Origin of the sequence: Agrobacterium vaccinii (assembly GCF_021310995.1) — a bacterium.
Classification (GTDB): domain Bacteria; phylum Pseudomonadota; class Alphaproteobacteria; order Rhizobiales; family Rhizobiaceae; genus Agrobacterium; species Agrobacterium vaccinii.
The window spans coordinates 346029-532500 of record NZ_CP054151.1; the positions used below are offsets into that span (position 1 = coordinate 346029).

The following is a 186472-nucleotide window of genomic DNA, read 5'->3' on the forward strand; positions in this document are numbered from 1 at the left end:
TTCCGGCTGCCTGATTTCCATACCCCAGAGATAGGACCGGTTGACAGTGCCGCGATTGATCCGGTCCCCGCCCGCTCGCGCCGTGGCGTAGCGCGAGGCGAACGTCCGTCTGTGACTAAGGGAGCCGCGATTATAGGGAAATGCGAAATTGCGTATCTCGCGCGCCGGATCGAATTCATCGAGCAGTTTGCCGTTACGATCTAGGTCTGCTTGCAGCTTCCCCCCACTCATTGTGTTTACGGCGTGATGCGAAAACGTGTGACAGCCGATTTCATGCCCGTTTTCAGCGAGGTGCTTGCAACCCGACGCAGTAATAAGGTTCCGGTCAGGCTCCCTTTTGCCAAGCAATCCGCCCGCAATGTAGAATGTCCCTCTGACCCCGTTTTCTTCAAGAATTCTGGCCCCAGCCGAATGCGCCGTGTCGGGCACGTCATCGAAGGTGAAGGAAACGACGGGGCGAGTTGGTGCCACGTTCAGTGTGGACACGGGCAGCGCTCGCACTGCTCTTTCAACAACGCGCTCGCTGATGTGTTGGACTTTGGATGTGATGCTATGCGGGAACGGCACGTTGTTTCTCCCACCCGGTTTCACGGTCAGCGACAAGCGACATTCGTGACTGCATCTCCAGCCCGAATATGGAAACGAGCATGAAAAAGCAGATCGGACTGCCGCTTTGGAAAAAGATGACCTCAAGACAACCTGCATAGATGACATAGAGCCAGACGCGCATGAACAGTCGCGACAGTTTAGGACTGTTGGGCGTAGGACCCAGCCGTCCGACGGCCCGCAGCGGCACGAAGATGACGAGAGCGATCGTTAGCAGAAAGCCGGGAATGCCTGTCGTCAAAAGTGCATCGACGTAGGCATTGTGACCGTTGAACGCCTTGACTGCCCAAGTCTCCAGCCCCGCAGAGCTTTGCGTGATATCCGCCGTCTGCCAAAACCCCTGAAAGCCGTAACCAAGGATCGGCGATTGCGCGATGGCATCGAAGGCGATCTTCCATATGTCGGTTCTGTTGGTGAAGGTCGGATCGACGCCAAGGCTCGCGATCAACCCGCGAAACCCTTCCGATGTCGCTGCGCCCAGCGCCAAGAGGTTGAAGGCCGCAATGCCGCCCACGGCAATGGGCCATCTGCTCCAGCGAAATTTCTCGAATATCCATTGCAGAATGAGGATCAACGGCAGCATGGCCGTCGATGACTTTCCGCCGGTGTGAATGAGAAAGACAACCGAGAGAATGACGATCGACACGCCGCTTTTCTTCCAACCGACACTACGCAGATAAAGCCCGAAGAAGGCAGCCACTAACATCACGGCAGCGGCGAGATTCTTGTGCGAGTATTGCCCTCGCCAGAAACCGGCATTCATAGGCTCGATCAATTCTGTCGGCTGATGAATGGACAGCGTCGGTAAAAACATCACCCCGAAATAGGCTATTCCCAGCGTGATGGCGGTGCCGAAAAGCAGCAGGCGCGAAAACTGTTGCTCGGAGCGGGGCAACAGCAGAAACATGCCCGCATTGGCACAGGTCAATATAGCGAGAATTGTTCGTTTAATGCCGTCCATCGGATAATTGGAAACTGCCGATGAGATCAGAAACCACAAAAACATCGCGATGACGAGAAGCTGTGGCTGGCAGATTTGCGAGCGCAGGGGATGCGTCAATGCGGCGTAGAGGGTTAGCAGCGTCAGCGCCAGAAAGATGAGCTGGTTGAGAGCATTGGACCCGCCAGTGGCATTTGTGCCGCTCGCCTCGACGCGAACCAGATCTACGAAAGGATTGGTAGTGATCCAGAAAAACAGAAATATCGCCATGAACACGAAAGGTCTTACCCTGTCGTGAAACGACACCACACTCTGTCTCTGCATCCCAACGATGTGCATCAGTTTTCCCGCTCGAAGCGCCAGTTATTATCGCGTAAAACGCCATAAAGACGCACTCCGAAAACGCAGATGATGCCCAAAATCATGCCCGCCAATAGACCGCCGATTGCCAGGAGAATGGTCGGCGGCGGCCAGCTGCGTTTCTCTGGCGGAAACGGTGCGGTAACGATGCGCAGGTTGGAGACGCTGATCTGCTGTTGCTCGCTGGTCTCGCCAACGCGTTTCAGGAATGTGTCGTATAGCGCAGATTTGGCATCGCTGTTGCGTTGCAGTTCCTGCAACTGGACCTGCGCCGTATCATCCGTCGAGACGCGTTTTTGTGCGTCGTCCAGCTGTGCACGCAGTGTCGAGACAGAATTTTCGGCCTGATCCATATCTTGCTGAATAGCCTGTAGCGACCGCTCGGTTTCCCGCGCCATCTCCACGCGAAGCGTGCCGAGTTGCGCGCGCGTGCTGACCAGTTTCGGGTAACGCGCGCCGTAGGTCAGCGCCAGCTCCTCATATTGCTGCTTGAGTACGCTGTATTGCGACCGCAGACCGATCAGGGTGGGAGAATCCAGCGTATCGGCGGGCGCCACGCCGTCTGTCGCCGGCTGGCTGAGTTTGCGGTAGCGGGCCTGCACATCGGACAGGCGCGACTGCGCTGCATTCAGCAACGTGTTCAATTGCGACACGGTTTGAATGTTGACGGAGCCGGTTCCGCCAAGATTTTGCAGATTGTTGTCCTGCCGGAACTGCACGACGGCACCCGCTGCTTCCGTTGCCGCCAGCCGCAATTCTTCCAGCCGGGTGGACAGGGCCGCACTGGCGTTTTTCGCCAGATCCGTCTGCGTTGCCTCAAGCTCTTCCCTGAACGAATCGGCAAGTGTGGAAAGCACAGCAACGGAACGCTCGGCATCACGGGTCCAGAGGCTGACGGAAACGAGGTAGGTGCCGCCCTGTCGCGCCACTTTGATGCGTTTGGCAAGGTTTCGCATGGCAATCATCACGCCATCGCCCGGTGGCGCAGGCTGCTGGGGCTTCAACCAATCCAGCCAGCTTTCCTGAGTGTCTGCTGTCGCATTGAACTCTGCCAAATCCTGCAAGTTCTGTCGCTCGACTGTCCTGCGCAACACATTGCCGGAGGTGATGAGAAGCAGCTTGCTGGAGATGTCCAATATCTGCGCATCGCTTTGAATATTGGGTGTGGTCAGCTCATTCGGCACCACCTGCCCCGTGGGTGGCGGCAACAAAATGTCCATGCTGGACATGAAACGCGGCTTGACCACAAGGCCGAAAGTTACCGCAGCGACACCACCAAGAAGTGCAAATATCGCGATGTAGAGCACGCCTCGCCGCAGCCATTCCAGCAGTTTTGCAAGCGAAATCAGGCGCGCGGCAGATGCGGAACCACGTGGATGAGCGGTCGCGCGGGGCGTTGCTTCATCAAAAACAGGCTTTGCCCGCTTCTCGGCTGGGTACTCATACATGCGTGACGGACGCCTCTATATCAATCAAAACGAAACACATTCATCATATACGATCTTACTAAATCACATAGTCCGCTGACAAATGGTTTACAGCAGGTCCATTTTTGCGGCATGGAGATATCAGGATGGACAAGAGCGACAAAAAGGACAAGCCACGGTTGACGGGAATGTTGCTGTCCTACGGCGCATCCTCGGCAAGCCTGTTAGTCGCAAACGCCGCGCAGCTTGTGACCTTCGCAATTCTTGCCCGTTCATTCGGTGCCGAAGAGTTCGGTCGTTATGTGTCGTTCATCGCCATCACCAGCATAGCCGTGCACCTGTGTGGGCTGGGTGCATCCGAATGTCTGGTGCGCCGCGTGCCCCAGGACCCCAAATGTTTTCCCAGTATCTTCGGCCACAACATCATCCTGACCATCATCAGTGGATCGGTCCTCGTGGCGCTGGGAACAGCGATCCTGCCGCAGTTTTTCAGCTTTGGCGAAACTTCAGCCCAAAGTGTGTGGACGACATTCCAGCTTTTGCTGACCAATGTCGTTCTCGTGCGGCTTATCATGCTGGGCGAAAGCATTTTTCTCGCCCATTCCAGATACAACGCGGCCAACGCTTCTGTCGTGGGTTTCGCCATTGTCCGCACCGTCACCGCCACGCTGGCATGTGTCGTCTTTGAGGTTTCCAGTGTAGAAAGCTGGGCGACATGGCAGCTTGCGGCACACCTTATCACCCTCATCCTCTACGCCTGCTTTGCCCTGCGTATCGCCCGCCCCAAATACGTTGTCGACCGTGAAGAAGTTCGGCTCGGGCTTCTGTTTGCGACCCCCTTCATCTTTCGCGCAGTTCGCCAGAACGTCGACCTTCTGGTTTTGGGTTTTGTCGCTGGCCCTGAAGTCGTAGGAAGTTACGGCGTTGCCCGCAGAATTACCGATAGCAGCTATATGGCTATCGATGCTCTCAACAGGCTTGTCTATCCACGGCTGGCCATCGCCAGCAAACAGGGCATCCACCATGCATTCCGGCTGACGATCCGCATACTCGGCGTTGCCATCAGCCTCGGTCTTGCTGCGGCAATTACGATTTATCTGGCAGCGCCCTTCATGCCGCTGATCTTCGGACCGGAATATGTATCGCTGCCGCATTTCCTGAAAATCATGGCGTGGCTAATCGTCTTCATTGCGATCTGGTCCATCGCCGTGGATTTGCTGGGTGCAGCCGGTCGCCATTCATCGCGTGCCTGGGTGCTCAATCTTTCCAATGGCATAGGCGCCGTGTTGATCGGGCTCGCAGCCTGGGTTTGGCCGCCTTACGGCATTTTCATTGCGGCTTACATGATTGAATTCACCATCGTTCTTGCGGCGTGGCTGGTCGTGAAGGCCCATGTCACCCGTTCGCTTGCAAGCAGCCGGAAGGTACAGCAATGACGGCAGATCACGCCCCTCGTTCAAGACCTGCGGAATCTGGCGATGTCGCGCAGATCGCGCAACTCTTCACCTCCGTTTTCAGGCCGCATTCCAGACCTGATAGAGCCGATCTTGAAGCCTGCCTGTCGGAACTGCTATTCACGCATCCCAACTATACCGGCGAGAACGGAAGCATGGTGGCTGCCGATGCCAATGGCGTCGTCAAAAGCGCGCTGACAATCCTGCCCATGACGTACAGAATTGGCGAAGAGCCTGTGGAAGCCCGCCTTGCCTGCACCTTCATGGCGGCTGAGGATGCGAATGCCCGCAGCATTGCTGCTCTCATTTTTCAGCTGCGACCGCGTGCAAAACAGATCAGCTTTTCCGATAGCGCAGCGCCGATCAGTATCTCGCACCTAAAGGCCATCGGCGGCATCGAGCTGCCGGTTCAGGGCCTGCGCTGGTACAAGATGTTCCGTCCCCTGCCCGCAACGGCAAGCTTTATGCGGCGCAGGCTTTCCACCCGGCTGCCGCGTGTGTTGGGCCAAGGTGCGCTTCCACGTTATACGTTGCAGGCAGGCACGAAGATAGCGTCCGGGCACAGTGTGTTCGAAGCTGCGACCACCTTGTATGCCGAATATGCCAACCGCTTCCTGTCTCGCTACGTCGTCGCACCGGTCTATGCAGAAAAGCAACTGGAATGGACCATTGCAGCCTCGACCGACGCTAATGGTCGCGGAAGGCTCATTCTCGCGCAGGTCCTCGACGAGAACGGCGATGTTTGCGGGGTCTTTTCCTTTGTCGGCGTCATCGGTGGGGAAGCGCAAATTCTTGATCTTCTCCCGGCAGATGGCGCCGAAGATGTGGTTCTCGCTGCCGCACTGGCAGCGCTTGAGGCGGCAGGCTTCGCCTTTGCCTCTGCCCAATTGCGACCGGAGATGATCCCTGCTCTATCCCGCTATACCAGTATCTGGTACCGCCACGTTACCGGAGTGGCGGCAACATCTCGATCCGCCGAATTCAAAACGGCGATGAAAAATGGTCAAGCCTATATTGGCGGCATTGCCGGGGAAAGCTGGAGCCGATTGGTGCGCGACTTCTACTGATGGTCGGCAAACCTAGTCTCGCTCAAGAAGAAAATAGGTCGTCGGACCGCTCGGCGCATCATTGGTCAATGTGACAGTGCCACCTCCTGTCGCCAAGACGACAGGTGGATAAACACGACCGTCGAGCCCTACCGGAGATATCCTAAGCGCGCTGTCATCACGGAATTTCATGCCGAGCTCCATACGCCGGAGCATGACGGGCAGACGCCCGAAGTCTTCAATGACCCTCTGCTCATCGTCGCGAAACTTCATGTCCGAGTTACGCGCATCCGATGCCATGATGAGCAGCTGCCGCTTGCTTTGAGACAACGGCGCCCCATCAAGAGACGATATTGCGAGCAATCCCCGCGTACTTGCTGTGGTTACACGGAGGGAGCCGAGGTTCACCGCTTCGTCTATATTCTCAAAGGTCAGCGCTTCTGTCAGCGGCGTGCGGAGGGCGAGCATTTTGGCAGGTGCATCGAGTTCCAGCTCCCCCGTCGTGCTCACCACCTCGCCGCGGTCCAGATAATAGGGCTTGGACGGATCGACCTTGCCCTGTTGCAAGAGTTTCGCGACGATGGCCATGGGCGTCTGGCCGTCTCGCTCGGGTGGCACTGCGATCAGCCTGTTATCTGCCTTTGCCATCTGCTGAAGCCCGATGCTCCCGAGCAAACCGAGGCGAGTCAGGATTTCCGGTTCCATGTCATTGATGCCCTGCGTCGGCATTTCCTGATCCTTGACCAGAAACGGAATAGTCAGGGATGACGCCTTGGCATCTCCGCGACGAAATACCAACGCCGCAAGCGTCTCTCCGGCGCGCGCGACCGGATCAAGCGCTATGGCATAGGGCAGCATCTGCTTTTTGTGCGGAAAATCCTCACCGTAGGAGAGAATAATGGGGCCGTGCGCATGTCTGCACAGCACATCCCAATCTTGCAGGGCAGCAAAGGCGGGAGCTGCCAGACCGGTCTCATATCGGTATGGGCTCCAGAAAAGATGATCGTACTCCGTCACGAGAAACGGTCGCCCAAGCCAGCGCGCGGCGCCTATGGTACGCAGGTAAAGAAGGCCGTCCTCAAGCGAGCTCTTGCCCTGAATGCTGGTGCCGGGCGCGTAGGAGTCCACCCAGTCCTGATAGGTGTTTATCGCCACCGCATCTTGGATGCTTCGGCTCATACCTGTCTGGATCGTGGGCCAGTTATTGTAAGGCAGCACGATGCCACGAAAACCGAGTTTAATCAGAGCGCTGGTCATCTTCCGCGTGGCGGACTGCTCCAAGTCGGTAAAGAAGGATTGCACATCACGCATGCGCTCGCTGCGTTCATAACGGTTTGTCGGCAACGCGATGGAGCGGTCCGAAAGCTGACCTTCCTTCACCCAGTTGCCCCAACGCTCCGCAAGGGCGGCGTCGGTGCCGTATTTCGTGACGAGCCAGTCGTTGAACAGGGGTTTGAGGCGCGGCGAAAAAACGCTGCCACGAACACTTTCCTGCATCATGGAATCGAATTCGAGGCCGTTCTCATTGAACGGCACGATGGCCACCAACGCCGGATCATGGATTGGTGCCACTCCCGTATAGGGATTCACCCTTGCTAGAAACAGCTGCTGGAATTTCAGCCAATGGGCAAAATCGTTCTCATCGATTTGCGCGCCTAGCTTCAAATCACCCTTGACCTCCCAGCGGTCGTCAAACCCGCCAAGAGCGCCACGCGATGAACTCAGGCCATCCATCATCCAGTAGATGCCGTTACGTTTCAAAGCCGCCATCAAATAGTGGATGCGGTCCAGAACCTCCGGGTTGAAGTCGAAATCCTCCGAGCGCCCCGCCATAAGCGCCGCATCAACGTAATGAAACCGGGCGATATTGTAGCCGTGCCGTTTCAATTGCAGGGCATAGCGGTCTGCAGCCGTATGATCAGGGAAGCCACCGGACGCCGGGCTCCACGCAAGCGAAGCGCAGAGGAAACGTTGGGGACTGTCGGCGTCACCCGTCTTCGCAAGTTTGCCGGATGGCGTGATGGCAATTCGCTGTGCTTCATCGATCGGCGCGCCCGGAAACATGCCGGAGAAGTCCAGCGGACTACCAGCCTCGACCTCCAGTGACTGCTCTCTGACCGCAAGCCACTCTTCTGCCGCCCCCGCATTGGTGGGGATCAGTTGGAGGAGCAAAAGGATGATCAGCGCGCGTTTCATGGAGATTTCAGAAGTTTGCTTTCGATCCAGTCACCCGGCCGCCTTCGCGGCGAAAAAAAGCCGAGCGGCAGTGCTGCGGCGTGGAAACACCATGCAACGACAGCATAAAGACCCAGTGACAGACTTTTTTGCTTGATGCTCATGAGGAGCACCGGCAACAAAAACACGACGAGGCCGATGAGAAGAACTGAGGGATGGAACATTCCGTATATTAGGCAGACCAACAGCACCGCCCACCAGACGTAGACACCGCACCAGAGCCGCACTTCGGATAGCTCGCTGGTCAACGCACCGAGACGCTGCTGTTCTGTGCCGGCTCGCAACAGCTCCCCCACGCCACGCAGATATTTCGAAGACCAGCGCCGGGTCAGCAGCACGTAGGAATTGATGCTGTGCCCGAAGTGATCGACAAACCGTCGGTCCAGACGGTACAGCGTCCAGCCGCGAATTCGCAGGCGCTGGCCGAGATCGAATTCTTCGTATCCGTGTAGATTGCGATCGGAAAAATAGCCCGCTTCTTCGATGGCGGAACGACGATACACACCACCGCCATTCAGACGATCCAGAACGCCGCTTCGGTTCTCGGGCGCATTGCGTTGAACCCGCCGTGTGAATTCGAGGTTATCCAGATTGACCTCATTGACATGGCCGCTGACACCGGCAACGCCGGGATTTGCATCGAGATAGGTGAGCGCAGCGGGCAAAAAGTCGGCGTCCAGCAGCATGTCTCCATCCATCAGACAGATGAATTCGCCCTTGCTGTATTGATAGCCGAGCTGCGGACCAAGCCCACAACTGGCCTTCGCGGGTGCCTCGATCTGGGCGACGGTAACGGGATAACGTGCGGCGATTTCCACAGTGCGATCGCGCGAACCGCTGTCGGCAACGATAATCTCGCCGTCGATATCTGCGAGAGCCTTGATCACGCTTTCGATTGCAGCGCCGATCCGCTTTTCTTCGTTCAGCGTTTTAAGAATGACCGATATCTTCAAAGCTGCATCCGAACTGATTGCCATCAATCGCAGAATACACGCAACTGCAGAAACGTGTATACCATTTTTCTAAAATGCTTAACGCAGAGCGCGTCCATTTTCACGAACGCGCCCTTGACGTGCAATACTTACTAAAGGTCTTTCAAGCTACCGCCACTCCCAAGGCTTTCGATCAGCGTTGCACTGGCTTCGTTGACCCCGACCACAGTGACCGAGATATCGTGTTTTTCGTAACGGTCCACGACCTTTTCCAGCGCGGCAACGGCGGTGATATCCCAGAAATGTGCGTGGGAGATATCGATGAGAACCGACATACCGGTTGCATCCTCTATATCGAAAGCATCGACGAAGACATCGGCTGAAGCAAAGAAAACCTGACCTGACACCTGATAGGTCAAGCGGTTAAAAGCAACGTCTCTTTCGGTTTTGACCTGCAACAGCCTTGCGACCTTGAAGGTGAAGAAGACGCCACTGAGAAGGACCCCGACCGTAACGCCCAATGCAAGATTTGAGCTGAAAACGGTGACGACAACGGTCACCAGCATGACGACGCTGGACATTTTGGGATGAACGACGAGCGTCTTGACCGATGACCAGTCGAATGTGTCGATGGACACCATGACCATGATGGCCACAAGGGCTGCGACCGGCACCTGTGAAACCCAGGGCTTCAGCAGAACCATCAGCACCAGCAGGAACGCGCCAGCAAACAGCGTCGATAGCCTGCCACGCCCGCCATATTTCACGTTGCTGACGGTCTGACCGATCATGCCGCACCCGGCAATGCCGCCAAAAAGGCTGGCGGCCGTGTTGGCGATGCCGAGGCCGGTGCATTCCCGGTTTTTCGAACTGGGCGTGCCGGTCAGATCGTCAACAACGCTCGCCGTCATCATGGATTCGAGCAGTCCGACCATGGCAATGGCAAGGGCTGGACCGGCGATGATCTTGAGCGTGTCGAGCGTCAGCGGAACGGCGGGCCAGCTGAAGATAGGCAGGGAATCCGGCAGTTTGCCAAGGTCGGCAATGGTCATCACCGGAAGCTGCAAAGAGATGGATACGGCACTTAGAACCAGAATGCAGATCAAAGGCGATGGCACCGTTTTCGTCACGCGCGGCGCCAAATAGATGATGGCGAGCCCGGCAGCAAGCATGCCGTAGGCCAAGATATCACCATGCAGAATATGCGGAAGTTGCGCAGCGAAGATAAGGATCGCCAACGCATTGACGAAGCCGGTGCGAACCGACTTCGACACGAACCGCATCAGAACCCCAAGGCGCAGCAGTCCGAAGATGATTTGCAGCAGGCCTGCCAGCAGTCCGGCGGCGAACAGGTAAGGCAGCCCGTGCGCGTGGACCAGCGGCGCGGCGACCAGAGCCACAGAGCCCGCCGCCGCCGAGATCATGGCAGGACGACCACCGGTGAAAGCAATGACGATGCCGATGACGAAGGATGCGAAAAGACCGACCTGTGGATCGACGCCCGCGACGAATGAAAACGCTATGACTTCCGGTATCAGCGCAAAGGTCGCGACCGCGCCGGCAAGCATTTCACGTATGGGATTGGCGGACCAATCCCGGCGAATGAATGTAAGTTGCATGATGTGATGTCTCGCAAAGCATACCGGAGCGCACTGTCGCGGTCTTAAAAAGGCATGCAGTTTTTGCGTTGTCTGGCGGATCGGCGGCCAGAAGAGCCACCCGGAATCTCACCGGGTCCGTGGTGAATAGGTCTTCAATATCGCATAAACGCGTCAATGCAAGCCAAAACCGAATGACCGGTAACGGACAGTTCTCGCCTCAGCCATTGGAATAGTATCACCAGCCACTATACTGACGTTGAGAGTCAACGTCGCAGACGTTTCCCTGATAAGGCAGTGTAGACGTGGTTCGGACCCGCGTTTTTGAACATGGGTACCATCCCCCCGGAGGAAATGCTTTGCTAGAGGTGGACAATGTTGCCGATCAGATGGAAGCGGGAATTTACACATGGTCTGTTGCAGAAGACCTGCTCTATGCCGACACCGCAATCGCGGCCCTCTTCGGCCTTGACCCATCAAAGACAATTGGCGGACTGCCCCTTTCCAGCTACATCGAGCGCGTCCACCTTGAAGACCAGGGCCAGCTAGCCTCGCTGATCGCCAAAGCCGTTGAGGATGGTCAGCCTTACAACGCCGAATACCGAGTCAAAAACGCCCTGAACGAATACGAGCTTGTCATGGCCGTTGGTCGGTGCTTTCGAGATTCAACAGGCACTCCAACGCTTTATTCCGGCATCGTTTATCCGGTTCAATCGCTTGACTGACAAACGCCGCTATCAGCCAACATTTGCCAGCAGCATTGGCTCGCCGGGGCTTTCGAATGAACGGTCGAACCACGCCCAACTCCGCGCATCGCTTCGCTTCATGCGGTAGAGTGCCTGATCTGCGGCGTGGAGCAGCGTTCCCAGATCGCCGCCATGGTGCGGATAGAGACTTGCGCCAAGAGTTGCACCGACGGTGACTTTTTGGCCTTGGACCACGAAGGGTTCTGCGAAGGCATCGGCTATTCTCTGACATATTTTCTCAGCCGCGGATTGATCGTCCAGATCGGTCAACAGAATGACGAACTCGTCGCCGCCCATTCTGACCAAGGTGTCATCGTAGCGAACGGATTGACGAAGGCGCGTGGCGACCATCCTCAAAATTTCATCGCCCGCAGCATGACCAAAATAGTCGTTGATCGGCTTGAAATCATCGAGGTCGATCATCAGCATCGCGATGGAGCTGTGTTGCGGAGATGCGGCGCGCACGTCCATTTCCGCATTCCAGCGTTCCTGTAGCATGCGTCTGTTACCAAGCCCGGTCAACGCATCTTCATAGGCAATGCGGCGCAGCGCGTTTTCGGCCATCTTCCGGTCGGACATATCCTCGAATGTCACGATACCCAGACCGAATTCGTGCATGACGATCCCACGATGCAGCGCTGGTACGAGTTTACCGTTCGCATGCTTAACCTGAACCTCGAAGGGTTCGATCTCGGTCACACCGGTTTTTTCTCCAACCCGGCGCCCCTCCCATCGCTCACGCGCATTCAGCCGCCCTGCTTCATCGATATATGTCTCCTCGATCCATTGGTCGACGGTGTCGAAATGGCCGTTCTGATAGCCAAACGTCCTCGTGAACGCACGGTTGACGAAGCGCACCTTCCCCTCCGCCATAGTGGACCAGAAGAGTGGAACCGGCAGCGCATCCAGAATGATGAAAAGCTCGTTATCCGTATGGCTGCCACTGACCATTCGCTCTAAGACGTGTTTCATCTCATCGCCCTTTTGTTAGGTGCAATCCGAAAGAATTCGCGAAAATGTGGATGTTTGGGGAGGGTTTACCCGGCCATCAAGACGGCGGGGTGCCTGCGCTCCACCAGCCAATCCAGCAGCGCACCGCTTCGGACCGGGCGCGACAGCCAGTAACCCTGGATTTCATCGCAACCCATGGCTTCCAGCAGATTTGCGACCTCCTGTGTCTCCACTCCTTCCGCGACGACGCGGTAGCCGAGGCTATGGGAGAGGTCGATCATGGAGCGGACCAGCACCCGTTCGCGATTGCCGTTTTCCATGTCGGAGACGAAAGAGCGGTCAATCTTGACGACATCTGCCGGAAGCTTCTGGAGGTAGGCAAGGCTACTGTAGCCTGTCCCGAAATCATCGATCGCAAGCTTTACGCCAACCGCCTTGAGCTGATTGAGAAGGTCGAAAACACCGTCCGTCTCCTTCATCATGACGGTTTCGGTCAACTCCAGCTCGATCTGATCCGGTTCAATGCCGAATGTCGCGAATTTCACCATCAGGCGCTCGAAGAAATCATGCTCTTCGAGGTCCAGCGCAGAAAGATTGAGAGACAGTTTGAAGACAATCCCTTCGCTGGCCCAAGCGGCAAGATTGGAGAGCGCTTCGTCCAGCACCCACTCCGTCAGTTCACGTCCCAGAGAGGAGGCCTCCACAACCGGAATGAACTCGACAGGCGAAAGCGGCCCGAGTACTGGATGATCCCACCGCAACAGGGCTTCTGCGCTGCAAATTTCACCCGTTGTGACATCTAGACGCGGCTGGAAGACGAGAGACAGTTGGTCTGGAGCGGTCAAAGCTGCGCGGAAATCCTGGAGAATTCTATAGTTACGTCTATGGCGCAAATCGGTTGCGGCGGAGAACATGCCGATCTTGTTCGGGCTCTGTCGCGCATCCTGCACAGCACTTTGCAACGATCTAATGATATCTTCCGGTGTCATGCCCTGCGGATCGAAGGCAACCATGCCGACAGACGGCGTCATCGAAATATGGGTTTCGCTGTTGCCTTCGATCTCACTCAGCATTGCCGCCAGCACCGGCGCGTAATCTTCGGCAGCAATCCGTTCCGGCGAAAAGAAAGCAAATTGCGTTGGCCCGACGTGATAGGCAGCACCGTTGGAACCGACGTGCTCGTTAAGCTTGGCGGAAACAGTCTGGATGACCGTATCGAGATAGGATGGACCAAGCACACGGGACAGGCGCTCGAACTGTTCGGTCTGGGCTAAGTCGAGCAGGCTGATGATACGTTCGCCCGTTTCCCCTCTCACGACGGCATCTGAAAGGTCGTTCATTAGCTGAAAGCGATTGGGCAGACCGCTCGACGGCTCGATGCGGCCCAGCGCGTGCGTGAGTTCGATCTGGGCCATCACCATAGCCGCCAGATCGCAGAGCGTCGTCATTTCGGCTTCGGTCACGTCGCGCGGCTCGGTGCCGAGAACACAGAGTGCGCCGAGGCCAAAACCATCGGCAGTCAGCAACGGTGCACCGGCGTAAAACCGGATACCCGCGCAACCGAGGGTGCTGTCGACGTAACATTCATCTTCTTGGAAATCGCGGATAACGAATGGCACCCTGCTTTCGGCCACATTGGCGCAAGGCGCCCTGTCGCGCGGTATTTCGTGGTGATCGACACCGACCTTTGATTTAAACCATTGCCTGTTCGTATCGGTCAGCGAAACGGCTGCGATGGGTAGCCCGAAAATGCTGGCGGCGAGCCGTGTGATACGGTCAAAATTTTCACTGGGTAGAGTGTCGAGCAAACGCAGACTTCTAAGAGTTGAAAGGCGTGCAATTTCGTTCTGCATTATAAAAATCCGTGGCAACGCGCGCGCATGTCCATGCGCGGTCGCGGAACCCAAATAGGGGTTTGATTCATTTTCAATGCATCGTTGTCAACGGCTCGGCACCAGTCGAAGCTGGGGTGGGACGGACAATGGTGGGGGCTTCATGCCCGCTCTGTCTCAGGTTGCTTGTATGAAGTTCTATGCCATAATAATTGAATTATGGATGAATCGTTCCTTGGCACCCGAAGACATGGTTAGGAAACGGTAATGGAATTTATAAAAATCTTGATGTCTAAAGTGGCCTGCTCCGTCAGGTGACGGAGCAGGCGGTTTGAGCCTTCATCAGGCAACGTCGGGCAACGCACCAATCAGCTTATCCAGTGTCATCGGGTAGTGGCGAAGACGAACGCCGGTTGCGTTGTATATCGCATTGGCGATGGCCGCCGACACGCCGCAAAGACCAAGCTCACCAACCCCCTTAGCCTTCATGGGCGAAGACATCGGATCGGTCTCATCGAGGAAGATCACCTCTTGTCGCGGAATGTCGGCGTGCACCGGTACTTCGTAGCCCGCCAGATCGTGGTTGACGAAGAAACCCCGGCGCGTGTCCACGGCCAGTTCCTCCGTCAACGCCCCACCGGCGCCCATCGTCATGGCGCCGATGACCTGACTACGCGCCGTTACGGGATTGAGGATGCGCCCAGCGGCACAGACTGCCAGCATGCGGCGAATGCGTGTCTCACCGGTTGCGACATCGACGCCGACTTCCACAAAATGCGCGCCGAATGTTGATTGCTGATGGGTTTTCGTGAGGTCACCCCACTCCATCTTGTCCTCACCGACCAGACCTTCCGCACCCGCCGCCTCAGCAAGAGGAACGGAGCGATTGCCGGATTTCACCACGCCGTCTTCGAACACAGCATCGTCAGAGTTGAAGCCGAGTTTCTGAGCGATGGCTTCGCGAAGTTTGACGCAGGCGGCATAAACGCCTGATGTCGAGGAGTTGGCACCGAACTGCCCGCCAGAGCCTGCCGAGATAGGAAAGCGGGAGTCGCCGAGTTGTACGGCAACCCGGTCCACGGTCACACCCATCATTTCCGCAGCGGTCTGCGCAATGATGGTGTAGCTGCCGGTGCCGATGTCCGTCATATCGGTTTCAACCGTGATGATACCATCTTGGCCGAGTTTGACGCGCGCGGCAGATGGCAGAACGAGATTGTCACGGAAAGCCGCCGCCACGCCCACGCCGATCATCCAGTTTCCCTGTCGCTTGGCCGCGATCTTCGGACGATCTGCCCAGCCAAAACGTTCTGCACCGAGTTTCAGACAGCCTATCAAATCTCGATGGGAGAACGGACGTTCGGGGTTTTCAGGATCGACCTGCGTATCGTTGGAAATACGAAACTCGATCGGGTCCATGCCGAGCTTTTCAGCCATTTCATCAACAGCGATTTCGAGTGCCATGAGACCGGGCGCCTCGCCGGGCGCACGCATGGCGTTGCCTTCCGGCAGGTCGAGCGTCGCGAGCCGCATTGCCGTCATACGGTTGGCGCCAGCATAAAGCAGCCGCGTCTGGTTGACTGCCGTTTCCGGCGCGCCATCCGGCAGGTTGCCCGACCAGCTTTCGTGGCCGATGGCGGTGATCTTGCCATCGCGTCCCGCACCGATGCGAATGCGCTGGATGGTTGCTGGCCGGTGGGTAGTGTTGTTGTTGATCAGCGGACGCGGCAGCGCCACCTTGACCGGACGCCCTGCCTCCTTGGCCGCAAAGGCTGCGAGGACAGCATCGGCACGCAAGAACAATTTGCCGCCGAACCCGCCACCGATAAACGGCGACATCAAATGGATCTTGTCCTTTTCGATGCCAAGCGTCGTTGCAAGATCGGAACGCCACCAGTCGATCATCTGACTGGATGTCCATACCGTCAGCTCATCGCCATTCCAAGCTGCGATGGACGCATGTGGCTCCATCATCGCATGGGATTGGTCGGGGGTGGTATAGGTTTCATCCAGCGTGATCTCGGCAGCGCTGAAAGCGGCGTCAAAATCGCCGAATGCCGTATCGGGTTTTTGGGATTCATCCGGCTTCTCGGCATTGCCTTTTTCGGCAGCCAGATCGAACACACCCTTTTCTTCAGCGTAGTCTACTTTGACCAGTGAAGCCGCAGCGCGCGCCTGTTCAAATGTCTCCGCTACAACGACAGCAACCGCCTGATGATAATGTTCGATGACATCACCGCCAAACAGATGAGCAGTGTTGTATTCGCCCTTCTCTCGCTTACCGACATCGAGCGCCGTAACGACGGTCAAAACACCCGGCGCTTTTTTCGCGGCGGAAGCATCAATGGACTTGATGCGTCCCTTGGAGATAGCTGAACCCACGGGGTATCCATAGGCATAGGCAATATCCGCGTCATGCCACTCATAGGCATATTTGGCGCCGCCTGTGGTCTTCAATTCGCCGTCGATGCGGCGGATAGGCTGACCGACCACTTTGAGACGGTCAATGGGGTTGGTCGTTGCTGGCTTATCGAACTTCATGGATCAACCCCTCGCTTCGGCAAGGACTGCGCCGAGCGTACGCTCAACAAGATCGACCTTGAACCGGTTCTGTTCGGTTGGACGCGCATCTGCAAACAAAGCTTGCGCGGCCTTTTGTGCACCATTGGTGAGGTCAGCATCTGCCGCTTCCACCCGCCAAGGCTTATGAGCGACGCCACCCACGGCCACCTGCCCCGAACCATCTGGCTGGATCACGGCACCGACGGATATCAGCGCGAAGGCATAGGACGCTCTGTCACGCACCTTGCGATAAATATGCTTTCCACCAACTGGCGGCGGAAGAACGACGGATGTGATGAACTCGCCTTTCTCAAGCGTCGTTTCGATGTGCGGCGTATCGCCGGGCAGCGTGTGAAAGTCTGCGATATCGATGGATCGGCGAGAGCCGTCTGATTTCACTGTTTCGACACTCGCATCCAGCACCCGCATGGCGATGGCCATGTCGCTCGGGTGCGTTGCAATGCAGGCGTCACTGACACCGACCACCGCATGCTGGCGGCTATAACCGCCGATGGCGGCGCAACCGCTGCCGGGTTGACGCTTGTTGCAAGGCTGGTTCGTGTCGTAAAAATAAGGACAGCGCGTCCGCTGCAAAAGATTGCCAGCGGTCGTCGCCTTGTTGCGTAACTGTCCGGACGCACCCGCCACCAAAGCTCTAGAAAGCAGCCCATAGTCTTTCCGCACCGTAGCGTCGGCGGCAAGATCAGTGTTTCTGACGAGTGCGCCGATGCGCAAGCCGCCGTTGGACGTCGTCTCGATCTTGTCGAGGCCAAGACCGTTCACATCGATCAGATGGGTCGGTGTTTCGATTTCAAGTTTCATCAAATCAAGAAGGTTGGTACCACCGGCGATGAATTTGGCGTTCGGATTGGCTGCAACTGCACTGGCTGCCGCTTCGACAGACGATGCGCGCTCATAAGTAAAGGCCTTCATGCGTTGATCCCCCCGACTTCTGAAATGGCATCGAGAATGTTCGAGTAGGCTCCGCATCGACAGATGTTTCCGCTCATCCGTTCGCGCACTTCGTCTGCTGTCAACTGTGATGGTTCATTGAGATTTTCGGTCACGTGGCTCGGGATATTTGCTTTGATTTCCTCGAGCACCGCGACCGACGAACAGATTTGTCCGGGTGTGCAATAACCGCACTGAAATCCGTCATGCTTGACGAAAGCAGCCTGCATGGGATGCAGGTTACCGGGTTGGCCCAACCCTTCGATGGTGGTGACCTCATCGCCTTCGTGCATGACGGCAAGCGTCAGACAGGAATTGATCCGCTTCCCATCCACCAGCACCGTGCACGCGCCGCACTGTCCGTGGTCGCATCCTTTTTTGGTGCCTGTCAGGTGAAGGTGCTCGCGCAGCGCATCGAGCAGCGTCGTCCTGTTATCGAGGTCGAGAGTTTTATGCTCACCGTTTACGGTGAGGGCGACTTTAGACGTATAATCCATATGGCTCCCCGAAAATTGCGCCACCGCGCTCCCGGCGACGCCGGTGGCCGCGACGGTCGCAGCCGATGAGATAAGTAAGTTTCTTCTGGAAAGTTCCAGCCGTACGCCATCGTACATGCGCAGTTCCTTTTTGAACGCTTTCGGTAATGCCCTAACGACAGATGACCCGAAACGTGCCATCGACTGACGAAAACTTGAAGAAACAGAGGTATCGCTGAGCGTGCGAGTACCCGGTTACCTTGTGCTTACGGAGAAGGTGGGTAAATTCAGGGTTTGTACGGATGGCCCTTGGGATCACATTCTCGTTGTCGCGGTAATTTCCCTGATTTTTCTAGGCGGCAGCATGGCGCAAGGCGCTGCGATGGACCATGCGCAAGCCGATGCCATACTTCAACACGTTCAGTCGACACCCAGTGCCAGCACTACACCAGCCTTTACCGCTGCCCAGTGTCACGGCATTGCCGATCTCTCGACGAAGAGCAGACCTGTTTTCACCCAAAGGGACAATGGAGAATGGGAATGCAGCTACATGATCGAATACAAAGAAACGGGTCATACCCCGTCGCTCTTCCTGCAAATACGGGGAACGGAATCAGGCATATGGAGCAACTTCAGACTAAAGCTGAATTTCGGCTCGTTGCTATCGCGTCAGGTTCTTGGGGCACGCGCAGCCAACCTCGTCTACCTGCTGGTGGGAACGAACACACCCGTCAAGGATTTAGACGCAGTGCTGGCATCAGGCCGTGACCTGGAGATGAGTTTCGATGGCGTAACGCTGAAATACAAACAGGAACGCCTCGATACAAACCGGTTCAATCTCTTCGGTAGTCGCACTCCGGTGGTGGAACGAAAACTGCCGGAGTGAGTGGGCCGAAGCACGCAGAACAAACGCCTCAAGCGGCGATCACAGGACCACGAATGAACGCCGTTGATAAAAAATCCCATGCGACCACAGATCCGCTGACGCAGGCTCAAGATTGGAAGAATGACGGACGCGCCGTGGCACTGGCAACGGTTATTGAAACCTGGGGCTCTGCCCCGCGGCCTGTTGGCAGCCACCTTGTCATCGATTCCGACGGCAATTTCGAAGGCTCCGTTTCCGGCGGCTGCGTCGAAGGCGCGGTCATTTCCGCAGCGCTCGACGTGATCAAGGACGGCAAAGCCCAGATGCTCGAATTCGGCGTTGCGGACGAAACCGCATGGTCGGTCGGCCTGTCCTGCGGCGGGCGCATTCGCGTCTATGTCGAAAGGCTGCATTGATGGATTTTGAGACGCTTGAAGAACTGAACACGCATCGTCGTAACCGGGTCGTGGTGGCCGTAATCACAGATTTAACGGGTGGGGAAAGCCAAATCATAACATCTGAGACGGTTCCATCGGGCCAACTGGGAGAAGCCATTGCCGCCGCGTTTCAGTCCGGTAAATCGGCAAGCGTGACGTCGGAAAATCGCCCGTACTTCATCAATGTCTATCTTCCAGCACCACGTATCGTCATTATCGGTGCCGTCCACATCGCTCAAGCACTGGTGCAGATGGCAAAGCTTTCAGGGTTTGACATCCTCGTGATCGACCCGCGAACGGCCTTCGCGACAGCAGACCGGTTCGGTTCGGCGGAACTCATTGCCGACTGGCCAGAAGACATTTTGCCGACGAGACCGCTGGATCGTCATACAGCCGTGGTCGCACTGAGCCACGATCCCAAGATCGATGATTTTGCACTGGCTGAAGCCTTGCGAACAGGCTGTTTTTACGTCGGCGCGCTCGGCAGTCGAAAGACCCAGAAGTCGAGACTGGAGCGGTTGCAAAGCCAAGGGTTTGTGGACGCCGATCTTGCTCGCATCCACGGGCCGGTAGGGCTGAATATTGGCGCAGCCAGCCCGGCGGAAATCGCGGTGTCCATTCTGGCCGAAATCATCGCCACGATGCGCGGTGTTGACGCGCTGTCAAAGCCTACGGTCTGAGCGGGTCAAAATCCCGCCCGCTGCGGCTATTTCTTCGGGCGTATCGACATCTGCGAGCGACCCAACACCGATCTCGACGTCGATGATGGGTAGACCGGATGCCTTGATCAAATGACGCGCGCCCACGTCTCCCTCTAGCCCGGCCACATCACCTGCCATCGAACGCGGCAAGATCACCGGGTTGCCCGGATGTCCACCAGCCGAAGCGCGGATGATCGCTACGCCGCCTGTGTTCTCGAAAGCATTAATCATCCGGTCGAGATCACCACCGGTGATACCCGGCATATCCGCGAGCATAACCATGATGCCCTCAAACCCTCGATCAACCGCAGTCGAAAATCCAAGGGCAAGCGAGCGTGACATGCCTGACGCATAGTCGGAATTGATCACAGTCCCGACATCAAGATCGGAAATAACCTTTTCCATCTCCAAATGGCGATAACCTAAAACAGCAATCACCTTGGATGCCCGGCTGGCCACGGCTTGCATCACCACCTTGCGTAGAAGCGGCACGCCATCGAAAAGCGCGAGAAGCTTATGGGTACCGTTCTTGCTTGTTCTGCTGGACATCCCGGCGGCCAGCAGCACGATTGCAACAGTCATCAGCCTCTCCTCCACATTTCCCTCACATAGCACGAGCCTTGCGCCCGCATCAAACAACAGTCACAGCCGCGCGATACCGTCTTTTCAGAAACCTGCACTGCGAACGGTTGTGCTGCGGTCCCGGGCTTCCTATTGTTCGGAATGGCCGTAAATTCGCATGCGTCCAATTCGGGAGGTAAATCGTTACCGTTTACTAAGATGGTAATGCTGCTGGCAGAGGAGAGATGGATGTCCGGTGAAAAGACGGTAAGAGATTGGCAGGAGCTTGCCGAAAAGGAGCTGAAAACGTCGCCTGAGAGCCTTGTCTGGCACACGCCTGAGGGCATCGATGTCAAGCCGCTCTACACCGCCGAAGACGTCAAAGACATTACCCATCTCGACAGTTTGCCGGGTTTTGCGCCTTTCGTGCGCGGGCCACGTGCCACCATGTATGCCGGGCGCCCTTGGACCATTCGTCAGTATGCGGGTTTTTCCACGGCGGAAGAATCCAACGCTTTCTACAAGCGTAATCTGGCTGCGGGTCAGAAAGGTCTCTCCGTCGCCTTCGATCTTGCCACCCATCGCGGTTACGACAGTGACCACGAACGCGTCTTAGGCGATGTCGGCAAAGCGGGTGTCGCCATCGACAGCGTCGAAGACATGAAGATTCTGTTCGATGGTATTCCGCTGAAGGACATGTCGGTTTCCATGACCATGAATGGCGCGGTCATTCCCATTCTTGCCAACTTCATCGTCGCCGGTGAGGAACAGGGTTGTTCGGTTAAAGAGCTTTCCGGCACCATCCAGAACGATATTCTCAAAGAATTCATGGTGCGCAACACCTACATCTACCCACCCGAACCGTCGATGCGCATCATTGCAGATATCATCGAGTACACGGCAAAAGAGATGCCTCGCTTCAACTCCATCTCCATTTCCGGCTATCACATGCAGGAAGCTGGCGCGACACTGGTGCAGGAGCTGGCCTTCACGCTCGCAGATGGCCGGGAGTATGTCAGGGCCGCCCTGAAAAAGGGCTTGAACGTCGACGACTTCGCCGGGCGTCTTTCCTTCTTCTTCGCTATCGGCATGAACTTCTTCATGGAAGCCGCCAAGCTGCGGGCCGCGCGTTTGCTGTGGTCGCGCATCATGGACGAGTTCGAGCCACAAAAACCATCCTCGCGCATGCTGCGAACGCACTGTCAGACATCGGGCGTGTCCTTGCAGGAGCAGGACCCCTACAACAACGTCATTCGTACAGCCTATGAGGCATTGTCGGCAGCACTGGGCGGCACGCAATCGCTCCACACCAACGCGCTCGATGAAGCGATGGCCTTGCCGACCGACTTCTCGGCGCGGATCGCCCGCAATACCCAGTTGATACTTCAGCATGAAACAGGCGTCACGAAAGTCGTGGACCCCTTGGCGGGATCCTATTACGTCGAGAGCCTGACCCATGAACTTGCAGAAAAAGCCTGGGCGCTGATCGAGGAAGTCGAAGCTCTGGGCGGCATGACCAAGGCTGTCGATGATGGGCTACCAAAACGGCTGATCGAGGAGGCTGCGACGAAGCGACAGGCAGCGGTGGATCGCGGTGCCGAGATCATCGTCGGTGTCAACAAGTTCCGGCTGGAAAATGAAGACCCCATTGATATTCTCGACATCGATAACAGCGCGGTGCGGTCATCGCAGATCCGGCGGCTGGAAACCGTGCGGCGCCAGCGAGACCCGAAAACCGTGGAGGCAACCCTCACAGCTTTGACCGAGGTTGCGCGGAGCGGCAACGGCAACATGCTTGAAGCGGCAGTCAATGCGGCGCGCGCGCGCGCGACAGTCGGCGAAATTTCTGATGCCATGCGCAGCGTGTTCGGCGATCACGCCGCCGTGCCGGAGGTCGTGCACGATGTCTATGGCGCCGCCTATGAAGATGACCCGGAATACGCAACGCTGTGCACTCGGCTGGGTGAACTGGCGGCAGTCGTGGGCGGCAAGCCCAAAATGCTGATCGCAAAACTCGGGCAGGATGGCCATGACCGAGGTGCGAAAATCATCGCGTCGGCCTTTGGCGACATCGGTTTCGACGTCATTGCGGGCCCACTGTTCCAGACGCCAGCAGAGGCTGCGGAACTGGCGGTCAGCAACAAGGTCCATGTCGTCGGCATGTCCTCGCTTGCCGCTGGCCATAAAACGCTCGCACCGCAACTGGTCGAAGCGTTGAAAGCGAATGGCGCAGAAAATGTAATCGTCATCGTCGGCGGCGTCGTGCCGCGACAGGACTATCGGTATCTTCTGGATCATGGCGTTGCCGCCGTCTTCGGTCCCGGCACCAACGTGCTGGAAGCGGCGCGCGCCGTGATCGACCTCATGCAAGGCCGACTTCGAAACGCATGAGCCGCGTTCGGTAACCCGTCGCAACATTTCAGAAATCCCTGCTTCCGACGCAGAGATTTCTTGCTATAAGACGTTCCAGTTTATGTAATGTTCTAACACTACAGGTCGCCCCATGGCACTCGAGCGCATACCGGTCTCCATCATCACGGGTTTTCTCGGCGCGGGAAAATCGACGCTGCTGAATCAGCTTCTGAAAGACCCTGCCATGCAGGACGCCGCCATCATCATCAATGAGTTCGGTGATGTCAGCATCGATCACCTGCTGGTGGAGCGGTCTGGCGATGGAATTATCGAGCTTGCTGAAGGCTGCCTGTGCTGCACCGTGCGGGGTGAGCTTGTGGATACGCTGGCCGAACTCATGGACGGCATCCAGACCGGTAAACTGAAGAAGGTCAACCGCGTCGTCATCGAAACGACCGGCCTCGCCGATCCCGCGCCCGTCATGCAGTCCATCATCGGCAACCCTGTTATTGCGCAAAATTTCTCGCTGAACGGCGTGGTGACGGTCATCGATGCCGTCAATGGTCTTGCTACGCTCGACAATCATCCCGAAGCCGAAAAACAGGTTGCCGTCGCGGACAGGCTGGTTCTGACCAAGCAGGCCCTTGCCGAGGCGTCACAGGTTTCAGAACTGACCGCGAGGCTGAACACGCTCAACCCGCGAGCGACCGTTGAGAATGGCGACAATGAGAACTGGTCTGCGGTCTCTCTTCTGGAAAACGTCCTTTACGATGCCGCCGACAAAATTGGTGATGTCAGCCGATGGCTTGGCGAAGAAGCCGCACATGATCATGGCCACCATGACCATGATCATCACCACGGGCACCACCATCATCATGACGTGAACCGTCACAATGCCTCCATCCGCTCGTTTTCAATCGTGCATGATGCACCCATCCAACCGATGGCGCTGGAAATGTTCGTTGATCTCTTGCGGTCCGCGCATGGCGAAAAGCTGCTGCGAATGAAGGCGATCGTCCAGCTTTCAGACCGGCCCGACCGGCCACTGGTGTTGCATGGGGTGCAATCCATCTTTCACCCGCCACAGCGTCTCGCCGCATGGCCAGACCCCACCGACCAGCGCACGCGCATGGTGCTCATCACCAAGGATTTGCCGGAGGCTTTCGTCAAAGACCTCTTTGGTGCTTTCACGGGTGCGGTGCATATCGACAGGCCGGACCAGCAAGCGGTCATGGATAATCCGCTCGCAGTGCCTGGACTGCGCTTCTAACTCAGTTAGAAACTTGCTGATCGGGACGGTTGCCGAGTTCGGCTGCCTGACGGAGGAAATCGAAGCCCAGAACAGCAGCCCCTACCAGACCGGGCTCCACCGTACATTGCGCGCGTACCACCAGCGGGCGTGAGAACCGTCGCAGGATGCGAGATCGCACCGCCTCATCGAGCGCGGTCATCAGCGCTACGGAATTCGAAAGGCCACCGCCTACGGGCACGATGGTCGCCCCTGTGACATTGATCAGCAGTGCCAATGGGCCTGCCAGCATATCGACAAAGATATCGATGGTGCGAGCGGCGTCTGCATCATTGCACTGCCATTTGTCCAGAATATCCTCGGCGGCGACGGTCTCGCCCGTCAAATGACGGTGGAGCTTTTCCATTCCGCGCGCACTGCAAATGGCATCCAAACACCCCTCAAGCCCACAGCCGCAGGAAAAGCGGGGTAGATCGACGAGTGGATTTCCAGCGCGTGTCGCAGCCACAGGCGCGTGTCCCCATTCTCCCGCGAAGCCCCCAGCGCTGTTGATGAGCTTGCCGTCTATGACGAGTGCGCCGCCGACGCCGGTGCCGAGGATAGCGCTGAAGATGACGCGATGCCCCTGCCCTGCCCCGACGCCATATTCCGCCAGAGCACAGCAGTCCGCATCGTTCGCGATGAGGACCGGAAGGCCAAGCGCCGTTTCCAAATCGGCTTTCAGCGGCCTGTCATGGGCGCAGGGAATATTGGCGATGAAGGATTTGTCGGTATCGGGATCGATGATCCCTGTAATCGAAAGCGCGACGCAATCCGGCGTGCCACCGATTTCGGCGATAACGTCCTTCAGCACGCCCACGAAAGCGTCGAAATCATGGATGGGTGTTTGCCGCCGCGCCACTGGCCGCACATCATCCACGGCCCAGGCGGCAGCACCCTTTATCGCGGTGCCACCAATATCGAAACAGACGATCAAACGAAAACTCCCGGCATCAAACGCTGATTTGCGCCTTATGCCAGATATCGTTCCGTAAGTCTCGACCACATGGCCGCACCAACGGTCAGGCTGGCATCGGCGAAATCATATTTCGGACTGTGCAAAATGGCCGAGTTCACACCATTTCCAAGGCGCAGGAAACTGCCTGGCTTGTGCTCCAGAAAATAGGAGAAATCTTCGCTGCCGGGAATAAGATGGCAGGTCGAGACATTCTCAGATCCGATCAGTTCTTCCGCCACGGTGCGGGCAAAAGCGGTCTCTTCTTCCGAATTGGCGACAACAGGATAGCCATGCTCGTAATTCAGCTCAACCGACGCGCCAAAACCATCAACGATGGAGTGCGTCAGCTTGGTAATTCTTTCTTCCAGCAAAGCGCGAATCCGAGGTTCGAAGCAGCGGACGCTGAGCGCAAGCTTGGCATATTCGGGAATGACGTTGACCGCTTCGCCCGCATGGATAGTACCCACGGTGACGACCGCGGTCTGGGTCGGATCGATATTGCGCGAGACGACGGTCTGCAAGGCAACCACAAGATTGCAGGCGACCACGATGGGATCAATGGTGAGGTGCGGACGCGAGGCGTGGCCGCCCTTGCCTTTGATGGTGATGTTCACTGTATCCGATGATGCCATCAACGGGCCGGAACGGACCAGAATAGCCCCTTCCGGTGCACCGGGATGGTTGTGCAGGCCGAAAATCGCATCGAACGGAAACCGCTCGAACAGCCCATCGGCGATCATCTTCTGCGCTCCACTTGGCTTGCCGGACTCTTCGGCAGGCTGGAAGATCAGCGTAACGGTGCCGTTGAAACGGCGGGTCTTGGCGAGATGTTGGGCGGCACCAAGAAGTACGGTCGTGTGACCATCATGACCGCAAGCATGCATTTTGCCCGGTGTCTTGCTGGCGTAGGGCTTGCCGGTTTCTTCCAGAATGGGAAGCGCGTCCATATCCGCACGGATGGCGATACCCTTCTTGCTCTCGCCTACGCTCAACCGTGCGACGACGCCGTGACCGCCGACGTTGCGCGTAACCTCATAGCCCCAGCTCTCGAGCTTTTCCGCCACGAAACGCGCGGTTTCCGCTTCTTCGAATGAGAGTTCGGGATTGGCGTGAAGATGCTGTCGCGTCTCCACGAGTTCCTGTTCCATATCCTTGAAATCGGACACACGGGCAAAAGCATTGTCGAGCACGGTCATGGGAATTCCAATCGAGAAGGTGGTGCAGCACACTGGAAAAACTGGAACTATGCCCCGCATTTGAAGCGGGGCATAGCGCAAATGGCATCAAAGGAAGCGTGACAGGAAGGCCTGGGTACGCGGGTGCTTCGGATTGCCGATCACCTCTTCCGGTGTTCCCATCTCCACGATATGGCCGCCATCCATGAAAACGACCCTGTCAGCAGCTTCTTTAGCAAAGCCGATTTCATGCGTGACGACGATCATCGTCAGACCCTGGCGGGCCAGATCACGCATGGTGGACAGAACCTCACCCACCAGTTCCGGGTCAAGCGCGGATGTCGGCTCATCGAACAACATCAGCTTAGGCTTGATGGCCAGCGCACGGGCAATCGCCACGCGCTGCTGCTGGCCGCCGGAAAGCTGGCGAGGATAGTTATCCGCCTTGTCGGAAAGTCCAACCTTTTGCAACAACTCCCGCGCATAGGCCGTCGCCTGCGCCTTGCTTTCACCATGCACGCCAACCGGCGCCTCGATGACATTCTGCAAGGCAGTCATATGCGGGTAAAGATTGAACTGCTGGAACACCATGCCGATGTTTCGCCGTTGCGCAGCAATGGCGTTGCCGGACAGTTTTTCCAGCTTGTTGTTCCTGAAGCGATATCCGATCTGCTCCCCATCGACCTCTATGGAGCCACGATTGATGGACTCCAGATGGTTGATGCAACGCAGGAACGTCGATTTTCCCGAGCCGGACGGACCGAGCACGACGACGACCTCGCCCGGATAGACGTCGAGGTCGATGCCCTTGAGGACTTCCAGTTGATCGAACGCCTTGTGGACATTGCGGGCCCGCACCAGTGGCTGCTTGATTGTGGATGCAGTGGTCATGGGGTCGCCTCCTGCTGAACGGCTGGGGCCTGAGCCATCGCGGTGCGGCGGTCGCCTCTGCCGTAATAGCGCTCGATGTAACCCTGACCAATGTTGAGTACGGAGGTGATCAGCAGATACCAGATGACGGCGACCATCAACATCGGGACGATTTCGAAGGTGCGGTTGTAGATCGACTGAACCGAATAAAGCAGATCGGCCATGGCGATAACGCTGACGAGCGATGTCGCCTTGATCATGCTGATAAGCTGGTTACCGGTTGGCGGGACGATGGAGCGCATGGCCTGCGGAATGATGATCCGCCACAGTGCGCGCGCCTTGGTCATCCCGAAAGCTTCTGCCGTCTCGGCCTGTCCTCTATCTACAGATAGAAGACCACCGCGAATGATTTCCGCCATATAGGCCGCTTCGTTGAGCGCAAGCCCCACGATAGCAGCGGTCATCGGCGTGATGACGGAATTGGTCTCCCAGCTTACCAGCGTCGGCCCGAATGGGATGGCGATGGATATTTCTGGAAACAGGGTCGACAGATTGTACCAGAAAATGAGCTGCACAAGCAGGGGCGTACCGCGGAAGAACCAGACGAACAGGCCAGATAGCGAGCTTGCCAGAACGTCTTGCGACATGCGCGCCACGGCCAGCAGCAAGCCCAGCACGACGCCAATCAGCATGGCCACGACCGTCAGCCCCAGGCTGACGGACAGGCCCTGCATGACGGTCGGGTCAAAGAAATATTGCGCAACGACCGGCCAGCCGAAATTCTCGTTATTGCCGACGATCCACGCGAAATTCGCGGCGATCAAGACGGTGATGAGCCACAGGGTGACCCGCCCGGTCTGAAAGGGGCGATGGGCATTTGCCACATCGCGCGGGTCCGCACCGTCGGAAGGCGGTGCGGTATGGGCAGGCGCCGCACTCATTTCTTTTCAACTCCCACCAGATTGATGCCGGGTGTTTTGATCGTGTTGTTCTCAAGGCCCCACTTTTTCATGATGGCATCGTAGGTGCCGTTATCGATGAGGATTTTAACACCGTCGCGGAGGATTTCGCCGAGTGGCGACCCCTTTGGCACGACAGCGCCCTGGAACAGATCGTCGAAACCGTTCTTCTCACCGACGCCGGTCAGTTCAAGCTGTCCGTTCGCCTGCGAGACGAAATAGGTCAGTGGGGCCTGCGAGGAGAAGAACGCGTCTGCGCGCTTGGAGCGCACCGCCAGAATGGAACTTGGCTGGTCGGTGTAGGACTGAACTTCGACCGGCTTCTTGCCGTCAGCGGCGCACTTTTCCACCTGCGCCTTGATGACCTTTTCAGCCGAGCCGCCCGCCATCACAGCGATGCGGTTGCCGCAGGCCGTATCCAGCGAGACGATGCCCTTGGGATTGCCCTTCTGGACTGCGAAGACGACAAATTCCTGCACCCAGTCCACGAAGTCATTGGCTTCCTGGCGGGTCTTGAAATCGCCTACCGGGCCGAATGCGAACTGGTAGCGCCCGGAATTGACGCCGGACAGCAGAGCTGGAAGCCCTCCTACAGTCGCATGCTCGATTTTCACGCCCAGCAATTGGCCCAGTGCTTCGGTGAGATCGGCGCTGGCGCCTGTCAGTTCTGTGCCAGTGACAATTTCGTAGGGAGGAAAGGAGCCGTTGTTGACAGATATCATCTTGCCATCGGTGCGGATTTTCTCCGGCAGGCGGGCGCTCAGTTCCTTGTTGACGGTCTGTTGCGGAATGGCGGCGTCCTGAGCCATTGCCGGCATGGCCAGCAAAACGGCAAGGGCAGCAACGGAAGCGGTGAGTTTCGAGTGCATGGTATTCCCCTTTTTATGGTTCAACTCGGAAAGTTCGAACGGGTCAGTGACCCGAAGCATGGTTTGGAAACAAATCTGCGGGCGACAGAAGACGCGGCAGAATTTTCTGCTCGTAGAGTTCCAGCGTAAAATCGGCGATCATCTTCTCGTTCGCCTCAAAGCCATTAACGTTCCACGAAGGAGAAAGATCGGCAGCGCAACGGCGTAGCTCATCAATCATCCACGGGGTGGTATCGGCATATTTCTCACGCTTTTCCAGCCACATGCGTTGGGATGCATCCAGAAGCTCGCTCAACTCGTCCATAATCCACGGATGTTCGCGCACGATCTCGGCTTTAAAGCCGATCAGATGCATGCCCGGCACGTAACCGACATCGTTAAAGTAATCGACTTCGGCGGAACGGTAGTCGTCCAGAACCTGTCTCAATGCTGAATCCTGATCGAAGAACCCCTTCGGCATAAAAGGCGTAAACACGGCGTCCAGACCGCCATCCAGAAGTAGATCGACCATTGGACGCTCGCCAGGGGCGGCCTCGATGCGACCGGGGCGACCGAAACCATCAAGGCGATCGGTAATCGGATGTGCTTCGGTAAGACGCCCAGCATACCACATCGCGTCTTCCACACCGACGCCTTCACGGCGAATGGCAGCGCGGGTCCACGTATTGCCGGAATCTCGCCAACCAGTCACGCCGATCTTCTTGCCTGCCAGATCGGAGAGCTGGCGAATAGAACTTGCCTTGCTGGTGATGATGCAGCGGTGACGGAAGCCGCGCATGATAAAGTTGGGCATGCCGATGACGCTCTCGTCACCATCATGGCGCATCTGTGCATAACGGCTGAACGATGTTTCTGCGGCATCGTAAGCGGCTTCATTCGCGACGCTGGAGACGAGCGTGCCGACACGGTCGACTTTCACATTGAGGCGTGGCGAAGACACATCTCCGAGGATCAACGGGGTCATGTAGTCCCAGTCGCGGAGGGCGAGGCGAAGCGTTACAGTCATGCTTGATGCTCACAAAAAATCTCGATAACGAAAAGTTAAATGTTCAAATTACAAACATCAAATGTTATTACGTTATTGAACATTTAAAGGCAAAAATTATGAGCACCCCCTATTCCGCCCGCTGGCTTGCTGAAAAAATAGCCGATCGCACCATCCGTGGTATCGCGCTGGAGACGAGCGCGCTGATCCGCGCAGGCGTGTTGCCCGTGGGAACGCGTATGCCGTCCATCCGCGATCTGGCGTACGAGCTGGGGATAAGCCCGGCGACATTATCCGAAGCATGGGCAGACCTGCGACGTCACAAGATTATAACCGGTCGAGGGCGAAACGGCACATGGGTCAGCGGCGACAGCTTCATCGCCAAGCCGGAGCGCTTTGCCAGCGCGGGCAATTACGGACCCGACGCACTCGATCTGACGTTGGCCGTGCCGGACACCTCGCTTCTGCCACCGCTTGCAGAGGCTCTCGCCCACGCAGCGACTGTGGACAAGCTGAATGACTACGAGCGCTCACGCATCATTCCTGAACTCCACGATGCCGCTTCGAAGCGCTGGCCCTATGAGCCCGAGGCGTTTCTGGTCACCAACGGCGGCTACAATGCCGTCTATACCGCCATTCGCGCCCTCGTGCCGCCCGGCTCCGCCATAGCCATCGAAAACCCCACGGCAATGCGTCTTCTGGATATTCTGGAGGACTTCGGCGTCAAGATCATTCCCGTCCTGTGCGATGAACAGGGACCGACACCCGCTTCACTTCATGCAGCCCTCAAGGCGCGACCGGCAGCATTCCTGTATCAACCCCGGCTTCATTCCGTCACCGGCCAAACCGTCAGCCCGGAGCGCATGTCTGAACTGGGCGATGTACTTTCCGGCAGCGCGACCTTGATCATCGAGGACGATGGCTTGGGCGACATATCGGAAGCAAAGGCGCACTCCCTGGGCAAGCGTTTTCCCGAGCGGACCATCCATATCCTGTCTTACTCCAAAACGCTGGGACCCGACCTGCGGCTGGCCATCCTTTCCAGCTCGGCCATCATTGTCGAGCAAATCCAGTCCTATCGCGCCTTCAGCGCCGGATGGACAAGCCGTGTGCTGCAGGGAGCAACCGCATGGCTTCTGCGCAATCCAGATAGCTGGAAAACGATGGCAAAGGCGCGCGCCACCTATCAACAGCGCCGCGATGGGTTGGCGGATGCGCTGCGGGCACGGGGCGTGGAAACGCGTCCCGGCAGCGGCCTCTGTCTCTGGTTGCCGGTTGCGTCAGAACCCTTTGCCACGGTCACGCTTGCCGCACGCAACATTGCCATCAATCCAGGCCGAAAGTTCACGCTCCTGCCCGGTGACCATATTCGCATCGCCACCTCCACACTCTTGCAGGATAAATGGGACAGCGTGGCGGATGCGGTCGCGCTCGCCAATCAGCTGTGACCGGGTGCGCACGGCCGCACTTCTCATCCCCTTAAATTAGCAATTATGCACAACGGCGTTCCGACGCGATTGACAGCCCGTCTCATTTAGATATTCTGTTATAAAGTCTTACATAACATAATAATGGAACATCTAAAAACCGGGAGCTTCGCATGAGACTCAAGCTAGCATTTCTGATCGCCACAGCATTGATATCCGCCCCCACTCTTCTTTCAGCACAGGAAAAGGGTGGCGTCATCAACGTCGCAACGATTGGCGAGCCGCCGACACTCGACCCCATGGCATCAACGGCTGACCTTGTCGGCATCGTCACACAGCATATTTTCGAGACGCTCTACACCTTCTACAAGGACTGGAAGCCGACACCGCTTCTGGCCGAAAGCCTGCCGGAGATCAGTGCCGACGGCAAAACCTACACAATCAAGCTTCGGTCCGGCATCAAGTTCCATGACGGTTCCGATATGGCCTCCGACGACGTCGTCGCCTCCCTTAACCGCTGGGTGAAAGTCGCCTCTCGCGGCAAGCAGGCCGCATCCTTCTTCGACAAGATCGAAGCGACCGATCCGATGACGGTCACCATTACGTTGAAGCAGCCGTATGCGCCGCTCGTCTCGCTTCTCGCCTTCAACAATTCGGCAGCCATTGTCCTGCCTGCGGAAAAGCAGGATGAGCCGATGAAGGAGTTTATCGGCACCGGTCCCTATATGCTGAAAGAGCGCAAGGCAGACCAATATATCCAGCTCGTGCGTTTTGATGGCTACAAGTCCCGGGAAGGCGACAGCAACGGTTATGGTGGCGCGCGCCATCAGTATCTCGATGAAATCCGGTTCGTCCCGGTGCCGGATGCGAACACCCGCGTAGAGGCTGCGGTCTCCGGGCAATACGACTATGTCGATAGCCTGCCGGTTGAATCCTTCGACAAGGTCAAGTCGTCGTCCGTCACCGAGCCTGTCGTCCTGAAGCCGTTCGGCTATCCGGTCTTCGTATTCAACACGGCGGAAGGTGTGGCCAAGGATGTGGCTATGCGCAAGGCCATCCGTCAGGCGCTGAACATGGAAGACATGTTGGCCGCCGCTTTCGGCAGCACGGATTTCTACACCGTCGATGGCGATATTTATCCTAAGAACTACGTCTGGAACACCGATGCCGGTGTCGAGGGCGCATACAATCTTGCAGACCCGGAAGGTGCCGCCGAAGCTGCCAAGGCCGCGGGCTATGACGGGCAAAAGCCCATCCGCATTCTCACCAGCCGCCAGTATGAATTCCATTACAAGATGGCGCAGGTCGCTGCGGAATATCTTAAACTCGCCGGCTTCAAAGTTGATCTTCAGGTCGTGGACTGGGCAACATTGACCCAGCGCCGTGCCGATAAGGCTCTGTGGGACATCTACATCACCCACAGCCCCTTCCTGCCGGAACCGGCACTGATCGGTTCGCTCGCGCCGACCTCTCCCGGCTGGTGGGACACGCCTTTGCGCAAACAGACGGTCGAGGCTTTCTCCGCCGAATCCGATCCGCAAAAGCGGGTCGCGCTTTGGGCCGATGTTCAAAAAGCCATGTATGAGGAAATTCCCTACATGAAGATCGGCGACTTCAACGGACTGACGGCCAAGGCAAAGAAGGTCGAGGGTGTCGACCCGGCTCCATGGCCGTATTTCTGGAATGCATCCATCACGAAGTAACCCTTTTCGATCGTGCACGGATGCCGCTTTGCGGCGGCATCCGGCTTCGAAAGTGGTCCTTTCTGGAGCATGGAAAGAGAAATAGATGATCCGTTACATTCTTCAGCGCCTGTTCGGCATGATCGTCGTGATGTTCCTCGTCGTGACAATCGTCTTCGTCATCGTGCGCGTAACTCCGGGTGATCCCGCCGCCGTCATGCTCGGCCCGGATGCGTCCGCTCAGGACATTGCCGATCTGCGCATGCGGCTGGGGCTCGATCAATCACTTGTCGTGCAATATCTGCTCTATCTCGGCCAGATGCTGAAGGGTGATCTCGGACAATCCATTTTTCTCAACATGCCCGTTACCTCGGCGCTGCTGGATCGTGCCGAGCCCACCTTTTTCCTGACGATCTTCTCGCTCGCCATCGCCACCATCATCGCGCTGCCCATCGGCATTTACGCGGCCTATCGCCGTGGCTCTTTCGTCGACCAGGCCGCGACCACTATCGCCATGCTGGCTGCAAGCATTCCGAGTTTCTGGCTTGGCCTCATTCTCATGCAGTTTTTTGCCGTGCGGCTGAACATCTTCCCTGTTTCGGGCTATGGCGGTCCGGGCGCGAGCTTCGCGGAGCGCATGTATCACCTGACGCTTCCCGCCTTTGCGCTCGGCATCGTCTCCTCGGCGCTCATTCTACGGTTTACCCGCGCATCCATGCTTGACGTGCTGGGTGACGATTACATCCGCACGGCGCGCGCCAAGGGTCTGGTCGAACGCCGCGTCATTCTCAAACATGCATTGAAAAACGCGCTGATCCCGATCCTCACGGTAATCGGTCTCACCGCCGCCGTGCTGATCTCCGGCGCCGTCGTGACCGAAACCGTCTTCGGCCTGCCGGGTGTCGGAAGTCTCGTGGTGTCAGCCGTTCTGCGCCGGGATTATCCCGTCATCCAGGGAGCTCTGCTGGTGATTGCCGCGCTCTACGTCCTCATCAATTTCGCAATCGATATGCTGTATCTGGCGATCGATCCGCGTGTTCGTTATTAAGGGGGCGCGACAGATGGTCGATATTGCAGCAACACCCCCACAGCCCGAGGCGAGCGAAGGCTCGAAATTTTTTCGCCGGTTCCTGAAGCGCAAGACGGTGGCCCTCGGCCTTATCATTCTGGTCGTCTTCGTACTGCTGGCGGCGCTTGCCCCATGGATCGCACCTTACTCGCCATCCAAACTGTCCATCGTCAACCGGCTGAAACCGCCAAGCGAAATGTTCTGGTTCGGAACCGATGAGTTCGGTCGTGACGTTTTCTCGCGCACGATCTATTCAGCGCGGCTGTCTCTTCTAATCGGCGCATCCGTCGTCGTCCTGTCGGCGGCAATTGGGGTAACGCTTGGGTTGCTGGCAGGTTTCTTCCAGCGGCTCGATACGCCGATTGCCCGGCTGATCGACGCGATGATGGCATTCCCGGATATCCTGCTGGCCATCGCGCTGGTGGCAGCGCTCGGCCCGTCGCTGACCACGGTCATCATCGCGCTGTCGATTGTCTATGCGCCGCGTCTGGCGCGTATCGTCCGCGCTTCCACATTGGTTATCCGTGAATTGCCCTATGTGGAGGCCGCACAGGCGCTGGGCATTTCCACATTCCACATCATGACACGGCATGTGCTGCGCAATCTGCTGTCGCCCATTCTGGTGCAGGCAACATTCCTGTTCGCCAGCGCCATGCTGGCAGAGGCGGGCCTTTCATTTCTGGGGCTGGGTGTCAGCCCCGAAATTCCAACCTGGGGAACCATGATCGCCGCTGGCCGCCAATATATCGGGCAGGCCGACTGGATGACCTACTTCCCCGGCTTTGCCATCATTCTTTCCGTGCTGTCGCTGCAAATGGTGGGCGATGGACTGCGGGACATGCTTGATCCAAGACTGCGAAGGGATTTGTAATATGACCGGCGAAAACGCAAAGCCGCTCCTCCTCACCAACGTCAAGCCAATGGCTTTTGGCGAAACCGCACACTCAGGCGCAACGGATATCCTGGTCGGTGCAGACGGCAAGATCGCCGCCATCGGCCAGTCCATAGACGCGCCTGCCGATGCGACCCGCATCGACGGCAAGGGCGCCTGGGTTTCGCCCGGCTGGGTCGATCTGCACGTCCATATCTGGCACGGCGGCACCGATATCTCGATCCGCCCTTCGGAATGCGGGGCAGAACGCGGCGTCACCACGCTGGTCGATGCAGGTTCTGCCGGTGAAGCCAATTTCCACGGTTTCCGCGAATATATCATCGAGCCATCCAAAGAGCGCATCAAGGCGTTCCTCAACCTCGGCTCCATCGGTCTCGTGGCCTGCAATCGCGTGGCGGAACTGCGCGACATCAGAGACATCGATCTTGATCGCATCCTCGAATGCTACGCCGAAAACAGCGAGCATATCGTCGGTCTGAAAGTGCGCGCCAGCCACGTCATCACTGGTTCATGGGGCGTCACGCCGGTCAAGCTCGGCAAGAAGATCGCCAAAATCCTCAAAATACCGATGATGGTGCATGTCGGTGAGCCGCCGGCGCTCTACGACGAAGTGCTGGAAATCCTCGGCCCCGGCGATGTCGTCACCCACTGCTTTAACGGCAAGGCAGGCTCGTCCATTATGGAAGACGAAGACCTCTTCAATCTGGCCGAACGCTGTGCGTCCGAAGGCGTGCGGCTCGATATCGGCCATGGCGGAGCCTCCTTCTCGTTCAAGGTCGCGGAAGCGGCGATTGCCCGTGGCCTGCTGCCGCATTCGATCTCGACCGATTTGCACGGCCATTCCATGAACTTCCCGGTCTGGGATCTGGCAACGACGATGTCGAAGCTGATGTCGGTCGGCATGCCCTTCGACAAGGTCGTCAATGCGGTGACCCACGCCCCGGCAGAGGTCATCAAGCTCGACATGCAAGACCGCCTGTCGGTCGGTGCGCGCGCCGATTTCACGATCTTCGATGTCATCGATTCCGATCTCGAAGCGACCGATTCCAACGGCGATGTCTCGCAACTGAAGCAACTGTTCGAGCCGCGCTATGCGGTGATCGGTGCGGAAGCGACCGTCGCCCGCCGCTACATTCCCCGCGCCCGCAAACTGGTTCGCCACAGCCACGGTTATTCCTACCGCTGAGCGCTGCCAGACATGAAGAGTATTTCGCATGACACAGGAGTTTGCGTGACCCAGTCCCCGATCAAGTCAGAAGCGAAGGCGCAAACGCCTTATGACCGGCTTGCCGCGCTCGGCATCGAACTGCCGCCACCAGCGCCACCGATTGCCAATTTCGTGACGCATGTCATCGAAGGCAATATGCTTTACCTGTCGGGCCAGGGCCCGCGTGAGGCTGACGGTTTCCTGCACACCGGAAAGGTCGGCACGGATGTTTCGCCTGACAAAGCCTATTCCGATGCGCGGTTGACCGGCATCAACCTGCTGTCCGTCATGCATGATGCACTGGGTGATCTGTCCCGCGTCAGGCGCGTCGTGAAACTACTCGGCATGGTCAATGCTGCGCCTGATTTTCTGGACCATCCGCTGGTGATCAACGGCTGCTCCGATCTTTTCAACGCTGTCTTCGGTGAGGCAGGCCAGCATGCTCGCTCTGCCGTTGGCTTCGGTTCGCTTCCCGGCAATATCACGGTCGAGATCGAAGCGATCGTCGCGTTGCACGCTTAGGGGAGACGGTCAGTGGTTGCGCCAGCCCATCAGCTTTTCGATACGAGCAGCAGACGCCTTGACGCGGTCGGCATAGCCGGACTTGTCGGCAACGATCTTCTGCTCGGGAAGCACGATGGAAATCGTCGCCACGCAGTCTCCCCTGCTGTCCACAATCGGCGAAGCGATGCAGGCAACGGAATAGTCAGACTCACCCGCCTGTATCGACAACCGCTCCTCGAACGCCTTGCGGGCCGCATCCGACAGGGACGCCGCATCGATCGTCGCGCGACCGGTGGGAGAAATGCGGGCACCGCGTTTGAACAGGTCGATCCGCTCCGCCTCTGGCATATGGCCGACAAGCAGGCGACCGGACGCCGTCCAGTTCAGTGGCACGCGAGTGCCGACACGGGACGCGACCTGAAAATGGCTCGGGCCCTCGGCCATGGCCAGTACCAGCATATGCTCGGCATCGCGACCGCAAACCTGAACGGTCTCACCCGCCTCGCGGCAGAGATCATGCATCTCATGGGTGGCCACACTCATGAAATCGAGCGAGCGGGCATAGGCGAGGCCATAATGATAGAGACGCGCGCCAAGCCAGATCATGCCATCGGCATTGCGTGCCAGCATGTTCTTTTCCACGAGGTCATCGATGATGACGTAGACGGTGGAAAGCGGCGCCTTGACTGCCTTGGCAATAGCATAGGCCCCGGCGGGCGCGCCGGTCTCGTAGAGATAATCGATGACCTGCAAGGCTCTGTCGATGCCGCTGACGCGCGACCGACGCGCTTTGCCCTCAACTTCGACCGCAGGAAGATCGTCGGAGGCAACGTCCAATGATGTGTTCAAACCCAAGACAACGCTCCCGCGTTTTAAAGAACCTATTGCATTACTATGGCATAGGCCTGTGCAGGGCAACCCAAATCAGAACCGGAAGCACCGGTTCCCAGACTGGAGAATGACAATGTCCGACGACCTCAGAACAAAGCTCGGCCTTCGCCCGGTCATCAACGTCTCAGGCACCATGACCAGCCTCGGAGCCTCCATCGTCGTGCCGGAAGCGGTTGCCGCGATGGCAGCGATCCTGCCGCAATTCGTTGAAATCAACGATCTTCAACGCAAGGCAAGCGCCATCATTGCGCGCCTGACAGGTGCCGAAGCCGGGTTCGTGACGGCGTCGTGCTCCTCCGGCATCAGCCTTGCCGTGGCGGGCACCATCACCGGCCCAGACCTTTTGGCCATCGAGAGACTTCCCGAAACCACGACGCCGAAGAACGAGGTTCTCATTCAGATGGGCCATGTGGTGAGTTACGGCGCCCCGGTCGATCAGTCCATTCGCCTTGCCGGTGGCAAGGTGGTGATGATCGGGCAGGCAACATCCACGCACCGCTATCACATGGAAAACGCCATTACCGAAAACACTGCAGCCGCCGTTTACGTCGTCTCCCACCATGTCGTGAACTACGGCCTGCTCCACCTCAAGGAGTTCGTGGAAATCGCCCACGCCAAGGGCGTGCCGGTCATCGTCGATGCGGCTTCCGAATATGATCTCAAGCTCTTCATCGAGCAGGGTGCGGATATCGCGCTTTACTCCGGCCATAAGTTTCTGGGTGGGCCGACATCGGGCATCGTTGCAGGTAAAAAGGAGCTTGTTCGCAATGCCTTCCTGCAAAACATGGGCATCGGTCGCGGTATGAAGGTCGGCAAGGAAAGCATCTACGGCGTCATGGCCGCATTGGAGGCCTGGGAAAAGCGCGACCACGTGGGCATTCGCGAACGCGAAACCGGCTATCTGAATCTGTGGGCACAGACACTGGCGAACCGCCCAGGCGTCACAGCGCTGATCGAACCCGATCCGACCAACAACCCGCTGGACCGCATGCGCGTGATCATCTCGGCGCAGGAAGCCCACATCACCGCCTGGGATTTGGCCGCAGCACTGCGCTCCGGCCCGCAGCCGATCATCGTGCGCGACCACGAAGTCGAGCATAACTACTTCTATCTCGACCCCTGCAACCTGCACCCCGGTCAGGAAACTGTTGTCGCAGCGCGGCTAGCCGAGGAACTGGACAAGGCCCGCGCCTCCAACGAAATCATCGCGACCCCCTTCGAGGATCTGAGCCGTCACCGCTTTAACGGCGCACTACGCTGGCCGGACTAAAAACCGGCCATCCTCAGACCAAAACAAGGGAGCGACCATGACAACGCCAAACACACAGACCATGCCCTTCGCGTCAGCAGCCAACGACCCGGTTCTTTTGGTTGAAAAGCTGCGGACGTCCTTCATGGTCGATGGCAAGTGGAAGCCGGTCGTTCGCGATATTTCCTTTACGGTTGGACCCGGTGAAACGGTGGCAATCGTCGGGGAGAGCGGCTCGGGCAAATCGGTCACCTCCTTGTCGATCATGCGGCTGTTGCAGCCAGACACCAGCCGCATCGAAGGCAAGGTCATGCTGGACGGGCGCGATCTTCTGTCTTTGCCGGAACACGAGATGCGCAAGGTTCGCGGCAATGATGTCGCCATGATCTTTCAGGAGCCGATGACCAGCCTCAATCCACTTTTCACCATCGGCGACCAGATTTCCGAGGCTTTGCTATGCCATTCGCCGATGAGCAAGCGAGAGGCCAGAGCAGAAACCATTCGCATTCTCGAAAAGGTGCGGATACCCTCTGCCGCCTCGCGCTTCGATGAATACCCGCATCGCTTTTCCGGCGGCATGCGCCAGCGCGTGATGATTGCCATGGCGCTAGCCACAAAGCCCAAACTGCTGATCGCCGATGAACCGACGACGGCTCTCGACGTGACGATCCAGGGACAAATTCTCGATCTCATTAAGACCTTGCAGGAGGAGGAAGGCACCTCCGTGCTGTTCATCACCCACGATATGGGCGTTGTCGCAGAGATCGCGGACAGAACCGTCGTGATGTATCAAGGCGAGCAGGTGGAAACCGGCGCGACGACCGACATCTTCCACCGCGGCCAGCATCCTTATACGCGCGCGCTGCTATCAGCGGTGCCGGTGCTGGGCTCGATGCAGGATTATCAGCGGCCTCGGCGTTTTCCAGTCGTCAATGTGTTGACGGGCGAGTCCGATGTGCCGGTGGAGGTCGGTGATACGGTGGCCAAGGGGCAACCGGTGTTGCAGGTTAAAAACCTGACCAAGCGCTTCGATATCCATTCCGGTCTGTTCGGCACAGTCACGGGCCGCGTCCACGCGGTGGAGAATGTCTCGTTCGATCTCTACGCTGGTGAAACGCTGTCTTTGGTCGGCGAATCCGGCTGCGGCAAGTCCACCACCGGTCGCGCCATCATGCGGCTGATTGAGCCCGGCAGCGGCTCGGTTCTCGTTGAAGGCCGGGACGTGCTCAAGCTGGAAAAGAAGGGCATGCGTGAGATGCGCAAGTCCGTGCAGATGATCTTTCAGGACCCGTTTGCCTCTTTGAACCCGCGCATGACCGTGGGTGCCGCCATCGCCGAACCTTTCCTTGAACACAAAATGGGCGACAAAAAACAGGCGAAGGATGTTGTCGCCGACATGCTGAAGAAGGTTGGCCTGACACCCGACATGGCAAAACGCTACCCGCATGAATTTTCCGGCGGCCAGCGCCAGCGTGTCTGCATTGCCCGTGCACTGGCGCTGAAACCGAAGGTCATTGTCGCTGACGAAAGCGTTTCGGCGCTGGATGTCTCGATCAAGGCGCAGGTCATCAATCTGATGCTCGATTTGCAGCAAAGCCTGGATTTGGCATTCCTGTTCATCAGCCACGACATGGCCGTGGTGGAACGTGTCAGCCACCGAGTGGCTGTCATGTATCTGGGCGAGATCGTGGAAATCGGTCCACGCGCGGCGGTATTCGGCAATCCGCAACATGCCTACACAAAACGTCTCATGTCAGCGGTGCCCGTGCCAGACCCGGATCGCCGCAGGCTCAAAAGTGCCGCCGCCATCGAGGAATTGAAAAGCCCGATCCGCCCGGTCGATTACAGCGTTACGCCACCCGTGTTTCGTGAAGTATCACCGGGCCATCTAGTGGCCGAGAGCTGACACTGGTCGCGTCCAGCCAATGGAACCAGCCGCCCTCAGCTCAGTTCCCTATTTGCGAAACGGGCAAAGAGATCGGAACAGCATTGACACAATTGGGGACGGTCGAAGAAATCTGGCGCTATCCAGTCAGCTCGCTTGGTGGGGAACAACTGACATCCGTCGAAATCGGTACAGATGGTATAGAAGGCGACCGAAACTGGTGCGTCGTTGACCGGATAACCAGCCAGGTCGCCGCGCCTGAAAAAGAAGAACGCTGGCGACCAGCCTTGTTTCTCCAAGCGCGTCTGAACAAAGGCTTGACGGAGATCGGGTTCCAAGACGGACAATGGCTGTCCGTGCAAGATGCCGAGATTGGCGAGAGACTGTCGGACCATTTCGGCTTTGAGGCAACCGTCATGCCCTACGCGAAAGCTAAGCCGGCAAACTCGTCTGCGATAGCGGTCAATCGCTACGAGCCAAGCCCGCTCCACCTGATTACGACAAGCTCCATGGAACATCTCGCTGGTTTTGTCGGCATCGACACCATAGAGAGCAAGCGGTTCCGCCCAACGATTGTTCTGCGCACGTCTGGAACAAAGGAATTTCGCGAAAAGACCTGGGTTGGGCGCTCTCTGTTGCTTGGACATGAGTTCATTACACGCGCCAGTGAAGAAACGAAACGATGCGGACTGACGCTTATTTCCCAGCCGGGCGTTGCCGAAAATGCCGATATCTTAAGGGCCATTCTGCGTCAAAACAGGCGGAACTTCGGCATCTATGGCACAGTCGAACAGGCGGGCACCGTCACGGTGGGGGACAGCGCCTATCTGCTGGACAGATGATCAAGCTGCCGACAGAGCTTGCATTTCCGTCGTTTCAAGAATGGCCTGCGACACGGTATAGCCGATGTCGCGCGCGCTGGTGATGCCCTGCACGAAGGGCAACTTGTGCAACAGAAACGCAATCGATCCGCAATAGAGTTTGTTGGTCAGGTTATCCTGGAAGATAGGTCTGAATTTATCATCCAGGTCAACGCCGCCCGTGCGAACCAACTGATCCTCGAAACCAATCAGCGTCGTGGTCGCACTGGTCGTCGCCTTGCGCATGACGCCCTGTTTTTTCAACGTCTCGAAGGGAATGTCCCGGGCCGACAACGTGTGCTGACCCGTCGCATCAATAAAGTCATCGAATTGATATTCCTGTCCCTTGCTGCGAACGATTGCACCGCGTTGGACCGCCTTGTTATCAATGTCGTTATCGTTGCCAAGTGCCAGAATATCCAGCTTCCCGGCGCGATGAAGAGCCAGAAGACGGCGGATGGACGCGTGCGGCACCGTTGCGTAATCATCCACGAAGACGGTCTTGAAGTGGCTGTGAAACCGCTTCAGGTCCCGTTCGTTGAGATGCGGTATCGCCAACGCGATCACCTCATGCATTCGCAGGATCGCATAACGCCATTCCACCGTATATTGATTAGCCTTATTGGCGTCCGCTTCAGCGAGATTGAGCGCTGCCCAGACGAAAGGCTGCGTGGTCTCGCGGTCCTGAAAATAGGCTTTGGAAACGGTTTCGACGCTCAGCTGTGAGAGACCGATCCGGGCTGCGTAATCGGGATCGCAGAAGATGAGTTCGGCCTTGAAGAGATCAAACACCGCATCCAAGAGATCATTGCGCCGGGTCGCGATCGCATTCTGGATCGCCGCCTCCGTGCAGAACTGAAGTGGGCGATAGGGAATTTCGCAATAGAAATCGGCTTCTGGCAAGATACCCTTGCGCGACATCATCGTGACGTGCAGTGCTTCGGTATCGGGTGAGGGATGGTATTGAAGATCGCCTTGCTCATCGAGAAGAAAGGTGCCGTGGGCCGTAGCGACGGTGATCAACGCATCAATACCACTCAACGATGTTCCGAGAATGCCGACCTTACCGGGCTTGATAGATTTCAGCACCGGCGCTGGCCATGGTGAGACGTAATATCCCGGTTTGATCTCGGTTGTTTCTGGAAAGTCGTGTCCCGTTGCCATCACCACATGGTCGAACGCAAATTCGAGTGCTTCGCCCTCCGCCGCAGTCACGGTCAAACGGATATCAGTGGGTCTCAATTCAATGTCGGCAGCCCGATGCGACGCTTTCACCTCAATCGTATGTCCATTGGCAGCGCCGATTTCCAGCAACTGCGAGAACTGCGAAAAAAAGAACTCACCCAGCACGACTCGCGGATAGAATTCGCGCTCATTGATCTGGCCTCGCTCCACACCAAGCTGCTGCAACTCTTCATCCGTCTGGCGAAGAAGCCACTGCATCAGGCTCTCGCAGACCGGCGGCAATTCTATGCTGGCGATGTTGGACAGCATGGCCCGGTCGTTCAAGGCAGGGTGGTACGGCGTACCCTTGCCGGGATCGGTTTCGCTTTCGAAAATCGTGATGGAGAGAGGCTCGGATTTGCCGACCAGGCCCTTCAACGTGTAGATGCCCGTTGGGCCGGATCCAATGATGGCGATTTTAGGTGTCATATGCGCGATTAATCCCGTGACGCAACGCGAACTGGTGCCCTCCTCAAACAGAATTGCGTCATCGAAGTTCCCTTCCGTCATGTACCAGACATTAGATAATCTTTATATGTGGCCGAAAGCGACTTTCCGCTTGAACATCGACCGCATGAAAGCGTTGATGTGAACATGAACACACAGGCAGATGCCCTACTCACCTCCCTGCCCTCCGGCTTCGGTGCCGTCGTCATCGGCGCCAGCGGCGGCATCGGTTCGGCCCTGTGCGACCGGCTGCGCGCAGAGCCGCATTTTGGTTCGCTCTATCCCCTATCCCGAACCGCAACCGCATTCGACATAACGGACGAGACTTCGGTGCAGGCAGCGGCGGAGGCGTTGCGGGGCAAGCCGTTTCAGCTATTGATTTGCGCAACTGGCGTACTCGATGTCGATGGTCACCCGCCGGAGAAGTCATTGCGGCATGTCGACCCTGACGTGATGATGCGGCAGTTCAGCATCAATGCCGTTGGCCCGGCGCTGGTCGCCAAACACTTTCTTCCGCTGATGGATCGCAAAACGCGGTCGGTCGCCGCCTTTCTCTCTGCCCGCGTCGGCTCCATCGGTGATAACAGGTTGGGCGGGTGGATATCTTACAGGGCATCGAAAGCCGCTCTCAACCAGATCGTCAGAACCGCCTCGATAGAATATGCGCGGACGCATCCCGAGATGGTTCTCACCGCCATTCATCCCGGAACCGTTCGTACGCCGCTGTCAAATCCCTACGCCAGCGGTCATCCCACGGTGAGCGCGCAGGAAGCGGCGACATCCATTCTTTCGGCACTCGATACGCTGACACCCTATAAGTCAGGCTCCTTCATCGCCTATGACGGTAAGACCATTCTATGGTAGATTAGAATTGGCATTTTCCAGCACGAGCGCACAACAATCAGCATGAATATCAAACATATAGCCCTCGCCATCAGTATCGCAGTCGGCGTATCAAGCATGTGCGCTGACAGTGCCGTCGCTGCCGAGGAGAGCGACGCAGCTTGTCTCTATGAGAGAAACCGTGGGCCGCACCCCATCTGCATCCGCAAGGCAAGCTTCAATGCCGATCTTTGCAGCACCATCGAGCACTTTGCTCGGGAGCACGATGTGCCCGCAGCCTATTTTGCGCGGCTGATCTGGCGTGAAAGCCTTTTCCGCCCGGAGGCTGTCAGCCACAAGGGCGCCGAAGGTATCGCACAGTTCATACCGTCTACGGCCCGAAGCCGGGGACTGACGAACAGCTTCGACGTGATCGACGCACTCGATACGTCGGCGGCCTACCTGAAAGAGCTCAAAACACGCTTCGGTAATTTTGGTTTCGCCGCTGCCGCCTACAATGCTGGCGAAAGCGGGCTTTCGCGTTTCCTGTCAAACGCGAGGCTTCCGATAGAGACACGCGACTATGTGTTTGCGATCACCGGTCAGCCCGTGGAAACATGGCGTGACGCTCCGCCCAAAGTGGCCGCGCCCGAGCTTGATGACGCCATGCCGTTTCAGGCCGCCTGCGTCGTGCTTGCGGAAACCAGACGCATGCAGGAGCCAGTTTTCGCCGGATCAGCCGATTGGGCGCCATGGGGCGTCCAGCTTTCAGCGCACTACCGCCCCACCGTCGTTGATCGTCTGTTCACACAAGCCGTCGCTCGCCTGCCCTCACCCTTAAACGAGGAGCGAGCGCTGATCGTGCGGCAGCGCGGCGGCAATTTTGGAAACAGACCACGCTATGCCGCAAGAATTGGACGTGAAACCCGCGCGGAAGCCAACAGTCTCTGCGCACAGATCAAAGCAGCAGCGATACCCTGCACCGTTTTGCGGAACCGGTAAGAGGAATGTCCCACTAGGCCTTGCTTCGCATGCTGGCACGATACTGCTTTGGCCGCATGGCAAAGCGTTGCGAAAATGCCTGATAGAACCGGGAGACTGAGCCGAAGCCTGATTCGAAGGCAACATCGGTAATGGGTATGTCGGTAGCGATCAGCAGTGATTGGGCCGTATCGAGCCGATGGCGGATGATGGCCTGATTGATGGTCATGCCCACCGCACGTTTGAAAACGGACATGGCATAATTGGGATGGAGGCCTGAATCCTTGCCGACATCTTCAGCTGAGATATCGTTGAGGGCATTCTCGGCGATATAGCGTAGCATCCGCTCCACATGTTCAACGCGCTCGCTGTCGTTGACCCCGAGACTGGCGATGGCAGAGCCTTCTTCGCGCAAGTCTCGCCATCCGTCGCGCTCAATCCGCAACACCCGCGCCCCAAGCTCATTGCGCACGATTTCGATCAGTCCCTCATCACCGGAGCGCAGTTCATCTCTCCAGCGCTGGAATATCTCGTTGTCGTAGGAACGCAGCTCCAGCGCCTCGATCATCGCGCCACGAAATACGGCATCTCTGAAACGTGTAAGGCTCGCAAGACCAAGGAAGAACGACATCGGCACATAGAGGCAGACGAAACGCGTGCCCTCCGCGCAAGCAATGACCTGATGCGGGATCATACCCCAGAACAGACAAAGCCGCCCGGCGTCGATGGTGAGTTCACGCCCTTCGAACCAGTAGGTCATCTGCCCCTCCAGCACGAAATTGAGCTCGACCTGGCTGTGCATATGCGGGCCGGTCATGACCTGCACGAAGGATGCTTCTCCGCTACAAAACCTGTGATCGCCGAAGACAACCAGCGGATGTCGTGGGTCGTGCTCTGGATGTACCGGCACGGATTCATCACGCTGAGTAAGCTGTATGGACACCATAATCTTAGAATCCTAGAGAAACTATCCGGAATTTCGGTAGCTTATTGCGGGTTTCGGTCAGATGTTCAAGCCGAACTTGGATTTGGCTTGGGAGGGCGTGCGTATGGTTCACAGTCTCCACGGCGACGTGTCACGGTCATAGGGAGGAAAACATGACCCTTTTTAAAAGCCTTAGCGGAGTTGCCTTGTCGGCAGCGCTGTTTTCATCCGCCTTTGCGGGCGAGATCACCATCAATTCCGACCACTCGGACCCAGTACCGAAGAAGGCCATGGAAGAGCTGATTGCAGACTTCCAGAAGGCCAACCCGGATGTAACGGTGAAGTGGAACAACTTCGACCACGAGGGCTACAAGTCCGCCATTCGCAACTTTCTGACCGCCGATGCGCCCGATGTCGTTGCATGGTATGCGGGCAACCGCATGGAGCCGTTCGTCAAGGCTGGTCTCTTCGAAGACGTGACCGATGTGTGGACCGCAAACGGTCTGGAAGACCAGTTGAAGTCCGCCTCCCCTTCCATGACCATCGACGGCAAGAAGTGGGGCGTTCCCTACACCTACTATCAGTGGGGCATCTACTATCGCAAAGACATCTTCCAGCAGCAGAGCATTACGCCGCCCAAGACCTGGGAGGAGCTTCTGGCCGCTTCGAAGAAGCTGAAAGACGCTGGCATCACGCCATTCACCATCGGCACCAAGGCACAATGGCCTGCGGCTGGCTGGTTCGATTATCTCGACCTGCGCGTCAACGGCTATGATTTCCACATGCAGCTGACATCCGGCAAGGTGCCTTACACCGACCCGCGCGTGAAAGCCGTGTTCGAGAAGTGGGCCGAACTGGTTGAGCCGGGTTACTTCATCGAAAACCACGCGGCCATCGATTGGCAGGATGCCGTGCCACAGTTGGTACAGGGCAAGGCCGCCATGTATCTGATGGGCAATTTTGCCGTCGCCACCTTTAAGAATGGTGGCCTGAAAGAAGAGCAGATCGGCTTCCTGCCCTTCCCGGAAATCACTGCGGGCATTCCGATTGCCGAGGAAGCACCGACCGATACGTTCCACATTCCGAAGGGTGCCAAGAACAAGGACGATGCGAAGAAATTCCTCGCCTATGTTGCGTCTCCTGAAGCGCAGACGAAAATGAACGCGACGATGGGCCAGCTGCCGGTCAACAACAAGGCGGAAAAGCCGACGGACCCGTTCCTCGAGGCTGGTTTCGATATGTTGTCCAAGGCAACCGCCATCGCACAGTTCTATGATCGCGATGCGCAGGCGGAAATGGCCAAGGCCGGTATGGAAGGCTTCCAGGAATTTATGGTCAAGCCCGACAAGATCGACGCCATCCTCGCACGCCTCGAAAAGATCCGCGCTCGCGTCTACAAATAAGACCTGTTCCTCCCAGCGCCGGGTGCCGCAAGCGGCATGCCCCAGGTACCCGGCTGCTATTTTATATATATTTTTAAAAGGTGCCGCCGTGAGCAACGCCGTTTCACCATCGCCCAGTTTCTGGAAGCGCAATCAGCAAAAACTAGCGCCCTGGCTGTTTCTGGCCCCCGGCCTGCTGATGTTCATCCTTTATGTTCTGGTGCCAATTTTCGAATCCATCTGGATCAGTTTTCACGACTGGGACGGAATGGGCGAGATGAGCTGGGTAGGCTTTGGCAATTATGCCGAGCTGCTTCAGGACGACACCTTCTACGTCTCGCTGAAAAACAACATCATCTGGCTGGTGCTGTATCTCCTGTCCATTCCCGCGGGCTTGGCGGTCGCTCTGTTTCTGAACCAGAATGTGCGAGGCATCCGCCTTTACAAATCGCTGTTCTTCTTCCCCTTCGTCATCAGCCAGGTGGTTGTGGGGTTGATGTTCACATGGTTCTATGCACCGGATTTCGGGCTGTTTTCCAAGCTGCTAGAATGGCTCACCGGCCAGCAGATCGCTATCCTCGCTGACGAAAACTACGTGACCTACGGCATCATCGTTGCAGGTCTGTGGCCACAGACGGCCTATTGCATGATCCTCTATCTGACCGGCCTCAACAACATCAATCCCGAGCAGGTGGAAGCGGCGCGTATGGATGGTGCCAAGGGCTTCAAGCTGTTGTGGAACATCATTCTGCCGCAGCTGGCACCGGCAACCTTCATCGCCATGGTGGTCACCGTGATCGGCTCGCTGCGCTCCTTCGACCTCGTCTCGGTCATGACAGCTGGCGGCCCCTACGGCTCAAGCTCGGTGCTCTCCTATTTCATGTATGAGCAGGCGCTTTCGGAATATGGTTTCCGCATGGGCTATGGCGCAGCCATCGCCGTCGTCCTCTTCCTCATCATGATGATCTTCATCACGCTCTTCATCGTGCGCATGCTGAGCCAGGAAAGGAATTCCTGATGTTCCCCGCACCCATTCAGACAGCCTCACCTTTCATTCGTTGGGGTTACAAGATCGTGCTGCCGATTGCACTTATTCTCTGGCTTTTGCCATTGATCGGCGTGGCGATCACCTCCGTCAGACCCGCAGGCGACTTTGCCGCCGGCAATTATTTCGGCATTCCCTCCGGTTTTGCAGGTGTTGAAAACTACACGGCAGTCTTCCGGGATTCGCCTATTGGCCTTTATATTCTGAACTCGTTCAAGGTCACGATCCCGACCGTCATCGGCGCGGTCGCGCTGTCATGCCTCACCGGCTTTGCGCTGGCGGTCTACAAGTTCAAGGCCAATCTGCTGCTGTTCTTCATGTTCGTGGCTGGCAACTTCATTCCGTTCCAGATCCTGATGGTGCCGGTGCGTGACATGACGCTGCGGGCCGGTCTTTACGACACCACCATGGGCCTCGTGCTGTTCCATGTCGCCTTCCAGACCGGGTTCTGCACGCTGTTCATGCGCAATTTCATCAAGGGACTGCCCTTCGCGCTGATCGAATCCGCGCGTGTCGAAGGCGTCTCGGAATGGAAGATTTTCCGTTACATCGTGTTGCCGCTGATGCGTCCCGCCATCGCAGCGCTGTCAGTTCTCGTCTTCACCTTCGTCTGGAATGACTACTTCTGGGCAACGGTTCTCGTGCAGGGACAGCACGCCATGCCGGTGACCGCCGGTCTCTATTCGCTGAACGGACAATGGGTTGCCGCCTGGCATCTGGTTTCGGCAGGCTCGCTGGTGGCCGCGCTGCCACCTGTCGCCATGTTCTTCATCATGCAAAAGCACTTCATTGCCGGACTGACACTGGGAGCGACCAAGGGATGAGCCAGATCATCACAATCGGCCAAGGAAGCTTCACGCTGAACCTTCGCCTGCCCGAACTCGGAATGCCGGAAATCCTGTCTTTTGCGACAGCGGCAACGGCACCCGGCACCCTGTTCGATATCGAACGCTCTAGCCGCATTAACGGCATGGACGTCGCCGTCCCCTCATCGGTTCTGCTGCCAACCGGAGGCATGGGCTTCTTCGGCTGGCCAGCCATCACCGGCCACCGCCAGGGACGCGATTTCACATTGCAGTTCGGTTCGTGGACGGTGGAAAGTAATGCGAACACAACGATCCTGCGCGGCCACGATACCGTTACAAAGATCGATATCGCTATCACCCTGACTGAACATGCGTCCGGCTTGATCTCCATGTCCACATCGCTGACCAACCGCGCAGACACAGATTACCAGCTGGACCGCTGCATGGCGGCGACCTTTGCGGTACCGACTGGCGAGACGGAACTCACGAGTTTCACCGGCATGTGGGGACGCGAGTTCCAGACCCGGAAAGAGACGCCCGGCAACGGCATCTGGTCTCAGGAAAGCCGACGCGGGCGCACGTCGCATGACCGGTTTCCGATGATCTTTGTCGAGACCGCCGGACAGCGTTTCGGCGTCACCTTGGGATGGAGCGGCAACCACCATGTCGTCATCGACCGCACCGATGATGGCCAACGGCTGATCCATATGGGTGAGTTGTTCGAACCGGGCGAAGTCATTCTTGGATCGGGCGAAACCTACCAGAGCCCCTTAGCCTATGCGGGACCGGATACGAAGGCATTCCATGCCTTCGTGCGCGGCGAGCTTCTGGACTGGCCTGAAGGTAAAATGTCTCCACGTCCGGTGACTCTGAACACCTGGGAAGGCAATTACTTCGACCACAAGATGGACTCGCTAAAGGCGCAGGCAACGGCTGCTGCAGAAATCGGCATCGAACGCTTCGTGCTGGATGATGGTTGGTTCGGCAAGCGCGATGACGACACCACGAGCCTTGGCGATTGGGACATCGACGCCCGCAAATATCCCGACGGTTTGAAACCGCTCGTGGACCACGTCACTGGGCTTGGCATGCAGTTCGGCATCTGGTTCGAGCCTGAGATGATCAACCCGGTTTCCGAGCTTTACAAGAAGCACCCGGATTGGGCCTTGCAGATCGAAGGTCGCCCGCTGCTGCAATCACGCACCCAGCTTGTGCTCGACCTGACACGGCAGGAGGTTTCCGATTACCTCTTTGCCAAGATCGACGCCGTGCTGGCAAACCACGCCGTCTCCTATATCAAGTGGGATATGAACCGCGACCTGACCCATGCAGGCGGGCGTGACGGCAGGGTGAAGACCTCTGCCCAGACGCGCGCCGTCTATGCGCTGATGGATCGTGTCCGCGGGGCACATCCAAACGTCGAAATCGAAAGCTGTGCATCCGGTGGCGGACGCATCGATTACGGCGCTCTGGCCCGCACCCACCGGGTCTGGACATCGGACTGCACGGATGCGCTGGAGCGGCTGGAAATCCAGCGCGGCGCGTCTCTCTTCGTGCCGCCGGAAATTCTCGGAAGCCATATCTCCGCCTCCCCCAACCACCAGACGGGTCGTCGCCACACGCTGGCCTTCCGGGCGCTGGTGGCGATGGCCTATCATCTCGGCGTCGAGCTCAACCCGTTGGAACTGACGACGGATGAGAACGACGAGCTCAAGCTCTACATCGAGGCCTACAAGCGCCTGCGTGGCGTTCTGCATGCGCCGGGTGCCAATTTCCGCATGGAGCCTGTCGATGGCCGTTATGTCTGGGGCGCAGCCAGTGCCGACAAGATCGTCGTCATCGTTGCGCAGGGACCGCAGATGGTGGGAGAGCAACCGTCACCGCTCAAGCTGCCAGCCAGCGTGACCAAGCTGGGCGGCACATGGACCATCACCAATACGCTACCGGCAAAGCCGGAATTCATTCGCATCTCCGAGGGTCAGAAAAAGCTGCTCTCCGGCAATATCAGCTTCGAGCTTTCGAGTGCTCGCCTTTCAGGCCTGCCCTTGCCGATGCTGAAACCGGAAAGCGCGCTGCTCCTCGAACTGGAACCTGCAAAGGGAGGCAAGACCAATGGCTGACGTAAGCCTGCGCAACGTCAAGAAAGAGTTTGGCGCACTCAGCGTCATCAAGGGCGTCGATCTCGACGTCAAAGATGGCGAGTTCTGCGTCTTCGTCGGCCCCTCCGGCTGCGGAAAATCAACGTTGCTGCGGATGATTGCCGGTCTGGAGCAGATCACCTCCGGCGCGCTGTCCATCGGCGGGCAGGACATGACCAAGATCGGCCCATCCGAACGGGGCGTCGCCATGGTGTTCCAGTCCTATGCGCTCTACCCGCATATGACTGTGGCTGAAAACATCGGTTTCGGCCTTCGAATGACCGGCCATTCTAAGGACATGATCGCCGAGCGTACAGCCCATGCAGCCAAACTGTTGCAGCTTGAGCCGCTGCTGCAACGCAAGCCGGGCCAGCTTTCGGGTGGTCAGCGCCAGCGTGTCGCCATCGGTCGCGCCATCGTGCGCAACCCGGAAGTCTTCCTGTTTGATGAGCCGCTATCCAACCTCGATGCCGCCTTGCGCGTGCAGATGCGCGGCGAACTTTCCAAGCTGCATCAGGACCTGAAGGCGACGATGATCTACGTGACCCACGATCAGGTGGAAGCCATGACGATGGCCGACAAGATCGTGGTTCTCTCTGCGGGTAAGATCGAGCAGGTGGGAACGCCGCTCGAACTCTACCACCGCCCCGCCAACCTCTTCGTGGCAGGCTTCATCGGTTCGCCGAAAATGAATGTGCTGAAAGTCCCGGCAAAGAGCGAGAGTGGCAAAATTATTGTGACGCTGCCCGGAAACGTGACGCTTGCTCTTGATGGTCCAGACGGTACCGCACTCACGGACGCATCCATCGGCATTCGCCCGGAGCACATCAGCGCGACTGGTGAGGGTGACGTTATTCTCGAAGGCACCGTGAAGCTCGCGGAATATCTCGGCTCAGAAACGCTGTTCTTTGTCGAGTTGGCCGATGGCTCGGAAATCTCCGTCAAGGCCGATGGCCTGGCCAGTGCCAAACCGGGCGATACGCTGAAACTCGGCATCAATGCTAGGGCCTGCCACGTCTTTGACGCGCAAGGCCGTGCCATCATTAATGGGGATTTGACGCGATAATGCTGGGTGTATGTTACTATCCCGAACACTGGGACGAAAGCCGCTGGACTGAAGACGCACGCCGCATGCGAGAACTCGGCATCTCCTTTGTGCGCATCGGCGAATTCGCCTGGTCGCGGCTGGAATCGTCCCGCGGCAACTTCCATTTCGAATGGCTGGACCGCGCCATGGACGTGCTGCATGCCGCAGGCCTGAAGGTTGTGCTGGGAACACCGACGGCCACGCCACCGAAATGGCTGATCGATGAGTACCCCGATATCCTGCCGTATGACGAAGACGGCAAGGTGCGCGGTTTCGGCTCGCGCCGCCACTATACGTTTTCCTCGCAAACATGGTGGCGCGAGAGCGCGCGCATCGTTGAGATCATCGCCAAGCGTTATGGCGAGCATCCCGGCTTGGTTGGCTGGCAGACGGACAACGAATACGGCTGCCACGACACCACTGCCTCCTGGGGTCCAGAAGACCTCAAGCAGTTCAAGCAATGGCTGCGGCTGCGCTACCAGTCGCCGGATCAGCTGAACGAAGCCTGGGGCTCGGTATTCTGGTCGATGGAACTGAAGAGTTTCGATGATGTTTCGCTGCCGAACCTGACGGTGACGGAACCCAATCCGGCGACCCGCCTCGATTACTGGCGCTTCCAGTCCGATCAGGTCGCTGCCTATGACAAGATGCAATGCGAGATCATTCGCAAGCATTCGCCCGGTCGCTGGATCACCCATAATTTCATGGGCTTCGTTTCGGATTTCGACCACTTCAAGGTCGGCGACAACCTCGATCTCGCATCCTGGGACAGCTACCCCATCGGCTTTGTCGAGAAGTTTCCCTTCACCGAAGAAGAGCGCAATCGCTGGGCCGAAACCTCGCATCCCGATATCGCGCCCTACCACCACGACCTCTATCGCGGTGTCGGACGCGGTCGTTTTTGGGTGATGGAACAGCAACCCGGCCCGGTCAACTGGGCACCGTGGAACCCGGTGCCGAAGCCCGGCATGATCAGGTTGTGGACTTGGGAGGCGCTGGCCCATGGTGCCGAAGTCGTCAGCTACTTCCGCTGGCGTCAGGCTCCCTTTGCGCAGGAACAGATGCATGCCGGTCTCAATATGTCCGGTCTGGACGAGCTTTCGCCGGGCGGGCTGGAAGCGAAACAGGTCGGTGCAGAACTGGAAGCACTTGCTGCCTTGCCAGACAGCGCAAAGGCACCCGTTGCACTGGTGTTCGATTACCAGAGCTACTGGACGACGGTGATCCAGCCACAGGGCAAGGATTTCCGCTATGAGGAGCTTTGCTTCCGCTGGTACGAAAGCCTGCGCCGTCTCGGCCTAGACATCGATTTCGTGCGTCCCGGCGACAGTCTGGAAGGCTACGCGCTCATCGTGGTGCCGTGCATGACGGAAGTCGATGTCGCGACGGAACTGGCGCTGAACGAAGCGACCGGGCAAATCCTCATCGGCGCACGCACCGGCTCGCGTGACCGCAACTTTGTCATCCCAAAAAACCTGCCACCCGGCCCACTCGGCGGGCGCACCGGCAACCGCGTCACCCAGATCTCCACTTTGCGACCCGGCCTTTCCGACGTGGTGTCTGGCGAAGTGACTGGCGCTGCCATCCGCTGGCGTGAAACGGTAGAGACGTCATCCAACGTTCTTGCTCGCTTCTCCAACGGCGATCCGGCGCTGACGGAAAATGGCAACATGCTCTATCTCGCCTGCTGGGCCGACGAGACCCTACTGACCAACGTGATGGCGTTGGCCGCCCAAAAAGCAGGGCTGGAAACCACGCCTCTCCCCGCCCACATCCGTATCCGCCGCCGCGGCAACCTAACTTTCGCCTTCAATTACGGCTCGGAAGCGTGGACGGTGCCCGAGGGGGCGACAATGGTGCTGGGCGAAAAAACGCTGGAGCCACAGGCGGTTTCGGTGTGGACATTTTAGACGATTAGAGAGGCCATATTTTCCGTATTGACGGCCCAATATGGCCTCTCCGCTGTCTAAGGTGTTGTTGGTTGAACAGATATGCCTTGCATTCGCGCTGCCATGCCAGCCATGATCATCGCAGCCATTTCATCGTCAATTTCGCGAACAAAACGCAGGGCATCCCCATATTCGCCTTTCGTTGCCAACCTGTCCGCAGCATGCATAAGCACCAGCTCACGACCATTGCTGGTCCCTGTCGCCAGTTCGTAAGCTTGGTCTACACGTCCCAATACCGCAAGCTCAGCAGGAATTGACATCATGGCAGCGCTGAACCCTATGTTGTGGGGCTGCTCTTTTTCGAGTGTTAAAATCTCATCGATCAATGCAAGAGCGTCCTCATTGGCATCGATGCCCGAAAACCCCTTCGCGACCGCAAATAGCGCGGATTTCTTCTCTTCGATGCCGCTGAGCGCAGCCGCCTCGGTTCTACCTTCCTGCAATGAAGCGAGCGCCTGGTCAGGCTGCCCTGACGTTTTCAAAGCAGCCGCAAACATCGGTAAAATTCCCAATGCTGCGGTACGTTCCGGTGCTGATTTGAATGCCGATTGCGCGTACTCACGAAACTGAGGCTGACCCGATGGCCCCAAACCTGACACCAAGCCGGTCCATATTGCGAATTCAAAGGCCGAAGCCCCATCCTTTTTCACGACAGCGACCAGTTCCTCTGCCGCTTTTGTTGCAGAGGTCGCATCTATCGACGCCCATATCTGGAACAGCCGAAGGGCTAGATCAGGCGTCATCTCGATCTCTTGATCTAGCGCGCGTTCATAGCTGTCTTTGATCGTGATCGCAGCGTCTTCAGAAAATCCTATTTCGTTCTGGGTTTGGCCCACCTGGAACATCAGTCCCAGCAACATTGGATTGGGACGGATTTTCTTACGAAAGTCTGCGATCCCGATGAGAAGAGCGCGGGCTTCGTCTTTCAGACCCGCTTCTGCAAAGGTTTCTGCCAGCCTCTGATTGAGTCCGGTCACGCTCAAACGATCGAACTCACTCTGACCCTTGTTCAACACGTCATTGGCTTCGCCGAGACGTGTCTTCGCGGCTTCGACATTCCCGTCCTTGAGCAGTTTTTTGGACAAGGTAATCAGGAATGGCGCTTTGGTGGTCCTTTGGCCAAGTTCCTCGTATAGTAACAATGCCTGATCGACATTTCCTGCTGCCAACCTGGCTTGAGCAAGTGCTAGCGTGATCCGCTCGCGTTTGAACGGGTCGATGTCTGGACCGAGATGGGCTTCGATCTCGGCAACCAGACATTGGACTGTTACGTCACGGTCACACAGGGTCGTCTCGACCACTGGAGATGCGTTTTTCGGCGGGGACTCGGGCGAAGCTGCCACTGCATTGACCGCTACAAAATATGTTAAAATCAGTGCCGAATATTTTGAGATCAAAAGCACGTCAGCTCCTATTCACAACTCAAAACACAGCAATAAAGACTAATTACGATTAATTACAATCTAAGTTTGAATTTTGCATCTTCTTTTTACATAGCTAAAGCGAATGAGCCTGACTCAAACCGGTCAGGCTCATTACCCCTCACCTTCTTAGTTTGCCTTGACCCGCAACAGCCTCAACGCATTCAACGTCACCAAGACCGTCGCACCTGTATCGGCCAGAATGGCAGGCCAGAGGCCGGTTATGCCGAGGATGGTGGTGATAAGGAATACGACCTTGAGGCCCAGCGACATGGCGATGTTCTGATAGATATTGCGCATGGTTCGCTTGGAGAGATCGATCATTCTGGCGATGTCGCCAACGCGACCGTGCAGGATGGCGGCATCCGCGGTTTCCAGCGCCACATCCGTCCCGCCACCCATGGCGATGCCGATATCGGCGGCGGCCAGTGCCGGGGCGTCGTTGATGCCGTCTCCCACTTTGCCGACCACGAAGCCCTGGCCTTTCAGCTCTCCGACGATTCGCTGCTTATCTTCCGGCATCAGTTCGGCACGGACCTCTATCCCAAGCGTCTGGCCGATTGCGTCTGCCGTTCGCTTGTTGTCGCCTGTCAGCATGATGATCTTCAGGCCGCTTTCTTTCAGCCGTTCAAGACCCGTGATGGCATCGGCACGCGGTTCGTCACGCATGGCAATGGCACCTGCAAGTTTGTCACCGACCAGAAGGACGGAAACGGTTTTACCCTCGTCGTTCAGCGCAGAAATCGTTCTGAGATGCTGTTCGGGAATATCGCCTTTTTCAGCGGCGGCTTTCGGCGAGACCAGAAATATCTGCTGCCCTTCAACGACAGCGGTGACGCCCTTGCCACCCAGTGCTTTGGCATCGCTTGCTGCGGGAATGATGACAGCGTTTTCCTCAGCCTTGGCGAGAATGGCGAGTGCCAAGGGGTGGCTGGAGCCTGTCTCCAGTGCGGCGGCGAGCCGCAGAATTTCAGCCTCGTGGAATTCGAAGGAGATGATGTCGGTGACCTTGGGCTTGCCTTCGGTCAGGGTTCCGGTCTTGTCCAGCGCAATGGCGTTAAGTTTTCCAAGACCCTCGAGTACGGCACCGCCCTTCATCAAAAGACCAAGACGGGCACCGGCGGAAAGCGAGGCTGCAATGGCCGCGGGCGTGGAAATGACCAGCGCGCAGGGGCAGCCGATCAACAGAATGGCCAATCCCTTGTAAATCCATTCATTCCAATCCGCGCCAACGAAGACCGGCGGCACGATGGCGACCAGGGCGGCCACGGCAACCACGGCTGGCGTGTAATATTTGCTGAAACGGTCGATGAAGCGTTCGGTCGGCGCTTTCTTTTCCTGCGCCTCTTCCACCAGTTTCACCACGCGCGCGATAGTGTTGTCCTGCGAGGACGCGGTCACCCGCACGCGCAGGGCGGCGTTACCGTTGACCGTACCGGCAAAAACAGTGTTATCTGGCCCCTTGTTGACGGGAACGCTTTCGCCCGTCACCGGCGCTTCGTCTATAGCACTTTCACCCGCAATGATGACGCCATCTGCCGAGATACGGTCGCCAGGACGTACGAGTATGATGGAGCCGATGGCAAGCGTTTCGGCAGGGACTTCGCGGGTCTTGCCGTTGTCTTCCACGAGTGCCGTTTTCGGAACGAGTGAAGCCAGCGACTGAATGCTATCGCGCGCCTTGCCCGCCGCCACGCCTTCCAGCAATTCTCCTACCAAAAACAGAAAGACGACGGCTGCCGCCTCCTCCGTTGCGTTGATGACAAGCGCGCCGATCGCGGCAATCGTCATCAACATTTCAATGGAAAACGGCGTCCCGGTGCTTGCAGCCATGAAGGCGCGGTGCGCAATGGGCAGGAGACCGACGAGCATTGCGAGCGCGAATGCATAGAGCTGAATTGCAGGGAAAGCATGTCCAGCAGCATAAGCAACAACAAGCGCTACGCCCGCCAGAATCGTGGTGCGCCCCTTCTTGCTTTTCCACCACGGCCCGCTGGTAGGACCATGATCATGGCCGTGCAATCCCTCGGCAGCAGGTGCCGCGTGGGATGGTTCAGCCTCAGAGTGAGCGTGGTCGTGTCCCGCATGCGCATGCTGATGATCGTGACCACAGCAACTCCCATGCTCGTTGTGTTCTTCGACGTGCCGTCCCGTCGCCGCAGGCAACTGAGAGACATCGTAGCCCAAACCGGATACCCGTTTGCCGATCGCGGCCAGATCGCTGCGTTCGTCATGGCTGACAGTCATGGTTCCGGCGGTAACGGAGACAGAGACATCATCCACTCCCGGCATGCGCCGCACGGCGGTGTCAATCTTGGCTGCGCAAGAGGCACAATCCATGCCCTCAACGCGAAATCTGGTCTGTAACGGCGTGCTCATCCGGTCTTCCTTTCGATACTTAAGAAAACCCTACGACCTCTAGTCACTAGAGCTGCAATAGAAAAATGAGGAATAAGGGCATTTTCTCTGTCTGTTTGCCTCGAAAGCCTCCGCTCACAGAGCAAATTCATTTCCCAAATCGACATTTGGCAGCAAGGTTTGCCTCTTGCATACCGGGCATGCCATGTCCTATGTTGGCTTTGTTCTCAGGGCGGGGTGCAATTCCCCACCGGCGGTATCGGGTTTTCCCGGAGCCCGCGAGCGCTTGTGGCGCAAGTCGCAAGGTCAGCAGATCCGGTGAGAGGCCGGAGCCGACGGTATAGTCCGGATGGAAGAGAACAAGGTGGCAAACCCCGCAGACAGCGGGTTGTTGTTGCGTTGTTCGCCCAAGGGAAATTTGGCGTTTTGAAAAACGCGAAAGTGCTGGAAACGGCATAACCCTTGAAAGGCAAGACATGACGATTTCGAAAATTGAAGAGGCCGTTGACGCCATTGCACGCGGTGACATGGTCATCGTGGTGGATGATGAAGACCGCGAGAACGAAGGCGACATCATCGTCGCTTCCGATAGCATTACCGGCGAGCACGTAACCTTCATGATGAACCATGCACGTGGTCTCATCTGCGTTGCCATGCCCGGCGAACGTCTGGATGAACTCGACATTCCGATGATGGTGCCGCGCAACACGGAATACCACAAGACCGCTTTTACGGTATCTGTGGACTACATTCCCGGAACGACGACGGGCATTTCTGCAAGCGACCGGGCGAAAACGGTTCGTGCGCTGGTGTCTTCAGACGCCAAGCCTGATGATTTTGCGCGGCCCGGTCACATCTTCCCGCTGCGCGCCAACCCGCTGGGCGTTCTCGGTCGTACCGGCCACACCGAAGCTGCGGTAGATCTGTGCAGGCTGGCCGGAAAATTCCCAAGTGGCACGATCTGCGAGGTGGCCAATGATGACGGCACCATGGCGCGTCTGCCACAGCTCGAAGTCTTTGCTGCCAGACACAAGCTGCTCGTCGTAACGATCAAGGATTTGGTCGATTACCTCACGGTTCGCGAACATGGTGCTATCGAGGAAAAGCAGGTCGCCTGATCACGCAAACCTGAAAATGCAAATGCGCCCTTAAAGGGCGCATTTTTCGTTTTGAGCAATGTTGGGGCAGATCAGTTTGGATAACGCGATGCGTACCAAACTTTGAAAAGATCATACTGTTTTTCCAGCTGGCGACGCTGCGATGCACTCAGCTCATCGCTCTCGTTGAAATGCAGCGCGTATTCCGTATCGCCGTTCAGCACCATCAGATATTTGTAGTGCAGAACAAGGTCCGGGCCCTCGTCATAGGTGGACAGCATGGTCAGCGCCTCCTCAAGCTCAAGCGCGTCGCGACGGGCCGTCGCGTCTCCCTTGGCTGCCTTCTCACACAAGGAAACGAGGTGAAGGACCTGTTTCGGCAGCGCATTACCGATGCCGGTGATCGCACCGCCTGCGCCGCAATTGACGAAGCCGTGGTAAACACCGGTGTCCACACCCACCATCAAGGTCAGGTCATCGTCGCCGGACGTGATGTTTTCGGCAGCATAGGTCATGTCCTGCTTGCCACCGAATTCCTTGAAACCGATCAGGTTGGAATAGCGGGAGCGGAGTTCGAAGAAGAGGTCAGCGCGGGTCGCAAAGCCGTAATAGGGGCTGTTGTAGATCACCGCTGGCAAACCATCTGCCGCTTCCAGAATGGCCGAGAAGTGCGCTTTCTGTGCCGAAACAGACGATCCGCGCGACAAAACCCGCGGGATGACCATCAGGCCCTTAGCGCCGACCTTCGCTGCATGAGCAGCATGGCTGACGGCAGACTTGGTGTTGATGGCGCCGGTTCCGACGATGACGGGAATGCCCGCTTCTGCCAGACGGCGCACGCCTTCCTGACGCTGCTCATCCGTCAAAAGCGGCCAGTCTCCCATTGAGCCGCAATAGACAACCGCCGACATGCCAGCCGCGATCAGTTCGTTGCCCTTTTTCACCAGTCCGTCGAAATCAGGTGTGCGGTCCGGCTTGCACGGCGTCATAAGAGCGGGAATGCAGCCGGTGAAAATCGTATCAGCCATGTGTCTATGCCTCGTTTTAAACCACGGCGAGAGCGCCGGAACCTGTCATGTCACCTCGTCTAACACGGCAATCAAATTTTGTCGACAAATAAAATACAAAGATTTTACGTGTGGTTTTACCTTTTGGGGCTCCGCTGAAATTTAAAGGTTGAGGTCGACGCTCTGGCGGGTATCGGCTGCGATGTAGGACCGTATTTGCTGGACGATTTGGTCGGCATGGGCAACTGCGATGCGGTCGGCTTTCTCGACATCCCGCTCCATGATGGCCTTGATCATGTCCTCATGCTCCGTCACGTAGTGGCGTGGCAGCACATCGTTGAAAGACGAGTAATAGAGCCGCAAGATACGGCGACCCTCGTCCAACAAGCGGGTGAAAAGCTCGGTGTAATGGCGATTTCTACCAGCGACGGCAATTGCCAGATGGAAATCGCGATTGCTCGCAATCATAGCAAGAACATCGCGCTCATTCACCGCAGTCTCGAATGATTTCTGGAGCGCCAGAATGCTGTCGATGTCATCTGCCTCATGCCGGGCCGCCGCAAGTCGCGTCGTTACGCGATACATGAGTGTCAGCGCATCGAAGAATTCCGGCAGGCCTAGAAAATCGATCTGGGAGACGATCGTCGCGCGGTTGGTCAGCGTCGTAATCAGGCCTTCGGCAGATAGCTTGACGAGTGCCTCACGCACGGGCGTACGGGAAAGCTCGAAACGGTCCGACAGTTGCACCTCATCGATGGGACTGCCAGGGGCGATTTTCAGTTCGATGATTTCGTTGCGCAGCGTCTCGTAAACGGTGGAAACACCAAATCCTCTGCGGTGGGTCTGCTTTTCCTTCTCGTCCAGTTTATCGCTCGCAGCCATTCGCCCGGTACTCCGCAACCCTATCGATATGTCGGTTTACGATATTCACAGGCATAACGAAATCCTTTTGAAGCAAGCGATTATGCCGCGCAGTAGCTTATGCGCAGGCAATTTGCCCCGCACAGCATCCGCAGCCTGTGAATTGTGACAAAAAATGAGTTGCGGCCATCGGCGTAAGTGATCATGAAGGATAAGGTGATTCTAATTCACCTGATATTCAGGTTCATGGTAGGGAGGAAATTCCATGAAAGCCGTTCTCACGTCGGTGACTGCTGCCGCAACTGCACTGCTGATGGCTTCGAGTGCCATGGCCGCCACGGAAATTCAGTGGTGGCATGCCATGACGGGTGCCAACAACGAGGTTGTCGAACAGCTTTCGAAGGAATTCAACGAAAGCCAGAAGGACTACAAAATCCTGCCCGTCTTCAAGGGCACCTACCCGGAAACGCTGAACGCCGGCATCGCCGCCTTCCGCGCCAAGCAGCCACCGGCCATCATTCAGGTGTTCGATGCAGGCAGCGGCGTGATGATGGGCGCGCAGGGCGCCATCGTGCCCGTAGCGGATGTTCTGGAAAAAGCGGGACTGAAATTCAACAAGGCGGATTATCTGCCCGGCATCGTTTCCTATTATTCCAAGCCTGACGGCACGATGCTGTCCTTCCCCTACAATTCCTCGTCGCCGATCCTTTACTACAACAAGGACATCTTCACGAAGGCCGGTCTGGATGCTGAAAATCCGCCGAAGACATGGCCTGAGGTGTTTGAAGCGGCCAAGAAGATCAAGTCTAGCGGCGCTGCCCCTTGCGGCTTTACGTCGACATGGCTGACTTGGATTCAGACCGAGAATTTTGCCGCATGGAACAACCTTTCCTATGGTAGCAATGAAAACGGCCTTGCTGGAACGGACGTGAAACTGGCGTTCAATTCCGAGCCTTTCGTCAAGCATTTCCAGGCCATCGCCGATCTGGCCAAGGACGGCACCTTCCGCTATGGCGGGCGGACCTCCGAGGCAAAGCAGCTATTTACCTCCAGCGAATGCGGCATTCTCACGGAATCCTCAGGCGGATTGGGCGACATCGTCAAGAGCGGCATGAATTACGGCATCGGGCAGCTACCTTACTATGAAGGCGAAGGACGTCCGCAGAATACCATTCCCGGCGGCGCCAGCCTCTGGGTATTCGGTGGCAAGTCGGATGCAGAATACAAGGGCACAGCCGCGTTCTTCCAGTTCCTGTCCCAGACCAAAATCCAGTCCCGTCTGCATCAGGTCTCGGGTTACATGCCGGTCACGCTCGCAGCCTACGAGGACACCAAGAAGTCGGGCTTCTACGAGAAGAACCCAGCCCGCGAAACGCCATTGCTGCAGATGATGGGCAAGCCACCGACGGAAAACTCCAAGGGCGTGCGTCTGGTCAACCTACCGCAGGTGCGTGACATCATGAACGAAGAGTTCGAGACGATGCTGGCGGGCAAACAGGATGCGAAGGCTGCACTGGACAAGGCCGTCGAGCGCGGCAACGCTGCCATCCAGCAGGCAATCGGTCGGTGATGCGCTTTGGCTGCGTGGTCTTGAAAGCCGCGCAGCCAAAATGACGAACGGCATACAACAGATATTCCATGCCGTTCCGCGCAGTCCAAACGCCCAATTACGATAACCGCTTCATGGAAAGCGGTTCGGTACCCTAGAATTTTTATGCCATTCCATTCGCAGAGCCGATTGCTGGACCTGTGCTAAAGGAGCCCGACTTTGCAAAGCGTCGTCTTTCCAAACAAGATTCTTCCCTACTTTTTGGTCGCTCCGCAGATCATTCTGACCGTCGTGTTCTTCTTCTGGCCCGCAAGTCAGGCGCTCTACCAATCTGCAATGCGCGAAGACCCGTTCGGGTTACAGAGCACGTTCGTTGGCTTTGCGAATTTCTCCGCCATTCTGGCTGATCCGAACTATCTTCACGCGCTTCAAGTCACAGTCGTTTTCAGCATTGCGACGGCGTTGCTTTCCATGGGCGTTGCCCTGCTGTTGGCGACGGCGGCGGATCTGGTGGTGCGCGGCAAGGGCTTCTATCGCACGATGATGATCATCCCATACGCAGTGGCACCTGCCGTGGCGGGCATGCTGTGGCTGTTCATGTTCAATCCCGCCATGGGCACCTTCGCCTATATTCTGCGCAGGAACGGCATTGCATGGGACCCGCTGCTGGATGGAAATCAGGCCATGACGCTGGTGGTTGCCGCAGCCGCCTGGAAGCAGATCAGCTACAATTTCCTGTTTTTCGTAGCAGGCCTCCAAGCCATTCCAAAATCGCTGCTCGAAGCAGCGGCAATCGATGGTGCGCGTGGCGCGCGCCGGTTCTGGACGATCATCTTCCCGCTTCTGGCGCCGACGACGTTCTTCCTGCTGGTCGTCAACACCGTCTACGCTTTCTTCGACACCTTCGGCATCATCCACTCGGTTACCGGTGGCGGCCCGGCAAAGGCGACAGAAACGCTGGTCTACAAGGTTTACAATGACGGCTTCGTCAACCTGAACCTCGGCTCATCGGCTGCGCAATCCGTGGTGCTGATGGTTATCGTCATCGCGCTGACGGCATTCCAGTTCCGCTTTGTCGAGCGGCGCGTACATTACGGTTGAGGCAAGCACAATGATCCAGAACCGCCCCGTCGCAACCCTCATGGCGCATCTGATGCTGATCCTCGGCATCGTGATCGTCGCCTTCCCGATCTACTACACCTTCATCGCATCGTCGGCGACATCCACCGATATTCTGCGCCCGCCCCTGTCACTCCTACCCGCCGGGCATCTGGCTGAAAATTACCGCGAGGCGATCTCAGGCGGCGTCGAGCGCGTCGTGGGTGTCAGCCTTGAACGGCTACTGTTTAACAGCTTCGTGGTGGCGGTCGCCATTGCCATTGGCAAGATCATAATCTCTTTCCTGTCGGCTTTCGCCATCGTCTTCTTCCGTTTTCCTTTCCGCATGGGCTTCTTCTGGATGATTTTCATCACGCTGATGCTGCCGGTGGAGGTGCGTATTCTGCCGACCTACAAGGTTATCGTCGATCTCGGCCTGCTCAACACCTATGCGGGTTTGACGCTGCCGCTGATGGCATCGGCCACGGCCACCTTCCTGTTCCGGCAGTTTTTCCTGACGATACCTGGCGAAATGGTGGAGGCAGCGCGTATCGACAATGCCGGGCCGTTCCGTTTTATGCGCGATATTTTGCTGCCGCTATCGACAACGAATATCGCGGCCCTGTTCGTGATCCTCTTCATCTACGGCTGGACGCAGTATCTGTGGCCGCTTCTGGTGACGGATCGCGCTGAAATGAACACGATTATTATCGGCCTGCGCCGCATGGTGGATTTCACCGACGCCTCGACACCGTGGAATTATGTGATGGTCACAGCGATCCTCGCGATCATCCCACCTGTCATCGTCGTGGTGCTGATGCAGCGCTGGTTTGTCAAAGGTTTGGTGGAGACTGAAAAGTAATGGCGACAATCGAACTCAAAGACGTTCGCAAGGTCTATAGCGGCAATGTCGAAGCGATCAAAGGCGTATCGCTGAGCATTCAGGATGGCGAGATGATCGTGCTCGTCGGCCCTTCCGGCTGTGGCAAATCCACCTTGTTGCGTATGGTGGCCGGATTGGAAAGCATCAGTTCTGGCGATGTCGAGATATCGGGCAAGCGCGTCAACGATCTGGAACCGGCAAAACGCGATATCGCCATGGTATTCCAGAACTACGCGCTCTATCCGCATATGACGGTGCGACAGAATCTTGCTTATGGCCTAAAGAACCGTAATACGCCGAAAGACGAGATTGACCGCCGTATCACGGATGCAGCGCGTGCACTCGAAATCGAACAGTATCTGGAGCGCAAGCCTCGGCAATTGTCCGGCGGTCAGCGCCAGCGCGTGGCCATGGGTCGTGCCATCGTGCGCAAGCCTTCCGCGTTCCTTTTCGATGAACCACTATCGAACCTGGATGCCAAGCTGCGTGTGCAGATGCGCGTCGAAATCCGCCGTCTGCAACGCTCGCTCGCCACGACCAGCATCTACGTCACCCATGATCAGATGGAAGCGATGACGCTGGCTGATCGCCTGGTCGTGCTCAACGCAGGCCGGATCGAGCAGGTCGGTACGCCGATCGAACTCTATGAAAAGCCAGCCACCAGCTTCGTCGCGACGTTCATCGGTTCTCCATCGATGAACCTGTTACCGCTCAACGGCACCGTCTGGAACGCGCCAGCAAACGGCACCATACCAGCCAATGCGGCAACCATCGGCATCCGCCCCGAAGACATCACCATTGTCTCGGACACCTCGACCAGTCCTTTCGAGATACCGGTCAAGGTGGCAGCCGTCGAACTGGTGGGCGCGGAAAGCTACGTCCACGGCGAAATGTCTGATGGCAACGCCATCGTCTTCCGCGTGCCCGGTCGCTCAGCCATCGAGATCGCAGAGACACTAACCATCACCGCCGACCCCTCGCGTTTTCACCTGTTCGACGCGGACGGAAAGCGCATCTGAGATCGCTCCCCGGTCAAAATCGGGGAGATTTCACTGCGTGACGGGCTCGGGGTGTCTGCGCGTCCACAGCGATTTGAGAAACTCCGAGAACCGCTCCACCTCCACGAAAATGACAGGCGTCATGAACAGTGTAAGCACCTGACTGACAATCAGGCCGCCAACGACGGCGATGCCAAGCGGCTGGCGCAGTTCGGAGCTTGCGCCGGTGCCAAGCGCAATGGGTAGCGCGCCAAACAAGGCGCAGAACGTCGTCATCATGATCGGACGCAGACGCCGCACGGCCGCTTCGTGAATGGCGTCGAGCGTTGGCATATGCTCGTCGCGTTGCAAGGTAAGGGCCACGTCGATCATCATGATCGCGTTTTTCTTGACGATCCCGATCAGCATCAGAAGACCGATAAGCGCGATGATCGAAAGGTCGAAGCCGAAGAGCTTCAGCGTCAACAACGCTCCGAATGCCGCCGATGGCAGACCTGACAGGATGGTCAGCGGATGCAGGAAGCTTTCGTAGAAGACCCCGAGAACGATGTAGATCGTCAAGATTGCGGCGCCGATCAGGAGGCCGGTGCTGTCACTGGTCTGCTTGAAAATCTGCGCTGCACCGGCAAGGTTGGTGGTGACGGAGGACGGCAGCTGTATCTGCTGCTTCAGGGCATCGATCTGCGCTGTCGCCGTACCCAGTGAAACGCCAGCGGGCAGGTTGAACGACAGGGTAACGGACGTCAGCTGGCCGGTTTGGTTGACCGTGACGGGTCCGGGCTTGCGGGTGATGGTCGCGAAGCTCGACAATGGCACAAGCGTTCCCGAGGAGGAGGCCACTCGTAGGGAAGCAAGGGATTGCTCTGTCCAGTCGACGGACTGATCATATTCGATAATGACATCGTAGCTGTTGCCCGTCGTCTGGATTTGCGTGGCGACATAGCTGCCAAAGGCGGCTTCCAGCGTCTTGCGAAGGCTTTCAGAGGTCACACCGAGGCTGTTTGCGCGATCCTTGTCCACTTCCACATGCGCCTGAAGCGCGTTGTCCTGCAAGTCGGAGGCCACATCGACGAAGTAGCTGCTATCGGCGCGCATGGCGTCACCCAGCGTCTGCGACCATTGCCGTGCGGCGCTGGCATCGATGGATTGCAGAACGACCTGATAAAGGCTCTGGGTGCTGCGGCCACCGAAACGCAGGCTCTGCTGCGGGGTGATGAAGGTTTTGAGACCGGCGATTCCAGCCAACGAACGTCTGAGGCTGGCCAGTGTCGTTTCGAGAGCCGGGCGTTGATCGGCAGGCTTGAGCTGCACCAGCAACGTGCCGGAATTGAGTGCCGAACCGCCGGGACCTGAACCGAGGGTGGATGTGACATGCGCGACGGCGGGATCAGCCGACAAAATGGTGGCCGCTTGCGACTGAAGCCCGCTCATCGCCTTGTAGGAAATGTCTTGCCGGGCCTGCGTCGAGACCGTCAGCAGGCCGATGTCTTCGGTTGGGAAGAAGCTGCGGGCAAGGCTGGAAAACATCCAGCCGGAGCCGACCAGCGTCAGCAGGAACATGATGATAACAACGAAGCGGTGCCGCAGACACCAGCCGACAGAGCTGCCATAGGCATCCGTCGCGCGGTCGAACAGCGTCTTCTTCGGATTCTCCGGCGGCGCGTGATGGGGTAGACGTGCGGCGAGCATCGGCGTGACGGTGAGCGAAACCAACGCCGACGACATGATGGCGAGCGTTACCACGACGCCGAATTCGTTGAGAACGCGCCCGACGATTCCTCCCATCAAGAGAATAGGCAGAAAGACCGCGACGAGCGATATGGACATGGAAATGATGGTGCCGGTCACTTCGCTGGCACCTTCGATGGCAGCCTGAAACGGCGGCATGCCCTCTTCGACCTTTCGGACGATGTTCTCCAGCATGACGATGGCATCATCCACCACGAGACCCACCGAGAGTGTCAGCCCGAGCAGCGAGATGTTGTCGATGGAAAAGCCCAGCGCGTACATGGCACCGAGTGTCGCGACCAGCGAGAGAGGCACGGCAAGGCCAGGGATGAACGTTGCCCAGACCTGGCGCAGAAACAGGTAGATGACCAGAATGACGAGGCCAAGCGTGACCATCAACGTCATCTCGACATCGCCGACGGCAGCCCGAATGGAGACAGATGCGTCGTTGACGACGTTGATGTGCATGTTTGCAGGCAAACTGGCCTGCAATTCCGGGAGCTTCGCCTTGATGGCATCGACCACGGCGACGGTGTTTGCACCCGGCTGGCGCTGCACGGACAGCACGATGGCAGGCGTGCCGTCCAGCCAGCTGCCCTGATTGACGACCTCCACGCTGTCGTTGACGGTGGCGACGTCCTGCAAACGCACGATGCGACCGTTCGGGTTGGCGATGATGAGCGTGCTGAAGGACGCGGCATCGGTGCGCTGGGTCGATGCGTCAAGCGTCAACGCCTGCGACGAATTCTGGAGCGTGCCGATCGGAGACTGGTCGTTGGCGGCAGCGAGCGTGTCTGAAAGACCGTCCAGAGAAATGCCGCGACTGGCAAGCTTCGACGGATCGACCTCGACGCGCACAGCATAGGTCTTCGCGCCGAAAATCTGTGCCTGGGCGACGCCGGAAATCGTCGATAGCGCCGGAGAAATGACGTTTTCCGCCAGATCGTCCATTTTGGTGAGTTCGGCCCCATCGCCCGTCACGGCTAAGATGATGACGGCGGCATCTGCCGGGTTTGCCTTACGGTAACTTGGCGGCGATGTCATGTTATCGGGCAATTGCCGCTGGGTGCGGGCAATGGCGGCTTGCACGTCGGCAGCGGCGGCATCGATATTGCGCGAAAGATTGAACTGGATGGTGATCTGGGTGCTGCCCAGCGACGAACTCGCGGTGATCGTATCGATACCGGCAATGGTTTCGAACTGCTTGATAAGCGGCGTGGCAACGGAACTCGCCATCGTATCCGGTGCGGCACCGGCAAGCTGTGCGGACACGTTGATGGTGGGGAAGTCGGCCTGCGGCAGGGCGGCGACCGGCAAGTTGCGATAGGCGGAAACACCGGCCAGAAGAACGCCGATCATCAGCAGGATCGTCGCCACTGGCCTGCGGATGAATATTTCAGAAATATTCATAGCGCAGCCCCATTTTGGGAAATCTTGGCGCCAGCATCTGCGCCTTCACTCGGGTTTTTCACCATCACATGGCTGCCGTTCGTCAGGCTGGCCTGACCTTCGGTGACCAGAGCGTCGCCTTCCTTCAGCCCGTCCGAAACACCGGCGAGATTGCCGTTGCTGAGCGCCACGGTCACCTTGCGCTGTTCGACGGTATTATCAGGCTTGACCACGAAGCTGCTGTAGCCGTCGGAATGCGGCTGAAGGGCCACCATGGGTACGATAACCAGATTGTCTGCCTGCCCGGCATTGACCGAGACCTTGAGCGACTGGCCGGGCCAGAACCTTTCAGCATGATTTTCCAGCAGCATGCGCAGTTTGAATGTGCCCGAGGCCGCGTCGACATTGTTGTCTATGAACACGATCTTGCCGGTGGCGGGACTATTATCGGCACCCGCTTGCGTCGGCGTGACGTCTGCGGTCAGGCTGTTGTTTGCCATGGTCGAGCGGATAAGGTCGAGGTCTGGCTCCGGCAGCACGAACTCCGCATAGACGGGCCGCATCTGCGTCAACTGAGCTACATTCGCGCCCGGTGCGACATAGGCGCCTGCTGAAAACAAGACAGCGCCCAGCTTGCCATCGAATGGCGCCCTGATCTGGGTTTGCGACAGGGTGACATTATCTGCGGCGATATTAGCCTGATCGACCAGCAGGGTTGCTGCAGCCTGTTTGGCGGTGGCGCTGGCATCACTGACCTGCTGCTGGGTGTCTACGCCGGTTTTGGCCAAAGTCTCGACCCTGCTCAGAGTGGCATTGGCGGAATCCAGCGTGGCTTGATCCTTGGCAAGCTGCGCCTGATCGCGTTGGATATTGGCCTTGATCGTTCTGTCATCGATCTGCACCAAGAGATCGCCTGCCTTGACCTCCGCGCCATCCTTGGCCAGCACATTGGCAACGATGCCGGAAATGGGGCTGGTCAGCGCTGTAGACGCCACGGGCACGATGGTGCCGATGGTCTGTCGCGTGACCGGCAACGAGCCGGATTTCGCAACGGCAACCGTCACGGTAATGGTGCGCCCGCCTGCCTGACCTCCTCCACCACGCCTGTCGCCGTTTTTAGACTGGCTGCCGCCGGATGCGTGCGCGCTTTCCTGCGGAGCCGCAGTTTGGCTCGCCCAGGCTGGCAAATAGGGTTGGAGATCGCTGCGGTAGACAAAAAGCAGAGCAGAAATCGCTGCGACTACCACAAAGGTCATAATGTACTTCATACGGAAGTCCTTTGGAGGATGTTAATCCGATGGACAGAAGGCACGTCATATGTCGCAGAGCGGACTTCGTTGAGCTTGGTCACTGAAGATCAGTTTCGCTTTACTCACTCCGGCATCATTCCGCAGACAGTATAATTCATTAGAAATGACGGTTGTACTACGCCTCGCAAATCCCGCCGAATACCACCCTCAATGCGCGACTTGCACCCGACGCAAGTGCCGTTGCTTCCTGCAACACTAAACGCTCGAAACACTGAAAACGGAAGGTGGTGGAAGATTAAATTACTGTAATCTGTGACAAATTTAGAAAATTATGAAATGCAGATTGGCGCGTAATTGCGCTGGCGCAACAGGTTCAGTCCGTCAGTCTAAACTCCAACATGACGTTTCGCTGTAAAAAAGAGTGATTGTCATCGGACACCAGAATGATGCGGCGGGTACCATCTGACCCCTCTATGACATCCATGCCTTCCATGTTGTCGATCTGGTTCGACAAATCGGCTTCGATGAGGATGTCTCCGTCCACGACCGCACCGGGCCTGATCGTGTCGCCCTTGATGCGGCGGATGCGCATGCCGACGCCTTGCGCAAAATTGAAGCGGCGCTCCAGAAGCACCAGATCGCCATCGGCGAGGAAAACGCCATCCGTGACCGAATAAGAACTGTCCTTCACCACCGCGAACAGGCCCTTACGCGGCCCCTCCAAAACGGCAGCGAAGAGATGACCTCCGCTGTCGAGGCTGGCCTCTGCCACGGTGACCATGGCACCTTTCAAAAGTCCATCGGAGGGGGAAAGCGCCAAGGTCTCCATGCCCGCATTGCGACGAAACTCGCTGTCAGGGATGAGATGCGGCAAACGCCCCACGGGCTTTGCCGTAGCGCGACCTTCAATGGGGTAGATGCCGATCCGGGGTCGTTGTTCGTAACTGACGAAGGCCTGCCCCCTGCGCAGAGCCAGCCCTTCTGCGTCCATATCGACCTTGCGCTTCGCTTCCTGCCCGTTTTCGTCCAGCATCGGATCGATCTGGACATGCGAGAGCCCGGCAAGCTTGCCGGATGAGCCACGCTCGATGGCACCACTCAGCCAGTGACCGGTGTCCAGCACGGCTAGAAAGTTCTTGCCGTCTTCCATGAAGCGAATGCTGGAGATGGCACCGAAAAGCGGCTCGGGGGACTTCAGGATCAATCCACCGACAAATTCCAGCTTCCCGAACCGGGTCTGTTCAGAGCCGACCTTGAAGGCAGAGATAGGAGTGGCGGTGACCGTAACGTCAACGGTGGACGCGGCCATTGCGGATGGATAGAGCGCCGAAAGGGCGAGCAGCATGCCCGTGAAGGCAGCCCTGACAGACGGCATCATCGCGGGCTGCCTGCCAGATTAAACGGCACGGCGCATCCTGCCGCCGCGGCGCGGAGCCGTGCTGGTATCTTCGAACAGAGCGGCGAGCTGCTCCGTCATCGCACCGGCCAACTCGTCCGCATCCACGATGGTGACGGCGCGGCGATAATAACGTGTCACATCATGCCCGATGCCGATGGCCAGCAATTCGACGGAGGAGCGCGTTTCGATCTGCTCGATGACGGCGCGAAGATGCCGTTCCAGATAGTTGCCGGGATTGACCGACAAGGTGGAATCATCCACCGGCGCACCGTCCGAGATCATCATCATGATCTTGCGCTGCTCGGGGCGATTGATCAGGCGGTTGTGGGCCCACATCAGGGCTTCCCCGTCGATATTCTCTTTCAGCAGGCCCTCGCGCATCATCAGACCGAGATTGCGCCGCGCCCGACGCCAAGGGGCATCGGCGGATTTGTAGACGATGTGGCGCAGATCGTTCAGGCGACCGGGTGACGGTTGCTTGCCACCGGCCAGCCACTGCTCGCGCGACTGTCCACCCTTCCAGGCCTTGGTCGTGAAGCCGAGAATTTCGACCTTGACGCCGGACCGTTCCAGCGTGCGCGCCAGAATATCGGCGCAGGTGGCGGCAACCGTGATCGGGCGACCGCGCATGGAGCCGGAATTATCGATGACCAGCGACACGACCGTATCGCGGAACTTCGTATCGCGTTCCTTTTTGAAGGACAGCGGCTGCATCGGATCGATGATAAGGCGAACCAGACGCGCCGGATCGAGATAACCCTCTTCCAGATCGAAGTCCCAGGAGCGGTTCTGCTGTGCCATCAGACGGCGCTGCAAACGGTTGGCTAAGCGACCAACAGCACCCTGCAAATGCGCAAGCTGCTTGTCGAGGAAGGCGCGAAGGCGATCCAACTCGGCTTCGTCACAGAGCTCCTCGGCAGAAATCTCCTCATCGAACTCCTGCGTGAAGATGCGGTAATCGACCTTCTCGTTGAAATCATCGAAGGGGCTGTTGGGGCGGCGTGTTTCACCCGGTGTTTCGGAATCCTCATCGAGGTCGTCGGACATTTCGTCCTCAGACATCTCGGCGCCATCCATTTCGCCGTCTTCCATCTGCTCCTGAGAGGCTTCGCTCTCTTCGGCAGGGGCGGCATCGGAGCCGGCTTCCTCTTCGACCTGCTCGTCCTGCGTTTCGTTGCTGGCGGGCTGGTCTTCTTCGCTCTCGGTTTCCTGGCTTTCGGGCTGATCTTCTTCGTCGCCGAAATCCTCCGCCATCTGCATGGAGGTCAGCATCTTGCGGATGAGCCTGGAGAATGCCTTCTGGTCTTCGACAACGGTCGAGATGTCGCGAAGGTCGGCAGAGGCCTTGTCTTCGATGAAAGGACGCCAGAGGTCGAGCACCTTGCCGGCGCTTTCAGGCGGCTTTTCGCCGGTCAGCTTCTCGCGAACCATCATCGCCACGGCTTCCGCCAGCGGCGCATCTTCCTGGGTATTGATGTTGACGAAATTCGCTTTGGCGTATTTCTCGGTGTTCATGGCGCGGATGTTGGAGGCCATGCCAGGCATGCGCTGGGCACCGATGGATTCGACACGCGCCTGCTCAACAGCGTCGAAGATCAGCCGTGCATCCGGCCCCTGCGGTGCCATGCTGGCGTGAACATCGGCGTCGTGGCAGGCAAGGCGCAGAGCCATGGAATCGCCCAGACCACGGGTCACCGCGATTTCCTGGGCAGTCGGCTTCTTGGAGATTTCCGGCAGGCGCATGCGCTCACCGGCAAGACCCGGGCGTTCGTTGGCGAAGACGACTTCGACTTCGCTGTCACCAGCGATAGAGCGGACGCATCCTGTGATAGCCTGACGCAGCGGTTCTGCGTCGATCATCATTCCGGATTTGGGTCTCACATTGTCGCCGCGGCCTGCCATGGTCTTTCCTGTCGATTCTGAACGTCACCCACCTGCGCATTCGCAGACAGGGTGACGTCTTCAACTCATCGGTGATGTCCTCGGAAGTGCCGGGGAGATCAGGCGCTCAGAACGATGTTCGCAGCGCTTTCCTTCAGTTCGACGCCGAATGCGCGCTGATACTGCTCAGCCACAAGCGTCCGCTCCAGCTCGTCGCACTTGTTGAGGAAGGTGACGCGGAACGCGAAGGCAATATCGCCGAAAATATCGGCATTTTCAGCCCAGGTGATGACCGTACGCGGGCTCATGACGGTGGACAGATCGCCGTTGATGAAGGCTGAACGGGTCAGATCGGCCACACGCACCATCTTGGAAGCGGTTTCGCGGCCCTTGGCGTTGTCGAGGCTCTTGACCTTGGCGACGACGATATTCACTTCCTGCTCATGCGGAAGATAGTTCAGCGTCGTCACGACAGACCAACGGTCCATCTGCGCCTGGTTGATCTGCTGCGTGCCGTGGTAGAGGCCGGTCGTATCACCGAGACCAACCGTGTTGGCCGTCGCAAAAATGCGGAATGCGGGGTGAGGACGGATGACGCGGCTCTGGTCGAGAAGCGTCAGGCGACCGGACGATTCCAGCACGCGCTGAATGACGAACATCACATCCGGGCGTCCGGCATCATACTCGTCGAATACTAGCGCGACATTGTGCTGATAGGCCCAGGGCAGAATGCCGTCCTTGAATTCGGTAACCTGCTTGCCGTCTTTCAGAACGATGGCGTCCTTGCCGACGAGGTCGATACGGCTGACATGGCTATCGAGGTTGACGCGAACGCAAGGCCAGTTGAGGCGGGCCGCAACCTGCTCGATATGGGTGGACTTACCCGTGCCGTGGAAACCGGACACCATGACGCGTCGGTTGTGAGCAAAGCCTGCGAGAATGGCCAGCGTCGTATCGCGGTCGAACAGGTAGTCCGGGTCCAGATCCGGCACATAGGCATCGCCTTGAGAATAGGCGGGCACACGCAGGTCCGTATCGATGCCGAAAACGTCTCTTACCGAAACGGTGGTGTCCGGCAGGTTGGTAATATCCAGGTCAATTTTGCTCATAACGTCTCCAAGGCGGGTAGCAGCCACCCGGCCACATATCTATCAGGCGATCACGGAAAGGGCTTAGCAGAAACCCGCTTGCTTTAACAATTGGTAGGCTTGAATAACAGCCCGAAAACGCTCTTCCGAACCACGATCACCACCATTAGCATCAGGATGGTGCTTTTTGACAAGGTCCTTATAGCTGCGTTTGATATCATCCGGCGTCGCATTCACAGAAAGACCGAGCGTATCGAATGCTTTTTGCTCCAGCGTCTTGAGCTTGCGGCTCTGCTGGTAACGCGGACCGCCGGTGCGCCCCTGCCCCGTTGCGGAAAAACCGAAGGGATCGCGAATGCGCGCATTGGCAGCACCGGAACGCAGGGTCGAATGCAGTGGGCTGTCACTGGCCGTCTTATTCACACCCACCGTCCAGGTGGGGCGATGACCGGTGATCGCTTCCTTCTGATAGCGGGCGATCTCGGTGTCAGACAGGCCGGAAAAATAATTATAGCCTTTGTTGTAATCCTTCACATGCTCGAAACAGAACATGAAGAATTGCCCTTCGGCGTTGCGGCCGACGGGGGCTCGGTGGGCGCCCGGCTTGTCGCACCCATCCCACTGGCAGGTGGGGGGCTGAACTTCAGGCTCCCTTTCCCGTTTGCGGCGTGTGCGAATGCGGTCGAAGTATTTCGAATCCAGTTTCATGGTATTCCAATTATGGTGCGCGAATACGCGCACAACAAGAATTGACAAAGCAGAATGTTCCGGGTTCTTAGATAACCCTTTTTTTGCAGGCACCACTGATTTGGAAAGGCAACCAATGTCCCTACGCGAGAGCATAGAAAACAAGCTGAAAGAGACGTTTTTGCCGACCCGGCTGAACGTCATCGATGAAAGCCACATGCATGCCGGGCATCAGCCCGATATGACCGGCACCGGTGAAACACACATGCGTGTTCAGATAGTGTCGGAAAGTTTTTCCGGCAAGTCACGCGTCGACCGCCACCGAGCCGTCAACGCGGTTTTAAAACCAGAGCTGGATGCGGGCCTGCACGCGCTTGCCCTTGAGGTGGCAGCACCTGGAGAAACCACCCGGTTCTGAGGCCTTGCCTCAGCCCGGATGTTTCTCGTTCAGGAAAGACTGAACCTCGGATGCGGCGACATCATCGGCCACGAAGGATTGGCCGATGCCGTGGGTGAGAATGAAGGACAACTTGCCGCCCTTCACCTTCTTGTCCTGCGCAATCGCCGTCATCAGCGTTTCCACAGGCGGCAAGGCACCGGGAATGTCCTTCATGGTGGTCGGCAGGCCAACTGCCTTCAGATGCGCCTCCACACGGGCAGCATCATCGGGGCTTGCGAGATTGAGGCGGGCGGAAAACTGGTGGGCCAGCACCATGCCGATGGCAACGCCTTCGCCATGAACCAGCCGGGCGCTATCATATTCCGTTGCGCTTTCCAGTGCGTGGCCGAAGGTGTGGCCGAGATTGAGCAGCGCACGAATGCCATGCTCCTTCTCATCCGCCACGACGACATCCGCCTTGGCCTGACAACTGACGGCAATCGCCTGGATGCGGGCTGGGCCTCCACGCAGAACGTCAGCCCAGTTCTTCTCGAGCCATTCGAAGAATTCCGGCTTGTCGATCAGGCCGTATTTGACGACTTCAGCGTAACCGGCGCGAAACTCCCTTGGGCTTAGCGTATCCAGAACTGCGGTATCGGCCAGAACGAGGTCGGGCTGATGGAAGACGCCGATGAGGTTCTTGCCGTGACGGGAATTGATGCCGGTCTTGCCACCGACGGAGGAATCCACCTGCGCGAGCAGCGACGTCGGGATTTGTACGAAGCGCACACCGCGCCGCACGACACCGGCTGCAAAGCCCGCGAGATCGCCGATGACGCCGCCACCGAGCGCGATCACGACATCATTACGCTCCACGCGAGCCGCCAGCACCCTGTCGCAGACCGTCATCAGATGCTCGAAGCTCTTGGTCTTTTCGCCTGCTGGCAACGTCAGCGAAACGGCCTCGATGCCATCGGTCTGCAAACCATCCACCAACGCTTCCAGATACAGCGGCGCGACATGTTCGTCGGTAATGATGGCTGCGCGCTTGCCCTTCAAACGCGAGGAAATTTCTCCACCGGCACGCCCCACGAGACCGGGACCGATCAGAATATCATAGGCGCGGTCACCGAGCGGCACATGGACAAGGCGTTCATCGATCAGCATGTCTTGGGACGTCATTACATCAGGCCTTTTGCTCTGCACCGACGATCGCTTCCAGCACTTCGTTCACGATGACATCCGTGCGGACATTGCGTGACTCGATCGTTATGTCGGCTTCTTCATATATGGGGTAACGGCGTTCCATCAGCGCCTGTAACGTCGCTTTTGGGTTCTCTGTCTTGAGCAGAGGGCGGTTGTCGCGCTTGTTGACGCGCTCCCACAGCACTTCCAGATCGGCTTTCAACCACACGGACAGACCGCCACGCTTGATGTGTTTGCGGGTGGTGTCATTGACGAATGCGCCGCCGCCTGTCGAAACGATCTTGGGGCCGCCACGCAGCAATCTCTTGATGACGCGTTTTTCAAGCGCACGAAACTCATCCTCACCATAGGACGCGAACAGTTCGGAAATCGACATGCGAGACACGCGCTCGATCTCGGCATCAGTATCGACGAAGGGAATTTTCAGCTGTTGTGCGACAAGCCTGCCGATGGCGGATTTACCCGCACCCATCAATCCCACAAAAACGAGGTTTCTTCTGCCGAGCTTGGCCCGTGCTCTTTCCCCTATCGATTTCTCACCCATGGCTGGGTAAAAACTTGTGTTGTTCTCGATCATGAATGATGGTCCGTTTGGCATCGGTATCTGCAAATGTTTACCAAGCGTCAAGCCAAATCACGCTCTATAGAAAGAGAATCACCGAGAAGAGGCAACCGCAACTGCGGGGATATGGCCTTGTATACGCCCGCAACGCCTCTGATACGAGATAGCCGACTGCACCGGAGTGTCCATGCCCACCCTTTTTCGCTTCATCTTCGTGCTGGCCGCCATCGCAGGCATTATTTATGGCAGCATGCTGTCGCTGGTCATGTTGGTCGAGCCGCGTGAACGTGAGATCACGGTGAGGATACCTTCCGAGCGGCTGAACCCACCCACACCCTAATGAAGGAAAAGGCGACGCCGATGGCCGGTCAGGACGCCGCGAGGCTGGAAAGCTTTCTGGAAATGATGAGCGCCGAACGGGGCGCCGCCGTCAACACGCTGACGTCCTACGAGCACGACCTGACCGACCTCAACGATTTCCTTAAAGAGCATAAGGTACAGATCAGCGAGGCTGCGACCTCTGACCTTTCCGCCTATCTTGAGCATCTTTCCGCGCAAGGTTTTGCCGCCACCTCCCAAGCAAGACGCCTGTCTTCCATGCGGCAGTTCTACAAATTTCTCTATTCCGAAGGACTGCGCGGCGACGACCCCACGGGCATTCTGGATGCACCGAGAAAAGGACGGTCCCTGCCCAAAACCATGAGCGTTGCCGACGTGACTGCGCTTCTGGCGCAGGCATCGAAAGAAGCGGAGACGGAAGGTCCGGGCCAGATGGCTCGCGTACGGATGCATCTTCTGCTGGAGCTTCTCTACGCCACCGGCATGCGTGTGAGCGAACTCGTCTCGCTACCGGCAACGGTTCTGCGGCACGAGGGACGTTTCCTGATGATCCGCGGCAAGGGCAACAAGGACCGGATGGTGCTGCTGTCGCGCACGGCCATGCAGGCGATGGACGCCTATGACAAGGCAAAGAAGGCGCTGGTGCCTCGGAAGGAAGGCGCGCCTGAAAGCGCGTGGCTGTTTCCGTCCAACGGTAAGGAGGGGCATTTGCCGCGCCAGGTCTTTGCTCGTGATCTCAAAGATATCGCCATAAGGGCCGGGCTTTCACCATCGAGCATTTCTCCGCATGTCATGCGGCATGCCTTTGCCAGCCACCTCCTGCAAAACGGAGCCGACCTGCGCGCCGTGCAGGAACTGCTTGGCCATTCGGACATTTCCACGACACAAATATATACACATGTGCTGGAAGAACGGCTTCAGGAACTGGTACAAACACACCACCCTCTTGCCAAACAGTCCAAAAACCTTGATTAGAGCGACCGGAACCGCCGGAACCAACCGGTCAAACCTTGCGCAAAACGATCGGAACAGGATCTCATGCACAACTACCTCGACTTCGAAAAACCTATCTCGGACCTGGAAGGCAAGATTCTCGAGTTGAAGAAACTCGCTGCCGAAGACGAGAGCATAGATACCTCGGAGGAGATTTCTCGCCTTGAATCGCGCGTTCAGGATGCGATGCAGGACATCTACTCCAAGCTGAACGCCTGGCAGAAAACGCAGGTCGCGCGTCATCCGCAGCGCCCGCATTTTGTTGACTATGCCAAGGCCCTCTTCACGGATTTCACACCGCTGGCTGGTGACCGCAAGTTCGCCGAAGATGCCGCCATTCAGGCCGGTCTCGCCCGCTTCAACGGACAGCCTGTCGCTATCATCGGTCAGGAAAAAGGCAGCGACACCAAGTCGCGCCTGAAACACAATTTCGGTAGCGCTCGGCCCGAAGGTTACCGCAAGGCAATCCGGGTGCTGGAGCTCGCTGACCGCTTTAACCTGCCGGTCGTCACACTGATCGACACCGCAGGTGCCTATCCAGGCGTTGGCGCCGAAGAGCGCGGACAGGCCGAAGCCATCGCGCGGTCGACCGAAATGTGCCTGAACGCCAAGGTGCCGATTGTTTCCGTCGTCATCGGCGAAGGCGGTTCGGGCGGCGCGATTGCGATTGCGACCGGCAACCGGGTCTACATGCTGGAACACTCCATTTATTCGGTTATCTCACCGGAAGGTGCGGCCTCCATTCTCTGGCGCGATTCGACACGCGCCAAGGAAGCCGCCACCAACATGCGGATCACATCAGACGATCTGAAATCGCTGGGCGTGATCGACGGCATCATTCCCGAGCCAATGGGCGGCGCACATCGTGATCCGGCCAAGGTCATCGAAGCCACTGGCAAGACAATCGACGCTGCATTGCGTGAACTGGTTCCGCAAGCTGGAACCCAGTTGCGCTCAGAGCGTCGCCAGAAGTTCCTCGATATCGGTCGCAGCCTCTAATCCGATTCGACCTCCAAAAAGATACGCCCGCCTGTGAAAGCAGGTGGGCTTTTTTGTGCTTGTCAGTGGTTAAACGGATTCGTCTGCTTTTGTTCGATAAAAGTGAACAACTTAACCAATCTCGCAGCAACGCCTTGCATATAGCTGCAACGCTGGATTACTTACGGAATATCTAAAAATACGGGGCATGCGTTGGCAAAATTATCTGCGTTCATTCGCCGGACACTCGTCATGTTGGGGCTGGGTGTTGCGCTGCTTGTCGGAATGGTCGCGACATCGCTCTGGCTAGTACAGGCCAATAACAAATACTCGCAGGAAACCGCAGAACTGCGCCGCTTGCGCGCCTCCATTCTCGATGTTTTGACGACGGTTCAGGATGCTGAGACGGGGCAGCGTGGCTTTCTTCTGACGGGTGACGAACGCTACCTCGCGCCCTATCAGGACGCTCTTGCGACATTTGCGAAGAAGCGGGAGCTTCTAGCAGAACGCATCGGTGACCGGCCACAATATGTCGGCGATCTCGATGCGTTACAGGCCAATCTCGACGCCAAACTTGCCGAAATCGGTCGCGGTATCGATCTGGTGAAAGCCAACCGGACGCCAGAAGCAATCGAACTGGTGCGCAGCGACACCGGTCTTGCCTATATGCGCAGCATTCGCGAGACGCTCGATCACTTCCAGCAAATGACGGACGACCGCCTGCGCATCATCGTTGCCGAACAATTATCTGCCGCGCAGAACCTGCAATGGGTGACCATTGTTGGCGCAGTCGCCATTCTGGCCATTCTCGGCGGCACGCTGGCGCTTATCTTCAAATACATCCGCGAACTCATGCGGGCGCGTGAGGAAGTGGACGAGTTGAACCGGGGGCTGGAAGAGCGGGTGGACGAGAGAACACGTGACCTCATTCGCGCCAATCAGGAAATCCAGCGTTTCGCATACATCGTTACCCACGACCTGCGTGCACCACTGGTCAACATCATGGGTTTTCTGTCGGAGTTCGACGCCTCGCTGAAACCGGTGCAGGCCTTTGTGCTTGGCGATGGCAGCCCGCTGTCTGAACGGGACATTCAGGATGCCAAGCTGGCCGTGAAAGAGGACCTGCCAGAAGCCATGGGCTTCATCCGGTCTTCGACACGCAAGATGGACCAGTTGATCAACGCCATCCTGAAAATCTCCCGCGATGGCCGCAGAAAATTGCAGGCGGAAAAAGTCGATCTCAAGGAGCTGCTGACGTCGGCAGCAGCCAGCGTGCAACATCAGGTCACGGCGGTAGACGGCAGCATCGACGTCGATGTCCAGAGCTTCACCGTTATCAGCGACAGGATTTCGCTGGACCAGATTCTCGGAAACCTGTTCGACAATGCGGTAAAGTATCAGATGCCGGGTCGTCCGTTGAACATAACCGCCCGCATTCTGCCGCAAGGACGCGGTGTCGTGCGTGTCGATGTCAGCGATAATGGACGCGGCATTGCCGAGGACGATTACGAGCGAATCTTTGAGCTCTTCCGCCGCGCGGGGGAGCAGGACCAGCAGGGAGAAGGCATCGGCCTTGCCCATGTGCGGTCACTCATCAGAAATTTAGGTGGAGACATTACGGTCGTCTCCGAACTTGGAAAAGGCAGCACGTTCCATCTGACGCTGCCGACAGACCTTCGAAAAATCACGCGAGGAAGCGACATATGAAAGCCACTGGCCAGGAAGTTACGATCGTCATGGTCGAAGACGATGAAGGCCACGCGCGCCTCATCGAAAAGAACGTGCGACGCGCAGGCGTCAACAACGAGATCGTGCCGTTCACGCTCGGTCACAAGGCTCTTGATTTCATTCTGGGGCCTGAACGCGACGGACTGGTCAGCAAGGATCGCTACCTGCTGATCTTGCTGGACCTGAATTTGCCGGATATGTCCGGGATCAAGATTCTTGAGCAGATTAAGAGCAATGAATATACAAAGCGTCTTCCGGTCGTGGTTCTGACGACGACGGATGACGAAACCGAAATTCAGAAGTGCTATGATCTTGGCGCCAATGTCTATATCACCAAGCCGGTGGATTATGAGGGCTTTGCCACAGCAATCAGAAATCTCGGCCTCTTCTTCTCCGTAATTCAGGTTCCGTGAAAGCTTAATGACGTTGCGAATCCTTTATGTCGATGACGACCCAACGCTCGCGAAGCTCGCGCAGCGCGTTCTCGGTCGCCACGACATAGCCGTCGTTCATGCCGCCTCGGTTAGCGCGGGGCTGGAAGAATTTCGGGCCGATACCTTCGATGCCGTGGTCCTTGACCATTATTTCCAGAACGGCACCGGCCTGCAATTTCTGGCAGGCATTGGCGACGCTGCCCGCGATATTCCCGTTCTCTACGTCACCGGAGCGAGCGAAGCGCAGGTCGCGATCGATGCACTGAAGGCGGGTGCCGCCGACTATGTCATCAAGAATGTTGCGGATGACTTCTTTCCGCTTCTGTTGAATTCCATCCAGCAGGCGCGGGAGAACTTCCAGCTACGCCGCGAAAAGGAAGAGGCGGAGCGGCAGTTGGTTCAGGCCAAGGAGCGGGCCGAGTTGATGGCGAAGGAGATGAACCACCGCATCGCCAACAGCCTGTCGCTCGTTTCCGCCATGATCCGCATGCAGTTGAACGCGGTGGCAACCGAAGAAGCCCGCACGGCGCTTCTGGAAACCCAAAGCCGCATCTCGGCCATCGCCGGTGTTCACAGAAGCCTTTACACGGCGGATAATGTGGGGGAAGTCGAGCTCGCCTCATATCTCTCATCGATCACCCAGGACCTCGCGCGATCTGCTCGCGACAACGAGAAAATCCGCATCGAGACCGATATGGACACGGTGAAGGCGACGCCCGATCAGGCCGTTGCGCTGGGCGTGATCGTCACCGAACTGACGACGAATGCCCTGAAATACGCCTATCCCGGTGGCGAAGGCGAAATTCGCATCCGTCTGAAAACGCAAGACGGCACCGTGCGTCTGTTCGTGGAAGATGACGGCGTCGGCATGGATGGCGCGACCCCGCCCAAAGGAACAGGCCTCGGGACACGCCTGATCGGCGCCATGGCGCAGAGCTTGCGGGCCACCGTCAGCCAGTCGGCAACACCATCCTCGCAGGGTGCTACGATTTGCATCCAGTGGGAAGAAGGCATTCCTTCCCACTAAACAACAATCCCGCTCACATGGGTTCAAGGCCCGGCGCCATCGCAATCGATTGCGAGACCGGTGCGCCCGACATGACGACGATGGGCGTTCTGTCCGGCACGCGATTGTAAAGATCGATGATGTCCTGGTTCATCAGGCGTACGCAGCCTGAAGATACCGATTTGCCGATGGTCCACCATTCCGGTGAGCCGTGCAGACGGTAGATCGTGTCCTGCCCATCCTTGAAGATGTAAAGCGCCCGCGCGCCCAAGGGATTGTTGAGGCCCGGCGCCATGCCGCCATTGGCTGCGCTGTAGGGCGCGAGTTCCGGCTGGCGACCGATCATCTCATCGGGCGGCGTCCAGCGCGGCCATTGACGCTTGTACTGAATGACGCCCCGACCAGCCCACTCGAAACCCGCGCGCCCCAGACCAACGCCATAGCGCATGGCCTGATTGTTTTCATAGGTCAGGTAGAGAAAGTGATTGGCGGTATCGACGACAATCGTGCCCGGGCGCTCGCCGGTCGGGTTTTCGACCATCTGTCGGTAGAAGCGCGGTGGAATTTTCTCATAGGGAATGGCTGGCAGCGGGAACTGCTCATCCGGTTTCGCACCGTAAATCTCGGCATAAAAGGGATCGGCCACCGGCCGGCTATTTTGCGCCACCTCGCGCGGTGTCGTGGTGCAGCCGGCAAGCGCGGTCAACGCCAGACCCCCCGTACCGAAGAGGAAAGACCTGCGGGTGGTGTCACTGGTTATCAAGTTTTGTCCTTACAAGGTTCATCTCGCACCCGCAAACGGGTCTGCGAGCGCCGCTTCCGGGCGGCTGATCGGGTATTTCGTGCCGGAGACTTTTTCCGCCATGCTTTTTGGGCCGTTGTTTTTCAACAATGCGCGGAAGCTTGGATGCATGCCCCCATCGACATAGGCGGTGACAGCGCTGGAAGAGCTCTCATTCAAGGCCGAAGCCAGTTTCTGCTGTTCGGCGCTCAGCTTTGCAGCAATTGCGGGCTGCGGCTGATTGATGACCGGAGGGCAACTTGCCAGCGGATCGGTCGGTTCACCGCCCGCAAACTCGCTGTTGAAAACATAGCGACGACCGCAGACCGAGACTTTCGGTTGCTGTCTGGTCAGTTCGAAGGAGTCGTAGCCTTCCTTCAACGTCTTCCAGAAGGTGAAGTTGGGGTCATTCTTATAGGCAGCAAGGTTGCGCGCCGTCATGCGGAACGGATAGGCCTGCACCTGGAACTGGTTCTGCCCGCCCTTGAGGGCACGGTCGACAATAGCGTAGATTTCGCCAACCTGCTGGTCCGTCATGGCGTAGCAGCCCGACGATGAGCACGCACCATGCACCATCAGCGCTTCGCCGGTGTAGCCGAGCGCCGATTCCAGACGGTTGGGATAGCCCAGATTGAACGAGACGTAATATTGCGAGTTGGGGTTCAGCATGCCTGATGAGACATGGTAGAAACCTTCCGGTGCCTGCCGGTCGCCGCTTTTGGTCTTAGGACCGAGTTTACCGGACCAGCGGCACATGGGGTAAGACTTGAACAGCGCATAGTTGCCTGTTTTGTCCACCTTCCAGACTTCGAGTTCACTCTCCTGCTTGAATATGCGCACGAGCACCGGGCTTTCCGGCTTCATGCCCTTCGCAGCCATGGAGGCGGCGACTTTCGAGGAAAGCTTCGGTGGCGCACGGTCAGCGCTGTCGAGACCGAGAGATGTACAGGCCGCCAACGCACCGCAAAGTGCAGCGACGCACGTCGCACGCGCGACCGCGCCGGAAATGCTTCGCAGTTTCGCAGGGATCAACCTCGAAAGAATGGTATCAGTCATAAAAACGCCTTGCCCGCCTCGATCAGCGAAACCGTACATAGAGAAGTTGGCCGCATGACGGCAACCAGCTATGGGACAAACTGTCGTGAATTTGCGTTACGGCTTCGTTAATCATACGAACACAAGACGGTGAGCCGGATGTTAAACCAGCAGCCCCTGCCCACCATCGATCCAGACCGGCGTGCCCGTGATGTGTCGGGACTTGCTGCCTGCCAGAAATGCTATGACATCCGCCACGTCCTGGCTGCTGCCCGCTTTGCCGTCCGAAATCGGGATAGCGCCTTCCGGCCACTCCACCGGAATGGCCGTTTCGTGCTTGTCGCGAATCTGAGTATTGTCATCGATGTCGGTTTCGATTGCACCGGGGCAGACGGCGTTGACGCGAATGCCATAGCGGGCAAGTTCGAGCGCAAGCTGCTGCGCCATGGCGAGTTGTCCGGCTTTCGTGACGGAATAGGCGGTGGCGCCGGGTGACGTAAAGGTTCGCGTGCCGTTGATGGAGGACACCATGACGATGGATCCACCCGTGGCTTTCATGTGCGGAACGGCCTTGTTGATGGTCAGATAGGTGCCACGCAGATTGATGTTGATGGTTTGATCCCATTCGGCGGGTTTCAGGTCCTCAATGGGCGCCCAGACCCCGTTGATGCCTGCATTGGCAACAACGACATCGAGACGATCGAAACGTTCCACCAGTTCCGACATGGCATCAGCCATCTGGTCCTCATGGGCGATATCCGCGACAAGCACGAGTGCTTCGGCGTTAGCAGCACGAACCTCCGCAGCAACGGCGTTCAGCTCCTCTCTGGTGCGGCCCAGCAAGCCGATGGAGTAGCCTTCGGCTGCGAGAGTGAGTGCCGTGGCGCGGCCTATTCCCGAGCCTGCACCCGTTACTAAAGCCACCTTTGCAATTGTCATGCTCGTCTCCTCAGTCCATTATCTTTCAGTCGATGTCATGGGGACAACCTCAGACGACCCGCCTTGTTCCAGCCAAACCGGACCTCATGACCATCTTACCCGAGACCTTCTACAGGAGAGACGCCGTCATCGTTGCCGAGGAACTGATCGGTTGCACACTGCACATTCATCAGACCAGCGGCATCATCGTCGAGACGGAAGCCTACCGTCCTGACGATCCCGCATCCCACAGTTATAACGGCATGACGCCACGCAACCGCATCATGTTCGGGCCACCGGGCCATCTCTACGTTTACCGCTCCTATGGCCTGCACTGGTGCGCCAACATCGTTTGCGAGCCCGGCTCTGCCGTGTTGATCCGCGCGCTGGAACCGACCGGCGGCCTCGACATGATGGCGTTGCGCCGCAATGGTCTGGAGGTGACCAATCTATGTTCGGGACCCGGGAAACTGGCGCAAGCGTTGGGGATCACGCGAGAGATGGATAGCCTGCCGCTCGACCGCGAGCCATGTTTTGTCAGCGCTCGCAAGGCAGCTGTCAGCGTCGTGACCGGGCCACGGATCGGCATATCGAAAGCCACGGACCAGCCATGGCGTTTCGGCCTCGACAAATCACGTTTTCTAAGCCGGAAGTTCCCAATCGAGGCTGGCCATTCTATTGCACCGCATGCTTAAATGCCCGCAACGCAGCAGGCGTCATCAACGACACACGCTGCGCAATGATAAGGAACCATCATGACCATCAAACCGAATTCCATAGAAGGCCGTGACATCGCCTATCAGATGCACCCCAACGTCAATCTCAGAAAATACGAGAAGACCGGCGGGCTCGTTATCGAATCGGGCGAAGGCATCTATGTTTTCGACAATAACGGAAATCGATACATCGAAGGCCTTGCTGGCCTCTGGTCGGTCGCTGTCGGCTTTGGCGAGATGCGGTTGGTCGAGGTAGCGCGTGACCAGATGGCGAAGCTGCCCTATTACCATACCTTCGCCTACAAGACCCATGGCCCTTCCATTGAGCTTGCCGAAAAGCTGATCGAACTTGCGCCAGTGTCGATGTCGAAGGTTCACTTCACATCATCCGGTTCCGAGGCCAACGACCTTGCCTGCAAAATGGTGTGGTACCGCTCCAATGCGCTCGGCCAGAAGGACAAGAAAAAGATTATCGGTCGTATCAAAGGCTATCATGGCGTCACGATTGCCGCAGGCTCCATCACCGGCCTACCGCGCAACCATGAAAGTTTCGACCTGCCGCTGGATCGCATGGTGCACACATCCTGCCCTTCCTATGTGCATTTCGGGCAGGATGGCGAAAGTGAAGGCGATTTCACGACGCGCATGCTCAAAGACCTTGAAGATCTGATCCTGAAAGAAGGCCCGGAGACGATCGCCGCATTCTGGGGCGAGCCTGTCATGGGTGCCGGAGGCGTGCTGGTGCCGCCGGATGGTTACTGGGCGGGCGTCCAGGCGATTTTGAAGAAATACGATATTCTTCTAGTCGTGGACGAAGTCATCTGCGGTTTCGGGCGCACCGGCAACATGTTTGCCTGCCAGACCTATGGTATCGAACCGGATGTGCTGATCCTATCCAAGCAAATTTCGTCGTCCTATATGCCGCTTTCGGCTATCGTTATGAATGACCGTTTCTATCAGCCGATTGCCGACGAATCCGACCGGATCGGCTCGTTCGGTCACGGCTTCACGGCATCTGGACATCCCGTTGCCACGGCGGTTGGCCTCGAAAATCTGAAAATCATCGAAGAGCGTGATCTGGTGGGCAACGCGGCTCGACTGGAAGAACAGTTTCTGTCGCGACTCGCCGAGCTAGCGCAACATCCAATCGCCCATTCATCGCGTGGCGTCGGCCTGTTGGGTGCGTTGGAAATCAAGCCCTTCGCTGATGCAAAGCCAGGCGATGCGGCACTGACGGTTGCGGCGGCACTGGAGAAAGAAGGCGTGATCGCCCGCGCAGTGGGCGAAGCGCTCTGCTTCTGCCCGCCGCTGATCATCACTGCCGAGCAGATCGATGACATGTTCGATGCGTTGAAACGCGCGCTCGATGCCGTTGCCGCAGCACGGGTATAAAAGAAGCATACGAAGGGCGGCAGTCGCGAGACTCCCGCCCTTTTCGTTTTGAAAAAAGAGTCGATCAGCCGTTTTTCAGCACGTCGTCCAGCGCGCTGACCAGCATGTTCGCATTTTCCCGCGAGAAGACGAGTGGTGGGCGGATCTTGAGAATATTGGCGTTTTGACCGGAAGCGCTGATGAGAATGCGGCGATCACGCAGGCCGTTGACGATACGCGTAGTCAAGACAGCATCCGGTGTTTTGGCACCCCGATCGGACACGATCTCAACCGCGATGAACAAGCCGGAGCCCCTGACATCGCCGATGGCCTGATGGGGCAGGCTTTTCAGACCGTCCATAAGATACTGGCCGACCTCAAGCGCATTTTGCTGCAAACCTTCGATACGGATCGTGTCCAGCACGGCTCTGCCAGCCGCAGCAGCGATGGGGTTGCCACCGAACGTGTTGAAATAGCGCGCGCGGGGGCCGAACTCGGCGATGACTTCCGGGCGCATGACGAGACCTGCCATGGGGTAACCATTGCCCATGGGTTTGCCCATCGTCACGATATCCGGCGAAATACCATGCCGCTGGAAGCCCCACATGGTTTCTCCGGTGCGTCCAAACCCGGCCTGCACCTCGTCGGCGATGAAGAGACCACCCTCTTCGTGGATGGCATCCACGGCGGATTTCAGAAAGCCCTTTGGCTCGGCAAAGATACCATCGCTCGAAAAAATTGTATCGGTGATGAGCATTGCTGGCTTGATGCCATGACGCTTCAGATCGGCGATGGCGGCACGAACATCGCGTCCGAATTTCTCCATCATGTCATCGGGAGAATTGCGATAACTATCCGGGGCGGGAACGGTGCGAACATGCGCTCCTAGTGTTACCGATTCACCCAGTGATGGCGAGAAATCCGCAACGGCGCTCGTCAGCCCGTGATAGGCAAGATCCGTGGCGATGATACCCGTGCCGCCCGTAGCAAAGCGGGCGATGCGCAGCGCCAGATCGTTCGCCTCACTGCCCGTGCAGGTGAACATGGCTTGGCTCAGCGGATCAGGAAATGTCGCCGTCAGGGCTTCGGCGTACTCGACGATGCCTTCATGCAGGTAGCGTGTATGGGTGTTGAGAATGGCGGTCTGGCTGGTGATCGCCTCGACCACGCGCGGGTGACAATGACCGAGAGAGGCCACATTGTTGTAGGCATCGAGATATTTTTCACCGGCGCTATCGTACAGAAACACGCCCTCACCGCGCACGAGATGCAGCGGCCTCTCGTAAAACAGCCGGTAGGCCGGACCGAGGACCTTTTCACGGCGGGCAATCAATGCTCGGTCCGCAGCGTCAAGGCGCTCGAAATCTTCACGCGAAAATGCATTTACCATCGACATAATCAGGCCTCGAAGATGTTGGGCACGAGCGTTTTCAGCCCGGCGGGTGTGAAATTCTCGACGTTGAGCAGCCCCTGCCAGGCGGCAGCGTGGTTGCGCATGATGTAATCCCGGTTCTGAGGGAAATGGGCCGAGCGCCACTCGGCAATGATGATCGACATGGCCAGCCGCGCCTTGCTGAGAACCGGCACCAGTTCCAACTCCCCGACCTCAAGCCGCCGAACGGAATGGAACCCTTCGAGAAACGCCTTCGCGCGTGCCTCCCAGTTATCCGTCGACAGATTGTAGGAGAGAGCGACGGACAGATCGTTGACGAGCGGTGCATGCACCATGTCACCGAAATCGATGATGCCAACCACTTGTTCAGGAGATGCGGGATCAAGAAGAATGTTGTGCGGATTGAAATCGTTGTGGATAATCTGCCGACGCTTCAATCCGTCGATGGCAGGCTTTGCGTCCTCAAACGCTCGCAGCACGCTTTCCACCTGCGCCCGCCGCTGCGGCTCGACGTAATCAATGATGTTAGCCAGATCGAGCGTGTGGGATATGTCCCACATCAGTTTTCCGGCAGGCGGGCGTCCAGCATAATCCTGAAGGCCCAAGCCGAGTTCAGCTAGCACCTTGCCGACATTGTGGCTTTGTACTTCGGTGCCCGGTGTCCGATACTGCAACTCGCCGCGAAGGAAAGTGAGTAGGCGGATTATACGCGGGCCCTCAGCAGTATCGAGCGTATGGCTCGCCCGCCCGTCGCGGGTAAACACCAGTCGCGGCACCGGGACATCTGGCGCATTCACCTGAAGATGCAACAGTGCACCATCCTGAAAAGCCAGCGCTGCCGGGTCTTCGGCAGGATTTGCGATTTTTAGAACGAACTCGGCACCATCATGCGCGGTGAATAGGAAGGTCTCGTCCCGCTCGCTGGAGAGCGGTTTCGCAACGCCGTCGAGACCGTAGATATTCAGAACGAGAGCCTGCGCCTCGGCAAGCGAAGTGACGCTCCATGTCGCAGACATGGCATCCGCTTTCCCGGCAGGCGCTTCCTTCGTCGCGGTTGCTGGCTCTGTCATGCTTGCTCCATGGCGCAGGATGTCACCGGGTCAGTCGGATTATGATGGAACGAATTTGGCACTTCATCTCCGTCCCAAGTGTGCATACGATGCGCGTTGCCTCATACGACACTTGAAACACACTAAAAAAGATGCATCAAGTATCTTATTGATGATTTTGTGGATGCTGCAATGCCTGAATTCGCCACGCTGGAATATGAAAACCTGAACAGCGCCGTCTACGGCAAGCTTTGCGACGCGCTGATCCGGGGCCAGTTCCAGCCGGGCGACCGCCTCAAGATACGCGATCTGGCCGAACAGTTCGGCACCAGCGTAACACCCATTCGCGACGCTATCCTGCGGTTGACCAATGACGAGGCGCTGATCTTCCGCTCGCCCCGCGACATCCGCATTCCAGAAATGAGCGAGAGCAGGTACCGCGAAATTCGCGCCATTCGCATTCGCCTGGAAGGACTGGCGGCAGAAACCGCAGCGCAGGTTGCAACCAGTGCCGACATTCTGGCTTTGGAGCAGATTTTGCAGGAAAACGAGGCTGCTTTGGAGGAAGGAGACCGTCTGAAGGGAACGCAACTCAATCAGGCTTTCCACTTCATGTTGCCTCAAATTGCCGGTCTTCCCGTGCTCAATGGCATTTTAAGGCGGCTTTGGTTGCAGATGGGTCCGCATATTTCCGATGCCTATCTTTTGGGCGGACGAAGCATGATCGACCACCACTATCCCGTAATCGAAGCACTGAAACGCCATGATTCCCCGGCAGCATCCATGGCTATCGTCGATGACATTTTATTGGGCGGAAAGCCTATTCTGGAACGCATCGAGAATGGCACGATCGAACAGTTGCGGCAGGCATGAGGTCTTTCACAACAGAAGGCTTGCAATTCGCAAAGCAGTAATTACGATGTATCAAACATCTACGGAGAGTGACTGAATGACCGAAGAACGTCGCTACATGTTGCTGACCGGTGCAAGCCGCGGCATTGGCCATGCAACGGTCAAACTGTTCCAGTCGAAGGGATGGCGCATCCTCACCGTTTCCCGCCAGCCGTTCTCCGAGGAATGCGCGTGGCCCTCTGCCCGCGAAAGCCATATTCAGGCAGACCTTTCCGACCTGTCACAAGTCGAACGTCTTGCTGCGACGGTGCGCGAAAGGCTGCCACACGGACGGCTGCATGCTCTCGTCAACAATGCTGGCATTTCGCCCAAGGGCCCGGAGAAAAGCCGGTTGGGTGTAATGGGAACGGATGCCGATATCTGGACGCAGGTGCTCAACGTCAACGTCATTTCCACTGCACTCATCGCGCGCGCGCTGATGCCGGAACTCGAAGCGGCGCGCGGCTCCATCGTCAATGTGACATCGATTGCCGGAACGCGGGTGCACCCTTTCGCAGGTGTCGCCTATGCCGCATCCAAAGCAGCGCTCGGCTCCCTGACGCGAGAAATGGCGCACGAATTCGGTCGTCGCGGCGTCAGAGCCAACGCCATTGCGCCGGGTGAAATCGAAACCTCCATCCTATCTCCGGGCACGGATGAACTGGTTGCCGCAGAGGTGCCGATGCAGAGGCTTGGCGATCCCCGTGAAGTGGCAGAAACCATCTATTTCCTCTGCACGGAATCGTCGTCCTACATCAACGGTGCCGAAATCCACATCAATGGAGGGCAGCACGTCTGATCGCGGTCGCAAGGAGGTATCCTGCCCGATCACACTGAAATGCATCCGCTGGCCTACGCACCTAAGAGGAAAATGGGCGCGCACCGCCGCAGAGATTGCAGGCCACCGATACGCCAAAGGCGGGGGTGGCACGATAGTTGCACAGAAATCGTCAACGAGGCCGGTCAACCGGTTTCAAAGTCACGAAAAAGGGGAATGCAATGAAAAACATTTTGAAATCCAGCATCACAACCGCCGCCGCTATCGTGTTATCGGCAAGCATCGTCGCGCCTGCCCTTGCGCGGGACCTGACCGTCGTCTCATGGGGCGGCAATTATCAGGATGCGCAGCGCAATATTTACTTCAAGCCCTTTGCCGAGAAAACCGGCAAGCCGGTTCTCGATGAAGCATGGGATGGCGGCATTGGCGTCATTCAATCCAAGGTCAAGGCCGGTGCACCCAACTGGGATGCAGTGCAGGTTGAAGCCGAAGAACTGGCGCTTGGTTGTGCCGATGGTCTTTATGAAAAGATCGACTGGGACAAGATGGGCGGCAAGGACAAGTTTCTCGATTCCGCCGTCAATGACTGCGGTGTGGGCGCCATCGTCTGGTCCACGGCAATTGCCTATGACGGCGACAAGCTGAAAGCCGGTCCAACCTCCTGGGCTGATTTCTGGGATGTGCAGAAATTCCCGGGCAAGCGCTCGCTGCGCAAGGGACCGAAATATACCCTAGAATTCGCGCTGCTCGCAGATGGCGTCTCGAAGGACGAACTTTATGACGTGCTGGCCACCGAAGAGGGCATTACCCGCGCCTTCAAGAAACTGGATGAATTGAAGCCCAACATCGTCTGGTGGGAATCCGGTGCCCAACCGCTGCAATTCCTGGCCTCCGGTGAAGTCACCATGGCATCGGCCTATAATGGTCGCATCACCGGCATCAACCGCGCCGAGGGCAAGAATTTCAAGGTGGTCTTTCCCGGCAGCATTTATGCTGTAGACAGCTGGGTCGTGCTGAAGGATGCCGCAAATAAGGATGCCGCTCAGGATTTCATCGCTTTCGCCAGCCTGCCGGACAATCAAGCGAAGCTGCCAGAATTCGTGGCTTACGGACTGCCCAACAAGGCTGCCGCCGCCAAGGTGCCGGAGAAATTTGCCAAGGACCTGCCAACCGATCCGGCAAACATGACGGATGCCATTCCGCTCGATGTCGACTTCTGGATCGACAATGCCGAGACCCTGACACAGCGCTTCAACGCCTGGCTCGCCAAGTAAGAACATCCTCGCGGAGGGGCGCTTCATTGCGCCCTTCTCTCTTGGCCGGACGCTTAACCCGCGTTTGCGGGCACGCTTCCCATCCCACACGTGATGGAGCCTTCCGTGGCAGAATTTATTCGATTTGACCATATTACCAAATTCTACGGCCCGCTTTGTGTGGTCGAAAATCTCGATTTGAGCATCGAAAAAGGCGAATTCGTCAGTCTTTTAGGCCCTTCCGGTTCCGGTAAGACAACACTTCTGATGATGCTGGCGGGTTTTGAACAGGCGACATCCGGCAATATTCTGCTGGATGGTACCGCCATCAACAATGTGCCCACCCACAAACGCGACATGGGTGTCGTCTTCCAGAGCTACGCGTTGTTTCCTCATATGTCGGTGGGTGAGAACGTTGCCTTTCCGTTGCAGATGCGCGGCGTCGGTAAGGCTGAAATTGCGCAGCGCGTCGCACGCGCGCTGGACATGGTGCAACTGTCGGCCTTTGCAGACCGCCGCCCATCCCAACTGTCCGGTGGCCAGCAGCAGCGTGTGGCGCTGTCTCGTGCGTTGGTTTTCGAACCCCGCGTCGTTTTGATGGATGAGCCACTGGGCGCGCTCGACAAGCAGTTGCGCGAACAGATGCAGTTGGACATTCGCGACCTGCATCGTCGGCTGGGACTGACCATCGTTTTCGTCACGCATGACCAGTCCGAGGCGCTGACAATGTCGGACCGCGTCGCGGTTTTCAACAAGGGCAAGATAGAGCAAATCGGCACACCGAGGCAGGTCTACGACGAACCGGCAACCCGCTTCGTTGCGGAGTTTATCGGCGAGACCAATCTCGTTGAAGGCGTGGTCGAGACGCTGCACGGTAACGAGGCTGTCGTGCGCGTGGCCTCCGGTGCGCAGATCGTGTCAGCGGTATCCGCATCGGTTTTACCGGGCCAGACCGTCTATGTCTCGATCCGTCCCGAGCGGGTTGACCTGACCGAAACACGGGGTGATGCACACAACTGCCTGGAGGCGGAGGTGTATGATTCCGTCTATCAGGGGGATCACCTGCGTGTTCAGCTCAGCAGCCCCGCGCACCAGTTGATCGCCAAGCTGGGCCGTCGGTCTGCCGAATTTCAACCGGGAGCAAAGGTCTATGCCGCCTTTTCCGCAGGCGATTGCCGGGTCATCGCGCCATGAACATTCTCACCTCGCGAACCGGGCGGTCGCTGCTTCTGCTGGCACCTCTGCTCATCTTCCTCGTCGGGTTCTTCGTCTGGCCGCTGTTCAGCATGATGTCCCAGTCCGTTTCCGACACCGCCGTGTTGCGGCTTTTGCCACGAAGCGCCGAGGTTCTGCCGAACTGGGATCGCGTTTCCCCACCAACCCCGACCATGCAGACTGCGTTGATGGAGGATCTCAAGGCCGTCAATGATGACCAGGCACTGGGCGATATGGTGCGGCGCCTCAACAGCGCGCGCTCCGGCTTTCGCACCTTGATGTCGAAAACAACAGGTGCACTGGCAGACGCGGCGCGCCAGCCGACCGATCTCGTCTCGATCGACAAGCGCTGGGAAAGGCCTGAGTTCTGGCTGGCGATTGCCGATGCTCTATCGCCGCTAACCGACCGCAATCTGCTGGCCGCCGTCGATCTGGGTCGCAATACGGCGGGCGAGATCGAGCATCTGCCTGCCGATCAATCGGTCAATCGCGTCATTTTGCTGCGCACGTTCTGGATCGCGGCGCTGGTGACCCTCGCCTGCGCCTGCATCGGCTTTCCCTATGCGATCATTGCCGCATCCCTGACGGGCTGGAAACGGGACCTGATGCTGGGTGCCGTTCTGCTGCCGCTCTGGACATCGCTTTTGGTGCGCACGGCGGCATGGTTCATTCTGTTGCAGGAAAAGGGCCTGATCAACGATGCCCTGCAAATGCTCGGCATCATCGACAGCCCACTGCCGCTGATCTTCAACCGCACGGGCGTCATCATCGCCATGACCCATGTGCTGCTACCCTTCATGGTGCTGCCGATCTATTCGGTGCTGATTACCATTCCGAAAAACCTGATGCCTGCGGCAGCGTCGCTGGGTGCCAATCCGCTCCGCGCCTTCCTGCGCGTTCTGTTGCCGCTCAGTCTGCGCGGGGTGGCGTCCGGGGCTCTGCTCGTCTTCATCTCGGCCATTGGCTACTACATCACACCAGCGCTGATCGGCGGGCCGGGTGACCAGATGATCTCATCCATCATCGCGTTTTACGCCATCGGCTCGGCAAATTGGGGCATGGCCGGCGCGTTGGGCATGGTTCTGCTGGTCGCGACACTGGTGCTCTACAGCGTCTATGCGCGACTTTCAGCAGAAGAACCGGAGAGGTACTAGGTCATGCCGATGAAACTGACACGACTGACCTTCGCCTCGCTCGCCATTCTTTTCCTCGTGGCGCCGCTCATCGCCATTTTGCCCCTGGCTTTCACCTCGAGTGTGATCCTGACCTACCCTATCCCGTCATGGTCGTTGCGGTGGTTCGAGGAGTTGTTCACCGCCGATGTCTGGCGCCGCGCGATCATCAACAGCCTGATCATCGGCACCGGGACGACATTGCTGGCAACCGCGCTGGGCATGGCTGCCTCACTCGGTCTCCGCAATCGGCTGCTGTTCTTCCGAGGAACGATGCGCACGCTGTTTCTGTTGCCGATGGTGGTTCCAGCGGTGGTGCTGGGTGTCGGCATGCAGGTACTGCTTGCGCGCTTCGGGCTAACCAACAGCTATTCAGGCGTCATCATCGCCCACACCGTCGTGGCCGTGCCCTTCGTGGTGGTCAGCGTCAGCGGTGCGCTTGCTGGCATCGACAAACGGGTAGAACTTGCGGCCCAAAGCCTCGGTGCGGCCCCGATGACGGTTTTTCGCCGCGTGACCTTGCCGCTTGCCATGCCGGGGGTTCTCTCAGGTGCGGTTCTGGCCTTTGCCACATCGCTGGATGAGGTGGTCCTGACACTTTTCGTGGCCGGACCCAACCAACGCACGCTCGCCCGTCAGATGTTTTCCAGCATTCGGGAAAACATCAGCCCGGCAATCGCAGCCGCCGCGTTTCTGTTTATCGCGGTGACCGTGATCATCGGGCTCATCGTCATGACGTCACGGTACATGCTGGCAAAGCGGACTTGAGCATAGGAAGACGCCATGCCGAAAATGGTGAGGAAGGAAAACCTGCCGACGAAAATCTGCGCATGCTGCGGGCTGGAATTCACGTGGCGTCGGAAATGGGCCGCAAGCTGGGCGGACGTTAAATACTGCTCGGAACGGTGCCGCAGGTCCAAGCAAGACGGCGGCAAAGCGTGAGTGAAGATCGCGTTTAGCGGCGTCGGCGTGCACCGGCTGCAGCATGGACCAACACTGCTGTCGAAAGAAGGATGCTGGAAATCAGCAGGGCGACGGAGACAAGACCGGCGCTGCTAATCTCCGCATTGGCCGATAACCGAAGATGTCTGCCCATCGTTACCGTCGCTTCGGCGCGATTCAGAGGCGAAATGACGTCATTGTTGGAAGCTTTGGTCACGGAAAATCTCCACCATTTCCTCACCTACGTTAGCTTATTTTCGCATGATTACGAATATAAGGAACTGGACATCAAGAAGCGCGTTCCCTGCATCGCATATATCTCACTCCGTTCGACCCTTCGCCCAAGGCCTTCAGGCAAATTTGATGCCCCTTGTTCCCATGGTCTGCCGAGTGACACTGGTGGACATTGCGAGGGGACGAAATGGGACTTCCGAAAAGCATCGAACCGGCAGCCGTAACGCCGAATTATCCAATCGTGGATGTCGCGTCTAACACCATGTTGTCGGCCCGTACGGTCCTAATCCTGATCGGCGTTGCGTTTCTGTTGCGTATAGGCCAAGAAATTTTCGTGCCGCTGGCCCTGTCGCTGCTGCTCTCTTTCACGCTCGCGCCCATCGTGTCGTTTCTACGCAAGCGATCCATTCCCAAAATACTGGCCGTCATTATGGCCGTGACATCCGCCTTTTTCGCCATTGCCGTGTTCAGTTTCGTCATTGCAACACAGGTTGCTAACCTTGCGGAAAACATTCCCACCTATCAGCGTAACATCGTCAGCAAGGTTCAGGTGCTGGCACAGGCTGGCGCAGGCAATGGATTGCTCGATCATCTCAGCAAGGCTGTGGAGAAGGTCGGCGCTGAAATACAGGTGAGAGCCGCGGAAAGCCAACAGGATGCCGCGCCCGAGCCGACCGCCCGCGAGCCGATGCCAGTGGAGATCGTGTCGCGAACCAATCCGCTGCAAACGCTTGGAAACCTTATTCTTCCGCTGATCAGTCCTTTTGCAACGGCGGGCCTTGTCATCGTGCTCGTGGTCTTCATGCTGCTGGAGCGAGAAGACTTGCGGGACCGGTTTATCCGCCTCGTCGGTCTTAGCGATCTGCACCGCACCACCGCAGCCCTTCAGGATGCGGGCAAACGCGTCGGCAAATATCTGCTGATGCAATTGGTCGTGAATTCGCTTTACGCCCTGCCAATCACGATCGGGCTTTGGATACTCGGTATTCCCAACGCGATTCTCTGGGGCCTGCTCACATTGGTTCTGCGGTTCGTGCCTTACATCGGCCCTGTGATCGGCATGATCCTTCCGCTGTTTCTGGCCCTTGCTATTGCACCGGGCTGGTCGCTCGTGGCCTGGGTCGCAGCACTGTTTCTGACGACGGAACTGATCAGCAACAACGTCATCGAACCATGGCTGTATGGTTCGCATACGGGGCTGTCACCGCTCGCCATCATCGTGTCGGCAATTTTCTGGTCGTGGCTGTGGGGACCGATCGGCCTGATGTTGTCCACTCCATTGACCGTCTGCCTCGTCGTTCTGGGCCGCCACGTTCCGCAGTTCGGATTTCTCGATATTCTGCTCGGCAACGAGCCCGTTCTTGAACTGCACGAAAAGCTTTATCAGAGACTGCTCGCTGGCGACCCGAACGAAGCCACCGACAATGCTGAGGAATATCTGAAGGATGAATATCTCGTCGATTACTACGACAAGGTCGGCCTTCCAGCACTTCTCCTTGGCGAAATGGACAGACAGCGCGGCGTGATGTCCGATACGCAGATAACACTGTTTTCCAATAGCTCGCTGACACTGGTCGATAATCTGTCCGATGTTGCCGATGAAGAGGAAAACGAGGACGAACCTGAAGACAACGAAGCTGGCGCAGCCGTCTTTGACGAAACAGACCTACCTGACGGACGGGGACATTCGGTGCTGTGCATTGGTGGTCGAGGTGCGATAGACGACGCGGCCTCTGCCATGCTGAGCCAAATTATCGAGGTTCAGGGGGCAGATGTCACCTCTGCGAGTTACGCGGACCTCACGGGCCGGTCATCGTCCAAGCTTGCCTTGGAGTCCATCGATACCGTGGTCGTCGCATTCCTGAACGGCAACTCGAAATCCCACGCGCGACAGACTGTCCGCCGCTTGAAGCGCGCCAAGCCTACGCTGCGGGTCGGCATCCTTGTTCCCGCTGCGAACGGGCAGAACTATGCCCAGATCGACGGCGAGGAAATCGGTGCAGATTACGTTGCCATTTCACTGGCGCAGGCAGCTCGTCTGGCATTGACGCGCACTGCGCCGACCGAACTTGTCGTTGCGCCGAGAAAAATCGGACGCCCTCGGGTGAGACCGACAGCGCCCATTATCGCGGCTTAAAACTATGATTGTGGCCAACGGACCAGCGCCTCACGGCCTGCGTCCGTGAGGCCATAAACGCCCCTGTCCAGTCGTTCGAACCATCCGTAAACGTTGGATTGCAGGATTTTTCCCGCTTCGGGCGTCGCCGCCCTCACCTCTTTCAAGCGTAACGCCCCAGCCGCTAGCGTCGCAGCGCAAGCCAGGGCCTGTTGGCGATAGGCCGTCATCATGGGCGTGCGTGTGCTTCCGCCGACAACAGGATCGCCGCGCCGTTTCTGATGTTCACGCACGAGGCGCGAGCGCCGCTTTGGGTTGGTGCGCGGCATGGGCGATACGGAGCCAACGATCACGCTGACATCACCCTTATCGGAAACACCCAACATGCCAATTCCCAATCGACGGCAGAGATCACGATAGCGTTTGTCTGCCTCACGTCCCCGTCCCTTGGCAGACACTTTTGCCGCGATCCAGACTTCATCCGACACCGCAGCCCTGTCCACGGCCTGAAGAATGAGTTCCAGATTGAAACTCAGCTTGAGTTCGCAGACGACAATAACAGGTGGCTCCTCGCCACTGATGCCGACGAGATCACAACCGCCGATCTCACCCTTGACCGAAAAGCCAGCAGCTTCCAGAAACGCCTTGACCGGACGGTAGAGCGAGGTTTCCATTCAACCGGCGGAGCCAGCGGGCTGCGGAGCTTGTCCCGGGCGCGGAGATGGCACCGGTACATCCGTTGCAGTCTCACCTTGCCATGTCGTGATGGTGTGTACCTCCCCGGCAATCTGGTCTTTCAAAAACGTCTCATGTCCCGGCAACCCCATAGGATAAAGCGCTTCACGCGTGGCCTCGTAGGCAGCGCTCTTATCCGTACAGAGACGGACTCGCATATCCTGCGGCGCGACCTCCGGGCGGTTCTGGATGGCTTCGACAGACCCGGAAGGTTTCAGCACACCATCGAATGCCTGCGTCAGATACTGCGCGGAGCGTTCGTTTCGTTCCCGCTCCGTCGTGGCACCCAGCATCACCACCATCACGCGCTTTCCATTGCGCGTGGCGAGGCCGACATAATTTCGACCGGAGGCGCAGAGGAAGCCGGTCTTCATGCCGACCGTTCCGCTGAAACTGGTCAGCAGCGTGTTGTTAGACTTGATCTCCTTGCCATCGATGATCACAGCAGAGCCTTGGAAGAAACGGCTGTATTCTGGAAAAGTCTTGTCGATTTCCATGCCAAGCAGCGCAAGGTCGCGTGCGGTTGCGTAATTGGTGCGGTCGAACAGACCGTTAGGGCTGGCGAAATGTGTGCCCGTCATGCCCATGCGGGCAGCCGCTGCATTCATCCGCTGAACGAACTCCGCTTCGCTGGGCGCGACCGCCTCTGCCAAGGCAACGGCGACGTCATTGGCCGATGCCGTAAGGGCGGCAAACAGCGCATCCTCTAGCGTCATCGCTCTGCCCAATGTCAGGCCGGACTCCAGAAAAGCCTGTTTGGTCGCGTTGCGGGTCATGGTAACCGGGGTCGTCAGCGTGACCTCGCCGGATCGCAGAGCCTCGAACACCACGAACGCCGTCATCAGCTTCGTCGTAGATGCTGGATACCACGGCACGCCAGCATCCTCCTGATACAGGACCTGATGAGTGGCGGCATCAAGGACAAGCACAGGCGTGGCATGGGCAGCCCCCGTTATCAAACAGGAGACCGCAGTTGCAACTGCGGTCAGGGCCCTTGCGGCCAACAACATCTTGGTCATGTCTCAGTCTCCACGCAACTGCTCCCTCATGGCACAAGAAACCTTGCGGGCACAAGCGCCTCCTAATAGGCGACCGTGGCGAGTTGAGGACGATAGAGGGGTCAGCGTATTTTCCGCGCGTCGGCCGTTGAGCAACGAGTGCGATGCAGCATCAAATATGCTTGCCTAAAAATCATAATATGACTTTAATGACTAGATAGTATCTATCCGTCGGTCCGACATGCTCCCAGCCCACCCATTCCATACAATATCGCCGGTCCTGGATGATACTCGCTGTTTGACGTGCGGGTGCTCGCCGTCAGTAGAATGACGACATGCAAAGGGAAGCCAAGTGAAAATCGCGATTGTAGGATGCGGATCACGTCACAAGATGTTTCGCGACTCTGTGACAGAAGACTATGCGGACAAGCACGAAATCGTGGCGCTCTGCGATAGCAATGCTCACCGCCTGGGCGAGGCTGCTAATGCCATTTCCAAACCTGGCACCAACGGCGTGCCCACCTATCTTGCGGAAAATTTCGATCAGTTGATTGCCGAGCAGAGACCGGACACCATCGTCGTTGCCACGCCGGATTTTTTGCATTCCGAATACATCGTGCGGGCCTTCGAGGCTGGCTGCGATGTGATCTGCGAGAAGCCGCTGACAATCGACCTGTCCCGACTGAAACAGATCGTCGATGCGCAGGCGCGGACGGGACGAAAGGTCATGGTGACCTTCAATTACCGTTACTCCCCTGCCCGCACGCAGATAAAGGACATGCTGGCATCCGGCGTGATCGGCAAGATCACCGCCGTGGATTTTCGCTGGCATCTGGACCGTGTCCATGGCGCGGATTACTTTCGGCGCTGGCACCGTCACAAGGAAAATTCCGGCGGACTGCTTGTCCATAAATCAACGCATCATTTCGATCTTCTCAACTGGTGGCTGGCATCCGTGCCGACGCAGGTGTTCGCTTCCGGTCAACGCGCCTTCTACCGACCAGAGACGGCGGTGGAACTCGGCCTACAGGACCATGGCCCGCGTTGTGCCGACTGTCCGGTGGCGGAAAGGTGCGCTTTCCGCCTCGATCTTGCCGCCGACGCCCAATTGCGCGCGCTCTACCTCGATGCCGAGGACGAGGATGGATATTTCCGCGACCGCTGCGTTTTCGACGCAGATATCGGCATTGAAGATACTATGCAGGCGCATATTCGCTACGCATCCGGCGTCACCGCCAATTACACACTGACCGCCTATTCACCCTGGGAAGGGCTTGAAATCCGGTTTCAGGGCACGAAGGGCGAGATCATTCACAAGCACATCGAGGTTCACGGCGTCTTTGGCGGTGTCCGCGACCACGCCGACGAAGAAGCCATTACCACGCAACTGCATCTTGCCGGGGAATTGCCAAGAATGATCGACGTGCCGAAGGCAACCGGCGATCATGGGGGCGCAGATCCGGTCATGCTGGGCTATATCTTCGCTCCAGAAACGATGGAGCCGGACCGGTTCAACCGCGCATCCGACCACATATCCGGTGCATGGTCCATTCTGACGGGTATTGCCGCCAATGCGTCTATCGAGACGGGATCGGCAGTCGATATCCAGTCCATGTTGACATCACGCGGCATCAATATCTGAAGACGTGAAGAGCCGTTAACTTGCGGTGATGAGAATTGAGGCACTGAAAAGGAAAAAGCCTGCCGCGGGAGGAGGTGCGGCAGGCTTTAAACTTGATCGACAACTGGGAGGAGGAGTGCTGTCGATCCACATCTTGCGACGCTGGGAGGAGGAGTGCGTCGCTTCGATGATTTGAATATAGTCGCGTCAGCAGAATTTAACAGAGCAACTCTCGCAATGCAGGAATGCATTTTTGCATAGCTTGGCAAATGTTGCCCTGTTTTTCATCACATAGGCATGCTCTTTGTCGTCAAACGTCTCTGTGAACTTGAAATCCGGCAAAGGACTGATTGACCGGCATCAACTCTATGCTGTTGATATTGATATGCTTTGGTTGCGACGCAACCCAGTGAACGGTGTTGGCGATATCTTCTGGAACGATGGGATTGACGCCTTTATAAAGTGCGTCGGACGCCTCCTGGTTTCCACCAGTGCGCACCACGGTGAACTCGGTTTCGCACATCCCCGGCTCGATCGAGGTCACGCGAACGCCCTTACCATGCATGTCCGACCGCAAACCCAGCGAAAACTGGCGCACGAACGCCTTCGTACCGGCATAGACGTTGCCGCCTGTGTACGGCCAACTGGCCGCGACGGAGGAAAGGTTGATGACCACACCCCTGCGCTCGATCAGCGTCGGCAACAGATGATGCGTGACGTTCAACAGACCTGTGATGTTGGTATTGACCATCGTATGCCAGTCTTTCAACGGCACGCCCGGAGCTATTGCCGTACCCAATGCGAGACCGGCATTGTTGACGAGGACATCTATATCCCGGAATTCAGCTGGCAACGATTCGAACGCCGACGCCATTGCGGCTTCGTCGGTTATGTCGAAGACCATGCCGTGAAACGCCGCGCCGAGCTCTTCACCCAGTTTCGCGAGCCTGTCTGCCCGGCGACCCGTGCCGACGACTTTCCAGCCATCTTTCACAAACAATCTGGCCGTGGCCTCGCCAAAGCCCGAAGTCGCGCCCGTGATAAGAATTGTTCCGCTCATCTGTTGTCTCCGCCTTACTGATTTTTCTGTTCAAGAAGCGCTTGAACTGCATGCTGCAAGCATTCCTTGAATGCCTTGAGATCGGTGTAGAGCGCTTCCACTGGCGCGTCCCCCACCACCACGACACCACCGCGCCGCAAAATTCCGCCATGCAGCATGAGATTGTCCGCCATATCGAAATTCTCGATCGACAGTCCGTCTGGTCCGCGGTAACGACCGGTTTCATCCAGCGTCGCGACATCGCCGTAATGGCGCTTGATGCGGGTGAAATGATCCGCTGCAACGTTGGTATAAGCAAAGACCGGCTTGCCCAGCGCGCACATGAAGCCGAGCTCGAAGCTGGTTCCGGTATCCGCCGCAATGCCACGGAACGGTGTGAGGTTGGCGATGATGGCATCAGCCTCAATCATCATCTCCTCATCCACGGCATTGATGTTGCAGCCATGGCCGATTTTCGTCTCTGCCGGAGGGATCTGGAGATCGCCAGGTGAAAGCGGGATGAAACCGGCCTGACGGGCAAGTTCGGCTTTCGCATCAAGCATTTCACGGGCATTCGGCAGGAAAACTTCCGGCCCGGCGAGATAGACTTTGACTGACATGGGAAAAGGCACTTCTGATTAAAATGAGCAATGGTGGGTAGCTTAACCCGCCGTTCCGCCGCAGTGCAAGGCCAGCTCCCGCCTTAAGAAAACACGATGAAACAGTATCGCGAACAGGCACTTTGCGATATAGCCGCCGCAACAATCCAGAAGTGGAGACAGGCATGGCAGCGACGATCCGTTATCACGAAGGCGATATTTCTGAACGGGATGCAGCCCGCTACACCGGCGCGGTCGCCATTGACACGGAAACGTTGGGACTTGTGCCAAGACGCGACCGGCTGTGCGTCGTTCAGCTTTCGCCCGGGGATGGCAGCGCCGATGTCATCCGCATTGCGGCGGGCCAGAAGGAAGCGCCCAATCTGGTCATGCTGCTGGAAGACCCCGCGCGCCAGAAGATTTTTCACTATGGCCGCTTTGATATTGCGGTGCTCTTCCACACTTTCGGCGTCACTTCCACGCCGGTCTTCTGCACCAAGATCGCCTCGCGCCTCTGCCGGACCTATACGGACCGCCATGGCCTGAAGGATAATCTGAAGGAAATGCTGGAGGTCGATATCTCCAAGGCCCAGCAATCGTCCGACTGGGCTGCGGAAAAGCTATCTCAGGCGCAACTCGAATATGCCGCATCCGACGTGCTGTACCTCCACGCCTTGCGGGACAAGCTCACCGCTCGTCTGATTCGTGATGGTCGCTACGAGCACGCAGAAGCCTGCTTCGCGTTCCTGCCGACACGCTCCAAGCTTGACCTGCTGGGCTGGGACGACACTGATATCTTCGCGCACAGCTGACCACGAGCATCTCCAGCGCGCCTAAAGCGCTTGGTTAGCGGAACGTTAATCTTTCAGGATCATTGTTCAAGCAGTTGATTCGACACACATGCCAGCAATCGCGGCTGCGCTGTCTCAAACTGTTCTATGCCGCATGAGCGGACGGAAATAGTCCCTGCCTCGTCGCCAAGGCCCAAATCGAAAGCCGGGCCGTTTCAAGTTGATATGTCCTGTATACGTAACGGGACGTATCGAGGAAGGGAGCGCGCAATGTTACCGCCTGTCAGCCCCGTGAGCGTAACCGACGCCTCTTTCAGCACCGCGACACCGCGCCAGGATGTTGCCCCTGCACAGACAACTCCTACGACGACGGTACCCGCAGAGCCGCCGGACGCCCCTAATCTCGCATCCAATACCGGCATTCGCGCAGTATCCGGCGAACTCCAGCTTTCGAAGAATGTCAGCGTGCTGGCCGAAACGCTCGGTAAGCTTTTGAACATCGCCCGCATGGATGGCGAAGCCGCCGAAGCCTACGTCAACCGTCTCGTCGAGAACATCAAGACACTTGGCCCAGACCAGAAGGCAAATCTGGAAAAAGCGCTAGGCAGCATCTTGCGCGGCATCAGCCTGGATATCTTGGCGAGCGCACTGAAAAGCTCGGCGGGGCCGGAAGCCGCACGACTGGCAGTGCTGTTTGAGCTGACACGCTCCGGTCCGGCAGCACCACAGAACAAACCCTCGGTCCCGACCTATTTGCAGGACATTCTTCCGCAAAATCCAGAAGTCGCCCGGAATCCCAATGTCAATCCATCTAGGCCACTCTCGACTGTACCTACGGGCGCAGAGAAGGTCTTGGCGCAGATGCCAAAACCCGAGATGCAGATTGCAGCTGAGGTGAAAGCAGGCACGCCAATGGCGAAGCCATCGGCTAATCTTGGGCAGGGTGCAAATTTCGATATAGCCAGTCCCGCGAAGCCTGCGATGGTTGCGGTCTCCCCCAATCCGGTAGGTAAAGCTGCTGTAAACGCATCCTTGGTTCCGGTTGACGCTCAAGTGACGACGATTCCTCAACCATCTGAGGCCACCAGCAAACCCACATCTGTCGCCAACGGACAGACTGCCCAAACCGCTGCCCCTCAGCTGGGAAAAATACCGGCACCGATAATCACGAAACAGCTTGATGTGCCACTGCAAGAAACTGCAGAGCCTCAAGGTACGCCCCTCCCCGCTACGCCATCGGGCGGCAGGCTGAGCGCCGTCATCGCAAACGCCTTTCTGGCAGCCTCGCCCAAAGAGATGGAAAAGCTGTTGTTTGCTGCCGTTCTGGGGAAACTCCCTGAACGCGCCGAGGTAACGACAACGCAGATGCCTGCGGGCGCATGGGTAGAGCCGGAGCTAGAACATGCCTCCAAATCGCAGGTCCTCCATACAATCAATCCACAGACAAAAGCCGAACAGGCGGCAGAAGACAGCCTGCTTACCTCTCAGCGCCCCGAGATGATCGCTGCTCAACGCACAGCCGTTGCGCACGATATCAAGGCCGCCATTCTTGAGCAGCCAACGCTGCATGCAGCCGTCGCAGCAATGATGGCGAAGGAGGCAGCGGCGCTGCCCTACGTCGCCTACCCCTCGGCGAAAGACGAGCACGAATCGGATTCCCCGCCACGTGGGCGCTGGCCGTCATCGCAGGGTGATGCTGAAGATGCTGACGGCGGCGGCGAACAGCCAGACCATGAGTCGTCTCAAGAGGAGCGGACGGCAGCCAATGATGAGCCTATCGATCATTCCGTGTCTGAGGGGGCCAACGATGATGGGTCCGTCGGTAATGCCGAATCCTATTATCTGAGGATGAGCGGTTTCTCCTGAAATCGCATCGGCCTGAAAGCTGAAACCATAAGCAGGCCGGAGAACCCAAAGCCCATGAACGAAAAAACCCGCCGGATCGCTCCGGCGGGTTCTTTATTTCGGATACTTGGACCGATTACTCGGTGCGACCCTTCAGAGCCGCGCCAAGGATGTCGCCGAGCGAAGCGCCACTATCGGACGAACCGAACTGAGCGACAGCTTCCTTCTCTTCTGCGATTTCCAGAGCCTTGATCGAAAGCATGACCTTACGATCCTTCTTGGAGAAGTTGACGACGCGGGCGTCGAGAACCTGGCCAACCGAGAAACGCTCTGGACGCTGATCGTCACGATCGCGGGCCAGGTCGTTGCGGCGGATGAAGGACGTGATGTCTTCATGGGCAACGAGCTTCACTTCGATGCCACCTTCGTTAACGCCGATAACTTCAGCGGAAACAACGGCGTTCTTGCGAAGTTCGCCAGACGTTGCGGCTTCACCGACAGCGTCCTTGCCGAGCTGCTTGATACCGAGCGAGATGCGTTCCTTCTCGACGTCTACGTCAAGAACAACAGCCTTTACGGTGTCACCCTTGTTGTATTCCTCGATGACCTGCTCGCCTGGACGGTTCCAGTCGAGGTCGGACAGGTGAACCATGCCATCGACATCGCCTTCGAGACCAATGAACAGGCCGAATTCGGTCTTGTTCTTGACTTCGCCTTCGACTTCAGTGCCGGCAGGATGGCTGAACGCAAATGCCTGCCATGGGTTTTCAAGCGTCTGCTTGAGGCCCAGCGAAATACGACGCTTGGAAGGATCGACTTCGAGAACGACAACGTCGACGTCCTGTGTTGTGGACAGGATCTTGCCGGGGTGTACGTTCTTCTTGGTCCAGGACATTTCGGAAATGTGGATCAAGCCTTCGATGCCTGGCTCCAGCTCAACGAATGCACCGTAGTCGGTGATGTTCGTGACCGTACCGGAAATCTTCTTGCCAACTGGATACTTGGCAGAGATGCCATCCCAAGGATCAGACTCGAGCTGCTTCATGCCGAGCGAGATGCGGTGGGTTTCCTGGTTGATACGGATGATCTGAACCTTGACCGACTGGCCAATGTTGAGGATTTCCGAAGGATGGTTGACGCGGCGCCAAGCCATGTCCGTGACGTGCAGCAGACCGTCGATGCCGCCGAGGTCAACGAACGCACCGTAATCAGTGATGTTCTTGACCACGCCGTCAACAACCTGGCCTTCTTCGAGGTTCTGAACGATTTCAGAACGCTGCTCGGCTCGGGACTCTTCGAGAACCGTACGGCGGGAAACAACGATGTTGCCGCGGCGCTTGTCCATCTTGAGGATTTCGAAGGGCTGCGGGTTGTGCATCAGCGGGGTAACGTCGCGGATCGGACGAATGTCGACCTGCGAACGTGGAAGGAACGCAACAGCGCCATCCAGATCGACGGTGAAGCCACCCTTGACCTGGTTGAAGATGACGCCTTCGACGCGTTCGCCAGCTTCGAACTTGGCTTCGAGCTTGACCCAGCTCTCTTCGCGGCGAGCCTTCTCGCGCGACAGAACGGCTTCGCCCAGAGCGTTCTCAATACGCTCAACGTAAACTTCGACTTCGTCGCCGACCTTGAGGCCGCCGTCTTTGGAACGGGCGCCGAATTCCTTGAGCGCGATGCGGCCTTCGACCTTGAGGCCGACGTCAACGATCGCAACGTCTTTTTCGATCGCCGTGACGATACCCTTGGCTACATAGCCTTCAGCAAGGTCATTGGAAGAAAAGGACTCTTCGAGCAGCGCTGCGAAATCGTCGCGCGTGGGAGTAGCTACAGACATTCAATCTCCTGAGAGTATCCAAAGAATGGATACAAAGCACCGGGGGTTCGTGTTGATCATTCCCAAATCCATGCCCGCCTCTCTTAACGAGGCTTTCCGGCGCAGGGCATGCTTTCGGGATATTCCAGTCTAGACGAGGTCCGGTTGGCCCGGCTCCCGCAAATGTCATTTCTTCAGAGCAGCATCGATAATCGATTTCGCTGCCTGAAACGCCGCCTCTATACCCATTTCCGACGTATCAAGCAAGTGCGCGTCTGCTGCTGGCTTCAAAGGACTATCGCTTCGTCCCATATCGCGCGCATCACGCTTCTTCACGTCTTCGAAAACCGCGTCGTAATCCGCCACTTCGCCCGCCGAAATGATTTCATCATAGCGCCGCTTCGCCCGCACCGCGGGGGATGCTGTGACGTATAGTTTCACCGGCGCATCCGGGCATACCACTGTTCCGATATCTCTGCCATCTAGAACCGTTCCCGGCTGCCGCGCTGCGAACATTCTCTGCGCCTGCACCAGCGCACGGCGCACGGCGGGCATGACAGCGACCTTGGACGCCGCCTCCCCGACCTCGTGCTTCGCCAGCACGGCGCGATCCAGACCGGAAAGCTCCAGATGCAGCGCCATCTGCTCCGCCACCGCCTCGTCATCCAGAGGCAGGTCGGCGTCCAGCAGCGCCTTCGCCGTTGCGCGGTAGGTTAACCCGGTATCGAGGTGGTGAAACCCGTAGACATCGGCGATTCTGCGCGAGAGCGTTCCCTTGCCCGCGGCAGCAGGCCCGTCGATCGCGATGGTGAATGTCATGGCTCGATATTACCCTGCTCTGAATAGGGCCTGACGACCCGGCAGACGCTTATTATAAGTCATGCGTCCGATCATCAAGTGACAACGTGCCATGCAACCAGCGCTCTTTATGAAGTTTATCTTTGACAGGAAACGCATCAGCTATTAATGGGACCGGCTAGAAATTTACCGTGTACTGCCGGAAATACGGCGTAAACACCGAACCCATCTCACAATTCGAGGCTTAGACAGTGGCAAAAGCGGACCTTGGCACCAAGCGTACAGACCCTGATACCGGCAAGAAATTCTACGACCTGAATCGCGATCCTATCGTATCCCCATACTCCGGCAAGTCCTGGCCGCTTTCCTTCTTCGAAGAAACGACCGCTGCAAAGAAAATGGAACAGCAGGCCGAAGAGGAAGAAGTCGCCGAAGTCGATACCGAAAACACGGAAGTCGAACTCGTGCCTCTGGAAGACGCCGATGGCGACACCAGCGGTGACGACATTCCAGATATCGAAGGCGATGACGACGTAGAACTCGACGATGACGACGATACGTTCCTCGAAGCAGACGAGGACGATGAAGACGACGACGTCTCCGGCATCATCGGCGTCAGCGACGACGACGAAACCTGATTTTCCACAGGATTTCTCGCCCGGCGTCAAAAAAATGTCGTCGGGCGAACTTTTCGGCTTGCCATCTTCCAGAAGCAGAAGTATCAAGCCGCCACCGACGCAAAAAACTGCTTCGGTTCCCGGAACCGGATTGAAAAATACCGGCACCCGTATGGGGCTATAGCTCAGCTGGGAGAGCGCTTGCATGGCATGCAAGAGGTCAGCGGTTCGATCCCGCTTAGCTCCACCAATTTCCCTTAGTAATAATCGTACCAAAATCGCGATGACGGAATTTCTTTTTTTTCAGAGCACATTGTGCTGTTTTTCGTTTTGGAACCTCTCTTCAATCATACGATTTTTCCACACTCCTCCGAGCTGTCCGCCTAACTCATCACCTATTCTCCGGAATATATGCCGAGGGGACTCCACATTCTCGAAGACCGTCTCTTGCAAGCCGCAGTCGTTGCGCTGCGAGAACGGATCGACCGCCATTAAATCGCCACTACGCGTCAGGAGCGAAGAGTAGCCTCGCGCGGGCTTACTTGGGCATGGATTGGTGAGAGACTCGTTTCATCAGCCATTGGACGTTTCCGATGGCGACCAATGTGGGAACCTGCCGCCGCCAAAGAGGACGGTTTAAAACAATCAAATTCACACATGCTCTTGAAACGTCTCAAATTCTTTTTGTGAACCTTCGAGAATTGGAACGCGGAATTTCGAGGTGGGGGTTTTTACGACAGCCCCTCAAGGTGGGAGATCGATTCCGTGGATTGCGCCTGTGAATCTCCGATGTCACGCTTGAAGAGCCGACCTGCGACCCGAATGGGCCCATTTGATTGAGCCATCGCAATACCGACAGCACAAAAAACCCGGCAAAACGCCGGGTTTTCGTTTGTCATACAACTAATGATTCGACCTTAGTCGGCAGCGTTTTCCAGCGTTGGGGCGTCGCCGCCTTCGGTGGATTCCGCGTTGGTTTCGCCTTCTTCAGCTCCTGCGGCGCGGCGAGGGCGACGTGGGCGGGGGCTGGTGCTGCGGGGGCGGCGGGGGGCGCGTTCGGAGGCGGCGGAGTTGACCTGCGCCTCCTCTTCGACTGCAACTTCCTTGGGCGTGCCCTCGATGACCGGCTGAGGTGCGGAGCTGGCGTCGTAGACCGGGGCGCTGACGGCTGCGGCTACGGCTGGGACCGGCGCTGTGTCGTCTTCCGCTTCACGGGGCTGGCGTTCCTGACGGGCAGGACGCTCGCGACGGTCACGGCGCTCGTTACGGTCCTGACGCTCAGGGCGATCCTGGCGCTCGGGGCGGTCCTGTCTTTCCTGACGTTCACCCTGATCGTTGCGCTGCGCCTGCTCGTTACGCTGGGAGCGCTGCTCGGGCTGATCATGATTGACGGGCATGGAGACGACGACGTCATCGTTGTCATCGCCGTCCATCTCGTCACCATCGCGCTCCTGCTGGAACTCGCCGCGATCATCGCGCTGGAAACGCTCCTGCATTTGCGCCTGTGCAGATGCAATGATGCGGTTGTAATGTTCCGCGTGCTGCAAATAGTTCTCGGCCATGACGCGATCACCGGAGCTCTGGGCATCACGGGCAAGCGTCGCATATTTCTCGGCTATATGCTGGGCCGTGCCGCGGATCTTAACATCGGGACCGGAGCTGTCGTAACTTCTGGTGAGCGGGTTGCCACCCTTGCGGTTAAAGTTGTTGCTGTTACCGCCACCACCGCCGCCGTTGCCACCATTGTTATTGTTGTTGCTACCACGCCCCCGGCCGCGCTTGTTCTGCTGTCCTGGCCTCATCAATTGCTCACCTGAATTCTATTTTGATAATTCTCGTTGTTTCGTTGCAACGAAAAACCGACGGTTTGGCCAGTTTTACGACGTTGCGCCCATCACGCGCCTTGACCCTAAAGGACAAGACCTCGCGTTTTGTGCCCAGATGCGCAAATGCTGCATCGAGCTGCCTGCGAAGAAAGTTTACTGATTCACATGCCGGGAATGCCCAGCCTTTCAGGGTTCTCAAAAAACCCGCTTCGGGACTGATTCAAACCATGGCGAATCTAAAATTCACCGTCAGCCACCCTGCATGTGGGCGCAAACTAGCCCGCTTCCTGCGGAAATCCAAGCCTTTTCTTTTGCTTTGCAAAATAACCTTGCACAAAACCCATCAACACTACCGACCAAATATCAGGGCGCGATCATTGCCGCCGTAATCCTTCGCCGCCTCAAGACGCGCATAGCCGTGGGTCGCGAATATACCTGTCACGTCGTCTTTCTGATCGTAGCCGATTTCAACGCCGATAATGCCACCATCCACCAGAAATTCCACAGCTTTTTCAGCGATGGTGCGGTATGGGGCAAGGCCATCCGCACCGCCATCGAGCGCCAGCATGGGATCGAACTCGCGGACATCGCGATCCAGTGTCTGGATCACATCCGTTCTTATATAGGGCGGGTTCGACACGATTATGTCAAAGCGGCCCTCGATACGATCGAACCAATTGCTCGCGACCGCCGTAAAACGGCTGGTGAGGCGGTGTCGCTCAGCATTTTTCTGTGTCGTTTCGAGAGCATCTGGCGCGATATCGCTGCCGATACCAGTGGCCTCAGGGCATTCGCTGAGGAGCGCGAGACAGATAGCACCAGTGCCGGTGCCCAAATCCAGCACACGCGCCTGGCCCACTTTGCCTGCCATGCGACGCAGGTGCGGCAGCAGGGCATCGACCAGTACCTCGGTATCTGGCCGTGGCTCCAGCGTGCCGGAAGACAGGAGGAGGTCGAGGCCGTAGAATTCGCGATGGCCGAGAATGCGGTGGACCGGCTCGCCTTTTGCCCGCCGCGCGACGAGAGAAGCGATCTGCTCTGCCTCGGTCTCGCTGATGAGTCGCGTGCCGTTCAACACGAAATCGGTGAGCGAAAATCCGACGACCTCCCCTGCCAGCAGCCTGACATCAGTAAGCGGTTCCGGCACGCCTGCATCCTGCAGCCGGTCTCGCATCCTGGCAACAAAGGCTTGCACCGTGAGCGGCGTCTCACTCAATGTTGCTCGCCCAGTTGCGCCAATTGACCTGCCTGATAATCGGCAATCAGCGCATCGACCATTTCATCGATATCGCCTTCGATCATGCGGTCGAGCTTGTAGAGCGTCAGGTTGATGCGGTGATCGGTGACGCGCCCCTGCGGGAAATTATAGGTGCGGATGCGCTCGGAGCGATCGCCGGACCCGACCTGGCTCTTGCGGTCTGCGGAGCGCTCATTATCGACCTTCTGGCGCTCGATATCGTAGAGTCGCGAGCGCAGGACCTGCATGGCTTTCGCACGGTTCTGGTGCTGCGATTTTTCCGACGAGGTGACGATGAGGCCGGTGGGCAAATGGGTGACGCGCACCGCCGAGTCCGTGGTGTTGACGTGCTGGCCACCGGCGCCCGACGCGCGCATCGTATCGATGCGGATGTCTTCGGCGCGGATTTCGATGTCGATTTCCTCGGCTTCCGGCAGAACTGCGACGGTCGCCGCCGACGTATGGATGCGCCCACTGGCCTCGGTTTCCGGTACGCGCTGAACGCGGTGCACGCCGGATTCGAACTTCAGCTTGGAGAACACGCCGCGCCCGGTGATGGTGGCGATGATTTCCTTGAAACCACCTGCCTCACCTTCGCTGGCGGAGAGTATCTCGACCTTCCAGCCCTTGGTGCTGGCGAAACGCTCGTACATGCGAAACAGGTTGCCCGCAAAAAGGGCCGCCTCGGAGCCGCCCGTTCCGGCGCGGATTTCGACGATGGCGCTTTTTTCGTCTGCGGCGTCCTTGGGCAGAAGAAGGATTTGCATGTCCTTTTCGAGCTGCTCGATAAGCTCGGACATATCAGGAAGCTCTGCCTCGGCGAGATCGCGCATGTCCCTGTCGGTCGATTTGTCTCCCAGCAGGTTTTCGAGATCGGCCACTTCGGCAAGCGCCTTCTCATACTCGCGGATGGTTTTGACCACCGGCTGTAATTCCGAATATTCAGACGCAAGCTTCACGTAGACATCGGCGGCAGGGCCAGCCGACATGCGCGCTTCGATTTCACCGAAACGCCGCTCAAGCTCACGCATTTTTTCGACGGGAAGCTTCGCCACCTGTCACGCACTCCAATTTTTCTTGGCTTTCAAATAGGGATGGAATGGGTCGCTGCAAAGCGCAAAAGCACCTGACGCGTGCTTTCCACCGACTTGTTGTCATCCAGCGCCGCTTCCAGTTCCTCCGACAGCGCTGCCGCATCCAGCCCCAGCAGCATAGCTTTGACCGGGCCGATGGCGGTGGGCGACATGGAAATAGAGCGGAAGCCGAGGCCCATCAGTGCCATGGCAGAGAGCGGCTTGCTGGCCATCTCCCCGCACAGCGTGACCTGCGTGTTGTTGCGGGTACCGGCGCGGACGATGTCACGCAGGATGCGCAGGAAGGGCTTGCCGAGATTGTCGAAACGATCCGACACGCGGGCATTGCCGCGATCCACCGCCATGGTGAACTGGAACAGATCGTTCGAACCAACCGACACGAAATCGACTTCGGCCATCAGTTCGTCCAGCTGCCACATCAAAGAGGGCACTTCGAGCATGGCCCCGAATTGCAGCTTGCGCGGCAGGGAATGGCCGAATTTCGACAGGTGCTGCACTTCCTTTTGCAGCAGTTCCCGTGCAACGCGGATTTCCGCGACCTCGGTGATCATCGGCAGCATGATGCGCAATTCGGCACCTGAGGCAGCACGAAGAAGCGCGCGCAGCTGGGTGCGCATCAGGCCAGGACGGTCGAGCGACAGGCGAATGGCACGCCAGCCGAGAGCCGGGTTTTCCTCTTCCTGACCGCGCATATAGGACACGACCTTGTCGCCGCCGATATCAAGCGTGCGGAAAGTGACCGGCTTGCCTTTGGCGTTGCGCAGAACGCTGCGATAAAAGGCTTCCTGCTCCTCGCCCTTAGGCATGTTGGAGGCGATCATGAACTGCAGTTCGGTGCGGAACAGGCCGATGCCATCAGCACCGGATTCGTCCAACTGCGGCAGATCGACCAGAAGGCCCGCATTCATCTTGAGATCGACCCGCTGGCCGTCCTTGGTGACGGGTTCGACATCGCGCAGCGCCCGGAACTGTTCCTGACGCTTGGCGCGAAGACGGACTTTTTCCTCGTAGGCCCGCTGAAGATCCACAACGGGGCGCAAATGCACCTGCCCGTCGTCGCCATCGATGATGATGGCGTCATTGTTTTCAGCCAGCGCCACGATGCCTGCGGCCTGGCCGATGATGGGAATGCCCATGGCACGTGCAACGATGACGACGTGGCTGGTGACAGCGCCGTCTTCCAGCACCAGCCCGCGCAGCTTTTCACGCGGATAATCCAAAAGCTCGGCAGCACCCATGGCACGGGCGAGAACGATGGCATCCGCCGGGAAATCTTCCTCAGGGCCGCGACCGCCATAGCCGATCAGCTGGCGCAGAAGGCGGTTGGCCAGATCGTCGAAATCGTGCATCCGCTCGCGCAGATAGGGATCGGTGAGGCGCATCATGCGCGCCTTGGTGTCGCTTTGAACCTTTTCGACAGCGGCTTCTGCCGTTAGTCCATTGCGAATAGCCTCTTCCATGCGACGCACCCAGCCCTGGTCGTGGGCGAACATGCGGTAGGTTTCCAAGACTTCGCGGTGCTCGCCTTCCGTCGCCACGTCGCGGCGCTGGAGCATGTCATCGATGGACAGGCGCAACGAACCGATGGCCTCCGCCAGGCGGCGGATTTCCATATCGGCGTCTTCGTTGAGGAGATTGGTGACGACGATTCGCGGATCATGCAGAACGACATGGCCAAGGCCGATGCCTTCTCCATAGGCATCGCCATCGATGGAGACGGCCCGGGTCAGGTCCAGCTCCACACCGGGGCGTGTGATTTTCTTCAATTCACCGCTCGCCACGATCTCCGCGATAAGCATCGCAGTTGTCTCAAGCGCTTCAACTTCATCCTCCCGGTATGTTCGGCTGGTCTTGTTCTGAACGACAAGAACGCCAAGAGTGCGACCGGATCTCAAAATCGGCACACCGAGGAAGGAATGATAAATTTCTTCTCCCGTTTCAGGAAGATAGCGGAAAGCGGGGTGGGCCTGCGCATCGGAAAGATTGAGCGGCTGGGCGGATGCGGCGATGGTGCCGACAAGACCTTGCCCCATTTTCAGCTGGGCCAGATGGACTGCGTCTTTATTGAGTCCTTCGGTGGCGTAAAGCTCCAGAACGCTGTCGGACCGCAGCACGTAGACGGAACACACTTCTGCGACCATGTTGCTGGCAATCTGCCGAACAATCTGGTCGAGACGCTCCTGCGGCTCAAGATGCTCCGCCATCATTTCGCGAAGCCGCTTGAGGAGGACGCGTGGACCTGCGGAAAGGTCTCTCATCGCGTGTGCTCCCTGATGTCTTCACATACGGACCGAGATGATCCGCATGGCAATCAATCAAAATCTATACCGCCTGCACAGCAAGCCGCAAGGCAGGGATGCACAGTCGACCTAACATCAGTCACGCCCAAAGAATCGGACGACGTGTATCGACGTTACAGAATCAACTCTTATCCAGACCGTAAGCAGAATGCAAAGTACGAACTGCAAGTTCCGCATAGGCGCCATCAATAAGGATGGAAATCTTGATTTCCGACGTCGTGATGGCCTTGATGTTGATATTCTTCTCGGCCAAAGCCTTGAACGCGCTGGCAGCAACGCCTGCGTGGCTGCGCATGCCGATGCCGATGACCGATACCTTGGCAAGACCGGTCTCGTTCTGAACGACGTCAAAGCCGATCTGCGCCTTGTTGTCTTCCAGTACCTTGATGGCCTTGGGCATATCGCCTGATGGAACCGTAAACGTCATGTCGGTGCGCGAACCATCTTCCGAGATGTTCTGCACGATCATGTCCACATTGATGTGGGATTCGGCCAGCGGGCCGAAAATGGCGGCGGACACACCCGGCCGGTCCGACAGGCGGCGCAGCGAGATTTGTGCTTCATCCTTGGCATAGGCGATGCCGGTTACGACTTCCTGTTCCACGATTTCTTCCTCGTCACAAATCAAAGTACCGGGCGGATCGATAAGGTCACCCATGCCCGGCGCATCGGGATCCTCGAAACTGGAGCGCACGAAGGTCCGAACCTTGTGCACCATGGCAAGCTCCACCGAGCGAACCTGCAAGACCTTTGCGCCCAAGGATGCCATTTCGAGCATTTCCTCGAAGGCGACCTTCTTGAGGCGGCGGGCCTTGGGCACGATGCGCGGATCGGTGGTATAGACGCCATCGACATCGGTGTAGATATCGCAGCGGTCCGCCTTGACGGCAGCGGCAATGGCAACGGCAGACGTATCGGAACCGCCGCGACCGAGCGTGGCAATGCGGTTGTCCGGGCCCAAGCCCTGAAAGCCGGCAACGACGGCCACCTGACCCTCGCCCATGCGGCGAACGATATCGGAACCGTCAATATCCAGAATGCGGGCGGCGCCATGGGCGTTATCGGTGCGGATGGGGATCTGCCAGCCCTGCCAGGAACGGGCATTGATGCCCATGGACTGCAAGGCAATGGCCAGAAGACCAGACGTAACCTGCTCGCCCGACGCGACGATGGCGTCATACTCGCGCGCATCGTAGAACGAGGTTTCCTTGGAGCCCGCCACTTTCGGCGTGTTCTGAACCCAGTCCACCAGCTCGTTGGTCTTGCCGGACATGGCGGAGACGACAACCGCCACCTCGTGACCGGCATCCACTTCACGTTTCACATGCCGGGCGACATTATGAATGCGTTCGAGATTTGCGACGGACGTGCCGCCGAATTTCATGACAATGCGAGCCATAGTTGACCAGTACCATCCCATTTTGCCGCCCAACATGGCGGACAAGAGCACAACCCAGTCGGCACCTTCCCAAAAAAGGGCCTCAAGTTGCGGGTCTCATAGCGAAAAGGCATGGTCCACGCAATGCCGTTTATGAACCATGCGGTACGCCTTTTTCGGCGTGACGGGCCTGACCAGCAGCGAATGCGGGTGACGAGCGTACCGCTTTGGTCTGTACAAACGCGCGCATTCACAGTATGAGCGCGTCAATTCAACTGGCTGAATGGCCGAAATGGCCGGTATCGGCTGCTTTATAACCCTTATGATCTAATGGTTTCGAGCGGATGCAGGCAGCCCAATATCCGAAAGACGGTAGATGACAGAAACCCAGGGTATCGCCCCGGCGATTGCACAGGCGTTGGAAAAACGCGGCTATAATGATTTGACCCCCGTGCAGAAGGCCATGCTTGCGCCTGAACTGGACGGACAGGACGCGCTGGTTTCCGCCCAGACGGGCTCTGGCAAGACCGTTGCCTTCGGCATGGCCATTGCCCCGACGCTGTTGCAGAAGAATGGCCGCTTTGGCCAGGCCGGCGCGCCACTCGGCATCGCCATTGCCCCGACCCGCGAACTTGCCATGCAGGTGATGCGCGAGCTGGAATGGCTCTATGAATTCACCGGCGTTTCCATTGCGTCCTGCGTTGGCGGCATGGATATCCGCGCCGAGCGCCGTGCGCTGGAGCGCGGTGCCCATATCATCGTCGGCACACCGGGTCGTCTTTGCGACCACATCAAGCGCAAGGCGCTGGACCTGTCTTCCATTCGCGCCGTGGTGCTGGATGAGGCCGACGAAATGCTCGACCTTGGTTTCCGCGAAGATCTGGAATTCATTCTCGAAGAATCGCCTGCCGAGCGCCGCACGTTAATGTTTTCGGCGACGGTTTCGCGCAGCATCGCCAAGCTTGCCGAAAGCTATCAGAAGAATGCCGTGCGCGTTGCAACGACATCCGAGCAGAAGCAGCACGTCGATATTGAATACCGCGCCATGGTGGTTTCGCCTTCCGACCGCGAAAACGCAATCATCAATGCGCTGCGCTTTTATGAAGCCCGCAATGCCATCGTGTTCTGCTCCACCCGCGCCGCCGTCAACCACCTGACCGCGCGCCTCAACAATCGCGGTTTCTCCGTTGTGGCTCTCTCGGGCGAGTTGAGCCAGAACGAGCGCACACACGCTTTGCAGGCCATGCGTGACGGTCGCGCCCGCGTTTGCGTGGCAACCGACGTTGCCGCACGTGGTATCGACTTGCCGGGTCTCGAACTCGTCATCCATGCCGATCTGCCGACCAACTCCGATACGCTTCTGCACCGTTCGGGCCGTACCGGCCGTGCCGGACAGAAGGGCATCAGCGCTATCATCGTGCCCATGAGCCAGCGTCGCAAAGCTGAACGCCTTCTGGAAGGCGCCAAGGTCAGCCCGGCCTGGGTTCGCCCGCCATCTGCCGAGGAAATCACCCAGCGGGATGGCGAACGTCTGCTGGCGGATGCTTCGCTGACGGAAAACGTCAATGATGACGAGCGCGATTTTGTCGCCAAGCTTCTGGAGCAGCACGGTGCCGAAAAGGTCGCTGCTGCTTTCGTGCGTCTCTATCACTCGGGCCGTTCCGCACCGGAGGACATTGCCGAGGTTTCGATTGATGGCGCCCGCAAGCCACGTCGCGACGGTTTCGAGACAGTTGAAAACAACGAACCACGCCGAGACCGTTCCGACTTTTCCGACAGCGGCTGGTTTACGCTGTCCGTGGGCCGCAAGCAGAATGCCGAGCCACGCTGGCTGATCCCCATGCTGTGCCGCTTCGGCAAGCTGACGCGTCAGGATATCGGCGCGATCCGCATGCAGCAGACCGAGACCTATGTGGAACTGGCCGCTGATGCGGTGGACCGTTTCACCTCGGCACTTGGCAAGGACATGATGCTTGAAAAGGGCATCCGCGTCCAAGCCATGGAAGGCAAACCCGAAATGACGGGCGTTGCCCGCGAAGATACGCGCCCACCGAGAGCCCAGAAGAAATACGTGAAGTCCGACCAGGCGAGCGCACGCCCTGGCGACGACAAGCCTTGGAAGAAGAAGGCCAAGCCTGCGGGTGACCATTCTAGTGGCGGCAAGCCTTCGAAATTCGAAGGCAAGAAAGACAAGCCTTTCGAAAAGCGCGGGCCGAAGAAGCAGGATCGATAATAAAAAAACCGGCGGAAATTTCCGCCGGTTTTTGTCTGTTATCGAAACCCAATTAACGGGTTGGGCAGCCTGGCGTGCCGATGATGCAGCCGAATTCCTGACCCTGCTGAGGAGGCGGTGGCGGACGATTTCCATCGGGACGGCGGCGACCCTCATCGTTCTGGCGACGGTCGTTCTGGTTCTGGCTCCAGTCGCGGTTGCGATCACGATTTTCGTCGCGGTTCACATCCCGGTCTCTGTTACCATCGCGGCCACGATTGTCGTTATCCCAGCGCGGGCGTTCGTTGCGGTCGCCATCACGGTCACGCATCGGTGAGCGTTGACGGTCGTTCTGGTTCCAGTCGCCGTGACGCTGTTCCCAACGACCATCGTTCGGACCCCGGTCACGGCGGTCATCACGACCGCGATCGTCGCGCCAGTCGTCACGCGGACGCGGGCGGTTGAAATCACCGCGTGGTGGGGGTGCATTCCAATAACCGCCGGATGGACGGCGCCAGCGGTCACGCTCGCGGTAGAAATCGCGGTCGCGGTAGTTCTGGTCCCAATAGCGTCCGGCTTCGAAGGTAATGATCGGCACGCCGAGATCACGATAATAGCGCGGCTCTACATAGACGCGGTTCTGGCGATAGATGGCCTGAACGTAACGGCCGGCAACCCAGCCACGACCATAGCTGAACGACACATCGCACCACGGCGTATCCGACAGGCAGCCGTGAATGGTCAGCGGCGCTCCATTGGGAATGACGACCACGGCAGGATAGGCCGTGCTGGGTCCGGACCGCATGTTGACGTTGGCCGTGGAAAAGCCCTGCGTCGCCGCTTGCGCCAGCGCCGGGGCGGTTACCAGCGCAAGAAGCGCAAGGGCACCAAACAGTTTCTTCTTCACTTTTATTCTCCCTCAAGCAAAGGCTTGGCCGCCGAAATCGGCATTGAACATTTTTAGAGATACGCGCCTGATGATGAACGCAGCATGAAACGAAAATCCCCCGATTTCAGTTCCTTGCGGCAATCGATTGCGGCAGGCCCAGCCGTGACTTTACGCACCGCCCCTTGACTTCATGGGGCAATCATCCGACTTCAGGAGTGTACACAGGATGGAGAAGCACCATGAGCGAAGCCACGAAAACGACCGTCGACCAGAGCGAGGTAGACCGTTTCTCCGCCATGGCTGCCGAGTGGTGGAGCCCGACCGGCAAGTTTCGGCCACTGCACAAGTTCAATCCCGTCCGCCTGGAATATATCCGCAACCGCGCCTGCGAGAATTTTGGTCGCGACCCCAAGGCGCACCGCCCTCTGGAGGGCTTGCGCGTTCTCGATATCGGTTGCGGTGGCGGCCTGCTATCCGAGCCGATGGCGCGCATGGGCGCTGATGTGGTGGGGGCCGATCCCTCCGAAAAGAACATCGGCATCGCATCCACCCACGCCCGGAAAAACAATGTTTCCGTGGATTACCGCGCCGTGACCGCCGAACAGTTGCTGGCGGCGGGTGAGACATTCGACATCGTTCTCAACATGGAAGTGGTGGAGCATGTGGCCGATGTCGATCTGTTCGTCACCACCTGCGCAAAGATGGTACGTCCCGGCGGGCTGATGTTCGCAGCTACGATCAATCGGACGCTGAAGGCCCGTGCGCTGGCGATTTTCGCTGCTGAAAATGTGTTGCGCTGGCTGCCACGCGGCACGCACCAATATGAAAAACTGGTACGCCCGGACGAACTGGAAAAGCCGATCCTTGCCGATGGCATGAGCATCATCCACCGCACAGGCGTCTTCTACAACATGTTGCAGGACCGCTGGAACCTGTCATCGGACATGGAAGTCAATTACATGGTGTTGGCAAAACGTCCGTCTTAATTAACGTCGTCAGGCAGGACGGGAAGCGGCGCGACCGCGATCCCCTCCTCGATCAAAGCTTTTGCTTCCTGCGGAGAGGCCTGCCCGATAATGCCACGGGCTTCGGCCTCGCCGTAATGGATCTTGCGAGCTTCCTCGGGAAACTTTTCACCGACATCATCGGTGTTCGCACGGATCGTTGCCAAGGTTTCCTTGATCTTGGCGAAGGCCTGGGCTTGCGCCGCATCGAGTGCCAGCGTTCGTGTGGCCTCCTTCTCGCGCGCTGTCGAGACCGACGGTGCCATCAGCATCTTGGTGACATCCGCGGAATTGCAGACCGGGCACGTCACGAGACCGCGTGCGCGCTGATTGTCATAATCGGCGCTACTGGAAAACCAGCCCTCGAACTCATGGGCTTTTTCGCAATGGAGCGAGTAGCGGATCACTGGGCGGCGCCCATGGCAGCCGAGGTGCTGCCAACCCTATCGAGCGTGAAATCACGCGCATTTTTCAGGTTGGGGATTTTTGCCCGTGCGGCGGGCACAGCTGAGGGATCGATATCCGCATAGATGATCTCCTCACCGCTGCCACCGGCGACGGCGAGAACCTTGCCCCAGGGATCGACGATCATGGAATGGCCAAATGTTTCGCGACCATCTTCATGCGTGCCACCCTGTGCTGCGGCGATGAGGAAGGCACCGTTTTCGATGGCGCGGGCACGCAGGAGAATTTCCCAGTGCGCCTCGCCCGTCTGATGAGTAAAGGCGGCGGGAACGGTCAGAACCTGTGCGCCAGCGACAGCTTCTGTGCGGAACAGCGCCGGAAAACGGACATCGTAGCAGATAGCAAAGCCGAATGTGGCAAGCGGCAGTTCCGCGATGCGTGCATCTTTGCCGGGCTCATAGGCCGAGCTTTCCCGCCAGCTTTCGCCATTGTCGAGATCGACATCGAACATGTGGATCTTGTCATAGGTGCAGATGCGCTCTCCATCAGGCGCAAACAGAAAGCCGCGATTGGCGATCTTGCCGTCTGGACGGGCGATGGCGGTGGAGCCGACATGGACATAGATGCCGAGTTCGCGCGCAAGCTTGGCGGCCGTCAGAACAACGATGTCGCCCTTCTCGTCTTTCAGCGACGCACGCAGGGCATCCCGATCCTTCTGGATCGCGCCAGTCATCTCCGGCGTCTGCACGTAGACGGCGCCCTGCCCTGCCGCCTCGCGAACGAGCCGCTCCATTGTTGTGGCGTTCGTTCTCGGGTCAACGCCCGAGCACATCTGGATGGCAGCGGCCTTGAAGCTCATTTTTTCGTTCCCCATTTCGTCGTCTTCTCGTCGATCTCAGGCTGCCAGCAGCGCGTCCAGCTTGCCATCGCGGTCCAGCGCGTGTAGATCGTCACAACCGCCGACATGCTTGTCGCCAATGAAGATTTGCGGAAACGTGTTGCGGCCGGATTTGTCCATCATTTCCTGACGGTAATCGGGATTTGTGGTGGCGTTGTACTCGGTGAACGCGACGCCCTTGCTTTCCAAAAGAGACTTGGCGCGGGCACAGAAACCACAAAAATCGCGCGTGTAAATCGTAACGGATGCCATTTCTTCGAACCCTCGCAGTGTCAGCCAGACCTATCTCTGACCTGTCATATAGGCCCGGAAATCGCCATTGCAAAGGTCAAAACAGTGACATCTGCGGCACCGGCCTTCTTGAGCCTGCGGGCCGCAGCCGCAACCGTTGCCCCGGTGGTATAGACGTCATCGACGAGGACCACCCGCTTGCCGGAAATGTCGGCCTCACGGCCCGGCGCAATGGCAAATGCCCCGCGCACATTGAGCTTGCGGGCCCGCGCCGAAAGCCCGACCTGCCGGCTGGTCGGCTTGACGCGGATGAGCGATGACGCAAGCAAGGACTTGCCCGAGAGGGCGGCCAGATGACGGGCAAGCTCCGCCGATTGATTGAAACGGCGTGCCAGAAACCGCCGCCGGTGCAAGGGAACCGGCACGATGCAGTCGCATGCCGCAACCATGCCATCGCTGGCGCGCAGCATCCATGTCGCCATCAACAATGCGAGATCGGTGCGGTCGAGATATTTGAGCTGGTGGACGAGCTTGCGGGCCGGTCCATCGTGCACGGTGGCAGCCCGCAAACGCTCGAAAGGTGGAGGCGCGGCGATCGCCTCGGCGCAGACGATGCCGCGACCGTGATCATGGCTGAACGGAATGCCCAGCACTTCGCAATAGGGCCGCTCGATGAACTGCACACCCGCCCAGCACGCGCAAAAGGCACCGTCGTTTTGCGTCTTGCAGCCGCAACCGAGGCAGGATGGCGGATAGACGAACTCGTTCAGGCTGCGCAGAAAGCCGCGCAGCAGACGCAAACCACCGTTGCTGGAAATCCGTTCTTCCCATTCGCCCATGAGGTTGACAATAGGCGCGAACGGGTGCCTTTGCGACACTAAAATTTGAGATGGATCACCGCATGGACATAGTTTTCGACCCGGCGCTGGTGGAAAAAAACCGCAGACGCGCATGGCACATCGGGGACGACAAGGCCCTGTTTCTGCTCGACATCGCCGCAGACGAAATAGCCGAGCGCATCGGCATCGTGGAGCGCCATTTCGACGAAGCCGTCGAACTGCATGGCGCGACCGGTGTCACCGCACGGCGCATCATGGAGACCGGCAAGGTCGGCCACATCACGCGCGTCGAAACAGATGCTGCGTTTGCCGCAGAGCATACATCGCTGACGGTAGCACCCATCGAGCAAGTCCCGCTGCAGCCCGCATCCGCCAACCTCATTGTCTCGCCGCTGAGCCTGCATCTCACCAATGATACGCCCGGCACGCTGATCCAAATCCGCCGCGCGCTGAAACCGGACGGACTGTTTCTCGCCGCCATTCCCGGCAGCGGCACCTTGCAGGAACTGCGCGACGTGCTGCTGACGACGGAGGCCGAACTGACCGGCGGCGCAAGCCCACGCGTCATCCCCTTTGCCGACGTGCGAGATGTGGGCGCGCTGTTGCAGCGTGCCGGTTTTGCGCTTCCGGTAACCGACGCTGAAACCTACACCGTCCGCTACGACTCCATTTTGCCGCTGATGCGCGATCTCAGGGCCATGGGAATGGCAAATCCGTTGGCGGGCCGCAGCAAAAGACCACTGACGCGGCGATTCATCATGCGAGCAGCGGAAATCTATGCCGAGAAATATTCAGATGCCGATGGCCGCATTCGCGCGACATTCTCGATCATCTATGTGTCTGGATGGGCCCCGCATGAGAACCAGCAGAAGCCTTTGAAACCGGGCTCCGCCAAGGTTCGGCTTGCCGATGCTTTGAAAACTGCGGAGATCAAGCTGCCGCGACGCGACAACGAGTAAGCAACGCCGTCAACTGATGGCGCTGGCAAAGGTGTCGGACAATATTCGCAACACGGCGATGAGATGGTCGCGAATGCCTTCCATGCCGAGAATCAGGGCGCTGGAGATAAGGGCGATGACCAGGCCATATTCGATTGCCGTCGCACCCTGCCGGTCCGCAAAGAACGCCGCCAGCTTGCACATCACGAATTCTGCCCTGTCCGCCATTCCTGAAAGCCCTCAATGGTCTGCACGTGCGACACGCCACAGATGAAACCGTGGGCATTCTACCGGGATAAAGTGTGTAATGTGTTACGTCGTACAGGGCCAATTTTAGCGGTCGGCTTTTTTCCGGCAAAGCTCCAACTTGTTTTCGTTGCCAGAGCCTTTATTAAAACAGCATGTTATCATAAAAACCGGGTCCCACTTTTTGAATGAAGAACGACATGCCACAGCTTGAAATAGACAGCCCGCTTCAGGAGTTCTTCCAGAAATCATCTGTCGCGCTTGCGCTGTCCCATGCGGATGACGACAACCATCTGGCGCTGGTGAATGACAGGTTCTGCGCACTTACGGGTTACGACAGCGAGGATGTACTCGGCAAAAACTGCAGAATGCTGCAGACCAGCCCGAAGGGTGCTCATGCCGAAAATGCTGAAGCACGCGCCCAAATACATGATTTTCTACAGCCGGACGGCCCGGAGACGGTACGCACGACAATCGTCAATTTTCGCAAAGATAGCAGTGCCTTCGTCAATCTGCTGTTCATGTCAAAGTTAAAAGCGACGTCTGGACAGGTGCGCTATATATTGGCCTCGCAGTTCGATGTCAGCCGAGCTCACGCTCACCTTCTGGAGACTTACGATCAGGAACTGGACGCCACTCTGACGAAAATCAAGCCACTGCTCGATGACCACAACATCATGATCGAGGGTACGCTTGCGACGATTGCGAATTCCACCACCACCATTGCCCAGGCAAAACTAACTTTGGCGGAACTGGAACAAAACGCCCCCTATTGATCGTTTCAGCATTCGAAATTTCAAGGACGCATGTTTGTCTCAAGAGTATAATCTTCCATCCGTACCCGTTGTCGGCGTCGGCTCATCCGCAGGTGGTCTGGAAGCTCTGCGCGAAATGCTGAGTGCCGCCGAAGTGCCAACGGGCCTTGCCTTCGTCGTCGTACAGCATCTTGATCCGCATCATGAAAGCATGCTGGCGGAACTGTTGGACAGACATACGGGCCTCAACGTCCTCCAATGCGAGGGCGGCGAAGAGATCGAGGCGGATACTGTCTTCATCATCCCTCCAGGCAAAGGATTGAGCATCGAGCAAGGACGGCTCGTTCTGAACGATTTTGCCCAACCGCGCGGTTTGCGTCGACCCATCGACGATTTCTTCATTTCGCTGGCCAATGACCAGCAATCGAACGCCGCCTGCGTCATTCTGTCCGGCACGGGCGCCGATGGTTCGACCGGTCTTCGCGCCATCAAGGAAAATGGCGGTCTATGCGTCGTTCAGGAGCCGTCAACGGCGAAATATGACGGCATGCCCGTTTCCGCTACAGGCACCGGCCTTGTCGACTTCGTGGTGCCGCCCCAGCAAATCCTGTCCTGCATCGGCGGTTTCTTCTTTCGCAAGAGCCAAGGGGCAGACAAAAGAGAAGCCTCCCGAGTCGCTGACATCGTTGACGACCTCTGCGTCGCGTTGCGTACCACCGTCGGCCACGATTTCGCGGGCTACAAGCAGACAACATTCGTTCGGCGTGTCGAAAGACGCATGCATGTTCTGGGCATCAGCAAGGGCTCAGACTATCTGACCCGGGTGCAGACCGATACCAACGAGTGCGATGCGCTGTTTCGAGACCTGCTGATCAATGTCACGCGGTTTTTCCGTGACCGTCACTCGTTCGACGTGCTGAACGAACTTGCCATCACCAACCTGATGCGGGACGCGGCAGGCAGCGAAGACGGCGTTCGCGTTTGGGTGCCCGGCTGTTCCAGCGGTGAGGAGGCCTACACGATAGCGGTGCTATTCGCCGAAGCTGCCCGCAAGCTTGACCTGCCCTGCAATGTGCAGATATTTGCGACCGACATCGACGAAAGTATGTTGAAGATTGCCCGTGAGGGCTCCTATCCTAACGCGTCTCTCGCCGATATTCCGCATGAATTGCAGGAACATTACGTCATTCCGCACAAGGATCGGTTCAATTTTATCGGCCAAATCAGGGACATGATCCGCTTTTCGGGCCACAGCCTCATCAAGGACCCACCCTTTTCCAAGGTGGACCTCGTTTCGTGCCGAAATTTGCTGATCTATTTCGATGAAAAGCTGCAGAAGAAAGTCATGCCGCTTCTGCACTACGCCATACGACCGGGTGGCTTCCTGTTTCTGGGATCGTCCGAAACGGTTGGCCGGTTCGACAGCGTCTTTTCCGTGGTCGATCAGAAGGCGCGACTGTTCGAGCGCCTTCCCGGGTCACCCACCTATCCCATCCCGCTTCCTGGCGAACGCCGCGAACGACGTCCCGCTGTTTCCCGGGCCGAAGTCCAGAAGGTGACCGAATCCATCGATGAGCAGGCCGTCAACCGGCTGATGGAGCGCTACATTCCGGCAAGCGTTGTGCTGGACAATGACGGGCAGATCGTTGCCGCCTATGGCCGCTTGAGCCGCTATTTCGAGTTTCCGGTATCCGCTGCCAGTGAAACGAGTGCGGCAACGCTGGCCCGGCCCGGCGTGAAGGAACAACTGGGTGCGCTGGTGCGGCAAGCGCGCACGACAAAGAAACGCGTCATTGCCCGCAATGTCGATGTCGTGACCGACTTCGGCTCGCTGAAGACAGAGATCATCTGCGACCCCTTGGATGACAACAGTTACTTGGTGGTGTTTCAGGAATCGCCCGTCTTCACGCCGCTGGAACTCACCGATGTGCTGGAACTCGAACACAGCGACGGCCATGTCGAGGCGCTGGAGCGAGAGTTGCGGTCTGCCAAGCATCGGCTACGCTCTGCAACCGAAGAGCTGGAGACGGCCAACGAGGAACTGAAAAGTTCCAACGAAGAAATGATGTCGATGAACGAGGAGCTTCAATCGACCAACGAGGAATTGACGACGGTCAATGACGAGTTGAAGACCAAAGTCGATGAAGTAACGGTCGCCAACACCGATCTGCGCAACTTTTTCGATTCGACCAGTCTGGCGGTGATCGTGCTGGATAATGACATGCGGCTGCGGTCCTATACCAAGGCGGCGACGGCGATCTTCCCGTTGCAGCCAACCGACAGGGGCAGGCCCCTTTCCGATGTCGCAAGCCGTTTTCCAGCCCTCGACTTTGCGACGCGTGTCCACAGCGTCATGGCGGATGGCATCGAATATAACCAGACCGTGATGGACCGCGAGCAAGAACGCACGTTCTCGCTGCGCATACTCCCCTACCGCACAGCAAACGGCACGACCGGCGGCGCAACCATCGTCATGACCGATATTTCGCACGCGATCAGCGTCGAAAGCCAGCTTGCTGCCGAGCAGGAGAGGCACGAGCTCGCCATCGAGGCCGCCGGCATCGGCGTGTGGGAATATCTGCCTGACCGCAGCGAATTCGTTCTGGGCGGCGCGGCGATGGAACTGCTGCAAACCCGCGACGGGACGCCTGCCTTGCAGGCCGTACTGCAGAACTTTAGCGACACGGACCGCACGCATCTGCGTGATGCTCTGGAAACAGCGATCCACGACCATACAGGCTTCGAGCTGACCTCCCGCATTGTCGGCAATGATGGTCGCTCCCGCTGGCTGAAGACATTTGCGCGGCATGTGGCAGACAGCGATCCGGGCCGAGTGATTGGCGTCAGCGTCGATGTGACGGCGGAATACGAGCTTGCCGAAGCGCGTGATTTGATGCTGAACGAGATGAACCACCGCGTCAAAAACCTGTTTGCGATGATTGGTGGCATACTGCGCATGGCGGCGCGCAAGCACGAGTCGGTCAAAGGACTGGTGGAGGATGTCGAGGGGCGCATATTGGCCCTGGGAAGCGCGCACTCGCTGGCCTCCAACCAGAAGCGCACTGCGGCCGTCGGCATTCAGGATTTGATCGAAACCATTCTGACGCCCTACCGTCGCCATGCGACGATCGACATCGAAGGCGGCGACCTGCCGATTGCAGCGAACTACATAACGCCGCTGACGCTCATTCTGCATGAGTGGTCTACGAATGCCCTGAAACACGGCGTTCTGGGCAAACCCGACGGGCATTTGCGCATTCGCTGGGAAGAAACTGGCGATCAAATTAATTTGGTTTGGAACGAAACCGGCACCGAGCCCGTTGAGCAGCCGGGAGTAGCTGGGTTTGGAACAGTGCTTCTGACCAGTGCCGCCAAGCAAATTGGGGGTAGGGTTTCAACAGATGTCGATGGGGCGAGCTTGACGCACACCCTGACGATGCAGACCAAGGTTCGACATGACGCATAAGACTGTGTTGCTGGTAGAAGACGAAATATTTGTTGCGATGGATATTCAAATGACCCTTGAAGACGAGGGTTGGACCGTTGCAGGACCGTTTCCGAGCACCGCAGAAGCCCTGTCCTATCTCGACGAGAATATTCCGACCTGCGCGATTTTGGATGTTCGCCTGACGGATGGTGACGTCTTCCCCGTCGCCGACCGGCTGCGGGAAACCAATGTCCCCTTCGTATTCCATTCCGGCCACGCCGACGGACGCGCGCTGGAGGAAGTCTATCCGCAATCAGCCTTCTGTCAAAAGCCATGCCTGCCCACAAGCCTCGTTCAGCAGGTTGAACGTCTGGCAGGATTTGAAGAGCCAGCGAGACGCTCAGCGGCGGGCTGATACTACCCGGATAACAAAAACGTTAAATACGCTCTTCAGCGGAACCTTTTTCTTTCCAGACCATTATTGACCGCAGCGACGAGGCTGGCTTCACAATGAAGCCTGTCCGGCGCCTTTCGGATTCTTGCTATGGAAAGACGCATCTTGAACCAGAAAACACTGGTCGAGGTTTCAGTGCCCGACTGTAACGGCACGATGATCCCCTACGGCATCATGAACAGCGAACAGGCAGCCGAGCTGCCCGATACATACGAGATTTCGGTGGCGCATCTCGGAGGCGACGCGCAAGTGGCGTCAACTGATGATTCAGTCGAGTTGATGGTCTAAACACCGCTCAAACGAATAACGGCACCTCCAACTGAAGGTGCCGTTACGGTGTTTAGGAAGATGATTACAACACTCTTGGGATGTCGTCATTTTCGTCTGGATTGGGAACCGGCAAATCATCTGGCAGCGTACCTGGTTCAGGTTCTTTCACCGGCGGTATATCGGGCTGCGGCGCCATCGGCGGTACGGGGCCTGGAACAGGCTCTACAGGAATCACAGTCATCAGCTTTCACCTCACATAAGTTGGCGCGCAGTGCTGCTGTCGACATCGCCTCTTGGTCCACTTTCGTTCGCCAATTTCGGTCCAGTCGAAGGCTGCGCTGCCCGCCTCACCAGTCTCATGAAGTAAACGTCTTGATGCCATGAGGGTTCCGAAACGTTATGCGAAGCCCAGGGAGTTGCGAGCGACTTCTCGCTGAGCGCCGTAGTCACGCATGTGGGCCTCGTGGCCATATTCGCGAGCTGTAACACGGCTCGCCTCGACGTCCGGCACCTGCAACAAGGCGTCGGCGTAGGTGCCCGTTTCGTCTTCGAAGTCGAAGACGGTCGATGGTGCTGCGGTTTTCAAGAAATCGAACATGGCTTCCTCCCATTTGAAATCTTAACGCTCAGTTGGCGCCCCTGTTCCCTCCACCGTGACGCAACAACCAATGAGTATGAAAACAATCTTATAACACGTGTTTTTGACAATCCGTTACGCGATATCGTTAAGAATATGAGCCGGGTAAATTGTCCCGTGTCCACACAGTTTGACCCGTCTCGAAATCGCCCCATTGAACCGCAGTATGGCCTTGATACCGCAAAGGATTGTGTGGCTGAACGGAACGGGTGGAACGACGGGGAGACCCGGGGAGTTGATGCCGGGGGACTTGATCCGAGCGAGCCACGATAAAGCTGGGACAAGGCCGCACACATCCGAGAGACCCTTCTCACCGGTGCTACCCAAGAGCGCTGGACCATCAAGGAGTAGAGACATGACCATCAACACCGTCGTTTGGGGCGAAAATGTCCACGAACACGAGAATGAGACCGTTCGTGGGATCTATCCCAATGGCATGCACACGACGATTGCCGATGCTATCAACCGGGAGCCCGATATCAACGCCACGACAGCCACGCTTCAGGAGCCGGAACACGGGCTTTCGCAGGAACGGCTGGACCAGACGGATGTGCTGGTATGGTGGGGTCACAAGGCCCATGGCGAGGTTGATGACGCCATTGTCGAGCGCGTTGCAAGCCGCGTCTGGGAGGGCATGGGCCTGATCGTGCTGCATTCGGGCCATTTCTCCAAGCCGTTCAAGCGCCTGATGGGCACGCCTTGCGCGCTGAAATGGCGTGAGGCAGGCGAACGCGAGCGTCTCTGGACCATCAACCCACGCCACCCGATTGCCGCAGGCCTGCCAGAGCATTTCGAGTTGGAAAACGAAGAAATGTATGGCGAGCAGTTTTCCGTACCCGAACCACTCGAGACGGTCTTCATTTCTTGGTTCCAGGGTGGCGAGGTTTTCCGGTCCGGCCTGACATGGCGCCGTGGTGCGGGCAACATCTTCTATTTCCGCCCCGGCCACGAAACCTACCCAACCTACCACGACGCCAATGTCCAGAAAGTCATCGGTAACTCCGTGAAATGGGCCTATAACCCCTTGGGTACGCTGAAAAGCATTCACGACGCGCCCAACGTGCCGGTCGAATCCGCTCTGGAAAAGATCGAAGAGCGCGGCCCCAAACTCCACTCCGCAGGCGAAGCAGGTTACAGGTAATTCATGATGAGACTGGTTATTCTTGGAACGGGCGGCATGGCCAATACCCATGCCATGCACTTCTCGCTCATCTCCGGCGTAGAGCTTGTGGCGGCGATCGACGTGGATGATGTCGTGGTGCGCGGCTTCGCTGCCCGCCACAATATTCCCTCTACGTTCACATCACTGGACGAGGCGATTGCGTGGGGCGAGTTCGACGCTGTGGCCAACGTTACACCGGATGCGATCCACCACCCCACCACCCTCAAACTTTTAGCCGCAGGCAAGCATGTCTTTTGCGAAAAGCCGCTGGCCGAAACCTACGTCAAGGCTGCCGAGATGGCGGATGCGGCAGAAAAGTCTGGTCTCGTCGGCATGGTCAACCTGACCTATCGCAACGTCGCACCCCTTCAGATCGCGCGGCAGATGGTTCTGGAAGGCAAGATCGGCAAACTGCGGCATATGGAGGCGTCGTACCTCCAGAGCTGGCTGGTTTCCAAGGCCTGGGGCGACTGGATGACGGAGAGCAAATGGCTGTGGCGGCTCTCGACCAAGCACGGTTCCAACGGCGTGCTGGGCGATGTCGGCATTCACATTCTCGACTTCGCGTCCTACGGCGCGGGTAGCGATGTGGAACGCATCTTCACCCGGTTAAAAACCTTCGACAAATACGAGGGCAACAGGATCGATGTCTATGATCTCGACGCCAACGACAGCTTCACGATGACAGCCGAACTGGAAAACGGCGCCATGGGTGTCATTCACGCCAGCCGCTGGGCCACCGGCCATCTGAACGAATTGCGTCTTCGCCTGCACGGAGACAAGGGTGCCGTCGAAGTCATCCACACGCCGGAATATTCGACGCTTCGCGGATGCCTTGGCGAGGACGTGGAAAAGGCGATCTGGCGAAACATCGAGGTCGAGCCGGTGGAAACGAACTACGAGAAGTTCGCCAAGGCTGTGATGGAAGGCGGCAAAGCCGACCCCGATTTCCGCCACGCCGCCAACCTCCAGAAGGTGTTGGACCTGTCCATCGTCACCGACCGGGAAAGACGCGAAATTGCGGTTTCTGCTTGATTGAGCAAATCAGGGGCGACCAGCGTGGGCTGCCCCCGATCCCGGCCGCTTTTCAATCGAACAGCAAGTGCCAGTGCTGCGGAAAGGGCGTACCGCCGAAATCCACCTGACCCGCCTGCCCTACGGCGCGGCGGAGTCCCTTTTTCCGCAGAAGCGGCATCAGCATTTCAGGAATGATCGTCTGATTGATGTATTCACCAAAGCACGTGTGAAGACCATTTCCCCATAAAATGTAATCTTCCGGTGGCCTGCCGAACCGAAACTGGTTGGGGCTGGAGACCGCATGTGGATCGAACATGGCGGAGAGATTGAAGGCCAGCACCATCGTGCCCTGCGGTATCCTTCGCGCCCGCCATGTCGAGCGGGCAATGACGCTATCGCGGACCGCCTGACGGTAGATCAGCGGATTGACCGGATTGTAGCGCATGGCCTCCATAAGGGCGGACGTGACGGCCTTGATATCGTTAGCGCGCGCTGCAATATGCGCCCTCTCCAGAGCGTCGGGCCGCTCCATCAACTGATCGAGCGCCTGGACCGCTGCCTTGTTCAAGGTGGGAATGGCGCCGATGACCATGCCGATCATGTTGTTCCTGATGTCGATGTCATCGAAACCCTCCCCACCGCTGGCCTGCAAAGCCAGACAGCGCGAAACAACGTCGTCTGCCCCCACTTGGCCCTTACGGTCTTCGATGCACTGGTCCAGATAGGCACGACAACGGGCCGCGGCATCCATTGCCTTTCCGGTAATGGCGGCATCTCCCTTGAGATCGATGAACAGGTACCAGAACATGATGGTGGTCCACTCGATCATCTCGGTGCGGGTAGGTCCCGGCGTGCCGAAATAGTCCGCAACCATGCGATAGGGAACCTCCAGCGTTAGCGCATCGGGAACGTCGATGGCGCCATTTTTCGAGGCGACGATATCTTCCGCGCGTTGTCGAGCAGCCGGGATGATGATGCCGGGCAAATCCTCACGACGTATCGCAAGACGCATCAGCGACACATCATGGGTGTAGCGCGGTGTGTTCTGCATGCCCAAAAAGAAGTTCGATCCCGCCGTGATCGCCTGCATCTTCGGCTCGTAAACGACGGCGAAATCACAGTCGCGAGCCAGCACCTCCCGCACGTCTTCGGCGCGTGTGACGATGGCGGTACCTGTGTTGGGATAGGCCGTTATCACCTGCTTCTTAAGGAGCAGATTGGGCGCGAAAGCCCGCAGCACCGCAAAGCCACGACGCAGCGTGACAGGCTCTGCGGCAAGTTTCGCAAACCCCGCCTCGCGTCCTTCCTTTGGAAGAAACAGCACAATCTGGACAGCGTTGGCAGCGAGGATGACGATGGAAACGAGCGCCTCGATGAGGACGCTGAACCAGATCAACAGGCTTTTCACGATATTTGCCGTGAGGCTTATCATCAGGCAATCCTTCGTCATCTCGGCAGATTTGGAGCTGTTTTCTTCCGAAACAATGTCAGGTCGGATCGGTGACGCCCATGCCGATCATGCGCAGCGCCGTAACGCTGGGCACAAAGAAGTAATCGCCACCGCGCGACTCCACGAATTCGGGCAGATTTTTCATGATGAAGGGCGCCTGATCCTTTGCTGGATCGCCCGGCACGATGAATTTCGCACCTTCACGATGCCGCCCGACCATCGGGCAGGTATCGTTGCCCGCATTGGCATCCAGCCCGTAATTGACCCATTGCTGCTGCACGAATTCGAACTGCCGGTTGAGATTGGAGCAGAGGCAAAGCATCACGATGCCATGGTCGTCATCATCGGTCGAATCCGGGCCGGACGAGCCGTAGGGCAGACCCCGCCGCAAAATACGACGCCGGTTGTTCAGCACCGAACCCAGCCACGTCTTGGGATTGTCGGATGCATAATAGGGGTCCAGCTGATCGCGCGTATTGATGCGGCGAATATGGGCGGTGACGGGACATTTGATGCCTTCCGGGTCCGGCCTGTAGACGAAATCGTTAAGCTCAAGGGCAAAAGCCGCCATGGCCTTCTTGTCATCTGCCTTGTATGCCGCCATCGCTTTCGCCTGCACGGCCTTCCAATCCTCATAGGTGGGTGCCGCCATGATGGGAATGCCGTCGGACCAGCGTCCGGCCATCTTTGCCATCAAGGTTTCCTGACCGACTTCCGGCGGACCACCGATCGCGGCAACGGCTTGATATTGTGCGGCGGCGGCAACGATGGCGTTGCGGAAGGACGCTACATTCTGGTGGAGTTTTCGATAGGCGAAAAAAGTGCCGTTGCGGCTGAAATCCAGCGGCATCGCACTGCCGGGAATCTCCTGCGCCTCATCGGCATGACCCAGCAGAAACTCACCGGTTGCCAGCGGAGACCACTCGCCGCTACCGGACAATTTGCCACGACCGGGCAAGTTCAGTTTCATGCGACCGAGGGAATATTGACCCTCGAATGCCGGATCGCCGATGCCATCGGTATATCCGAAATGTTCCTTCGGCGTCGGTGCGAAATTGCCCTCTGCATCTTGCTCGAGAAGCGCCGTCAGGTTTTGCCAGCGGGGATCGGGGCCAGAATGTCCGTCCAGCAAAACGACGCCGCCATCCGAGCTTTCCGCCAACCCGACGATCCAGGATGTAATCCGGCTCAGTTCCGCGACGGCCTCGCCCGTCGCGGCCTCCATCTGGGCATTCAGCGTCACCAAAATATGGACGCGGGTCAGGCCATCGGGATTGGGCTTTACCCACACGCGGTCCCAGCGGCAGCGTTGTTCATCCTTGTCATCGACGCCGTAGATTTCGTCACCCAGAATTTGCGCGCGCGCCTCCATGCCCTCGATAAACTCGTCCGGCATGCCGCGCAGCGTGGTGCTGGGAACGCCCAGTGCCAGCAGGCCGGGAAATGTGAAGGCAAGATTGATGGCGACCTCTGGCCGTTCCTGCATCTGGAGATCATTTTCCGGGTTGGCGTCTCCGGGCTTGTCCTTGCTTGAAGGCCAGCGCAGTGCCGAGGTTACCCTGGGCCTGATGTATTCGACGAAAGCACGCCCTGCACGACCGCTATTGACGGTGAACAGCAGCATGCGGCCCTTGGGAAAACCCTGCTTGCCATAGGCGGTGAGGACGTTGCCTTGAATATCGGCGAGATCGAGAAATTCGGTCATGGAAGAGCAGCCTTTGATCAGGAGCGGATAACGCCGGGTGACTGGGTCGGGCGGTCGATATCTTCAGGGGCGGTTCGGGCTACGAATTCCCGGAAGGCGGCACGAACCTGCCCTGCCGACGCCAGCTGGTTATCGCCGATGACATCCGTGAAATTCTGTTGCAGATAGAGGCTTTTGAGCACAGACCGGAGATCGGAATTGGGTGCTGCCGGCAGCGGCTTTGCACCTGCCCGCATGACCAGAAGGTAGTCCAGTCCCACGGCCAGAAGCGTGACGATGAACGCCACCAGAGCGTAGGTCATCCACGTGTTCATGGGGTGGTTATACGCCCAGGCAAAGAAGGCCCCGACCAGACACCCAAGAAACGCGACGGCAGGAATGGCTGCCAGTATGATCAGCAGGCTCGTCGAAATGCTGGGAAACGGTGGCGGGGTGATCCAGTAATCGTTAAACGGCATGGTCGTTTCGACCTGTCCCTTGGCGACCCAGGCCGCGAAGCCCGCTGCATCCCGCACCGTGTCGAACTGAAGACAGTGCTGGAAGACGCTGCGCAGCTCCTTTTCCATCACGCTCCACAGATGCCTGAGATAGTCGGCAGGCTCGGTTTTACCGGTGCCGACGGGGTCGAAGTCTGCGGTGAATGCGAGGAAAGGCTGGCCAAGATGATCGACGGGCTGCGGATCGGTCAGCACGGTTCCACGCACGGCGCTCCACAGGCTGTTTTGCGGGACACGCCCATTAAACGCGACATCATCGATGATGAAGAAACGGGCGAAATGCGTGCGATCGCTGCGGGCAAACGGGCTGTTGTCATCCCGGCTCTCCTTCGAGGTCATCGGCGATTGCTGGGCGGGCAAGAGCCTGTCCAGAGCGGTTCGCAGCGCATGCAGATGGCTAACCGGCGCCAACGCACCCGGATCGACAAGATCGGTCCTGATGGGAATGAGGATCGTCAGAAAATAATGGCCACCATCCAGATTGGGCATGGGTCTCGCCTTTCATAAACTATTGGCGGAATGGAGTGAGCGGTCTGCGGCATCAACGACTGTGACTCTCCCCAGAGAAACCAATCGTCACACCAGAAACAGAGATCGTTTCGTATCAACGGCTACCAGCGCAGTGCACCGGGCATGGCCTTCGTCTCAGGCCTGCCGTGCAGGATGCTCCTTGAGCCACAAAAGACGGTTACGATCCGCTTTTTCAGCCGCCGTACTGGCGATGGGGGCATAACCGGGGCTTGGCAGCGAGTTCTGCATCTCTCTGACAGCCTTGCGGTAGGCCACCATGAAATCGGCATCGCTTTGCGCTGTCTGGTCTGACGTCATCAGTCCTAGAATGGCCTGGCGCACCCGCAGTGCCGCCTTGATATCCCGCTGGCCGGTACCTGGCGTGGCGTTATAGTAATAGTCGTTGTCGATCTGATTGGCGCGGATATAGGTTTTGAACGGCGTGATCGGAATGGAATGCGGGTAGCCGGTGCTGGAATACCAAAACAGGTCCAGCCCGTTGGGAATGCCATCCGAAAAGGCATCGATATACTGATCCCAGGTGCCGTTGAAATTACTGCAAAACAGCATGTAGTCATTTTGGAGGGTCTGCTTGCCCTGCCCGTAATCCGGCCACTGATCACGCTTGATCAGCACCCAACGGGCGAAGTGAATGATGGACAGGCCCAGCAGGCCGCCCAGCGTTGCCGGAAGCGCGCGGGCAATGCGAAATATGAACCTGTTAATCCACGTACGCCGCGGCTTCATCGGCGTGATGACGTTCATTCCATAGGCTTTGCCTGCGACGTTGGACATCAGACCCCCTGTGCAATTCCCCGCAACATGGGGAAGGTTACACAACAGGATTATACAGTCAATGGTTGAATTTATGGACGACCGTCACAAACTTTGCGGGAAGATTATGAGTGCCTCACATCAACTAATGCTCAACTGTGAATGATCTTCCAGACGCCGCGTGCGGCGGCAACGATTTCACCTGCTACCGTCAATTTTCCATCGAGGAAAATCAGCGTGCGCGTTTCCTTCAAAACCTCGCATCTTATCTCGACTACATCGCCCAGCCTGACAGCGCGCATGAACTGCATGTCGAACTGAACCGTGCTTTGGCGGCGGTCAGGGGCATGGCTTCGTGCAGCGGTTCCCATGGCTCGATCCGCAAAGGTCATCAGCATTCCGCCCTGAACGAAGCCAGCCCGGTTCTTGTGTTTGCGCTCAGCGTGAAAGCGATAGCGGAACGGATTTTCGTTGCAGGCCTCGATGGGACCGACAAGATTGATGAATCCGTCGTCCTCAAGAGCCGACCAAGTCACTGCGTCATCTGTCATTTTCCGTACTCGCGACGTCCTTGGTGGCTTGGCGATATCCCATATGGGGATTCTCGTCGAGGGACTGCAACGCTGACGATGCCCATTCCTTCGATTGCCGTTCCAGCCAGTAGAGCGGGCCGCCCAGCTTGGCAGGGAACCCATAGCCATGAACCCAGACGAGATCGATATCCGATGGACGTGCTGCTATGCCCTCTTCCAAAACAAGCGCCGCTTCGTTGACGATGGCAGCAAGGGCGCGTTTCTGGATGTCGGCGTCTGTGAACTGATGCTGGGCAATTGCGCGCTCTTTGCGCCATACGCGTAGCATATCTCCACCTTCCTGGCTTTCGACCCCACGACGCGCGCCTTCGGGATAGTCGTACCATCCCGCATTGGTCTTGCGACCGAGCCGCCCGTTTTCCACCAGCCGCTCAAGAAACGAAATCGTATCAGGCGGGTCGATACCTTCGGCGCGTCTGCGACTGCGGTTTGCTGCGGAAATATCGAGGCCGGAGAGATCGCCCACGGCAAACGGCCCCATGGCAAAGCCGAAGGCTTCCAGCGTCTGATCGACCTGCTGCGGTTCGGCACCCTGATCGACCATCACCTCGCATTGCAGGCGGTAGGCATTATAGATGCGGTTGCCGATAAAGCCTTCGCCGACGCCCGAGACCACCGATATCTTGCCGAGCTTGCGGCCCACGGCCAGCGCGGTTTTGAGAACCTCTGCTGATGTCTTTTTGCCGCGCACGACCTCCAGCAATTTCATGCGATGCGCGGGCCTGAAGAAATGCAGGCCGACAACATTGGCCGGGTCGCGTGCTGCTTGCGCCAGAATATCGAGATCGAGATAGGAGGTGTTGGAGGCGATGATCGTATCGGGGGCGACTACGGAGTTCAGGGAAGCGATCAGCGCCTTCTTGATCTCCATATTCTCGAAAACAGCCTCGACCACCATATCGCAATCCTGGAATGTGGCGATATCGGCAGAGGTTGAAAAGCGGTTGGCGATCACCTCTTGAGCGGATGGTGTGGCCAGCATTGTCGCGAGACGGTCAGGCAGGGAGGCCAGGGCTTCGGCGTTCTGGTCCACAAGGCGAACCCTGTATCCGGCGGAGAGGAAGCAGGCTGCGATGCCGGCCCCCATGGTGCCCGCGCCGACGATGCCGATGGTTTGCAGATTGCGCGCTACGACGTCTTTGGCATCACCCGTATCGCCAGCGCGCCGCTCGGCAAAGAACAGGTGGCGCAGGGCTGCGGATTCGTCGGTCATCCGCAGTCTCTGGAAAACGGCGCGCTCTTCCGTGAGCGCCGCATCGAAATCCAATGTGACAGCACGCCTGACGGCGGCGATGGCTTCCTCGACGCCGGGGTGACCACGGCGCTTGCGCTTCGCATTGGCGGCGGCCTTTTCCAGAGCGTCGGTGCTGAAGCTGGTGATGGGCATATCACGCACCCGCCGTTTTCCCGGTAGCGACCGGGCCAGTGCCGCAGCACCGACGCGCAAATCCGTCGCTATACGGTCGATCAGCCCTAGCATAAGCGCGTCCGATGCCTTGATGCGGCGGCAGGAGGTGATGATGTCGATGGCGGTGGCGGCGTCCGTCAGGCGCGGCAAACGCACCGTGCCGCCAGCACCGGGAATGATCCCGAATGTCACTTCCGGCAGGCCGACCACGGCATCTGCGGTGGCGATGCGGGCATCGCAGCCCAGCGCCAGCTCGAAACCACCGCCAAGGGCCGCGCCATGCAGCGCGGCAACGATGGGCTTTGGAAATTGCTCAAAGGCCGCGATGACAGCCGGAACCTGCGGGTCGGCGAGCGGGGCTGAAAACTCCCGCAGATCCGATCCCGCCACAAAGGTTTTGCCCGCACCGATCAGAACGGCGGCGGTCACCGTATCGTCGGCTTCAAGGGTCGCCAGCGCCTCCAGAAGACCGCGACGCACCTCGATGGAGCCCGCATTGATCGGCGGATTGTCGATGACGATGAAGGCGATATCGCCATCGCGTTCGATACGAACGCGTGAAGTCTCTGTCTGCATGATCTGGTCTGACCCTTATGCCTGGCTGACATATTTGACGGTCTGGAACGCTTCCAGTCCCTCGATGCCGCCTTCGCGGCCCTGTCCGCTATCTTTGACGCCCCCGAACGGGGTTTCAGGCAGCGACGCCTGCCAATGATTGATGATGACGTTGCCGCTTTCGACGCGCTCCGCAACCTCGGAAATGATGCGGCTGTCATGGGTGAAAGCATAGGCAGCAAGCCCGAAGGGCAGCCGGTTCGCCAGCCGCATCGCATCCTCGATAGTTGCAAAGGGCTGCGTCACCGCCAGCGGCCCGAAGGGCTCCTCGTTCATCGCAAGGCTTGTGTCGTCGGCATGGACCAGCAATGTCGGCTCGAAGAAAAAGCCCTGATTGTTGATGCGGTGACCACCGGCGGCGACCTTCGTGCCACGCGCATTTGCATCCTCGACAAACGCCTCGATGGCGGTGATGCGGCGCGCATGGGCCAGCGGGCCCATCTGCGTCGATGCCACGCGCCCGTCTCCCACCTTTATCGCACGGGCGGCCTCGGCGAAGGCTTCGGCAAAACGGTCGTGCTTGCTTTCATGCACGAAAAAGCGTGTAGGCGAGGTGCAGATCTGCCCGGAATTGCGATATTTGGCTTTGGCGGCAGAGAGCGCCACCGCCTCGATATCCGCATCGGCAAAGATCAGCACGGGGGCGTGGCCGCCAAGCTCTGAAATCATCCGTTTCATGCCGAGAGCGGCCTGGGCGGCCAGCGATTTTCCCACCGCCGTCGAGCCGGTAAAGGTCACGCCCTTGATGACGGGTGAGGCGATTAGTTGTTTCGATATCTCCGCCGGATTGCCGGTGACGACGCTGAGCGCGCCTGCGGGCAGACCGGCTTCTTCCAGAATTGCGGCGAGCGCAAAGGTGCAGGCGGGCGTTTCTTCCGCAGGCTTCATCACCACCGTGCAACCGGCGGCAAGCGCGCCGCTGATCTTGCGCGACGGGGTGATCAGAGGCGCATTCCATGGTGCAAAGGCCGCGATGGGACCGAGCGGCTCCTTCAGTACCATCTGGCGGATGCCTGGCTGGCGCGACGGGATGACCCGGCCATAGGCGCGGCGGGCTTCCTCGGCATCCCAGGTGAAAATGCCTGCGGCAGTCTCGACCTCGACTTTCGCCTCGGCCAGCGGCTTGCCAAGCTCTGTGCTGATCAGCCATGCCATGGCATCGGCGCGTTCGCGCAGCAGGCTTGCGGCTTTGAGCAGAATGGCGGCCCGGTCATGGGGCGATGTGGCGCGCCATGATTGAAATGCCCGGCCCGCAGCCTCGATTGCTTCCTCCACCTGGGGGGGCGTGGCATGGGGCATTTGCCCCAGAACCTCGCCGGTGGCGGGGTCGAGCACGTCAGTGCTGACATCAGGGCGATCATCGACCCAACGCCCGGCAATGAACAATCTCAAGGCGGGATAGCTCCTGTCCGCATCCATGGCGCGGTCTCCTCTCACGCTTTGCCCGCGCCTGTTGACCGGATCTTCTCCAGCACCGGGCCGAGATAGGTCATGAAGCCCTGGTGGTCCTCGCTCATCGGAAAATGGCCAAGACCTTTCATGATTACCGCTTCGGCGCCCTTGATACTGTCCACCAGCGCCAGCGTATCTTCGGGCGTGCAGGAATAGTCATATTCGCCGGTCAGCAGATAGAGCGGGCATTTGCCGGTGTCGATGCGCGCCACATCGCCGCGCATGTCGCCATCCTGCTTGTAGAAGAACAGATCGCCCTTGAAGATGCCGGGACCGCCCTGCATGTAATGCCACAGGGTTTCCCAGCGGTCGCCATCGGTTGCAAGCGGTCCGATGAGGCCTGAAACGATGGCCGCGCAGACTTCGCCGCCATGCACATCGGGGCGGTGCGTCCAGGAAATATCGTAATAGGGGTTCACATGCGCGCCCGATTGAAGGCCGATGGCCGCGCGGAACAGTTCGGGGTGGCGGAGCGAAAGGTGCAGCACGGCGCGACCGCCGATGGAGCAGCCCATGACCACCGGCTTGTCCAGCTCAAGTGCTGTCATGATCGAGAGGATGATATCGACATAGCCTGCGGATGTCAGGCGATACTCTTCCTCATGCCAGCCGGTAGGCGGCGATGATTTGCCGTGCCATGGCATATCGAAGACGACGACGCGGAAGTTTTCCAGCACCTTTTCGTCGTTGAGAAGATTGCGATACTGGCGGCCATCGGAGCCTGCGGTGTGAAGGCACAGAAGCGGAATGCCCTGACCGGCTTCTTCCACATAGATCCTGTGGCTGCGACCGGCGATATCGAGCTTGAGATAGCGTCCGACAATGGGTTCGAAGCTGGCGGTCACGTGTTCACCTCCTCGCGAACGGCAGAAAAAATCTCTTTGAAATATCGCAGATTGGCCATGAAGGGATGCAGATTACCCTCGATCTTCAGATGGCGTGATTTCAGCAGCGCGAAGAGATCGTGATAGCCCGGTGCGGGCACCGCCTCGAAAAACCGCGCCCAGGAATCGGACGCAGCGCGCAGCGCAAAGGTCCAGCTCGGCATGACGAATGGACCTTTTTGAACCGAGGCGACACGACCCTTGTCGATATCGATCAGAAAGGCATGTTCGCCGATCTCGACCAGAAAACGCAGGCTGACATATTGCCCGCGTCTGACCAGACCTTCTCTATGATTGATGATATCAGGAAGCGCTTCAAGCATGTTTCCTCCTCCCTTATTGTCTTCTTAAATATCCGATGCCTGCATCAGCGCATCCACGGCCACCACGCCCTGTCCCTCGGGAAGCACCAGGAACGGATTGACCTCGGCCTCCTGTATCGCCAGATCCGGACGCACAGCAAGCGAGGACAGGGCGACGATGGAGGCGGCCAGCGCCTCCAGATCGCCGCGCGGCTTGCCTCTGAACCCCCTGAGGGCTGCGAAGGCCTTGACCTCATCGATCATCTCGCGAGCCGTTTCGATTGTCACAGGCGCGAGCCTGACGGCGCGGTCCTGATAGATTTCCGTCATCACGCCGCCTGCGGCCACCATGATGATCGGCCCTACCTCTTGATCGATACGATAACCCACCAGCGCCTCGCCAACGCCCTTGACCATGGCCTGTACGAGAATATCGGCACCCTGGGCTTCCGGCACATGGGCGCTGACATTTTTGCCGATATCCAGGGCTGCCTTTTCAAGGCCGGAACGGTCGGAAATGCCCAGAACCACGCCGCCGACATCCGTCTTGTGCAGAACATGCGATGACAGCACCTTGGCAACCACCGGATAGGCAAAAGGCAATTCACCGGAGAGCTTGCCTTGCGGCAGCACATGAATGGGTGCGTGTTGGACACCAAGGGCTTCGAGAACGCCATAGGCCTCGCGCTCATCAAGGTTACGCCCTGTGTCGGAACGGCTGACTTTCGGGGCTGCGCCACCATCCGGGCGCCTGCGCCGGAATGCCGCCGCCACGACATCGGCGCAGGCTTCGGGCGACCGGAAAACCGGTATGCCCTTCTCGGACAGAAGCCCCAATGCCTCAGGAGCATCGGGAACGAGGAAGACGGCGAGCGGCACGTCCTTGCCGGCGACGTCAAAAATCGGTTTTACCGCGAGATCGGGGTGGTTGCGGGCCGATGAGCCGACGACGGCAATCACCAGATCGAACTGCTTCGAATCCACCATGGTCGAAAGGGCGGCTTTCATGACCTCCGGCTTGACGCCAGCAAGGGTCAGGTCAACGATACGACCGCGTTCCACCTCGACACCTGATGCTTTGAATGTATCAAAGGTCGAGGCCACGGGCTCCTCGACCGTGATGCCACGGACACCGAGCTGATCGACAACCATGGCCGCACCGCCGCCCGTGGTGGTCACCACGCCGACCTTTGCGGTATAGCCATGCGTCTGCGTTTTCGTTCGTGACAAGAGTGGCAATGCGCCGAGAAGGCCTTCGAGCGTATCGACGCGGGCAATGCCGCAATCGCGCAGGAAGGCATCGGCCACGGCATCTTCACCGGCCAGAGCGCCGGTATGCGATAGCGCCAGTTCGGCGGCCTGCTGCGAGCGTCCGAGTTTCAGCGCGACGATGGGTTTGTCATGGCGATGCGCCAGTTCCGCAAAGCGTCTGAGATGATCGGCATTGCGCAGGCTTTCGAGGAACAGCAGGTATCCGCCGACCGTGGGGTCCTCAAGTACGGCCTCGCAAAGCTCGCCCAGCGACAGATCGATCTCGTTGCCGACGGAGACCAGACCGGCAAAGCCGATGCCCAGCGATTTGCCGCGCGACAGGAGAGCACCGATCATGCTGCCGCTATGGGAGGCGACGAAGATATTGCCCCTCGGCAAGCCTTCTTCGGCAAAGGCGGCGTTTGCCGTCATCACCGTCTTGCGGTGAACATTGACCATGCCGAGGCTGGATGGGCCGATAAGACGCAACCCCGATTGTTTCGCAGCCGCCAGCATGCGCTCGGTGCGCTCCTGCCCGGCACTGCCGCCCTCGGAAAAGCCGTTGGCGAGAACGGTTGCCACCTTTACGCCCTTTGCCGCGCATTCGGCCACCGCATCCACGGCAGCATCCGCACCCGTCAGAATGAAGGCGTGATCGACCACCTCGGGAAGATCGTCGAGGGAGGCCCAGGCCTTCTCGCCGAGAACCGAGGTTCTGCGGGGGTTGATTGGATAAAGATTGCCCGCAAAACCCGCGCGCCTGAGATAGGAGAGCGGGCGTCCCGCCGTTTTCGTGGCATCATCGGAGGCCCCGATGATTGCGATGCTGCGGGGTGCGAAAAAGGCGGAATGGAACGCGCTGTCAACAGGCATTACGGGTCGACCTTCATTCTGCGGCGTTCGGAACACGCGGGGCGCGCTGTTCGAAACGGCGATCAAATACATGTTCCGCAATGCGGTTCTTGAGAACTTCGATGGAGCCACCGGCAATCATCCAGCCCCGCGTTCTGCGCATGCAATATTCCGCCAGCGCCTCGGTGCTGTAGCCAAGCCCACCCATGATCTGGATCGCCTCGTTGGCAGCATCGAAACCGGCCTGGTTGCAGGCAAGCTTTGCAAGAGCCGTATCGGCAGCACTCGGTAATTCTCCCTCGCCGACCGATGCGCTACGATAGAGCAGAAGCTGCGCAGATTCGAGCTTCAGCAGCAAGTCGGCAAATTTCCACTGCAAGCCCTGGAATTCGCAGAGCGGACGACCGAATTGCTTGCGCACCAGCGCATGTTCGCGAGCGAGGTTAAAGGCATAGCGCCCCAGAGCCAGCGAACGGGCAGCATTGCCCAGGCGCTCGACGTTGAAACCGGAGATCTGCTTCTTGAAACCGCCGGGGCCGAGCAGGATATTGGCTGCCGGAATACGGCAATTGTCGAAATGCAGTTCAGACCATTCTTCGCCGCTCATGAAAGCCGATGGCTTGCTGACGGTAAAGCCCGGAGCGTTGCGTTCGACCAGAACCGAACCGATGCCTCCGGCACCGGGGCCAAAGCGCACATAGATGAGGTAGAGAGACGCATCCGGGCTGTGGGTCGAAAACACCTTGGAGCCGTTGACGATAACCTCATCGCCTTCGATACGCGCCGACGTCTTGAGTTCGGTGACCGCAGAACCGGCATCGGGTTCGGACATGCCAAGGCTGATGACTTTTCGTCCACCGATGAGGTCGGCCAGAAAACGCTCTTTCTGATCGGCACTGGCATATTCGACGAATGTTCTGATGGGGCCGAAATTACCTGCCTGCACCACATCGGCGCTGCGAGGGCACACGGCTGCGACCTGCTCAATGGCGATGATCGCATCGAGCAACGTACCGCCCTGCCCGCCGTCTTCTTCAGAAAACGCGATGCCCAGAAGTCCTTGCTCAGCCATCAACTTCGCGACATCGAAGGGGAAACCCGGTGTATGTGCGCGTTCGAGGGCACCCGCTGCCAGATGCTGTTCGGCAAAACGGCGAACCGAATCCGCAAACATTTTTTGCTCTTCGCTCAGGGCAAAATCCATGATCAATGCTCTCTCTTTAGACCGACATTGGCACCCTCTCGTGCCGCTGTCAGGATTTGGCCGAAAACCTCAAGCCTTCGCAACGTACTAGGCATCGGGACGCCATGAGTTTTCCGCTCAACAGAACCGCATGCCGGTGCTTAACAACGGATCGATTGCTCGATATGACTCCTCGCAACGCTTGTATGGCTGCCTTGTGGCGCAGGCGTTTTTGCATGGAGGAAGCAAATGGCAGTGACCGGGATGCCCCCGTTGAACCCGCTTTACGTTTTCGAGGTTGCGGCCCGGCATGGCGGCTTTGGCAAGGCGGCACAGGAACTCAACGTCACCCAATCCGCCGTCAGCCGCCAGATTTCGGTGCTGGAAAGCTATCTGGGTGTCAGGCTGTTTCACCGCGAACGCACCGGCTCGAAACTCACCGAAGCGGGAGAAGAATTTGCAGCCGAGATCGCGGAGCCCTTCGCAAAACTCGCAGCAGCATCTCACCGCCTTGTCGAGCGCAAGCCGAATTCGCCGCTGAAACTGCGCGCCTACGCGACATTCGCCAGCCGCTGGCTCATTCCGCGCCTGTCGAATTTCCACAAACGCTATCCGAAAATACAGATCACCGTCAGCAATACGGTCAAGCCCGTCGATTTTTCACGCGAGACGGTGGAAATCGCCATTCAGGTGGGCAACGGCAACTGGCCGGGCATGAACGCCATTCACCTGTTTGACGATGTGATTCAGCCCGTAGCAAGTCCTGCGCTTTTGAAGCGCACACCATTGAATACCCCTGCCGATTTGCTGAAACATGCGCGGCTTCATTCCTATTACCGCAGGCGTGATTGGGCAGACTGGTTTGCCGCTGCCGGTGTCGATTTGCCGGATGATCGCGGCACGGTTTTCGAATCCTCGAACCTAACCTATCAGGCGGCCATCGAGGGCCTCGGCGTGGCGATTGGGCAGAAGGCGCTTCTGGGCGAGGAGTTGGCATCCGGCAAACTGGTGGCGCTGTTCGACAGCGTCAAGCGGCCGCTGGCCTATTATCTGGTGTGGCCGATGGATCGCCCCGAATCCAGAAAGCTGCAATCCTTCCGCGACTGGCTTCTGGAAGAAACGAAAAACGACCCGGCACTTCGTTAGCGTTTGTCAGGGAAAAGTGGAAACCGGTTTTCCCGAAAAGACAAACGACAAAAAAGAAGCGCCGGGTCCGTGGCTTATCATTTTGCAGGAATTGAGCACCCGCCATCTGCCTGCGAACGGAAGGCTTTGTCAGCCGGAACCGTTTCCAGAAGCTTGTAGAAATCCCAGTCGTATTTCGACTCTTCCGGGGTTTTTACCTGAAAGAGATACATGTCGCGCATCACACGTCCATCGGTGCGGATGGTCGCATTTTTCGTATAGAAATCGTTGATCGGAATGTCCCGCATCTTGGCGACGGTGGATTTGGCCTCGTCGCTGCCATTGGCATCGATGGACTTCAGATAATGCGTCACCGCACCATAGACCGCGGCCTGCAAACTGCCGGGCGCCTTGCCGCCGGAGCGTTCCATGAAGCGCTTGCTCCATTTTCGCGTGTCGTCGTTCATGTCCCAATAGAAACTATCGGCAAGGATCAGGTCCTTTGCGCTGGCCAGTCCGAGCGATTTGATATCGGGAAGGTTGACGAGAAGCGCCGCCAGGCTTTGACCGGCTTGGGTGATGCCGAATTCCTGCGCCTGCTTGACGGTGTTGACCATGTCGGCACCGGCATTGGCGATGCCGATGACCTGCGCGCCGGACCCCTGGGCCTGAAGCAGGTAGGACGACATATCCGTGCTGTTCAACGGCGCGCGCACGGCACCCAGCACTTCACCGCCATTGGCCTTGATGACCTGGGTCGCCGCACCTTCGAGCGTATGGCCAAAGCTGTAATCCGCCGTCAGGAAGTACCAGCTTTTCAGGCCGCGCCGCACCGTGGCACCGGCCACGACATTGGCATAGGCGTAATTGTCATAGGCCCAATGGACGCCAACCGGCGAACAGGCTTTCCCGGTCAAATCCGGCGTGCCCGGACCTGTCGCCAGAAACACCTTGTTCTTCGCCTTGGAAATTTCCTGCACCGACAAGGCGACGGCTGAGGAAACGACTTCAGTGATGGCATCGACCTTTTCGGTATCATACCATTTGTTCGCGACGGCGCTGCCGACATCGGCCTTGTTCTGGTGATCGGCCTGAACGATTTCGATCGGCACGCCCTGAACCTTGCCGCCAAAATCCTCGGCTGCCATTTTCGCCGCCAGCACGGCGCCAGCGCCGACATTATCAGCATAGGGACCAGACATATCGGTGAGAACACCGATCTTCACCACGCCGTCTGAAATATCGGCGGCAGAGGCTGATGGTGCGGCAAGCAGCGCTCCCAGCACGCTTGCAGCCGCGCAGGCTATATTCTTATTTTTCATGGATACCTCCCCAGCAAGACGACCAATCTCTATAAAGTGCGTCTGATGTAGCTTGCCCTCTTCGCGCGAACGCACAACAGACAAAAACTCATGGGCTGCTGCTCAATTCGAATGTCGGTTGCTAGTGAGCAAGCACGCGAAGCGTCGCACCAAAACGGAATGACCCTGTGCGTTATAGGCTCTTGCGGAAAGTACGTCCCCGCTGACAATGCGTGGTGCATGGATCACATATCCTGCCACTGATACGGAAATGCCTTCTTGTGCGGAAGGGATCGGGAGGAAGCACATGACCAACGAGGACGCCATTCTGGCGGCCAAAGACCTGTGCATCGAATTCAACGGCTTCAAAGCCGTGAACGGTGCATCCTTCAACGTGAGGCGTGGGCATATCCATGCGCTCATCGGCCCGAACGGCGCAGGAAAGACCACCTGCTTCAACCTGTTGACCCGCTTTCTGACGCCGACATCCGGCTCCATCCATTTCAATGGCCAGAACATCACACGCCTTGCGCCGGACGAGATTGCCCGTCGCGGTATGGTGCGCTCCTTCCAGATCTCGGCGGTATTTGGTGATATGACCGTGCTGGAAAACGTACGGGTTGCGCTGCAAAGGCGCAAACATGGCGCGTCCTTCGATTTCTGGCGCAGCGAACGCTCCCTGACTTCGCTGGATGAAGAGGCCGAGAGCCTGGTGGAGTCGGTCGGCCTAAGCCCCTACATCAATTCACGCGCTGCCGAGCTGTCCTATGGCCGCAAACGCGCGCTGGAAGTGGCCACGACACTGGCGCTTGATCCCGAAATGTTGCTGCTCGATGAACCCATGGCCGGCATGGGCCACGAAGATGTCGAACGCACCGCTGCCCTTATCCGCGAGATCGCCAAGACACGCACAGTCCTGATGGTCGAGCATAACCTCAAGGTCGTGGCGGAGCTGTCCGACCGGATCACCGTGCTGGCCAGAGGCCAGGTATTGGCCGAGGGCGATTACGCCACCGTTTCAGCCGATCCGAAGGTCATCGAAGCCTATATTGGAGCCTCCCATGACTGACGTAATGCGAAGCACCGCCGCCATCTCGGTCGAAGGGCTTCAGGCCTGGTATGGCGAGAGCCATATTCTCCACGGCATCGATATGCATGTGAACAAGGGCGAAGTCGTTACCCTGCTGGGGCGCAACGGCGCCGGAAAGACCACGACGCTGCGATCGATCATGGGTCTTTTGGGCAAGCGCACCGGTTCGGTCAGCATTCAGGGCCAGCAGACCATCGGTCTGCCAGCGCGTCGCATCGCCCGCCTCGGCATCGGCTACGTTCCCGAAGAGCGCGGCATTTTCTCCGAGCTTTCCGTCGAAGAAAACCTGTTGCTGCCGCCGAAACTCAAAGATGGCGGCTTCTCGCTGGAGCAGATCTTCACACTGTTCCCGAACCTGAAATCCCGGCTGCAAAGTCAGGGCACCAAGCTTTCCGGTGGTGAGCAGCAAATGCTGGCCATGGCCCGCGTGCTACGCACCGGTGCAGATTTTTTGCTGCTGGACGAACCGACGGAAGGGCTTGCCCCCGTCATCGTTCAGCAGATCGAGGCCGTGCTTCGCATGCTCAAGGAAAGCGGCTTCACCATCATCCTCGTCGAGCAGAACCTGCGCTTTGCCGCCTCGCTGGCTGATCGCCATTACGTTGTCGAACAGGGCAAGGTCGTGGCCGAAGCGGATGGCAGCGAAAACATCGACACTCTTCAACACTATCTCGGGGTTTGACCATGGCGACAATCTTCGGCGTGCCTCTCGTCGCACTCATGGGGCAACTTCTTCTGGGCCTGATCAACGGCGCATTCTACGCGATCTTGAGTCTCGGCCTTGCGATCATCTTCGGCCTTTTGCGCATCGTGAACTTTGCGCACGGCGCGCTCTACATGATGGGCGCGTTCGTGGCATGGATGCTGTCGAACTATCTCGGCCTCGGTTACTGGTGGGCGCTCATTCTGGCACCCGTTACCGTCGGTCTTTTCGGCATTCTGCTGGAGCGGCTGCTTCTGTCACGGATTTCCTCGCTCGACCACGTCTATGGCCTGCTTCTGACCTTCGGCGTTGCGCTCATCGTGCAGGGCCTGTTCATGAACGGCTATGGTTCATCCGGCATGAGCTATGCCACACCTGCGGCGCTGACCGGCGGCTTCAATCTCGGTTTCATGTTCCTGCCGATCTATCGCGCATGGGTCATCGTCGCGTCTATCGTCGTCTGCCTTGCGGCATGGTTCGTGATCGAGAAGACCAAGCTCGGCTCTTATCTGCGGGCCGCCACTGAAAATCCCGGCCTCGTCGGCGCCTTCGGCGTCAACGTACCCCTGATGATCACGATCACCTATGGCGTTGGCGTCGGTCTGGCGGCCTTTGCGGGTGTGCTGGCAGCGCCGATCTATTCGGTCAGCCCCACAATGGGCGTCGATCTGATCATCGTCGTCTTTGCCGTGGTGGTCATCGGCGGCATGGGGTCGATCCTTGGTGCCGTCATCACCGGCTTCGGCCTTGGCCTCATCGAAGGTCTGACGAAGGTCTTCTACCCGGAGGCGTCTTCGACGGTCATCTTCATCATCATGGCCATCGTCCTTCTCATCAAACCCAATGGCCTGTTCGGAAAGGGTATCGCATGAGTGGCACCGCTCCCATGTCTGTAGCGATGGGCACGCGACCTGTCGCCCGTCATTCGAAGAAATCCTATATCGCGGCCTTTGCCGTCATTGCGGTCCTTCTGGCAATCGCGCCCTTCGTCGCTTATCCGGTCTTCGTGATGAAGGTTTTGTGCTTTGCGCTGTTTGCACTGGCTTTCAACCTGCTCTTCGGTTTTGGCGGAATGCTGTCCTTCGGCCACGCGGCCTATTTCGGCATGGCCAGTTATGTGTCTGCCTATACGGCGAAGTACTGGGGCCTGACGCCTGAGCTTTCCATTATCTCCGGTATAGCAGTCGCCGCCATTCTGGGCCTGATCATCGGTGGATTGGCCATACGCAGCAAGGGCATCTATTTCTCGATGGTCACGCTGGCCTTTGCACAGATGATCTATTTCTTCTCGCTTCAGGCACCCTCTTTCACGGGTGGGGAAGACGGCATTCAGACGGTGCCGCGTCGCGCCTTGTTCGGCCTGATCGACATCTCCAGCGACAGGTCCATCTATGTCCTGGTCTGCGCAATATTCCTTATGGGCCTTTTCATCATCTACCGCACCATCCATTCCCCCTTCGGGCAGGTGCTGAAATGCATTCGCGAGAATGAGAACCGTGCGCTGTCTCTCGGCTATAACGTGCCCCGCTACAAGCTTCTCGTTTTCGTCCTGTCGGCCTCTCTGGCAGGCATGGCAGGCGCGACCAAGGCACTCGTGTTCCAACTCGCCTCTCTGACCGACGTTCACTGGGCCATGTCCGGCGAGGTCGTGCTGATGGCCATCCTTGGCGGCATTGGCACCATCTTCGGGCCGATCCTCGGCGCCTCCGTGATCGTCGGCATGCAGAACTACCTCGCATCCATGGGGGCATGGGTCATGGTCATTCAGGGCTGCGTGTTCGTGGTCTGCGTGCTTGTCTTCCGCGAAGGCATACTCGGGCTCGTCGCCCGCCTTGCGAAAATCAAGCTTTAGCCGAGGGGGGGTGATCTCAGATGGACAATTACACACTGACCGAATTCGGACAGCCTCTGGTCATGCGCTGCGAGCCGGAACTGGCGCCGCGCGGCACTGAAGTCCTCATCGAAGTGTCCTGCTGCGGGGTCTGCCAGACAGACCTCAGCATCAAGAAGGGTTATTACGACCTCGGCGGCGGCAAGAAAATGGTCATGCGCGACCGTGGCATGGTCCCGCCCATCGTGCTGGGTCACGAAATTTCCGGGCGGCTGGTGGCGCTTGGACCGGACGCGGCCATTTCCGAAGACCAGATCGGTCGTACCTTCGTGGTCTATCCCTGGATCGGCTGCGGCCAATGCGTGATGTGCAAGGAAGGAGACGAAAACCTTTGCCTCGCGCCACAATTTCTCGGTCTGCAAAGGCCCGGCGGGCATGCTGAACGCATCATCGTTCCCCATGCCAGGTATCTTGTCGATATCGGCAATGTCGACCCGGCCCTTGCAGCGACCTATGCCTGTTCGGGCCTGACCAGCTACGGCGCCCTCAGCAAGCTGGCTCCACAGGCGCATAAGGCACCGCTGCTGCTCATCGGCGGCGGCGGGCTCGGACAGAGCGCGCTCAACATCGCAAAGGCCCTCGGCTACAAAAGCGTGGTTGTCGGCGATGTCGATCGCATCAAGCGCGAAATAGCCGTGGCGGCAGGTGCGACGAAGGCCATCGACCCGTCATCCTGTGATGACGAGGACTTTGCCGGGCAATTCGCAAGCGTCATCGATTTCGTCGGCAATACGGCGACCTATGAGTTCGGCTTGAAGGCACTCCGGCGCGGCGGTCGCTATGTCATCGTCGGACTTTCCGGCGGAGAAGTCACCCAGGCATTGCCGCCGATCTCGCTGCGCCCGATCTCGATCATCGGATCGCTGACCGGCAGTCTGGACGATCTTCGCGCGTTGCTGAACCTGGCGAAGACCGGAAAACTAAAACCCATGGACATCGAACGCCAGCCGCGCAGCGCAACCAATGACGCGCTTGACCGGGTTCGCGATGGAAAGGTCCGTGGTCGTCTCGTGCTCGTTTCACAAAAGAGCGACGCCTACGACCGGGAATAAAAGCTTCAACGGAGGAGGAGGACAACATGATCAAGAGAAGACAATTGCTGGGCGGGGTAGCAGCCGCGTCCGTATTAAGCATGACCGGCATCGGTCGCGCCCAGGATAATAAGACGATCCGAATAGGCGTGCTGCTTGATCTTTCCGGGCCATACCGCGATACCGGCGGTGAAACGGCTGTTGCCTGCGCACGGCAGGCGGTGAAGGATTCCGGCATTCTGGAGCGCGGTTTCAACGTCGAGGTGCTGGTCGCCGACCACCAGCAGAAGACGGATGTGGGCGTAGGCATCGTCCGCAAGTGGATCGATCAGGACGGCGTCGATGCCGTGACAGAAATCAACAACAGCGCCATCGCCCTGGGTGCAGTCGATGTCATCAAGGCCAAGGACAAGGTGTTTCTGGCCAGCGGCCCGGCCAGTGCCGACTTTACCGGGAAGGCATGCAGCCCGAACACCGTACATTGGGCGCTAGACACCTATTGCCGCGCAAAATCTACCGGCGGCGCCATTCTCAAGAACGGCGGCGACAGCTGGTATTTCGTGACGGCGAACTATGCCTTCGGTCAGTCGCTTCAGGCCATGGCAACCGACGTGATCACGCCTGGCGGCGGCAAGGTTCTCGGCTCATCGGTCTATCCGTTCCCGGGCACTACGGACTTCTCGTCCTTCCTGCTAACGGCAACATCCACCAACCCGAAAGTCATCGCCTTTGCCAATACGGCGGGCGATCTCATCAGCAGTGTCAAATCCGTCAAGGAATTCGGCCTCGACCAGAGCATCACCATCGCGGCGCTCGCCGGCTTCATCACCGAAGTCCATGCGCTGGGGCTGGAGGCCGCACAAGGCCTGATGCTGACGGAAACATTCTACTGGGACCGCAATGACCGCACCCGCGCCTTCACCGATAAGATCAAGAAGGAAACACCGAAAAACTATCCCAACAGCGAACATGCGGCCACCTATGCCAGCGTCTTCCACTATCTCAAGGCTGTCGCTGAGATGGGTGCCGCCGAAGCCAAGGCATCGGGACGCAATACGGTTCGCGCCATGAAGAAAATGCCAACCGACGATGATTGCTTCGGCAAGGGCAGAATTCGCGAAGACGGTCGCGCACTTATCCCGACCTATCTCCTTCAGGCGAAAGCGCCAAGCGAGAGCAAAGGCGAATGGGACCTCTTCAAGATCATCGCCGAAACACCTGCGGAAGAGGCGTTTAGGCCGCTGGATCAGAACGTGTGCTCGACGTCCGACATGTGAAACAATGGCCGCTCAGCGTATCGCTGGGCGGTCGACCTGCACTTCACGTGCCAACCTCAGTTTCCATATGAACATCGCCCTGAAACTGTAATCTTCCGTCCATCATCTGTTCATGAAGCAGCCACGCCTGCTTCAGACGGGACATCCATATTCCTGTTGTCGCTCAAAACGAGCAATCAAACAGGAGACACATATGCGCTGGATAGCCAAGGCGACTGCCGTAACAGGAACCGTTCTGCTTATGACCGCCGGTGGCGTGAATGCCGTCGAAATTCACAATGGGTCCATCAGCGAGGCCGAAGTCCTCAAAACACAAAAGGCCTGGGGCGAAGCCCTCGTCGCGATTTCGCGTGAGTATGAAGACAAGGGCGCAAAGCCTGCCCGTGACATGGCAGCGAAGGTGATCGATGCGGCCTATGGCTACCAGCTGGGCCCGGTCCTCTTCAAACCGACGTTGACGCAGGAGCCGCAGACCTTCCGAACAGACCGCGAGGGCGCTCTGGCTTACTTCGTGGGTCAAAACCCGAAATACCCTGCCGATACCGGCTTTGCCCTGAAGGGATGGCGTGAGGTGGACGTCAAGAATGCTGCCATTCTTCTGGATGGGGAATACGCGACCACGCTCGGCAAGGTATCGTTCACCGACAAGGACGGTAAAGTAACGACTGTCGACAAGTCATGGACGTTCAAAAAGGATGATGAGGGGACGATCCGCATCGTCCAGCACCATTCCTCACTGCCTTATGCGGTCAAATAAATCTTGGCTGTCGCAGGCATCGACTACTGGTTCTGTTCGAGACGATAGCCAATGCCCCTGACAGTCGTGATGCAGGAGCGCCCCTCCGAAGACCTGTCGATCTTTGCGCGCAATCGGCGCACATAGACATCGACCACATTGGTCAGAGGGTCTTCGCCTGCGCCCCAGATATTGGCCAAAATCCGCTCCCGGCTGAGAACACGGCCGGGAGCCGACATGAAGAGTTCCAAGAGCGCAAGCTCCTTAGCAGTCAACGAAATTTCATCGCCTTCAACGGTGACCCGCATGGACTCCCGGTCCAGTTCCAGTCCACCAACGCACAACGTCTTAGGCCCGAGCGGACGCAGATCGACCGGGCGGCGCATCAGCGCCTCGATGCGCGCCAGCAATTCTTCAAACGAGAATGGCTTGACCAGATAATCGTCAGCACCCATGCGCAATCCCGAGATGCGATCATTGACCGAGCCAAGGGCTGTCAGCATCAGGATCGGAGCCGATATCCCGCTGGCACGGAGCGTCTGGCAGACATCGGAACCGTTGATGATCGGCAGCATGACATCGAGCAGAATGGCACCGTTTGCACCACTAGACCGCCATTCCTGCCATAGTTCATGGGCGCGCTCGATGCCGGTCGGGCCATCACGTGCAACGGTGACGCCATAGCCTTCCGCACGCAATCCGCGTTCCAGAAAATCAGCCACTCTCGGATCATCTTCTATGATGAGTATGTTCACTCTGTCGCCTCCACGGTGGCTTCGACGAAGGCACCGTTTTTGAGCAATGGCAATCGAAGCGTCGCCGTCGTTCCCTTGCCACTATCGCTGGAAAGAGTGATTGTTCCATCATGCGCAGAGACCAGATGCCTGGCGATGGACAGCCCAAGGCCGGTGCCCTCGGGACGATGAAGCCTTGCATTGTCACCGCGGAAATTGCGTTCGAAGACGTGGTTCAGCGCATCGGGTTCGATGCCGATCCCGTTGTCGTGCACGACCAGTTCCCATGTGTTTTCGACCACATGGGACACGATTTTCACTTGACCGTTTTGAGGCGAATAACGGATGGCGTTATCGAGCAAAATCGCGATGACCTGTCGCAAGCGGAACGCATCACCAGCCACGACCGTCTCTGCATCTTCAATATCGGTCACGATTGCAACGCTTCGCTGATTGGCCAGGGCGGCGGCACTCAACAAAGCCTCTTCAAGCGGACCGGCAATATCGATCGGCTCCCTGTTGAGCGCCAAAGTCTCGTCTTCGCCGCGCGACATCATCAAGAGATCATCGATCAGGCTTCCCATCTGGCTTGCCGCCTGGCCAATGCGCTCCAGCGATGCGCGATAATCATCATCCGCCTTCTGTCCGCGCAGCGCGATCTCCGCTTCACCCCGAATTGCAGTGGTAGGCGTGCGCAATTCGTGGCTGATATCGGCCAACAAGCTGCGTCTGCGTCCCTCGGAAGCGCGCAATCGCGATAGGGCATTTTCAAGAGCAGATGTCCGCTCCTTGACCTGTTGTTCAAGGATGATCCGCTGGTTGGCTTCCTCGTGCCTCCTCAGCAAAAGCTCCGACGCCATGCGATTGATGCTGGTGGCGAACCGGCCAAATTCGTCGGTGGTCGTCACAGGGATGCGATGTTCGAGTTGACCGGCTTCATAGGCTTTCGCCCCTTCGGACATTTGTTGCAGAGGGCGGCGGATGGCGTTGGCGATCGCATATGCCAATCCCATGCCGATGACAGCGATGATGAACGTCATCCCCGCAAGGACACGATTGAGTTGCAAAAGGGCGGCATCCGCGTTTGCCCGCGTGATAACGAGTTGCGATCGTTCCTTGGCGATGATGTCGTTGAGGACTTCGCGAAGGTCTCGCCCGGCTCCCTGATCGAAAATCGTTTCTATGGAGGCCCATGCGGTTCGCACATCATCTGCTCCGGTATGGGACCTGATCTGTTCGATGGCCGGTTTGAGCGCGATCACGCTGCCTGAGATAAGCCGCAAGGCCTCGTCGCGCGCGTCATCATCAGCATCAGGCCCGGCAGCGAGATGATCCATCTCCCGCGTTTTCTGGCTGATACGTTGAAGCTGTTCGATCGTCGTGGCCATGTGAGCGCGGAGCATTTCACCATCGCCAGGCGCATGATCTGCGCCAATCAGAGCGCGCAGAGACCACGCACGCAGCCGCTGCTTGGTCGCGGAAAGTTCCAGCAGTCCAGACAGAAGATCACCCGCATAGCGACCGCGAATAACCTGCTGCTCCGCCACTGTTGCGATGTGACGATTGAGCAGTCCTTGGGACACAATCAGGATGGCGAGGACCGCAAAGGCTCCAACCAGCCGTATCGTGAAGTCGAAGCGCTTCATTGTCACCACCTGTCATCCCCGCTTCCGGTCGCCGATCTCATCCACGTCCAAAGGGCCGCAAGACCAATCCCAACAACCTATATGGCAGAATTTATGGCATTTATCGGCTGCACCCACATGCGCGTTCGTCTTTTGTGCAAACACCTGATAGAGAAATAGCCTGCTGAATGTGACGGGTCGGACATCATCTTCAGATGTTGGAAACTCAGGACCGAAACTGGAGACGATTATGGGTTGGAAAACGCCGAAATTCGAATACGTGAACGGCTACAAGATCGTCGAGATCGATGGACCTGCCTTTACCGTTTACGATGGTGCCCGTCAGATTGGCGATGAATTCCCCTACTCCGGCGAAGCTGCTGCCTATGCAAACTCTTTGCCGAAACGCGGTTCTCAGCAAAACTAGGGGGAAGGCTGCGAAATCGCGGGCAACCTCTGTCAATGAATGCGAAGTCAAACTTGACCAATTCACGTCTTCACTCAGCCCTGGAATTGCTTGGTTGGTCCGACTTTTTTTCGGATCAGATCAACGCGGACGAAGCTGACCTTCTGCCCCGGCGCATCTCGTCGGTTCACCGGGCGCGTATAGAAGCAATAGCGGATACAGGGCCCGTCAAACTGGAACTGCCAGCCAATGCCAACGTCGCTGACTTCGCGGTGGGCGATTGGGTGCTTGCCGATCCAGGGTCCGACATGTTTGTCAGGCGCCTCGACAGAAAAACCGTGTTTCAGAGACGCACCGAGCTTGGTCATGGCCAGCAACTGGTTGCAGCCAACATCGATACGCTTTTTATCGTCACATCCTGCAATGCCGATTTCAACACAGACCGCTTAGAACGTTACCTGATCATGGCCAACGAGGCCGGAACGACACCCGTGATCGTGTTGACGAAGGCCGACACTGCTGATGACGTTGGCCTGTTTCAGACGCAAGCCGAGGCTTTGCAACGCGACCTGCCCGTCGTTGCCTTGAACGGGCGCTCTGCCGACGCGCACTCTCGCTTGAGTGCATGGTGCGGCGTTGGCCAGACGATCGCCCTGGTGGGGTCCTCCGGTGTCGGAAAGTCTACACTCGTCAACACCCTAACGGGACCGACATCCGACACACAGCAAAAAACCGGGACCATTCGCGAGCACGACGCGCAAGGCCGCCATACCACGACCGCGCGATCGCTGCACTCCATTGCGGGTGGTGGCTGGGTTATCGATACGCCCGGCATAAGAACGCTCGTCGTCAGCGATGTCACCGACGGGATCGACACGGTTTTTGCAGACATAACCGAACTGGCACCCCTTTGCCGATTTCGCGATTGTACCCACGCGCATGAACCGGGCTGCGCAGTTCAGGCCGCTGTCAAAAGCGGCGCTTTGGCCGCTGACCGCGTTGAACGCTGGCGAAACCTGACGTCAGAAAACCGTGATAAGACACCTGTCTTCAGCGGTCCGCGCGGCAACAAGATCGCTCGAAAAAAGAAATATTGAACGGTTACACGCCTTCGAACCGCCATTGCACGCTTTGTACGATCAGAGCCTCTAGCAACTGACGTGGCGCAGCGGCCAATCACAAAATTTCCTTACGCATGAAAAAACCCGTCGGCTCGGTCGTCTCTGCTTCGTGGCACATCCAGAAGTTCGGCGAGGACACGCATGATGACGGCAGGACACTTTTTAGAAACAACCCGATATGTGTTCTTGTCTTCGGGAACCCGTAACCGTGCTTCCTCACCCCTCATCGCGTGCGAAGCATAATGTCTGTCGCCTGGAAGGCTGCCGAGACAGCCACGTTTCAGAGTTTCGCCAATTGCTACATGCGCGAGATCGATACCGGCAAAGCTGTTCGCCATAAGGTATTCGCAAGAGAAATCGACTGCATCGAATGGGTGCTGCATGGCAGCAGAATGTTTATCAGAGCCGAAGTGACCTCGGCATCACTCTGCGGCCCGCACCATTTTGGCCGCATATGGCAGCGCGCATTCTCAGAAACCGTTTGGCACCCTTGCGCGCCCATGCCTGCCTTGCAGGCATTGATGCGGGAGGCCTATCAGAGTGCGCCGGAAGGTAGCAATCGGAACGGCTGCGAGACAGAACTTCTGTTGCGCGTGATGGACAGCAACCAGCAGATCAACACCAATATCGAATATGCGCTGGCCGAACCCGACGAGCGTGATGATTTCATTGCTGCCGAACAATCACTCATATTCGGACACTGGCTGCACCCGACGCCGAAAAGTCGACAGGGCATGACCTTCTGGCAGCAGAAAACCTATGCGCCGGAATTCCATGGCCGTTTTCAGCTGCATTATTTTGCGGCACGAACGGATTTCGTGACGCATGCGTCGGCGACCGACCAGTCTGCCGACCGTATCGTCGCCCAACTCGCCGGTTCTAGCGCCCGCAACTTCGGTATTCGCGGCAATGAAACACTCCTGCCAATGCACCCCTTGCAGGCGCAGGCACTGCTACTTGATCCCGACATCAGCGCGATGATGGCAGAAGGCGCCCTTCGAAGCCTTGGTCCTGCGGGGCCACATTTCACGGCAACGTCGTCGGTGCGCACGGTCTGGAGCGAAGACGCCGACTGGATGCTGAAGTTTTCGCTGCCTGTGCGCATCACCAATTCGGTGCGCATCAACGGGCGTGACGAGCTGGATGCGGGCGTCGCCATGGCAAAGCTGGTCGACCGGTTCGATCTTGCACGAGAGATGCCATCGTTCCGCATCATCCGGGACCCCGCCTTCATCACGCTTGATATTCCTGGCCGCAAAGAAAGCGGGTTCGAGACGATTTTCCGGGAAAACCCGTTTAGGGCAAAGAGTGGGACGGGTATCGTCACGCTCGCATCGCTGACGGCGGAACCAATTCCGGGCCAACTGTCGCGGCTGGAACGGCTCGTCAGGCAGGTAAATGCTGGGGAGAGCGGCAATATCGAAGCAACCGCATCGCTCTGGTTTCGCCAATATCTCGATTGCGCTGTCACGCCATTGATCGAGCTTTATGAGAGGCATGGAATTGCGCTCGAGGCGCACCAACAAAACAGCCTTGTCGATATCGGCACGGGTTACCCAAGGCTGGGCTACTACCGCGACAATCAGGGTTTCTATCTCTCCGAAAGCCATAGGCCAGCAATCGCAAGCGCCGTGCCCGAAACAGAAACGATCAACTCCCTCTATTTCCCCGAAGCAGATATTCGTGACCGCTTTGCCTATTACCTGATCGTCAATCAGGTGTTTTCGGTCATCAGCCGCATGGCGCATGATGGGCTTGCCGATGAGACGGCCCTCCTGCGGATACTACGTGATCATCTGGAAACGCTTGCGCTTTCCATGCGCGGACTTGGCCGCGATTTCATCCGGCATATTCTGGATGAAGCCGATATCGGCACCAAAGCGAACCTTGCTACCCGACTGGCCGATGTGGACGAACTGAGTTCGATGGGGGACCACTCGCTCTACCGAAAGATGCCCAACCCGCTGAGCCTGCCCACGATCACAGATACCAACACGGTGAGGCCGCATGCCATTGCCTCTTGAAATTCAGTCCGCGCCGCAGGATCGTGTCATCAGACAATTGGTGGCCGCGATGCTGTTCGAAGGTCTCGTTTCCTTTCGGATCGAACCGCCGGACTATCTGACGTGGACGTCTGATGGACGCGATTATCGCTGCCGCGCGACGTTCGGCACATTTGGCCGTACGCGTATTCAACCGCATTCCATCGAGACGAAAGATTCAGATGGCAATTGGGTAGCAGCCTCACTTGCCGCGATTGTCGTGGGCCTACCCGGAAGCGAGACGACCCACAATAAGCTGTTGAGAGAACTCGAGCATACAGTCACGCTTTGCCAGTGGAACGAGGATAATATTCTACCGCGCGAACGGCGGGACATGGCATTCGCGCATCTGGATGGTGCATTACACGAAGGCCACCCCTATCATCCATGCTTCAAGGCACGGTACGGTTTTGCGACCGCAGACAACCAACTCTATGGTCCTGAAGCGGCAAAACCGTTCCAGCTTTTCTGGGCGTTGCATGCGCGCGAAACCATAAGGCAGGCGCTTGACCGCGACGAGACGAGCTTCTGGAAAAGCGAACTCGGCGAGGAGGTCTGGGGCCAGATAGATGACGCGCGCGCTGCGAAAAATCGTAGCTGGGAAAAGTTTGCGCTGGTGCCAATGCATCCGTGGCAATGGCAGCGTTTGAAAGACGGTGCAGGCTCCGACTTGATCGCCAGCGGCAAATTGCATGGCCTCGGACAGTTCGGCGACAATTATCTCGCCAGCCAGTCGCTACGCAGTTTGCACAATATCGATCGCCCTCTGGCCGCAAGCATCAAACTGCCGCTTGACGTCGTCAACACATCCTCCCGGCGTATTCTCGATCCGCATTCGGTTTGCATCGCCCCAGTGCTGTCGCGGTGGATCGCCGGTATGGTGGATGAAGACGCCGCGTTTCGCGACCGTTACCCGCTGACCATTCTTCAGGAATATGCTGCTGTGCTGGCGGAGCACGAAGGCGAACTGTCCGGTCAGATCGGTGCCATCTGGCGCGAAAGTGCGCTCAAAGATTTACAGCCCGGAGAGGACGTCATTCCCTTCAACGCGCTGATGATGCTGGAATCGGATCAAAAGCCGTTCGTTCATCCATGGATCGAGCAGTTCGGTCTCATGCCTTGGCTGAACCGTTTGCTGGAAATCTCCGTCCTGCCCGTCTGGCATCTTTTCGTGCATCACGGCCTTGCCGTCGAAGCCCATGGTCAAAACATGTTGCTCGTGCATCGAAATGGCTGGCCGGTGCGACTGGTGCTTCGTGATTTTCACGAGAGCGTCGAGTTCTGCCCGTCCTTCCTGCGCGCCCCCGCCAAAACGCCAGACTTTCAGTCACTCGATGCGCGTTATCGCAACGCCGCCCCCAATCAATACTACTGGATGGACAATCTCGATTCCCTACGTGAACTGGTGGCAGACACCCTGTTTGTCTACAATCTCGCAGAAATCGCCCATCTCCTCGATCATGCTTACCAACTGCCCGAAGCAAGCTTCTGGCAGCGCGTCGAAGCAATCATCGAAACCTATGCGGCAAGCCACGAAGCGAGCCAGCGGATGGCAGCGCTCGGTTACGATGCGCCGACCATCCAGACAGAATCTCTTCTCACCCGCAAACTGCTCGCCCGCGAGCCGGAATACCATCACGACGTGCCGAACTTCTTTGCGAAGGCCACGGCCGAACGGAGAACGATGCGATGATCAGGATTGGCGAAACGTTTTACGACAAAGCCTATTTCGAAAAGCGCTCAGCAGAGCTGACCGCTTTGACGGGACTTGCGCAGTCCGCCCGTTTCGCGGTGTGCTTTGCAGATGCAGTCGACTGGCTGGCGTTTTTCTTCGCCATCCGGCAAGCCGGTGCCAGCGTTCTACCGATCCACCCCGGCACGCCCTATGCGGCGGCGCGCAAGCTCGCCGTGCAGGCAGGGTGCGACCGGCTGTTCTATAACAGTTTGACGGGCGAAGCCTTGCCGGAAGCATCCGTAACGGGCGGCGAAGGCGAATTGCTGCAAATGAGTTCCGGCACGACCGGCGCGCCAAAGCTGATTGCCCGCACATGGCAGAATATCGAAACGGAAATCGCGAGCTACGTGCAGGCATTCACAGCCTCCGCTGATATGACGCCCATCGCCGCCTGCCCGACGACGCATTCATATGGACTGATCTGCGGCCTTCTGGTGGGGCTTCATCGTGGCGTCACGCCTGTGGTCGTGGATACCGGCAATCCGAAATATCTTTTGAAAGTCATGCGCGAGACCGAGCGGCCCGTGCTCTATTCCTCGCCTGCCATCCTGCATATGCTGGCCCAACTTCTGCCTGCTGGCGAAAGATTGCACGCCGCCATGACCTCGGGCACGCTGTTGCCGGAACCTTGGTTCGCGCGCATTCGTGAAAAATGCGACAATCTCTTCCAGCAATATGGTTGCTCGGAAGCCGGTTGTGTCGCCATCAACCCTGATCTAACCGCCGCGCACGATATGGGCTACGTTCTGCCACACGTTACTGCGGACACAGGCAGCGATCTCGAGGCGGCAGCCGATATCGTCATCCGCAAGGCCGACGGTCAACAAATCCACACGCGCGACCTTGGATATGTCAGAGCTGATGGCATGCTGGTCTTCGTGTCGCGCATGGATGACATGATCAATGTCGCTGGCCTCAATGTCTATCCCAAGGATGTCGAAGACGCTGTCACCGCCATGCCCGGCATTACCGACGCCGTCGCATTTCGCAAGAGCGACCGCTTTGCAGGCGAGCGCGTGGCCCTTCTTTTTAGCGCCGAAAATCCGGTGTCATCAAGCGCGCTACGGGAATGGTTGAGCAAGCAGTTGGCCACCCACCAATTGCCGTCCGAAATGATCCAGGTCAGCGACATTCCCCGCCAGGCCAACGGTAAGATCAGCCGCCGTGATGTTGCCGAACGCCATGCCGCTGGCGCCTTTCTTCCAGTCCCAACCGGAGTGGCTTCATGACCCGCGACGACATTTTTTCCGCCATCGAAACCACTCTCACTACCCATATGGACCATCCCCATATGGCCGGGTTTGCGCCGGATGCACGATTGAACGAGGATCTGTATCTCGACTCCGTCCTCATCCTGCAGATTTTTCTGAACCTCGAACTCGAATTCAATCTCGCCATGCCGGAAGACGCCATCGCCAGTCAGGATGTTGAGACGGTCGATGATCTGGTCGGCCTCTATCTGCCAAGGGCACCGGCACTGCCGATCCCAAGCTTTCCGATGACCGGCGGCGATACGGACGAAGGCGTGCATGGCGAGGCCTATTATGACATCAAGGTTCATTGCTTCGTCAGTTGTGTTTGCGATGGGCTGAAGAAGCGCGGACTTGACCAGCGACCGTTCTATTGTGGCATCTGGGACGCGAAGTTCGTGGTCAGCGACAAGTATCAACTGCGGTATCACGCGAGCGACATCAGCCAGGAGTTTTACCGTGCATGGTTCGAGCGCCTCTATGGCGTTCGAGTGCACGAATGGTACGACCCGGCGCTGAGCAAGGCGGACAATCTGGCTGTGATGACCGATCTCGTGCGTGAGCGCGGAGAAACCGAATGCGTGATGGTGATGCTGGACATGTTCCACATGCCGGAGCGCGAGAACAAGTTCAACCAGAACCCGTTTCCTCATTATCTGATGCTGCAAGAGACGGATGATCCCGAGACCTGGTTCGTGCATGACCCCGACTATCGCTGGGAAGGGGTTATGGCGCGCGACAAGGTCATTCACGCCATCATGCAGCCGACTGTCGGCGGTGGTTACGCCTTCGATATTGCGCAAGCGCGCGCTCCCCACCCGGAAGACCTCAAGGCCTATTTCGAAAGCTGCTTCGTTTTCGAGCGAAATCCGATCGTCGACGCAATGCGGACAATCGTTGCGGCCCATCTGGAAGGCAAGCAAGGCTTGTCGCTACGCGACCTGGGGCCCGCAGTGCGCGAGCTGCCGATTCTGACCATCCGCAAATATGCCTATGAGCACGGCTTTGCCTTTTTCTGGCGTGCCCTGAAATTGCCGGCAGCGGAATTCGAGCGGTTGTGCGAGGACATTGAAGCGTTGGTTCAATCGCTGAAGAACCTTCACTATGTCTGCATGAAGCTTTCACAGACAAACGACCCGGCACAGGCGGCAGCGGTCTTTGCGCAACTGGACGAAGCAGACCGTATCGAAACCAAACTCAAGGACAGGCTCGGCACCGTGTTTGCGCAATGGTGCGACGAACATTGTGCATCGCCGGAGATCAATCTGCGCAGGCTGGCCGTGTAAACCGCCTCTTCTCCACAGTCGCTGCCACAAACATTCAAATATGACTTTATTGATCATGTTTTTGCTGTTAGAGAGTTGCACGCAAGCGCCTCCATGGGCGCAAGGAATTTATTCCGTCAATCGACCGCCTATCGGAAGACAGCGTGCAAGAAAGACAAGCGAAGCAGCACCTGGATGTCAGCCTTGATGCAGATACCCTTTTCATGGGGCATCGCACGGCTTTGATCAGCTATTCTGCCCGGATTCTCGGTTCCCGGGATGCCGCCGAAGACATCGTGCAGGAAGCCTATCTTCGCTTCGGATTCGGCAACTCGCCGACACAAACGGCGCGGGAGGGGTTGGCCTATCTCTACCGGATCGTCCGCAATCTCTCGCTCGACATCGTCAAGCGTCGTAAGATCGAACAGCGTGCGCAAAACGACGATCCGCCATTCTGGATCGTCCCGCGTGCTGCCGAAACGCCAGAGCAGACGACGATGTTCTGTGACGAAGTTCGTATTGCCCAGCAGGTGCTCGCATCGTTGCCTAGGGATATTCAGATCGCAGTTGAAATGCACCGGCACGGCGGCTGCACGTTGGAAGTCGTGGCGGAGCATCTGGGAATCTCCGTTGCGACAGCGCACCGGCACGTCAAAACCGCGATGGTAAAGATCGCCATCGCGCTCGACAGAAAAAATGCCTGATCTTCACGATCTCCACGAAAAATCTTCCTGCTTCAATCGTACTACTCTCGATAAGCAAACTCAGATAAGAGCTTGTCGAGATCCGAAACGGGTATGATGTGACGCGGCACGACCAGACAGATGAAGAACTGCTCGAAGAGGCGATGGACTGGTTCCTGCGCCTGCGCGACCCATCGCGCTCGGACATCGACGATCTCGCTTTCGCTGCGTGGATCGGGCGTTCGACACAACACGAACAGGCATGGGGCAAAGCCTGTCGCACCTGGGAGATAATGGGCGAAACACAGCCCATCAACATTCCAGCCTGGCAAAACCCAATTCAAAAACGCTCCGTCCGACGGGCACGCTTTGGCCGACGACATGCGATCGGTATCGGCATTGCCGCACTTGCGGCCTGTCTCGTCGCGGCAGTGGTTGGCCCAACTGTCGTGACCCGCTATGAGGCCGATTACACAACTGCAACCGCCGAAACCCGTCGCATTACGCTGGAGGACGGGTCCCGTGTGGACATGAGTGCTGCCAGTGCCATCGCTATAGATTTTTCCGGTACCGAACGAAAGGTTCGCCTGCTGTCTGGCGAGGCTTTCTTCGACGTCCAGCCGAACACAAGCCGACCGTTTACCGTCGATGCTGGCGGCGAGTTGAACATCACCGTTGTGGGCACGGCGTTTGACGTCAATGTCACACCGCAGGTCGCCAGCGTCCAGCTCGCCCATGGGGTCGTCGATCTTCGCTCCCTGCAAACCGGGCATTCAATGCAACTTCGCCCCGGCGATTCTGTCACACTTGATCGGGGCAACGGCGAGCTTTCACGGGCCAGAACGGATATCGATGCTATTGCCGCCTGGCGGGATGGAAAGCTGTTCGTACAGGATGTTGCGATCAAAACCGTGGTGGCAGAATTGCAGCGCTACCACCCGTCATGGATCAAGGTCGCAAGCAGCGATCTGGAAGAACGCCACGTCACTGGTCTCTATGATTTATCTGATCCTGACCGCGCTCTGGAAGCTCTTGTCAGCCCATACGGCGCAAAGGTGCATCACGTATCGCCCTATCTCCGCGTACTCTCATTCTTCTAATATTTAAAAATTTCACGATTTTTTCGCTGAGCGATGAAAAATCCCGGCACCACGGTCGTCTCTAAGCTGAATGCAGGCAGGGGGCTTGCAATGTTGGCGTATGGGGAGACTGGGCGGAATGGCGCTTCAGGTAAATGTGGAACGGTCGCGAAAGTCGAACCGGGGGACGGTTTTGGCGCTCAGGCTGATGGCATCGGCGGCAGTGGGCATCACGATGCTGGGACAGGCACCGATAGCAATGGCGCAGACCGCTCAGCGCAGCTTCAACATTCCGGCGCAGCCGCTGGCATCGGCGCTGAATGCCTTCGGGCGACAGTCCGGTCTGCAGGTTTCGCTTGCCGCGTCCACATCGCAGGGTATCACCTCCCGTGCCGTTTCCGGTAACTTGTCCGCGCAGGCCGCACTAGGGCAACTGCTGGAAGGCACCGGAATTCCCTATAGCATTTCCAACGGCACGGCGGTGATCGGTCGCTCAGTACCCGCGCCCGTCGCGTCCGGTGACGGAAACAGCACGGTCCTTGAAACCATCGTGTTACAAGGACAATCCGTCGGTCAGGGCGATGTCGGCGAGACCGTCATCGGAGCAGACGAGCTGGAAAGGATCAACCCCAGCGACATCGCAGACGTCTTCCGCGAACAGGCTGGCGTGCAGGTCGGCAGTTCGCTGCCCATGTCGCAAAAGGTCTATGTCCACGGCGTCGAAGAAACCAATCTTGCGGTGAGTATCGATGGCGCCCGCCAGAACAACAAGGTCTTTCACCACAACGCCACCAACCTGATCGACCCGTCGATCCTGAAGGCCGTCGACGTCGATTCAGGTATCGCTCCTGCCGATGCCGGTCCTGGCGCGCTTGCTGGCGCGATCAACTACGAGACCAAAGATGCAAAAGACCTGCTGACCGATGGCCAGACATTCGGCGGGTTTGTGACCTCGACCTATAATTTCAACAGCGAAACAGTTGTAACCGGCCTGTCGGCCTATGGCTTGAAGGACGGGCTGGATTACCTCGGCTATTTCACCTTCGGCAAAGGCAATGATTTCCACGGCGGCAATGGTGACGTTGTGGACGGGACCACAACGAACCTGTTGAGCGGGCTGGGCAAAGTCGGCTACGAATTCGATAGCGGCGACCGTTTTGAAATAAGCCATGATCGACTGGTGGACGATGCGCCGCGTCCTTACCGTGCAAATGCGGGATTTGTGGTGGCGCGCCCTTGGGAACCACGAATCCGCGATTACCGGCTGGAGCGGCAAAATACCGTCTTCACATACACCGACGAAACTCCCGAAGGCTGGTGGGATCCAAAGGTCATGCTGGCCTATGGCTCGACTGAGGTGACCTTACCCATCTACGGACCCACAGGCCGTCTCTATGATGACAGTGGCAAGACCTCGACGTTCAACGGCAAGTTCGAAAACAAATTCTCATTCGATATCGGTAGTGTAGTCGCTGGCATTGACTTTTATAACGACCGGGCCACGTTGAATGATCCTACCGATGGCAGTCGTGAAAAAGCGCAGAATCTGGGTATTTACGCGCAAGCGCGTCTCGAGCCATGGGAGCGCACTCGCCTGTCCTTCGGCGCGAGAGGGGACCGGCAATGGTTTACAGGTACCAATGACTCGGAATTCGACAACGCTGGTCTCAGTGTCAATATATCAGGCGAATATGACCTCACGGATATCTTAACCGCCAAAGCCGGGTTCTCCCATGTCTGGGCCGGGGTGCCACTGGCGGAAAATTTCATCATGAATCCGAACTGGAATTATGGCAGCCAAGGACCAGCGCCTGTCAAGGCTGACAATTACATGATCGGTCTGGATGCTGAATATAACGGCTTCACCGCCGACGTCAGCCTGTTCCGCACCGATATCGATAACGCCCGTGTTCCGCTCTACAATCTCGCCACCGCAGGTGCCTTGAACCGCCGCAATCTCACATCCAAGGGCTTTGAAGTCGGTGCCGGTTACGAATGGACGAGTTCCTACATCAAGGTCAAATACGCCCATATCGACGTGGACGTAAACGGTTCGCCAGCGGACTCCGACAGTGGTAATTACCTGGCTTCACCCGTTGGCGACATCATCACCATCACCGCTGCCCATACATTCGATCAGTGGAATCTGACAGTCGGCGGCGATATCGAAATTGCGCCGGAATATGACCACGTGGCTGCGGACAAAGCGCCTTACAAAGCCTATGAAGTCGTCAATGTCTTCACCGAATGGAAGCCGGAGCAATTGCAGAATTTCACGTTCCGCGCAGAGGTGAAAAATCTCTTCGACGAGAGCTATTCCGACCGCGCTACCTATGGACAGGAATTCGGCAACGTGACACCCCTTTTCGAACCGGGCCGCAGTTTCCTGATCACGGCCAAGGCGACGTTCTGATCACATCAAGAAAGAGCGCTCAGCGGCATGGCCCGCTGGCGCGTGACGGGAGAAGACGATGATGGAAACAACGGCAGCGCTGCGCACCGAACATGCGGCGAAATATATCGCACAGCTGTGCAAGCACTTTGCCCACAAGGTCGATGTTTCGCATTCGGAAGGCCATGGTGAATGCCGTTTTACCTGCGGCACCGCCATTATGGATGCGGATAGCGATGAACTGACGATCCGCTGCACGGCTTCTGACGAAGACCAATTGAAAGAAACGCAGCACGTGATCGAAAGCCATCTTTTGCGCTTTGCCTTTCGGGAAGAGTTGCAGCCGTTGCAATGGTCGCCATCTTCGGCAACAGCCAAACCCGACACGTTGCAAACCGAGACGTGACATCCATGAGGTTATACCGACTTTTCATTCTTGTAAGCCTGCTTGCGACCGCCGCGCATAGCGCCGAGATAACGACAGCACGCGGCATGGTGGATATACCGAAGCAGCCGGAACGTATCGCGGTCTTCGATCTCGCCGCTCTCGACACCCTCGACCGCCTGGGTATCAAGCCCGCTGGCGTGCCCCAGAAGCTTTATCTTCCACAACTGGAACACCTCAAATCCGAAGCGGAAGCAGTTGGCGATATTTTCGAACCTGATCTGGAGGCGCTCAGCGCGCTTGGTCCTGATCTCATCGTGTTGGGCGGACGGTCTTCACCGAAACTCGACTCCACCGCCCGCGTCGCACTCAGCATCGACATGACCATGGATGGCGACGATCTGGTGGAGCAGGCGAAAGTGCGGCTCATCGATTACGGCACCTTGTTTGGCAAACAGGCCGAGGCGAAGGCAATCGCGGCGGAACTCGATGTGGAGATCGAGGCAACACGCAATGCAGTCGCCGGCAAGGGAAAAGTCCTGATCGTCATGACCAACGGCCCGAAAGTGACCGCCTACGGGGCCGGTTCACGCTTCGGCTGGGTTCATGCAACACTTGCCCTGCCACCGGCGGTCAGTACCATGCAGGCCGCTACACATGGTGAAGCGGTTTCCTTCGAGTTCATTCACAAGGCAAACCCAGACTGGCTGCTGGTGGTGGACCGCGCAGCCGCGATCGGTTCTGGTGAACAGGGCGCGCGCGCCACGCTCGACAATGAGCTGGTGGCCAGCACGACTGCTTGGAAAAAAGGCCAGGTCGTTTACCTGCCCGCCGCAGATTTCTACATCGCGGCTGGCGGCATTCAGGCCACGCAGCGGGTGCTGTCCACCATCAGAGAGGCCTTTTCCGCCGCACAATGATCGCTTCAGCACAACGGCATCCGAAACGACTGTCTGGACTGGCGGGCTTAGTGCTCGCCTTTTTGTGTGTCGCCAGCCTCGGCGTCGGCGCGGGCGATGTTTCCGTCAGCGGCCTTTGGACCTCATCCGATGGCGCGGAATTGCTGGCTGTCAGCCGCCTACCGAGAACATTGGCGGCAGTGCTGGCGGGTGCTGGCCTGGCGATTGCCGGGCTGATCATGCAAGCCATCGCCCGCAACCGCTTCGTTGAACCGGCGACTGCGGGTACCGCCCAGTCTGCTGAGCTTGGCATTCTGCTCGTCACGATCGTTTGGCCCGCGGCCACGTTAGGCTTCAAAACCGTAATTGCCAGCATTGCTGCACTTGCAGGAACCAGCCTGTTTCTGATGACCGCGCATCGTCTGCCACCCACCCAACCCTATCTCGTTCCCCTGTTCGGGCTGGTCTATGGCGGCGTGATCGGTGCAGCAGCCACTTTCATCGCCTGGCAGGCCGATCTCCTGCAATATCTCTCGGTGTGGAGCAATGGTGATTTTTCCGGTGTTCTGCGCGGACGTTATGAAATGCTCTGGATTGGTGCGCTGCTGGTGGCCGCAGCCTGGGCGACGGCAGACCGCATGACCATCATGACGCTGGGTCGCGAAACCAGCATCGGACTTGGCATCAATTACCAACGCATGCTGCAAATCGGGCTCGTCATCATCGCCATCATTTCAGCGGTCACGGTCGTTGTCATCGGCATCATCCCCTTCGTCGGTCTTGTCGTTCCCAACCTCGTTTCAAGGCTGATGGGCGACAATTTGCGCGCCACCTTGCCTGTCACAGCACTTTTTGGCGCCATCCTGACATTGGGTTGCGACATCATCGGACGGATCATTCGTTTCCCTTACGAAATTCCGGTCGGCACGGTGATGGGCGTCGTCGGCGCAATCCTCTTCCTGCTGCTCCTTCGTCGGCGCGCCGATGCTTAAGCGACCATTGTTCATTCTGGCGCTGGTGGCACTTGGCTGCATCATCTGTTTCATGACGATCGGCCTGCGCGGCAATCTTGCTTTCGTGCTTGGCCTACGCGCCGTCAAACTGGCCGCGCTAATCGAGGTTGGCATCGCCATCGCCATCTCAACCGTCGTCTTTCAAACCGTCACCGCGAACCGCATTCTGACGCCCTCCATCATGGGAATGGACGCGCTTTATGTTTTCGGACAAATCCTGCTCGTCTTCCTGTTCGGCAGTCTCGCCTATACGACACTGGATTCGCGCCTGAAATTTGCAGGCGAAATCATCCTTCTGATGGCGCTGACATGTGCTCTAGTCCTACCCATGCTGCGCGCGCGCTGGGACACGGGGCTGATGCTGCTCTGCGGTGTCGTCGTCGGTGTCCTGTTTCGCAGCCTTCACTCGCTTCTCGCCCGGCTAATCGATCCGAATGATTTCGCTATCGTGCAGGGCGGCAGTTTCGTCAATTTTAACGATGTAAAAACCGATCTTCTGGCCATCGCCTCGCTGCTGACCGCTGGGGCGCTGATCTGCATCTGGCGCGCGCGCCATAGCCTCGATATCGTGGCCCTTGGCAGGGACGCCGCAATCGGGCTGGGCATCGATTGGCCAAAAACCCAGATTGCCTGTCTTCTCATGGTCTCAGCGCTGGTGGCTGTCTCCACCGCACTGGTGGGTCCCGTCGCTTTTCTCGGACTGCTGTTCGTCGCACTTGCGGAGCAGATCGTTCAATCACGTCGCCATGCGGTGCTGATCCCGGCAGCAGCACTCGTTGCGATCATCGTGCTCGTTGGCGGGCAGACCTTGTTTCAGCATGGCCTCGGAAACAGTTCGACGCTCGGCGTGGTCATCGAATTTGCCGGTGGCATCGTCTTTCTCATCCTACTCTGGCGCGGGAGCCGCAGATGATCCGGATCGAACACGTCTCGCTGCATTACGGCGCAGCGCAAATTTTGAAAGATATTTCCGTGACGCTTCCCAAGGGCGGGATTACCGCCCTCATCGGCCCTAATGGTGCTGGGAAATCATCCCTTTTGGGTTTGATGGCGCGCCTTCAGCCGTTGCAGACAGGGTCGATCAGCGTGGACGATCTGCCCATAGGCTCAACGCCGACGCGGGACCTTGCTAAAAAACTCGCGATTTTGCGTCAGGATAATCAGGTCGCGAGCCGTCTGACGGTGAAGGAACTGGTCGGTTTCGGGCGCTTTCCGCACAATCGCGGCCACCAGTCTCAAGGCGACATAGATATGATCGAGGAGGCGCTAAGACTCTTCGATCTTTCCGATCTGTCAGGCCGTTTTCTCGAAACCCTTTCCGGCGGGCAGCGCCAGAGAGCGCTGGTCGCCATGTCGTTTTGCCAGGACACCGACTACCTGCTTCTGGACGAACCGCTCAACAATCTCGATATGTATTTTTCACAGGAGTTGATGCGATCCCTGCGCAAAATCGCAGACGAGGACGCCAAGACGATCGTCATCGTTCTCCATGACATCAATTATGCCAGCGGATTTGCGGACAGAATTATTGGAATGCGTAATGGTGAAATCGTCGCCGATGGCAGCCCTCGGGATATCATGACGTCGGAGACGCTACACTCGATCTATGGATTTCATATTCCGGTGACGGATATCGGACATCAGCGCATCGCCCTGCCTTTTCAGTTTTCGCAAAGCCCTAAATGAACATGCTGAATGCCTGAATGTCGGTCGGTTACAGTTCACTTCAAAGCGTTTTTATTGTTGAAAAGATAGCCATAGGTGACGCCGACCAAGCCACCTCCCACGATATTGCCGAGTGTGGCCGCCGAGATATTGCTCACGATCGACGAGATGGTGATTGAGGGTAAGCCGACCTGGTTTTGTTCAAGCAGATAGGCGTATGGCAGCAAATACATGTTCGCAACCGAATGCTCAAAGCCCGCCGCCACGAAAACCGTCACCGGCAGGAAAATTCCGGCGAGTTTTTCTGTGACGCTGTTGCCTGCAAATGCGAACCACACGCCAAGACAAACAAGAATATTGGCGATGATGCCGCTTGCGAGCACGGCGAAAAAGCCTTTTTCGACTTTCGTCGTTGCTAAGTCGATAGCGGCTGCACCGACAGCCCCATCATCAGCCTCGTGAAATCGTGCAGCGAAGACGATGACGGCGAGCAAAATCGAGCCAATGAAGTTCGCGACATAGGCGACCAGCAGAGCGCGAAATGCAACGACAGCAGACACTTTGCCGAACAGCACGGGCCCAGCAAAAAGGGTGTTACCGGTAAAGAGTTCGGCACCCGCGACAACCACGGCAGCCAAGCCCAGGGAAAAGACCAAACCAGCGAGGATCTGCGCCACGCCAAAGGGCATGGCGTCTGCGCCTGCCAGTGCGACGGTGGCAGCGACGCCACCCAAACCAATGTAAACGCCCGCTAATAGCCCGAGGATCGCGATAGTTTTCACTGGCTGCCCGGCCTTTGTCGCTAACGCTTCGAATGCGTTTTCCGTCAACTCTGCAGGCTTGGGAAACGCGCTCATGCCGGAGCAACCCTGACAGGAATGGACTTCGCCGCTGGTGTCTTGCTTTCCTCATCGTGCTGCCACAAGGGAATGAGCGAATTGCATTCGGGGAAATAGCCCGCGCAGCTGCCGGGCGGCAGATCGTAGTCGATGACCTGCATACCGCTCAGCACGCGCACGATACCGTCGTCAACGGCGGTGGTAATCGTGGCCAACCCATCCTTCGCGATCCCCAATCGGACACGATCGTCTGCATTCATCATCAGGATCATCCGGGATTTGTGGATGCCGCGCAGCCGGTCGTCATAGCCATAGACCGTAGTGTTGAACTGATCGTTGGACCGCAGGGTGATGAGGCTCAGCACGTTGCGATCCTCTCCCGTCGAGAATCCGGAACACAGCGCCTTCGGCAGTTTGAAGTTCGCCTTGCCGGTGTCTGTCTCCCATATGCGGTTTCTGGCCGGAACGGGGCGCGGGAAGCCACCGGGAATATCGAGGCGCTTGTTGAAATCCTTGAAGGGTTCAGGGTACGTGGCTTCGATGGCATCTCTGACACGGCTGTAATCGCCGACCCACTCATCCCACGGCACTTTTGGATTGGGCGTCAACGCGTGTTTTGCAATCTCAGCCACAATTCGGGGTTCCGACAGCAGGCTTTCGGCCGCGGGTTTGTATTTGCCGCGTGAGGCATGAATGCAGGTGGTGGAATCTTCGATGGTGACGATCTGCGGGCCAGTGGCTTGCTCGTCGATTTCCGTTCTGACCAGCGTGGGCAAAAGATAGGTCGTGGCGCCGGTGATCAGATGGCTTCGGTTGAGTTTGGTTGCGATTTGTACCGAGAGATCGAGCCCGCGCCATTTCTCTTCCATCAAGGTCCGCTCGGGAATGGCGCGTACGAAGTTGCCGCCCAGGCCGATGAAGGCCTTGATGCTGCCATCGATGATACCCTCGCAGGCCTCAACCGTGTTGACGCCATCCTTGCGCGGAGGCTCGAAACCATATTGTTCGCCCAGACGATCGAGCGGAACCAGTTTGGTTTTTTCGGATATGCCGACCGTTCTCTGGCCCTGTACATTGGAGTGACCGCGTACGGGACAGATGCCAGCGCCGGGTCTGCCGATATTGCCGCGCATGAGCAACAGGTTGATCAGCATCTGGACGTTGCTGATGCCATAACGATGCTGGGTCAGACCCATCCCATAGATGGCGATGACATTGCGTGCCTGAGAGTAGGTCCTTGCCGCTGCTTCGATGGAGGAGTGGCTGAGCCCGGACGTGGCAAGAATATCGGACCATGGCATGGTTCTGACGTAGTTTTCGAATTCGGCTAGACCGTGGGTGTGCTCCTCGATAAACGCGACATCGAGGACGCGCGGCCTTCCATCGGCAATGGCCTCGTCATCCCATTCGAACAGACACTTGGCCATGCCGACCATCGCTGCGATATCACCGCCAGCATTGACCTGATAATATTGCGTGGCAATATCGGTCGGCTTGTTGGTCAGCATCTGCCCGGGACTTTGGGGATTGACGAATTCGCGCCAGCCACGTTCTTTCAGCGGATTGAACACCACGACCGGTGCTCCGCGCTCGCGGACCTCCTGCAAGCTGTGCAACAGGCGGGGGGCGTTGGTGCCGACGTTCTGACCAAAGGAAAGAATGCAATCCGTATGCTGGTAATCTTCCAGCAGGATGGTGCCGACTGGGGTTCCAATGCTTTGCGGCAAGGCCACAGACGTCGTTTCATGACACATGTTGGAACTGTCTGGGAGATTGTTGTTACCATAGAGCCGCGCCAGCAATTGGTACATGTAGGAGGTCTCAAGCGATGCGCGACCTGATGCATAGAATACGACGGACTGCGGATCATAGCCTTTGAGTTTGAGGCAGATATCTGCAAATGCTTCGGCCCAACTCACTTCCTGATACCTGTCGGTCGCCGCATCATATCGCATGGGATGCGTCAAACGTCCCTCGTTTTCCAGATCGTAGTCGGCCCAATCAAGCAGTTCGGTGACGGTGTGTTTGGAAAAGAATTCGGGCGTGGTGCGCTTGGCCGTCAGGTCCCAGAATGTCGCCTTGGCACCGTTTTCACAAAACTCCGCCAGATGCGGTTTGCCCGGCTTGGCCCAGGCGCAACTGGTACAGGCATAACCGCCCTTTTTGTTGTGGTCTGTCATCAGACCCGGGGCGGTCCTGACGGCCTTTTGCGTCACGGCATTTTTGACAACGGATTTGATTGATCCCCAACCGCCTGTTGGCATGTTGTATGGCGCATATTTGACTTTTTTCACCGTTCCACCCTTGCTCTTATCCATGAATGCTGAACCGCACCCAAGCCCAGTTGTTCCAACGCGCAACGACGCATTCTCGCGATTGCGAGACGTGGAATTCGCCAGTTTCCGAAAACTCCAGAATGGCCTGATATCGGCGGACGCAGGACGCAACCGCGCATCATCTCCTGACCAGCCAATGGAAAAATCCTGACCAGCCAATGGAAAAACGTGCGTAAGAGTTCCCTAAAAAGCTACGCGGAGTTGTAACCAAAGGGTGATGGAAAATTTGTGGAACAGTTTGTTCTTATATGCGTTGCGAGTGATGTAACCAGAGTTTGCCCATACATCTTTCAATTAGGAAACAGCATATTGCCGAGCACGCTTGACCCCTATTGCGGCCCAGCTCCGACGCTCCAAAATGCACTATCCTCGTGGAATTTTGACCCTGTTCTCATCGCTTGTATCGCAGGCGTTGCAGTGGCGTTTCATTATGCCGCGCCGCTTCCGAGGGGATGGAAGACAGGCCTGCTGGTTTTCCTGTTGATTGCCGCATTTGTCTCGCCGCTTTGTGCCATGACCAGCGCCCTCTTTTCTGTAAGGTTGGCCCACCATATTCTCATCGGCTCGGTCATCGTGCCTTTTGTCGTCATGATCGGCTGGCCGACACAGCGGTGGCTCACGAAAATTCCGTTGGAAGCCATCTTCGTTGTGCACACCGCAATCTACTGGGTTTGGCATCTGCCCTTCGGTTATGCCTTTGCCCTGTCAGGCACCTGGCAATACTGGCTGATGCAGATCGCGCTCATCGTCGCATCCATTCTGCTGTGGCACGCTCTGCTCTCGCGCAATACGTCGGTGGTGGCCACCACCAGCCTGGCGCTCGGCACCATGGTGCAAATGGGCTTTCTCGGCGCCATCCTGACATTTGCACCTGTAACGCTTTTCGAAGCGCATTTCGCGACAACGCAGGCCTTTGGATTCACACCGCTTGCGGATCAGCAATTGGCCGGTGTGCTGATGTGGACGCTGGGCTTTGCGCCATATGCAATCGTTGTCCTGTGGTGCATGCGCACGCGCCTGCTTCATCCCCGTCCGGCAGAGCAGTGAGCGCGATGGTATTCATCAAATTCCTGCACATCATGGCCATTTCCGTTTGGGCCGCCGGGCTCGTCAGCCTGCCGGGGCTGTACGTGCAGCGGGCCCATATCGTGAGGGATGATGACCTTTTCCGGCTTCAGAAGATCGTCCGTTTTTCCTACGTGCGCGTCATCTCGCCTGCCGCATTCATCGCCATTGCCACCGGCACCGTCCTGATTTTTCTGCAGAACCCGTTCAGTGCATGGTTTTCCATGAAGCTGGCATTCGTCGGCATCATGGTCGTCATCCACGTCATGACCGGCCTCGTCATCATCCGCCTCTTCAACGATGGCGAGGTGTACCCGGTATGGCGCTTTGTTTCGGTCACCATCATCAGCGGGTTTGTGGTGGGAGCTATCTTTTTTCTGGTGCTGGCGCGACCGGACGCACCCTTTGCCCTGCCATCAGGATGGGCAGAGCCGGGCGCGCTCAAACAGCTTATCTCGCACATCAGTCCTTGGGAGATACCATGAGGCCGATGCCATGATCGAAGATCAGTTTGCCGCCGTGCCATCCAGCCAGTCCGGTGAGAACGGACGCCAGGAGCGAGAGACCCAGCCCGTGCGGAAGAACGTCGATGGTTTCGGTGACACGCCCGCCCCAGTTGGCACCTGCAACGGCAATCAACGACATGGCAGCAATGCCATGCGCCCAGCTGGCGACCCTCGCCCGAATGCCGGACACCAGCAACAATTCCGCTGTGCCAATCAGCCCCGCGGCAATGCCGCTGAAGAAGGCGCCGCCCGAAGCCCAGAGTGCCGCCCTCATCCAGAAATGATCACCGCTCCACCAGAACATGACATCCGCAGCCAAAGTGGCGATTACCAGCGCAATGGGGAAGTGCACCGTCATGGCGTGGAGGGGATGACCGGCAACCGCGACAGCGGAATTTGTAGTCTTTTCCTCCACCTTGGAAATCACTGGGTTCGGCTTGTCTGTTTCTGGCATCCACTGGCTCCTGTTTGGCTATCAACACGGCGATCCGCTTTCCGGTTCCGGGGTTTAGGTACGCTGTTCCTTGCCAGCGCCATGCTCTCTGGCTGTCAGGGAGACCTATCGACCCTCGATCCCGCCGGGCCCTCGACCGAGGCTTTTGCGAAGCTTTGGTGGGCGATGCTGGCAGGTTCTGCTGTGATCTTCGCGCTCGTCATAGGCCTGCTCTTCATGGTCCTGATGGCGCGAGGGCGTTTCAAATCCATCGATCCGAAGCGCTGGATCGTCCTGGGCGGCATCATCATGCCCATCCCCATCCTCATCGCTTTGTTGGGCTATGCCTTCTATCAGGGTGAGAAAATGTTCGGCGCAAACACGCCCCGCCCCGCGGTCACGATTGCGGCAACAGCCCGAATGTGGAGCTGGGAGTTCGCCTATCAGATCGATGGCAGACAGGTCACGTCCCGCGATGTTCTGCACATACCGGTCGGCCTGCCGGTGAAAATCGACACGACGAGCGTGGACGTCATCCATAGCTTCTGGGTGCCACGGCTTGGCGGCAAGATCGACTCCATTCCCGGCCAGATCAACACGATCACGGTGCTGGCAGATATCGAGGGCACCTTCGGGGGCATTTGTTCTGAGTATTGCGGGCAAGGCCATACCGCCATGACCTTCCGCGTCCAGACACACAGCCTGCCCGATTATGAAAACACCGTGAGGAATTTAGCCCCGTGATGGACCGATCCATACCCACGCAGAAGCTGTCTCCCATCGCCCTGCACAGGCAGCTCGATGCGATCTGGAATGCTGGTTCGGGCATCAAGCGTTTTGCCGCGGTCAATCACAACGTCATCGGCAAACGCTTCATGTTGACGGCGCTGGTGTTTTTCGCCATCGGTGGCTTCCTCGGCATGCTGATTCGCACGCAACTGGCGACTGCTACCAACGGGTTCATGGACGCAGCGCAATATGCGCAGGTCTTCACCATGCACGGGACCATCATGATGTTCCTGTTTGCCATCCCGTTTTTCGAAGGCCTGTCCATGTATCTGCTGCCGAAGATGCTGGGCGCGCGCGATCTGGCCTTTCCCAGATTATCCGCTTACGGATACTGGTGTTATCTCTTCGGCGGCTCGATGCTGATCTTCGCACTTGGCACCGGCATCGCGCCGGATGGCGGCTGGTTCATGTACACGCCGCTCTCATCATCAAAATACAGCCCCGGCATCAATGCCGATATCTGGCTGCTGGGCATCACCTTCGTGGAGATTTCCGCAATCAGCGCCGCCATCGAAATCGTGGTCACGATCATTCGCATGCGCGCGCCGGGAATGTCTCTGGTCAGAATGCCGATCTTCGCTTGGTACATGCTGGTGGTCGGCGGCATGATGCTCGTCGGATTTCCGCCTCTCATCCTCGGATCTATCCTGCTGGAAGCGGAACGTGCTTTCGACCTGCCATTCTTCGTTCCTGACCGAGGCGGCGATCCGCTGCTGTGGCAGCATCTGTTCTGGCTGTTCGGACACCCGGAGGTCTACATCATCTTTCTTCCCGCCGCGGGCGCCTTGTCCACCATCATTCCAGTGCTGGCGAGAACGACGCTGACCGGCTATGAGATCATCATCGCGGCCCTGATGGCCATGGCCTTTCTCTCATTCGGCCTGTGGGTGCATCACATGTACACCGTCGGCATTCCTCATGTCGCATTGTCGTTCTTCTCAGCCGCCAGCGCGCTCGTCGCCATACCCACATCGGTTCAGATTTTCGCCTGGCTTGCGACGCTTGCCCAGGGGCGCCCGCAATTGAACGTGCCGATGCTGCATATCATCGGCTTCTTCGTCGTCTTCGTCATGGGTGGCTTGACCGGCGTGATGCTGGCCATGGTGCCGTTCGACCAGCAGGCGCATGATACGCATTTCGTGGTGGCGCATCTGCATTATGTACTGGTGGGTGGTTTCCTGTTCCCCATGCTTGCAGGCCTCTATTACTGGATACCGCACATCAACGGACGCCAGCCCGTGCAGCATCTGTCGCATGCCGCCTTCTGGATGATCTTTATCGGGTTCAACCTGACGTTCTTCATGATGCATCTGACAGGCCTGCTTGGCATGCCGCGCAGAATCTATGCATACCCTGAGGGTTCGCCATGGGAATGGCTGAACCTGCTGTCGTCCTTCGGCAGTTTCATCATGGCCATGGGCTTCATGCTGGTCGCACTCGACATGGTGCTGATCTTCATTTTCGGAAAGCGGTTTAGGCGTAACCCTTGGAAAGCGGGAACGCTGGAATGGGCCATGCCCACACCTCCCCCATCCTACAGTTTCGCGTCGATCCCCCACATTTCAGAACGGGCCGACAATCTGCCGATCGATAAGCTGGGGGCCGAACTGGCAGCAGGCAGGGGCTATTTGGGTTTCTCACGCAATGGCTGGATGGAAACTCTGGGTGTCGATGCGATCTCCGGCGAACCCAATCAAATCATCATTCTGCCGAGACCGACCTATCTGCCGTTGTTCACGGCAATCACGACCGGCGGGGTCTTCGTCTCGCTTCTTCTCAAACTCTATCCCGTCGCGGTGATGTTCGGCCTGCTAACGCTTGGCCTTTTCCTGCTGTGGACCCGAAACCCGGATGCCAAGACGGATCGTGGTCTGCTCGACGCATCCAAAGACTGCCGCCTGCCGCTGCATTTCGAAAGCCGGGAGGCGCCGACTATTCTGGCAATGCGTCTGGTGCTGATCGCCAATGCCACGCTGTTTTCGTCTCTCCTGTTTGGAGGCTTGTTCCTCTGGGTTTCGAACCTCGATCCAAGGCCATTTACAGTTGTAACATCGACTTGGGGAGCGTCGTTCGTGATACTCTGTGCTCTCGTTGCAACATGCGTGGGCGCGTTAGCAGGCGTCAAAAGAGCCTCATGCAAACAGATGCTTATCGTTTCGATGGTTGCTTATGGCGCAGCGGCATCTCTGCTGCTGGTAGAATTACATGGGCGCTACGAGGCAGCTACGATACAGGCTCTCGATGCGGTCGAATTTGCTGTCTCCAGCTACTTGCTGCTGCACCTCGCCCTTGGCCTCGTATTTTCCGGCTTTTGCCTGTGGCGCACCCGCCACTACATTTCCGGGGCGCGTCAAAACGATCTCCAGATCGGCTCTCTGTGGCACCGCTACTGCCTCGCCATCGTCCTGATCGCGTGGCTATACCCGCATCTCCTGACAACACTGACGCCAGGAGGGTGAACCGATGCGATATCGGTTGATGCTGGTGATCCTGGGACCGTTCGTTATGTGGAGCATCTATTTCATCACGCTCTACGGCATTCAGGCCGTGGGATGCAGGGCGAATTGGGATACCGTTTTTCTGGCCGGCATTCCCGTCCTCCGACTGATCCTTGTCACTCTTCTCGTACTATCGGCAGTGGCATCGACGTCGATTTACATCGTAACAACAAAAGTTCATGCCGATCAGGTAATGAGACGGATCGGGAGCTACTGCGCAGCCGCTGGCCTCTTCTCAACGATCCTAATATTTCCGGGGGTCTTCTGGTTGCAATTGTGTTGACGGAGCCGAGCGATAAATGAGATGGCTAAACGTAGAAAGTCATTTTTAAATGAGCTTACTCTGGTAGTTACAACCGTCTCCGCCAACTCTCTGCGCATTTGAATTTAGACACCACTTGGTGACGATTTCGGTATAATCATCGCTCAGATGCCGCTCGAACTCTCAGTTTGAGGCGAGCCTCACACTTGGAGGCGTTGGAACTCTTCAGCCGCTCGTGCCACCGCCGACATCATGGCATCCATGGAGGTTCTCGACCTGATGGAGCAGCAGTTCCTTGCGGCAGCAGGCAACGATCTGATGGCGCGGATTGCGTCTGGCGAGATCGATACGGAGGCCAAACACAAAAAGCTCCTCAACCAGTATGGTGAGGAGCTTAAACGTAAATATTTGGAATGGTCGAATTTACAAGTTTCAGTGGTTGCGGGGGCAGGATTTGAACCTGCGGCCTTCAGGTTATGAGCCTGACGAGCTACCGGGCTGCTCCACCCCGCGTCCAGCGCATTCGGCTTTGCCGAATGTCGCGGCTACGTCATCGTTTTCGCGATGACGGACTGTGCCGGAGCAAATCCTATTGGATTTGTCTCCTGTAAGGGACGCACCATTATAGGGCGCGTCTTCTTCTTTTTTCCGGCTTCGCGCTTAAACGACGAAAGGCCGCTTGAGCGGCCCTTTGATCGGCTGGGCCGAAGGAGTGTGTTGAGAAGACTGTTTTGATGAGTTGCGTTTTGCAGACCTGGCAGCGACCTACTCTCCCGCGTCTTAAGACGGAGTACCATTGGCGCTGGGGCGTTTCACGGCCGTGTTCGGAATGGGAACGGGTGCAGCCGCCCCGCAATAACCACCAGGTCGGCAAAACGCAACATATGATCCATGCTTTGCATGGATCATATGATTGCCTTTTGATTGGTGTACCTTGTCCTGTTCGCTTTGCTCACAGGGGACACCAATTGGCCATACGGCACCCTCGAGATGAGGATGTGTTGGGCCAAAACAATCACAGATCCATGATTTCACATGGAAACTGTTGTTTCGAGAAGCTGGGAGCCTAGGCTCTTTGTCTTAATACACGTCTTTCTGTGACCTGTCCGTATGGTGCCTTGCTCGATGTTGGAGCATGCCACCCTACAGGACGTTAGTCCGTCGCCAATCCCGGGTTTTTTGCATTCGCAAAATACCCTAGATGGCGCGCCGTCCGCAGCGCCTTTGGCGCGTGAGGACAGAAGTTGATCTTCATCTTCGATGAAGATGAACATAATCAATGGGAACGAAGAAGTCGCTCGAGCTATTAGTAACGGTAAGCTTCATGCATTGCTGCACTTCCACACCCGTCCTATCAACGTGGTCGTCTTCCACGGCTCTGATAGGGAACACTCGTTTTCAGGTTGGTTTCCCGCTTAGATGCCTTCAGCGGTTATCCATTCCGTATATAGCTACTCTGCTATGCCCTTGGCAGGACAACAGATCCACCAGAGATACGTCCATCCCGGTCCTCTCGTACTAGGGACAGATCCTGTCAATATTCCTACACCCACGGCAGATAGGGACCGAACTGTCTCACGACGTTCTGAACCCAACTCACGTACCGCTTTAAATGGCGAACAGCCATACCCTTGGGACCTGCTCCAGCCCCAGGATGCGATGAGTCGACATCGAGGTGCCAAACAACCCCGTCGATATGGACTCTTGGGGGTCATCAGCCTGTTATCCCCGGCGTACCTTTTATCCGTTGAGCGATGGCCCTTCCACACGGGACCACCGGATCACTATGACCGACTTTCGTCTCTGCTCGACTTGTCAGTCTCGCAGTCAGGCTAGCTTATGCCATTGCACTCGACGACCGATTTCCGACCGGTCTGAGCTAACCATCGCGCGCCTCCGTTACTCTTTCGGAGGCGACCGCCCCAGTCAAACTACCCACCATACACTGTCCCGGATCCGGATAACGGACCGCGGTTAGACATCCACGAAGATAAGGGTGGTATTTCAAGGATGGCTCCACGAGAACTGGCGTCCCCGCTTCAAAGCCTACCACCTATCCTACACATGCCTTGGCGAATGCCAGTGTAAAGCTATAGTAAAGGTGCACGGGGTCTTTCCGTCTGACCGCAGGAACCCCGCATCTTCACGGGGAATTCAATTTCACTGAGTCTATGTTGGAGACAGCGGGGAAGTCGTTACGCCATTCGTGCAGGTCGGAACTTACCCGACAAGGAATTTCGCTACCTTAGGACCGTTATAGTTACGGCCGCCGTTTACTGGGGCTTCAGTTCAGAGCTTGCACCCCTCCCTTTAACCTTCCAGCACCGGGCAGGCGTCAGACCCTATACGTCGTATTGCTACTTCGCAGAGCCCTGTGTTTTTGATAAACAGTCGCTACCCCCTGGTCTGTGCCACCCCATCATACTTGCGTACCATGGGGTCACGCTTCTTCCGAAGTTACGCGTGCAATTTGCCGAGTTCCTTCAACATAGTTCTCTCAAGCGCCTTGGTATACTCTACCTGACCACCTGTGTCGGTTTCGGGTACGGTCTATACGGTGGAGCTATTTCCTGGAACCTCTTCGCCGCACATTCAATCCAATAAGAATGTACAACACACGAGATCCGTCACTACCACCAGGCCCACGAATATTAACGTGGTTCCCATCGACTACGCGTGTCCGCCTCGTCTTAGGGGCCGGCTAACCCTGCTCAGATTAACTTTAAGCAGGAACCCTTGGTCTTTCGGCGAGGGAGTCTCTCACTCCCTTTATCGTTACTCATGTCAACATTCGCACTTCCGATATCTCCAGCAGCCCTCACGGGTCCGCCTTCACAGACTTACGGAACGCTCCGCTACCACAAAACAGCCACTACGACTGTCTTATCCTCAGCTTCGGTGCATGGCTTTAGCCCCGTTACATTTTCGGCGCAAAGACCCTTATTTAGACCAGTGAGCTGTTACGCTTTCTTTAAATGATGGCTGCTTCTAAGCCAACATCCTGGTTGTTTTGGGATCCTCACATCCTTTCCCACTTAGCCATGACTTGGGGACCTTAGCTGGAGGTCAGGGTTGTTGCCCTCTTCACGACGGACGTTAGCACCCGCCGTGTGTCTGCCGATTAGTACTCCTCGGTATTCGGAGTTTGGTTAGGATCAGTAAGACGGTGAGTCCCCATAGCCCATCCAGTGCTCTACCCCCGAGGGTATTCGATCGACGCACTACCTAAATAGTTTTCGCGGAGAACCAGCTATTTCCGAGTTTGATTGGCCTTTCACCCCTAGCCACAAGTCATCCCAATCTATTGCAACAGATATGGGTTCGGCCCTCCAGTTGGTGTTACCCAACCTTCAGCCTGCTCATGGCTAGATCACTCGGTTTCGGGTCTAATGCAACAAACTAAACGCCCTATTCAGACTCGCTTTCGCTACGCCTACACCTACCGGCTTAAGCTTGCTTGCTACACTAAGTCGTTGACCCATTATACAAAAGGTACGCCGTCACTCTTTCGAGCTCCGACTGCTTGTAGGCATCCGGTTTCAGGTTCTATTTCACTCCCCTCGTCGGGGTGCTTTTCACCTTTCCCTCACGGTACTTGTTCGCTATCGGTCATGCACGAGTACTTAGGCTTGGAGAGTGGTCTCCCCATGTTCAGACAGGATTTCACGTGTCCCGCCCTACTCAAGGACAATGCCTGTTCTACGTCTACGGGGCTATCACCCGCTATGGCCACCTTTTCCAAAGTGTTCGACTTTATTCAGCATTGCCACTGGCCTGGTCCGCGTTCGCTCGCCACTACTTACGGAGTCTCGGTTGATGTCCTTTCCTTCAGGTACTTAGATGTTTCAGTTCCCTGAGTTCGCTTCTTACACCCTATGTATTCAGATGCAGATACCTTATTACAATGCTTGGAAACCTGTTCAGTTCTGTCCTCACGGCCAAAGGCCTGCG

162 protein-coding genes, 2 tRNA genes, 2 rRNA genes, 1 riboswitch and 1 other annotated feature (2 of these 168 only partly in view) are annotated in these 186472 nt (G+C 57.8%); of the genes, 87 read left to right on the forward strand and 79 right to left on the reverse strand.

Annotation, left to right across the window (positions count from 1 at the left end):
• The 3 genes in view from HRR99_RS16725 to HRR99_RS16735 are tightly spaced (at most 1 nt apart) and all read right to left on the reverse strand, a layout consistent with a single transcriptional unit that may run on beyond the window.
• Positions 1-549, reverse strand: partial view of a polysaccharide deacetylase family protein gene (locus HRR99_RS16725; protein WP_422387362.1) — the 5' portion only. 204 nt of this gene lie to the left of the window's left edge; the window shows 549 of its 753 coding nt (coding positions 1-549); the start codon lies at positions 547-549; the stop codon falls past the left edge of the window.
• 1 nt (position 550) lies between these two features.
• Positions 551-1885, reverse strand: coding sequence for an O-antigen ligase family protein (locus HRR99_RS16730; protein ID WP_233123845.1), 1335 nt, complete (start codon positions 1883-1885; stop codon positions 551-553).
• Positions 1885-3354 carry a GumC family protein gene (locus tag HRR99_RS16735; RefSeq protein ID WP_233123846.1) on the reverse strand — a complete coding sequence of 490 codons (1470 nt, stop codon included), beginning with the start codon at positions 3352-3354 and terminating at the stop codon, positions 1885-1887. Before HRR99_RS16735 ends, HRR99_RS16730 begins: the two co-directional genes overlap by 1 nt.
• A gap of 125 nt (positions 3355-3479) precedes the next feature.
• Here HRR99_RS16735 and HRR99_RS16740 point away from each other — a divergent pair, with 125 nt between their 5' ends.
• Positions 3480-4769, forward strand: coding sequence for a lipopolysaccharide biosynthesis protein (locus HRR99_RS16740; protein WP_233123847.1), 1290 nt, complete (start codon positions 3480-3482; stop codon positions 4767-4769).
• The gene (locus tag HRR99_RS16745) at positions 4766-5854 is read left to right on the forward strand and encodes a hypothetical protein (RefSeq protein ID WP_233123848.1); all 1089 of its coding nucleotides are present in this window, start codon (positions 4766-4768) and stop codon (positions 5852-5854) included. The genes HRR99_RS16740 and HRR99_RS16745 overlap by 4 nt, the downstream gene beginning before the upstream one ends.
• Positions 5855-5866: 12 nt before the next feature.
• Here the strand turns inward: HRR99_RS16745 and HRR99_RS16750 are convergent, their stop codons facing one another.
• The 3 genes from HRR99_RS16750 to HRR99_RS16760 all read right to left on the reverse strand — a co-directional run bounded on the left by HRR99_RS16750 (position 5867) and on the right by HRR99_RS16760 (position 10619).
• Positions 5867-8029: a glycoside hydrolase gene (locus HRR99_RS16750; RefSeq protein ID WP_233123849.1), complete on the reverse strand. Its 2163-nt coding sequence runs from the start codon at positions 8027-8029 to the stop codon at positions 5867-5869.
• Positions 8026-9021, reverse strand: coding sequence for a glycosyltransferase family 2 protein (locus HRR99_RS16755; RefSeq protein ID WP_233124947.1), 996 nt, complete (start codon positions 9019-9021; stop codon positions 8026-8028). Before HRR99_RS16755 ends, HRR99_RS16750 begins: the two co-directional genes overlap by 4 nt.
• 131 nt (positions 9022-9152) lie before the next feature.
• On the reverse strand, positions 9153-10619 hold the full coding sequence (locus tag HRR99_RS16760; protein WP_233123850.1) for a SulP family inorganic anion transporter: 1467 nt from the start codon (positions 10617-10619) through the stop codon (positions 9153-9155).
• Positions 10620-10685: 66 nt separating this feature from the next.
• Positions 10686-10741, reverse strand: a sequence feature (sul1 is cis-regulatory element that is thought to sense ions involved in sulfur or methionine metabolism; They are found in Alphaproteobacteria).
• A 225-nt stretch (positions 10742-10966) separates the two neighbouring features.
• Between HRR99_RS16760 and HRR99_RS16765 the strand changes: the two genes are divergently transcribed.
• Positions 10967-11323, forward strand: coding sequence for a PAS domain-containing protein (locus HRR99_RS16765; protein WP_233124948.1), 357 nt, complete (start codon positions 10967-10969; stop codon positions 11321-11323).
• Positions 11324-11335: 12 nt separating this feature from the next.
• On the opposite strand, the gene HRR99_RS16770 is transcribed toward HRR99_RS16765, so the two are convergent.
• The 5 genes from HRR99_RS16770 to paoA all read right to left on the reverse strand — a co-directional run bounded on the left by HRR99_RS16770 (position 11336) and on the right by paoA (position 18254).
• A complete protein-coding gene (locus tag HRR99_RS16770) occupies positions 11336-12316 on the reverse strand; it encodes a sensor domain-containing diguanylate cyclase (protein WP_233123851.1) in 981 nt (326 codons plus the stop codon).
• Positions 12317-12381: 65 nt separating this feature from the next.
• Positions 12382-14148: a sensor domain-containing phosphodiesterase gene (locus tag HRR99_RS16775; protein ID WP_233123852.1), complete on the reverse strand. Its 1767-nt coding sequence runs from the start codon at positions 14146-14148 to the stop codon at positions 12382-12384.
• Between the two features lie 321 nt (positions 14149-14469).
• Positions 14470-16668 carry an aldehyde oxidoreductase molybdenum-binding subunit PaoC gene (gene paoC / locus HRR99_RS16780; protein WP_233123853.1) on the reverse strand — a complete coding sequence of 733 codons (2199 nt, stop codon included), beginning with the start codon at positions 16666-16668 and terminating at the stop codon, positions 14470-14472.
• Positions 16669-16671: 3 nt separating this feature from the next.
• Complete coding sequence (locus HRR99_RS16785; protein ID WP_233123854.1) at positions 16672-17622, reverse strand: FAD binding domain-containing protein; 951 nt, start codon at positions 17620-17622, stop codon at positions 16672-16674.
• On the reverse strand, positions 17619-18254 hold the full coding sequence (gene paoA, locus HRR99_RS16790) for an aldehyde dehydrogenase iron-sulfur subunit PaoA (protein ID WP_233123855.1): 636 nt from the start codon (positions 18252-18254) through the stop codon (positions 17619-17621). The genes HRR99_RS16785 and paoA overlap by 4 nt, the downstream gene beginning before the upstream one ends.
• Positions 18255-18480: 226 nt before the next feature.
• On the opposite strand from paoA, the gene HRR99_RS16795 reads away from it, so the two are divergent.
• Genes HRR99_RS16795 through HRR99_RS16805 form a run of 3 tightly spaced genes read left to right on the forward strand, consistent with a single transcriptional unit; the run spans position 18481 to position 20098 of the window.
• The gene (locus tag HRR99_RS16795) at positions 18481-19002 is read left to right on the forward strand and encodes a DUF6030 family protein (RefSeq protein ID WP_233123856.1); all 522 of its coding nucleotides are present in this window, start codon (positions 18481-18483) and stop codon (positions 19000-19002) included.
• A 53-nt stretch (positions 19003-19055) separates the two neighbouring features.
• Complete coding sequence (locus HRR99_RS16800; RefSeq protein ID WP_233123857.1) at positions 19056-19397, forward strand: XdhC family protein; 342 nt, start codon at positions 19056-19058, stop codon at positions 19395-19397.
• Positions 19397-20098, forward strand: coding sequence for an XdhC family protein (locus HRR99_RS16805; protein ID WP_233123858.1), 702 nt, complete (start codon positions 19397-19399; stop codon positions 20096-20098). Before HRR99_RS16800 ends, HRR99_RS16805 begins: the two co-directional genes overlap by 1 nt.
• Here the strand turns inward: HRR99_RS16805 and HRR99_RS16810 are convergent.
• Complete coding sequence (locus HRR99_RS16810) at positions 20081-20701, reverse strand: nucleotidyltransferase family protein (protein ID WP_233123859.1); 621 nt, start codon at positions 20699-20701, stop codon at positions 20081-20083. The genes HRR99_RS16805 and HRR99_RS16810 overlap by 18 nt on opposite strands.
• Before the next feature lie 228 nt (positions 20702-20929).
• On the opposite strand from HRR99_RS16810, the gene scpA reads away from it, so the two are divergent.
• Together scpA and HRR99_RS16820 are read left to right on the forward strand one after the other, a co-directional pair.
• Positions 20930-23071, forward strand: coding sequence for a methylmalonyl-CoA mutase (scpA, locus tag HRR99_RS16815; RefSeq protein WP_233123860.1), 2142 nt, complete (start codon positions 20930-20932; stop codon positions 23069-23071).
• Between the two features lie 112 nt (positions 23072-23183).
• Positions 23184-24302 (forward strand): CobW family GTP-binding protein, encoded by a 1119-nt coding sequence (locus HRR99_RS16820; protein ID WP_233123861.1) that lies wholly within the window; start codon positions 23184-23186, stop codon positions 24300-24302.
• Position 24303: 1 nt separating this feature from the next.
• Here the strand turns inward: HRR99_RS16820 and HRR99_RS16825 are convergent, their stop codons facing one another.
• The 6 genes from HRR99_RS16825 to HRR99_RS16850 form a co-directional block, all read right to left on the reverse strand.
• Positions 24304-25257 carry an ROK family protein gene (locus HRR99_RS16825; RefSeq protein WP_233123862.1) on the reverse strand — a complete coding sequence of 318 codons (954 nt, stop codon included), beginning with the start codon at positions 25255-25257 and terminating at the stop codon, positions 24304-24306.
• A 35-nt stretch (positions 25258-25292) separates the two neighbouring features.
• Positions 25293-26474, reverse strand: a complete 1182-nt coding sequence (locus HRR99_RS16830; protein ID WP_233123864.1) for a M20 aminoacylase family protein — start codon at positions 26472-26474, stop codon at positions 25293-25295.
• Positions 26475-26561: 87 nt separating this feature from the next.
• Positions 26562-27344 (reverse strand): amino acid ABC transporter ATP-binding protein, encoded by a 783-nt coding sequence (locus HRR99_RS16835; protein WP_233123865.1) that lies wholly within the window; start codon positions 27342-27344, stop codon positions 26562-26564.
• Positions 27341-28264: an amino acid ABC transporter permease gene (locus HRR99_RS16840; protein ID WP_233123867.1), complete on the reverse strand. Its 924-nt coding sequence runs from the start codon at positions 28262-28264 to the stop codon at positions 27341-27343. Before HRR99_RS16840 ends, HRR99_RS16835 begins: the two co-directional genes overlap by 4 nt.
• Positions 28261-29151, reverse strand: coding sequence for an ABC transporter substrate-binding protein (locus HRR99_RS16845; protein WP_112501282.1), 891 nt, complete (start codon positions 29149-29151; stop codon positions 28261-28263). Before HRR99_RS16845 ends, HRR99_RS16840 begins: the two co-directional genes overlap by 4 nt.
• Before the next feature lie 43 nt (positions 29152-29194).
• The gene (locus HRR99_RS16850; protein WP_233123869.1) at positions 29195-30157 is read right to left on the reverse strand and encodes a substrate-binding domain-containing protein; all 963 of its coding nucleotides are present in this window, start codon (positions 30155-30157) and stop codon (positions 29195-29197) included.
• 98 nt (positions 30158-30255) lie between these two features.
• On the opposite strand from HRR99_RS16850, the gene HRR99_RS16855 reads away from it, so the two are divergent.
• The 6 genes from HRR99_RS16855 to HRR99_RS16880 all read left to right on the forward strand — a co-directional run bounded on the left by HRR99_RS16855 (position 30256) and on the right by HRR99_RS16880 (position 36935).
• Entirely contained in the window at positions 30256-31584 is a 1329-nt protein-coding gene (locus HRR99_RS16855) for an aminotransferase-like domain-containing protein (protein ID WP_233123871.1), read from the forward strand.
• 152 nt (positions 31585-31736) lie between these two features.
• The gene (locus HRR99_RS16860) at positions 31737-33266 is read left to right on the forward strand and encodes an ABC transporter substrate-binding protein (RefSeq protein WP_233123872.1); all 1530 of its coding nucleotides are present in this window, start codon (positions 31737-31739) and stop codon (positions 33264-33266) included.
• Between the two features lie 85 nt (positions 33267-33351).
• The gene (locus HRR99_RS16865; protein WP_162698342.1) at positions 33352-34293 is read left to right on the forward strand and encodes an ABC transporter permease; all 942 of its coding nucleotides are present in this window, start codon (positions 33352-33354) and stop codon (positions 34291-34293) included.
• Positions 34294-34306: 13 nt separating this feature from the next.
• Positions 34307-35185, forward strand: a complete 879-nt coding sequence (locus tag HRR99_RS16870) for an ABC transporter permease (protein ID WP_233123874.1) — start codon at positions 34307-34309, stop codon at positions 35183-35185.
• 1 nt (position 35186) lies between these two features.
• Positions 35187-36392, forward strand: coding sequence for an amidohydrolase/deacetylase family metallohydrolase (locus tag HRR99_RS16875; RefSeq protein ID WP_233123875.1), 1206 nt, complete (start codon positions 35187-35189; stop codon positions 36390-36392).
• Positions 36393-36404: 12 nt separating this feature from the next.
• On the forward strand, positions 36405-36935 hold the full coding sequence (locus HRR99_RS16880) for a RidA family protein (RefSeq protein WP_422387336.1): 531 nt from the start codon (positions 36405-36407) through the stop codon (positions 36933-36935).
• Between the two features lie 9 nt (positions 36936-36944).
• Here the strand turns inward: HRR99_RS16880 and HRR99_RS16885 are convergent, their stop codons facing one another.
• Complete coding sequence (locus HRR99_RS16885) at positions 36945-37754, reverse strand: IclR family transcriptional regulator (RefSeq protein ID WP_233124949.1); 810 nt, start codon at positions 37752-37754, stop codon at positions 36945-36947.
• 127 nt (positions 37755-37881) lie between these two features.
• Here HRR99_RS16885 and HRR99_RS16890 point away from each other — a divergent pair, with 127 nt between their 5' ends.
• From HRR99_RS16890 to HRR99_RS16900, 3 genes are all read left to right on the forward strand, one after another.
• Positions 37882-39078, forward strand: coding sequence for an aminotransferase class V-fold PLP-dependent enzyme (locus tag HRR99_RS16890; protein ID WP_233123879.1), 1197 nt, complete (start codon positions 37882-37884; stop codon positions 39076-39078).
• A gap of 37 nt (positions 39079-39115) precedes the next feature.
• Positions 39116-40963 (forward strand): ABC transporter ATP-binding protein, encoded by a 1848-nt coding sequence (locus HRR99_RS16895; RefSeq protein WP_233123881.1) that lies wholly within the window; start codon positions 39116-39118, stop codon positions 40961-40963.
• 83 nt (positions 40964-41046) lie between these two features.
• Positions 41047-41784 (forward strand): MOSC domain-containing protein, encoded by a 738-nt coding sequence (locus HRR99_RS16900; RefSeq protein WP_233123883.1) that lies wholly within the window; start codon positions 41047-41049, stop codon positions 41782-41784.
• On the opposite strand, the gene HRR99_RS16905 is transcribed toward HRR99_RS16900, so the two are convergent.
• Positions 41785-43455, reverse strand: coding sequence for an FAD/NAD(P)-binding protein (locus HRR99_RS16905; RefSeq protein WP_233123884.1), 1671 nt, complete (start codon positions 43453-43455; stop codon positions 41785-41787). It lies immediately after the preceding gene.
• A 165-nt stretch (positions 43456-43620) separates the two neighbouring features.
• Between HRR99_RS16905 and HRR99_RS16910 the strand changes: the two genes are divergently transcribed.
• Together HRR99_RS16910 and HRR99_RS16915 are read left to right on the forward strand one after the other, a co-directional pair.
• On the forward strand, positions 43621-44337 hold the full coding sequence (locus HRR99_RS16910; RefSeq protein ID WP_233123886.1) for an SDR family NAD(P)-dependent oxidoreductase: 717 nt from the start codon (positions 43621-43623) through the stop codon (positions 44335-44337).
• A gap of 96 nt (positions 44338-44433) precedes the next feature.
• Positions 44434-45297 carry a transglycosylase SLT domain-containing protein gene (locus HRR99_RS16915; RefSeq protein ID WP_431355712.1) on the forward strand — a complete coding sequence of 288 codons (864 nt, stop codon included), beginning with the start codon at positions 44434-44436 and terminating at the stop codon, positions 45295-45297.
• A 13-nt stretch (positions 45298-45310) separates the two neighbouring features.
• Here HRR99_RS16915 and HRR99_RS16920 read toward each other — a convergent pair whose 3' ends face one another.
• Complete coding sequence (locus HRR99_RS16920; RefSeq protein WP_233123890.1) at positions 45311-46222, reverse strand: helix-turn-helix domain-containing protein; 912 nt, start codon at positions 46220-46222, stop codon at positions 45311-45313.
• A gap of 152 nt (positions 46223-46374) precedes the next feature.
• Between HRR99_RS16920 and HRR99_RS16925 the strand changes: the two genes are divergently transcribed.
• The 6 genes from HRR99_RS16925 (at position 46375) to HRR99_RS16950 (ending at position 54569) form a co-directional block, all read left to right on the forward strand.
• Positions 46375-47604: an ABC transporter substrate-binding protein gene (locus HRR99_RS16925; protein WP_233123892.1), complete on the forward strand. Its 1230-nt coding sequence runs from the start codon at positions 46375-46377 to the stop codon at positions 47602-47604.
• 88 nt (positions 47605-47692) lie between these two features.
• Complete coding sequence (locus HRR99_RS16930; RefSeq protein ID WP_233123894.1) at positions 47693-48601, forward strand: carbohydrate ABC transporter permease; 909 nt, start codon at positions 47693-47695, stop codon at positions 48599-48601.
• Positions 48601-49452 carry a carbohydrate ABC transporter permease gene (locus HRR99_RS16935; RefSeq protein ID WP_111839552.1) on the forward strand — a complete coding sequence of 284 codons (852 nt, stop codon included), beginning with the start codon at positions 48601-48603 and terminating at the stop codon, positions 49450-49452. Before HRR99_RS16930 ends, HRR99_RS16935 begins: the two co-directional genes overlap by 1 nt.
• The gene (locus HRR99_RS16940; protein ID WP_233123895.1) at positions 49449-51554 is read left to right on the forward strand and encodes an alpha-galactosidase; all 2106 of its coding nucleotides are present in this window, start codon (positions 49449-49451) and stop codon (positions 51552-51554) included. The genes HRR99_RS16935 and HRR99_RS16940 overlap by 4 nt, the downstream gene beginning before the upstream one ends.
• Positions 51547-52638 carry an ABC transporter ATP-binding protein gene (locus HRR99_RS16945; RefSeq protein WP_233123897.1) on the forward strand — a complete coding sequence of 364 codons (1092 nt, stop codon included), beginning with the start codon at positions 51547-51549 and terminating at the stop codon, positions 52636-52638. Before HRR99_RS16940 ends, HRR99_RS16945 begins: the two co-directional genes overlap by 8 nt.
• Positions 52638-54569: a beta-galactosidase gene (locus tag HRR99_RS16950; RefSeq protein WP_233123899.1), complete on the forward strand. Its 1932-nt coding sequence runs from the start codon at positions 52638-52640 to the stop codon at positions 54567-54569. The genes HRR99_RS16945 and HRR99_RS16950 overlap by 1 nt, the downstream gene beginning before the upstream one ends.
• 56 nt (positions 54570-54625) lie before the next feature.
• Here the strand turns inward: HRR99_RS16950 and HRR99_RS16955 are convergent, their stop codons facing one another.
• Entirely contained in the window at positions 54626-56011 is a 1386-nt protein-coding gene (locus HRR99_RS16955) for a hypothetical protein (RefSeq protein ID WP_233123901.1), read from the reverse strand.
• A 147-nt stretch (positions 56012-56158) separates the two neighbouring features.
• Positions 56159-58408: a heavy metal translocating P-type ATPase gene (locus tag HRR99_RS16960; RefSeq protein WP_233123902.1), complete on the reverse strand. Its 2250-nt coding sequence runs from the start codon at positions 58406-58408 to the stop codon at positions 56159-56161.
• Between the two features lie 198 nt (positions 58409-58606).
• Positions 58607-58752, forward strand: a riboswitch (FMN riboswitch).
• A gap of 111 nt (positions 58753-58863) precedes the next feature.
• On the opposite strand from HRR99_RS16960, the gene ribB reads away from it, so the two are divergent.
• A complete protein-coding gene (gene ribB / locus HRR99_RS16965; protein ID WP_233123904.1) occupies positions 58864-59505 on the forward strand; it encodes a 3,4-dihydroxy-2-butanone-4-phosphate synthase in 642 nt (213 codons plus the stop codon).
• A gap of 71 nt (positions 59506-59576) precedes the next feature.
• On the opposite strand, the gene HRR99_RS16970 is transcribed toward ribB, so the two are convergent.
• The gene (locus HRR99_RS16970; protein ID WP_233123906.1) at positions 59577-60512 is read right to left on the reverse strand and encodes a dihydrodipicolinate synthase family protein; all 936 of its coding nucleotides are present in this window, start codon (positions 60510-60512) and stop codon (positions 59577-59579) included.
• Positions 60513-60653: 141 nt separating this feature from the next.
• Positions 60654-61373: a GntR family transcriptional regulator gene (locus HRR99_RS16975; RefSeq protein WP_233123908.1), complete on the reverse strand. Its 720-nt coding sequence runs from the start codon at positions 61371-61373 to the stop codon at positions 60654-60656.
• Positions 61374-61617: 244 nt separating this feature from the next.
• Between HRR99_RS16975 and ugpB the strand changes: the two genes are divergently transcribed.
• The 4 genes from ugpB (at position 61618) to HRR99_RS16995 (ending at position 65901) form a co-directional block, all read left to right on the forward strand.
• The gene (ugpB, locus tag HRR99_RS16980; RefSeq protein WP_233123909.1) at positions 61618-62922 is read left to right on the forward strand and encodes a sn-glycerol-3-phosphate ABC transporter substrate-binding protein UgpB; all 1305 of its coding nucleotides are present in this window, start codon (positions 61618-61620) and stop codon (positions 62920-62922) included.
• Positions 62923-63120: 198 nt separating this feature from the next.
• The gene (ugpA, locus tag HRR99_RS16985; RefSeq protein WP_111839562.1) at positions 63121-64002 is read left to right on the forward strand and encodes a sn-glycerol-3-phosphate ABC transporter permease UgpA; all 882 of its coding nucleotides are present in this window, start codon (positions 63121-63123) and stop codon (positions 64000-64002) included.
• A gap of 10 nt (positions 64003-64012) precedes the next feature.
• Complete coding sequence (gene ugpE, locus HRR99_RS16990) at positions 64013-64861, forward strand: sn-glycerol-3-phosphate ABC transporter permease UgpE (protein WP_111839563.1); 849 nt, start codon at positions 64013-64015, stop codon at positions 64859-64861.
• Entirely contained in the window at positions 64861-65901 is a 1041-nt protein-coding gene (locus HRR99_RS16995; RefSeq protein WP_233123911.1) for a sn-glycerol-3-phosphate import ATP-binding protein UgpC, read from the forward strand. The genes ugpE and HRR99_RS16995 overlap by 1 nt, the downstream gene beginning before the upstream one ends.
• Before the next feature lie 30 nt (positions 65902-65931).
• On the opposite strand, the gene HRR99_RS17000 is transcribed toward HRR99_RS16995, so the two are convergent.
• From HRR99_RS17000 to HRR99_RS17025, 6 genes are all read right to left on the reverse strand, one after another.
• Positions 65932-69018, reverse strand: coding sequence for an efflux RND transporter permease subunit (locus HRR99_RS17000; protein WP_233123913.1), 3087 nt, complete (start codon positions 69016-69018; stop codon positions 65932-65934).
• The gene (locus HRR99_RS17005) at positions 69015-70253 is read right to left on the reverse strand and encodes an efflux RND transporter periplasmic adaptor subunit (protein ID WP_233123914.1); all 1239 of its coding nucleotides are present in this window, start codon (positions 70251-70253) and stop codon (positions 69015-69017) included. Before HRR99_RS17005 ends, HRR99_RS17000 begins: the two co-directional genes overlap by 4 nt.
• 367 nt (positions 70254-70620) lie before the next feature.
• Positions 70621-71625: an esterase-like activity of phytase family protein gene (locus HRR99_RS17010; RefSeq protein ID WP_233123916.1), complete on the reverse strand. Its 1005-nt coding sequence runs from the start codon at positions 71623-71625 to the stop codon at positions 70621-70623.
• 18 nt (positions 71626-71643) lie between these two features.
• Positions 71644-73548 carry a cobaltochelatase subunit CobT gene (gene cobT / locus HRR99_RS17015; protein ID WP_233123918.1) on the reverse strand — a complete coding sequence of 635 codons (1905 nt, stop codon included), beginning with the start codon at positions 73546-73548 and terminating at the stop codon, positions 71644-71646.
• A 98-nt stretch (positions 73549-73646) separates the two neighbouring features.
• Complete coding sequence (cobS, locus tag HRR99_RS17020) at positions 73647-74636, reverse strand: cobaltochelatase subunit CobS (protein WP_111839569.1); 990 nt, start codon at positions 74634-74636, stop codon at positions 73647-73649.
• Between the two features lie 63 nt (positions 74637-74699).
• A complete protein-coding gene (locus HRR99_RS17025; RefSeq protein WP_111839570.1) occupies positions 74700-75323 on the reverse strand; it encodes a J domain-containing protein in 624 nt (207 codons plus the stop codon).
• A gap of 115 nt (positions 75324-75438) precedes the next feature.
• Between HRR99_RS17025 and HRR99_RS17030 the strand changes: the two genes are divergently transcribed.
• Positions 75439-75720 (forward strand): BolA family protein, encoded by a 282-nt coding sequence (locus HRR99_RS17030; RefSeq protein ID WP_111839571.1) that lies wholly within the window; start codon positions 75439-75441, stop codon positions 75718-75720.
• Positions 75721-75729: 9 nt separating this feature from the next.
• Here HRR99_RS17030 and aroB read toward each other — a convergent pair whose 3' ends face one another.
• Both aroB and HRR99_RS17040 read right to left on the reverse strand, forming a co-directional pair.
• A complete protein-coding gene (gene aroB, locus HRR99_RS17035) occupies positions 75730-76863 on the reverse strand; it encodes a 3-dehydroquinate synthase (RefSeq protein ID WP_233123920.1) in 1134 nt (377 codons plus the stop codon).
• Between the two features lie 4 nt (positions 76864-76867).
• Positions 76868-77464, reverse strand: a complete 597-nt coding sequence (locus tag HRR99_RS17040) for a shikimate kinase (RefSeq protein WP_233123921.1) — start codon at positions 77462-77464, stop codon at positions 76868-76870.
• A gap of 172 nt (positions 77465-77636) precedes the next feature.
• On the opposite strand from HRR99_RS17040, the gene HRR99_RS17045 reads away from it, so the two are divergent.
• The 6 genes from HRR99_RS17045 (at position 77637) to HRR99_RS17070 (ending at position 82948) form a co-directional block, all read left to right on the forward strand.
• Entirely contained in the window at positions 77637-77789 is a 153-nt protein-coding gene (locus tag HRR99_RS17045) for a hypothetical protein (protein ID WP_112501253.1), read from the forward strand.
• 20 nt (positions 77790-77809) lie between these two features.
• A complete protein-coding gene (gene xerD / locus HRR99_RS17050) occupies positions 77810-78763 on the forward strand; it encodes a site-specific tyrosine recombinase XerD (RefSeq protein ID WP_233123923.1) in 954 nt (317 codons plus the stop codon).
• Positions 78764-78826: 63 nt separating this feature from the next.
• On the forward strand, positions 78827-79780 hold the full coding sequence (locus tag HRR99_RS17055) for an acetyl-CoA carboxylase carboxyltransferase subunit alpha (protein WP_111839574.1): 954 nt from the start codon (positions 78827-78829) through the stop codon (positions 79778-79780).
• A gap of 231 nt (positions 79781-80011) precedes the next feature.
• Positions 80012-81466 (forward strand): sensor histidine kinase, encoded by a 1455-nt coding sequence (locus tag HRR99_RS17060; RefSeq protein ID WP_233124950.1) that lies wholly within the window; start codon positions 80012-80014, stop codon positions 81464-81466.
• The gene (locus HRR99_RS17065; protein WP_111839576.1) at positions 81463-81900 is read left to right on the forward strand and encodes a response regulator; all 438 of its coding nucleotides are present in this window, start codon (positions 81463-81465) and stop codon (positions 81898-81900) included. Before HRR99_RS17060 ends, HRR99_RS17065 begins: the two co-directional genes overlap by 4 nt.
• A 7-nt stretch (positions 81901-81907) precedes the next feature.
• Entirely contained in the window at positions 81908-82948 is a 1041-nt protein-coding gene (locus HRR99_RS17070) for a sensor histidine kinase (RefSeq protein WP_233123924.1), read from the forward strand.
• Positions 82949-82961: 13 nt separating this feature from the next.
• On the opposite strand, the gene HRR99_RS17075 is transcribed toward HRR99_RS17070, so the two are convergent.
• From HRR99_RS17075 to HRR99_RS17085, 3 genes are all read right to left on the reverse strand, one after another.
• On the reverse strand, positions 82962-83690 hold the full coding sequence (locus HRR99_RS17075) for a L,D-transpeptidase (protein ID WP_233123926.1): 729 nt from the start codon (positions 83688-83690) through the stop codon (positions 82962-82964).
• An 18-nt stretch (positions 83691-83708) separates the two neighbouring features.
• On the reverse strand, positions 83709-84764 hold the full coding sequence (locus HRR99_RS17080; RefSeq protein ID WP_233123928.1) for a L,D-transpeptidase family protein: 1056 nt from the start codon (positions 84762-84764) through the stop codon (positions 83709-83711).
• A 141-nt stretch (positions 84765-84905) separates the two neighbouring features.
• Positions 84906-85682 (reverse strand): SDR family oxidoreductase, encoded by a 777-nt coding sequence (locus HRR99_RS17085; protein ID WP_233123929.1) that lies wholly within the window; start codon positions 85680-85682, stop codon positions 84906-84908.
• A gap of 86 nt (positions 85683-85768) precedes the next feature.
• On the opposite strand from HRR99_RS17085, the gene HRR99_RS17090 reads away from it, so the two are divergent.
• The gene (locus HRR99_RS17090) at positions 85769-86356 is read left to right on the forward strand and encodes a DNA-3-methyladenine glycosylase (RefSeq protein WP_233123931.1); all 588 of its coding nucleotides are present in this window, start codon (positions 85769-85771) and stop codon (positions 86354-86356) included.
• Between the two features lie 60 nt (positions 86357-86416).
• Entirely contained in the window at positions 86417-87769 is a 1353-nt protein-coding gene (locus HRR99_RS17095) for an aspartate aminotransferase family protein (protein WP_233123933.1), read from the forward strand.
• Between the two features lie 64 nt (positions 87770-87833).
• Here the strand turns inward: HRR99_RS17095 and HRR99_RS17100 are convergent, their stop codons facing one another.
• Together HRR99_RS17100 and HRR99_RS17105 are read right to left on the reverse strand one after the other, a co-directional pair.
• Positions 87834-89144, reverse strand: a complete 1311-nt coding sequence (locus HRR99_RS17100; protein ID WP_233123934.1) for an aspartate aminotransferase family protein — start codon at positions 89142-89144, stop codon at positions 87834-87836.
• A gap of 2 nt (positions 89145-89146) precedes the next feature.
• Entirely contained in the window at positions 89147-90211 is a 1065-nt protein-coding gene (locus tag HRR99_RS17105) for a phosphotransferase (protein WP_233123936.1), read from the reverse strand.
• A 171-nt stretch (positions 90212-90382) separates the two neighbouring features.
• Here HRR99_RS17105 and HRR99_RS17110 point away from each other — a divergent pair, with 171 nt between their 5' ends.
• The 7 genes from HRR99_RS17110 (at position 90383) to HRR99_RS17140 (ending at position 96441) form a co-directional block, all read left to right on the forward strand.
• On the forward strand, positions 90383-91063 hold the full coding sequence (locus tag HRR99_RS17110; protein ID WP_233123938.1) for a GntR family transcriptional regulator: 681 nt from the start codon (positions 90383-90385) through the stop codon (positions 91061-91063).
• A 76-nt stretch (positions 91064-91139) separates the two neighbouring features.
• A complete protein-coding gene (locus tag HRR99_RS17115) occupies positions 91140-91880 on the forward strand; it encodes an SDR family NAD(P)-dependent oxidoreductase (protein ID WP_111839585.1) in 741 nt (246 codons plus the stop codon).
• Positions 91881-92080: 200 nt separating this feature from the next.
• Positions 92081-93133 carry an ABC transporter substrate-binding protein gene (locus HRR99_RS17120; RefSeq protein ID WP_233123939.1) on the forward strand — a complete coding sequence of 351 codons (1053 nt, stop codon included), beginning with the start codon at positions 92081-92083 and terminating at the stop codon, positions 93131-93133.
• A 93-nt stretch (positions 93134-93226) separates the two neighbouring features.
• Positions 93227-94306, forward strand: coding sequence for an ABC transporter ATP-binding protein (locus HRR99_RS17125; protein ID WP_422387363.1), 1080 nt, complete (start codon positions 93227-93229; stop codon positions 94304-94306).
• Positions 94303-95481 carry an ABC transporter permease gene (locus tag HRR99_RS17130; protein WP_233123943.1) on the forward strand — a complete coding sequence of 393 codons (1179 nt, stop codon included), beginning with the start codon at positions 94303-94305 and terminating at the stop codon, positions 95479-95481. Before HRR99_RS17125 ends, HRR99_RS17130 begins: the two co-directional genes overlap by 4 nt.
• A gap of 3 nt (positions 95482-95484) precedes the next feature.
• Positions 95485-96267 (forward strand): ABC transporter permease, encoded by a 783-nt coding sequence (locus tag HRR99_RS17135; protein ID WP_233123944.1) that lies wholly within the window; start codon positions 95485-95487, stop codon positions 96265-96267.
• Between the two features lie 24 nt (positions 96268-96291).
• A complete protein-coding gene (locus HRR99_RS17140) occupies positions 96292-96441 on the forward strand; it encodes a DUF2256 domain-containing protein (RefSeq protein WP_338422847.1) in 150 nt (49 codons plus the stop codon).
• A 13-nt stretch (positions 96442-96454) separates the two neighbouring features.
• Here the strand turns inward: HRR99_RS17140 and HRR99_RS17145 are convergent, their stop codons facing one another.
• The gene (locus HRR99_RS17145) at positions 96455-96658 is read right to left on the reverse strand and encodes a hypothetical protein (protein WP_233123948.1); all 204 of its coding nucleotides are present in this window, start codon (positions 96656-96658) and stop codon (positions 96455-96457) included.
• A gap of 204 nt (positions 96659-96862) precedes the next feature.
• Here HRR99_RS17145 and HRR99_RS17150 point away from each other — a divergent pair, with 204 nt between their 5' ends.
• Entirely contained in the window at positions 96863-98812 is a 1950-nt protein-coding gene (locus HRR99_RS17150; protein WP_422387337.1) for an AI-2E family transporter, read from the forward strand.
• Between the two features lie 2 nt (positions 98813-98814).
• Here the strand turns inward: HRR99_RS17150 and HRR99_RS17155 are convergent, their stop codons facing one another.
• Complete coding sequence (locus HRR99_RS17155; RefSeq protein WP_233123949.1) at positions 98815-99465, reverse strand: DUF2161 domain-containing phosphodiesterase; 651 nt, start codon at positions 99463-99465, stop codon at positions 98815-98817.
• Positions 99466-100545: a D-alanyl-D-alanine carboxypeptidase family protein gene (locus HRR99_RS17160; protein WP_233123950.1), complete on the reverse strand. Its 1080-nt coding sequence runs from the start codon at positions 100543-100545 to the stop codon at positions 99466-99468.
• A gap of 331 nt (positions 100546-100876) precedes the next feature.
• On the opposite strand from HRR99_RS17160, the gene HRR99_RS17165 reads away from it, so the two are divergent.
• Positions 100877-102166, forward strand: a complete 1290-nt coding sequence (locus HRR99_RS17165) for a Gfo/Idh/MocA family protein (RefSeq protein ID WP_277877916.1) — start codon at positions 100877-100879, stop codon at positions 102164-102166.
• 289 nt (positions 102167-102455) lie between these two features.
• On the opposite strand, the gene HRR99_RS17170 is transcribed toward HRR99_RS17165, so the two are convergent.
• Positions 102456-103205, reverse strand: a complete 750-nt coding sequence (locus HRR99_RS17170) for an SDR family oxidoreductase (protein WP_233123954.1) — start codon at positions 103203-103205, stop codon at positions 102456-102458.
• A 14-nt stretch (positions 103206-103219) separates the two neighbouring features.
• Positions 103220-103804, reverse strand: a complete 585-nt coding sequence (locus HRR99_RS17175) for a nucleoside 2-deoxyribosyltransferase (protein ID WP_233123956.1) — start codon at positions 103802-103804, stop codon at positions 103220-103222.
• A 164-nt stretch (positions 103805-103968) separates the two neighbouring features.
• Here HRR99_RS17175 and HRR99_RS17180 point away from each other — a divergent pair, with 164 nt between their 5' ends.
• Together HRR99_RS17180 and HRR99_RS17185 are read left to right on the forward strand one after the other, a co-directional pair.
• Positions 103969-104595: a ribonuclease D gene (locus tag HRR99_RS17180; RefSeq protein WP_111839596.1), complete on the forward strand. Its 627-nt coding sequence runs from the start codon at positions 103969-103971 to the stop codon at positions 104593-104595.
• A gap of 249 nt (positions 104596-104844) precedes the next feature.
• On the forward strand, positions 104845-106440 hold the full coding sequence (locus HRR99_RS17185; protein WP_233123957.1) for a flagellar biosynthesis protein FlhF: 1596 nt from the start codon (positions 104845-104847) through the stop codon (positions 106438-106440).
• Between the two features lie 115 nt (positions 106441-106555).
• Here the strand turns inward: HRR99_RS17185 and rpsA are convergent, their stop codons facing one another.
• Both rpsA and cmk read right to left on the reverse strand, forming a co-directional pair.
• Positions 106556-108256, reverse strand: coding sequence for a 30S ribosomal protein S1 (rpsA, locus tag HRR99_RS17190; RefSeq protein WP_111839598.1), 1701 nt, complete (start codon positions 108254-108256; stop codon positions 106556-106558).
• A 165-nt stretch (positions 108257-108421) separates the two neighbouring features.
• A complete protein-coding gene (gene cmk, locus HRR99_RS17195) occupies positions 108422-109054 on the reverse strand; it encodes a (d)CMP kinase (protein ID WP_233123959.1) in 633 nt (210 codons plus the stop codon).
• Between the two features lie 230 nt (positions 109055-109284).
• Between cmk and HRR99_RS17200 the strand changes: the two genes are divergently transcribed.
• Together HRR99_RS17200 and HRR99_RS17205 are read left to right on the forward strand one after the other, a co-directional pair.
• Entirely contained in the window at positions 109285-109671 is a 387-nt protein-coding gene (locus tag HRR99_RS17200; protein ID WP_111839600.1) for a TIGR02300 family protein, read from the forward strand.
• Positions 109672-109824: 153 nt separating this feature from the next.
• A tRNA-Ala gene (locus HRR99_RS17205) sits at positions 109825-109900 on the forward strand.
• A 667-nt stretch (positions 109901-110567) separates the two neighbouring features.
• On the opposite strand, the gene HRR99_RS17210 is transcribed toward HRR99_RS17205, so the two are convergent.
• The 5 genes from HRR99_RS17210 to HRR99_RS17230 form a co-directional block, all read right to left on the reverse strand.
• Complete coding sequence (locus tag HRR99_RS17210) at positions 110568-111452, reverse strand: DUF4167 domain-containing protein (protein WP_233123961.1); 885 nt, start codon at positions 111450-111452, stop codon at positions 110568-110570.
• Positions 111453-111825: 373 nt separating this feature from the next.
• On the reverse strand, positions 111826-112650 hold the full coding sequence (gene prmC / locus HRR99_RS17215) for a peptide chain release factor N(5)-glutamine methyltransferase (RefSeq protein ID WP_233124952.1): 825 nt from the start codon (positions 112648-112650) through the stop codon (positions 111826-111828).
• Positions 112651-112688: 38 nt separating this feature from the next.
• Positions 112689-113768 (reverse strand): peptide chain release factor 1, encoded by a 1080-nt coding sequence (prfA, locus tag HRR99_RS17220; RefSeq protein WP_233123962.1) that lies wholly within the window; start codon positions 113766-113768, stop codon positions 112689-112691.
• A 29-nt stretch (positions 113769-113797) separates the two neighbouring features.
• Entirely contained in the window at positions 113798-116065 is a 2268-nt protein-coding gene (gene ptsP / locus HRR99_RS17225) for a phosphoenolpyruvate--protein phosphotransferase (protein WP_233123964.1), read from the reverse strand.
• 163 nt (positions 116066-116228) lie between these two features.
• Positions 116229-117506, reverse strand: a complete 1278-nt coding sequence (locus HRR99_RS17230) for an aspartate kinase (RefSeq protein ID WP_233123966.1) — start codon at positions 117504-117506, stop codon at positions 116229-116231.
• Positions 117507-117861: 355 nt separating this feature from the next.
• Between HRR99_RS17230 and HRR99_RS17235 the strand changes: the two genes are divergently transcribed.
• A complete protein-coding gene (locus HRR99_RS17235) occupies positions 117862-119718 on the forward strand; it encodes a DEAD/DEAH box helicase (protein WP_112501750.1) in 1857 nt (618 codons plus the stop codon).
• 52 nt (positions 119719-119770) lie between these two features.
• Here HRR99_RS17235 and HRR99_RS17240 read toward each other — a convergent pair whose 3' ends face one another.
• On the reverse strand, positions 119771-120604 hold the full coding sequence (locus tag HRR99_RS17240; RefSeq protein ID WP_233123968.1) for an SH3 domain-containing protein: 834 nt from the start codon (positions 120602-120604) through the stop codon (positions 119771-119773).
• A 221-nt stretch (positions 120605-120825) separates the two neighbouring features.
• Between HRR99_RS17240 and ubiG the strand changes: the two genes are divergently transcribed.
• Positions 120826-121572, forward strand: coding sequence for a bifunctional 2-polyprenyl-6-hydroxyphenol methylase/3-demethylubiquinol 3-O-methyltransferase UbiG (gene ubiG, locus HRR99_RS17245; protein WP_112501749.1), 747 nt, complete (start codon positions 120826-120828; stop codon positions 121570-121572).
• On the opposite strand, the gene HRR99_RS17250 is transcribed toward ubiG, so the two are convergent.
• Genes HRR99_RS17250 through HRR99_RS17265 form a run of 4 tightly spaced genes read right to left on the reverse strand, consistent with a single transcriptional unit; the run spans position 121569 to position 123963 of the window.
• Positions 121569-121997 (reverse strand): DUF1178 family protein, encoded by a 429-nt coding sequence (locus HRR99_RS17250; RefSeq protein WP_112501748.1) that lies wholly within the window; start codon positions 121995-121997, stop codon positions 121569-121571. The genes ubiG and HRR99_RS17250 overlap by 4 nt on opposite strands.
• Complete coding sequence (locus HRR99_RS17255) at positions 121994-122854, reverse strand: carbon-nitrogen hydrolase family protein (protein WP_233124953.1); 861 nt, start codon at positions 122852-122854, stop codon at positions 121994-121996. Before HRR99_RS17255 ends, HRR99_RS17250 begins: the two co-directional genes overlap by 4 nt.
• Before the next feature lie 36 nt (positions 122855-122890).
• Positions 122891-123145 (reverse strand): glutaredoxin 3, encoded by a 255-nt coding sequence (gene grxC / locus HRR99_RS17260; protein WP_233123970.1) that lies wholly within the window; start codon positions 123143-123145, stop codon positions 122891-122893.
• 44 nt (positions 123146-123189) lie between these two features.
• Positions 123190-123963 (reverse strand): ComF family protein, encoded by a 774-nt coding sequence (locus HRR99_RS17265; RefSeq protein ID WP_233123972.1) that lies wholly within the window; start codon positions 123961-123963, stop codon positions 123190-123192.
• Between the two features lie 62 nt (positions 123964-124025).
• On the opposite strand from HRR99_RS17265, the gene HRR99_RS17270 reads away from it, so the two are divergent.
• The gene (locus HRR99_RS17270) at positions 124026-124922 is read left to right on the forward strand and encodes a methyltransferase domain-containing protein (RefSeq protein ID WP_233123973.1); all 897 of its coding nucleotides are present in this window, start codon (positions 124026-124028) and stop codon (positions 124920-124922) included.
• A 9-nt stretch (positions 124923-124931) separates the two neighbouring features.
• Here the strand turns inward: HRR99_RS17270 and HRR99_RS17275 are convergent, their stop codons facing one another.
• Positions 124932-125129 carry a Flp family type IVb pilin gene (locus tag HRR99_RS17275; RefSeq protein WP_233123975.1) on the reverse strand — a complete coding sequence of 66 codons (198 nt, stop codon included), beginning with the start codon at positions 125127-125129 and terminating at the stop codon, positions 124932-124934.
• 218 nt (positions 125130-125347) lie between these two features.
• Between HRR99_RS17275 and HRR99_RS17280 the strand changes: the two genes are divergently transcribed.
• The 4 genes from HRR99_RS17280 (at position 125348) to HRR99_RS17295 (ending at position 130071) form a co-directional block, all read left to right on the forward strand.
• A complete protein-coding gene (locus HRR99_RS17280) occupies positions 125348-125923 on the forward strand; it encodes a PAS domain-containing protein (RefSeq protein WP_233123977.1) in 576 nt (191 codons plus the stop codon).
• Between the two features lie 34 nt (positions 125924-125957).
• On the forward strand, positions 125958-129368 hold the full coding sequence (locus HRR99_RS17285; RefSeq protein ID WP_233123978.1) for a chemotaxis protein CheB: 3411 nt from the start codon (positions 125958-125960) through the stop codon (positions 129366-129368).
• Positions 129358-129744: a response regulator gene (locus tag HRR99_RS17290; RefSeq protein WP_111841827.1), complete on the forward strand. Its 387-nt coding sequence runs from the start codon at positions 129358-129360 to the stop codon at positions 129742-129744. Before HRR99_RS17285 ends, HRR99_RS17290 begins: the two co-directional genes overlap by 11 nt.
• Before the next feature lie 129 nt (positions 129745-129873).
• Positions 129874-130071, forward strand: a complete 198-nt coding sequence (locus HRR99_RS17295; RefSeq protein WP_233123982.1) for a hypothetical protein — start codon at positions 129874-129876, stop codon at positions 130069-130071.
• Between the two features lie 64 nt (positions 130072-130135).
• Here HRR99_RS17295 and HRR99_RS17300 read toward each other — a convergent pair whose 3' ends face one another.
• Positions 130136-130294 carry a hypothetical protein gene (locus tag HRR99_RS17300; protein ID WP_233123983.1) on the reverse strand — a complete coding sequence of 53 codons (159 nt, stop codon included), beginning with the start codon at positions 130292-130294 and terminating at the stop codon, positions 130136-130138.
• A 156-nt stretch (positions 130295-130450) separates the two neighbouring features.
• Entirely contained in the window at positions 130451-130651 is a 201-nt protein-coding gene (locus HRR99_RS17305; protein ID WP_112501743.1) for a hypothetical protein, read from the reverse strand.
• 394 nt (positions 130652-131045) lie between these two features.
• Between HRR99_RS17305 and HRR99_RS17310 the strand changes: the two genes are divergently transcribed.
• Entirely contained in the window at positions 131046-131831 is a 786-nt protein-coding gene (locus tag HRR99_RS17310; protein WP_233123985.1) for a ThuA domain-containing protein, read from the forward strand.
• 6 nt (positions 131832-131837) lie between these two features.
• Entirely contained in the window at positions 131838-132887 is a 1050-nt protein-coding gene (locus tag HRR99_RS17315) for a Gfo/Idh/MocA family protein (RefSeq protein ID WP_112501758.1), read from the forward strand.
• A 52-nt stretch (positions 132888-132939) separates the two neighbouring features.
• Here HRR99_RS17315 and HRR99_RS17320 read toward each other — a convergent pair whose 3' ends face one another.
• The 11 genes from HRR99_RS17320 to HRR99_RS17370 all read right to left on the reverse strand — a co-directional run bounded on the left by HRR99_RS17320 (position 132940) and on the right by HRR99_RS17370 (position 146366).
• Positions 132940-134301, reverse strand: coding sequence for a cytochrome P450 (locus HRR99_RS17320; protein ID WP_233123986.1), 1362 nt, complete (start codon positions 134299-134301; stop codon positions 132940-132942).
• A gap of 55 nt (positions 134302-134356) precedes the next feature.
• Entirely contained in the window at positions 134357-136024 is a 1668-nt protein-coding gene (locus tag HRR99_RS17325; protein WP_233123988.1) for a Dyp-type peroxidase, read from the reverse strand.
• A 17-nt stretch (positions 136025-136041) separates the two neighbouring features.
• Positions 136042-137010, reverse strand: a complete 969-nt coding sequence (locus tag HRR99_RS17330) for a hypothetical protein (RefSeq protein WP_233123990.1) — start codon at positions 137008-137010, stop codon at positions 136042-136044.
• 156 nt (positions 137011-137166) lie between these two features.
• Positions 137167-137826, reverse strand: a complete 660-nt coding sequence (locus HRR99_RS17335) for a hypothetical protein (RefSeq protein ID WP_233123991.1) — start codon at positions 137824-137826, stop codon at positions 137167-137169.
• 131 nt (positions 137827-137957) lie between these two features.
• A complete protein-coding gene (locus HRR99_RS17340; RefSeq protein ID WP_233123993.1) occupies positions 137958-138356 on the reverse strand; it encodes a PaaI family thioesterase in 399 nt (132 codons plus the stop codon).
• Entirely contained in the window at positions 138346-140382 is a 2037-nt protein-coding gene (locus HRR99_RS17345; protein WP_233123994.1) for a 3-hydroxyacyl-CoA dehydrogenase NAD-binding domain-containing protein, read from the reverse strand. Before HRR99_RS17345 ends, HRR99_RS17340 begins: the two co-directional genes overlap by 11 nt.
• Positions 140383-140397: 15 nt before the next feature.
• Positions 140398-141840, reverse strand: coding sequence for an NAD-dependent succinate-semialdehyde dehydrogenase (locus HRR99_RS17350; protein WP_233123996.1), 1443 nt, complete (start codon positions 141838-141840; stop codon positions 140398-140400).
• A 14-nt stretch (positions 141841-141854) separates the two neighbouring features.
• Positions 141855-142718 carry an alpha/beta fold hydrolase gene (locus HRR99_RS17355; protein WP_233123997.1) on the reverse strand — a complete coding sequence of 288 codons (864 nt, stop codon included), beginning with the start codon at positions 142716-142718 and terminating at the stop codon, positions 141855-141857.
• Positions 142715-143080: an SCP2 sterol-binding domain-containing protein gene (locus HRR99_RS17360; RefSeq protein WP_233123999.1), complete on the reverse strand. Its 366-nt coding sequence runs from the start codon at positions 143078-143080 to the stop codon at positions 142715-142717. The genes HRR99_RS17355 and HRR99_RS17360 overlap by 4 nt, the downstream gene beginning before the upstream one ends.
• A 24-nt stretch (positions 143081-143104) precedes the next feature.
• A complete protein-coding gene (locus HRR99_RS17365; protein WP_233124001.1) occupies positions 143105-145183 on the reverse strand; it encodes an acetate--CoA ligase family protein in 2079 nt (692 codons plus the stop codon).
• Between the two features lie 13 nt (positions 145184-145196).
• The gene (locus HRR99_RS17370) at positions 145197-146366 is read right to left on the reverse strand and encodes an acyl-CoA dehydrogenase family protein (protein WP_111841843.1); all 1170 of its coding nucleotides are present in this window, start codon (positions 146364-146366) and stop codon (positions 145197-145199) included.
• Positions 146367-146594: 228 nt separating this feature from the next.
• Between HRR99_RS17370 and gcvA the strand changes: the two genes are divergently transcribed.
• A complete protein-coding gene (gcvA, locus tag HRR99_RS17375; RefSeq protein ID WP_233124005.1) occupies positions 146595-147491 on the forward strand; it encodes a transcriptional regulator GcvA in 897 nt (298 codons plus the stop codon).
• 77 nt (positions 147492-147568) lie between these two features.
• Here the strand turns inward: gcvA and HRR99_RS17380 are convergent, their stop codons facing one another.
• Positions 147569-148792, reverse strand: a complete 1224-nt coding sequence (locus HRR99_RS17380) for an ABC transporter substrate-binding protein (RefSeq protein ID WP_233124007.1) — start codon at positions 148790-148792, stop codon at positions 147569-147571.
• Positions 148793-149078: 286 nt separating this feature from the next.
• On the opposite strand from HRR99_RS17380, the gene HRR99_RS17385 reads away from it, so the two are divergent.
• The 7 genes from HRR99_RS17385 to HRR99_RS17415 all read left to right on the forward strand — a co-directional run bounded on the left by HRR99_RS17385 (position 149079) and on the right by HRR99_RS17415 (position 155520).
• On the forward strand, positions 149079-149840 hold the full coding sequence (locus tag HRR99_RS17385) for an ABC transporter ATP-binding protein (protein ID WP_233124009.1): 762 nt from the start codon (positions 149079-149081) through the stop codon (positions 149838-149840).
• On the forward strand, positions 149833-150543 hold the full coding sequence (locus HRR99_RS17390; protein ID WP_233124010.1) for an ABC transporter ATP-binding protein: 711 nt from the start codon (positions 149833-149835) through the stop codon (positions 150541-150543). Before HRR99_RS17385 ends, HRR99_RS17390 begins: the two co-directional genes overlap by 8 nt.
• 2 nt (positions 150544-150545) lie before the next feature.
• A complete protein-coding gene (locus HRR99_RS17395; protein ID WP_233124012.1) occupies positions 150546-151436 on the forward strand; it encodes a branched-chain amino acid ABC transporter permease in 891 nt (296 codons plus the stop codon).
• A complete protein-coding gene (locus tag HRR99_RS17400) occupies positions 151433-152416 on the forward strand; it encodes a branched-chain amino acid ABC transporter permease (protein ID WP_422387338.1) in 984 nt (327 codons plus the stop codon). Before HRR99_RS17395 ends, HRR99_RS17400 begins: the two co-directional genes overlap by 4 nt.
• A gap of 20 nt (positions 152417-152436) precedes the next feature.
• Entirely contained in the window at positions 152437-153507 is a 1071-nt protein-coding gene (locus HRR99_RS17405) for an alcohol dehydrogenase (protein ID WP_233124014.1), read from the forward strand.
• Positions 153508-153533: 26 nt separating this feature from the next.
• Positions 153534-154763 (forward strand): ABC transporter substrate-binding protein, encoded by a 1230-nt coding sequence (locus tag HRR99_RS17410; RefSeq protein WP_233124016.1) that lies wholly within the window; start codon positions 153534-153536, stop codon positions 154761-154763.
• Between the two features lie 193 nt (positions 154764-154956).
• Positions 154957-155520: a hypothetical protein gene (locus HRR99_RS17415; protein WP_111841806.1), complete on the forward strand. Its 564-nt coding sequence runs from the start codon at positions 154957-154959 to the stop codon at positions 155518-155520.
• A 23-nt stretch (positions 155521-155543) separates the two neighbouring features.
• Here the strand turns inward: HRR99_RS17415 and HRR99_RS17420 are convergent, their stop codons facing one another.
• Positions 155544-156254 carry a response regulator transcription factor gene (locus HRR99_RS17420; RefSeq protein WP_233124018.1) on the reverse strand — a complete coding sequence of 237 codons (711 nt, stop codon included), beginning with the start codon at positions 156252-156254 and terminating at the stop codon, positions 155544-155546.
• A complete protein-coding gene (locus tag HRR99_RS17425; protein ID WP_233124020.1) occupies positions 156251-157879 on the reverse strand; it encodes a sensor histidine kinase in 1629 nt (542 codons plus the stop codon). Before HRR99_RS17425 ends, HRR99_RS17420 begins: the two co-directional genes overlap by 4 nt.
• A gap of 229 nt (positions 157880-158108) precedes the next feature.
• On the opposite strand from HRR99_RS17425, the gene HRR99_RS17430 reads away from it, so the two are divergent.
• From HRR99_RS17430 to HRR99_RS17495, 14 genes are all read left to right on the forward strand, one after another.
• Positions 158109-158285, forward strand: a complete 177-nt coding sequence (locus tag HRR99_RS17430; protein WP_233124021.1) for a hypothetical protein — start codon at positions 158109-158111, stop codon at positions 158283-158285.
• A 35-nt stretch (positions 158286-158320) separates the two neighbouring features.
• Entirely contained in the window at positions 158321-159361 is a 1041-nt protein-coding gene (rsgA, locus tag HRR99_RS17435; RefSeq protein ID WP_233124023.1) for a ribosome small subunit-dependent GTPase A, read from the forward strand.
• 266 nt (positions 159362-159627) lie between these two features.
• A complete protein-coding gene (locus tag HRR99_RS17440; protein WP_233124025.1) occupies positions 159628-161409 on the forward strand; it encodes an IucA/IucC family protein in 1782 nt (593 codons plus the stop codon).
• A complete protein-coding gene (locus HRR99_RS17445) occupies positions 161393-163120 on the forward strand; it encodes an IucA/IucC family protein (RefSeq protein ID WP_233124026.1) in 1728 nt (575 codons plus the stop codon). Before HRR99_RS17440 ends, HRR99_RS17445 begins: the two co-directional genes overlap by 17 nt.
• Positions 163117-164391, forward strand: coding sequence for an AMP-binding protein (locus HRR99_RS17450; RefSeq protein ID WP_233124028.1), 1275 nt, complete (start codon positions 163117-163119; stop codon positions 164389-164391). The genes HRR99_RS17445 and HRR99_RS17450 overlap by 4 nt, the downstream gene beginning before the upstream one ends.
• The gene (locus HRR99_RS17455) at positions 164388-165698 is read left to right on the forward strand and encodes a DUF6005 family protein (protein WP_233124029.1); all 1311 of its coding nucleotides are present in this window, start codon (positions 164388-164390) and stop codon (positions 165696-165698) included. The genes HRR99_RS17450 and HRR99_RS17455 overlap by 4 nt, the downstream gene beginning before the upstream one ends.
• A gap of 143 nt (positions 165699-165841) precedes the next feature.
• Positions 165842-166381: an RNA polymerase sigma factor gene (locus tag HRR99_RS17460; protein ID WP_233124031.1), complete on the forward strand. Its 540-nt coding sequence runs from the start codon at positions 165842-165844 to the stop codon at positions 166379-166381.
• A 98-nt stretch (positions 166382-166479) separates the two neighbouring features.
• The gene (locus HRR99_RS17465) at positions 166480-167460 is read left to right on the forward strand and encodes a FecR family protein (protein WP_233124033.1); all 981 of its coding nucleotides are present in this window, start codon (positions 166480-166482) and stop codon (positions 167458-167460) included.
• A 118-nt stretch (positions 167461-167578) separates the two neighbouring features.
• Positions 167579-169852 carry a TonB-dependent receptor gene (locus HRR99_RS17470; protein WP_233124035.1) on the forward strand — a complete coding sequence of 758 codons (2274 nt, stop codon included), beginning with the start codon at positions 167579-167581 and terminating at the stop codon, positions 169850-169852.
• Between the two features lie 58 nt (positions 169853-169910).
• On the forward strand, positions 169911-170237 hold the full coding sequence (locus HRR99_RS17475; RefSeq protein ID WP_233124037.1) for a DUF2218 domain-containing protein: 327 nt from the start codon (positions 169911-169913) through the stop codon (positions 170235-170237).
• Between the two features lie 5 nt (positions 170238-170242).
• Positions 170243-171136: a siderophore ABC transporter substrate-binding protein gene (locus HRR99_RS17480; RefSeq protein ID WP_233124038.1), complete on the forward strand. Its 894-nt coding sequence runs from the start codon at positions 170243-170245 to the stop codon at positions 171134-171136.
• Entirely contained in the window at positions 171133-172107 is a 975-nt protein-coding gene (locus tag HRR99_RS17485) for an ABC transporter permease (protein WP_233124040.1), read from the forward strand. The genes HRR99_RS17480 and HRR99_RS17485 overlap by 4 nt, the downstream gene beginning before the upstream one ends.
• On the forward strand, positions 172100-173041 hold the full coding sequence (locus HRR99_RS17490; protein WP_233124042.1) for an iron chelate uptake ABC transporter family permease subunit: 942 nt from the start codon (positions 172100-172102) through the stop codon (positions 173039-173041). Before HRR99_RS17485 ends, HRR99_RS17490 begins: the two co-directional genes overlap by 8 nt.
• Positions 173038-173814, forward strand: coding sequence for an iron ABC transporter ATP-binding protein (locus tag HRR99_RS17495; RefSeq protein WP_233124044.1), 777 nt, complete (start codon positions 173038-173040; stop codon positions 173812-173814). Before HRR99_RS17490 ends, HRR99_RS17495 begins: the two co-directional genes overlap by 4 nt.
• Positions 173815-173849: 35 nt before the next feature.
• Here HRR99_RS17495 and HRR99_RS17500 read toward each other — a convergent pair whose 3' ends face one another.
• Together HRR99_RS17500 and HRR99_RS17505 are read right to left on the reverse strand one after the other, a co-directional pair.
• The gene (locus tag HRR99_RS17500) at positions 173850-174650 is read right to left on the reverse strand and encodes a formate/nitrite transporter family protein (RefSeq protein WP_233124045.1); all 801 of its coding nucleotides are present in this window, start codon (positions 174648-174650) and stop codon (positions 173850-173852) included.
• The gene (locus HRR99_RS17505) at positions 174647-176950 is read right to left on the reverse strand and encodes an FdhF/YdeP family oxidoreductase (RefSeq protein WP_233124047.1); all 2304 of its coding nucleotides are present in this window, start codon (positions 176948-176950) and stop codon (positions 174647-174649) included. The genes HRR99_RS17500 and HRR99_RS17505 overlap by 4 nt, the downstream gene beginning before the upstream one ends.
• A gap of 327 nt (positions 176951-177277) precedes the next feature.
• On the opposite strand from HRR99_RS17505, the gene HRR99_RS17510 reads away from it, so the two are divergent.
• Entirely contained in the window at positions 177278-178015 is a 738-nt protein-coding gene (locus HRR99_RS17510; RefSeq protein ID WP_233124049.1) for a cytochrome c oxidase assembly protein, read from the forward strand.
• 5 nt (positions 178016-178020) lie between these two features.
• Positions 178021-178518, forward strand: coding sequence for a CopD family protein (locus tag HRR99_RS17515; protein ID WP_233124051.1), 498 nt, complete (start codon positions 178021-178023; stop codon positions 178516-178518).
• Here HRR99_RS17515 and HRR99_RS17520 read toward each other — a convergent pair.
• Complete coding sequence (locus HRR99_RS17520; RefSeq protein ID WP_233124052.1) at positions 178496-178993, reverse strand: DUF2231 domain-containing protein; 498 nt, start codon at positions 178991-178993, stop codon at positions 178496-178498. The genes HRR99_RS17515 and HRR99_RS17520 overlap by 23 nt on opposite strands.
• Positions 178994-179074: 81 nt before the next feature.
• On the opposite strand from HRR99_RS17520, the gene coxB reads away from it, so the two are divergent.
• Together coxB and ctaD are read left to right on the forward strand one after the other, a co-directional pair.
• Positions 179075-179716 carry a cytochrome c oxidase subunit II gene (coxB, locus tag HRR99_RS17525; protein WP_277877919.1) on the forward strand — a complete coding sequence of 214 codons (642 nt, stop codon included), beginning with the start codon at positions 179075-179077 and terminating at the stop codon, positions 179714-179716.
• A complete protein-coding gene (gene ctaD / locus HRR99_RS17530) occupies positions 179716-182220 on the forward strand; it encodes a cytochrome c oxidase subunit I (protein WP_233124955.1) in 2505 nt (834 codons plus the stop codon). The genes coxB and ctaD overlap by 1 nt, the downstream gene beginning before the upstream one ends.
• Positions 182221-182746: 526 nt before the next feature.
• Here the strand turns inward: ctaD and HRR99_RS17535 are convergent.
• The 4 genes from HRR99_RS17535 to HRR99_RS17550 form a co-directional block, all read right to left on the reverse strand.
• Positions 182747-182884, reverse strand: a complete 138-nt coding sequence (locus HRR99_RS17535; protein WP_233124056.1) for a hypothetical protein — start codon at positions 182882-182884, stop codon at positions 182747-182749.
• 73 nt (positions 182885-182957) lie between these two features.
• Positions 182958-183034, reverse strand: a tRNA-Met gene (locus HRR99_RS17540).
• A 239-nt stretch (positions 183035-183273) separates the two neighbouring features.
• Positions 183274-183388, reverse strand: a 5S ribosomal RNA gene (gene rrf, locus HRR99_RS17545).
• Between the two features lie 418 nt (positions 183389-183806).
• Positions 183807-186472, reverse strand: a 23S ribosomal RNA gene (locus tag HRR99_RS17550) (it continues 228 nt past the right edge of the window).

Coding starts and splice junctions, on each gene's coding strand:
- HRR99_RS16730 (WP_233123845.1), bottom strand. CDS start 1,885: ATGCACATCGTTGGGATGCAGAGACAGAGTGTGGTGTCGTTTCACGAC.
- HRR99_RS16735 (WP_233123846.1), bottom strand. CDS start 3,354: ATGTATGAGTACCCAGCCGAGAAGCGGGCAAAGCCTGTTTTTGATGAA.
- HRR99_RS16740 (WP_233123847.1), top strand. CDS start 3,480: ATGGACAAGAGCGACAAAAAGGACAAGCCACGGTTGACGGGAATGTTG.
- HRR99_RS16745 (WP_233123848.1), top strand. CDS start 4,766: ATGACGGCAGATCACGCCCCTCGTTCAAGACCTGCGGAATCTGGCGAT.
- HRR99_RS16750 (WP_233123849.1), bottom strand. CDS start 8,029: ATGAAACGCGCGCTGATCATCCTTTTGCTCCTCCAACTGATCCCCACC.
- HRR99_RS16760 (WP_233123850.1), bottom strand. CDS start 10,619: ATGCAACTTACATTCATTCGCCGGGATTGGTCCGCCAATCCCATACGT.
- HRR99_RS16770 (WP_233123851.1), bottom strand. CDS start 12,316: ATGAAACACGTCTTAGAGCGAATGGTCAGTGGCAGCCATACGGATAAC.
- HRR99_RS16775 (WP_233123852.1), bottom strand. CDS start 14,148: ATGCAGAACGAAATTGCACGCCTTTCAACTCTTAGAAGTCTGCGTTTG.
- paoC (WP_233123853.1), bottom strand. CDS start 16,668: ATGAAGTTCGATAAGCCAGCAACGACCAACCCCATTGACCGTCTCAAA.
- HRR99_RS16785 (WP_233123854.1), bottom strand. CDS start 17,622: ATGAAGGCCTTTACTTATGAGCGCGCATCGTCTGTCGAAGCGGCAGCC.
- paoA (WP_233123855.1), bottom strand. CDS start 18,254: ATGTACGATGGCGTACGGCTGGAACTTTCCAGAAGAAACTTACTTATC.
- HRR99_RS16795 (WP_233123856.1), top strand. CDS start 18,481: ATGGCGCAAGGCGCTGCGATGGACCATGCGCAAGCCGATGCCATACTT.
- HRR99_RS16800 (WP_233123857.1), top strand. CDS start 19,056: ATGAACGCCGTTGATAAAAAATCCCATGCGACCACAGATCCGCTGACG.
- HRR99_RS16805 (WP_233123858.1), top strand. CDS start 19,397: ATGGATTTTGAGACGCTTGAAGAACTGAACACGCATCGTCGTAACCGG.
- HRR99_RS16810 (WP_233123859.1), bottom strand. CDS start 20,701: ATGACTGTTGCAATCGTGCTGCTGGCCGCCGGGATGTCCAGCAGAACA.
- scpA (WP_233123860.1), top strand. CDS start 20,930: ATGTCCGGTGAAAAGACGGTAAGAGATTGGCAGGAGCTTGCCGAAAAG.
- HRR99_RS16820 (WP_233123861.1), top strand. CDS start 23,184: ATGGCACTCGAGCGCATACCGGTCTCCATCATCACGGGTTTTCTCGGC.
- HRR99_RS16830 (WP_233123864.1), bottom strand. CDS start 26,474: ATGACCGTGCTCGACAATGCTTTTGCCCGTGTGTCCGATTTCAAGGAT.
- HRR99_RS16835 (WP_233123865.1), bottom strand. CDS start 27,344: ATGACCACTGCATCCACAATCAAGCAGCCACTGGTGCGGGCCCGCAAT.
- HRR99_RS16840 (WP_233123867.1), bottom strand. CDS start 28,264: ATGAGTGCGGCGCCTGCCCATACCGCACCGCCTTCCGACGGTGCGGAC.
- HRR99_RS16845 (WP_112501282.1), bottom strand. CDS start 29,151: ATGCACTCGAAACTCACCGCTTCCGTTGCTGCCCTTGCCGTTTTGCTG.
- HRR99_RS16850 (WP_233123869.1), bottom strand. CDS start 30,157: ATGACTGTAACGCTTCGCCTCGCCCTCCGCGACTGGGACTACATGACC.
- HRR99_RS16855 (WP_233123871.1), top strand. CDS start 30,256: ATGAGCACCCCCTATTCCGCCCGCTGGCTTGCTGAAAAAATAGCCGAT.
- HRR99_RS16860 (WP_233123872.1), top strand. CDS start 31,737: ATGAGACTCAAGCTAGCATTTCTGATCGCCACAGCATTGATATCCGCC.
- HRR99_RS16865 (WP_162698342.1), top strand. CDS start 33,352: ATGATCCGTTACATTCTTCAGCGCCTGTTCGGCATGATCGTCGTGATG.
- HRR99_RS16870 (WP_233123874.1), top strand. CDS start 34,307: ATGGTCGATATTGCAGCAACACCCCCACAGCCCGAGGCGAGCGAAGGC.
- HRR99_RS16875 (WP_233123875.1), top strand. CDS start 35,187: ATGACCGGCGAAAACGCAAAGCCGCTCCTCCTCACCAACGTCAAGCCA.
- HRR99_RS16880 (WP_422387336.1), top strand. CDS start 36,405: ATGAAGAGTATTTCGCATGACACAGGAGTTTGCGTGACCCAGTCCCCG.
- HRR99_RS16890 (WP_233123879.1), top strand. CDS start 37,882: ATGTCCGACGACCTCAGAACAAAGCTCGGCCTTCGCCCGGTCATCAAC.
- HRR99_RS16895 (WP_233123881.1), top strand. CDS start 39,116: ATGACAACGCCAAACACACAGACCATGCCCTTCGCGTCAGCAGCCAAC.
- HRR99_RS16905 (WP_233123884.1), bottom strand. CDS start 43,455: ATGACACCTAAAATCGCCATCATTGGATCCGGCCCAACGGGCATCTAC.
- HRR99_RS16910 (WP_233123886.1), top strand. CDS start 43,621: ATGAACACACAGGCAGATGCCCTACTCACCTCCCTGCCCTCCGGCTTC.
- HRR99_RS16915 (WP_431355712.1), top strand. CDS start 44,434: ATGTGCGCTGACAGTGCCGTCGCTGCCGAGGAGAGCGACGCAGCTTGT.
- HRR99_RS16920 (WP_233123890.1), bottom strand. CDS start 46,222: ATGGTGTCCATACAGCTTACTCAGCGTGATGAATCCGTGCCGGTACAT.
- HRR99_RS16925 (WP_233123892.1), top strand. CDS start 46,375: ATGACCCTTTTTAAAAGCCTTAGCGGAGTTGCCTTGTCGGCAGCGCTG.
- HRR99_RS16935 (WP_111839552.1), top strand. CDS start 48,601: ATGTTCCCCGCACCCATTCAGACAGCCTCACCTTTCATTCGTTGGGGT.
- HRR99_RS16940 (WP_233123895.1), top strand. CDS start 49,449: ATGAGCCAGATCATCACAATCGGCCAAGGAAGCTTCACGCTGAACCTT.
- HRR99_RS16945 (WP_233123897.1), top strand. CDS start 51,547: ATGGCTGACGTAAGCCTGCGCAACGTCAAGAAAGAGTTTGGCGCACTC.
- HRR99_RS16950 (WP_233123899.1), top strand. CDS start 52,638: ATGCTGGGTGTATGTTACTATCCCGAACACTGGGACGAAAGCCGCTGG.
- HRR99_RS16960 (WP_233123902.1), bottom strand. CDS start 58,408: ATGAGCACGCCGTTACAGACCAGATTTCGCGTTGAGGGCATGGATTGT.
- ribB (WP_233123904.1), top strand. CDS start 58,864: ATGACGATTTCGAAAATTGAAGAGGCCGTTGACGCCATTGCACGCGGT.
- HRR99_RS16970 (WP_233123906.1), bottom strand. CDS start 60,512: ATGGCTGATACGATTTTCACCGGCTGCATTCCCGCTCTTATGACGCCG.
- HRR99_RS16975 (WP_233123908.1), bottom strand. CDS start 61,373: ATGGCTGCGAGCGATAAACTGGACGAGAAGGAAAAGCAGACCCACCGC.
- ugpB (WP_233123909.1), top strand. CDS start 61,618: ATGAAAGCCGTTCTCACGTCGGTGACTGCTGCCGCAACTGCACTGCTG.
- ugpE (WP_111839563.1), top strand. CDS start 64,013: ATGATCCAGAACCGCCCCGTCGCAACCCTCATGGCGCATCTGATGCTG.
- HRR99_RS16995 (WP_233123911.1), top strand. CDS start 64,861: ATGGCGACAATCGAACTCAAAGACGTTCGCAAGGTCTATAGCGGCAAT.
- HRR99_RS17000 (WP_233123913.1), bottom strand. CDS start 69,018: ATGAATATTTCTGAAATATTCATCCGCAGGCCAGTGGCGACGATCCTG.
- HRR99_RS17005 (WP_233123914.1), bottom strand. CDS start 70,253: ATGACCTTTGTGGTAGTCGCAGCGATTTCTGCTCTGCTTTTTGTCTAC.
- HRR99_RS17010 (WP_233123916.1), bottom strand. CDS start 71,625: ATGATGCCGTCTGTCAGGGCTGCCTTCACGGGCATGCTGCTCGCCCTT.
- cobT (WP_233123918.1), bottom strand. CDS start 73,548: ATGGCAGGCCGCGGCGACAATGTGAGACCCAAATCCGGAATGATGATC.
- cobS (WP_111839569.1), bottom strand. CDS start 74,636: ATGAGCAAAATTGACCTGGATATTACCAACCTGCCGGACACCACCGTT.
- HRR99_RS17025 (WP_111839570.1), bottom strand. CDS start 75,323: ATGAAACTGGATTCGAAATACTTCGACCGCATTCGCACACGCCGCAAA.
- HRR99_RS17030 (WP_111839571.1), top strand. CDS start 75,439: ATGTCCCTACGCGAGAGCATAGAAAACAAGCTGAAAGAGACGTTTTTG.
- aroB (WP_233123920.1), bottom strand. CDS start 76,863: ATGACGTCCCAAGACATGCTGATCGATGAACGCCTTGTCCATGTGCCG.
- HRR99_RS17040 (WP_233123921.1), bottom strand. CDS start 77,464: ATGATCGAGAACAACACAAGTTTTTACCCAGCCATGGGTGAGAAATCG.
- HRR99_RS17045 (WP_112501253.1), top strand. CDS start 77,637: ATGCCCACCCTTTTTCGCTTCATCTTCGTGCTGGCCGCCATCGCAGGC.
- xerD (WP_233123923.1), top strand. CDS start 77,810: ATGGCCGGTCAGGACGCCGCGAGGCTGGAAAGCTTTCTGGAAATGATG.
- HRR99_RS17055 (WP_111839574.1), top strand. CDS start 78,827: ATGCACAACTACCTCGACTTCGAAAAACCTATCTCGGACCTGGAAGGC.
- HRR99_RS17060 (WP_233124950.1), top strand. CDS start 80,012: ATGTTGGGGCTGGGTGTTGCGCTGCTTGTCGGAATGGTCGCGACATCG.
- HRR99_RS17065 (WP_111839576.1), top strand. CDS start 81,463: ATGAAAGCCACTGGCCAGGAAGTTACGATCGTCATGGTCGAAGACGAT.
- HRR99_RS17070 (WP_233123924.1), top strand. CDS start 81,908: ATGACGTTGCGAATCCTTTATGTCGATGACGACCCAACGCTCGCGAAG.
- HRR99_RS17080 (WP_233123928.1), bottom strand. CDS start 84,764: ATGACTGATACCATTCTTTCGAGGTTGATCCCTGCGAAACTGCGAAGC.
- HRR99_RS17085 (WP_233123929.1), bottom strand. CDS start 85,682: ATGACAATTGCAAAGGTGGCTTTAGTAACGGGTGCAGGCTCGGGAATA.
- HRR99_RS17090 (WP_233123931.1), top strand. CDS start 85,769: ATGACCATCTTACCCGAGACCTTCTACAGGAGAGACGCCGTCATCGTT.
- HRR99_RS17095 (WP_233123933.1), top strand. CDS start 86,417: ATGACCATCAAACCGAATTCCATAGAAGGCCGTGACATCGCCTATCAG.
- HRR99_RS17100 (WP_233123934.1), bottom strand. CDS start 89,144: ATGTCGATGGTAAATGCATTTTCGCGTGAAGATTTCGAGCGCCTTGAC.
- HRR99_RS17105 (WP_233123936.1), bottom strand. CDS start 90,211: ATGACAGAGCCAGCAACCGCGACGAAGGAAGCGCCTGCCGGGAAAGCG.
- HRR99_RS17110 (WP_233123938.1), top strand. CDS start 90,383: ATGCCTGAATTCGCCACGCTGGAATATGAAAACCTGAACAGCGCCGTC.
- HRR99_RS17115 (WP_111839585.1), top strand. CDS start 91,140: ATGACCGAAGAACGTCGCTACATGTTGCTGACCGGTGCAAGCCGCGGC.
- HRR99_RS17120 (WP_233123939.1), top strand. CDS start 92,081: ATGAAAAACATTTTGAAATCCAGCATCACAACCGCCGCCGCTATCGTG.
- HRR99_RS17125 (WP_422387363.1), top strand. CDS start 93,227: ATGGAGCCTTCCGTGGCAGAATTTATTCGATTTGACCATATTACCAAA.
- HRR99_RS17130 (WP_233123943.1), top strand. CDS start 94,303: ATGAACATTCTCACCTCGCGAACCGGGCGGTCGCTGCTTCTGCTGGCA.
- HRR99_RS17135 (WP_233123944.1), top strand. CDS start 95,485: ATGCCGATGAAACTGACACGACTGACCTTCGCCTCGCTCGCCATTCTT.
- HRR99_RS17140 (WP_338422847.1), top strand. CDS start 96,292: ATGGTGAGGAAGGAAAACCTGCCGACGAAAATCTGCGCATGCTGCGGG.
- HRR99_RS17150 (WP_422387337.1), top strand. CDS start 96,863: ATGGGACTTCCGAAAAGCATCGAACCGGCAGCCGTAACGCCGAATTAT.
- HRR99_RS17155 (WP_233123949.1), bottom strand. CDS start 99,465: ATGGAAACCTCGCTCTACCGTCCGGTCAAGGCGTTTCTGGAAGCTGCT.
- HRR99_RS17160 (WP_233123950.1), bottom strand. CDS start 100,545: ATGACCAAGATGTTGTTGGCCGCAAGGGCCCTGACCGCAGTTGCAACT.
- HRR99_RS17170 (WP_233123954.1), bottom strand. CDS start 103,205: ATGAGCGGAACAATTCTTATCACGGGCGCGACTTCGGGCTTTGGCGAG.
- HRR99_RS17175 (WP_233123956.1), bottom strand. CDS start 103,804: ATGTCAGTCAAAGTCTATCTCGCCGGGCCGGAAGTTTTCCTGCCGAAT.
- HRR99_RS17180 (WP_111839596.1), top strand. CDS start 103,969: ATGGCAGCGACGATCCGTTATCACGAAGGCGATATTTCTGAACGGGAT.
- HRR99_RS17185 (WP_233123957.1), top strand. CDS start 104,845: ATGTTACCGCCTGTCAGCCCCGTGAGCGTAACCGACGCCTCTTTCAGC.
- rpsA (WP_111839598.1), bottom strand. CDS start 108,256: ATGTCTGTAGCTACTCCCACGCGCGACGATTTCGCAGCGCTGCTCGAA.
- cmk (WP_233123959.1), bottom strand. CDS start 109,054: ATGACATTCACCATCGCGATCGACGGGCCTGCTGCCGCGGGCAAGGGA.
- HRR99_RS17210 (WP_233123961.1), bottom strand. CDS start 111,452: ATGAGGCCAGGACAGCAGAACAAGCGCGGCCGGGGGCGTGGTAGCAAC.
- prmC (WP_233124952.1), bottom strand. CDS start 112,650: ATGCGAGACCGGCTGCAGGATGCAGGCGTGCCGGAACCGCTTACTGAT.
- ptsP (WP_233123964.1), bottom strand. CDS start 116,065: ATGAGAGACCTTTCCGCAGGTCCACGCGTCCTCCTCAAGCGGCTTCGC.
- HRR99_RS17230 (WP_233123966.1), bottom strand. CDS start 117,506: ATGGCTCGCATTGTCATGAAATTCGGCGGCACGTCCGTCGCAAATCTC.
- HRR99_RS17235 (WP_112501750.1), top strand. CDS start 117,862: ATGACAGAAACCCAGGGTATCGCCCCGGCGATTGCACAGGCGTTGGAA.
- ubiG (WP_112501749.1), top strand. CDS start 120,826: ATGAGCGAAGCCACGAAAACGACCGTCGACCAGAGCGAGGTAGACCGT.
- HRR99_RS17255 (WP_233124953.1), bottom strand. CDS start 122,854: ATGAGCTTCAAGGCCGCTGCCATCCAGATGTGCTCGGGCGTTGACCCG.
- grxC (WP_233123970.1), bottom strand. CDS start 123,145: ATGGCATCCGTTACGATTTACACGCGCGATTTTTGTGGTTTCTGTGCC.
- HRR99_RS17265 (WP_233123972.1), bottom strand. CDS start 123,963: ATGGGCGAATGGGAAGAACGGATTTCCAGCAACGGTGGTTTGCGTCTG.
- HRR99_RS17270 (WP_233123973.1), top strand. CDS start 124,026: ATGGACATAGTTTTCGACCCGGCGCTGGTGGAAAAAAACCGCAGACGC.
- HRR99_RS17275 (WP_233123975.1), bottom strand. CDS start 125,129: ATGGCGGACAGGGCAGAATTCGTGATGTGCAAGCTGGCGGCGTTCTTT.
- HRR99_RS17280 (WP_233123977.1), top strand. CDS start 125,348: ATGCCACAGCTTGAAATAGACAGCCCGCTTCAGGAGTTCTTCCAGAAA.
- HRR99_RS17290 (WP_111841827.1), top strand. CDS start 129,358: ATGACGCATAAGACTGTGTTGCTGGTAGAAGACGAAATATTTGTTGCG.
- HRR99_RS17295 (WP_233123982.1), top strand. CDS start 129,874: ATGGAAAGACGCATCTTGAACCAGAAAACACTGGTCGAGGTTTCAGTG.
- HRR99_RS17300 (WP_233123983.1), bottom strand. CDS start 130,294: ATGACTGTGATTCCTGTAGAGCCTGTTCCAGGCCCCGTACCGCCGATG.
- HRR99_RS17305 (WP_112501743.1), bottom strand. CDS start 130,651: ATGTTCGATTTCTTGAAAACCGCAGCACCATCGACCGTCTTCGACTTC.
- HRR99_RS17310 (WP_233123985.1), top strand. CDS start 131,046: ATGACCATCAACACCGTCGTTTGGGGCGAAAATGTCCACGAACACGAG.
- HRR99_RS17315 (WP_112501758.1), top strand. CDS start 131,838: ATGAGACTGGTTATTCTTGGAACGGGCGGCATGGCCAATACCCATGCC.
- HRR99_RS17320 (WP_233123986.1), bottom strand. CDS start 134,301: ATGATAAGCCTCACGGCAAATATCGTGAAAAGCCTGTTGATCTGGTTC.
- HRR99_RS17325 (WP_233123988.1), bottom strand. CDS start 136,024: ATGACCGAATTTCTCGATCTCGCCGATATTCAAGGCAACGTCCTCACC.
- HRR99_RS17330 (WP_233123990.1), bottom strand. CDS start 137,010: ATGCCCAATCTGGATGGTGGCCATTATTTTCTGACGATCCTCATTCCC.
- HRR99_RS17335 (WP_233123991.1), bottom strand. CDS start 137,826: ATGTCCAACGTCGCAGGCAAAGCCTATGGAATGAACGTCATCACGCCG.
- HRR99_RS17340 (WP_233123993.1), bottom strand. CDS start 138,356: ATGACAGATGACGCAGTGACTTGGTCGGCTCTTGAGGACGACGGATTC.
- HRR99_RS17345 (WP_233123994.1), bottom strand. CDS start 140,382: ATGCAGACAGAGACTTCACGCGTTCGTATCGAACGCGATGGCGATATC.
- HRR99_RS17350 (WP_233123996.1), bottom strand. CDS start 141,840: ATGGATGCGGACAGGAGCTATCCCGCCTTGAGATTGTTCATTGCCGGG.
- HRR99_RS17360 (WP_233123999.1), bottom strand. CDS start 143,080: ATGCTTGAAGCGCTTCCTGATATCATCAATCATAGAGAAGGTCTGGTC.
- HRR99_RS17365 (WP_233124001.1), bottom strand. CDS start 145,183: ATGCCTGTTGACAGCGCGTTCCATTCCGCCTTTTTCGCACCCCGCAGC.
- HRR99_RS17370 (WP_111841843.1), bottom strand. CDS start 146,366: ATGGATTTTGCCCTGAGCGAAGAGCAAAAAATGTTTGCGGATTCGGTT.
- gcvA (WP_233124005.1), top strand. CDS start 146,595: ATGGCAGTGACCGGGATGCCCCCGTTGAACCCGCTTTACGTTTTCGAG.
- HRR99_RS17380 (WP_233124007.1), bottom strand. CDS start 148,792: ATGAAAAATAAGAATATAGCCTGCGCGGCTGCAAGCGTGCTGGGAGCG.
- HRR99_RS17385 (WP_233124009.1), top strand. CDS start 149,079: ATGACCAACGAGGACGCCATTCTGGCGGCCAAAGACCTGTGCATCGAA.
- HRR99_RS17390 (WP_233124010.1), top strand. CDS start 149,833: ATGACTGACGTAATGCGAAGCACCGCCGCCATCTCGGTCGAAGGGCTT.
- HRR99_RS17395 (WP_233124012.1), top strand. CDS start 150,546: ATGGCGACAATCTTCGGCGTGCCTCTCGTCGCACTCATGGGGCAACTT.
- HRR99_RS17400 (WP_422387338.1), top strand. CDS start 151,433: ATGAGTGGCACCGCTCCCATGTCTGTAGCGATGGGCACGCGACCTGTC.
- HRR99_RS17405 (WP_233124014.1), top strand. CDS start 152,437: ATGGACAATTACACACTGACCGAATTCGGACAGCCTCTGGTCATGCGC.
- HRR99_RS17410 (WP_233124016.1), top strand. CDS start 153,534: ATGATCAAGAGAAGACAATTGCTGGGCGGGGTAGCAGCCGCGTCCGTA.
- HRR99_RS17415 (WP_111841806.1), top strand. CDS start 154,957: ATGCGCTGGATAGCCAAGGCGACTGCCGTAACAGGAACCGTTCTGCTT.
- HRR99_RS17425 (WP_233124020.1), bottom strand. CDS start 157,879: ATGAAGCGCTTCGACTTCACGATACGGCTGGTTGGAGCCTTTGCGGTC.
- HRR99_RS17430 (WP_233124021.1), top strand. CDS start 158,109: ATGGGTTGGAAAACGCCGAAATTCGAATACGTGAACGGCTACAAGATC.
- rsgA (WP_233124023.1), top strand. CDS start 158,321: ATGAATGCGAAGTCAAACTTGACCAATTCACGTCTTCACTCAGCCCTG.
- HRR99_RS17440 (WP_233124025.1), top strand. CDS start 159,628: ATGTCTGTCGCCTGGAAGGCTGCCGAGACAGCCACGTTTCAGAGTTTC.
- HRR99_RS17445 (WP_233124026.1), top strand. CDS start 161,393: ATGCCATTGCCTCTTGAAATTCAGTCCGCGCCGCAGGATCGTGTCATC.
- HRR99_RS17450 (WP_233124028.1), top strand. CDS start 163,117: ATGATCAGGATTGGCGAAACGTTTTACGACAAAGCCTATTTCGAAAAG.
- HRR99_RS17455 (WP_233124029.1), top strand. CDS start 164,388: ATGACCCGCGACGACATTTTTTCCGCCATCGAAACCACTCTCACTACC.
- HRR99_RS17470 (WP_233124035.1), top strand. CDS start 167,579: ATGGCGCTTCAGGTAAATGTGGAACGGTCGCGAAAGTCGAACCGGGGG.
- HRR99_RS17475 (WP_233124037.1), top strand. CDS start 169,911: ATGATGGAAACAACGGCAGCGCTGCGCACCGAACATGCGGCGAAATAT.
- HRR99_RS17480 (WP_233124038.1), top strand. CDS start 170,243: ATGAGGTTATACCGACTTTTCATTCTTGTAAGCCTGCTTGCGACCGCC.
- HRR99_RS17485 (WP_233124040.1), top strand. CDS start 171,133: ATGATCGCTTCAGCACAACGGCATCCGAAACGACTGTCTGGACTGGCG.
- HRR99_RS17490 (WP_233124042.1), top strand. CDS start 172,100: ATGCTTAAGCGACCATTGTTCATTCTGGCGCTGGTGGCACTTGGCTGC.
- HRR99_RS17495 (WP_233124044.1), top strand. CDS start 173,038: ATGATCCGGATCGAACACGTCTCGCTGCATTACGGCGCAGCGCAAATT.
- HRR99_RS17500 (WP_233124045.1), bottom strand. CDS start 174,650: ATGAGCGCGTTTCCCAAGCCTGCAGAGTTGACGGAAAACGCATTCGAA.
- HRR99_RS17505 (WP_233124047.1), bottom strand. CDS start 176,950: ATGGATAAGAGCAAGGGTGGAACGGTGAAAAAAGTCAAATATGCGCCA.
- HRR99_RS17515 (WP_233124051.1), top strand. CDS start 178,021: ATGGTATTCATCAAATTCCTGCACATCATGGCCATTTCCGTTTGGGCC.
- HRR99_RS17520 (WP_233124052.1), bottom strand. CDS start 178,993: ATGCCAGAAACAGACAAGCCGAACCCAGTGATTTCCAAGGTGGAGGAA.
- coxB (WP_277877919.1), top strand. CDS start 179,075: ATGCTCTCTGGCTGTCAGGGAGACCTATCGACCCTCGATCCCGCCGGG.
- ctaD (WP_233124955.1), top strand. CDS start 179,716: ATGGACCGATCCATACCCACGCAGAAGCTGTCTCCCATCGCCCTGCAC.